Source organism: Nonomuraea guangzhouensis, assembly GCF_019396345.1.
Lineage (GTDB): Bacteria > Actinomycetota > Actinomycetes > Streptosporangiales > Streptosporangiaceae > Nonomuraea > Nonomuraea guangzhouensis.
Genome location: NZ_JAHKRM010000002.1, coordinates 230,687 through 455,597, shown reverse-complemented (window position 1 = coordinate 455,597; position 224,911 = coordinate 230,687). Strand labels below are relative to the sequence as shown.

The window sequence follows — 224,911 nt, the reverse complement described above, 5'->3', positions numbered from 1 at the left end:
CGGTGAGCGTCCGTTCGGTTTCTACGTGCACGTCCCGTTCTGCGTGACACGCTGCGGCTACTGCGACTTCAACACCTACACCGCCGCCGAGCTGGGCCCCGGCGCCTCGCATCGCGACTACGCCGACACGGCCATCGAGGAGGTACGCCTGGCGCGACGCGTCCTCGGTGACGTGGAGCTGCCGGTCGAGACGGTGTTCTTCGGCGGTGGCACACCCACCCTGCTGCCCGCGGAAGACCTGGGCCGGATCCTCGGCGCGATCGACGCGGAGTTCGGGCTCAAGGCGGGCGCCGAGGTGACCACGGAGGCCAACCCCGAGTCGGTCGACCCCGCCTACCTCGGCAGGCTGCTGGACGGCGGCTTCAACCGGGTCAGCTTCGGCATGCAGAGCGCCAGGGAGCACGTGCTCAAGGTGCTCGACCGGCAGCACACGCCGGGCCGGGCGGCGCAGGCCGTACAGGAAGCCAAAAAGGCGGGCTTCGAGCACGTCAACCTGGATCTGATCTACAGCACGCCCGGCGAGTCCGACGACGACTGGCGGGCGTCGCTGGAGGCGGCGATCGCCGCCGAGCCCGACCACGTCTCCGCCTACTCGCTGATCGTGGAGGACGGCACGCGGCTGGCCGCCAGGATCAGGCGCGGCGAGCTGCCGATGCCCGACGACGACGTGGCCGCCGACCGCTACCAGATCGCCGACACGCTGCTGGCGCAGGCCGGGTTCCGCTGGTACGAGGTGTCCAACTGGGCCACCGACGACGACGCCCGGTGCCGGCACAACCTGCTCTACTGGACCGGCGGCGACTGGTGGGCCGCCGGCCCCGGCGCGCACAGCCACGTGGGCGGCACCCGCTGGTGGAACGTCAAGCACCCGGCCGCCTACGCCCAGCGCCTGGCCGCGGGCACCTCGCCCGCGCACGCCCGCGAAGTGCTCGCCGATGACGACCGCGAAGCCGAGCGCCTCATGCTGGAGCTGCGGCTGTCGTCCGGCTATCCGGTCGCCGACGTCGCTCCGGGCGCGCGTACGGCCGTCGCGGCGGCGCTGGGCGGCGGGCTGCTGGAGCCGGAGCCGTTCAAGGCCGGCCGGCTGGTCCTCACCCTGCGGGGGCGGCTGCTGGCCGACGCTCTGGTACGCGACCTGCTGGTCAGCTGACCATGCGGATGGAGATCGGGTAGCGGTAGTTCTCGCCCTTGTTGGCGGCGAGGGCGGCCTGGATGTGGAAGATCAGCGACACGATCCAGATGATCGGGAACAGGACGAGCCCGATCAGGACGATGGTGAGCGCGCCCGCGATGATGTAGCCGATGAACATCGTGATCTGGAAGTTCAGCGCCTCGGCCGACTGGTCGCGGACATAGGGGGACTCGTCCCGCTTCATCAGGTAGATGATCAGCGGACCGATCCACGAGACGAGCAGGCCGAGCAGGTGGGCCAGCATGGCCATCGTGGTGTCGTCGCTGCCCGGACGCGGGCCGTAGACGCCGGGGACGTGTGGCGGACGCTGCTGCGGGCCCGCGTAGCCGTAACCGGGCTGCTGGTAGCCGGGCGGCGGCGTGGGCGGCTGCCCGTAGGCGTAACCACCCTGCGGACCGGAGCCATAACCGGGACCAGATCCAGGCCCTGGGCCGTAGCCGGGCTGAGCGCCATATCCGGGCTGGGCCCCATATCCAGGCTGGGAGCCGGGCTGGGAGCCGGGCTGGGCTCCGTACCCCGGCTGCGAGCCGGGCTGAGCGCCATACCCAGGTTGCGGGGGTTCGGGGTTGATGTCTGACTGTGAGATGCGCCGCGTGGCATCGTCGTCCGACGGTGGCTGCGGGGGATCCTGGCTCATGACGCCTCCGTAACGAAGTCGATCAGTTCCTCGACCCGGCCGAGCAGCTCGGGCTCCAAGTCTGTGTAAGCCGACACGGCGCCGAGGATCCGCCGCCACGCGTCGGCCGGCTCCACCCGCCAGCCCAGGGCGGCGATCACGCCTTCCTTCCACGGCACCCCGCGCGGTACGTCCGGCCAGGCCGGGATCCGCACCACGGAGGGCTTGACCGCCTGCCAGATGTCCACGTACGGATGCCCCACGACGAGCACGTGGGGCGAGGTCACCTGGGCGGCGATCCGGCTCTCCTTGGAACCCGGGACGAGATGGTCGACCAGCACACCCAGCCTACGTCCCGGCGAAGGGCCGAACTCGGCCACGATCGCGGGCAGGTCGTCGACGCCCTCCAGGTACTCGACCACGACGCCCTCCACCCGGAGGTCGTGGCCCCAGATCTTCTCCACGAGGGCGGCGTCGTGCACGCCTTCCACGTAGATGCGGCTCTCCTTGGCCACCCGGGCCCGCAGCCCCTCCACGGCTATCGAGCCGGACGCGGTACGTCTGGGCCCGGCGGCGGGCGTGGCGGCCGGCCGTACGAGCGTCACGACCTTGCCCTCCAGCAGGAACGCGGCCGGCGCCAGCGGGAACAGGCGGCGCTTGCCGAAGCGGTCCTCCAGCGTGACGGCCTCCTTGTCGCAGGCCACCACGGCGCCGCAGAAGCCGCTCTCGGCGTCCTCCACGACCAGATCGAGTTCGGCGGGCACCTGAGGGATCTTGCCCTTGCCCGGACGCCGCCAATTCCCCGCGAGAACATCACCCTCGTACACACGGGGACCGTAGCAAATCACCCGCCTGACGCAAGGCGCTTGCGGTGAGAGCTTCGGCGGGTCACGACCATGATCGTCGTGATGATGGCGGCCAGCACGCCCAGCCCCGGGATCACCACCAGCGCCGCCACGCCGCCCACCAGGCCGCCCGCGCTGGCCACGAGGTCGCGGCCGACGCCGAAGCGCGCGTTCGACGGCTCCTGGGTCGCGCAGGTGAGCTGGTAGTCGCCCTTGGCCGGCGCGTTGACCACGAGGATGAGCTGCCACTTGGTGGCGCCCTCGGAGACGGTCTCGGTGCCGGAGACCTTGGCCAGCTTGGCCTGGCCGGGGCCGCCGTCGATCCGGCACGTGTAATGGACCTGGCCCGTGCTGGACAGGTACACCGCCGGCTTGTCCGCCGGGTCCAGCGGCACGGTGACACTCTCGCCCGCCGCGAACGTCTTGGACGGAGCCGCCGCGGTCACCGTGTTGAACACGCCGCCCACGAACAATCCCACCCCGGCCAGCACACAGAGCAGGGCCAGCCCCCAGACGACCGCGATCCACCGCATCCGCGGCCTGATCAGCTTCGGGTCCACCTGCGGGCCGAATCGCTGCGGCTGCCCGAAAGGTCCCGGCTGGTACGGCTGACCATAGGGGCCGGTCTGGTAGGGCTGCTGGCCGTACTGGGGCTGGCCGTACTGAGGTTGACCGTATTGCGGCTGACCGTATGGGGGCGGGGGCGGAGGGCCGTATTGGGGAGGCTGACCCTGGTCGTACTGGGGAGGCTGACCCTGGTAGGGACCCTGGCCCGGCGGTGGACCGTAGGAAGGGGGCTGGGAATCGTCGGTCATATCGGCCAGTGTGAGCCCTATGGGCGGCCACTCGCTAGCACCGGCGTTATCGCACCTTGTGGGCGAGAGCCGTACACTTGGCACTCGGGAACACAGAGTGCTAGACCTGTCGTTTCTTGAAAGGCACAGGTAGGAGGTGAGCGCGTGCTCGACGATAGAAAGCTGGCGGTGCTCCGCGCCATTGTCGAAGACTACGTGTCCACCAACGAGCCGGTGGGCTCCAGAGCCCTCGCCGAACGCCACAACCTGAAGGTCTCCCCGGCGACGGTCAGGAACGACATGGCCGCGCTGGAGGAGGAGGGCTACATCACCCAGCCGCACACCAGCGCGGGCCGCGTGCCGACGGACAAGGGCTATCGCCTGTTCGTCGACCGGCTCTCGCAGGTCAAGCCGCTCTCCGGGGCGGAGCGCCGGGCGATCGAGACGTTCCTCGCGGGCGCGGTCGACCTCGACGACGTGGTCACCCGCACGGTGCGGCTGCTCGCGCAGCTCACCAGGCAGGTCGCGGTCGTGCAATACCCGACGCTGACCCGTTCGACGGTCCGGCACGTCGAGCTCGTGCCGCTGCACGACCGGCGGATCATGCTCGTGCTGATCACCAACACGGGCCGCGTCGAGCAGCGCGTGGTCGAGCTGCCCGAGGTGGTGGAGGACACCCGCATCGCGCACCTGCGTGCGGTGCTCAACGCCTGCCTCGACGGCTGCGGCCTGGTCAACGTGCCCGAGCTGGTCGCCGACCTGCCGGAGCGGCTGCCCGTCGAGGACCGCCCGGTGGTGGCCACGATCCTGTCGGTGCTGCTCGAGACGCTCGTCGAGCGCCACGACGAGAAGATCGTGTTCGCCGGTGCGGCCAACCTCGCCGGAGCCGACTTCTCGACCGGGCTGCGCGACGTGCTCGAAGCACTGGAAGAGCAGGTCGTGCTCATGCGGCTGCTCGGCGAGACTTCCACAGACACCCCGTCCACGCTCACCGTGCGCATCGGTTCCGAGAACCCGTTCCTCCGTGGCACGTCGATCGTCGCAACCGGATACGGTTCTGGTGACAACGAACTGGCCCGGCTCGGCGTGCTGGGTCCCACGAGGATGGACTACCCCGTGACGATGGGCGCCGTGCGCGCGGTGGCACGCTACGTCAGCCAGATCCTGGCTGCATCATAAGAGGTCGATAAGTGGCAAACAGCGACTACTACGCCACCCTCGGGGTGCGCCGTGACGCCAGTCCGGAAGAGATCAAGAAGGCCTACCGCAGGCTGGCCCGCGAACTCCACCCTGACGTCAATCCGGACCCCGCGACCCAGGAGCGGTTCAAGGAGATCACGCAGGCCTACGAGGTCCTGTCCGACGCCAACAAGCGTCAGATGTACGACCTGGGCGCCGACCCCTTCGGCGGCGCGGCCGCGGGTCAGGGCGCGGCCGGCTTCGGCGCGGGCTTCCCCTTCAGCGACATCATGGACGCCTTCTTCGGCACGGCCGGCGGCGCCCGAGGGCCCCGCTCGCGGGCCAGGAGAGGGCGCAACGCGACCATCCGCGTCGAGCTCGACCTGCGCGAGACCGCGTTCGGCACCACCCGCGAGCTGGTCGTCGACACGGCCGTGCTCTGCGAGGTCTGCCAGGGCGCGGGCGCCGCGTCGGGCACCCACCCCGACACCTGTGACATGTGCAACGGGCGTGGCGAGATCTCCCAGGTCACCCGGTCGTTCCTGGGCCAGGTCATGACCTCCAGGCCGTGCCCCCAGTGTGGCGGCTTCGGGACGATCATCCGGCACCCGTGCCAGGAGTGCTCGGGTGACGGCCGCGTGCGCACCCGCCGTACGATCAAGGTCCGCATCCCCGCGGGCGTCGAGGACGGCACGCACATCCAGCTCGCCGGCGAGGGCGAGGTCGGCCCCGGCGGCGGCCCGCCCGGAGACCTCTTCCTGGAGATCGTCGAGCGCCCGCACGAGATCTTCGAGCGGCGCGGCGACGACCTGCACTGCACGGTCCAGATCCCGATGACGGCCGCCGCACTCGGCACCAACCTCGCCGTGGAGACGCTCGACGGCTCCGAGGAGGTCGACGTGCGGCCGGGCACGCAGTCGGGCCAGGTCATCACGATGTACGGCCGGGGCGTGCAGCGGCTCAACGAGACGGGCCGCGGCGACCTGCTCATCCACGTCAACGTGGAGACCCCGCTGCGGCTCGACGAGACGCAGGAGGGGCTGCTGCGCGAGCTGGCCAAGCTGCGTGGCGAGGAGCGGCCGCCCGGTAAGTTCGCCCCCGGGCAGCAGGGGTTCTTCTCGCGGCTGAGAGACGCCTTCAACGGCCGCTGACCCGTCGTGGCACCAGTAGCTTGCGTGGGAGGGCCACCCGGGCGGTGATGCCGTGTGGCGGCGACGCGTCGAGCCACACCCGCGCGCCGAGCCGCTCGGCCAGCCTGCCGACCACGTAGTGGCCGAGGTAGCGGGTGGGAGCGGCGAAGAAGCGCCGCTCGCCGCGTAGCCGGGCGTTGGCGGCGGCGCGCTCGCCCTCGGTCATGCCCACGCCCTGGTCGACGATCGCGATGTGACACTCGCCCTCCCGGGTGCTGGCCCGGATCTCCACCTCGGTGTCGGGGGCCGAGCAGGTCAGCGCGTTGTCGACCAGTTCGGTCACCAGGTGCGCGATCTCGGCGACGACCGTACCCCTGACCAGGGCGTCGTCGACCTCGCCCAGCACCGCGCGGCCCGACCCGGCCGCGGTCAGCGCCGAGCGGAGCACATCGCGTACGGCGACGGGATCGCGCGAGCGGCGCTGACGGCCGGCGGCGGCGAGACGATGAGGCCCCTCCGATCCGGGATCCGCTGAGTCGGGGGCCTGGCCGGCGAGCCGGCGCGGCGCCGAGCGGGCGATCGTTGCAGGGACGGTGAGCAGGACGGTCAGCCGGGCCTTCAGCGCGCACGGCCAGTGCCGGGCGCGACGGGTGTCCCTGGACGGAACGGTCATCGCGCTGACCCCTCGTAGAGTGACGTCAGGAAGGTGCGATCTCGGCCAACCTTAATCGTTTCGTGATCGCTTGACTACCAGACGTGAAAAACTTTGGGGTGATCGCCGGTGACCGTGCCGGTTTTCCTGGCCGCCGGCCTCGCCGACCTCAGCGGGCCGGAGCTGGTCCTCGACGGCCCCGAAGGCCGTCACGCGGCCTCCGTCCGGCGCCTGCGCGCGGGCGAGCGGCTCGACCTGACGGACGGAGCCGGCACGGTCGCCGAGTGCGTGGTGCGTGAGGCGCTGAAGGACGCGCTCAGGCTGGACGTGCTCGGCCGTTACGAGGTGCCGCCGCCCGAGCCACGGCTGGTCGTCGTCCAGGGGCTGCCCAAGGGCGACAGGGGCGAGCTGGCCGTCGAGATGATGACCGAGGCGGGCGTCGACGTGATCGTGCCCTGGGCGGCGGCGCGCAGCGTCACCCAGTGGAAGGGCGACCGGGCGGCCAAGTCGTTGGCCAAGTGGCGTTCGACGGCCCGGGAGGCGGGCAAGCAGGCGCGCAGGTTCCACCTGCCGGAGGTGACCGAGCCGGTGTCCACGGCCGGGGTCGAGGCGCTGCTCGCCGGGGCGGCGCTCGGGCTGGTGCTGCACGAGGAGGCCGCCGAGCCGCTGTCGGGCGTGGCGCTGCCCGCCGGGGGCGACATCGTCGTCGTGGTGGGGCCCGAGGGGGGTGTCTCGGACGAGGAGCTGGCCGGGTTCAGGGCGGCGAAGGCGGTGCCGGTGCTGCTCGGCCCGACGGTGCTGCGTACCTCCACGGCGGGGGTCGCGGCGGCGGCCGTGCTCCTGGCCCGGACCGGTCGCTGGTAAGGCCGTCCTCAGCCCCTTACGGGGTGGAGATCACCGTGTCGCCGAGCGGGCTGGCGAAGGTGTTCGGCGTCGTGTCGACGTCGTCCGGTGGGCACTCCTCGGCCGGGCAGGTCGCGGCGGGCGTGCTCGTCTCCGGCGAGGACGGCGTGGGCGTCGGGGTCGATGTCGCCTCGTCCGTGGGGCAGTCCTCCGGTGGCTGCTCCTCGGCAGGGGTCGGGCACTTGGTCGGCGTCGGCGTCGGCGTCGGGGTCGACTTGGGCGTCGGCTTGCTGGTCGACTTGGCGGTCTCCGAGGCGGGCAAGGGCGCGGAGGTGATGGGGTCGGGCATCACGGCCGGGGGATCGTCCGGCGGCCGGGTCGGCTTGGGTGAGGCCGGTCGGCTGGTCGAGGAGTTGGCCGGCGGCTTGGACGTGAAGTCTTTCACCGGCTCGATGGTGTCCTGCTGCATGACCTTGTGCCGCAGGTCGGGGATGACCATCACGATCGTGCCCGCCACCAGCACCGCGCTGGCGGCGGCGGCGCCCGCTCGCCACCAGAACAGGTTGCGCACCCCGCGCCGCTCGATGCGGGCGCGGATGATCTCCAGTCCTTCCGGCGAGGGCACGACCGTGTCCGCCTCCGCGCGGAGCGCACGGCGCAGGACGTCGCCGTACTCGTCGGGGGACTGGGTCATGACATTTTCTCCAGGACGGATCGCAAGGCGGCCATGCCACGAGCTGTGTGGCTCTTGACCGCACCCTTGCTGATGCCCATGGCGTGGGCGATCTCAGCCTCGGACAGATCACCGTAGTAACGAAGGACGAGTGCCTCTCTCTGACGTGTTGGCAGGGACCTTAGCGCTTCGATGACGGCGGTGCGTTCGAGCTCGCCGATCGCGCCGTTCTCGGCGCTCGGAGCATCGGGCAGGCCCTTGGGCGCGTACTTCTCGACGACCGCGCGGTGACGCAGCACGGAACGGGACCGGTTGACGACGGATTGCCGCAGGTAGGCAAGTGCTTTGTCGGGATCGCGCAGTCTACGCCATGCGCCATGGATGGCGACGAACGTGTCCTGCACGACTTCTTCCGCGGTTGCCATGTCTCGCACCAGCAACACGGCGAGACGCACTAATGACCGAAAATGCGCGCTGTACAGCGCGGTCACGGCCATGTCGGCGTCCCACCCGACCGGCACCGCCCCCAGCGACCTGTCGGCCAAGAGGGTTTCGGTGGTCACATCATTGGGACGCGCGGCCTTCCCAGAGGGTTTACGCTCTTGCGGTTCCTTAGGGGGCATTACCCAGTCGTGTCCTCGCCAGGTGGCCTCGCCCGACCCTGAATCGTCTTATTTTTCGGCAGTCTTGCACACTAACCCTAACCGCGTGGATCTTCAGAAGCACGGCACGGCGGATTACCGATTCGCAACGGAGACAGGGGATTCAGTCCGATCTAGGATCGAGGCAGAATGCGGCGCCCCCAGTCACCCCGCAGAGCCGCCCCGGCCGCTCGGAGCGAGCGGTTGAAGGACGTGGCTGCCATCGTTACGCCGCTTTGGGCCTTTCTGGGGGCTGTGGCGGCGCCGCTGCTGGCGATCGGGCCTGGGGCCTTCATCGCGGCCGTCGTGGCGATCGTGATCCTGACCGTTCTCGTGGTGGTGGTCCTGCTCGGCGCCCGGCTCGGCCCCGTCGGGACGGCCGTCGCGTGGCTCGGCACCCTGCTGCGGGCGTTCTTCGGCGGGGTGTGGCGGCTGATCGTGTTCGCTGCCCTGCTGGTCAGGGCCGCCGTCGAGTGGGTGGGCCGGCGTACCGGGCCCCTGACGGCCGGGGCGCTCGGGTTCGTCGCCGGGGTGCTCGCGGTGGTGCTCGTCCTGCAGGGTGGGCCGCTCGTGCGGGTCGGACTGGGCTGGGCGCTCTCCAGCCCCTGTGACCAGCCGCTGGAGCTGCGGGTGCTCACCTCCGCCGAGAACGTGGCCGCCCTGCGCGCGGCCGGCCGCCGCTACGCCGACGAGAGCGCCGACCTGCGCGGCTGCCCGCGCGTGCGGTTCTCCGTGGCCCCCCAGCCGCCGCTCGCCACCATGTCCCAGGCCGCCAACAAGGAGTGGAACGACCCCGCCTCCTGGAACAGCAGCACCTACCGCGCGCTGATCGCGGTCCACCCCGACATCTGGATCCCCTCCAGCGCGGCCACCGAGGAATATCTCCGCCAGGCCTTCGCCAACCTGGGCCAGGTCACGTTCGACCGAATGGCCCCGGTGGCCACCTCCGCGCTGCTGGTCGCCTTCACGCCCGCGCTGGAGGCGCGGCTGGGCACGCGGTCCCCGCCCACGAACCTGTCCGGGATGCGGGACTGGCTGGAGAGCGTCGGGGCGCCCCTGGCCAGGCCGCGCGCCGACCTGTCGGAGATCGGGCTCATCGCCAGCGCCGGGCTCTACGGCGCCGACACCTCCAAGGACATCCCCGACGAGATGGCCTACACCCCGCCGAACCTCCCGCTGTCCGACGCCGCCAGCCTCCTCTGCCATGCCCGCGACCGCTTCGACACCGCCAGGGAACCGCTCGCCATGATCGTGCCGGAGCATCTCGTCTACGCGGTCAACAAGCACCAGGACCTGGGCGCGTGCGCTCCGGGGCGGCAGACGGCCGGCCTGTCCTGGCACCGGCTCGACGGACTGCCCACCCTCAGCTACCGCTACGTCCGGCTGAAGTGGGCCGATCAGTGGAACGACGCGCGCGAGCGGGCGGCGATCGACTTCCACGACTGGCTCGCCCAGGACAAGCTCGCCCCCTACGGCTACCGCGACTCGGCGGGTGTGTCCGACCGCAAGGAGCCCATGCCCCTCGGCAGGGAGCTCGACTCCGGGCAGGCCGACAGCGTCGAACCGGCCACCGTCGAACCGGCCCGGCTGATCGACCGCCTCGGCAAGGCGCATCCCGAGACGTCGTTCCTGCTGCTGGTCGACGCGTCGGGGTCGATGGGCAATCCGACCACGGGCGGCACGGCGCTGCAACGGGCCGGCTCAGGGGCCAGGACCCTGCTCAGGCGGCTGCGCGACGGCCGCGACACGGTCCGGCTGGCCACCTTCTCCGACTCCGGCGGGATCGGCGAGATCCTGGCGACGGGCACGGCTCAGGTGGCCGGCCGGCTGGAGGCGCTGGTCGTACACGGGCGCGACGCTCCGCTCGGGGACGTGCTGGCGCAGGCGGCCCCCCTGCTCGCGGACACCCCCAACCCGGTCGTGGTCATGCTGACCGACGGCGCTCACCAGGCGGGCGACCTCGATCGTACGGTGGCCGCCCTGCGGAAGGTGAAGGGGCTCAGGGTACGGCTGCTGCTCACCGGGGAGCAGCGGTGCGACGTGGACCACATCGACCGGTTGGTCAAGGCCGCCGGTGCGGCCGTCAAGTGCGCGCCCATCAGCCGGGCCGAGGCCACGACGCCGTACCAGGACCAGGTCGACGAGGTCGACAAGGAGCTGACGGAGCTGTGGCGGGAGCGCCCGTGACCGTGCGGCGATGGCGGGCCACGGCCGTGGGCGCGGCGGCGGGGGTGCTGCTCACGCTCGGTGTGGTCGGTGTCAAGGAGCGGCCGGCGCCCGCGGAGCAGTGCGTGGACGACGACGTGATCAGGGTCGCCACCGGCGATGACGTGAGCGTCGGCGGCGCGCGCAGGGAGCTGATCCGCCGCTGGAAGGGCCCGCTCGTCCAGATGATCGAGATCTCCCGGGTGGCCGACCTCAAGCGCGACGAGATGCTGGCCGCCGCCCAGGCCGACCCGTGCCAGGCCTATGACCTGCTGATCATCGACATGGCCTCGACGGCCGAGTTCGCCGCCGCCGGTCTGCTCAGCGAGATCCGGCCCGAGGATGTCCCCTCGGGCCTGGTGCCCCAGGCGCGCGAGAGCGGCCAGTGGGGCGGCAAGCAGTACGCGCTGCCGTTCGCGGTGGACGTGGGGCTGCTGTACCGCAGGGCCGACCTGCCGGAGCCGACGAGCTGGGACCAGCTCTGGCCGGCCGCCCGCCAGGCCGGGGCCGCCTACCGCCGCGGCGGGTACCTGGCGCAGCTCGCCGACTTCGAGGGCAGGACCGTGGGGCTGCTCGAACTGCTCCGCGCCTATGGCGCCACCGTGGTGGACGGCGACGGCGAGATCGTGCTCGACCAGGCCCCCAACGACCGGCAGGCGCTCGCCGCGCTGCGGTGGATGCGGCAGTGGCAGAGTGACCAGACGCTGGGGGACTCCTGGACGGACAAGGAGGCCGAAAGCCTGGCCGCCTTCGAGGGTGCCGGATATCTTCGGCACTGGCCGTACGCGGATCTGCAGCTGATCAACGACGGCAGGACGCCCTTCAAGCTGTCGAAGCTGCCCGGCCCCGCGACGCTCGGCGGCTCGAACCTCGCCATCACCGCCAGATCCACCAAGTACGACAGCGTCCTCAAGTTCGTGAAATATCTCCTCCGGCCGGACAACCAGCGGCAGCTGTTCGCCTGCGGTGGCTACGCCCCGGTCGTCGAGGCCGCCTACGAGGACGTGGACGTCTGCCCTGAAGCCGACGCGCGCGAGACGGGCACCCCGCCGACGCGTGACGACCTCCAGCGACTGGCCTCCGCGATCAAGGAGTCACTGCCGACGGCCACGCGGCCCAAACTGGAGCACTACACCCGGTTCAGCGAGGTGTTCCGGGCATGCGTGACGAAGTACGTCTTCGCCGCGGAGGAGCCGGCCCTTGGCGACATCGGGATCATCGCCGACGAACTGGAGGCGGCCAAGCTGGGCAGGACGGAGAAGAGCGAGCCGTGTGGGTAAGGTGCTGCCTGTGACCGACTGCCTCTTCTGCAAGATCGTGGCCAAGGAGATCCCGGCCGAGATCGTCCTTGAGAACGACCGGGCGCTGGCGTTCCGCGACATCAACCCGCAGGCTCCCACACACGTGCTGGTCATCCCGAAGGAGCATCACGCCGACGCGGCCGCCCTGGCCGCGGCGGACGACGGCCTGGCCGACGACGTGCTCAAGGCCGCGCACGCCGTGGCGGTGCAGGAGGGCGTGGCCGAGGGTGGCTACCGGGTGGTCTTCAACACCGGGCCGGGGGCCGGGCAGACGGTCTTCCACGTGCACGCCCACGTGCTCGGCGGGCGCGCTTTGACGTGGCCGCCGGGCTGATCCGCCCCGGTGATATTGACGCGAGCAATCGGCCTGGTCCCGGCTACGATGGGCGGAGAAGTACACCCGAACAGACCGGGAGGCATCAGGCCGCTGGCCTGCCCATGTCCGAACTACATGAATCCCGACGCACGGCACCTCCCTCGCGCACTCAAGCCAAGGTGCTGATACCGGACGAATACCCAATGGTCAGCCTCCTGGGCTCCCGCGATGAGCTGCTGCGCGTCATCGAGGGTGCGTTCAGGGCCGACATCCATGTGCGTGGCAACGAGATCACCGTCACCGGCAGCCCCGACGAGAGCGGCACCGTGGTGCGCCTCTTCGAGGAGCTGGTGGAGGTGCTGCGCAACGGCGGCGAGCTGACCCCCGACGCCGTCGAGCGGAGCATCGCCATGCTGCGCATGACGTCAGACCGCCCGGCCGAGGTGTTGTCGCTCGACATCCTGTCCTCACGTGGCCGGACGATCCGCCCCAAGACCGTCAACCAGAAGCGTTACGTCGACGCCATCGACCGGCACACGGTCGTGTTCGGCATCGGCCCCGCGGGCACCGGCAAGACCTACCTCGCGATGGCCAAGGCCGTGCGGGCGCTGCAGGAGAAGCGGGTCAACCGCATCATCCTGACGCGGCCCGCCGTCGAGGCGGGGGAGCGGCTCGGCTTCCTGCCGGGCACGCTCTACGAGAAGATCGACCCCTATCTGCGCCCCCTGTACGACGCGCTGCACGACATGGTCGACCCCGACTCGATCCCGAAGCTGATGGCGGCGGGCACGATCGAGGTGGCACCACTGGCGTACATGCGTGGTCGCACCCTCAACGACGCCTTCATCATCCTCGACGAGGCGCAGAACTCCTCGGCCGAGCAGATGAAGATGTTCCTGACCAGGCTCGGCTTCAATTCCAAGATCGTGGTGACCGGTGACGTCACGCAGGTCGACCTGCCCTCGGGCACGGTCAGCGGCCTGCGGGTGGTGCAGGAGATCCTCGACGGCATCAACGATATCCACTTCTCCCGGCTGACCAGCGCCGACGTGGTCCGCCACAAGCTGGTGAGCGAGATCGTCGACGCCTACGGCCGCTACGACGCGCTTCAGGAGCCGAACCAGATCCAGCACCGGGGGAAGCGACGTTGAGGAATCAGCGATGAGCATCGAGATCAATAACGAGTCGGGCGCGGAGGTCGGCGAGCAGAATCTCGTCGAGCTGGCCACCCACGTGCTCGGCGAGATGGGCATCAACCCGCTCGCCGAGCTGTCGATCGTGGTGGTGGACGAGCGCACCATGGCGGAGCTGCACGAGAAGTGGATGGGCGAGCCGGGCCCGACCGACGTGCTCGCCTTCCCCATGGACGAGCTGCGACCGGGTGGCGGGGCCCGCGGCGACGCCGACACCGCCACCGACCCGGCGCTGCTCGGCGACGTGGTGCTCTGCCCGCCGGTGGCCGCCCGGCAGGCGGAGGAGGCCGGTCACAGCGCTCAGGACGAGCTGGAGCTGCTGTGCACGCACGGCATCCTCCACCTGCTCGGCTACGACCATGCCGAGCCTGAGGAGCACAAGGAGATGTTCGGCCTGCAGGCCCGGCTCCTCGAGTCGTGGCGGGAGGTGCGCAGCCCGCGGTGAACGCCTGGTTGCCTCTGGCCATCGCCCTCGTGGTGATCGGTGGCCTGATCGCCAGTGCGGAAACGGCACTGACGCGCATCTCCAGGGTGCGCGCGGAGGAGTTCGTTCGCGAGGGGCGCCGCGGCGCCCTGCGGCTGCGGGCCATCGTCAACGACCCGCCGCGCTATCTCAACCTGCTGCTCCTGCTCCGGCTGAGCTGTGAGCTGATCGCCACGGTGATCGCGACGCTGCTGTTCATCGACCTCATGCACGACCAGGGCTGGGCGTACGTGTGCGCGGCCGCCGTCATGATCGTGGTCAGCTACGTGATCGTCGGCGTCTCGCCGCGCACCCTGGGCCGCCAGCACGCCGAGCCGATCGCGCTGGCCGGCGCTCCCATCGTCTATGGCCTGACCAGGATCTTCGGCCCGCTGCCCAAGCTGCTCATCCTGCTCGGCAACGCGCTGACCCCCGGCAAGGGGTTCCGCGACGGCCCGTTCACCTCCGAGGCGGAGCTGCGCGACCTGGTCGACCTGGCCGAGGAACGGCGGATGATCGAGCCCGACGAGCGCGAGATGATCCACTCGGTCTTCGAGCTGGGTGACACGCTCGTACGCGAGGTCATGGTGCCCCGCACCGACGTGGTCTTCATCGAGCGGGGCAAGACGCTCAGCCAGGCGCTGTCGCTGGCGCTGCGCAGCGGCTTCTCCCGCATCCCCGTCGTGGGCGAGAACGAGGACGACGTCATCGGCATCGCCTATCTCAAGGACATCACCCGCAGGGTGCACGAGTCGGGCGAGGACGTCGACGAGGAGAAGGTCGAGTCGATCATGCGCCAGGCCACCTACGTGCCCGAGAGCAAGCCGATCGACCAGCTCCTGCGCGAGATGCAGGCCAGGCAGAGCCACCTGGCCATCGTCATCGACGAATACGGCGGGACGGCCGGCCTGGTCACGATCGAGGACGTCCTCGAGGAGATCGTGGGCGAGATCGCCGACGAATACGACCGCGAGGCGCCCCGCGTCGAGGAGATGCCCGACGGCGGGGTCAGGGTCACGGCCCGGATGCCGGTCGACGAGCTCGCCGAGCTGTTCCACACCGAGATCGAGGTGGACGACGTCGAGACCGTCGGGGGCCTGCTCGCGCACGCGCTCGGGCGGGTGCCGATCGCCGGCTCCGAGGCGGAGGTGGCCGGGCTCCGGCTGACCGCCGAAACCCTTGCCGGGCGGCGCAACCGGATCAGCACCGTGGTCGTCCGCCGGGTCGTCCCGCAGGCGGGTGACGTGGTGTCCGCCGGTGCTGAGCAGGACTGACGGGCCGCTGACCGTTTTGAGAGAGATGTGGCAAGTGTTCTACAAGTCTGTTGCAAGCGGCCTGCGCCAGTCTTAATCCCGACACCCGGTGCGGTGGGTGTCACTGGGGAAGCATCCGCACGCCGGGTGGGGTTCGCGGCGTGAGGATGCCCCCTGGGGGGACGACAACGTCTCGGTCAGCTAGCCGATCGTGACGTTGCTCGGCGTAAAGGGAGTTCTCGTTCAGGCGAGGACTCCCTTTTGCGTTTGGGGCTTTGTTGATGACTCTGGTGGATTGCCGTATTCGTCGCCCGGGGACATCGCGGTCCAGGGGGAATCATGGAACGCGTGATCGTTGTCCTGGCCGTCGTGTGCGGGCTCCTTGCCGGATGCGGCGGACCGGTCGAGAGCCACATCGATGCCCAGGCGACGGCCCGGCTGCGTGAGGTGCTCAACAAGGACCCGCGGCTGCCCGACGGCTTCTCGGCCCGGTCGGAGGAGCCGTGGCGGGTGCCGTTCACACCGGCGGACCGCAACTGCCGGGCCGTCCTCGATCCGGCGGCGGGCCGGGCGCCCGCGCGGGCGCTGACGGCGCAGGCGGCGGCCAGCTTCGAGGGGGACGAACTGGGCGAGGTGGCCGGGGTGGGCCTGGCGCGCTACGCGGGCTCGGAGGCCGCGGGGCACATCGACGACCTGGCCGACGCGCTGGAGGCGTGCCGGTCCGTGCGGTCGGGCGGCGGCACCCGGCTGCGGCTGACGATTCTGCCGGTCGAGGACGTGGGTGACGAGGCCGTGGGCGCCGAGCTGCGCGGGCGGCTGGACGGCTATCCGTACGCGCTGGACGTGATGCTCGCCCGCTCGGGCGACACGCTGGTCTCCGTCGTGCACACGGGCATCGCCAAGGTGGACACGGAGCGTACGCGGCAGGTGCTCAGCGCCGTCGTCGGGATGGCCAGCGCCTAACCTAGAGCACGTGACTCTCGATCCAGAAGACAGCAAGATCATTACGCTCGCGCGGGCGGCCAGGGCGCGCAACGGCTCCGTGGAAGGCGCCGCCGTACGCGACGAGACCGGGCGCACCTACTCGGCCACGAACGTCGCGCTCTCCTCGCTCACCCTCTCCGCGGTGCAGGTGGCGGTCGCCACGGCCATCTCGAGCGGCGCGCAGTCGCTGGAGGCCGTCGCGCTGGTCACGGCGGGCGACGGGCCGAGCGCCGCGGACGAGGCGGCGGCCGCCGAGCTGGGCGTCAAGGCGCTGCTGGTGGCCGGGCCCGACGGCACGTTGCGGGGCTGACATGCCGATCTCGCCCCATCTGGCCGGGGTACGCGCGAAGGTCGGGTCCGACCTGCTGATGCTTCCGTCGGTCAGCGGCTTCGTGTTCGACTCCGCGGGCCGGGCGCTCATGGCGCGGCACGGCGACGTGGGCCTGTGGGCCTCGCCCGGCGGCGGCGTCGACCCCGACGAGCGCCCCGAGGAGGCCCTGGTCAGGGAGCTCCAGGAGGAGCTCACCATCGACGTCGCCGTACGTGGCCTGATCGGCGTGTACGGCGGGCCCGAGTTCCGCACCGTCTACCCCAACGGGCACCAGTGCGCCTACGTCATCGCCGTCTACGGCTGCGTGATCGAGTCGGGCACGCCCACCCCCGACGGCGACGAGATCAACGACGCCCGATGGGTGACCGAGCCGGAGATCGCCGACCTGACCACGACCGCCTGGATGCCGCTGGTGGTGCCCGAGGCGTTTGCCTGGTGGCGTCACCAGGGAGTTTGATAGGCCACAATGCACTATGTGACTTCGCCAGACAGCCATCGCGCCGGATTCGCCTGCTTCGTGGGGAGGCCGAACGTCGGCAAGTCCACGCTCATGAACGCCCTGGTCGGCACCAAAGTGGCGATCACCTCCTCCAAGCCGCAGACGACCCGGCGCGTCATCCGGGGCATCGTGCACCGTCCCGAGGCCCAGATCGTCATCGTCGACACGCCCGGTCTGCACCGCCCCCGCACGCTGCTCGGTGAGCGGCTCGACAGCCTCGTGCTGTCCACGCTGACCGAGGTCGACGTGATCGGCTTCTGCGTCCCCGCGAACGAGCCCATCGGCAAGGGCGACCGCTTCATCGCCGACAAGCTCGCGGCGGTGAAGAAGACGCCGGTCGTCGCCGTGGTCACCAAGTGCGACCTGGCCTCCAGGGAGCAGATCGCGCAGCAGCTCCTGGCGCTGTCGCAGGTGGCGGAGTTCGCGGCGATCGTCCCGGTGTCGGCGCAGTCGGGCGACCAGCTCGACGTGCTGGCCGAGGTGCTGATCGAACACCTGCCGGAGTCGCCGCCGCTGTACCCCGGCGGGCAGCTCACCGACGAACCCGAGCAGGTGCTGGTCGGGGAGCTGATCCGGGAGGCGGCGCTGGAGGGGGTACGCGACGAGCTGCCGCACTCGATCGCCGTGGTGGTCGACGAGATGATGCCGCGCGAAGGGCGGGACGATCTGCTCGACATCTACGCCCACATGTTCGTCGAACGGCCGTCGCAGAAGGCGATCGTGATCGGGCACAAGGGCGAACGGCTGCGGGACGTCGGGACGCGGGCGCGCAAGCAGATCGAGGCGCTGCTGGGGACTCGGGTCTATCTCGATCTGCGGATCAGCGTGGCCAAGGACTGGCAGCGCGACCCCAAGCAGCTGCGCCGCCTGGGCTTCTACGACTGAGTTCCTACGCTCGACGGCCGCGTACGAGTGACAGGACGGCGAGGGCGATCACGGCCAGCGCGCAGGCCAGGGCGGCGAACCAGCCGTAGCGGATCCCCGGCTCGATCGACAGGAACCCGAGATCGACGGAGACCCCGTTGCCGACCCCGGGCGGATCGACGACGAACATCAACAGCCAGACCGTCGCCAGCACCCCCGGAACGACGGCCAGCGCGGCCACCAGCGGCCGGGCGAACAGACCCGCGACCCCGAACACCAGCGTGACGAGCCCGGCGACGAGCGTGTAGACGCCGAGGCTGTCGTCGATGCCGCGCATGTCGTCGGACACGCCGCCGATGGCACCGATCCTGGCCTCGACCCCGGTCCACGGCAGGAACGCGCAGAACACCAGCAGCGCTCCGGCGACCGCGATGACGAACGCGTAGCCGCGCCGCGCCGTGGGCTTCGCGGGGCTCTGCGGGAGATGGTCGGCCACACGATCACCTTAGGACGGGCGCGCGGCTCCTGCCAGGTAACCGAAGGCCACACCCTCACCCCACTCCAGACGCCGCCGCAACTCGACGGCGTCGGCGCCCAGCGCGGACACCAGCACCCCGGGCCCGGCGAGTGGCAACACGGCGACGCCGTCCCCCGGCACCTCCTCCGCCACGTCCCCTGCCACGGCCTCTGGCGCGGATCCCGATACGGCGGCATCGCCTGCGACCACGGCCCCTGAGGCGGCCGGGCTCTGTGTGGCCGGTTCTGGTGGGGCGGGGGCGGGTTTCGGGGTGATGAGGGTGGTGCCGACGCAGCGGGCGTCGCCGTAGACGGCTGGGGAGGCGTCCAAGGCCGGGTCGCCGACCGTGTACTCCTGTCTGAGCAGGGGGCGGCCGTCGTACGTGGCGTCGAAGCGGGCGTGGCAGCGGCCCGGCGCCTCGCCGTACCGGCCGAAGACGATCTCCTCGCGCCAGAACACGTGCGCGCCCGCCGCCAGCGTCAGCCGTACCACCAGGCGGTGGAAGCACCCGGCGGCGAGCACCGTTGGCTGGGGCGCGAAGCGGAGTGCGGCCCCCGCGCCGACGCGTGCGGTGATCACCATGACGGACTCGCCGTCGCCGGGCAGCACCAGCGTGCTCGCCACCGAGCCGACCTCGAGGCTGGTGCCGGGGGCTATGTCGAGGTCGAGTTCGAGCCGGTCGCCGCCGAGCGGGCCGGCCGCCGTGGAGACCAGGTGCACGGCCTGCGGACCGGTCTGCCGGAACGTCAGGGGCGGCGCCGAGCTGAGACGGCTGACCACCGTCCGGCCCCCGGCCAGGCAGGTCCCGACAGCCGCCCGGGCCACCATCGCCCGCCGCCCGACAACGGCGCCGGCCGATGTGCCTGCGTGGGCGGCTGACGTGGTCTCTGCCGTGGTGTCAGGCAGGGGGGCGCTGCTGGTCATGGGGCGGGGTGGGTCATGCCGCTGGGACGGGCTCGTGGGGCCAGGAACGGGCCTGTTCCGAGACCCAGGCCGCTACGGCCGACGCCGAGGGGTCCTGCCTGATCGACGTGAACAGGACCGGCTTGTCGCCACGGACCGCCGCCGCGTCACGGGCCATCACGTTCAGGTCGGCGTCCACCAGCGGCGCCAGGTCCGTTTTGTTGATCACCAGCAGGTCGGCCGAGGTCACCCCCGGGCCGCCCTTGCGGGGCACCTTGTCGCCACCGGACACGTCGAGGACGAAGATCTGCCTGTCGGCCAGGCCGCGGCTGAACGTCGCCGTCAGGTTGTCCCCGCCACTCTCCACGATCACCAGGTCGAGCGGCCCGAACCTGTCCTCCAGGGTCTCCACGGCGTCGAGGTTCGCGGCGATGTCGTCGCGGATGGCGGTGTGGGGGCAGCAGCCGGTCTCGACGGCCAGGATGCGTTCCTGGTCGAGCACCCCGGCCCGGCGCAGGAAGTCGGCGTCCTCGGTGGTGTAGATGTCGTTGGTCACCACACCGAGCCGCAGGGAGCCGCCGAGTGTTCGGCACAGGGCGGCGACCAGGGCCGTCTTGCCGCTGCCCACCGGCCCGCCCACCCCGAGGCGGAGCGCTCTGCCGTGGTGGTCCGGGGCGTGGTGGTGATCGTCGTGATTGGCGCCCATGGCGGATCCTTCCTAGGAGACGAACAATCTGACCTTGGCGCCCGCATGCCGCTCGGCGAGCAGGTCCAGCGCGGGGGCGGACCTCGCGGGCAGCTCGGCCCATGGCAGGTCGGTGAGCCCAGGGGCAGTGGCCGTGGTGGCGAGGTCTGGGGCCAGGTCGGCCAGCAGGCCGTGTACCGCTACCGGGTCCAGGCCGAGCAGGCGGACCGCCGCCGTGGCCGGACCGGTGATCGCGTGGTAGGCCGCCGCCAGGGCGGCGTCCTCGGGCGACGCTCCCGCCGCATGTGCCGCCGCGCCGAGCGCGATGGGGTGATGGGGATTCGGTACGGCTCGCGCCAGCCCGTCGAGCACGACCGACGGCCACAGGCGACGAGCCACCCGCAGGAGCAGCCGACCCTGGGTCCTGGAGGCGTCGCGCTGGGCGGGGGAGGCGGTCCTGGCGTCGGCCTCCGCGTCCAGCAGGTCCCACGAGGCGGTCCTGGCGTCGGCCTCCGCGTCGGGGGAGCCGGTGGTGCTCAAGGCGCAGGCCGCGGCGGCGAGGGCGGCGGCGACGTGCCCGGACGTGTGCAGGCGGCCCCGCAGGAAGGCGGCGAGGGACGCCAGGTCGTGGACCGCCCCCGTGGCGATCGCCTGTTCGGTGCCGCCCGAGTGGGCGTGGCCGCCGGCCGGGAGACGGGAGTCGGTGAGGAGCAGGAGGGCGGGGTTCATCAGAAGAGGAAGTAGCGCTGGGTCATCGGGAGCGTCTCGACGGGTGCGGGCTCGATCAGGTCGCCGTCCACGCGGACCTCGAACGTGTCCGGGGCCACCTCGATCCGGGGGAGCGCGTCGTTGAGCGGCATCGTGTCCTTGCCGCGCCCCCGTACGTCCGCCACCGGGACGAGACGGCGGCGGACCGCGAGGCGGTCGGCGAGGCCGGCGTCGAGGGCGAGCGGAGAGACGAAGTGCAGCGAGGTGGCGGCCGCCGTGACGGGGGCGGCGCCGAACATCGGGCGCGGCAGCACCGGCTGCGGCGTGGGGATGGAGGCGTTCGCGTCGCCCATCTGGGCCCAGGCCACCACGCCGCCCTTGAGCACGAGGGTGGGCTTGACACCGAAGAACGCCGGGTCCCAGAGGACGAGGTCGGCGAGCTTGCCGCGTTCGACGGAGCCGAGTTCGGCGTCGAGGCCATGGGCGACAGCCGGGCAGATCGTATATTTCGCGACGTAGCGGCGGGCGCGGAGGTTGTCCGCAGGGCCGGTCAGGGCGCCGCGGCGGCGCTTCATGACGTGCGCCGTCTGCCAGGTGCGGATGATCGTCTCGCCGACCCGGCCCATCGCCTGCGAGTCCGAGCCGATCATCGAGATCGCCCCCAGGTCGTGCAGGACGTCTTCGGCCGCCATCGTGGCGGGCCTGATGCGGGACTCGGCGAAGGCCAGGTCCTCGGGGATCGACGGGTTCAGGTGGTGGCAGACCATCAGCATGTCGAGGTGCTCGTCGAGCGTGTTGACGGTGTGGGGCCTGGTGGGGTTCGTGGAGGAGGGCAGGACGTTGGCGAACGACGCCATCCTGATGATGTCCGGCGCGTGCCCGCCTCCCGCCCCTTCCGTGTGGTAGGCGTGGATCGTCCGATCGCCGATGGCGGCCAGCGTCGACTCCACGAACCCGGCCTCGTTGAGGGTGTCGGTGTGGATCGTCACCTGTACGCCGTTCGCGTCGGCCACGGTCAGGCAGGCGTCGATCGCCGACGGCGTGGTGCCCCAGTCCTCGTGCAGCTTGAACCCCGAGGCGCCCGCCTCGAGCTGTTCGAGCAGGCCCTCGGCGCTCACCGTGTTGCCCTTGCCGAGCAGGGCGAAGTTGAGCGGGTAGGAGTCGAGCGACTCGAGCATCCGGGACAGGTACCAGGCGCCGGTGACCGTGGTGGCCTTGGTGCCCTCGACCGGTCCGGTGCCGCCGCCGACGATCGTGGTGACGCCCGCGCCGATCGCCTCGTCGAGGATCTGCGGGCAGATGAGGTGGACGTGGGAGTCGACGGCGCCCGCGGTGAGGATCTTGCCGTTGCCGCTCAGGATCTCGGTGGACGGGCCGATGACGATGTCGACGCCGTCCATGGTGTCGGGGTTGCCGGCCTTGCCGATGGCGGAGATCCGGCCGCCGGTGACGCCGATGTCGGCCTTGACCACGCCCCAGTGGTCGAGGATCACCGCACCCGTGATGACCAGGTCCGGCGCGCCCTCGGCCCGGGTCGTCCTGGCCTGCCCCATCGACTCGCGGATCACCTTGCCGCCGCCGAACACCGCCTCGTCCCCGGCCCCCGCCGGGCCCACGGACAGGTCCTCAGTGACCTCGATGAACAGGTCGGTGTCGGCCAGCCTGATGCGGTCGCCCGTGGTGGGGCCGTACAGGGCGGCGTAGCGCGTACGGGAGATGTCAGCCATCGAGGGGGCCCGCCCATTCCGGTCGCAGGCCGGGCACCACGCGGCGCCCGGCGATCGGCACCAGGGTCACGTCGCGCTCGACCCCCGGCTCGAACCTGATCGCGGTGCCCGCGGGCACGTCGAGCCGCATCCCCCAGGCGGCGTCGCGGTCGAAGGCCAGCCCGGGGTTGGCGGCGGCGAAGTGGTAGTGCGATCCGACCTGTATCGGCCGGTCCGCGGTGTTGACCACCCGGACCGTCACCCGCGGCCGCCCCGGATTCAACGGGATGTCATCGGCGGGATGCAGATATTCGCCCGGAATCACGGGATCGGCCTGCGCGCGGCCATCGGCCGCGTCCGCGGTCACGGGATCGGCCTGTGTACGGTGACCAGCTTGGTGCCGTCGGGGAAGGTCGCCTCGATCTGTACGGAGTCGAGCATCTCGGGCACCCCCTCCATGACGTCGTCGCGGCCGAGCACCGAGCGTCCCGCCTCCATCAGATCGGCCACGGTCCGCCCGTCCCTGGCCCCCTCCATCAGGAACGACGCGATGATCGCGGTGGCCTCGGGGTGGTTGAGGCGCAGGCCTCTGGCCTGACGCTGCCGCGCCACCCCGGCGGCGACGTGGATGAGCAGGCGCTCCTGCTCGTGTGGGGTTAGCCGCATGGCCGGACCTTAGGAACCGGCCGTTTCCACGATGTTGCGGGAGAGTGTCGAATCGGTTTCTGGTGATACCTAAGGGCCGCGCTATCCCACCAGAGGAAGCGCCTGCGACCGGCCCTGATCGTCCCCCAGCGCCTCGAAGACCGTCAGCGCCGCCCCCGCCAGCTCTCCGGCCCGCTCCGCCGCGCCCTCCGCCTGGTTCACCCGGGCGAGGGCCAGCAGGGCGTACGCGTCGAGGAGCCGGTCGCCGAGCCGGATGGCGATGCCCCGGGCCGTCTCGGCGGCCGTCCTGGCGTCGGGGACCGCGCGCTGCGCCAGCCGTACCGAGGAGAGGTCCAGGAGCGTGTCGGCCTGCCGGTAGCGGTCGCCGAGCGCGGCGAGGTGGCCGGCGGCGGTCTGGAGGCGTTCTGCGGCCTCGTCGAGGCGGCCCGCGCGGTGCAGGACCGCGCCCAGCACGCGGAGCACGTCGGCGGCGTCGCGATCGTTCTCCGCCGCCTTGAGGCAGCTGAGCAGGGCGCGCTCGGCCTCGGGCAGGCGGCCGCGTTCGAGGTGGACGCGGCCGAGGCGCCGCCTGGTCTGGTTGACGTCGCGGGTGCGCCCGGCGCCCAGGAACATGCCGAGCGCCAGCCGGAGCCGGTCGTGCGCCAGGTCCCACTCCTGCTCGGCCAGGTGCAGGTCGCCCTGGTCGCGCAGGATCAGCGCCTCGCCCATCGCGTCGCCCGCGCGTCGCGCCGATGCCAGCGCCTCCTCGATGACGTGCCGCCAGTCGTCGAGGAAGCGGTGACGTTCGAGGTACGGCCCGAGCAGGTGGGCGAGCCGGCGACAGCCGTCGTCGAGCCCGGCCTGGCGCAGGTCGGAGACCAGGCTGACCAGGAAGGCTCGCTCGGCGGCGAGCCACTCGACCGACTCCCTGATGTCCCTGGTCGCCACGAACGTGCCCGGATCGCCGGAGACCAGCGAGAAGCGCGAGGACCGCACCCGGGCCAGGACCACGTCCAGCAGCCGTCCGAGCGCGCCGGGCGCGGGCTGCTCGCGGGCGAACAGCCGGGTCAGGTCGTGCAGCCGATAGCGCACCTGACCCGCCACGTCGACCACGTGCGTCTCCAGCAGCCCGGCGTCGACCAGCGCCTCGGCGTGCCCGCCGAACAGCTCGGCCACCCAGTCCGCGAAGTCGGGCGCCGACAGCGCGCCGAGCCCGCGCAGCGTGGCCTTGGCGGGTTCGGGCAGGCCGTCGTAGCCGATGGCGAGCACGCTGCGCACGGCCTGGTCGCCGGAGCGCAGCCCGTCGAGCCGCTCGTGCTCGTCTTCGAGCAGGCCGACCAGGTAGTCGACGGTCCAGCCCGGCCGGGCGGCCAGCCGGGACCCGGCGATGCGCAGCGCGATCGGCAGCCCGCCGCAGAACCTGGCCAGCCTGCGCAGCGCCTCGTCCGCCGCCCGGCCGGAGGTACGGACGAGCAGGTCGAGCGCGTCGTCCTCGCCGAGCACCCCCACGGACACGCGGGTCGCGTCGGGCAGCCCGCCGAGCGAGGAGCGGCTGGTGACGACCGTGGCGCAGGAGGTCAGCAGCGGCCGTACCTGGCTCTCGGACGACGCGTTGTCGAGCAGCACCAGGAGCCGGCGGTTGGCCGCGTACGTACGGAAGAGCCGCTCCCGCCCGTCGAGCGAGGCGGGGACGGCCTGGGCCGGGCAGCCCAGCCAGCGCAGGAAGTCCTCCAGCACCGCCGCGGGCGCCGTCGTCTCGCGCAGGTCGGCGTAGAGGATCCCGTCGGGGAAGCGCTCGCGCTCCCGCCAGGCGGCGTGCACGGCCAGCGCCGACTTGCCCGCACCCGCCTGCCCGTGCACCACGACCTGCCCGTCCACCACCAGGTCGAGCAGGTCGGCGCGGCCGGTGAAGCCGGCTATGTCGTGCGGCAGCAGCACCGGCGGCCCCGCCGAGACGTGCAGCGACACGTCGTCGTGCAGCAGGCGGTGATAGAGCAGCTGCAGATCGGAATCGGGCTCGATCGCGTGGCCGTCGTCGAGCGCCTCCCGTAACGCCGCGTACGCGTCGAGGGCCTCCACCCGCCGCCCGCTGCGGTAGAGCGCGAGCATGTACTGGCCCCGGAAGCGCTGCCAGAGCGGATACTGCCCGGCCAGCCTCCGCAATTCGGACAGCAGCTCCCGGTGGCGGCCGGCGTCGAGGTCGAGCTGCACCCTGCGCTCCAGGGCGAGCAGCCGCAGCTCCTCCAACTCCTCGCGCAGCCGCCGCGTCTCCACCCAGCGTTCGCCGTCGGGGTCGAGGTCTTCGAGCGCCGGGCCGCGCCACAGGGCCAGCGCCTCCTCGTACGAGCCCCGCTCCACCAGCGATCTGAAGCGGTCGACGTCGAGCTGCTCCTCGCCGATGGCCAGCGTGTACGTGCCGGACACCGTGGTGATCACATCCTTGCCGATGAGCTGGCGCAGCTGCCCGACGTACCCGCGGACCAGCGAGTCGGACCGGTCACCACCCTCACGCGGCCACAGCAGGTGGCGCAGCCGTCCGACGGTGAGCGGGCGACGCGCGTTGAGCACGAACATCGCCAGCAGGTCACGGTGCTTGGGCGCGCTCGGGGTGCGGTCGCCGTCGCCGTCACGCACCTCGAGCGGACCCATGATGCGAAATTCCACGCGGCCTTCCTCGACTCAGGCAATATCGATAAGAATTGCACACCTGATGACTTCGCTTACTTCCTCTGACCCGCACCGGTTGGGCCGTTACTGGCTCGCGGGGCGGCTGGGCGCCGGTGGCCAGGGCGTCGTCTACGAGGCGTACGGCGAGGCGGGGGAGCGGGTCGCCGTCAAGGTGCCCAGGGTCGACGATCCCGAGTCGCGGGCCAGGCTGGCCAAGGAGGCGGCGGCGACCCAGCGGGTGGCCTCGTTCTGCACGGCCAAGGTCATCGAGGTGGCCGAGCCGTACATCGTCAGTGAGTTCGTGCCCGGCCCCAACCTGCGGCAGGTGATCGCCGAGCACGGGCCCTACGAGGGTGACACGCTACGGCGCCTGGCGATCGGTGTGGCGACCGCGCTGACGGCCATCCACCAGGCCGGTGTCGTGCACCGCGACCTCAAGCCGGACAACATCATCCTCGGGCCCGACGGTCCCCGGGTGATCGACTTCGGCGTGGCGCGCGAGATCGGGCCGACGACCACCGGCCCGGTCATGGGCACGCCCAACTACATGGCACCGGAGGTCCTGGCCGGGCGGGGCGCGACGGCCGCGGCGGATCTGTGGGCGTGGGGGCTGGTGGTGCTGTTCGCCGCCCGGGGCGAGGACGCGATCGCGGTCCGCGACCCGGTCGCGGTGGTCGCCGACGTGATGGACTTCCGCCCCGCTCCCGGCGATCTCGCCGGCCTGGCCGACCCGCTCGGGCCGCTGGTGTCCGCCGTACTCGTGCGAGAGGCCACCGACCGCCCCTCGGCCCGCGACGTCCTCCTGAGCCTGCTGGGCGAGAGCGACAGCTTGCTGGGCGAGAGCGACGAAACCGGCGGCGACCCGCTGACCCGCGGCGGCTCACTGGCCAGCCCGCTCAGGAGCACGGCCGAGCCCGACCTGGGCGCCATCGCGGAGGAGCTGTACAGCGAGCTCTCCGAGGCCGAACAGGCGACCGCGCCCGAGGTCCTCCTGCGCATGCTCGACGGCGACGGCTCACTCCGGCCGGTCACCCGCGACGAACTCCCCGAGACCGAGGCCGTCGACGCGCTGCTCACCTTCTTCGGCGCGGCGGGCCTCGTGCGGCGGACCGGCGACACGTACGAGCTGGCCAAGCCCGCCCTGGTGCAGGCGTGGCCCAGGCTGCGGACCTGGGTGGCCGACAACCGCGACGGCCTGCCCGTACACCGGCGGCTGGTGGAGGCGGCCCGGCTCTGGGACGGCCACGGCCGGAAACCCGGCGACCTCCTGCACGGCTCCAGCCTCGACCGTACGCTCCACTGGGCGGCCACCGAGCGCAAGGACCTCACGCTGGCCAGGAAGGAACGCGAGTTCCTCGACGCCGCGACCCGGCAGTCCCGGCGGCAGTCCCGGCGGCGCGGCATGATCGCCGCCGCGCTCGCCGTGCTGCTGGCGACCACGCTGGGCGGGCTGGGCCTGGCCGAGTACCGGCGCGGGGTGAGCGAGCGGCAGCGCGATGACGCTCTCGCCAGATCGCTGGTGTTGCGCGCGGCCGACCTGCGCGACACCTCGCCGAGGGTGAGCATGATGATGAGCGCCACCGCCTGGCGGCTGGCCCCGCTGCCCGAGTCGAGAGGCGCGCTGTACGACTCGATGTCGCAGATCACGCTCGACTCCTTCACCGACCCTGCGGCGAGCGCGGACACCAGCTACGCCCTGAGCCCCGACGGCCGGACGTTCCTCGCCTCGGTGGGCGGTCAGGTGGTGTTCTGGGACGTTCCGCGGCATCGGCGGACGAGGGTGCTCTCAGGAGTCGGTCCGGTGTCGAAGCTCGCGCTCAGCTATGACGGCCGGACGCTGGCCATACAGGATGAGCGGCACGTACGCCTCTGGGACGTGTTCAGCGGAACTCCGAAGGGCGCACCTTTCGCGGCGGGCGTGCTGCCGACCCACGCCGACTCGCTGCGCTTCTCTCCGGACGGACGGCGCCTGTTCATCCTTCAAGGCATCGACAGAGGCCGCGATGGCGCCTGGTGGGACCTGGAGACCCGGAGATCGCTCGGAATGGACGCCGTGAGCCCGGACGGTGCCCTGGGCGTCCGCTACTCCACAGGCGGCGGCCGGGCCGAGCTCTGGGACCTACGCACGCGGCGACGGCTCCCCGCGTCATGGCTGCCGTTGAAGACGCAGATCCAGGGTGCCGAATTCGATCCCGACGGCCGGGAGCTCGCAGTCGCCGTCTTCCGTCCCGAGGCCGAGGACGGCGCGGGGACCAGCCTGCTGTTCAGGAGCGTGCCCTCGGGCAAGCCGCTGCCAGGTGACAATGCGGGGCCCATAGCGAGCGCCATCGCCTTCAACGACAGGTTCATTGCGACGTGGGCCGCCGCCAGGCTGGTCGTCCTGCGGCGCTCCGATGGGTGGGTGATGGCCGACCGGCACCTTCACGCGCCGATCAACGAGCTGCGGTTCAACGGCACTGCCCTGCGCATCCTGACGGACGCGGGCACCGTCTACACGGCCGACGTCTCCTGGCTGTCGGACAGCGCCCTGGTCCGGCGAACCCCCAGTGAATTCGCACGTCTGGCGCCGGGCGGCGGCGGGCTGGCCGTCTACTCCGCCGGCCAGGCCCGGCTCTGGGCGGGCGGCAAGGAGGTTGCCCGGCCCATCGATGTCGGCGGACAGACAGGCGACGGAGCAGTGCTCTCCTTCTCCTCCGACGGCTCCCTGCTGGCAGTGGGGGGAGCGGCCACGACGCGGGTCACCGTGCTCGATGCGCGCACAGGGGCCGTGCGTACGGCCTTCACCCTCGCTGACAAGGACGCGGGGGGAGTGGCGGGGATGGCGTTCAGCCCGGACGGCGGGACGCTGGCCGTGGCCCCCGCGCGCACAGAAGAGACGGCCCCGGTGGAGCTGTGGAACCTCCGCAACGGATCCATCACCCGGACCACAGCGCCGGGATCGGCCGGTATGGCCTTCAGACCCGACGGGAAGGCGCTGGTCACAGCGTCCGCTCCCTACCTCACGATCATCGATCCGGTCGGCGGCGCTCCCGTAGGGCCGGGCGGGGTGCCCGGCGGGACGACCGCCTTCAGCCCTGACGGCAGATATGCGGTCATCAGCGGGTCCGAGCGGATGACGCTGTGGGACTCCGCCTTCACCAGGGCCATCGCGTCTTTCCCCGCGGTCCAGGGCGGTGCGGGGATCCCCATCTGGTCGCCCGACGGGAACACGATCGCCACCTATGGCACCGACGAACGGATCCGGCTCTGGGACGTTGCCAGTCGCGGGTTCCTGGGAGTCGTGTACGACGGGCTGGACTGGCAGGGGGAATCGGCGAACGCGTCGATCGCCTTCAGCCGGGACGGGCGGACCCTCTACGCCGCCACCCCGGAAGGGGTGATCAAGCAGTTCGCGCTCGACGGCGACCGGGCGCTGACTGAGGTCTGCCGCAGGGCGGGCGGCACGCTGAGCGTGGCCGACTGGCGACGGTACCTGCCGGAGATCGAGCAGTTCGACCCCTGCGTCACCCCGTAACCACCTGATCAGTATCGGCCGGAGCTTTGGTAGTGGCTCCATGCGGCGCAGGGCGTGCTGTAGTGCTTCTTGATGTAGCCGAATCCCCATTTGATCTGGGTCCTGGCGTTGGTCTTCCAGTTTGGGCCGGCGGACGCCATGAGCTTCCCAGGATTCGCTCGAGGTATTCCGTATGGTCCTGACGGCGTTCCCGCTGTGGTGCTCCAGCGGCTGACGCGATTCCACAGTGAGACCAGACAGCCGAATTGCGATGAAGGGCTCCAGCCGTAGCTGGGCATCATGGCCTTTGCTATCCGCTGGCTCTCAGCGGCTGGTGTGGGAGAGGCCGCGTACGAAGGTGTGGATAAGAGCAGGGCGGTCAGCGCTGAGAGGGAAATTCCGATAGCCGTGAACCGCTTTCGCATCACTTTTGCCCTTCTGTAGGTAAGGGTTCGACCCCTGCGTCACGCCGTGGCCGCCCACTCCCGCGCCGACCGGACGATCTCCTCCAGGTGGCCGCTGTGGGCGCCGTGCCAGTAGACATGGCCGCAGTCCCCACACTGACCGTAGGCGTCATAGCCGTGCCGGGTGCCCGCCTCCAGCAGCGGCAACACCTCGCCCTTCGGCACCGGAGCCAGCTCGCCGTTGCAGGCCGTGCAACGGGTCCACGGGCGCAGCGGCGGGGTGAAGCGTTCGAGCAGGTCGCGTAGCTGGTCCTGAGGCCGGGAGCCGCGGACGTAGGCGCCCAGCCACAGCGCGCGGCGGCGCAGCAGGCCGCGGTCCTGGGTCAGCAGCACCCGGCGCTCCTCGTTCGCCTGCACCACCAGGGCCGGGTCGTCCATGTCGTTGTGGTAGGCCGCGTCGAGGCCGAGCAGTCGCAGCCGCCGCGACAGCGTGCCCAGGTGCACGTCCAGCAGGAAGCGGGGCTCGCGCGGCAGCGGCTGCGGCCTGGGCACCGGACGTACCTCGATGACGTCGCCCGCGGCGGGCTGGTAGGAGGGTCCGACTCCGCGCCCGGCGACGGTCATCGGCCCGACCTCGGTCAGCGGGATGCCGGCCGACTCCACGTGGTGTCCCAGAGTCGAGCTGCCGCCGATGGCGATCCGCTGGCGCTCGCGGCGCCGGCTCACGGGCAGGAACATCATCAGCTCTGCGGAGATTCGAAGGTGCGCGTCCCGTTCGGTCACATTGTCCATTCTGCTCGATTCGATAACGTGAACCTGTGCGTATGTCCCGCCGTGTCTTTCTCGCGCTCGTCGCGACGGCCGCTGCGGGCTGCTCGGACACCGCCTCGGGGCAGCCGTCGCTGCGGCTGGCGACCGGGCTGGCCGGCGGGCCGTACGGGGCGCTCGGCGACCGGCTCGCGGCCGAGCTGCGGCGCGACGGGTTCACCGTGGAGGTGCTCCAGACCGCGGCCAGCGTCCAGAACCTCACCATGCTCACCGACGGCCGGGCCGACCTCGGGTTCTCGCTCGCCGACAGCGCCGACGACGCCGTGAGCATGCGCCACCAGCCCGTCGCCGCGCTGGCCAGGATGTACATGAACTACGTGCACCTGGTCGTGCGCGCGGGTTCCGTCATCACGACGGCCAAAGACCTGGCCGGGCGGAAGGTGTCCATCGGAGCGGACGGGTCCGGCACGGCCGTGACCGCCGTACGGGTGCTCGAGGCCGCGGGCGTGCGTGGTCACACCGTCGTCAGGCTGGGCCTGGACATGTCGATCAAGGCGCTCGCGGACCGCGCGATCGACGCGTTCTTCTGGTCGGGCGGCGTGCCGACCCCGGCGCTCGCCTCGCTCGACGACATCAAACTGGTCCCGCTCGAACCGCTGGTGCCCGTGCTGCGCCGCGTCTATGGGCCGGTGTACGAGAACGCGGCCGTCCCCGCGGGCGCGTACGGCGGCCCGAAACCGATTCCCACCGTCGGCACGCCCAGCTACCTGGTCTGCCGCAGGACCCTGCCGGACGAGGTCGCCTTCGCGGTCACCGAGACGCTCTTCGACGCCCGCGACCGCCTCCAGGCCCCCTCCGCCCCCGGCGGCCGCCTCGACAAGCGCTACGCCATCGGCACCGGCGTCGTCCCCCTGCACCCCGGCGCCGCCCGCTACTACAGGTCCGTGTACGGCTGAGCCAGCCGCAACTCCACGACCAGCCCATGGGGTACGGCGGCCAGCAGGCTCAACGTGGCCCCGCACGACTTGGCCAGCTCCGTGGCGATGGCCAGGCCCAGCCCGCTGCCCGGCACGTTGGCGTGCGCGCCCGACCGCCAGAACCGGCCCAGCGCGTCGCCCCGCTCCTCCTCGCCCAGCCCCGGCCCGTCGTCGGCGACCCGCAGCACGCCGTCGGAGAGCGTGACCGTCACCGTGCCGCCCGCGGGCACGAACTTCTGCGCGTTGTCCAGCGCGATGTCCGCCACCCTGGCCGCCGCCTCCGGCACCAGCGACATCTCCGGCACCTCCACCCGCAGGGTGAGATCCTTGGCCGGATAGACCTCCCGCCACACCGCCAGCCGGGGCCGCAGCTCGATCTCCTTCGTCTCGCTGCCCACACCCGCCTCCACCCTGGCCAGCGCCAGCAGGTCCTCCACCAGCAGCGCCAGCCGGTCGAGCTCGGCCATGGCCTCCTCGAACTCGGTGGTGCCGTCCGCGCGCAGATGCGGCTCCAGGTTCTCCAGCCGCAGCCCGAGCACGGTCAGCGGGGTACGCAGCTCGTGCGAGGCGTCGGCCACGAACGCCCGCTGCCGCTCCATCGCGCCCGACACCGCGTCGGCCATCGCGTTGAACCGCTCCTCCAGCCGCTGCAGCTCCGAGGGCCCCGCGCCCGGATGGGCCCGCGCGTCGAGATGACCTTCCGCGATGGCACGGGTGGTGCGGTCGAGCTCGGTCACCGGGCGCAGGATCCAGCGGGCCAGCTGCCTGGCCGCCAGCACCGAGTAGCCCAGGGCGATCAGCGCGCCCAGCGCCAGCGCGCCCCAGACGAGCGAGACGTCCAGCCGCGACTGGTCGGTGCGGGCCTGGAGCAGCACCACGCCCGACAACTGCGCGTCCCTGCCCGCCGGCTCGGCCAGCAGCACCGTCGAGGGGCCGAACGGGCTGATCGTGGGCAGGTCCTCGGTCGTCCGGCCGCTCAGGGCCAGCCGGGTCGCCTCCTGGTCGTCGCCGTCGAAGTGACCGGCCGTGACCAGGATCGTGCCGTCCCTGTCGCGTACGCGGATGGCCGCGCCGTACAGGTCGGCGTAGCGGACGACCTCGGCCGTCAGCGCCGTACGGTCGCCGTCGCGCGCGGCCTGGTCGGCCAGTTCCGCGAAACGGGTGGCGTCGGCGCGGCGGTCGAGCAGCAGCCGGTTGGTGCGGTGCGAGGCGTAGGCGAAGCCGAGCGGCACCGCCAGCGCCGCGATGAGGAACACGATCAGCGTGGTGAACGTGACCACCAAGCGGGAGTTCACGCCGTGGAGCCCAGGCGGTAGCCGGTGCCGCGCAGCGTCTCGACCAGGTGCGGGCGGCCGGTCTTCGACCGCAGCCCGGCCACGTGCACGTCGAGGGAGCGGGAGGCCGACAGCAGCGGGTCGCCCCAGACCTCGTCCAGGATCTCCTCGCGGCTGCGCACCACGCCCGGCTCGCGGGCCAGCAGGGCGAGCACGTCGAACTCGCGCCTGGTCAGCGTCACGTGCTCACCCGACACGGTGACCTGCCTGGACTCCAGGTCGATGCGTACGTCGCCGACGCTCACCACGTGGTCGCGGGTCGGCATCGGCCGGGTGCCCCGGCGCATCACGGCCTCCATGCGCGCCATCAGCTCGACCGTGCGGAACGGCTTGACCAGGTAGTCGTCGGCCCCGGACCGCAGGCCGCGGAGCACCTCGCGCTCCTCCGTGCGGGCGGTCACCACGATGACCGGCACGGCCGACACCCGGCGCAGGCGGCGCAGCACCTCGAGCCCGTCCATGTCCGGCAGGCCCAGATCCAGCAGGACGAAGTCGACGCCCCCCGCCAGGCGGAGGGCGTCGACTGCCAGCCCCGCGCGCACGACCTGGTGGCCGTGGCGCGCGAGGGCCGTGGTGAGCGCGGAGGCGAGCCGATCGTCGTCTTCGACCAGAAGAACTCGCATCAGGCCAGATTAGGCCCGGACGGGGACCGACTCCGCCGCTCCCTCCCGCTCCGCGCGGGTGAGTGCCGCGTCGCGGGTCTCACGCATGGTCAGGTAGACCACGAGCGACACGGCCGCACAGGCCGAGACGTACCAGTAGAAGCCCGACTCGATGCCGGCCTGCTTGAACCACAGCGCGACGTACTCCGCCGTGCCGCCGAACAGGGCGTTCGCGATCGCGTACGGCAGCGCCACACCGAGCGCCCGGACGTGCGTCGGGAACAGCTCCGCCTTGACCACCGCGTTGATCGAGGTGTAGCCGGTGATGATGATCAGGCCGACGAGCGACAGGATGAACGCGCCGGTGAAGCCGGAGACGCTGGACAGCCCGGTCATGAGCGGCACGGTGCCGAGCATCGACCCGATGCCGAACGTGATCAGCAGCGGCCGGCGGCCGATCCGGTCGGAGAGCCCGCCGGCGAGCGGCTGGATGCACATGAAGATGAACAGCGCGGAGAAGCTGACCAGCGACGCGGTCTCCTTCGGCAGGTGCGCCGTGTTGACCAGGTACTTGGTGAGGTAGGTCGTGTAGGTGTAGTACGCGACCGTGCCGCCCATGGTCAGGGCGATGACCAGCATCGCTTCCTTCTTGTGCGCCAGCAGGGCCTTGATGGTGCCGCGCTCGCCCTTGCCGGCCTCCTTGTCCTGCTCCTCCTCGTCGTACGCCTCGGTCTCCAGGAGGTTGCGCCGCAGGTAGAACACGACCGCCGCGCCCAGGGCGCCGACGACGAACGGGATGCGCCAGCCGTAGGAGTTGAGCGCCTCCTTGGTCATCGTGTTCTGCAGGATGATCTGCAGGCCCAGGCCGACGAGCTGGCCCGCGGTCATCGAGACGTACTGGAAGCTGGAGGCGAAGCCGCGCTTGCCCGCCGGAGTGGCCTCCGTCAGGTACGTGGCGCTGGCCGCGTACTCACCACCCACGGAGATGCCCTGCAGGAGGCGGGCGATCAGCAGCACCACGGCGCCGAAGTAGCCGACCGACGCGTACGTCGGGGCGATGGCGATCAGCAGGGCGCTCAAGGACATCAGCGTGACCGTCATGGTCAGCGCGGCCTTGCGGCCCTTCGTGTCGGCGTACCTGCCGAGCAGCCACCCACCGATCGGGCGCATGAAGAAGCCCACGGCGAAGATGCCCGCGGTGTTGAGCAACTGGGCGGTGCTGTTGCCCTCAGGGAAGAACGAGGCAGCGAAGTAGACGGCGAAACTGCTGTAGACGAACCAGTCGTACCACTCGACCAGATTGCCGACAGAACCGCCGATCACTGCTTTCCACGGCACGCGGGGTTGGCTCACGGTTTACCTCCTGGGGGGAGTAGGTGCAGGCCAGAGCCTCTCCGCAGAAGGTTGTTCCGACAAGAGGAGACGGGCTAGATCTAACGTCCGCTTAACATCAGGGAAACTCGAGCGTGAGATCCGGCCCTTTTCCCGGTCACTGCCGGTAGTTCTCCACCTCGCCGGCCGGGCGGGCCTGGGCGCTGTCCGGGTTCTCGCCCGCGTCCCTCCTCGCCCTGCGCTGCCTGAGCAGGTCCCAGCATTGGTCGAGAGCCACCTCGAGCTCCCTGACCCGCGCGTGCTCCTCGTCCGAGCTGACCTCGCCCGCCGACAGCCTGCTCCGCAGCTCGTGCTCTTCGGTGACCAGATCGCTGATCCTGGTGAGAATCTCGTTATCCTGCATGTCCAAGACTTTAGTGACTACGTGATAGAACACGCCCTATGCCTGGTATCGCGCTGGTAAGAAAGCCCGGGCCCCGGATCTCCGAGGGCATCGTCACGCACCTGGAGCGCGAGCCGGTTGATCACCAACTGGCCCTGGAGCAGCACGAACGCTACGTCGCCGCGCTGGAGGAGGCCGGCTGGGAGGCGCGTCACGTGGAGCCGGCCGACGACCTGCCCGACGGGCCCTTCGTCGAGGACATGGTCGTGGTCTCCGACCGGCTGGCCGTACTGACCAGGCCAGGGGCCAAGGAGCGGCGGCCCGAGGTGGCCTCCGTGGCGGCCCTCGTACAGGAGCTCGGGATCAAGTCCGTCAGGATCGCGCGGCCCGGCACGCTCGACGGCGGCGACGTCCTGCAGGTCGGCAGGACCGTGTACGTCGGCAGGTCGGGCAGGACCAACGACGAGGGGATCACCCAGCTCAGCGCGTTGCTGCCGGAGCGGCAGGTGGTGCCCGTCGACCTGAACGGCGTGCTGCACCTGAAGTCAGCCGTCACGGCGCTGCCCGACGGCACGCTCATCGGCGACCCCGCCCGCGTGGACCTGCCGGGCCTGCTGGTGCCCGCAGAGGAGTCAGGGGCGCACGTGGTGCTGCTGGGCGGCGACCGCGTGCTGATGGCCGCCTCCGCGCCCCGAACCTGCGCGATGCTCCAGGAACGCGGGCTGAACGTGACGCTGGTGGACATCTCGGAATTCGAGAAGCTGGAGGGCTGCGTCACCTGCCTGTCGGTTCTCATCATCTGAGATCGGGGCCGGTTTACCGCGAGACCTCTGGTAACGTGCAAGACATGCTGCGTGGCCTCCTTCTTAGCTGCCGCGGCGGGGGCCACTAAGGCCGGCTCCCTCGCCGCGGAGCGAGCCATGCGCGTCGGCCGCTTTCTTTCGACCGACGAGGAGCTCCCGACATGACCGCTCAGCAGCCCAGCCCCATGCCTTTCCAGCGTTATCAGGCGTTCGAGCCGATCCGTTTGACCGATCGCACCTGGCCTGATCAGGTCATCACCGAAGCGCCGCGATGGTGCGCCGTGGACCTGCGCGACGGCAACCAGGCACTGATCGACCCGATGGACGCCCACCGCAAGCTGAAGATGTTCGAGCTGCTGGTGAAGATGGGCTACAAGGAGATCGAGGTAGGCTTCCCGGCCGCCAGCCAGACCGACTTCGACTTCATCCGGCAGATCATCGAAGAGGACCGCATCCCCGGCGACGTGGTGATCCAGGTCCTGACCCAGGCCAGGCCCGAGCTGATCGAGCGCACCTTCGAGTCGATCGAGGGCGCCAAGCAGGCCATCGTGCACCTGTACAACTCCACCTCCACGCTGCAGCGCCGGGTGGTGTTCGGGCAGGACCGCGAGGGCATCACCGCCATCGCCGTCGAGGGCGCCAAGCTGGTCAAGAAGCTCGCCGACGCGACCGACGTGGACGTACGTTTCCAGTACTCTCCCGAGTCCTTCACCGGCACCGAGCTCGACTACGCCGTCGAGGTCTGCGACGCGGTCAACGACGTGTGGCAGCCCACACCCGACCGCAAGGTCATCGTCAACCTGCCGGCCACGGTCGAGATGGCCACGCCCAACATCTACGCCGACCAGATCGAGTGGATGCACCGCCACCTGAAGTACCGCGACTCGATCGTCCTGTCGCTGCACCCGCACAACGACCGCGGCAGCGCCGTGGCCGCCGCCGAGCTGGGCTACATGGCCGGCGCCGACCGCATCGAGGGCTGCCTGTTCGGCAACGGGGAGCGCACCGGCAACGTCTGCCTGGTCACCCTGGGCATGAACCTGTTCTCCCAGGGCATCGACCCGCAGATCGACTTCGGCGACATCGACGAGGTCCGCCGCATCGTCGAATACTGCAACCAGCTGCCCGTCCACCCGCGCCACCCGTGGGGCGGCGAGCTGGTCTACACCGCCTTCTCCGGCTCCCACCAGGACGCCATCAAGAAGGGCTTCGACCACCTGGAGGCCGACGCCGCGGCGGCCGGCGTGCCGGTCGACTCGTTCACGTGGGCCGTCCCCTACCTGCCCATCGACCCCAAGGACATCGGCCGCAGCTACGAGGCCGTCATCCGGGTCAACAGCCAGTCGGGCAAGGGCGGCGTCGCCTACATCATGAAGGCCGACCACCAGCTCGAACTGCCGCGGCGGCTGCAGATCGAGTTCTCCAAGGTCGTCCAGGCGCGCACCGACGCCGAAGGCGGCGAGATCAGCCCGGCCGCGATGTACGCCATCTTCTCCGACGAATACCTGCCCAACCCGGGCAACCGCTGGGGCCGCCTCAGCCTCATGGCGCACCGCCACGAGTCGGGGGGCGACGACAAGGACCGCATCGGCGCCGACGTGCGGCTCGACGGCGAGATCCGGGAGATCGACGGCGTCGGAAACGGCCCGATCTCGGCCTTCATCGACGCGATCGCCAAGGTGGGCATCCGGGTGCGGGTGCTCGACTACGTGGAGCACGCGATGAGCGCGGGCTCCGACGCCAAGGCGGCTTCATACCTGGAGTGCGACGTTGACGGGCGGGTGCTGTGGGGGGTGGGCGTCGACGCCAACACCACGACGGCCTCGCTCAAGGCGATCATCTCGGCGGTCAACCGCGCGTCCCGCTGACCCGCTGTTCACGTGAGTCCCCGGTACAGATCGGGGACTCACGCCGTTCCTAGGCGCCGTTCTTCTCCAGCAGCCGATCGAGCCTGAGTCCGAGGTCGATCACTGAGCACTGCAGGGAGTCGAATCTGCGCACCATCAGGGACTGCGCGGACGTGAGGTGCTCGTCGGCGTGCCGGCGAAGACCTGCGACCTCGTCGCCGATGGCTGCGAGGTCCTGGGAGATGCCTGCCTGAATGCCGGCGATCTCGACTCTCACCTGGGCGACGGCGATCGCTGTGGAGAGGATGGCGGCGTGGAGGCCTTCCATGCATGAGCAGTTGCAGTGGCTGTTGTCTGCCGGGAGATTCTTCGCATGTCGGCGCCGGGCCCGGGGGGCGCTGGCGGGACGCGTTGTCGCCTTGGGGGCTTCTACGCGGAGGTTCAGGTCGCTCGTCTCCGCCTCTTCGTTCATGTACCCCGACCTTTGCTGTAGCTGGAAGGGATCTCGGCGCTGACGGCCGGTCCCACTTTGTGTGAGCACATGGTCGCAAGCGGTTGATGGTTGTGGTGGTTGGGGGATGGGGGGCGGGTGTGGTTTTGTTCGTCTCGGTGGGGGAAAGGTTGACCTGGGTTTGATGGTGGGTTCGGGTGAGTGTGTCTTGGGGGGACGTTCTGGACGTCTGGGTTAGGGCTGGGGGCCGGCTTGTTACTTGCCGGGAGTGCAGTTGTAGAGGTGGCCGTAGCGTTTTTGGGCGATGCGCATGAGCTCGGTCATGTCCTTGATCGCGTCCCTGCCTTTGGCGACCTTGGCTAGGAAGATGTCGATCATTCGCGCTTTGCCGCCGCAGAGGAACTTTGCGCTCACTCGGTACGGTTGGTCGGCGAATGGTGTGTTGGGCAGATACGCGGCCAAGCCGTCACCGAGATCGGTAGGAAGTGTGACTCCGCCGTGCTCGCTGTAGACTTGACGCCTGCCGTTCATAACAAAGTTCAAATGCTCCTGGTTCGTCCCATCGCTCACCTGCAGCCAGCCCACCTCAAGTGATCGAGGGGTCGTATCGGGGGCCCAGCATTCACCGCTGCTCTCGCTGCCATCCGTTTTCTCGACGAGCGACCCAGTTGCATCACTTACCAACCGAAACGCCTGCTCCGGGACAAGCCTGCAGATGTAAGGGGCGGAGTCCACGATGGGCTGGAGGACTGGGGCCGGCGTGGAGACGATGTCCTTCTCCGGGGTGCATGCTGCCAAGAGCATCCCGAGAGCACTCAGAGCGACAAGCAAACGAGAAGGCCTCATCCGCCACCTCCGGGGGAGGACGGGATCTGGAGGCCGAGGTAGTCGTCCACCTCGCTGGTCCGCCGGAAAGTGCCGTCGAAACGATCGAGTAGAGCATCGCTTCCCCCCTTGGTCCGAACCCATTCAAGGAACTGGCTGTATTCCTGTGGGCTCATCTCGGCGAAGGGCTTGATCGTCGGTGGGACTCCGGTCGCGAATATCCGATCCTTCATATCGAGCTTGTCAAGCAAACCCTTGTTCAGCATGGCTGTGGAGAGCATTTGCTCCGCCAGTCTCTCTATCGCCAGTCGATTATCCGCGAGCGTCTGGTGCGCCTCATCCAGGCCCCGCCCGTGTTCGGACATCTGCTGAGCGACCTGTTTGGCAATCTCGTCATACGCAGTTCCGGCGAGCTTGTCGTACTCCATGCTGACCAGCTTGCCGAAGGCTCCGGTGGCCAACTCGCCCATCTGTTTGGCTCCCGGCACCGGGAGCAGCCCTATCGCGTTATCCACCATGGTCTTCAGCGCTTCGTCCGCCTTCTTGTCATCCAACCCCTGGGCGATCAGCACTTGGCGGCGGATCTCCACGATGTGAGTAAAAGGACGTGCCTCCGCCACGGTCCGGTCCGTCAGGAACTGCAGGATGTCGGCCTTGTCGATTCGCCCATCCCCGTCGAAGTCGTACTTTTTGACGTCGGACTTCTTGAAACCGAGCCGCTCAGCGTTAGAGGCGTCGAGACCGACCGGAGGTATGGTCCCGAGCGCCGCTCGCATGTGTTCAGTCTGCGCTCTCACCAGTTCCTCGAATCCTGCGTCGTCGGCGGTGGCCAGCGCCAGCGCGTAGGACATGTCCTGGGGCGCGACCTTGCCGAAGGTCGCATGGTTCAGGAATAGCCGGGAGAGCTGGTCAATATTGGCGGCGATCGCGCGGCCCAGCGGGTAGCGCAGGGGTTCGAGACGATCGAATGTGTCTCTGTTCTTGATCTCCAGATTGCCGCTCTCGCCTTTGCCGAAGGCGCCGCGCACGTCATCGGCGACGACCTTGATCATCTCGGCGGCCAGCTTCCTGGAGGTCGCATCCTGGCCGGTCGTCGCGGTGACCAGCATGTCTCTGATCGGCTTGTAGTCGCCCAAATATCGGGCAGCGCCCCATCGAGTCGTCAGCAGATAGTCGAGCACAGACTGCTTCCACCCAGCCGGTGTGTAGTCCAGCAGCGCCTGGGACGCCTCTCGACTCGACTTAGCCGCGTGAAACAGATCGTCCACAACCGATGATTCGGCCCTCATACCTGGACTGCGCACATACGCTTCCGGCCTCAACAGGGTGCCAAGGCCAAACGAGCCGGCCAGGTCGAATATGGGGATCTGGCTTCCCGCGAAAGTGCGGCCCAGCAGGTCCTGGCTCGCCGCCCACTGGTCCTTGCGCTGCTCCTGCTCATAGACGATCACATCACGCCCAACGATCTCCATGAACTCCTTCGAGAACGGCGGCTTCCCGTCGTGAGCGCGCCAGATGAGCGCCTGAGCCTGGTATCCCAAGTACTTCGTGTCCCCGGCCTTATGCTCAGCCCGACCCTCCTTGGCCAGCTCCTTGGTGAAGCCGGCGCCCATGTACGCGGGATTCTTCGGATCAGTCGCCTTGGCCAGCGCGGCGCTCAGCATGCGCAGGGCTTTCCTGCCTTGGCCGGACAGCTGAGCCACGCGATCGGAGTCTTCGTGAGCCCTGGCATCGCGCAACTGCGCGGCGAGCGAGCCGGGCAGCTGCGTCATGCCTCTGGCACCCAACGTGCCCAGGAACGCCTTGACGAACTCCGCATCCCCAGCCCGCGACACGTATTTCTCCAGCTCGGCCAGCGCCCTGGTATCCCCGTCCCCAGCGTTCAGCGCAGCGCGACCCGCCAGCGTCCCGTCCAACAGCCCCTTGGCGGCCTCTAGCCCATCAGGCATCTCGAGGAAGCTCCCGGCAGGCGTACTCCTCCCGAAGGTGACCTTCTGCCGCTGCAGCTCATGGACCAGCTTCTGCCGCCGCCGCAGATCCTCGGCCTGCGTCGTCACCCGTCCGGCCAACTGCCGTAGCCGCGCCGCCGGAGACGGGTCCAACCCGGCGCTCTGCAGCTCACTGTGCAGAGCCTGCGCCAACTCCTCCAGCCGCCTGGCGGCCTCGGTGTGTTTGCTGGCCATCGTGTCGAAGTCGGGCTGCTTAACCCCAGTGAACTCCGTCATGGCTTGTCCTGAAACGAGGCCAGCTTCTGGTTTGCGCTGTGTACGGCCTCCGCGAGCATGTCCCGCAGTTCACGCTGGTCGGCGTGGACCTGGGCGTCGAACCGGGCACCCGTCGGACCCACCCACGCGTCGTTCTCCATCAGGCGACAGGAGGGATCGAGCGCCCACCAGTGCTCGTCCGAAAGCCGCTGAATCCGCTCCGCCACGGCCCGCACCGCCTCGCGATCGAGGTTGGCCAAGATGATCCCCTTGTACGGCTCGCTGCACCAGAACAGATCAGGAGGCGGCGTCCCTCACGTGGTCACACGGTAATCAACATCACATCAACAAACAAGCTTAAACGCGGTGAAAGGCATAGCGCGTTCGAGCTTTGTTCGAAAATGGGGTGTTTCGCCTGACTCGAGTACAGCGCTGGTTGGCTGCGGTCTATGGATCTCTTTCCTCGCGAGAATGAAACCCGGCGGCCGTTCGCTGAACATCAACTGAAATAGCTGAGGTCGGAACGGGGGCAGGGTCGGCGAGTACACCATCACGGATGGGGAGATCATGGTCGCCGGAGGCAGGCCGAAGCGGGGGCGAGGCTGTGCGCCCTACGAGCTCGAATACCGTCCGGGTCTGCCCATCGCAGTGGTGAAGGGCGGGCATCAATGCCGACGACGGCATCGGGCAGGCCGGCGGCTCGTGGTTGACAAAGCGGCAAGCCACGGGCCGAGGAGGGGATCGGATCCTGTCCGTCCTCGTCACTGATACTGGCAATGCCCTGGCGGCCTACCAGATTGTCGAGCGTGGTGGAACCTCGCGAGGGCCGCTGCTAAACGCTGCGTTCAGCGGAAGCGACAAATTTCTCGCGGCGAATTCCTGTCATTTTAGGAGTCAAGGGAAGACGCCCCTTATGAGCTGGGAGTCTTCTCTTCTTGGGAGCAGATTGATCAGTCGAACTCCCCGTCCTTCACGCCGCTGATGAAGGCGTCCCACTCGCCAGGGGTGAAGACCAGCGCTGGCCCGGCCGGATCCTTGCTGTCGCGGACGCCTCGGCGTTTTCCGGCGAGTTCGGCGACCTCAACGCAGTTGCCGCCATCGGGTCCTGATCGGGTGGACTTGCGCCATGTGGCTGTGTCCAGCTCTCGGGTCAGTTCGTCCATCCTGCATCGTCTCCTCGATCACATTCATGGATTCGCTCTGAGAGAGTGCTTCGCGAATCCCCTCATATCTGAATGCTAGAGTTCTGACGCTCTCTGTCCAGGGCGGGGGAGGTCAAGCGGATGCCCGTCAACGCCGACGACGACATCTAGCAGGCCGCACGTTGGATTCCGGTCAACTTATGGGTCAAGGGAAGACTCCCGTGATTCGGAAGCCTTCCCTTCCTGGGTGCTTATTGATTAGTCGAACTCGCCGTCCTTCGCGCCGTCGATGAAGGCGCTCCATTCGCTGGGGGTGAAGATGAGGGCTGGGCCGGTGGGGTTTTTGCTGTCACGGACGCCTCGACGTCCACCGGATAGTTCCGCAACCTCAACGCAGTTGCCCCCGTTGCTGCCCGAGTAGGATGACTTGATCCATGTGGCTGCCCGTAGATCCTGGGTCAGCTCGTCCATCGCTGCATCGCCTCCTTGATCAATTTTATGGATTCGCGCTGAGAGAGTGCTTCGGAACGAATCCCCTCATATCTGAATGCTAGGGTTCTTACGCTCTCTGTCCAGTCGGTTACTTGGGCATTTGACGCGCCTTCGATATATGCCGTGTCAGGGGTGCCATGTGCTTGAGTGATGGCGAAGCCGCCGAGAAGCCCGGTTGTGGAGTAGGCGCTGAGCGGGAGGATCTGGATGGTGATCCGGGGCGCCTGGCCGATTTCGAGAAGGTGCGCGAGCTGGGTGGCCATCACCGTGGGACTGCCGATCGGGCGGTGTAGGACTCCCTCGTCGAGGACTACCCAGAGCATGGGTGGCTTGGGTCGCCGGAGGATTGACTGGCGCTCCATGCGTGCAATCACATGGCTCTCGATCTCCTCCGATGTCGCACCAGGTTCTCCGCTTAGCATCGCCCGGGCGTAGTCCTCGGTCTGGAGCAGGCCGGGCACGGTCAGCGGCTCCCAGGTTCGGATGGACTCCGCCGTTGCCTCCACGTCGAGCCAGGGCCGGAACCACGGAGGAGCCGATGCGTGGCTGACCATCGGCCAAAGTCGCATCAGCGCCCCTTCCGCCTCAAGTGCCTCGTCGCAGTGGCGGGCGAACTCCTCCGTCGGCGACCGCCTGGCCGTCTCGATCATGCTGATTGTGCCGACGGAGTAGGACACCGCCTTCGACAGGCGGATCTGGGACCAGCCTCGGCCCTTGCGATGCCGCCGCAACTCGAAGCCGAAGAGTGCGGTTGGTGAGTCAGAGGGGCATAGCTCGCTTTCCTTCGGCACCTGACCTCCTGGGGGGATCGCCGCCGTTTCAACGAGGCTTTCATCGAAACGGTTGATGGCTTATCGAAGTCAACTGACTACTAACTGTAGTCAAGGCTTGGGATGGTTGGAAGGCCGATCCAGGCCGACTTCTTCAAGTGGGTGAAGCCATGAAAGCAGCGAGCGCGGAGCCGAAGGTCATCGGCTCGATCCATCTGGTAGGCATTCGCGAGTCCGTCTCGCACGCCCGCTCCGAAGTACGTAGATGGCTCGGAGACGATCACCCTTCTGTCGACGACGCCGTGCTGGCGGCCTCCGAGCTCGTGACCAACGCGCTCCGACACTCCGACGCCAGGCCGTACGACTTCATCAGCCTCACCGTCACAGCGACGGAGGAGACGGTCTATGTGGAGGTGCGTGACCCCGGTTCCGCCTTTTCCGGCCCTTGCATCCGGCAGGAGCCGGAGGCGGAGGACGGTCGTGGGCTGCTGATCGTCCGTGAGATCTCCCAGGACTGGGGGACCCGAGAGCACGGCCGTGGGCTTGGCCGTACCGTCTGGTCCGCCATCCGGGCCGTCCCATCTTGCCCTGACCTGGCCGCTCCCGAACCGGTCTCCGGAACGGCAGGCGGACGCGGCCCTGGCTGAACGCTCAATCAGTGAGGGCCAGGCGGCTCCGCCTTCTATCGGAAGGGGAGTGGTGGAGGCGCCGTCGAAACGTCCGGCAAGGATCTTCCCCCGTAGCTCCAAGCCGGACCTGGCCCCCGATGAGCGCGCTCATCGGGGGCCTTGTTCGGAATCTGGGAGACCAACCTCGTCGCCCACCGTCTGGGACACGTGCCTCTTGGTCGCCGGGCAGGTGTACACGCGGCGGTGGCTGCGGTTCACGGCCGAGATCGGACGCGTACCGAACACGATCACGATCACGACATGCGGTCGGTCGATCCCTTCGCCATCAGTCTCATCTCCCAAGTTTTTGACCATCCCGCTGGTTCTGTTGACTTTGTCGCAAGCTATGACGCAACATGTTGATACAAAGCTTGCGACAAAAGGAGAGGGTATGACGAACAGCTCCATGCAGCGGCCGGCGGACGTTCAGTCCGCGGGCTCCTGGCTGGCCCGACACGGTCTCGGTGACGGTCCACCGACGCCGTTACTGACCGCGCGACTGGCAGTGCGCCGGCGGGTGCGGCTCCTCGGCAGCGTCCTGTCGGCCGTGCTGATCATCGGTGCCGCGCTGGTGCAGGTCTCTGACCAGCTGGCCGCTTCCTCGTTCGGTGGGTTCGGGCCGTACGGGGGGATGAAGGTGCTGGTCCTGAGCGCGTTGATCGTCGGGCTGTTGCTGGTCCGGACGCTGCTCGACACCTGGGTACGGCGCGTCGACCGGCAGGCCGGGGCGGCGCTGGCGCGGCGGGCGGCCCATCCGCTGCAGCCCGGCTGGCGCGCTCTGCTCGGACGGCCGTACGCCGTCTTCGGGACCGTCACCTTCGCCGGTGCGTTCGCGTTGGGGGCGAGCGCGCTGGCCGTCGGCGAGGGGGCCGAGCGGCCCGCGGCCGCCGTGCTGCTGGTCGCCGTGGTAGGGGTCGGCGTCGGCGCGGTCCTGCAGGTGCGCGAGCTGCTGGCCCGGCCGGTCGTGGCCGAGGACGAGGTCTCCTTGACGGCCGACGTCATCATGCGCGTCGAGGACGCGCGCGCGAGCACCGAGCCGTCCGTGCTGTGGTCGCTGCCGATGGTGTTGGTGTTCGGGTCCGCGCCCGGCTGGTGGAACGCCGCCGCCCTCGGATTCGTGGTGCTGGGGCTGGTCGCCTACATCGCCGTCCAGACCAGGACGCCGGGTGCCGCGGCCATGGCGCGGCACGTGCTGGGCGTCCGATGATCGTCATCGACGCGGGCTCGCCGGTGCCGCCGTTCGAGCAGTTGCGGGCACAGCTCGCCCGGCAGATTCACGACCGTACGCTGGCGGTGGGCTCCAGGCTGCCGACCATCCGCCGGCTCGCGGCCGACCTCGGTCTGGCCATCAACACGGTCGGCCGGGCCTACCGGGAGCTCGAGGAGGCCGGGCTGATCGAGACGCGGGGGCGGGCGGGGTCGTTCGTGTCGGCGGCCGGGGAGCAGGCCCGCGAACGAGCCCGCCAGGCCGCCGCCGACTATGCGGCCGTCGTGGCGAGCGTCGGCATCGACGAGAGCGAGGCACTCACCATCGTCGAGGCGGCCTTGAGATCCGGCGACGCGGCGGCCCCCGCCTCACTCTGACTCGGCTGTATCCCAGTACCCCTCTAGGTGAGAAGCACCTGGTCGAGGACGTGCTCGCCGATGGCGGCCATGCTGGGGTTGTCGGCCGAGTGGGCGGCCAGGGCAGTGCCTATGGCGAGGGCCCAGCCCCTCGCCCGCTCCCAGGTCATCTCGTCGGCGTCCACGCGCGATCGGAAGACCTCCCGTGCGTTCTCGTCGAACACCAGCCACGCGGCGGCCAGGTCGGTGGCGGGATCACCACTGGTGAGGTCGCCGAAGTCCAGGACGGCGGCCAAGCCTTCCCCGTTGAGCAACAGGTTCGCCGGGTGCGGGTCGCCGTGGAGCCAGAGCGCGGGGCCGGGCCAGGGCGGGAGGGAAGCCAGTTTCTCCCAGAGGGGGAGGAGATCGGCTGATCGGGGGATGGAACGCAGGCGGTGCCGTACCGCTTCGTCGCGGGCGGCGAGCGGGACGCCGCGGACAGGGTTGCGCGGCGCGTCAGGCGGTGCGGGGCGGTGGAGGGCGGTCATGAAGTCGGCCAGTGGGACGGCGATGCCGGAGCGGTCGAATGGCGGTACGTCGGCGACCGTGCGGCCTTCGTACCAGGGTGCGATCGTCCATGGCCACGGGTAGCCCTCGCCAGGTACGCCGACCCTCACGGGTACGGGCAGCGCGACTTCCACGTGCTCGGCCAGGACCGGCAGCCAGCGTTGCTCGTTGACGATGAGGTCGACGGCGACCTGGCGGCGCGGCAGGCGTACGGACAGGTCCGTTCCGAGGCGGTAGATGACGTTGTCCCAGCCGTTGGCGACGAGGCTCAGCGGGCCCGCCAGATCCGGGTGCTGCGTGCGGATCAGGCGGTCGACGAGGTCGTCGTCGATGTCGGCTTCCGCCGCCGGGGTGGTCACTCCGCAACGATAGTGGGGGACGCCTCAAGGGAGGCCCCGGCCGCTCGGTTCTTGCGGATGTAGTACTCGCCGGCGAGTCGCAACCCGAGGTAGCCCACCGGCCAGGCGATCAGGGTCCATCGTCCGAAGACGAAGCCGGCCGGGACGGACAGCGCGAACATGATCGTCGTCATCGCGGACCATGCCCGGATCCCCATGATCACGCCAAGGGGGGCCGTGGGGTCCAAGAGGCCGGAGCGGACGACGTGGCGAAGGACGAGGAGCATGCTGCCGCCCACGTACGTCATGGCTGCCGCGTAGACGACCACTCCCGCGCCGTTCGGCACCTCGCCGAGGGTCTTGCTCGCCCAGGGGATCAGCACGTAGCCGAACAGGGCCAGCAGGTTCAGCGTGATGAGGGGCGGGTCGGTGCGGCTGACGTGCACGAAGAGCATGTGGTGCGCGGTCCACGTGGCGGCGATCACGAAGAACGAGATCAGGAACGCGATGTACTGCGAGCCGTGTGCCGCGAGCCCTTCCAGCAGGTCCATGGGGTCATGGACCTCCGGTACGGGCAACTCGACGGCCAGCAGCGTGAGCATGATCGCGATGACCGCGTCAGAGAAGAAGATCACGCGTTCCAGGCTGTGGGTCTTTCCGGTCAACTCAGTTCTCTCCGAGTGGCGTAATGGGGCTCATCCCTCCAGCCTCGGCCGTACTCGTTCCCCTGAACAATGACAATCTCGGCATCGCACCGTTCACCGATAGATTCACGATCCGGAGGGATGATGGAACTACGGGACATCGAGATCTTTTTGACCTTGGCCGAGCTGCTGCACTTCGGCCGGACCGCCGAGCGGCTCCGCATCACCCCTTCCCGGGTCAATCAGGCGATCAAGAAGCAGGAACGCCGCATCGGCGCGCCCCTGTTCGACCGCACCTCCAGGACGGTGCGGCTCACCCCGTTGGGGGAGCGGCTCCAGCGTGACCTCAGTGCCGGATACCGGCAGATCACCGCCGGGATCGAGGCCGCGGCCGAGACCGTCCACGGCCTGTCAGGGACGCTGACGCTGGGCACGATGGGCCCGCACACCCAGATCATCAGCGGTGCCCTCGACCTGTTCCAGACCCGCTATCCGGGCGCCCGCCTCCAGCATCGCGAGATCCAGCCGCCCGCTCCGCTGGACCTGCTGCGCTCAGCGGAGGTCGATGTGGCGGTGCTGTGGTTGCCGGTCCGCGAGCCTGACCTGGTCGTCGGCCCGGTGACGCATACCTCACCGGTGCTGCTGATGGTCGCCGCCACCCATCCGTACGCCAAGCGCGACTCGATCTGCCTGGAAGATCTCGGCGACCACTGCGCTCAGGTGTCGCCCCGGTCGATTCCCGCGTCCATGGAGGCGGCCATCGTCCCGCACCACACCCCGGCGGGCCGCCCCATCCCTCGTGGGGTCAAGGTCTCCACCTGGCAGGAGGTACTCAGCGCCGTGTCTTCCGGCCAAGCCGTCGCCGGGGTCGTCGCCGAGATGGCCCGCTTCTACCCCTGGCCCAGCCTGGCCTTCGTGCCCATCCGTGACGCCCCGCCCTCGGAGTGGATCCTCGCCTGGCGGGCCGCCGCGGAGACTCCGCTCATCCGCGCCTTCGCCCAGACCGTCGCAGATCACGGGCCGGTGGTGTTGACCGCGGGTACCTAGGAACAGACCGTGAAGGACACCCGTCTGGTGTCCTTCGAGGGTGTCAGCAGGTGGAAGACGATCGTGTGCCGGCCCGGGTCGAAGGCGCCGAAGGGGTTGCGCTGGTTCTTGGTCGTACCGGTCACCCAGTCCGTCTTCCATCCCTCGTCCTGGCCGTCCACGACCCAGCGGTAGCCGTACTCCACCTGCTTGCCCGACGGGCCCTTGAGCAGGGCGACGGGGAAGAGGCTGGGCGAATAGCAGTTGTTTCCGGCCTGCTGGCCGTCCAGGGTCAGCGATGCCAGGCGTACGGTCCCCGCAGCCGCGGCCGTGGTCCGGGCTTTTGACGGGGCGGTCGTGGGCGTGGACGTGGGCGTGGGCTGCCTGCGGGAGGCTGTGGGCTTCGAGCCGCTGGTCCTGGTGGCGCGGGTCTTCGTGGCCGGCGTGCTGGGCCTCTTGCCGGTGTCCTGCTTTTTGGCGGGTGTCCTGGTGGGGCCCTGTTCGGCGGCCGACGGGGTGGGCGCGGCCGTCGTCGCCGGGGTGGGTATCCAGATGATCGCCCCGGTCACCAGGGCAGCGGCCACCGCCAGCGCCCCGGCGCCCGCCAGTAAGCCCTTCCAGCGCGGGCGGCTCACGGCATGAGTCGCCGGACCGCCTCGGGGGCTCGTCAGGTCGCCTGGCATACCGGCGGGCGGGGCGCCGATGAGCCGGAGCAGGACGTCCTGCATGGCGGGCCGGGCGGCCGGGTCCTTGGCCAGGCAGGACAGCACGATCGGGTGCAGCGGGCCGGGCAGGTCGCCCAGGAACGGCTCATCGTGGAGGATGCGGCGGATCACCGCGGGCAGCGAGTCATGGCCGAACGGCGCACTTCCCGTCGCGGCGAACACGATCACCGACGCCCACGCGAAGACGTCCACCGCGGGTCCGAGCGGGGCGCCCGCGATCTGCTCGGGCGCCATGTAGGCAGGCGTGCCGACGATGCTGCTCGTCACTGTCAGCGAATGGCCGGCCGCGCGGGCGATGCCGAAGTCGATGACCCGCGGCCCATCCCTGCCCAGCAGCACGTTGGCGGGTTTGAAGTCGCGATGCACCACCCCGGCCCGGTGGATCGCCGCCAGCGCGGTCGCGGTCGCCACCGCGAGCCGCTGCAGGTCGGCGCCGAAGTGGCGGCCGGCCTGCTGGAGCGTGGGCCCCTCGACGTACTCGGTCACGATGTACGGCCGGCCGCCCAGCGAGGCGTCGAGCACCTGAGCGATGCAGAACGGCTCCACCCGCCGCGCCGCGTCGATCTCCTTGGCGAAGCGGTGATCAGCGGCCACGCCGTCCGCCAGCAGCTTGACCGCGACCGGCCTGCCGTCGGGCCCCTGACCCAGGTAGACCACCCCTTGGCCGCCCTCGCCCAAACGCCCGAGCAGCCGGTAATGGCCCACGGCCGGGGGATCTTCTGACAGGAGAGGGTTCATCACTCGCTCGGGCAGATCTTGAACGAGAGGGCCTTCGACACCGATTGGGGAGAGGTGAGGCGGAGGGTGACCCGGTGAGAGCCGGTCGACTGCACGAGCGGGCCGAAGACTGTCTGGGTGTGGCTTTCGGCGATGACGCTCTCAGAGCGCGTCACCACCTTCCCGTCCAGGATCCATTCGTAGCGGAAGTCGGTGGACAGCTTGGTCCCCTCGACCAGGCCGGAGATGTTGCCATGGTTGTACACGCAGTCCGGGTTGTCGGCGTGCATGGGACCGATGATGCGCACCCACACGATCCGGAAGGAACCGCTGCCCGATGAGGCTTTCGAGGGCGAGGTCGTGGGTTTGGCAGCTGTCCGCGTCGGTTTCACAGTCTGCGTCGGCTTCGCAGTCGGCTTCACGGTCGGTTTCACCGTTGGTTTCACGGTCGGCTTCTTCGTGGCCGCCGGCTTCTTGGTCTTCGGGCGCTGAGGCGTTTTCGTCTTCGTCGGGGTAGGCGTTCCGGTGGTGGTGATCGCCAGTGGCCGCGTACTCGCCTGCGGTCCCCAGACAGCCCAGGCGCTCGTGGCGCCCCAGGCGACGGCGCCCGCGACCGCCAGCGCCCCCACTCCGGAGACACTCGCGATGACCGCCGCCTTGTTCCCGCGCCGCCGTCCGGGAACCGTGGACGGAGCGTGGCCGACCACGGCATCCGGGGGCGTGGGCTGTCCGCCCAGGAGCTGCAGCAACACGTCCCGCATGGCGGGCCGGGCTGCCGGGTCCTTGGCCAGGCACCCCAGCACGATCGAGCGCAACGGTTGCGGCAGGTCGCCGAGCTGCGGCTCGTTGTGCAGGATCCGATTGATCACCGCGGGCAGTGAGTCCTCACCGAACGGCGGACTTCCCGTCGCGGCGAACACGATCACCGACGCCCACGCGAAGACGTCCACCGCGGGACCGAGCGAGGCGCCCGCGAGCTGCTCCGGCGCCATGTACGCGGGCGTCCCCACGATGCTGCTGGTAGCCGTCTGCCCCGATTCGACGGACCGGGCGATGCCGAAGTCGATCACCCGGGGTCCGCCCTGCCCGAGCAGCACGTTGGCGGGCTTGAAGTCGCGATGAACGATGCCCGCCTGATGGATGGCCGCCAGCGCGGTCGCGGTCGCCACCGCGAGCCGCTGCAGGTCAGCACCGACGTGCCGGCCCGCCTGCTGGAGCGAGGGCCCCTCGACGTACTCAGTCACGATGTACGGCCGGGCGCCCAGCGAGGCGTCGAGCACCTGGGCGATGCAGAACGGCTCCACCCGCCGCGCCGCGTCGATCTCCTTGGCCAAGCGCTCGTCGGCGAGTCCCTCGCGCAGCACTTTGACCGCGACCGGCCTGCCGTCGGGCCCCTGGCCCAGGTAGACCACCCCTTGACCGCCCGCGCCCAACCGCCCGAACAGCCGGTAGGGCCCCACGACAGTGGGGTCCCCTTCCCGGAGGGGTTCGACGTGCGACATGGGACTCCTGTGCCGAGACTAGGGGATCTTCGGCACCATAGCGGGAAATGTCAGATTTTGTGAGCCAGTCGGGTAAGTGTTACGCGGGGCGGAGGCCCAAGAGCGCGCCCAGGGTGCGCATCGACTGCTCGAAGCCGCCGCGTCTGTCCTCGATCGTGTTCTCGAACTGGCCGAACACCTCGAAGTTGACCCAGCCGTACAGGCCGGTCCACGCGGTGAGACCACGGAAGATCAGGTCATCGGGCACCCCGGGCATGATCTGGCGCAGGTTGTCGGCGTCCCCCGACAGCGCGGTGGGGGCGGGCGGGCCGAGGTCGGGCGGGGTCAGCGCGCCCGCCTCGTACGCCTGCGCGACGATCCGGCCGAACACCGACACGTCACGCAGCCGGGCCTCGATGGTCTCCTCCGGTGCCTGGTAGCCGGGCACCGGCGAGCCGTACAGCAGCGTGTACTCGTGCGGATGGGCCAGCGCCCAGTCGCGTACGGCATGGCAGACGGCCAGCCAGCGCCTCGCGAAGTCGCCGGGCGCGCCGGCCTCGTCGGCGTGCTCCACCGCCGCGCCGAGCGCGTTGTAGCCGTCGATGATCAGCGCGGTCAGCAGGTCATCGCGGCTGGGGAAATAGCGGTAGATGGCCGATGACACCATGCCCATCTCGCGGGCCACGGCGCGCAGGGAGAGACCGCCCGCGCCCTCGGTGGCCAGCTGACGGCGGGCGATGTCGGTGATCTCCTGGGTGAGCTCGGCCCTGACGCGTTCTCTCGCGGTACGGCTAGCTGTCATGTCACCGACCATATCAGAGCACTGCGAAGAAACGAGAGCACTGCTCTTGACGAATGCCGATTGTTTGAGAGAGCATTGCTCTTGTAAGAGAACGGCAGTCACACGGAGGTTCGACATGCTGGCCATCGCCAAAGGCGCCAACGCGGCCCTGATGTTCTTTCTGGAGCTCGGGGTCCTCGCCTCCGTAGGCTATTGGGGCTTCACGGTGAGCCCGAACTGGGGGATCAAGCTGCTCGCCGGGCTCGGCGGGCCCGCATTGTTCATCGCCGCATGGGCTCTGTTCGGTGCGGGTGGCGGCGCCAACGCCACCTTCCCGCTGACGGGCCTGGCCAGGGCCGCCCTGGAGATCCTCTGGTTCGGCGGCGGCGCCCTGGCGCTCTACGCCGCCGGCCTGGCCACCCCGGCCGCCGTCTTCGCAGCGGTCTTCGTCATCAACGCGGTTCTCCGCATCATCTGGAAGCAGGTCTGATCATGGGTAAGCACGTCGTCGTGGGTTCCGGTCAGGTTGGCGCGCATCTGGCCACCAAGCTGCTGGCGCAGGGGCACCAGGTCACCGTGGTGACCCGCTCGGGCAGCGGCCCCGCCGGGGCCGAGAAGGTGGCGGCCGACGTCAGCGACAAGGCGCGGCTGACCGAGGTCGCCAAGGGCGCCGACGCTCTCTACAACTGCGTCAACCCGAAGTATCACCGCTGGCTGACCGACTGGCCGCCGATGGCCGCGTCGTTCCTCGCCGCCGCCGAGGCCACGGGCGCGGCTCTGGTCATCCTGGGCAACCTCTACCCCTACGGCCCGGTCACGGGCCCGATGACCGAGGATCTGCCGCTCGCCTCGACCAATCCGAAGGCTCAGGTGCGGGCGAAGATCTGGAACGACGCGCTGGCCGCGCACAAGGCGGGCCGGATCAGGACGACCGAGGTGCGCGGCTCCGACTACTTCGGCCCCGGCGCCACCGACCAGTCCTACCTGGGTGAGCGGTTCCTGGTGCCGTTCCGGGCCGGCAAGACCATCCAGATCCCCTGGCCCGCCGACATTCCGCACAGCTGGACGTACCTGCCCGACGTGGCCGACGCGCTGATCGTCGCGGGCACCGACGAGCGGGCCTGGGGGCGGCCGTGGCACGTGCCCACCACCGACCCGCTGACCTTCCGCCAGATCGGCGAGCGGATGGCGGCCATCGAGGGGCGCCCGGCGCCCAAGCTGGCCACGCTGCCGTGGCCGGTGATCCAGGCGGCGGGCCTGTTCTCGCCGATGCTCAGGGAGCTGAAGCACATCCGCTACCAGTTCATCGCGCCGTACGAGATGGACTCGTCGGCCTTCCAGCGTACGTTCGGTGTCGCGCCGACCCCGATCGATGAAGCGCTCGCCGCTACGCTCGAGGCGTGAAGACAGCCATGATCGGCCTGGGCGACATCGCGGAGAAGGCCTACCTGCCCGTTCTCGCCGCCCAGCCGGGCCTCGACCTGCACCTCTGTACGCGCAACGGCAAGACCCTGGACCGGCTCGGCGACACCTACCGGATCGCCGAGCGGTCCACTTCGGTGGATGACGTGATCAAGAGCGGGGTCGAGGCCGCGTTCGTGCACGCCGCCACCGGGGCCCACCGCGAGATCGTCGAGCCGCTGCTCGACGCCGGGGTGCACGTCTACGTGGACAAGCCGATCGCCGACAACCTGGCCGACTGCGAGGCCCTCGTACGGCTGGCCAAGGCGAAGGGGCGGTCGCTGATGGTCGGCTTCAACCGCCGCTACGCCCCCGGATACGCCGGGCTGCTCGCCCTTCCCCGGCATCTCGTACTGATGGCCAAGAATCGCGAAAAACACCCCGATGTCCCGCGCCGGGCGATATTTGATGACTTCATTCATGTGGTCGACACGCTGCGGTTCCTCGCTCCCGGCGAGGTGACCGGGACCACGATCAGGACCCGCGTCCGGGATGGCCTGATCGAGCACATCGTGCTGGAGCTGTCCGGTGACGGCTTCACCGCCATCGGTCTCATGAACCGGGTCAGCGGCGCCACGGAGGAGACCTGCGAGGTCATGGGCGACGGCGTCAAGCGCCGGGTGGTCAACCTGGGCGACGTGGTCGACTACGTGGGCGGCGAGACGCTCACCCGGCGGCCCGACTGGGTGTCGGTTGGCCGGCAGCGGGGCATCGAGCGGATCTGCCTGGAGTTCCTCGCCGCGGTCCGCGAGGGCCGGACGATCAGCGCGGACGACGCCCTGATCACCCACGCCATCTGCGAGGACATCGTCGCGAACGCCTCCTGACGGGTCACGAGCGTTGCCGGCGGCGCATCCAGGAGTCGGCGGTGGTCAGCAGGCGGCTGAACCACCGCCCGCCGAGCCGGGCCAGCACCGTGAACCCGCCCGTGTCACTCATCGGGCTGGAGGACGACACCACGCCCGCCACCGCCTCCCCGTACACGGCCGGGCCGCCGCTGCCGCCGGCCGGAGCGTGGCAGTTGCGCGTCACCAGCACCCCCGGTCCCTGGGTGGTGGCCTCTTCGGCGTTCCCCACGCAGTGGTACATCCGGGTGCCGGGATAGCGCCGTCCAGCGGGGTAGCCGAGCAGGTCAAGCCCGCGCAGCGACGTACCCCTGCGGGTGGCCAGCGGGCGCAGCCCGCGCCCGGTCGTGGCCTCCAGCGTGGCCCCGCGCCGCCGCACCCCGACCAGCCCGACGTCGTACGGCAGCAACTCCGCCGAGTACGGCCGCCCCTGCCACTGATCGGGCACCCACGTCCGCCGGGCGGGCCAGACCCCGAGCGGCGGCCGGCCCTGGTCGAACCCCGGCAGGAAGGCCACCTGCCGCAGCGGCCGCCCGTCGTGGTAGAGGCAGTGCGCGGCGGTCAGCACCAGGCTGCGGCTGCGCGACCTGATCACCGCGCCCCCGCACACCACGGCCGTCCTGCTGACCGGATCACGTCCGAGCAGCACCCCGGTGAGCCGCCGCGCGCCGGTGTAGGGACGGGCGACCGGCGCGTACCCCAGGCGGTCGCCGTCCGGTGTCAGCACCCTGCGCGGGGGAATCGATCGCTGGGGGACCTCCGCGAGGCCGGTCGGGTCGAGCAGGGCCAACGACAGCACCATCCTGAGCACCCGTACACTCTAAGCCGCCGATGATCACTGCCCTGACCTGCGACATCAAGGTTTACCCAAGGCCGGGGCGACGATGAACCTGATCGTGGCCCACGCGACGTACAGCAGGGGTGAGCACAGCACCAGGACGCCGATCACCGGCTTGACCAGGATGACGGCCACGGCCAGGACGAGCACGGCGAGGCTGATGGCGGCCAGCCACCACCGCCGCGCCACCAGGTAGAGGCTGGGCCGCACGAGGTCCCGCAGCCGCGGGGGCTCGCGCCGCGGCTCGGCCAGCAGCACGAGCGAGGCCACGACCACGGCCACCACCAGCGCCGCCGCCGTGGCGAAGAACGGCACGAGCGCCGGCCCCCAGGCGGTGCGCGCGACCACGACGGCGTCCAGGGCCAGCACGCTCACGACCACGGCGCCGGCCGCCCACAGGGCGAGCGCGCGGGCGCCGCCGCGGCGGTAGCCGTCCCAGAACGTACGAAAGACGGCGGTCGAGCCGTCGCCCAGCGCGGCGAAGCAGCTGAACGCCCCGGCCAGCGCGGGCGCGCACAGCGCCGACAGCGCGACGAAGAACGGCCACGACGCCGCCGGGTCCCGGACGATCGCGAGCGCCGCCAGGAGCGGCGCGCAGGCGACGGCGAGCAGGACGTTCGTCATGAGGCCGACGTACACGGTGCCGAAGACCTTCTCGTAGGTCGCCTGCTCGGCCGGGCGGAACAGGCTCCGCAGCCCGCTCATCACTTCAGCCCGCTCGTCGCGATGCCGCGGATGAAGTAGCGCTGCCCCAGCAGGAAGATGACCAGGATCGGCAGCACCGACAGCACCGCGCCGGTCATCATCATCGCGTACTCGGCGTCGTACTGACCGACGAACGAGCGCAGGCCGAGCTGCACGGTCCACAGCTCGTTGCTCGTCAGGTAGATGAACGGCCCCATGTAGTCGTTCCAGGTGTTGACGAAGGTGAGCAGGGCCAGGCTGGCGAGCGCCGGTTTGGACAGTGGCAGGATGATCCGCCAGTAGATGCCGTACTCACTCAGCCCGTCGATCCGGGCCGCCTCGCACAGGTCGTCCGGGATGGACAGGTAGTACTGGCGCATGAGGAACACACCGAACGCGCCGAACGCCTGGAGCAGGATGATCGCCCAGTAGGTGTTCGTCAGGTCGGCTTTCTGCATCATGATGTACTGCGGCACCATGTACGCCTGCCAGGGCACGGCGATGGTGGCGATGTAGGCGAGGAACAACCCGTCCCGGCCAGGAAAGCGCACCTTGGCGAACCCGTAGGCCGCGAAGCTCCCGGTGAGCAGCTGCAGCAGCGTGATCGTCACGGACAGGAACGCCGAGTTGCCCAGGTAGGTGAGCAGCGGGATGCGTTCCCAGATCTCCACGAAGTTCGACCAGCGCAGTTCGCGGGGAATCCACTGGATGGGCACCGTGAAGACCTCGTTGTCGCGCTTGAGCGCGGACGACACCATCCAGGCGAACGGCACGAGCACCAGCACGGCGAGCACGGTGAGCGTGAGGTAGGCCAGCGCCCTGCGGAGCGGGCTCCCGCCGGAACGGTTCCCGTCCTCGGCCGCCGCCGGCGGGCGCTGCCGGGCGGCGGCCGGGGGAGCATCGTGCAGTGCGGTCATCGGGCGCTCCTCCGCTCGTTGATACGGAACTGGACGACGGTGACGGTCAGCACGATGACGAACAGCACCAGGGCGATCGCCGAGGAGTAGCCGAACTTGCCCTCGGTGATGCCTTCCCGGTAGATCAGCTGGCTCAGCACCAGCGTGCTGCGGCCGGGGCCGCCGTCGGTCATGACCACAATGAGGTCGAGGATCTTGAAGCTCTGGATCGTCAGCATGACGAGGACGAAGAACGTCGTGGGCCGCAGGCACGGCAGCGTGATGCCCCAGAACCGCTGCCAGGCGTTGGCGCCGTCCACCCGCGCGGCCTCGTAGTACTCCTTGGGGATCGTCTGCAGGCCGGCCAGGTAGAGCACCATGTAGTAGCCCATGTCCCGCCACACACTGGTGACGATCACGGCCGGCATCGCCCAGTCCGTGCTGGCCACCCACTTGGGCGGGTGCGCCACGCCGAGCGCTTCGAGGAACTGGTTGATCGGTCCCGCCGTCGGGTTGAAGAGCATGTTCCACACGATGGCCACGGCGACCAGCGAGGTGATGTACGGGAAGAACGCCGCGGTGCGGAAGAACGCCACCCCGCGCAGCTTCCGGTTGAGCGCGATGGCCAGGCCGAGCGCGGCGACCAGCGTCAGCGGGATGTGGCCGAGCGCGTAGTAGAGGGTGTTACGCAGGGCGACGTGGAAGTTCTCGTCGGAGAACAGCCGCTGGAAGTTCTTCAGCCCCACCCATTCCGGCGTGCTGTAGGAGTCCCAGTCCAGGAACGCCAGGGCGAACGCCGCGACCATCGGGATGAGGGTGAACAGGGCGAAGCCGACGAAGTTCGGGAGGATGAAGCTCCACCCGATGAGGATGTCGCGCCAGGCCCGTCGCCGGTGCGGCGGGGCGGTGGGCGCCGGTCGTGTTGCAACGTGAGCCATGGCCGTCCTTCGGATCCTGCACGGTAGCCCGTGGGCCCGGACGCGTCCGGGCCCACGGGCCGGTCCCTAGTTGAGCACTTCGCTCTTGACCCGCTCGTTCATCGAGCGGATGCCGTCGGCGGCCGACTTGTCGCCGACCATGATGAGCTCGTGCTCCTCCTTGAGGATCGTGTCGATGTCGGAGGAGTGCTCGCTGACCGGCATCTCCAGCACCACCTTGTCCGGCGAGAACGCCTTCTTGGACACCTCGTCGGTGGGCATGCCCTTGATCGAGAAGTAGGTGTCGGTGATCTCCGGGCTCTGCAGCGCCGGCACCACGCCCACCTTGGTGATGGCTTCGGCGCCCGCCTTGCCGGCGGCGAACTGCACGAACTTCTTGGCCGCTTCGGCGTGCTCGGCCTTCTTGTTGACGGCGAAGGCGGTCGGCGAGCCGAAGGTCGTCACGCCCGAGCCGCCCGGGCGCTGCGGCATCGGGGCCAGCGCCCAGTCGACATCGGTCTTGCCGTTGGCCTTGGCCTCCAGGATGCCGGAGATGTACCAGGTGCCCATGGGCAGCATGGCCGTCGCCCCGGTCTCGAACATCGTCCGGTAGTCCGACTTCTGCGAGGTCGCGGTGCCGAAGTCGAGGGCCGCGCCGGACTTCTGCAGCCCGAGCGCGATCGCGTACTGGTCGGCGAAGAAGGAGTAGTCGCCGCTGAGCTGGTCGCCACCCGTCTGGGCCGCCGAGATGGCCTGCACCACCGACCGCCAGGTGTGCTGGTAGGTGCCGTAGACCTTCTTGCCGCCCTCGTTCTTCGTGAGCTGCTGCGCGAGCTTGGCGTACTCGTCCCAGGTGAGGGCGGCCGGAGCCTTGACGCCTGCTTTGTCGAAGTACGTCTTGTTGTAGTAGAGCAGCCAGAAGTCCTGCCGGTACGGCAGCGCGAAGTACTTGTCGCTGACCTTGAAGGCGTCCAGGCCCGCCAGCTTCGCGGCATCCGGCGACTTGGCCAGGTCGGTGATCTCCAGGAGCTGCCCGCGGCTGGAGTAGCGCGAGTAGTCCGTGACGTTCTTCATCGTGATCACGTCGGTGTCGTCGCCACCGGCGAGCATCGTGGTGACCTTCTCGGCGTAGTCATCGGCGAGGATGTCCACCGGCTGGATCTTGATGGTGGGATTCGCCTGCTGGAAGGCGTCGAAGAGCGCCTTGAACTCGGGGGTCTTGGCGAGGTTCCAGACCGTGACGGTCAGCGTGATGTTCCCGCCGCCGCCGTCCGCCGACTTGGCGGAGCCGCCGCAGGCGGTCACGGCGAGGGAGAGCGCTGCCGCGACTCCCAGGGTCTTCATGAGGTGGCGTCGCACTCCGGCCCTTCCTGACATGTTCGAAGCGATCATTGATCCGGACTCCTTTCTTTCGAGCCGGTCTCAGGGCTCAGGCGCTCACCATGAACTCGTCGGCGGTCACGGCCGCGCGGGGCGGCTGACCGGACAGGTAGCGTTCGAGCTCGTCGAGCGCGCTCTCACTCATCCGCCGGGTCTCTGATCCCAGAGATCCTGCGACGTGGGGGGTGATCATGACGTTGGGCAGGTCGTACAGCGGTGACGTGCTCGGCAACGGCTCCGGGTCGGTGACGTCGAGGATCGCGTCGAGCCGGCCCTGGGCGCACTCCCGCTCCAGGGCGGCGGTGTCCAGGACGGAGCCGCGCGCGGTGTTGATGAGCGTCGTCCCGTCACGCAGGAGGGCCAGTTCGGCCGCTCCGATGAGGTGGTGGGTGGACGGCAGCTCCGGGACGTGCAGGGTGAGCACGTCACAGCGCGGCAGCAGTTCGGGCAGCGGGAGCAACTGGGCGCCCGCCGCGCTGACCTCGGCCGGGTCGGCATAGGGATCGGCGACGAGGACCTCCACCTCCAGGGCGCGGAGCCGTTCGACCACCCGGCGGCCCACGCGCGAGAAGCCGATCACGCCGATCGTGCGCCCGCGGTTGGTCAGCTCGCCGCGGCCGGCGGCGAAGGACCAGTCACCGCGGTTGCTGCGCGCGTCCTGGGCGAGGAACGGGGCCTTCTTCCCGGCGAAGATGACCGCGGCCAGGGTGAACTCGGCCACCGGGATCGCGTTCTCGTCGGCGGCGTTGGTGACGAGGATCCCGCGTCGCCAGACCTCGTCGGTGACGAACGTACGCACCGTCCCCGCGCAGTGGAAGATCGCCTTCAGCCGCGGCGCGTCGGCCAGCCGCTCGGTCGTCAGTGGCGGGCAGCCCCAGGAGGTCACCAGCACCTCGACGTCGCGCAGCCGGCGGCGTACGGAGGGCTGGTCGAGATCGGCGGTCACGAGCGGCTCTCCCAGCTCGACCAGCTCGTGCAACCGGCGAAGCTGCGCCTCCTGAAACTGCACGCCGAACTTCGCTGGGTCCATGACCAGCAGGGCAGGGGGTCTTCTCACCAGGCTCCTTTCGGCGGCAAGCGCTTACCAGTGCGCCGATCATGTCCGATCATTTCAATCACGTCAATGCCTTGTTAATCGGATCGATCACGTTATGTGATCGATATTGATCGTTATCGTATGAAAGCGAGTCGCTTGCCTTGACGCGGGAGGAAACCTTCGCGTTAACTCCGGGACACACTCACGCGATCACGACCAGGGGGAGCCATGCGCATGCTGCGGGAGTTCGACGACCTGCGGCTCTCGCCCCACACCGGATGGACCCGGAACCACTGGGCGGCACTCGCCGACCATCTCCTCCTGTCCGCCAGGCGGTACGCGTCGGCCTCGCACGCGCGTGTCTCCTTCCCGGGCCCGCCGGGCGGTTACGGGCCCGACGTGGACGCGCTGGAAGGGTTCGCGCGTACGTTCCTGGCCGCCGGATTCCGGGTGGCGGGGGAGGACGGGCGCGATCCGCTGGGCCTGATGGAGTGGTACGCGCAGGGCCTGGCCACGGGGACGGATCCCCGCTCGCCCGAGCGCTGGGTACGCCTCGACGAGCATGGACAGGCGAAGGTCGAGGCCGCGTCGATCGCGCTGGTGCTCCACCTGACGCGGCCGTGGCTGTGGGACCGGCTCGACCCGATCGTGCAGGAGCAGGTGGTCGACTACCTCGCGCCCGCGGTCGGCGCGGACTACCCGCCGATCAACTGGATCTGGTTCCAGATCGTGGTCGAACAGTTCCTCGCCTCCGTCGGCGGCCCGTTCGAGCGCAAGGACATCGAGGAAGGGCTCGCGTTCACCGACGGCTTCGCCAGGGAGAACGGCTGGTACGCCGACGGTGCCGAACGCGCCTACGACCACTACGCGGGCTGGGCGCTGCAGTTCTACCCGCTGATGTGGAGCGAGATGGCCGCCGGCGATCCGGCGGCGGACTCACGGCGACCGCTCTACCTGGAGCGGCTGGAACGCTACCTGGGCGACGCCGTCCACCTCGTCGGCGCCGACGGATCCCCGCTCGTCCAGGGGCGCAGCCTGATCTACCGGTTCGCCGCCGCCACCCAGTTCTGGACCGGCGCCCGCGCCGGGACGGCGACGCCCGCCCCGGGGCTGCTGCGCCGTGCCGCCTCGGGCATAGCCCGCCACTTCACCGAACGCGGAGCGCCGGACGAGGACGGAGTCCTGACTTCAGGCTGGCACGGAGCGTGGCCGCCGCTCGCCCAGTCCTACTCCGGGCCCGGCTCGCCGTACTGGGCGGCCAAGGGCTTCTTCGGCCTGTCCCTGCCCGCCGACCACCCGGTGTGGACGGCCGTCGAGGAGCCGCTGCCGGTCGAGTCCGGCGACTACCACCGCGTCGTCCGCGCGCCCGGGTGGCTGGTCAGCGGCACTCGTACCGACGGTGTCGTGCGGGTGATCAACCACGGCACCGACCACTCCCATCCCGGGACGCACCTGACCGACTCACCCCTGTACGCGCGTCTGGGCTACTCGACCGCCACCACACCCGTGCTCGCCGGCGCGCACGCCGCCAACCCCCTCGACCAGTCGGTCGTGCTCCTCGACGAGGGCGGGCGGCCCAGCCATCGCACGGGCTTCGAGACGCTCCTCCTCGATCGCCTCCCCTCCGGGACGGTGATCGGGGCCTCGCGCTGGCAGGCCCACTGGGTCACCGCTGAGAGCGGGCATCCGGACCACGGCTATGGGCGGGCCGGGACGGTACGCCTCGGGCCGTGGATCGACCTGATCTCCGCGGTGCGCGGCCCTTGGGAGGTGCGCCTGATCCGGCTGCCGGTTACGGGGGCGGAGCGTGGTCCCCTGTCGGCCAGGGCGGTGGAGCGTGGTCCGCTGCGGGTCGGCGGATGGCCGCTGCCGGCTCCCGAACCCGTCCAGACCGATACGGCCGCCGTGTCGAACGGCACCCTGCACTCCCGGGTCGTCGCGGGCCCGGGGCTGGACCTGTGCGGCGTGGTAGCCGCCGAGGACTCCTCGCCGCTCGCCCCCTGGACGCTCATCCCCTGGTGCGCCACCACCACGCCCGCGCTGCCGGACACGTGGTACGACGTGGCGGTGTTCCTCGGCGGGCAGGAGCCGGACCGGGCGCCGGTCCTGTCCTGGGACGGCCCGGCGCTCGCCCGCGTGGCCTGGCCGGACGGGACGGACGACCTCCTGGACACGGCCGCCGCTCTCAGCGGGCCGGGCACCCCGCCTCTATGACACCGAGGAGGAGCGCACGATCAGGGTGGGCTCGACGACGACGCGGTGGGTGGGCCGTTCCGGGTCCGGGTCGGCCAGTCGCGCCGCGAGCAGCCCGAACGCCGCCCGCCCGATCGCCATCTTGGGCGGCCGGACAGCGGTCAACGGCGGGTCGCACAGCTCGGCCACCTCGTCGTCGTAGGCCACGATGGCGAGATCATCGGGCACCCGGATGCCGCGCTCCTGACAGCGCTCGACCAGGTTGATCGCCTCCGGGTCGGAGTGGACCAGCAGCGCCGTCGTCTCGGAGGCGACGCACTGGTCGATCACGTTCTCGAGCGCCTTGGGCCACTCGGGGTCCAGCTGATCGACCGTGCTGACGTCCAGCATGTCCGCCAGCGGCAGTCCGAACTCCTCGCACGCCTGCCGCCAGCCCTGCCGCACGTGCGGGCCGGTCGGGCTCTGGATGGTGGTGATCAGCCCGATCCGCCGGTGACCGAGCTCGACCAGGTGCCGCACGGCCATGCCGGCCCCCAGCGCGTGATCGCTGACCACCGACTCCATCGCCTCGTGGTAGGGGCCGGAGGCGGCGGTGCGCTCGATGAGCACCATGGGCATGTCGGCCTCCTGCAGCCAGCGCACCAGCGCCTGCCCGTCCTCGCCGGTCGTGGTGGGCGCGACCAGGAGGCCGTCCATGCCCGCCGATTCGATCAGCCGGGAGAGGTGGTGGCGCTCGTCGGCGGCCCGATAGCTGGCGCCACGTAGAACGACGCGCGCGCCGGCCGCCGCGGCCGCCTCGCGGACGCCGCGGATCACGTCGGGCCAGTAATAGTTCAGCGACGGCACCACCATGCCGATCGTGACCTGTGGCCGCTCGGCGCCGGCCGCGACGGGTCCCGTCTGCGGGGCCGGCGCGTCCTCCGTTTCCCCGCCCGCGAGCGTGTCGGCCACCGGCCCGCCGCGGAGCACGGCGCCGCCGCGAACCCGGCGGATCAGCCCCTGGGACGACAGCAGCGCGATGTCGCGCCGGATGGTGATGACCGAGACGTCCAGCTCGGTCGCCAGATCGCCGACGCGCACGACGCCACGCCGGCGCAGCAGCTCCACCACCTGGGCGCGGCGCTCGTCCGGCAGCGGACCCGGCGATTCGGACATACTCACTCCCACACCCCAACACGAATCTCGAAAGCGCCCCGCGCCGTACCGGGCAGACGCAGCTCCAGCCTGGTCAGACGGTCGCCCCACACCTCGGAGAGCATGGGGTCCGCCAGCGTACGGACGGTGAACGCGGCCGTCGCGACCCCGGGGTCCCACGCCACGAGCACGGCCCGCCCGCCGCCCGGCGGCCGGATGACGGCCTGCCCGGCGGACGGCTGCTCCACCTGCCCGTACAGCAGGAAGTGCAGCACGCTCGGCTCGCCGTCGCCGGTGAAGCTCCAGGCATCCCCGATCGTCACGCGTGACTCGCGCCGGTCGAGCGCCGCCGTCCGCCACCACCGCTCCAGCTCGGGTACGGGATAGGCGGCGGCCAGGTCCAGCCGCGCCTCGAAGCGGCCGGGCTCGTCCACCACCTCGACGTCACGGGCTCGGAACCGGCGCCCCTGCCCCTGCGGTGCGCCCCGTACCTCGGGGACGTTGTGCCAGTCGCTCCGCATCGTCCAGATCGCGTAGCGGTCCGGCCCGAACGTCTGCGCCGTGTACGTCGGCCGCCCCGCGTCGACCAGCACCGGGACCCCGTCCACGGCGACGACGACGGACCCGACGTCATTGTGGTTGTGGTGCTCCCCGTTGTGCCCGCCCTTGATCGCGAGCGTGAGTCCGCGCGCCGTCCCGCCGGCCGTACGCGCGAGGCCGATCTGCGTCCCCGGCAACCAGACCCCGGCGACCAGAGGCGGCTCGCCAGGCGCGGCGCCCTGCCACTCCACGTCGACCAGTTCGCGGAGCGCCCGCCCGAGCTCGGCGTCGGCCGGGATCCCGGCCGCGCGCTGCGACTCCGCGTGCCGGCGGGCGTCGGGCACGCCGAGCCGGCGAGCCCAGCGGTGCGGCACCTGCCACGGCTGACCGGCCGGCGGCCGGGCCCGCGCGTCGGCGAGGTTGAGATACCACGGCCCGCCCAGATGCATGCGGTGCGGGAACCGGACCGTCTCCCGCACGACCGGGATCTCCGCCGCGTCGAGCCGCCCCGACGTGGCGTGCTCCAGGACGTCGAGCGCTTCGAGCGCGCGGCATGCCCCGTTCCACCAGTATTCGTAGCCTTCGTCGACGGAGCCGTCATCCGGCAGCGCCGCCAGGTAGTGATCGATGCCCGCCACGGCCAGGGCGACCTGGCGCGCCCGCTCCTGCCCCGGCTCGGCCAGGCGCAGCGCGGCGACGAGCACGTTGCCGCAGATCCACGGGCACCAGTTGCTCGGATCGCCGTCCAGCCCCAGCCAGTGCCAGTCGCGCCGCCGGACGAACGGGTCGAGCACCCGCGCCCGCACCTCCGCCCGCACGCGCTCCCGCAACCCCGGGAAGCGTTCGGCCAGCCGGTCCCCGAGCACCTGGTCGGCCCAGGCCAGCTGGGCGGCGACATCGGCGGCGCCGAGGTCGAGGCAGGGCGTGGCCACATCGGGCAGGACCGTCCCACGGGGCCGGCAGGTGTCCTCGTGCGCGGGCCAGCACCACGAGCTCTGCTCGCACAGCTGGACGATCCCGTCGGCGGCCTCGTCCAGCCACCCGTCCGCACCGCCGGCCAGTGCCATGAGCACCGCCCGGGTCAGCCGGTCCTGGCGCTCGAACACCTGGCTCTCGTAGCCGGTGCGGTTGCCGTCGCGGAAGTAACGCGCGTACTGCGAGGCCAGCGGCTGCGGCCAGGGCGTGCCCAGCTCCGACTCCGCCCGCTCACGGACGGCGAGCAGGACGCCGGACTCCGCGGCCCGATCCCAGACGGTGTCCCCGGCGGCCGGGACCGGCAGCGCGGCGCCGGGCGGCAGCAGGCCGCGGACCAGGGCCTCCGGCGACATCGCGGCCCCCCAGGCGGTGAGCAGGGGGCCGGTCGTCAAACTCCCCGGGGTGCTCTCCGCGGTTGCGGTGTTCGTCATGATCCTCCTCGCCGACACCCCCATAGTAGCGATCGAAAGTGATCGAAGTTGAATCAAATGGGCATTCGTCGAGGAAGCTGATCGAAACCCGCGTGACCAGCAGATCAACTAACCTTCGTACTGGGCTCCGAGAGCGCGCAGCCGCGAATGCGCGGACTCGTACGGGGCCGGGGTGCCGAGGTAGGACTTGGGGAGTTTGGCGACCATCGTGTAGTTGGTGTCGCACACGTTCCCCACCGGCGCCTGCCCGCCCTGACTGACCAGCTGGTAGGCGTCGAGCGTATCGAGCCCGGTCAGTGCCGACGTCCAGGTGACCAGGTCGTGCTGGCTGATGCGGTAGGCGTCCTCCAGCGGCCTGGCCGAACCGGTGGACATCAGGTGCAGGTCATCCTCCATCCGCGGCCAGGGCGTCGCCACGCCCTTGATCAGCTCGACCGCCACGACCGTGTTCATGGCGGCCTCGACCGCGGTGCCGCACACCTCGCCGTGGCCCTGCCGGCCGTGGCCGTCGCCGATGGAGAACAGCCCGCCCGCCACGTTGACGCCCAGGTAGACGGTGACGCCCGCGCGTAGTTCGGGAGTGTCCATGTTGCCGCCGTGCGCGTCGGGCGTGATCGTCATCCGGGCCTCGTTCGCGGCGGGTGCGACGCCGACCGTGCCGTGCATCGGGTCGAGCGGCAGTTCCACACTGTAGTCACTGTTGCGGGCGTGGTAGACGGCGACGCCTTTGGCGGTGTCGAGGTCGTAGCGCCAGACGCGTTCCTCCAGCGGTGGCTGCAGCATGGCGGTGGTGTGCGTGCCGGTCAGCGCCCCGAAGTGCGGGAACGTGGTGGAGACCGCCCAGTCCCTGGCCGGGGTGATCGAGATGAAGTGCAGCGCCAGCGTGTCGCCGGGCTCGGCCCCCATCACGTGGAACGGCCCGGTGACCGGGTTCAGATAGGGGAACTCGCACACCTGTGACGGCAGGTCGTCGACCGTACGGACCCGGCCGCCGAAGCAGTCCTCGGTGAACAGCTCGACGATCGTGCCCGGCCGTACCTTGGCGACCGGGGCGCGCCCGCCGAAGGTGTAGCCGAACTCCTCAGGCGAGGGACGATAGGACACGACGTTCACGAGACCTCCGAGGGCAGGGCGGGCCTGCGGCCCATGACATAGAGCACGACGACGGCGAGCAGCCCGAGGCCGAGCCAGATGAAGCCGAGCAACTGGGCCGCGAGGCTGGCGTTGATGACGACGAGCACCAGCACGGCGAATCCGATCACCGGCACGACCAGGTGCGCGAGCCAGTTACGGCTGCGCCGCCGCACCACGTAGTGCACGACGACGGCCACGTGCAGCAGCAGGAACGCGGTCATCGCGCCGAAGTTGACCAAGGAGCTGAGCAGGTCGATGCCCTTGTCGTAGAGGCTCATGCCGACACCGAGCAGCAGCGAGACGGCCGCGACGGCGATCGTGGCGTTCGCCGGCACCTTGTGCTTAGGGTCGACGCGGGCCAGGAACGACGGTAACTGCCGGTCACGCGCCATTGCAAACAGCAGCCGCGAGGTGGCCGCCTGCGCGACCAGCGAGTTGGCGAAGCCCCAGGCGATGGCCGTCGCCACCGCGCACAGCACGCCCAGCCAGGCGCCGCCGGCGTACGAGGCCATGTCGTAGAAGGCGTTGCCCAGTTGTGCCCCCGGCGCCAGCAGGGCGGCTCTGTCGGGCACCAGCAGCGCCGCGACCCAGGTCTGCACCACGAACAGCACGGCGGCCAGCGCCAGCGCGGCCACCATGGACCTGCCGAGGCGCCGCGCGTCCTCGCGGTTCTCCTCGGCCAGCGTCGAGATGCCGTCGAAGCCGAGGAACGACAGCACCGCCACCGAAGCCGCCCCGAACACCAGCGTCCAGGAGAAGGTGGCGGAGTCGTAGATCGGGGTCAGCGCGCCCGCTGTGCCCTTGCCCTGTGCCAGCGCGATCCCGGCGACGACCAGGAAGATCGCGAGCACGAGCAGCTCGGCCACCAGCATGATCCGGGTGATCCGGGCCGTCATCTGGATGCCGAGGTAGTTCACCACGGTGTTGAGCAGCACGAAGGCGACGAGCCACAGCCACACCGGCACCGCGGGCACGAAAGAGTTCATGGCCGTGCTCGCCACCAGGTAGAGCAGTGCCGGGACCAGCAGATAGTCGAGCAGGATCGCCCACCCGGCGATGAACCCGACCGGCGGTGCGATGCCCCGGCCCGCGTAGGTGTAGACCGATCCGGCCATCGGGAAGGCCCTGGCCATCTGCGCGTACGACAGCCCGCTGAACGCCATCGCGACCAGCCCGATCACGTAGGCGAGGGCCACCATCCCGCCGGAGAGCGCGAAGACGTTGCCGAAGATGCCGAACGGCGCGATCGGCACCATGAAGATCAAGCCGTAGATCATCAGGTCGGCGAAGCCGAGCGAACGCTGGAGCTCTTGACGGTAGCCGAACTGCTCGATGCTGCTCATGGACGGCTCCTCGCTGCAGGGGGCGGCGATTCGCACACTAGATTCAAAGCCCGCTACTGACCAGGCTTCGCCATGAGACCGCAGACGCTAGTTCTCCTTGTTCTGGCGGTCGTGGTCGCTCCAGATCAGCAGGGCGACCCCGGCCGCGGCGATCGCGAGGTAGGCGGGGGTCGGGATGTCGAACCACCTGCGTAACAGGCCGAACTCGGTGTCGAAGAAGACCCGCGCCACAAAGCCCCCCAAACCCTGGATGACCACGATCACGCCCAGAAAATTCCGCATGCCTCCACCGTGGCAAGCCGGTGGAGGCACGGGCATCGAACCTAGGGCGACGGCAGGGCCGACTAAAGTTCAGGCCGTCACGGGTAGAGGCCGCGCATCTGGTGGGCCTCCGCGACCCGGCCGACGCCGATGACGTGCGCCGCCTGCCGCAGCGTGAGGTCGCGGGCCGCGGCCAGCGACCGCACCTCGGCGTAGGCGCCCTCCATCAGGTCACGCAGCTTCAGCTCCACCTCGCCGCCGCTCCAGGAGTAGGCCTGCATGTTCTGCACCCACTCCAGGTACGACACGATCACCCCGCCGGCGTTGGCCAGGATGTCGGGCACCACGATCGTGCCGTTGGCGGCCAGGATCTCGTCCGCCTCCGGCGTGGTGGGCCCGTTGGCGCCCTCCACGATCAGGCGGGCGCGGATCCGCGGCGCGTTCTCGGCGGTGATCGCGCCCTCCAGGGCCGCGGGCACCAGCACGTCCACGTCCAGCTCGAACAGTTCGGCGTGGTCCAGCGCGTCGGCGTGGCGGTAGCCGGCCACACCGCCCGACTCGGCGGCCCAGGCACGCAGGTCGGCGATGTCGAGCCCGCCGGCCGAATACACCGCGCCCGTCGCGTCGGACACGGCGACCACCGTGCAGCCCGCGTCGGACAGGAACTGGGCGGCCGGGGCACCCACCTTGCCGAAGCCCTGCACGGCCGCCGTCACGCCTTCGGGCGAGCGGCCGAGCGCGCACATGGCGGCGATCTGGACGCCGCGCGAGGTCGCGTTTGACCGGCCGAGCGAGCCGCCCAGCATCAGCGGCTTGCCGGTGACCACCCCGGGCACCGCGTAGCCGGTGTTGACGCTGTAGGTGTCCATGATCCAGGCCATGGTCTGCTCGTCGGTGCCGACGTCGGGCGCCGGGATGTCCTTCTCCGGGCCGATCATCGGCAGGATCTCGTTGACGTAGCGCCGGGTCACCCGCTCCAGCTCACGCTGGGTGAGCATGCCCGGGTCCACGGCCACGCCGCCCTTGGCGCCGCCGTACGGGATGCCGACCAGCGCGCACTTCCACGTCATCCACATCGCGAGCGCGGTGACCTCGTGGATGTCGGTGCTGGGATGAAATCGGAGGCCGCCCTTGGCGGGGCCGCGTGAGACGTTGTGCTGGACCCGGAAGCCCTGCACGACGTCCATGCGGCCGTCCTCGCGGCGCACGGGGACCGAGACGGTCAGCGAGCGGCGCGGTGTGGCGAGCATCGTGCGGAGCCCGGCGTCGAGCCGGAGATGTTCGGCGGCCTGGTCCAGTTGGTGGAGGGCCGAATCGAGGGCCTGGCGGCCGGGTGTGATCAGGGCCGGCGTCCTTGACGGCACCATGACGGTCATGGAAGGGATTCCTCCTGTTGTGTACGCCCGGAACGTGGGGCGAGGCGCCATTGCCTGCCTTGTTTGGGCGTTCGTGTCGCGATCATCCTAGAGCGCGGCGTTTATTGCTGCCTAGGGTTTTCGGGTTTGCCGTATCCCAGGTGATCTGCTGTCATCAATTACATGCGTTGATCGTGGTGCTGCAAACGTGCCACTCTGGCAGGCTTGCCACTACATGTGTGCCGAACTGTCGAATTTGGGGGACTGATGCCCGCTCTGGTCGTCGGGCCCATGCTGCGTTACGTCGACTCCGCCAGCGCCTCGATCTGGGTGGAGACCGGCACGCCCGGCCTGGTGACCGTGGAGGCCGCGGGCCGGGTCTTCTCCTCGTCCACCTTCACCGTCCATGGGCACCACTACGCGATCGTCGATCTGCTCGAGCTGACGGAGAGCGTCGACTCGTACGTGGTCAAGATAGGGGACGAGCAGGTCTGGCCGCTCGAAGGTTGGCCGCCCAGCCGCATCAGACTGTTTCCGGCGGACGGGCCGAGCAGGCTGGCGTTCGGCTCCTGCCGCACCAGCGTGCCCCACGACGCCACGTACGTCCTGACACACGGCGAGGACGTGCTGCGCTCCTACGGCTCGCACCTCAAGGACGCGGACGCCGCGGAGTGGCCGGACCTGCTGCTGCTCCTCGGCGACCAGGTCTACGCCGACAGCCCGTCACCCGAGATGCTGGAGTTCATCCGCGCCCGCCGGAGCAGCGAGCCGCAGAAGGAGATCGCCGACTTCGAGGAGTACGCCGAGCTCTACCGCCAGGCGTGGACCGAACCGGAGATCCGGTGGGCGCTGTCCACCGTGCCCACCGCGATGATCTTCGATGACCACGACCTGCGCGACGACTGGAACACCTCCCAGACCTGGCGCGAGCAGATGGCCGCGACCCCCTGGTGGCAGCGCCGGGTGATCGCCGGGCTCGGCGCCTACTGGGTCTACCAGCACCTCGGCAACCTGTCGCCGGCCGAGCGGGCGGACGACGCGCTGCTGGCGACCCTGCTGAAGGGCGGGGACGGCGAGGCGCTCGACGCCTTCGCCGAACGGGCCGACGCCGAGCCCGGCAGCAACCGGTGGAGCTACTCCCGCGAGCTCGGCGGCACCCGCCTGATCATGATCGACACCCGGTGCGCCAGGCAGCTCACCCCGGCCGACCGGCGGATGCTCGACCCGGTCGAGTGGGCCTGGCTGGAGAAGGAGGTCGCCAAGCCCGCCGAGCGGCTGGTCATCGGCTCGTCGATCCCGTTCCTGCTGCCCGAGGGCGTCCACTTCGTCCAGAACTGGAACGAGGCGCTCTGCGCCGGCAAGTGGGGCAAGACCGCGGCGAGGCTCTCGGAGCGGTTCCGGCAGGCGATCGACCTCGAGCACTGGGCGGCCTTCCGCCGCTCGTTCGACGACCTGGCCCGGCTGCTGGTCCAGGTCGGCAAACCGGTGCTGATGCTCTCCGGCGACGTGCACTACTCCTACCTGGCCAAGGTCGACGGCCGGCCGATCTACCAGGTCGTCTGCTCGCCGATCCGCAACCCGCTCAGCCCGGTGCTGCGCTGGGCCAACGTGTTCAGCCAGTTCGGCCTGGCCACGCTGGTCGGCGGCCTGCTGGCGCGGCTGGCCCGCATCCCGCGCCCGCCGTTCCGCTGGGAGGTCATCGCCGGGCCGTGGTTCCAGAACGCCCTGGCCACGCTGACCCTGCCCGGCGAACTGGACTGGTACGAATCCTCCGGCAGCACCGTCAAGCGCATCGATTCTGTACGGCTTCCGTGAAAACGGTTATCGTTGGCTTTTGTGTACCATGACCACTACTCTGTTGCCGTCCCCTTCTATGACCTTTGGCACGAGGACGGGCATGTCCCGGAGATCCGCCGGCTCCTCCCGCCGCTGCTGAACGACGTCCGCCGGAGCGTCATGGAGATCGGCGCCGGCACCGGCCTGATCACCGAGCTGATCGCGTGGGAGACCCCGGCGGAGATCTACGCCGTCGAACCGTCGCTCGGCATGCGGTCGGTCCTGGTCTCCCGCCTGGCGGAGCGCGCCGATCTGCTGTCCCGGGTGACCGTCCTGCCGTGCGGCGCGCTCGACGTGGACGTGGACGAGCCGGTCGAGGCCGTCGTGATGATCTCTGTCCTGCACGCCTTCGACACGGCCGAGCGGGAGCGGCTGTGGGCGGTCCTGGCCAGGCAGCTCGAACCCGGCGGGCTGCTGGTGTTCAACCATCGCGAACCGCCTCCGCGCATTCCGGGTGAGCTTGAGCGGATGGGGTCGTACCAGGTCGGCAGGCACACGTACGAGATCTGGGGACAGGTGCTGGAGGCGGCCGGCGAGACCGTCAGGGGGCGCTTCCTCTACCAGATCAGGCAGCGTGGCGCGCTGATCAGTGAGGACGAGGTGGTGAGCGTCAGCCACCGGCCCGGCAGGGGGCGGCTCGATGCCGAGCTCGACGCGGCCGGCTTCACGCTCGACCGGGACGCGGACGGCCTCCTGGCGTGGCGGCTGGCGGGAAACAGCGTGAAACGGGAAACAGCGTGAAATAGGTGGAACCGGTGTCCCGCGTGCGGCCAACAACAGGGTGACCGCATGAGAGAGGACCGGCACGTGGTGGGTGTTCAGGAGTTACCTGAAACGCTGGACGACTCGGCGCTGATCGCGCAATCGATGAGTGATCCGGAACGTTTCGCGGCGCTGTTCGACCGGCACGCCGAAGAGATCCACCGGTACGCCGCCAGGCGCCTCGGCCCAGAGCCGGCCGAGGACGTGACAGGCGAGGTGTTCCTCGTCGCCTTCCGCGCCCGGGCGCGCTACGACCGCTCGTGGCCGGACGCCAGGCCCTGGCTGTACGGCATCGCCACCAAGGTCGTCGCCCAGCATCGCCGGGCGGAGCGACGGCGCATCCACGCGATGTCCAAGATGAGCGTGGAGCGGCCGGGCTCGTTCGACGACCGCAGCGCGGACCGGGTCACCGCCGAGCAGCTCCAGCCCAGGCTGGCGCGGGCGCTGACCCGGCTCAGCGCGGCGGAGCGAGACCTGCTGCTGCTGGTGGCGTGGGCGGACCTGACGTACGAGGACGCGGCGCTCGCGCTGGGCGTGCCGGTGGGCACGGTCCGGTCCAGGCTGCACCGGCTCCGCGTCAAGGTACGCCGGGCTCTTGGCGGCATCGATCCCTTCGCAGAGGAGCCCCAGGATGGATGACGAGATTCGGACGTTCGCGGACGGCCGGCCGGCCGCTCCGCCGTACCCGGAGGAAGCCCGCGCGAAGGCGCGCGAACGGTTGCTGCGCGAGGCCCGCGAGGGACGGGGCTTCCACTTTCCGAAACTGGGCTGGCAGGCCGTGGCCGCGTTCGGGGTGACGGTCGCTCTCGTCGGGGGCGTGGCCGTGGCCCTGTCGGCGCGGCAGCCGAAGCTGGGGGTGGCCACCTCGGCCACCCAGTCGGTGGCCGTGTCGGCGGATGAGCTGCGGCCCAGGCCCGGTCAGTTCATCCTGGTCGAGACCGAGGGCGTGATCAGCTCGACCTCGGCGGGCAGCGGTAGCGCGATCCGTTTCATGTCCCGGACGCACCGGAAGATCTGGCAGTCGGTCGACGCCAGTGCGGACGGCCTGCTGCTGATGGAAGGGCCGGAGCCGGCGCCACCCAAGGAGACGCCTGAGCGGACGCCCGCCAAGTGGGCACAGCTCCCCTCCTGCCCCGACCGGCTCGGGCGCTTCCGGGTCGACTACACCTACCTGAGCACGCTGCCCCCTGACCCGGCGATGATGCGGGACCTCCTCTACAAACGGGAGTCCGGTGGCAAGCGGGGCGCCGACGAGGTGGCGTTCACCGCGGTGGGTGACCTGCTCAGGGAGACGTACATGCCCAGGGCGCAGCGTGACGCGCTGTTCGAGGCCGCCAAGTCGATCCCGGGGGTACAGGTGGCCGAGGGGGTCAAGGACTTCGCCGGGCGCGAAGGAGTGGCGCTGGGCAGGGAGTCGGTGGGGACCCTGGAGCAGCTGATCTTCGATCGGGACACCCACGTGCTGCTTGGGGAACGGCGCACGGTCGTGGACGCCGAAGCCGCCGGCGCGCCGGCGGGCACCGAGCTCACCGCGACGGCTCAGCTGAAGGTGAGCGTCGTGGACCAGCTGCCGAAGCCGACGGGCACGGTGATCGAGTCCGCCGACTGCGCTCCGCAGCCCACCGCGACCCTCGAGCCCACCGATCAGCCGACCGACCAACCCACCGATCAGCCGACCGACCAACCCACCGATCGGCCGATCTACCAGCCGACCGATTCCGGCTCCACGGAGGATCCCACGGTCACTGACCCTCCGGCGTCGCCCAGCGACCTGCCGGAGGACCCGGCCGCGGGCCCCGCCGACGTCACCGCCACCGCGCAACCGGCGCCGATCAGCAGCGGCCCTGGATCCTAGGGCTTGGCGCTCTGGACGATCCGGGTGGCTTCGGCGCGTTCCTTGTCGAGTGTCTGGCGGACCTGGTCGAAATCGGCGGGGTGCTGTTTCAGGGCGGCGGTCTGGAGTTTCTCCTCCGCGCCGCGCCAGACCTCGACGAGGTCCGTCTCCTTCTTGCACGCGACGTCGGCGACCGCGGTGGCCGTTTCGGCTTTCGCCGAACCCGGGTCCTTCCACCGGTCGTCGGCGGCGGCGGCCAAGGGGTCGGCGTACTCTTTCTGGCCGCGGGTACGCATGCACGACCGCCACTTGTCGAAAGCTGCCCGGACATGGAGGTCCTTCGTCCGGGTCTGTTCGAAGATCTCCCGCTCCAGGCGCGTCAGCAGGGGCGACTCGGTGCCGTCGACGTAGACCCGGCGCATGCTGTCATCAAGGCAGTTGTTCGCCGCCGACCGTTCGGCCGCGTCGCGGTAGCCACCACGTGCCCGGTCCGCCCGGTCTCGTTCCTTCTCGACGGAGGTGAGCGGGGCGTGATAGCCCGTCCGCGTCGCGACCAAGGGCTCTATGACCCCGTAGCGGCGGCGGTTGGGTGCCTCGAGCACAGTGAACGCGGGCAGAGCCGGGCGGCTGTACCCCTTCTTCTGGAGGCACTGGGCGGCGAGAACCTCCGTTGCCCGCTCGACGAGTTCGATGTCCGTCTCGGTCCGCTTGTAGGCGTCGAACGGCAGGTGCAGCGCCTGCGCTTCGGCGGACGGGTCGATGACGGGCCGCTTGGTCGCTTCCGGGGCGGTCGAGGGGGCGGGAGCCGCGCACGCGGCGGTGGATACGAGCACCAGCGTCAGGCAGCCCCACGCCCACCGACCAGCCATCAGCCTACGTCGCAGGGGACTTTCCTGAACCAGACGGATTCGACGGTGTTGTCGAATCCGTTGTTGGTGAAGTCGCTGTCGTTGCTGCGCGGCTTCGCGTAGTACGTGACGCCGGTCCGGTTGTCACCGCTGTAGAGGTCGATACCGGAGTAGGACGCGTTCGCCATCGAGCTCGCCTGGTTCTCCAGAGCGCCCAGGTCGTCCCGTAGCTGGGTGGAACACGTGACGTCCTTACGCGCGCCCTGGTAGTCGTCGTGTTCCCAGAACGTGATGAGGTTTCTGCTGGCCATCGTCGCTTCGGCCGGGCTGACGGTGAGCACGGAGAACGACGTGACGAGCGCGATCCCTGCGGCCGCGAGTTTCTTCATCTGCCCTCTTCTATGGATAGGCGGAGCCGGCCCGCCAAGAGTCGCTGATCTTGGCAAGGGATCATACATATCCAGGACGAAGCGGACATGCCTTTCGGGCCGTACGGGAAGCGGCCGGTCGTACCGCGTCTCTAGCGGAACGAGGCGATCGTGTCGGCGAGCTGGTCGACCGCCCAGAGGAGATCCTCCTCGGAGATCACGATCGGCGGCGCCAGCCGGATCGTGGAGCCGTGGGTGTCCTTGGCCAGCACGCCGCGGGCCATCAGCTCCTTCGACACCTGGCGCCCGGTCGCCAGCGACGGGTCGATGTCGACGCCGGCCCACAGCCCGCGCCCGCGCACCGTGACCACGCCGTGGCCGATCAGCTCGCGCAGCCGCGCGTGCAGCACCTCGCCGAGCTCGGCGGCGCGGGACTGGTACTCGCCGGTGTTCAGGATCTCGATCACCGCGTTGCCGACCGCGCAGGCCAGCGGGTTGCCGCCGAACGTGGAGCCGTGCTGGCCCGGCTTGATCACGCCGAGCACGTCCTCGTTCGCGGCGATCGCCGAGACCGGTACGACGCCGCCGCCGAGGGCCTTGCCCAGGACGTACATGTCGGGCACGACGCCCTCGTGGTCGCAGGCGAACGTCTTGCCGGTGCGGCCGAGACCCGACTGGATCTCGTCGGCGATCATCAGGATCCCCTCGGCGGTGCACAGCTCCCGCACCTGCGTGAGGTAGCCGTCCGGCGGCACCAGCACCCCGGCCTCGCCCTGGATGGGCTCGAACAGCACCGCCACCGTGTTGGCGTCGACCGCCTCCCTGATCGCCTCGACCGTGCCGTACTTCACGATCCGGAAGCCCGGCGTGTAGGGGCCGAAATTGTCGCGGGCGTCGGGGTCGGTGGAGAAGCTGACGATCGTCGTCGTCCGGCCGTGGAAGTTGTCCTCCATCACGATGATGTTGGCCTGCTCCGGCTGGACGCCCTTGACCTCGTAGCCCCACTTGCGAGCCACCTTGATGGCGGTCTCGACGGCCTCGGCGCCGGTGTTCATCGGCAGGATCATGTCCTTGCCGGTGAGGTCGCCGAGCCCGGCGCAGAACGTGGCGAACTGGTCGTGGTAGAACGCACGGCTGGTCAGCGTCAGGTTCTTGAGCTGCTCCTGCGCTGCCTCGATGATCTTCGGGTTGCCGTGCCCGAAGTTGAGCGAGGAGTAGCCGGCCAGGCAGTCGAGGTATCGCTTGCCCTCGACGTCGGTCACCCAGGCGCCGTGGGCCTCGCGGATCACCACAGGCAGCGGGTGGTAGTTGTGCGCGCTGCGGCGCTCACTCACTTCGATCAGGTCCGTGGTGGTGCTCATCTCAGTTCTCCCCCCGGATTTCCAGTGTGCAGCACTTGGGGCCGCCGCCTGCTTTGCGCAGCTCCGACAGGTCGACGGGGATCGGCTCGTAGCCGCGCCGCTTGAGCTCCAGCTGGAGGTCGCCCGCCTCGGCGTTGATCACCACGTGGGTGCCGTCGCTGACCGCGTTCAGCCCGAGCACCTCGGCGTCGGCGTCGGTCGCCAGCACGGCGTCCGGGAACAGCCGGGCCAGCACCTCGCGGCTGCCCTCGGAGAAGGCGGCGGGGTAGTAGGCGACGTTGCGGCCGTCGATCGGGAACAGCGCCGTGTCGAGGTGGTAGAAACGCGGGTCCACCAGCGTCAGCGAGATCACCGGGCGGCCGGTGAACTCCTGCGCCTCCTGGTGCGCCGACAGGTTCGTACGGAAGCCGGTGCCGGCCAGGATGACGTCGTCGAGCGTGAGGAAGTCACCCTCGCCCTCGTTGACGTGGGCCGGCTCCTTGACCGGGAAACCGTTCTCGGTGAACCAGCGCAGGTAGGCCGGGCCCTCGGCGGAGCGCTGTGGGTAGGCGAACCTGGCGCCGTAGACGCGCCCGCCGACGACCAGGGCGCCGTTCGCGGCGAACACCATGTCGGGCAGCCCCTCGACGGGATCGATGAGGCTGACCTGGTGTCCGAGGCTCTGGTAAACCGATGTGAGGCCCTCCCACTGCCTGATCGCGAGATCGCGATCGGTGCTGGTCTCGGGATGCATCCACGGGTTGATCGCGTACTCGACCGTGAAGTATTCCGGGCGGCACATGAGGAAGTGTTTGGGCATGCAGGTCTCCGTCGGGGTCGTCGGGGAGTGTCCCCGAAGGGGACGAAGACAGCATAAGAATTTATGTTTGCGCAGGCCAAGGGGTTGACATTGCATGTACGCGCGGGTCTGTTGCGACTTTCAGCCGACGACCTGCGTTCTGTTGCGCTCATCCGGTACGGGACCCGCGAACGGGTCAGATCCGGCCTCGGCGCGGCCGGGGAGAGGGGCGTCGGGCACGGCTCCCGGCGGCAGGTCGACGAGCCGCGACAGCACGATCGAGCTCTTGGTCCGCACCACGAACGCCTCCGCGGCCAGCCGCTCGATCACCCGCTCGACGTGGCGCACATCGGTGGCCCGGATGTGCACCAGCGCGTCGGCCTCGCCGGTGATCGTGGCCGCCGCGACGACCTCCGGGCACTTGGCCACGGCCAGTGCGATGTCGGAGGGCTTGGTCTTGCCCTGGCAGAACAGCTCGACGTACGCCTCGGTGGTCCAGCCGAGCGCCTGCGGCGCCACCCGGGCGCTGAACCCGGTGATCGCCCCGGCCTCGCGCAGCCGGTCGACCCGGCGCTTCACGGCCGAAGCGCTCAGCCCGACCCGGTGCCCGATCTCCGCATAGGTCTGGCGGGCGTCGTCGACGAGCGCCGCGATGATGTCACGATCCAGCCGGTCCAGTTCCACGCGCTCTGTATACCGCCTGGCCAGGGTGGCGCGCGACGAGCGCGCAGGGGGAGACTGGGCGCTCGATCTTTGACCGGAGGATGCTGGACCCGTGAGCAGAGCAGCTTTTCCCGAGAATTTCGTCTGGGGAGTCTCGACGTCCGCCTACCAAATTGAGGGCGCCAACGTGGCCGACGGCCGCGGCCCGTCCATCTGGGACACCTTTTCGGATTCGCAGACCGCCTGCGATCATTACCATCGATATACCGAAGACGTCGGCCTGCTGAAAGACCTGGGCGTGACCGCCTACCGTTTCTCGGTCAGCTGGCCGCGGGTGGTTCCCGGCGGCTCGGGACGGGTCAACGCCGCCGGGCTCGATTTCTACGAGAAGCTGGTCGACGAGCTGCTCGGCGCGGGCATAACGCCTTACGCGACGCTTTACCACTGGGATCTGCCGCAGGCGCTGGAGGACGAGGGCGGCTGGGCCGTCCGCGACACGGCCCGTCATTTCGCCGATTACGCGCGGGTCGTGCACGACCGGCTGGGCGACCGCGTCGACACCTGGTTCACGCTCAACGAGCCGTGGGTGGCGGCCTTTCTCGGTTATGGCTCCGGCATTCACGCGCCGGGCCGCACCTCGCCGGCCGATGCCTTCAGAAGCGCGCACCACCTGCTGCTGGCCCACGGGCTGGCGACCGGCGCGCTGCGCGCCGCGGGCGCCTCGAAGGTGGGCCTGATACTCAACTTCGGGCCGGTCATGACGCCCGGCCAGGTCGGCGACCTGTCGATGGAGTTGGCCGAGGAGGACGCCGAGGCGGTGGCCAGGATCGACACCCTGATGCACCGGCAGTTCCTGGAGCCGGTGCTGCGTGGCGCGTACCCCGCCGACCTGCTCCCGCTCGTCGAGCGCACCGCGGGCCTCGACCACATCCACGAAGGCGACCTGGCCGACATCTCCCGGCCCATCGACCTGCTCGGCGTCAATTACTACGCGCCGACCGTGGTGCAGGCCCAGCCCAGCCAACCGGCCGATCCGGCATATCCGGGAAGCGCCGGAATTCTCTTCTGCACGGTGCCCACGGCGGTGACGGCCATGGGCTGGCCCATCGTCCCGAACGCCCTCCCGCTGCTTCTCCGCCGCCTTTCCCGCGAATATCCCGACACCCAGCTCATGATCACCGAGAATGGCGCCGACTTCGTGGACGTGATCACCGGGGACGGCATTCACGACGTCGACAGAATCAATTTCATCGAGGAACACCTGCGGGCCCTCCGGGTCTCCATCGAGGAGGGCGCACGGGTCGGCGGATATCTGCTCTGGTCGCTGCTCGACTGCCTGGAATGGGCCGACGGTTATCAGCGTAAATTCGGCGTCTATCACGTGGACTTCGCCACCCAGCGGCGGCGGCCGAAGGACAGCGCGTACTGGTTCCGCGACGTCATCAAGCGCAACGGCCTGGCCGAGAGCCGCCCGAAACGGCCCACGCTGGAGACCGTGGCCGCCCGCGCCGGGGTCTCCAGGGCTACGGTGTCCCGGGTGGTCAACGGAGAGGCCGCCGTCAGCTCGGATGTCCGCACGGCCGTGATGCAGGCCGTCCAGGAGTTGGGCTACGTTCCCAACGCGGCGGCCCGCAGCCTGGTCACCCGCCGTACGGACTCGATCGCGCTCGTCCTGTCCGTCCCCAGGCCGGGCGGCGAGGCCCTGACGGCGGCCGTCGTCCAGTACGTCACCAGCGTCCTGGAAGGGGCGGGCAAGCGGATCACGCTCATGGTCGCCGACACGGCGGAGAGCCATCGCCGCATCGTCCAGCACGCCGAGGCACGCCTGGTGGACGCAGTGATCCTCCTTCCGCCGTCCCCGGACAGGACGGACACGCTGACCGAACGGCTGATCCGCACCGGCCTGCCCACGGTCCTGCTGGGCAAGCCCTCCGTCGCCTCCCTCGTCCCCTACGTGGACGTCGACAATTCGGGCGGTGCGGCGGCGGTGACCGACCACCTCCTGTCCGCCGGCCGCCGCCACCTCGGCATCATCTGCGGCCCCCTGGACCTCGTCGCGATCCAGGACCGCCTGACCGGCCACCGGACCGCCCTCGAACGGGCCGGCCGCCACCCGTTGATCGCCACCGCCAACCTCACGACGCACTCGGGCGCGGCGGCGGCCCGGCAGCTCCTCGCGGACAACCCGCGCCTGGACGCGGTCTTCGCCACCACCGACCACCTGGCGATCGGCGCGCTGCGGGCGGCGCGTGAGGCGGGCCGCCGGGTTCCGGACGACCTGGCGATCGCCGGCTTCGACGACATAGAGGCCGCCTCCTGCACCACCCCGTCCCTCACCACGGTCCAGGCCCCGGTCGCCGACCAGGCCATGGCCCTGGCCAGGCTGCTCCTGTCGAGACTGGAAGGCAGGCACACCACCTCGGTCATCGTCCCGACCCGCCTCGTGGTGCGGGAATCCACGTAGCTCACCCTGCCCGGGCGGCGGACAAATGCGGCAAACGGCTTTCGGTAATCCCCAACGTTAGGTATTTCTCCCTATCGGCGGTTCTCCCATTCTGAAAAGGCAAGCGCGGCCCTCGCCAACGGGCGGGCCGGGAGATCCCATCGAGAAAAGGGAGTCCCACAGAAATGTCACAATTCACCACCGAAGAGCAGAATCAGCTGGCCGCCTTCCTCCATGACCTCGATGCCGCGCCGAACCTGCACGCGTCTGTCGGTGCCTCGCTGGAAATGCCGTCGTCGCCCGGTCCGGGCGGCCTCGGCCAGCGTGTCGCCAGTGCCGCGGGGATCGGGCTGCCGCCGCTGGCGGCCGATGGATCGATCATCGGTCCCTTTGACGCGCGGATCGGGTTCAGGGATGGGGTCGCCGTGGGCGGCTGGGCGAACCTGGCCCTGCACGACACCGGCTCGTACAACTTCAGCGGCCATTTCCATGTGTCCGGCGCGATCAGTTACGACACGTCGTTCATCTGGGCGGTCAGGGACTTTCTCGAGCCCAACCCCAACATTTACACCTTCGCGCACACCGGGCGGGTGCACGGCACCTTCGAGCCCGGTTCGCGGGACGACGACTGGGGCAAGTCCGAGATCCTGCCCGCTCTGCACGACGGCTGGGCCGACCTGAGCCGGCGTTGGGCCTGGCGCTGGGAGGCCAGGGTCAACGCCGATTTCGGGGTCTTCCTGGACGCCATCATCAAGGTGGTCGCCGCCGGCCAGGCGATCGGCAGGGTCATCTCGGTCGTGGCCTGACCTGAGTCCGCGAAAAACCAGAAAACCGGTCTGCTGTACCGGCGGGTGCACAACGGTGTGCGCCGGCAGTCGGGGGCCGGTACGGATACACGAGAACCCCGGCCACCGTGCCGGGGTTCTCGCGTATTACTTCTCCAGCGCCTCGGCGAGATGGGGAAAGACTTTGGACACCTTGGCGAGGAGATAGTCCCCATAGGTGCCGCTGAACGCCCGCAGGTCCTGCCCGTCCCAGCGCGCCCGCCCGCCAGGTGTGTACGGAAGCGGCGGCACCTCACAGTCCCACCCGGGATCGAAGAAGAACGGATAGCTGAGGCGCTCGTTCCCGCTCAGATTGCGCACCCGGTGCGGAGTGGATCGATAGAGGCCCCCGGTCAGCTTGTCCAGCATGTCGCCGATGTTGCACACGAACGTGCCAGGCAGCGGCGGCGCGTCGATCCAGCCGCGCGTCGTGTGGACCTGGAGGCCGCCGTTGCCGTCCTGGAGGAGGAGGGTGAGCAGGCCGTAGTCGGTGTGCTCCCCGACACCCCACGCGTCGGTCTCGTCCGGCGCCGCGGGCGGGTAGTGAAATATCCGGAAAAGAATGGTCGGATCGGCGGTATAGCCGGCGCGGAAATAGTCCTCGCGCAAATCCAGGCTGAGCGCGATCCCCGACATGACCGCCTGGGCGACGCCGGTCATCGTGCCGAGATAGTCCAGTACGGCCGCGCGCAGCTCCGGCATCTGCTCGGGGAACAGGTTGGGGCCGCGCAGCGGAAGGTCGCTCTTCGGTTCCTCGGCACCGAAGTAGACGCCTTCCTTCTGGTCCGGGCGGCCCGAGGTCAGCTCGCCGCCGACCGGGAAGAAGCCGCGCCAGGCCCGGCCGCCGCGCTCCATCGAGATCTCGTTCTTCACCTCGACCGGCAGCTCGAAGAACCTCCTGGCGGCCGCGTCGAGGCGGCCGACGAGCTCGGGCGTGACCCCGTGGCCCGAGACGTAGAAGAAGCCGCTGTCCCGGCAGGCGGCGCCGATCCGCTCCGCGACGGCATCCGTCTCCCGAGAGCCGGAGAGAAGCGGCGAGATGTCGATCACCGGCAATTCGCTCACCCCGCCATTGTTCCGCATATCCGGCGATTAGCATCGAAAGACAGGACCGCGTTGGAGGCTGTATGCGCTTCACTCGCCGGCACGAGCACAACCACGGGCATGAATCCGACGAGCCAGGACAAGTCACTCGTCTCGCCCCCGCCGTCGCCTATGACGGAGACCTCTACCACCTGCCCGACTGGGCGCAGCGCCGCCGCGAGGAACGCGAACTGGGCCGCGCCCACGCCACCGACGGCCAGATCGACACGCTCACCCTCGAAACCGGCAGCGTGCCACGCTTCCACGAGCTGGAGGACGAGCGCCTGGCCGAACTGGCCCAGATCGAGCACCTCACCGAGCGGGAGATCCAGCAGGCCCGCGCCGAGTTCGAGACGCAGAAGATCAAGCTGACCGAGTCGCAGCGCGCGTTCGGCGAGATCCGCCAGGCGCTCGACGACAGCCAGCGCCGGGTCCGGGAGCTGGAACAGCCGAGCAGGCGCCCCGGCGACGGCCGCCCGAGCTCCATCGCGCTGTCCGGCAGCCGCTGGCCCGTCGTCCGCCGCTGGCTGCCCGCCGCGCTGCTCCTGCTGCTTCTGCTGATCGTCGAGGTGCCCATCCTGTACCAGGTGATCCTGAACTGGGGCGACAGCGTGGCGATGACCGCCCTGCTCGCGGCGGGCGCCGCGTTGATCATGCTGGTCGCCCCGCACATGTACGGGAGGACGTTCCGGGCATGGCAGGAGAACGGCAGCCCCGCCAAGGGACGCTGGCTGCTGATCGCCGTCGCGCTCGTCTGGCTCGGCCTGATCGTCGCCGTGGCCGTGCTCCGCCGGGAGGCCCTGGTCAGGCCGCTGGTCGTCGACGGCCAGGAGATCGGCCCCACCTCCTCCGGCGTCGGCCTCCTGCCCACCATGATCCTGCTGCTCGCCCTGCTGGTCGCCACCGCGCTGATCGCCGCCGACCTGGGGCGCAGGATGCACAACCCCAACGACCGCCGGCTGCGCGAGCTCCGCGCCAAGCGTGACGCCGAGGCCCTGGCCTGCGCCGCCGCCCAGGCCGACTACCAGCGAGACGCCGGTTACGCCGAGAGCGTCGCCCAGTACCTGCAGGCGGTCGACCGGCGGCTGGCCAGTAGGACACGGCAGCTCGACAGCGGCTTCGACAGCCTCGGCAGCGCGTACCTGGGCGGCGTGGTCGAAGGGCTGCACGACCCGGAGGCGGCCAGCTGGGCCGAACGCATCGTGGCCAGGCGCCGCGCCGCAGACACCCGCGGCGCCTGACCGTGGTGGTCACGTCGTCGAGAAAGTGAACCAGTTGACGTTGACGAAGTCAGCCGGTTGGCCGCTGCTGAACGTCAGGTAGACCGTGTGCGTTCCGGTCACCCCGGAGATGTTCGCGGGAACCGTCCGCCAGCTCTGCCAGCCGCCCGTGTTGGCCAGCGCGAAGTCGCCGATCGGCGTCGCCGTGGGGCTGTCGAGCCGCACCTGGACCAGCCCGCTCACCCCGCCCGCCGCCCCCGACGCCACCCTGGCCTTGAACTGCCTGGCGGCCTCGGAGCCGAAGTTCACCCCGTCGAAGCGGAGCCAGTCGCCGTTGGCGATGGCGCCGACGTTCTGCCCGCCGCCCGTGTCCGTGGTGGTCTCGACGATGGTGCCCGACTGGGCCTGGTAGCTCTCGGCCTGGATGGTCGAGCGGGCGTCGACCCCGCCGGGCGGGGTGGGTGTGACGGTCGGCGTCGGTCCCGTGCTGCCGCTCTGCCATACCGCCACGTAGTCGACGACCATCGGCCGTCCCGGCACGGTGGCCGCGGTCGGCGTCGCGCTGCCGGCCAGCGCGTCCGGGAACGCCCCGCCCATGGCCACGTTGAGCAGCAGGAAGTAGCCGGCGTGCCCGGTCATGTTGGCCCAGGTCCCGGCGTCGAGCTGGCTCTGGCTCACGCTGTGGAACTGCTGGCCGTCCACGTACCAGCGCAACTGGTTGGGACTCACGCTGCGGTCCCATTCGAAGCGGTACGTGTGGAAGGCCTCCTGGCACGTCGAGCCGGGGCAGGCGCGGCTGGCGCCCAGGCCGGTGGTCTCGTTGCACGGGCCGCCGGGGTTCACGCCGCAGTGGAGCACGCCCCAGACAGAGTTGATGCCGTTGACGTTCTCCATGATGTCGAACTCGCCGATGCCCGGCCAGTTCCAGTAGTTGCCCCGGTACGGCTGGCCGAGCGCCCAGAACGCCGGCCAGTAGCCGAGGGCGGACTGACCCGTCACGTTCGGCATCTGGATGCGGCCCTCGATGCGCAGCACCCGCCCGTCGGCCGGCTTGAAGTCGGCCCGGGTGGTCTCGACGCGCGCCGACGTCCATTCGCCGGAGCTGCTGCGCTGGGGCGTGATCCGCAGGTTCCCGGAGCCGTCGAGGCCGAGGTTCGAGGAGGCGGCCGTGTAGTTCTGGATCTCACCGGTGCCCCAGTTGCCCGGTCCGCCCGGGTAGCCGTGTCCGGTGTCCACGATCCAGTTGGCCGATGAGGGCGGCGCGCCCGCGCTGCCGTTGAAGTCGTCCGACCAGACCAGGGACCAGCCGGAAGGTGTTGGGGGCACGGCCGCGGCAGCGCTCACGGCCACGTGCACGAGGAGGGCGGCGAGCACCGCCAGCGCCACGGCGACCGCCGCCAGGCGCCTGCGACTCGGGGTTTGTGTTGCCATTCCTTGCTCCTGGGGGATGCGGAGGCTGAGGAGGTTGTGAGAGAGCGCTCTCTCACGAGACGTAAACACAGGTGTAATGCCCTGTCAACGAACGGCACGACAGGCTTGACGGCTCGCTGAAAAGGCCCGTGTAGTGCGGGGCGGCGCGTTCGCGTCCTACAGCAGGTCGACCGGGCTCGCCCCCGCCGCCTCGAACGTCTCCTTCCAGAAGTCCTCCAGCAGCGGGAACCGGTCGGGGCTCGCCGTCTTCTCCCGCAGGAACCCGTGCACGACCACCCCGTAGCCGGCCAGGTCCGGCATCAGCTGCGAGGCCCGCAACTGCTTGGCCTTCTGCGCGCGGGCGGCCTCGCTCAGGTCCAGCTTGTTGATGTTCAGCTCGCCCCGGTTGTTGATGAGGTCGCTGAACACGATGATCTGATGTGCCTTGTCCGGCTGCCGCTGGGCGCTCATCTGCTTGACCAGGTACCGGAGCGCACCCAGCACGTCCGACCCCTCGCCCTCGGTCGGGCAGTCGAACAGCGCGACCGCCCGGGGGAGCACCTCGGTGATGCGATGGGTCCGGATGCGGTCTTCGACGACGGGGTTCGCGTTGGGGTTCTCGGCCTTGGTGGCCGCGATGGACACCGGGTCCTGGCGGCACGTACTGCTCTCGGAGCTCCCGGTCACGGCGGCGAACGCGATCCAGTCGCAGCCCTGGGCGAAGGCGGGCAGCTTGGAGGTGACGTCACTGCGGGAGGTCGCCGGGTCGGCATAGCTGGTGGAGTCGACGACCACCCCGCACACGGCCTTCGCCTCGGTCCCGCACCCGCTGACCCCCGCCCCTAACAGCACCACGACCCCTGCGGCAGCCACCCCGCGCCGCACCCTCCCCTTCCTCGCCCCGACGACCGGAGGCGCGGGCGCCCGCGTAAGAGACGCCCCCCGAGACCGGGCCTCGCCGCCACCTCCGTCCGTCATCGCCTTCCTCCAGCCCCCGTGTCGTCACGGTCGGGTCCGGCCGTCCGGTCGGGTCCAGCCCCATGGCCGGGTCCGAATACCCGGCCCGGTCCAGCCTCGCGATCACGGCCGGTCCCGCGATCACGGTCGTCGCCACCCAGGCCGGAGCCGACGTCTGGATCGAGGCCGGCATCCGATCCGAGGCCGGCATCCGAACCAAGGTCAGCGTCCGAACCAAGGCCGGCATCCGAACCAAGGTCAGCGTCCGAACCAAGGTCGGCATCGGGCTCTAAGTCGGCGTCGATAACGACGTCGGCGCCTGGGGCCGCGTCCCGGGGGAGTGCGCGTCGTGGCTCGCCTGGCAGTGCCCGAGGCGCGACCACCTCGGCATGCCACACCTCGATCCGCGCCTCGACCTCCTCCATGATCCGTCCGATCTCCTCCCGCCCGGAGACCGCGGCCGCACTGTCCCCCGAGGAGTCCATCGCGATGACCTCGCCCTTCCACAGCGCCGGGATCTCTTCCTTGCGCGGATGAGCCCGCATCACCCCACCCCGATAAGCGGCGATGAGCTGCTCGGCCCTGGCATGCACGGTCTCCACCGCATGGTTGCGTTCGATCAGCGCGCTCTCCCACTCCTGCGTGAGCCGCTCGATCTGCGCCCTGGCCCGATGAACCGTGTCACCGGCCTCCTGCACCACCGCCTTACGCCGCGCCTCGGCCCGCCGCCGCCGGGCCTCCGCGATGGAGATGAAGGCATCCTCATCGCCCGCCGAAGCGGCAGCGCCCGGATCACCCGCCGGCCCGGCACCCTTGGCGCCGTCCGCGTGATCGTCCGCGTGACCGTGCGCGTGGCCGTGCGCCTGGCCGGGCCCGTGGCCGTACGCCTGGCCGTTGGCGTGATCGGTGATCGGCCGCAGATCGGCCCGCCCCAGCTCGCGCAGGATCGTCTCCCGAGCCCCCACCGCCCGCTCAAGCAGCGCGGTCCTGGTGGCCGCCAGCCGCCGATCAACCTCGGTGACGCGCTCACGCGCCCGAGCCCGCACCTCGGTCACGTACGAAGGCTGGAACTCCGGATCCGTGAATTCCCCAAGCGGATGCTCCCGGGCATCCCGCATCCCCTGCCGACGCGCTTCCTCCCGCTCGGCCGGCGGATCGCCCGCCCCCCACTTGAACAGCCGCGACAAGAACGCCATCCGCGCCTCCCGGCACAGAACCGCTGCCGACTAGGGTGCCCTGGTTACCCACCATAATCGCTCGAATCTGAACTCGCCGGGCCCCGGCATTCCACGTCGTCAGGCCAGATCATGCAGCCCGGTGAGGAAGGAACTCGATGGTCAGGTCCGCGTCCAGCGCGGCGGCCAGCCGCCGCAGGGATGCCACGGTGATGTTGCCACCACCTGTCTCCAAACGGGACACCTGCGGCTGAGTCATCCCCGCACGCTCAGCCAGCTCCGTCTGCGACAAACCAAGAGCGACGCGCCGGTCGTAGACAAGCTGGCCAAGTCGCTGCTCAGCTTCTGCCTCTTCGTAAAACCTCGCGTACTCGGGGTCGTTCACCTCGCCGGCGAGGCGGCGATGCCGGGTCGTCTGCCACTTACTGTGCCCGCTCACAGATCCTCCTTGAACTCTCTGTGGTACGCCTGACGCGCCGGACCATGATCACTCTCGCAGGCGACCTGCGCCCGCTCCGCTCGGTCGATCTGCGTCGTCTCCTTGCGCCTGGTCTTGTAGAACGCCGTCAACAACACAACCCGGCAGCCAGGAGCCAGCCACTACGTGATGCGTGCCTCGCGGCGTGACAACGTCAACCGCCGCTCACGCACCTTGCCTCGCAGGTGTTTGGAGTAGGGTTCGTCCAGCGTGAGCGAGGTCTACTAACGTGCGCGGACACAAAACACCACCCCCGCATGACACACAGGGGTGGTGCAAGGGAGGACGAAAGTCAGCCCTTCTCGGCCTCGCCGGTGGCTTGTTCGAGGGCGTCCTCCGGGGAGGCCTCCAGGTCCTGTTCGGCGTCGGCGCCCGCCTGGGCGGAGGCCTTGTCGAGGCGGACCCAGCTGGTCACGCTCTCCACCGCGAACAGCACGAACAGGTACGCCGTCAGCACCGCCAGCACCGCTGGCAGCCAGCCCAGGGCCGCGCCCACGCCGATGATCAGCAGCCGCAGCTCCCAGCCGAGCCCCGCGTGGAAGACCCAGGCGGGCGGCCAGATGCTCTGCCGCGTCCGGTAGACGGTGTCGTACGTGTGATAACCCACCACGTACACGAGCACGAACAGCAGCCACTTCGGCACGTCGGCCGCCAGCCCCACGGCGATGATCGTGAGGAACTCGGCGCCGCGCAGCAGCGGCGGGGTGAGCCAGTCGAGACGGCCCAGGTGATCGCGGGGTGCGGTCGGCAGCACCAGCAGGAGCACGAGCAGCGGTGGCACGAGCAGGATCGGGCCACCGGATTTCAGCACCCCGGAGACCGTGATGGCCACGATCGCCAGCAGGGCGATGAGCGTGGCCGGCACCGGCGGGATGCCCTTGCCGATGCGGCCGGCCAGCGCGTGGACGAGGGGGCCGTCGTCGCGGTAGGCGAGGAGGCGGGCGGTCTGGATGCGGCGGCGTTCCTCGTCGGGATCCGGCGTGGGGGTGCCTGCGGCCAGTGGTGCGGTGATCATGCGAGCGACCTCATGAGGCGTCCGGTGAGGGTGTAGGCGGCGGCGACGGAGCCCCAGATCACCAGCGTGAGGAAGGTGATGCGGGCGTCGAAGAGGGCGGCGGTGATCGCGATGGCCGCGAACCGCTCGCCGATGGGGAAGACGATCATCTTACGCGCCCAGTGCACCGCTTTGAACCGCCCGGCGCGGCTCCACATCTTGAGTACGCCGCGAATGCCCTGGCTGCGCTCCACCTTACGACGCTCCAGCGCCTTGCGAAGAGCGCGGTCGTCGGGGGCGTCCAGGGGAAGCGTGGGCAGCTGGGCGGGCGGCTTGCGGCGGTTGGAGATGCCGAAGGAGAAGTCGAGCAGGTGGCGGGTGGACTGCAGGCCGAGCGCCGCCAGCGCGAGGATCCAGATGTCGTCGCTGTTGCCCGACACGACCCAGCCGACGGCGAGGCCGGCGAAGACGACGTACTCCTTGAACCGGTCGAAGGTGGCGTCAAGCCACGCGCCGAGCACACCGAACTTGCGGGCGTAGCGGGCGACCTGGCCGTCGACGCAGTCGAAGACGAAGGCGAAGTAGATCAGCACCCCACCCGCCACCATCCACGGCCGCTCGCCGGTGGCGAAGCAGGCCGCGGCCAGCACGCCGAGCGTGATCGAGATGAGCGTGACCTGGTTGGGCGTCAGGCCCCGCCGGGCGGCCCAGCGGGCGATGAAGCGGGAGTAGGTGGAGACGAAGTAGGTGGTGAAGAAACCGTCCGCGCCCTTGACCGCGTTGTCGAGCCTGGCCCGGTCCTCGTCGATGCCGGACATCTCGGTGGCGGCCTCGTTGACCTCCTCCTGGGTGGTGACCCGGCGGTAGAAGAGGTCGCGGCGGCCGCGGATGCCGACGGACACGCCGTTGCGGACCAGGCCGAAGACGACCAGCTGGATCAGGTCGTCGTCGGCGCCGAACGCGTCGGCCATGCCGGCGAGCTCGCGGCAGGTCTCGGCCAGCAGGGGAGCGTTCTTGGCGCTCACGTGCAGGGGGCCGAGCAGTGCCGTGTTGGGCCTGGTCACCGCGTGGTTGGCGGTGCCGACGGAGATGACGCGGGACTTCCCGGCGCGTGCGCGGACGGGCAGCCCTTCGAGGGTGTTGAGCCCGATCTCCGGCTCCGCCTCGTCGATCGGGACGATCTCCTCCTGCGCCTGATCGTCGGTCTCCGGACGCGGCTCCTTGGCGACGAGGGCCAGCGCACCGCGCTTGGCCTTGGTGATCTGGTAGATCAGCTCGTCGTGGATGATCGAGTTGTCCGGGATCAGGAACAGGTTCTCCGTCGCGGACTCGGCGACGTCGGCCAGCGCGCGCAGTGCGGTGGCCAGGTCGCCGGGCTCGATCGTGGCCGGCTGCGGATCCAGGGAGAGGATCTGGCTGCGCAGCCGTTCGGCCACGGTGGTATTGCCAGGCAGCGCGGCCAGCCTCAGGCCGGTCGGAGCGGTGTCAGGGCCGGGCGAAGAGCCCAGCAGGACCACGCGGGTCATGACTCCCTTTCGAGGCGGTTGCGGGGGGTTGAACAACGGGTAGAGCGGGGACGGACGTCAAAGTCTAGTGAGGGTTGCGCAAAGTCGCTCCATCCGAGGGTTCGCGAAGCCGCTTCACCCGAGCATGACCATGGCGCGCCATAGGATGAGGGAGTGAGTCTCTATCGTGACGAAGGCGTCGTTCTGCGTACGCAGAAGCTCGGCGAGGCCGACCGCATCGTCACCATCCTGGCCAAGCGCACCGGCAAGGTCCGGGCGGTCGCGAAGGGCGTGCGCCGCACCACTTCGCGCTTCGGGGCCAGGCTGGAGCCGTTCACCCACGTCGACCTGCAACTTCACACTGGCCGCACGCTCGACGTCGTCACGCAGGCGGAGACCATCAGACCCTACGGCGAGGCCCTGGCGATCGACTACCCCCGCTACACCGCGGGCACGGCGATGCTGGAGACCGCCGACCGGCTGACGCAGGGCGAGAAGGAGCCGGCGCTGCGGCAGTTCCTGCTGCTGGTGGGCGGGCTGCGCACGCTGGCCGACGGCGAGCACGAGGCCAGGCTGGTGCTCGACGCCTACTTCCTGCGCTCGCTGGCGGTCGCCGGCTACGCCCCGGCGCTGGACGCGTGCGCCAGGTGCCAGGCCCCGGCGATCAGGGCGTTCGCCATCGTGGCCGGTGGCGTGGTGTGCGGGGCGTGCAAGCCGTCCGGATCGGTGGTGCCCGCGGGGGAGACGATCGGGCTCATGACCGCGCTGCTGCGCGGCGACTGGGCCGCGGCCGACGCCTCGCAGGCGCGGCATCGCGGCGAGTGCAGCGGCCTGGTCGCCGCATATCTGCAATGGCACCTCGAACACGGAATACGCTCTCTCCGACACGTAGAGAGGGAGCCTGTGTGAACGTTCGACCGCCGACCCCGCATCCGTCCGGCGCGGTTCCGCCGCCGATCCCGCGTGACCTGGTGCCCAGGCACGTGGCCATCGTCATGGACGGCAACGGCCGCTGGGCCAAGTCGCGGGGGCTGCCTCGCACCGAGGGGCACAAGGCGGGCGAGGCGTCGTTGTTCGACGTCATCGAGGGCGCGCTGGAGCTGGGCGTTCCCTATCTGTCCGCGTACGCCTTCTCCACGGAGAACTGGAAGCGCTCGCCCGACGAGGTCCGCTTCCTCATGGGCTTCAACCGCGACGTCATCCGCCGCCGCCGCGACGAGTTGCATGCGATGGGCGTACGGGTGCGCTGGGCGGGCAAGCCGGGCCGGCTCTGGAAGAGCGTGATCTCCGAACTGCAGAGCGCCGAGGAGCTGACCGAGCGCAACCGCAAGCTGACGTTGCAGTTCTGTGTCAACTACGGCGGCCAGGCGGAGATCGTCGAGGCCGCGCTGCGGTTGGCGAACGACATCGCGGCGGGCCGGGTCAAGCCGTCGAAGGTCAACGAGAAGGTGTTCGCCCGCTATCTCGACGAGCCGGAGATCCCGGAGGTCGACCTGTTCCTGCGGTCGTCGGGGGAGCAGCGCTTCTCCAACTTCCTGCTGTGGCAGTCGGCGTACGCCGAGATGGTGTTCCTCGACCGGCTCTGGCCGGACTTCGACCGCCGCGATCTCTGGGAGGCGTGCGAGACCTACGCCAAGCGCGACCGGCGCTACGGCGGGGCGCTGCCGAACCAGGTCTGAAGCACCTCCGACTGTGAGTCGTCGAGATTACATTTCATGACATGTCATGTCTTGTTGCGGCCAGACCCTTGCAAAGCTGACTCGTTCTCTTCAGTCTTCTGCCCATAGGCGTAAAGATCAGCTCTACTCCCATGGCGTGAAGGAGAGCGTGTGCCGTCCACCCCCCATTGGCGTGCGATCTTGATCGCGGTCGCCGCCGCTGTCACCCTCATCCTCCCTCAGGGCGTGGCCCAAGCCGCGCCCGACCCGGGAAAGATCAACAAATCCGTCCAGGCCGACCTGGCCGCGGACGGAAAGGCCACCTTCTGGGTACGCATGAAGGGCGCCGCCGACCTCAGCGGCGCCCGCCGGGCCGCGACCAAGGACGACAAGGCCGAGCAGGTCTTCGAGGCCAAGACCGCCAAGGCCGACACTTCGCAGGCGGCCCTGCGTAAGCTCCTGGAGTCCCACCAGGCCGACTACACCCCGTACTGGATCGTCAACGCCGTCAGAGTGACCGCCGACGCCAAGCTGGCGGCCGAGATCGCCACCCTGGCGGACGTGGACCGCATCGACCCGGTACGTACCGTGTCGCTGCCGAAGCCGGCCCCCGGTAAGGCCGAGACGAAGGTCAACGCCGTCGAGTGGAACATCGACCGCATCAACGCCCCGCGCGTCTGGAACGAGTTATCCGACCGCGGCGAAGGCATCGTGGTCGGCACCATCGACAGCGGCGCCCAGTTCGACCACCCCGAGCTGGCCGCGGCCTACCGTGGCAGGAGCCCGGACGGCTCCCTCGACCACAACTACAACTGGTTCGACCCCGCGCACATCTGCCCGAGCGCGGCCCCCTGTGACAACCTCGGGCACGGCACGCACGTCATGGGCACCATGGTCGGCGCGAACGGCATCGGGGTCGCGCCGGGCGCCAAGTGGATCGCCGCCAAGGGCTGCGAGGTCAACACCTGCACCGACGCCTCGCTGCTCGCCGCCGGGCAGTGGATGCTCGCCCCGACCGACCTGAACGGCGCCAACCCGCGCCCCGACCTGGCTCCCGACATCGTCAACAACTCCTGGGGCGGCAACGGCTTCGACCCCTGGTACAAGGAGACCGTCGAGGCGTGGATCGCGGCCGGCATCTTCCCGGCCTTCGCCAACGGCAACGAGGGGCCCGCCTGCCGTACCAGCGGGTCGCCCGGACAGTACGCGATCAGCTACAGCGCGGGCGGCTTCGACATCAACAACGTCCTGTACGCCCGCTCCAGCAAGGGCGAGGGCGAGAACGGCGAGATCAAGCCGAACCTCGCCGCCCCCGGGGTGAACGTCCGCTCGTCGGTGCCCGGCAACGGCTACGACAGCTACACGGGCACGTCGATGGCCTCGCCGCACCTGGCGGCCACGGTGGCGCTGATCTGGTCGGCGGCGCCGGGGCTCCAGGGTGACGTGGCCGCGACCCGGCCGCTGCTCGACAGCACCGCGATCGACGTCGACGACACCAGTTGCGGCGGCACCGCCGCCGACAACAACGTCTGGGGCGAGGGCCGCCTGGACGCCTTCGCCGCGGTGCAGGCCGCGCCGCGCGGAGGTCTGGGCGAGCTCAAGGGTACGGTCACCGCCGGCGGCAGCCCGGTGGCCGGTGCCACGGTCAGCCTGTCCGGGCCGCTGAGCCGTACGGTGGTCACCGGGACGGACGGGACGTACGCCGTCCCGCGCCTGCTGCCGGGCGACTACCAGATCGGCGCGGAGAAGTTCGGCTACGACAAGGGCACCGCGACGGCGACGATCACGGCCGGCCAGAGCACCACGGCCGACGTGGCGATGACCCTGCGGGCCGCGGGCGTGGTGACCGGCACGGTCACCACGGCGGGCACGCCGGAGCCGGGCGCCAAGATCGAGGCGGTCGGCACGCCCATCAGCGCGGTCACCGACGCCGCGGGCCGCTACCGGCTGTCGCTGCCGAACGGCACCTACGATCTCAAGATCACTCCAGTCTCCCGCTGCTCCAGCGGCGCCACGGCGTCCGTCACGGTGGCCGGGGACGTGACCAAGGACATCGAGCTGCCGTTGCGTGGCGACGACTTCGGCTACACCTGCCGGAGCGCCGCCGAGCCGTACGTCGCGGGCACCGACAAGCTCGCGCTCACGGGTGACGACGAGGCGCAGCGGGTGACGCTGCCGTTCCCGGTCCCGTTCTACGGCGCGGGGCAGAGCAGCGCGTGGATCAGCACCAACGGGTTCGCCACCTTCGCCGCCGACAGGGTCGTCACCGGCAGCAACGGCCGGCTGCCCGCCGCGGGCACGCCCAACAACGCCGTCTACCCGTACTGGGACGACCTGGTGGTGGACGCCGACAGCGGTGTCTACACCGGCGTCACGGGTACGGCGCCGCACCGCCAGTTCGTGGTCGAGTGGCGCAACGTGAAGTTCTACTCGGCCACCGACCAGCGCGTCTCGTTCGCGGCCCTGCTGGGCGAGGACGGGACGATGAGCTACCGCTACAAGGACATCGAGAGCGAGCGCGACAAGGGCACCAGCGCGACGGTCGGGGTCGAGAACGCGGCGGGCACCGACGCGTTCCAGTACTCCTACGAGGAGGTCGCGCTGACCAACGGGCAGAGCCTGACGTTCGTCGCGAGCAGGCACGGCCTGGTGACGGGCACCGTCACCGACGCCAACGACGGCAAGCCGCTGGCGGGCGCGACGGTGAAGGTGGGCGACGTGGCCACCTACACCACCGGCGAGGACGGCACGTTCTACGGGCAGGTCCTGGCCGGCGACTACGAGGTGCAGGTGTCGAAGGAGCACTACGGCACGTTCACGAAGAGCGTGACGATCGCCCCGACGACGGTCACCAGGATCGACACCGCGTTGATCACCGGCCGGGTCAGCCCCTCGGTGAGCGAGCTGACCGTGGTGCTGCCCACGAACGCCACCAGAACCCGCACGATGCAGCTGACCAACCTCGGCTCACCCACGGCGTACACCGTCACCACCGATCCGGCGCAGGGCTGGATCGGCGTCACGCCGACGGCGGGCGACCTCGCCAAGGGGCAGGCGGTGACGCTGAAGGTCACCGTGTCCAGCGCCGGCGTCCAGCCGGGCGCGCTCCGCGCGGGCAAGCTGATCGTGAAGTCGGCCAGCGGACGGCAGCCGATCATCGAGATCGCGGTGACGGTGGTGGTGCCCAAGCTCCAGCTGGCCGTGGAGGCCGGCGGCACCAAGGCCGTGACCGACACGGCGGGTGACGCCTGGACGCCCGACAAGAAGTACACCGCGGGCGGCTACGGATACATCGCCACCTCGACCAGTACGAGCACCTCGTCCAAGACCATCAAGGGCACCGACGACCAGGCGCTGTTCAAGACGGCACGCGAAGGGATGCTGGAGTACCGCTTCGACAACGTGCCGGCTGGGACGTACACCGTCGAGCTGGACTTCGCCGACGTCAAGTCGACGCAGATCGGCAAGCGCGTCTTCGACGTGCTCGTCGAGGGGCAGCTCGCGATCCCGGCGCTCGACCTGGCGCTGGAGGCGGGCACGTACACGGCCGTCAGCAGGCAGTACACGGTGAAGGTCACCGACGGCCAGCTCAACGTCCGCTTCGCCACGCGGCAGGGCAAGACGATCGTCAACGCCATTCGCATCTCGGAGCGGCCCGACAAGACCTCGTGAAATGACCCGGGCCCGCCTCTAGGGCGGGCCCGGGAGCTCTTTTCTACCGCACGTGGCGTACGGTGCGGCGGAACGGCCCTGCGACGCGCTGAGTGGTGTACGTGGCGACGAGGCGGGGCGGCATGCCGCCGGCGGTCTCGGCGGAGTCGAAGACGGCCTGGGCGCCCGCCGTCGCCCTGATCCCGAACGAGTAGGTCCCGTTGCCGGCGAAGGCGCCGGAGACGTCGAGCTCGACGTCCCTCCCGTCGGTCAGCCCCTTGGCTGTGTCGAGCGCGGTGCCGGGCGATGGCCGGTTCTTCCAGGTGACGCCGTCCGCCCAGGCGGCTACGACCTTGCTCACGGAGATCGAGCTGTCCGTGGTCCGCGCGGCCCGCAGCCGCAGCGTCATGGTGACCCCGGTCGTGCCCTTGGGCACGCCCACCACCGTGAACCGCACCAGCGACTGCCGCTCCGACCCGGTCGTGCCGTCACACGTGCGCGGGCAGGCCGCCAGCCAGGTGTAGGCGGCGTGCGGCGTGTCCGGGTTGGCCTCGCTGAGGTAGGTGTCCTGGTCGACGGTCACCGAGACGCTCGCTGTCTCGGGGACAGTCGTGCGGGCAGCCGCCGGGGTGGCACCGGCCGCGGTTCCGGCAAGCATCACCATGCCTGCCAGTGACACTCGGCCGTTCATTGATCAAGAGTGACGCAAAACCCGGCCATCTGCCCGCATTTTCGACAAGTCACTCGTCATCGGATGATCGTGGTCCAGTCGCGGCGGTCCTCGGTCACCCCCGCGAGCTGCCGCTGGTACACGTCGGCCGTCTGCCCGTCGGAGAAGTGCAGATACGTGTGGAAGGTGAAGGCCCAGGAGTCATTGCCCTTCGGGTCGATCCGGACATTGATCGTCCCGCCCCACAGCCGCCCCAGGTCCCCGGGCGGGTTGGTGACGTTCAGCGGGATGTGGGCCGACCAGGCGTCCTCGGCCCATTGGCCGAGAACACCGGTCAGGAGGGCGATGGTCTGCCCCCTACGATCGCGGACGGTGACCGTGACGATGGTGTCGCCGTCCTTGGCCTCGTTGATGGTGTGGAAGCGGACCTCACCCGACTGGAGCAGCGCGGTGCCGGCGGGCGCGACGGGGACGGGGCTCGGACAGGCGAACATCAGAGCGGCCGCCAGCTTCATGATGGGGAACGCCACGGGGCCCTCCTCGTTCGTGCGTGCTGGCAGTAATTCTCCTGTCACGAACAGCGATCGTCTATAACCGAATGTGCCGGTAACCGTCGGTGGCCGTGATGAGCTCGTGCAGCGTGCCGGGCTCGGCGCCCGCGTGGCCGGCGTCCTCGACGATCCGCAGCTCCGCCTCCGGCCAGGCCGCATGTAGGTCCCATGCCGCGTCCGGCGGTGTCTTCATGTCGTAGCGGCCGTTCACGATCACGCACGGTATGTGCCGGATCGCGGCCACGTCGAGCAGCTCACCCTCCTTCAGGAAACAGCCCTGGCTGAAGTAGTGCGCCTCGATGCGCGAGAAGCTCACCAGCTCCCGGTCGTCGAGGGGCGGTGGGGCGGCGGGGAGCAGCGTGTTCGCCGACAGCTCCCAGGCCGCCCACGCCCGCGCGGCCGGGACGTGCACCTCCGGGTCCGGGTCGAACAACCGACGATGGTAGGCGGCGACCAGGTCGTCCCGCTCCGCCTCCGGGACGAAGCCGCGAAAGGCCGCCCACTCCCGCGGGAACAGCCGGGCCGCCCCGGTGCCGGTGAACGCCCACGCGTTGTCGGCCTCGGTCGCCAAGTAGACGCCGCGCAGCACCAGCTCGCTCACCCGCTCCGGGTGCCGCCGCGCGTAGGCCAGCGCCAGCGTCGACCCCCACGAGCCGCCGAACACCTGCCAGCGCTCGATGCCGAGCCGCTGCCTGAGCAGCTCGATGTCCGCCACGAGGTGCCAGGTCGTGTTGGCCTTCAGCGACACCCCGGGGTCGGCCGCGTACGGCCGGCTGCGCCCGCAGTTGCGCTGGTCGAACAGGACGATCTTGTACGCCTCGGGGTCGAAGAACCGCCGTTGCGCCGCCAGCACCCCGCCGCCGGGACCGCCGTGGAGAAAGACGACAGGTTTGCCGTCGGGGTTGCCGCTGACCTCCCAATAGATCTCGTTCCCGTCGCCCACGTCGAGCATTCCGGTCTCGTACGGCTCAATCGGCGGATAAAACGTCTTTTGTCCCATAGCTATCAGACATACTCGCCACCGCCGCCCGGCGTGCACTCTGCGGTGGCGGAGCCGGGCATAAGAAAACCCGGCCCACAAGGAGCCGGGTGGTATATGTCTTCAGACTAGCAGGCGAGCTACACAGATGCGGGACGATTGCCGTCACCAGCCCGGCGGCCAATGCCGTCCAACCCCATCTGCGGCCTGGCCGCGCAGCGCTCCCGCGAGGTAGTTGCCGCTGGGGTTGACCAGGCCAACAGGGACGTGCTGCCGAACCTGCTCGATGGGAAAGCGCAGGTCACTGTCGTTGGAGATGACGACAGTAGAGGTTGTAGCCATCCACGTAAATCCCGGCCCGCATGCGGGCGACCGTACCGGACTCGATCACGTTTCGTAGTTGATTCGCGACATCTGGCCATCCATGCTCAGCTGCCGCACCGATCCCGAGCAGCTACAGGCCGAGCCAGTGGAGACCAGGGATGACGGTAGATCTTCCACAGCACCCTCGCCCCGCTGGACGGCTTGGGCGCGGACCATCCGGGCGTACAGGCCGTGCCGGTTGCCCAGGAGTTCGGGATGGGCACCCGACTCGACGACGCGACCCCCGTCCAGGACGACGACCGTGTCGAACGTGTCCAGGCCGCCGAACCGGTGGGTGATCATCACCGTCGTCATCCCGCTGCGCCGCCGCAGCACCGCGTGGATGACCTCGCGTTCGGTCAGCGGGTCGAGGGCGCTGGTCGCCTCGTCCAGGACCAGGACGGGCGCGTCGCTGAGGAGCGCGCGGGCCAGGGCGATGCGCTGGCGTTCACCACCGGAGAACAGCGCCCCCCGCTCACCGACCACCGAGTCGTAGCCGTCGGGCAGAGCCATGATCCGGTCGTGCATCCTGGTCGTCGCGCAGGCCGCGACCAGGTCGTCCAGGCCGGCGTCGGGCGCGGCGTAGCGGAGGTTGTCGGCGATGGAGCCCTGGAAGAGCAGGGCCTCCTGCGGGGCCAGGCAGACGCGTCCGTCGATCCGTACCGTCCCCTCCGCCGGCTCGTACAGCCCGGCGAGCAGGTAGCCGAGAGTCGTCTTGCCCGATCCGTTCGGGCCGACGATCAGCGTCGTGGAGGCGGCGGGCAGGTCGAGGGTCACCTCGCGGAGCGCCCAGCGTGCCTCGTCCTCCGGGCCCGCGTAGGCGTAGGAGGCCCGCGCGACGCGCACCTCGCCCGCTCCTCCGCCGCGCACGGCGGGGGGCGGTCCCGGTGGCAGGTCCAGGTACTCGAAGACCCGCTCGAATGCCGCCTGGGCGGTACGGAACTCGGTGGAGATGTGCAGGATCTGCCAGAGCGGCTGGTAGAGCCTCGACTGCAGCACCACGAACGCGATGAGCGTGCCGGGCGTGATCCCGTCCATGAGCCCCGCCGCGACGAACACGATGTAGGGCGTCAGTACGAAGAAGATGTGCCCCGCGCTCAGCACCGACTGAGCGGCCAGGCCGGCGCGGACCCCCAGCCGGGCCAGCCGCTCGCTCTCCGCACCGAACACCGCGGCCTCGTGGCCGTCGCGTCCGTGCACCCGGGCGAGGGTGATGCCGCCCAGCGAGAGACGTTCGGCGGCGATGGAGGCGATCTCCGCGCGGGCGCGCTGGCCCGCGGCCGAGAGGATCTTGAGCGCGCGCCCTGAGCGGGCGGAGACCCACAGGATGGCCGGCGCCAGGCACAGGGTGACGCTCGCGAGCGGCCAGGACAGCGAGAACATCGCCCCCAGCGCGAACAGGAACGCGAGGAGACTGCCGAGCAGGCTGGGCAGCGTGTCCTTGATCGCGTCCTCGATCTGGTTGGTGTCGTTGGCCAGCCGCGACTGGATCTCGCCGCTCCTGGCGGCGGCGAAGAAGCCGAGCGGCATCCGCTGCAGGTGGCCGAACAGCCGCGTACGCAGCGAGTGGATGACCCGCTGGGCCATGCGGCCCGAGATCCACGCCTGGGCCAGATCGACGCCCGCCGCCCCGGCCGCCGTGACGGCCGCCAGTCCGGCGATCAGCGCCAGCAGGTCGGGCCGCGGGCCGTCCTTGCCGAACAGGGCGCGGTCGAAGACGACCTGGGTCAGCAGCGGGATGGCGGCGTTCAGCGCGGAGAAGATCGCGACCAGCAGCACGACGAGCAGGACGGCGCGACGATATGGCATGAACAGCCGGATGATCCTGCGGGTCGTCACGTCTGCCGCCCTTTCGGAGGCTCTCGGAGATCAGAAACGGCGTGCGGCGCATGCTTGCCGCACGCCGTTCCGTCATCAGTTGGTGTCGGTGCAACCCGGGTGCTTGAGGCAGTTGCTCAGCAGCGCCGACTCCGTGGTGCTCGGCTCACGCTCCTGCAGGTTCTGCAGGTCCTGAACGTCGAAAGACATTTTTCTCCCCCCTCTCCGATTTCCGTTCCTTCTCGCGTCGCCGTGCTCGGGGCACGGCGAGATCATGGGGAGCGCCCGATGACGTCGTCGAGCATCCACAGGCGCGGATGACCGTGACGCAGGCGCAGCAGGAAGGCGAGGACGCCCGCGGTCCCGCCGAGGTAGGTCGGCACGGTCCGGCCCAGCCGATCGGGTACGTGCAGCCGGCCCGCGTGCCTGACGGCCCGCGCGCACAGGCACCCGGCCAGGTCCTCCGCCCATCGGTGGTACCGCTCGTCGCCGGTGAAGCGGGCCATGTCGAGCAGGAAGTCGCCCTCGCCGGGCAGGCCGTGGCAGAGCACCGAGCCCGACTGCCACCGAGTCCGGTGTGCGGCGATCGCCGCCTTTTCGGCGAGTTCCAGGGCGGCCGGGTCGTTTGTCGCGTTCCAGTAGCGGATCAGGAAGGAGCCGACGCCCGACGAGCCGCTGCACCAGTGGGGACGGCGGGGCCGTACGGACTCGCGCTCATCGCGCCGGAACGGCCACCAGGCCGTGTCCCCTTCGACGTCGGCGTGCTCGTAGAAGGTGTGGGCCACCTCGCGTACGGTCTCCATCCAGTCCGCCCTGCCGAGGGCGACGCCTCCATAGAGCAGCGCGGTGCCGACTCCGGCCAGGCCGTGGGCGAAGCCGAAGTGGTTGGTGCCGGCGAGGCTGGAGTCGAAGGCCGCCCGTGTCTGCCATTGCGGGCGTCCCTCGTACGAGGATCGCGCGTCGTGCAGGTTCTGGAGTATCTCCGTGGCCCGCTCGCGCAGCGCGGGGTCGTCCGCGCGGATGGCCAGGCGCAGGGTGGCCATCGCGCATCCGGCCAGGCCGTGGGTGACGTCGGGGCTGGGGTGGTCGGTCGGCAGCCGGTACGCGGCCCGTACCGCGAAGTCCCTCGACTCCTCGTCCTCGGCCGCTTCGTACAACGCCCAGAGGGCGCCGGATCGACCGGCGTACAGGCCGGGAGGCCAGACGTCCTCCTCGGCGAGGCGCCGGCGGAGCCAGCGCGAGACCGCACCGGCCTGTTCGGGTGGCAGGACCATGAGCATGCCTGCCGCGCCGGCGCTCACCGAGCAGGGGTCGGCTTCGAGCCCATAGGTGATGTTGGGCCAGGGTGACGGGCAGTCGGGGCGGTCGTCCATGGTCTCGGCCAGCCAGGCGAGCCCGTCGGAGACAAGGTCGTTCGCGGTCACCCGAGGCTGCGGCGCTCGTGGTGCGCCAGGCTGTTCGAGCTCGAGTTGTGCGCGCTTGGTCTGTTCGAGCTCGGTCAGGAAGCGGGTGCACGCGTCTAGCGTCCAGCGGTTGTCCGGCTCGGCGAGCAGGCCCGCCACCATCGGCCGCAGTGCCGCCAGGGTGGGGTTGCTCTCGGCGACCCTGGCCAGGTGGTCGGCGGCGCGCGGGCCCCACGCCGGGCCCGCCACCTCGTCGTCCGCGAGGTCTTCGGCGAGGCCGAGGTCGGCGCCGACCGCGAGGAAGTACGCCAGCGCTCCGAGGCTGTAGAGATCCGCCGTCTCCGGGGGAGCCTGGCGGAAGGCGCCGGTGTGCGGGGCCAGCTCGGGCGCCAGATAGCCGGGGGTGCCGCCGACCATGACGGTGGTGCCCTGCTTGGCCGCGTACTCGAGGTCGACGAGCCGGACCTGGCCGTCGGGCAGGATCATGACGTTACCGGGCGACAGATCGCGGAAGACGTAGCCGTGGCGATGCACCTCCCGCAGCAGGGCGACCAGGCGCGAGACGACCGGTACGACCTTCTCGACCGCGCACCCGAAGCCGTCCGGGCCGAGAGGCGTCGCGTGCGCCTCCGACCAGCGATGCGCGGTGAGGCCCGGGACCAGCTCCTCCGCGAGGAACGCGTGGCCGCCCTGCTCGAAGTAGTCGACGACGGCGGGCACGCCGTCGGTGGCGGCGAGGTCGTCGAGAGCGGCGCGTTCCGCGGCCAGCCGGTCTCTGGCGTCCCGGCCGCCGAGGTCGGAGGAGGCGTGCGGGCGACCCTCCTTGACGATGACCTCGCGTCCGGTCTTCGTGTCTTCGGCGAGGTACACGCCGCCCCTGTTGGCGTGTCTGATCGCCTCCCGCACCACGAACCGGTCGTTGAGCATGACCACCGACGCCTTCGACGGGCGGGCGAGCGGCTGAAAGGGGGAGTCGGCGAAGCTCGGCGGGGTGAAGGCGGCCGTCCGCTGGTCACGGACCAGCTCTCCGCCCGGAGCGCGCAGCCGTACCTCGTAGAACCCGTCGTTGCCCAGAGTCCGGTGCCCGGAGAAGGCGCCGTAGCGGTAATGGACGATGCCGCCCGCGCGGTAGGGCCGGTCGGAGAGGATCACCGGCCCCGGCAGCCCTCTGGTCGCCTCGTCGAGGAGGGCCGCCAGCCGTACCGACTCGGCGTCGTCGGCCGGGTAGACGGTGACGAACTTGCCCGCCTGCGCCCGCGCGCAGTGCGGCGAGAGCAGTTCCCAGTAGTCGCCGAGTTCGGCGGGGAACTTGAACGCGCACCCGGCCTCGATGAGCACGCGGGCGACCTGGGCGAGTACGAAGGGAGCCGACAGCATCGTCGCGGAGACGTGCAGCTTCCATCCCTGCTCAGGCATCGGGTAGCCGTCGGGGGTGACCCGGCACCAGAAATCGGCCGCCTCGACCGACCAGCCCGCCTCGCCGGACCGCGCCAGCTCGGCGGTCACGAGGTCGCGCAGTATCGAGTCTGCCCCCACGGCATTTCCCCCCGATTTCCGCGCCGCCTGGTGGAGGCGCTCAATACGAAGGTCGCCGACGGGTCTTGCAATTCGCTGACAGTCGAATCAACGATTCTTGTCGCAGGACCGATGTGTTGAGATGTCACATCCCCCATATGCGGATACGTCGTAAAGGAATGTTCACCGCTTATACCGCTTATATCGTCGTGGCGGTCACGACCATTGTCCTCAACGCCGGTTTCGCCGTGGCCGACTTCGCACGGGCCAGGCCCGTCCTCGCGAACGCCGCCGAAGTGGGAGTCCCGTCATCCTGGCTGCCGCTGCTCGCCACGCTCAAGCTGGCCGGAGCGGCTGGGCTCCTGCTCGGCCTGGCAGGCGTCCCCTTCGTCGGGCTCGCCGCCGCGACCGGCCTCGTGCTGTTCTTCGCCGGTGCGGTCGCCGCCCACGTGCGGGCCCGCGTGCTCTACAACCTGGCCTTTCCCGGCGGCTTTCTGACGCTCGCCATCGCCTCGCTCGTGCTGGACATAGCGAGGTAGACGATCATCCGAGGAACGTGGCGGTCGTCGCCACGAACCGTTCGGCGTCGTCGGTCCAGGGGAAGTGGCCCGCAGCCGGCTGGACGACGAACTCGGCGTTCGGGAACAGCTCGGCGAATGCGGCCACGGCGCTCGGAATCGAGTTCAGGTCGACCTCTCCGGCGAGCAGCAGCACCGGCGCGCCGAACGCGGCGAGCGCCGCGCGGGTGGCATCCGGGTCGTACGCGCCCTCGGCGCCGAAAGCGGCCGCGGCTTCGTCGTTGCGATGGCCGGTCTGGGCGGCATGATGGGCCTGGGCCGCCGCGTCCCAGCGGCCGTAGAAGAAGGGGTCGATGGCCTGCCGGCTGTCGGCGGTGGCGTTGCCGGCCACGATGGCCTCGAGAGCCGCGAAGGCATCCGGGAACCAGGGCTCGTCCTTACGCAGCCGCGCGACCTCGAGCCGGGACTCGCCGGTGGGCGCGATGCCGACGGCGAAGGTGCTCGGCGTGATCAGGGCGAGCCTGCCGACGCGGTCCGGGTGCCGGGCCGCGTACAGCGCCGCGAGGTTCGCGCCGGCGCAGTGCGCGAGCAGGTCGAAGCGGTCAAGCCCGAGGTGCTCGCGCAGCGCCTCGACATCATCGACCAGCCGGTCGCAGCGGTAGGAGGCGGCGTCCGCCGGCGTCGCGGACCGGCCGGTGCCCCGGAGGTCCAGCATGATCAACTGCCGATGCGCCGACAGGCCGCCGAGTTCGCCGAGGTAGTCGGTGTCCTGCATCGGGCCGCCCGGCAGGCAGATCACCGGGACGCCTTCTCCGAACACGTGGTAGGCGAGGTCGGTCCCATCATGCGCGGAGAAGGTAGGCATGGCGGCGATCCTGTCAGCGGCGCCGCGACCAGGGCAACCGGATATCCCGCCGGTCAGCGTCCCGGGTCGAAGCGGCCGTCGATGACGGTCCAGCCCGCGTCGACGACGAGGTTGGTCCCGGTGATGTACGAGGCCGCGTCACTGGCCAGGAAGGCCACCGCGGAGGCGACCTCGTCGGCGCCTTCCGGGGGCGCTATACCGTAGGAACGCCAATAGGAAGATCGCACAAGAGAGCGCGGCTCCGATATCGGCCATCTCGACCGAGATGTAGTTGGAGAAGATCAACTACCGCCGGTTGAAGCTGGTGGTTTGCTCTCGCGGTCCCGTCTGGGTGAAGGGAGGCCGGTAGCGTGTGGCTGGTTGATGGCAGCCCAGCCCGCAATGCCGCGTGTGGCGATGTTGCGGGCCGCGATATGGTCGGCATGCCCAGCGAGGCCACACCCGGTGCAGACGAACCGGCCCCGCGCCGGCCGGTTCGCCCTGGACACACACCCGCACTCCGGACACGCCTGCGACGTATACGCGGGGTCGATTAGCACGAAGGCGACCCCGGCGCAGGCGGCTTTGTAGCGGGTGAAGGTGATCTGCTGGGCGAAGGCCCAGGTGTGCAGGGTGCGTCGCTGGAGCCGGTGAGCCCTTACCCGGCCGCGGATGCCCTGCAGATCCTCCAGGGCGATCCCGCGGCCGGTGCGTTCGGCTTCACGCACCACGAACTTCGAGATTTGGTGGTTGAGGTCGGTCATCATCCGGTGCTCACGCCCGGACAAGCGGCGCAGCACCCGCCGCGCCGCCGACGTGCCCTTCTTCTGCAGCCGTCGGCGTTGCCGGTGCCGCCGTTCGCGCAGGGTGCGGACGTGGCCGTTGCCGCCGATCGGGCCGGGCTAGGCGGGGCCGGGCAGCACCACCCGGTCGGAGGTGACCGCCAGATTCGCCACCCCTTGATCCATCCCGACGAAGCCGCCGACCGGCTCACGCACCACTGGCTTGGGCAGGGTGAGGCCGACCTGCAGCAGCCACACCCCGCGCCGGCAGACCAGGTCAGCCTCCCCCACAGGCAGTGTGTCGATGGCTTTGAGGTCGTCTGGCCGGCCGATGTAGGGGACAGTGACGCGGCCGGTGGGGGTCCACAGCGACACGGTGCGGGCGTCACGGTTGAAGCTCATCAGCCGGGCGTCGTAGGGGATGGCGCCGTGCGGGCGGAAGATGTGGGCGCGTTTCTTGGTGGCGCGCCGGTTGGCGTACGCGCCGGCGACCCGGGCGATCGCCCGCACCGCCGCTTGCGCGCCGAGCCCGGCTACCTGCGCCCGCACCTGGTAATAGGCCAGCCGGTGCAACTCCACTGCGGCGAAGGTGCGGTGCTGCCAGGCCAGGCGGGACACGACGGTGGCCGCTTGGTTGCACAGCAGCACCGCCGCAGCCAGTGCGTCGGCTTGGGCCGGTGTGGGCGTGAGCCGCAGTTGTACGACCGTGGGCAGGCCGTGCCGTTTGGTGGCGGAGCGGCGGATCGCCATCGCGCACCTCCTGTCACAGCTCCCTCACTCACCGCACACATTACCGAACGCGACCGAGGCTTTCCATACTGTTTTCGAAAGGGGAGTGGTGCTTCCTCCTGGCCCTGAACGACCAGGTTCTCCGCGCCAAATTCAGATGAACTGCCCGGCGCCGGAGGTCAGACCGCGCCGATCGCGGCGGGCTAGACGGCCTGGATGCCCCGGCGACCGTCCACTAGGTGCCGAAAGACGCCGAGCAGGACGAACAGGATGAGCAACGGGATCGCGACGAGGGAGGGCAGCCCGAGCTGCCCGAGGACAGGGCCGAAAATATGCTGGTGCATGGCACCCCTCGGCGGGATCAAGATGGCCTCTGAACATGAGGTCGCCGGGAATGAAGGGTGGAGCGGTGATCCCCCGATGTCGCAAGGAGGGCCTTGATCGTCAGGCGGTGACGACCGCCGCGTTCTCCCCTAGAAGCGCGAGAACGACCGCCGTGTCGAGCAGGAGCGATGGGATCAGCCGGAGCCGGAACAGCGCGAGGATGGCCGCCACGTCGTCCGCGTGCGTCGTGTCGATCACCGGTACGGGCAGGCGGGCGGCAGCGGCGTCGGCGGCGGACAGCACCTGTTCGCGCGCCGCGGCGTACTCCGCGCTGCGGGCGATGGGCTCCAGCCGCTTCCACACCTGTGGCATGAGGCCGGGCGTGCCGCCGATCGCGCGGTAGTAGCTCAGCACCCGGGGATGGTCGTGCACGGCGCGGATCTCCTCGTACACCCGCGCCAGTTCCTCGCCGGGCGGGGTCCCGTCCGGCACGATGTTGACCGCTTCCGGGGAGACGCCGCGCGGGCCGGGGCCGGTCGGCGGGAGAGTGTTCCCGTCGAGGGCGAGGCCCGGATCGGCGCCGACGGTGAGCCCTCGGTACCAGCACGAGGCCAGCAGGAGGATCTCGGGCAGCAGCCGGTGGAAGGTGATCGTGTAGCGCGCGATGTCGGTGTCGTCGGCCATCAGGGACTCCTCCGGCGCGGGCAGCAGCCCGGCCGGCACGCCCAGCCCGGCCGCGGCCTGCTGGAACTCCGGTGATCCGATGACGGGCTTGAACCGGTTCCAGGCCGGGACGAGGTAGCCGGGATAGTTGGCCAGCGCCTGGAAGATGGGGCTGACGAACGGTACGCCCAGGTAGCCCGGCACTTCCTTGATCACTTGGGCGGTCTCGGGCGTCAGCTCGGGTTTGCCGGGCAGCGACGGCAGCAGTACCGCGCCACGGGCGGCATCGCCGGGCCCCGTCGTGATGATCGCCTCGGCGGTCGTCTCGCCGGCCACCTTCCGGCCGATCCGCAGCGGGTTGGCGTCCCGCAGCGGGGCGGGGAGCTGGTCCTGCGAGCTGTTCTGATAGGCCACCGGGCGCAGGAACCGGAAGATCCCGTTCGTGCCGACCGAGGTGGCGGCGGCGTTCGTGGTCGCGGGGTACGGTCCGCCGTGGTGCATCGCGTCGGTGACGGCGACTCCGGTCGGCCAGCCGTTCCAGACGATGCGCCCGACCCGGGCGGCCAGCTCGCCGGCCAGGCGCCGCCCGTCGTCACTGTCCCCGGCGCCGAGCTGGATCGTCGCGGTGAGGTGCCCGTCGAAGGACCTCGCAGCGGCGATCAGCTCATCGGTCTCGCCGTACCGGACGATGACGCCGAACGGCCCGAACCGCTCCTCGCCGAGCGCCGGGTCCGCCAGGAACGTGGCCAGATCGGCCTCCACCAGGCTCGCGGGGAAGGAGAAACCGGCGTCGTCCGGCAGGACGCCTCCGGTGAGCACGCGGACCCCGGCCCGCGCCGCCACCTCGGCCGCCCCCGCCGCCAGGCGCTGCCGCATGGCGGCGTTGAGCATGACGCCGGGCGGCTGCTCCTGGAGACGGTGTACGGCTCGCGCCACGAAGCCGTCGCCGGCCTCGCCGCCCGGCACGAAGATCACGCCGGGCTTGGTGCAGAGTTGGCCGTTCGACGTGGTCAGTGAGCTCGCGAAGCCGTCCGCCAGGGATTGCGTGAGTGCTCCGGGCAGGATGAACACCGGGTTGAGGCTGCCCATCTCCGCGTACACGGGAATGGGGCGCGGGCGCGCGGCGGCCAGGTCGAAGATCGCTCGGCCGCCGGCGAGCGAGCCGGTGAAGGCGACGGCCGCGATCCCGGGCGCGGTGACCAGCCGCCGCGCGACCTCCAGCCCGCTCTCCTGGAGCAGCTGGAACACCCCGCTCGGCGCTCCGGTCGCGGCCACCGCCGCGTGCACCGCTCCGGCGACGAGCTCCGCGGTCTCGGGATGCGAGGGGTGTCCCTTCACGATCACCGGGCACCCGGCGGCCAGCGCCGCGGCGGTGTCGGTGCCCGCCACGCTGAACGCGAACGGGAAGTTGCCGGCCGCGAACACGGCGACCGGGCCGAGGGACACGTTGACGCGGCGGATGTCCGCGGCGGCGCCTGCCGCCGGGTCGATCACCGCGTCGAAGTGACCGCCCTTCTCGATCATCCGCGCGAACTGGCCGAGCTGGAGCACGGTCCGCTCCACCTCGCCGCCGAGCCGCTGCTCTGGCAGCCCGGTCTCCGCGCCGGCCACCGCGACGAGTTCGGCCCGGCGGGTCGTCAGCTCGTCGGCGATCCGCCGCAGCAGGGCGACCCGCGGCGCCGGGTCGAAGCCGCCCCAGACGGGGAACGCCTCGGCCGCGCCCGCGAGGGCCTTGTCGAGATCGGCGGGCGTCGCGTCGGCGAACCGGCGCCGCTCGGCTCCTGTCCGCGGGTCGATCGACGAGAAGCTCTTGGCAGATTGCATGCAACGTAGGGTACAAATTTGGATCCAATGTCTCAAGAGTCTGTTTCATCACCGTTTCGCATCTGTAGCCATGGTCGATCTGGCCTGTGAAGAGGCAGGCCAACGCCAGGTCGACGGGTGGTCGCGTCGGCCTGGTGGAAGTGTCAGTTCAGGACAGGTACAGCCCGACGGACGTCTGCAGGGCGTCGAGGCGACGGCTGGCCGCGGCCTGGACGTCCTCGACGTGGATCCTCGCCTGCCGCTCCGCGCCCTCACGGTCGCGGCGCATCAGCGCCTCGACGATGCGCTGATGGCCTTCCACGCAGGTGACGACCTCCTCCGAGGTGAAGAGGACGGCCATGTTGTACGTGATGCCGAAGTCGCGGTTGCGCAGCCATTCGTCCAGCAGGCGGCCGTTGCCCGAGGCTTGCACGATGGTGTGGTGGAAGTCGCGGTTCATCCGGCCGAGCTCGGCGCGTGGCCGCCGCACGTACTCCTCGATCGGCCCGTCGTAGAACGCGGCGATCGTGCCCAGTTGCTCCTCGGACGCGCGCACGGCGGCCAGCCCGGTGGCCATCGCCTCGAGGGCGCACCGCACCTCGTAGATCTCGCGGATCTCGTCCGGCGTGTGCTCACGCACGACCCAGCCCTGCCGCTCCCGGACGACCAGCCCCTGGTCGACCAGGCGCATCAGGGCGACGCGTACGGGAGTGCGGCTGCTGTTGAGCTGCGCCGCCACCTCGTCTTCCGGCAGTCGCTGGTTGGGGCGGTATCTGCCCTGGAGGATCGCGGCCCGGATGTACTCATACGCCTGGTCGCCGAGCGACTGCCCGCTACCCGCACGAGGCCTCCTGCGCTTGGCCGCAGGCTCCTCCGTATGTGCGCTGCCGGGTCGTTCGGCCATCAGTCCTCCGGGTCCGTCGCTCATGGAGATTCTTCCAGTATGCGGTGAGATCTTGGAATCGCAGGCCATCCCAAAGTGCCTCGTACCGGAGAAGTATCCTGCAATTACCGTCGCAACCGTGGAGCCGGCAGCCGGGGAGACGGCGGTCGGGGCTCGGTCGCGCTGCGGTTCGGAACTGTGACGACTGAGGAGAAGAAATGACGACACGACCCCCTTTGCCGCCGTTCACCCGGGAAACCGCCATAGAGAAGGTCCGGCTGGCGGAAGACGGCTGGAACACCAGGGACCCCGAGAAGGTGGTGCTGGCCTACACCAAGGATTCACGCTGGCGGAACCGGGCGGAGTTCGCGACGGGACACGATGAGATCGTGGCGTTCCTCCGGCGGAAGTGGGCCAGGGAGCTCGACTACCGGCTGATCAAGGAGCTGTGGGCCTTCACCGGGGACCGGATCGCGGTCCGGTTCGCGTATGAGTGGCATGACGACGCGGGCAACTGGTTCCGCTCGTACGGGAACGAGAACTGGGAGTTCGACGAGCAGGGCCTGATGCGGGTAAGGCATGCGAGCATCAACGACCTGCCGATCCAGGAGTCGGACCGGAAGTACCACTGGCCCCTGGGGCGCCGCCCGGACGACCACCCGGGCCTGAGCGATCTCGGTTTCTGACCTCCGCGGCTCGCCCGCACTCTCGTTACACACGCGGAGCGGTCTGTCCCGCCCCGGGACCGGCCGTTCCGCGTCTTGAGCATCAGCGCGGGAACAGCTGTCTTCTCAGCAGTTCGGCGCGGACGATGGTGTCGTCGACCCAGAATGTCGTGGTGCTGGAATTGTTGGTCGCCTGCACCTGGATCTTCTTGTTGCAGTACATCCTGGAGTTGTTCGCGGGACACGTCACATACCCGGCGGCCATCATCGAACCGTCGCGCCAGCGCCGGTCCTCGGGGCTGGCGGTGTCCCAGTCGAAGCGGTCATTGTCGGCATTGTTGCTCGGCGGCAGTGCCACCCCGTCGACGATGATGCGGCCCCCGCACCAGTTGCCGATCACGCTCGACCCCTTGCATCGGATCTCGGCGTTCACCCAGACGGTGAGATGTCCATGGGTCCCTCTGGGCACCTGCACGTACAGCGAGCCGCAGGTCAGGTCGGTCCACCCCCTGCCGGTGATCGTCTGCGTCTGATGGCCGCTGATGACCTCGATCTGGTCGGTCGAGCGTTTGAACCCGGACGTGACGCAGTCCCCGGAGCCCTTGCCGTGTCCAGCGAAGGCCGCCGTCCCGGGCACGATGGCCAACGGTATGGCCGCTGCGGCGGCGAACAGAGCGGCTTTCGTCGTCCCGGTCCTCATAGGCGTTCCTTCTCGTTGGGGAGTCCGATCGGTCACGCCCCTGTTTTTAGTGCGTACGTGATCTCATGAAGAACGACACGCGTCAGCCCCCTGCGGCCGAGCCGATAACTTTCCCCGTCCATGGGCCGTTCGAGATCGAGACGGAACGTGGCTAGTGCCCGATGATCCGGTGGGGCAGGTAGGGAGCCTCCAGGCGGGCCGCCTCCTCGCCGCTCAGGGACACATCCACCGCCGCGATCGCGTCATCCAGATGACGCACCTTGCTCGCCCCGACGATCGGCGCGGCCACTCCGGACCTCCCGAGCAGCCAGGCGAGCGCGAGCTGCGCCGGAGGCAGGCCTCGTTCGTCGGCGAGCGCACGTACGACGTCGACGACATCGAAGTCCGCGTCCTCGTACATGCTGTCGGCCAGCAGGTCGCTGCCGGATCGGACCGTACGCCGCCGGCCGTCGCGCCAGCGGCTGCCCGTGAGCAGTCCGCGCGCCAATGGGCTCCACGGGATGACGCCCACTCCCTGATCCAGGCAGAGCGGGATCATCTCTCGCTCCTCCTCCCGGTACACCAGGTTGTAGTGGTTCTGCATCGACACGAACCGGGTCCAGCCGGCCGTCTGAGCAGTGTGCTGCGCTTTGGCGAACTGCCAGGCGTACATGCTGGAGGCCCCGATGTACCGCGCCTTGCCGGCCCGCACCACGTCGTGCAGAGCCTCCATGGTCTCCTCGATCGGGGTCTCGTGGTCCCAGCGGTGGATCTGGTACAGATCGACATAGTCGGTTCCAAGCCTGGTCAGCGAGGCGTCGATGGCGGCCAGTACGTGCTTGCGGGACAGCCCTCGGTCGTTCGGGCCCCGTCCCGTCGGGAAGTAGACCTTCGTGGCGAGAACGTAGTCGTCGCGGCGGGCGAAGAGCTTGGCGAGCAGCCGCCCGGTGATCTCCTCGCTCACGCCGTCCGAGTACATGTCGGCGGTGTCGAAGAACGTCACACCCGCCTCGACCGCGCGCCGCACGATCGGCTCGGCCGCGTCCTCGCGCAGGATCCACTCCCAGGAACGGGGATCGCCATAGCTCATCATGCCCAGGCAGATCCGGGACACCCGCAGCCCCGACGAGCCCAGCTTCACGTAGCGCATGTCGTCTTACCTTCCTGAAGGATCTCCTTGGCAGGCGGAGTCCGGAGCTCGCGGTGCAGGGCGACCGAGAACACCACGAGGGCGACTCCGGCGAGCTCGGCGAGCGAGGGAAGCTGCCGGAGCACCACGACGCCGATCACCGTCGCCGTGGCCGGAAGCAGCGCCACCAGCAGCGCGTACGTGGAGCGGGCGATGCGTGCCATGGCGAGCTGGTCGCACACGTACGGGATCACCGACGAACAGATCCCCACCCCGATCCCGGCGGCGAGCGTGACCGGGTCGAGCAGCGCGGGAGCGGCCTGCCAGAGGCCCACCGGCGCGACGAACACGCAGGCGACGAGCATGGCGGCGGCCAGCCCGTCGATGCCGCTGACGTCGCTCGGCCGCCGGGCCGTACGGTGGGCCAGCACGATGTAGGCGGCGAACAGCGCCGCGTTGGCGAAGGCGAACACCAGCCCCAGCGGGTCCCCGGCCAGCCGGATGCCGGTCAGCACGTAGACACCGCCGACGGCCGCCACGAGTGCCACGAGGTTGCGGACGGTACGGGCACCGAGCGCGGCCAGCACGATGACCGGCAGGAACTCGATCGCGGCGACGGTTCCCAGAGGCACGCGGGCGATCGCCAGGTAGAAACAGACGTTCATGGCCGCGAGCACCGCGGCCCAGGCGATGATCAACCGACGCCCCTCGGCGTCGAGCCGGGCGAGGGTCCGCCAGGGGCAGCGCCAGAGCGCGAAAACGAGCGCGGCGCTCCAGATCCTCAGCCCCGCGACCCCGAGCGGGGCGAGCCTGCTGAACAGGAGCACGGCGAAAGCCGGGCCGAGGTAGTGGAAGACGGCGCTCCCCAGGAAATAGGTCCATGGAGGTGCCGCGGAGAGGACAGCACGAGGGCCGGTATGCGACATGCCCCCATCGTTGGCCAGCCCGTAATTTAGGAGAATGGCGAATCGAAGGATCAGACCCGAGCGGGCATACGAACCCAAGGGAATGGACGCCCTCGACCTTCGTATTCTCGCCGAGCTGCAGGTCGACGCCAGATTGAGCTTCGCCGAGCTGGGCCGGCGGGTCGCCCTGTCGGCCCCCGCGGTGGCCGAGAGGGTGCAGCGGCTGGAGGAGACGGGAGTGATCACCGGCTATCACGCCGAGGTCGACCCGCGGGCGCTGGGTTTCCCGGTCACGGTGATGGTCCGGATCCGTCCGGCGATCCGGGAACTGCGCCGCATCTCCAAGATCGCCCAGGAAGTTCCGCAGATCGTCGAGTGCTACAGGATGACCGGCGACGACTGCTTCTACTTCACGATGCACCTGCGGTCGGTCGACGAGCTCGAACCGATCCTCGACCTGTTCACTCCGTACGGTCAGACGACCACGTCTCTCATTCACACCGCTCCGGTGCCGCGCCGCCCCCTGCCCCTGGAGTGAGACCGTGGTGCGCGATCAACGGCAGGACGATGTGGTCGACGATCTCGGCGAGCGCGTCTTCGGGCAGCGGGCGGTGGTTGAGCAGCGTCTCGACGGCGACGAGCGTGAAGGGTGCCACGGCGGCTCTGGCCGGAATCCGGACCTGGTCGATCTCACCGCGCAGCGCGGCACGTTCAAGCACGACGTCCATCTCCCGACGGCCGGCCTGGCCGACGCGCTCGTGCAGGTAATCGGTGAGATCGCTGCCGTCTGCCCGGCCGTCGCCGATCGCCTGGAGGATCGGGGAAAGTTCGATCATGCGGGTGCTGACCATGCGGAACAGGGTCAGCAGGTCCGTACGCAAAGAGCCGGTGTCGGGAATGGGCGGCGGAATCGGCGGCGCCTGGTGGCGTAGGGCGGCCAGGACCAGGTCACGCCGGTGCGGCCAGCGGCGATAGAGCACCGTCCTGCTGGTCCGAGCGCGCGCGGCCACGGCGTCGTAGGTGAGCTCGTGGTAGCCGACGGCGCGCAGTTCCTCCCAGGCCGCCTCCAGCAGAGCCGCCTCGAGCTCCGCGCCCCGCCGACGCCTTGCGTTTTCGTTAGGCACAGCATGTATCTTATCCTCAAACTTAAGATACAAAGCGAACCTTATGGAGCAGTCATGCGCAGCAAGGGCGTGCAGTACGACACCGGCACCTTCCCCAACGGCGACACCACCCGCAGCGTCTTCGACCCCGAGACGGTGGCGCGGGAGATGCGGATCATCGCCGACGACCTGCACTGCGACGCCGTCCGTATCACCGGAGGCGACCCCGAACGGCTCACCGTCGCGGCCCGGGCCGCCGCCGACGCCGGGCTGGCGGTGTGGTTCTCACCGTTCCCGTGCGAGCTGACCGAGCAGGAGATGCTGCCCTACTTCGACGACTGCGCCGACCGCGCCGAGGCGCTCCGTCGTCAGGGGGCCGACGTCGTGTTCGTGACCGGGTGCGAGCTGAGTCTGTTCGCCCGTGGCTACCTGCCCGGCGACACCTTCACCGAGCGCATGCAGGTCCTGCGCGCCACGCCCGAGGAGCGCGCCGCGGCGCTGGCCTCGCTACCCGATCCCGTCAACGCCTTCCTCGCCCGCGTCGCCGCCTCCGTACGCCCCCGCTTCGGCGGCCCGATCAGCTACGCGTCCATCCCCATCGAGTACGTCGACTGGACGCCCTTCGACATCGTCGGCGTGGACGCCTACCGCAACCAGCACAACGCCGCCACCTTCCGCGCGGACCTGCGGGAGCACTTCACCCACGGCAAGCCCGTCGCCGTCACCGAAGCCGGCTGCTGCACCTTCCAGGGCGCGGGCGACTGGGGCGCCGGCGGGTGGACCGTCGTCGAGGACGGCCACGTCAAGCCCGGCACCGTACGCGACGAGGGCGAGCAGGTCCGCTACATGGACGAGTTGCTGACCGTCTTCGACGAGGTGGGCATGGACACCGTCTTCTGGTTCAGCTTCGCCGGGTTCGAACTCCCGCACCGCGCCAACCCCCGCGACGACCTCGACCTCGGCTCGTACGGCATCGTCAAGATGCTCGACGGCACCCAGAGCGAGACCTATCCCGGCATGCCTTGGGAGCCGAAAGAGGCGTTCCATGCCCTCGCCCGCCACTATGGTCCGGCTCAGTAGGGTGTGCCGGTGGGAGACATCTACGAACTCGCGCTGACGGTGGATATTCGCGCTGACATCACCGACGACGAGCTTGCCGAGCTGCGGTGGCATGTGGGGCAGGGGCCACGACCCGAGCGACTGCCGATCGGCACGGACAACTATCTGGAGGCCTATCCGCTCGGTGACCCCGACGACCCCGGTTGCGAGTGGGAGACGGCGGAAGCAGAGCCCGCGTTCACGCGGCGCGGCGCCGCGCATTGGGTGGGCGGCGCACTCGTCGCCGAGCTGGCCGAGCGGGAGCGAGCTGACGGCTGGGCGCTGACGGTACGCCAAGAAGTGCATCCCGACGAGTTCTACCTGCTCCGGACGCTGCTGGATTGGCTCGGCCGGTGCTCGGTCAACGCACGGGCCGGCGGTGCCGAGTTCTTCGTGGGTTACCTGCGCTTCTGCGAGAGCGTGGAGATCGAACCGCTCGTTCTCTCGAACGGGCGGATCCGCCTGCCGGAGCCGATCGAATCGCATACCCCGCACTGGGAGGCCGAGGTTTGATGATCGTCTAGAGGCCGCGAAGCGTGCGATCTCGATCCCCGGTTGCGGGTCGAGCTGAGCATGAGGCAAGGACTGTCGGTGGCGATCCCCGCGCTGCGGCGGCAGGAGATCGATGTGGCGTTCGGCCGCGTACACGACCTGCGCCGGATCCCGAGCGTCGATCCGACGCCGCTGCATCCCTGGTCCGTCGTGTGGCATCGCCAGAACGCGCGGCCGACGCTCCAGACGCTGATCCGCCACCTGCCCGCCGCCGTCCTGCCGCCGCCGTCCGACCGGAGGTACTGGGTGCCGGACGTCGATTCCGGCCCGTGTAGTCCTGACGCCTGGCCGTTTATTCGATGGAGGCGCTTTCCTGCCGCTTGTACAGTGACTCCAGTTTCAAGGGGCGGCAGGGGAGAGATCATGCGCGTGCACTATCCGCGTACCCCTCACCTGCCCTGGTCGCCCGGCGTGACGCCGGACGATGTTCGCGCGGGAGATCTGTCCGGGCTGCGCGGGCGCGAGGTCGTGGTCACGGAGAAGCTCGACGGAGAGAACACCACCCTGTACGCGGACGGGATGCACGCCCGATCGCTGGACTCGGCGCACCATCCCTCCCGGGCATGGGTCAAGGGCCTGCAAGGACGGATCGGTGAACGGATCCCGGCGGGGTGGCGGGTGTGCGGGGAGAACATGTACGCCCGGCACTCCATCGCGTACCAGGGGCTGGAGAGCTGGTTCTACGGCTTCTCGGTCTGGGACGGCGATCGATGCCTGGACTGGGACCACACGGTCACCTTCCTGCGTGAGCTGGGGATTCCCGTCCCGCCGGTGCTGTGGCGCGGCGTCTTCGACGAGCGGGCGCTGCGCGGACTGCGGCTGAACGCCGAGCGGCAAGAGGGCTACGTCGTGCGGGCCGTCGAGGGGTTCGAGCGGGGCGAGTTCGCGGGGCGGGTGGCCAAGTGGGTGCGTCGCGAGCACGTACGGACCGGCACGCACTGGATGCACGCGAGCGTCGTGCCGAACGCGCTCGGCCCCAGGTCGGCGCTGTGGTCGGTGCGCTCGGGCGCGGACTGCGAGGTGAACGCCCTGCTGGCCGCGGTGGACCTCACCCAGGCCGAAGCGAAGGACATCGCCCGAGCCGAAGCGGTGGACCTCACCCAAGCAGAAGCGAAGGACGTCGTCCCGGAGGCGGTGGCCGAGGTGTCGGCTCGGCTGAACGTACTCGGCCGGTGTGGGGATGCCCGGCTGGCGGGTGTGCTGGCCGTGGCGCTGCGGTCCATGCCGCGGGCCCGGTTGGCGGCCGGGCTGGCGGGGCCGCTGGGCATGCGGCTGGCGCGGCGGGTCGCGGACCTGGCCGGGCTGCACGGCGCGCTGCGCCGGCCGTACCCGGACGAGGAGCGGCGTGCCGGGCTGGGGCGCATGGCGTTGGCCGCTGACCTGGGCGTGCTGCACGCCGTGGCGGCGGCCGTGCTGGCGGGGCGCGTGGACGATGAGGCCGGCCAGGAGCGTGAGCAGGTCGAATGGTCGGCCCTGCACGCCGAGGAGGCCGGGCTGCTCGGCCCGGGACCGCTGGAGCCGTTGCGGGCCGGTCTGCGCGAGGCACTGGCCGGCGTCGGTGAGGAGGCGGCCGAGCGGTGCTGGGCGGAGGCGCGTGACGCCTGGGCCAGTGGAAGGATCACCACGGTCGAGGAGGCCGTGGCGGCGACCTGGCGGTGGCGGTCGAGGCGGTTCCCCCGGCTGGTGCACCTGGTCGGACCGTCGGGCAGTGGGAAGAGCACGTTCGCGGCCGGCCTGCCGGGGATCGACGCGTACCTGTCACTGGACGATCTGCGCGATGCCAGAGGTTCGCGGGCGGACCAGCGGGCCAACCGGGACGTGCTCGGCGAGGGGCTGGCCCGGCTCGACGCCGCCCTGGCGGCCGGCGGCACCGTGGTCTGGGACGCCACCTCGCTCAACCAGCCCCAGCGTTCCCTGGTCCATGCCGTCGCGCGCCGCCGCGACGCGCTGACGACGCACGCCGTCGCGCTGGTGGAGGAGGACGAACTGCACCGGCGCAACGCCCGTCGGGCCCATCCGGTGCCGCCGCACGTGCTGGCCAATCAGGTGCGGAGGTTCGTCCCGCCTTATCCCGGTCAGGCCCATCGCACCTGGTACGTCGGCGCGTCCGGGACCGTCGAAGACCGGGACGGGGGTGAGGCTTGATGCGTACCAGCGAGGAGATCTACCACCGGGTCCGCTGGGATCCGCGCTTCGACCCGTCGCGTTTCGTGCTCGGCGTCGGCCAGTGGGGCGCCGACCCCAAGCGCATCCCGCTGCCCACCTTCGTGCCCGGCGGCGACGTCCCGTGGCACCGGGTGCTGTTCGTCGAGGCGGACGGCGAGCTGGTATGGGACCGCGCCACCGGACTGGACCGGATCGACACCTGCGACGCCGGCCGGGTACGCGCCCCGCGCCGCCTGCGCGCGCCCTTCTTCAGCGCCAGAACCCCGCACACCTGGGACCCGGCCGCCGGCTGGCAGGGAGCGGCCACGGCGAAGTCGTCCACCGTAGGGGCCGTCCGCCTCCTGACCTGGAACACACTGTGGGACCGCTACGACAGCGACCGTATCGACACCGCGCGGCGCCGTCCCCTGCTGCTGGCGGCCCTGGAAGCGGCCGACGCCGACGTCATCGCGCTGCAGGAGGTCGAGCCAGCGCTGCTGTCGCTCCTGCTGGCCGCCCCGTGGGTGCGGGCCCGCTACACAGTCGGCACCGACCCGGGAGGCGAGGACGTCGCCGACAGCGGGTTGCTGCTGCTCAGCCGGCTGCCTGTCCGGGAGGCGGCCTGGCACCGGCTCGGCCCGTACAAGGCGGTCGCCGCCCTCGCCACCGAGACCGCCGCCGGCCCGCTCGTCGTCGCCACCACCCACCTGACCAGCGACCACACCGCCGACGGCGCGGCGCGGCGGCGATCCGAGCTCGCCCGGATCGCCGAAGGGCTGGCCGGTGTCGAGGGCGACCTGGTCCTGATGGGCGACTTCAACGACGGCACCGACGTCCCCGCGTCGGCCCTCGGGCTCCGCGACGCCTGGACGGAGGCGTACGGGGCCGGCGATCACACGCCCACGTTCGACCCGCGCGCCAACCCGCTGGCGGCGCTGTCCTCGCTGTCCGGGCGGGCCTCCCGGCTGGACCGCGTGCTGGTGCGCGGCCGTCCCCGGACCGTCGCGGCCGCCCTGCGCGGCGACACACCCGATCCCGGCGGGCTGTACGTTTCCGACCACTACGGGGTGGAAGCCGTCCTCGACGTCACGGACAGCGTCCTCGATGTTACGGACAGCGGGCCCGCCGGGGTGCTGGACGTGCCGCCGACCGCGCGTACGGCGGTGGCGTGGATTCCGCCGGAGGAGCTGTGGCCACCCATCCAGGAGCTCCGCCGGGCACATGATCCGCAGGTTGACCGCTGGCCGCCGCACGTCAACCTGCTCTTCGGGTTCGTGCCGGAGTCGGCGTTCGAGGCGGCGGCGCCGTTGCTGGCCGCGGCGGTCGCCGAAGTGCAGCCGTTCGCCGTACGACTGGAGGGCATCCGCTCCTTCCAGCACCGCCAGGACACGACCATCTGGCTCGACCCGGCCGCCGCCGACCCCGCCCCATGGGCCCGCCTGCGTCACGTCCTCCACCAGCGCTTCCCCCGCTGCGCGGGCCGCCCGGACGGCTTCATCCCGCACCTGACCCTGGGCCGCGTGGCCGCCCCGCACCATGCGGGCATCCGGCTCGACGCGATGATCGCCCACGTCGGGGCGATCGTGCTGCTGTCGCGGCGAGCGGACGAACCCATGCGCCCGCGCGCGGTGATCACCCTGGGCACAGGCGAACTCCGATGGCTTCCTGAGCCCGCCACGCCCGAGCCCACCGCCGCTCCGCCCGCGCTCGCGCCCGCGCCGGTTCCGGACCTGAACGACCTGGCCGATCGTGTCACTCGCCGCCTGTCGGAGGCGCTGAGTCCCGGAATCGTGCACGTCGCAGGCTCCCGGCGGATGGGTTGCGCACTCCCCGCAGCCGACCTGGACCTGGTGGCGGCCCTCCCGGACACCGGTACGGACGACGTGGCGGCGCGGGTACGGGTGGCGCTGCCCGAGGCCGTCCGGCTGCGGCAGGTGATCGGCGCCCGGGTGCCAGGCCTGCGAATGCGCGTGTCCGACCTGGACGTCGACCTGACCGTGGTACCAACCGACCAGATCCCCCCGGCGCAGCTCGTGCCCCGCCGCGCCGAACTGGGCGAGGCGGCGGCCATCGCCCTGAGCGCGGTCAGTGACGCGGACGCGATCCGCGCCGCGGTGGGTCCCGCACACCAGCGTTTCGCCCGCCTCGCCCGCGAGGTGAAGGCGTGGGCCCGGGCGAAGGGCCTGGACGCGGCCCCGTTCGGCGGCCTGCCCGGTCTGGCGTGGGCGGTGCTGGCCGCACGCACCGTCCTCGACGCCGCCGGCGAAGATCTCCTCCACCACTTCTTCAGCACATGGGCAGCCTGGGACTGGCACGAGCCGGTCGCCCTCACCCCCGACTCCACCCCGGCCGCCCCGGCTGCGATGACCGTGATGACGCCCAGCGCCCCCGTACGCAACTGCGCTCGCCAAGTCACCCCGGGCGGTCTGGACCGGCTCACCCAGGAGCTCTATCAGGCATGGGAGCTCACGGAGAACGGCAGGTCCGCGGAGCTGCTCTCCCCGCCGCCCCTCCACCGCCGTCACGCGGCCTGGGCGGTGCTGACCGTACGCTCCGACCGCCCTGAGGAGCTCGACGCGGTGCTGGGGCGCGTCAGAGGACGCATGCTGGAGCTGCTCACCGCCCTGGAAGAGGCCGGGACGCCGGACGTCCACGCGTGGCCACACCCGTTCGAGAGCGGCCCGCGGCAGGCCCGCTACGCGATCGGCCTGGGCCGCACGCCTCCGCGGGCCGAACAGCTCAGCGAGATCACCGGCAGATGGGCCAGGCACATGTCCGGCGTCACGGTCGAATGGGTTGAGCGCGGCGTCGTACCGACCCTGAGCGGTCACTGACCACCATCACGACGAGACCTCATCAGCGCTGCGCGGCTCCCTGCGCTCCTGCTGGTTGAGCCGGTGACGCTGGAGGGAGGAACGGCGATAGACCTCCTCGCGGGCCCGCATGATCTCGCCGAGCGGCGCGTGTTCGGCCGTCACCCGCCACGGGGTGAAGGAGAGCGCATCCATCTTCTTGAGGGTCTCCTCGTCCGAGATGTCCTGCTGTGGCAGGCGCAACCTGGCGACCGTGACGAACGGGGACAGCCGCTCGGGCCACTCGACGGTGAGGTCCTCGACCGGCATGCGGTTCAGGTCGGCGCAGAGCTGGACCTGGATGTCGAACGCGTAGGGCCGGTCCCTCATCTCGGCCACCAAGGCCGGCCGGAAGACCTCGTCCGCGGCTGCCAGGTCGATGGCGCGATGGACGATCGCGGCAGCCGAGGCGGGGTCGGGGGCGAGGCGCACCTTGGCGATGTAGTCGCCGTGCCGTACCGCGCCCATCGTGAAGTAGGTCGACAGCAACACGTTCACCAAGGGCCGCTGTGACACCGCGAGGAAGGCCAGGAACTCGTCCCATGCCCACTCGTCCTCGGCCAGGCTTCCCTTGCCGGTCACGAACTCCCGGTAGAAGCGATGCCGGCCGGGCGCGCCCTGGGCGAAGTACTTCGGCGCGTCGAGGAACAGTTCCTGGATGAACAGGTAGTGCTTCACGGTGTTGCAGAAGAAGACCGGCGCGTTGATGAGGGTGTAGTCGAAGGTGCCGGTGTCGGGCTCGTCCTCCAGCAGGGTCGGACCCTGGATGCCGAACATCTTCAGCGCCAGCCCGGTCGCGCGGCCGAGGCGCGCGTCGGCGCCCGCGTGAGGTGAGCCGTTGGAGAAGCGGACGAGCGCGTCGTGCCGTCCCGGTGTGGCGTAGATGCCTTGCGCGTACTCGGCGGGTAGCTGGTCGAGGATCTCGACTTCTCCTCTGACGAGCCCGTATCCCTTGGCGTGCGCGTCACGGACGGCCTGGCCGCTGCCTTCGGCGGTCACCGATTCGGCGATGTACCGCTCGGTCTTGGCGATCACCGTCCGCAGCAGCTCGTCGAAATCGGGGACGGCGGCTTCGACGTCTGGTGTGTAAGGGATGAACCGCGATGGCTTGTGCCCGCCCATCTCTCCTCCCTCAGTCTTCCAGTCCGGCCAGCCAGCGCAGGGCGCGCAGGCCCGGCAGGAAGCAGTACTCGCCGCCTCGGGTGACCACGAAGCTGGGCAGGTTCCGCAGGCGGCGCCGGATCGGTTTCTCCGGGATGGTGGCGCTGCCGGTTCCGCCGTGATGCCCGGCTACCGGGTCCTTCTCACCGGGGAAGCCGATGAAGTTGCCGTCGTTGACCCACTCGGCTTTGATGAATTCAAACTGTCGTTCGATATGGGCTCCGATGAAGACTCCGACCAGGCCCCGGTCGACGCCGTCGTCTTCCAGCACGCCCTCCGGCAGCGGCGGGCCGTAGCTGGTGCCGCGGCGGATGAGGCGGTGCATCCGTGCGTCGCCGATGATGGTGGCATCGCGGGGATTGGTACGCCGGATGTGCGCACCGGCGGGGCACCGGAAGCCGCGATCGTCGTTCTCCCGGTACATGAAGGCGTTGTTGCGGTGCGGGTCGGCGCCCAGCGCCGGGTCGTCGTGCTCGGGGGTCAGCGCCAACGGTGCCCCGCTGGGCCAGCGCCCGACCATCTTCGCCGCCAGGAGCGCCTCTTCCTGGGCGCTGGAGGTGTTCGCGCGCAAGTACCGGCGCCAGGCCGCCACCTTGGTGTGAATCTTGCGTACGGCGACGTAGGTCCCGTTGCGCCCCAGCGCATCGGGGCTGGGCATGGGCGGCAGATTGCCGGTTTCGTCGGGGTAGCCGAGGATGAACTCGCCGGCTTTGATGGGGGCTTCCTGGGGGTTGGAGCCGGGCAGCCCGAGGCCCTCGATGTTCGGATGGCTGATGCCGTCGCGGAAGCCGAAGGTGGTACGCCCGGTCGGGAGCTGGCGGACCTCCTGCTGCCAGATCACCTGGACACCCGGCGTGTCCTGGTAGGCGATGCGGGCTCGCTCCAGAGCCTTGTCCAGCCGCGCCGCATCGGGGGAGAGGGCACTCAACGCGATATGCACATCACCTGTTCCGAACGGCGGCTCCCAGTGGGCCGGGGCATTCTCGCCCACGTCACCGATCACATCCGCACGCGCGGCCATGCCCTGGCGAAACGCCCGCGGAAAGCTGTCCAGCGACTCCTGCGGCACCCCCAGGGCCCGCAGTCCCTGGTAGGTGAACGCCACCGCCACCCAGGCATCCTGACTCGGGTCCACGCTGGGGAAGCCACCCTCGATCGCCGGGAGCAGCCTTCGCAGCAGCGAACGCCCGGCGTGGCGGTCATCGACACGTAGGAAGACGAACCTTCCCACGTACGGTGCGGGCCGTGGATGCAGTGCCCCGCTCTGGACGTCGTCGATCTCGATGCGCACGCTGGCGCCGCTCGTGCTTGCCGCCGCGTTCATGATCGCTTGTGCCTCCCTAGGGGTTGGTTGTCCTACGGGTTCTAGCCTGCGGCTTCCTCCATCAGCCTCTGGAAGGCCGGCGTGGCCAGCAACTCGGCGTTCGCCGGGTTGTCCAGCGCCGCCCGGAACTCGGGGGTGTCCAGCACCGCCTGGAACGCCTCGTTCACGCGTTGGTCCTTCCAGATCTGCTGAACGGTCAGATCCGGATAAGAGCTGACGAAGACCCCCGCGGGCGCCTGCTGGGCGAGGAACCAGTCCTTCACCTTCGGGTCGGTGATGCCGGGGAACCCTTCGGCATGCGAGAAGACCTTGTCGAAGCGGCCCCCGATCGCCGTCTTGCCGAAGTCGTCGATGTAGGTGTCCCAGGAGCCGTCGAAGACGCTGGCGAACATGTGCCGGGTGTCGTTGTCGAAAATCACGTGGCGCGCGTCGTGCAGGGTACCGATCTGGCGCAGCGCCGCACGGGCATCCGTGTCAGATGATCCGCTGGCGAGCGTGGCGAGATCCTCACGCAGCGCGTCCGCATGGCCCGGCTTGATCTTGGTAAAGACGGTGAACTCGCTGCACACCCCATCCTTCATGCCCGGGCGCTCGGGCTGAGCCGATGAGGTTGCGTCTGGTGCCGCAGTCATGGCGAACCTCTCCTGCTGCGGATCCGTCCGAGGGGAGCCAGGCACTCCAGGACGAGGCGCCATCGCCCTCATTTCCCAGTGTGGTCGGGATTTGGTCCGCCGAAAACAAAGGGGCTGTCTATAAACAGTCGGTCCTGGAGCGGCACCGGGTCGTGCGTGGGACACGACGGGCGGCCGACCCCGACCCCGAGATCCCCTTGTCAGCCTCGTATGCGCCCACGCCGTAGGCTGATCCAGTCCGCAGAAAGGCGTCAGTCGTGTTGCTCACCCAGCTAGCCGCCCGCCGGCTTCCTTCAGGTTGGCCGGCCGCCCTGCCGCCCATTCGGCACCTGGCTGAGCGAGGTCTCACATTCACCGCCCCCGTTGCCTTCCTCGTCGGAGAGAACGGCTCCGGAAAGTCCACCATCATGGAAGCGATCGCCGATGTGTGCGGCATCAACTCCGAAGGTGGCAAGGCCGGTACCAAGTACGCCAGCACCGGACCCGCCACCCCGCTGGGGGAGGTCCTTGACGCCGACCTCACGGCAGCCGGGCTGCGACTCCTTCACGGGCCACGCCTCAAGCGGCGAGCGTTCTTCTTCCGCGCGGAAACACTCTTCAACCTCGGACAGAACGTGTCCGGCCAGTATGGATTCTGGGAAGACGACCTGACGGAGCAATCCCACGGTGAAGGGTTCTTCACTGTTCTTGAGCGCATGGTGTCCGGGCCGGGCCTCTATCTGATGGACGAACCCGAAGCCGCCCTGTCGTTCCAGTCATGCGTTCGCTTGGTCGCCCTCATGAACCGCGTCGCCGGCGAGGGTGGGCAGATCATCTGCTCCACCCACTCACCGATCCTCGCCAGCCTCCCAGACGCGCAGATCATCGAACTCGGCGACGACGGCATCCGCACCACCGAATGGGAAGAGCTGCAGTTGGTTGACCACTGGCGACGCTTCCTCGCCAAACCGGACTTCTACCTGCGGTACGCCCTGGATATGGACTAGGCCAAGAGGGGCCGGCCTTGTTGTTCGCGGTGCCGGTTACGAGCTGTCGTCGGCGTGGTGCGATGTCCCGGAGTGGGCCACGGTCAGCTCACACCGGCCATCTACGCAGGAGCGCCGTACCCGGCCCATCGACATGGTCTGGATCAACCCGATGGCCCAGCAGGTCGGACACCCCCGCAGGGCGAGCAGACCAGCCGGTACGAGCAGCAAACTGCCCAGCCCGACCACCGGAATCAGGGCGACCGAACCGACCAGCGCGCCGAACCCCACCACGCCGCGCACCAGGTGCCGGGGCAGCGAGGCGCTGGCAAAGCCGCGATCGTCAGTCATCGTCGTCTCCCATGGCTGTGCCGGGTGCGCCCTGCAGCGTACGGTGCACTGTGGTGCGGGCGCGATGCAGCCGCGACTTCATCGCGGCGACACTGAGACCGAGCGCGTCGGCGACCGCCCGTCCGTGATAGCCCAGAACATCGCGCATGATCAGAACGCGTCGCTGATCAGCGGGCAGAGAAGCGATCGCCGCCGCCACCCGGCCGGCCTCCCAGCGCTGCAAGACCTCCTCCTCGGCCGACCACACGGTGGCGTCCACGACCGGCTCGTGGTGGTGCGCCAGTTGCCGCGCCCGCCGCAGGCACTCGTTGCGGACGATGCGGAACATCCACGACGCCAGCGCACCGGACGCCCGCAAGGTGCCGATCTTGCGGAACAGAATGATCAACGCCTCCTGTGCGGCGTCCTCCGCGTCTTCTGGCGAGGCACACATCGAGTGGGCGAATCGCCGCACATGCGGGTGCGCGCCGGACACCAACGCGGCGATCGACTCGACGTCGCCCTCCCGCGCGGCGACGACCAACTGCTCAACCGGCCAACTCACCTCAGCCACGCGAACGACCCCGCCGACGCAGCACCACGACCGTGCACGCGCACACGAGCACAGCCGCCACGACGATTCCAACGAGCATGTCAACCTCCTGAACCTGCCCCGACGCTGTTGTCGGTACAGGTATAAGAGGTGCGCACCCCACCAAAGGATTCTCGCGCTCCTTACCAGGTGACCGGAAGTTCGTAGGCGCCATAGATGCCGGCGTCGGTCTTGAACGGCAGGTCATCGACCGGCGCGGCGAGCCGCAGGGTGGGAATACGGCGGAACAGCGTGTCGAAGACGATCTGCAGCTCCATCCGGGCCAGGTTCTGGCCGAGGCACTGGTGCGGGCCGAACCCGAAGGCGAGGTGATGGCGGGCCTCGCGCTCGACGTTCAGGGTGGCCGGGTCCTTGAACACCGCCGGATCCCAGTTGGCCGACAGACCAGAGACGACGACGCCCTCGCCGGCCTTGATGTTCACCCCACCGATCCGCACGTCCTCGGTGGCCACCCGCGAGGTGACCAGGTCGGCGATGGCGAAGTAACGCAGGAGCTCCTCCACGGCCATCGGCGTCCTGCTGGGGTCGGCCTGGATCAGGGCGAGCTGCCGCGGATGGCTGAGCAGGGCGATCACGCCGAGCGAGATCATGTTCGCCGTGGTTTCGTGACCGGCCACCAGCAGGAGCATCGCCATGCTCACCAGGCTCTTGTGGTCGAGGGCGCCCTCCGCGCGCTGGCGGGCGATCTGGCGGCTGAACAGGTCGTCGCCGGGTCCGGACTCCTTGCGGGTGATCAGGTTGTCGATGTAGGCGTGCAGTTCGGCGAAGGCTCGCTGACGCTCCTCCGACGGCGAGGCCCGGCGGATCGCCGCGGTGGTCCGGCTCTGGAAGTAGTCGTGGTCCTCGTAGGGTGCGCCGAGCAGTTCGCAGATCACCAGGGAGGGCACCGGAAGGGACAGAGCCTGCACGAGGTCCACCGGGCGCTCGCCGGTGGCGAGCATGTCGTCGATGAACCGGTCGACGATCTCCTGGATCCGCGGTCGCATCGCGGCCAGCCGCTTGACGGTGAAGTCGCCGATCACCGGACGACGCGCGGCGGAGTGTTCCGCGCCGTCCATCCCTATCATCGCGGGCGGCTGGCGGCGGAGCCACTCCCGGGTCGCCGGGTCGCGATCGAGAATCGGGAAGCCGTCCTTGCGCCGGTCGGAGGAGAAGCGAGAGTCGGCCAGGATGGCCCGGCCTTCCTCGTGCCCGGACACCCACCATGCCTCGGCGCCGCTGACCAGGCGGACCTTGCTGATCGGTGCCTGCTCGCGCAGTCGCTCGTACTCGGCGGGCGGGGCGAACGGGCAGCCACGCCGCACCGGCAACTCCAGGCCGGCGAGTTCGCCGGTGACGCTGTTCGTCATGAATGACCTCCTGGCAGTAGATCTGTCTGAGACAGCCGGCACCAGATAACTACCTAGCCGACCGGCTAGGTATCGACCATAGAATTTGACTAACCGGCCGTCAAGCCATGTACTGGCGCCGGAGGTAGCGGTCATGACGCAACGTAACAACGGTATTGACAACAGGCGCACCGACACCCGCGACCGAATCCTGGCCGTGGCCATGCGCCTGTTCGCCGATCGCGGCTACACCAACACCTCGCTCCGCGAGATCGCCGAAGAACTCGACGTGACCAAAGCCGCGCTCTACTTCCACTACAAGACCAAGGAAGACATCGTCACCGCCATCATGCGCGGCTACCTCGACGGCATCACCACACTGATCGACAACGCCAACGCCACCGCACCGCCCGCCACTCTCTCCACCAGGGAAACCCTCGTGCGGAGCGTCGCCGAACACCAGGCACACTGGAGCCCCAGCCTGGTCCGGTTGATCCGCGAGAACTACAGCGAGATCAGTCACCTGCCTATCGGCGTGGAGCTGCGGGCGACCGTGAATCGTCTCATCAACGCGCTGTGTCCTCCCGACCCTGACGTGCTCGACCGGACGCGGGCTCGCGCCGTCCTCGCCTGCCTGCAGGCCGGCACCCTGGCGGCGGCCGAGGAGTCCGGGGACGGACAGGTGATACGGCAAGCCACGTTGGACATCGCCCTCGAAGTACTGCGTGGCGGCAGCCCCTCGACACCGGTCGAGCATGCTGACGATGCACGAGCCCGGCCGGGCGCCGCCGTCCCGCTCACCCCGCAAGTCTGAGTACCAGCACCCGGCCGCTCTATTGCGCCTGCCCGGCCTGATGGCCGGAGAGAAGGTTGTCGCGTTCGACGTCGCCCTGGCCGGACCGGGACCGGAAGCTCGCGCTGCGTCACCGGTGCGGAGTCTGCCACCGGGTGTCGAGCCGGCCGTGCCGCATTCGGCCTACCAAGCGGACGTGCAGCGTCTCCGGTGTGTTGTCGCCCGCGTCCCTGCTGATCGCCACCGTGCTGTGCCGTACCGACAGCTCGTTGGCGTTCACCACTATGCCCGGCGCGAGGACCAACTCCACGTTGCCGCCGCTCACCCGCAGCTCGATGACCAGCTCGGGGGCGCTGCGCACCGCGCTGGTCAGGTCCAGCGTCACGTCGCACCAGGCGGTACGCAGCGCGAGCCGGTGCGGCAGCGTCCACCGGCCGTCACGGCGCACCGAGCCGTGCCGCTCCTTGATGGTGAGCAGTTCGGCGGCCGGCTCGGCCGGCGTCCCGGCGAGCGGCAGCGCGAGTGCGCCGCCGCTGCCTGGCGCCGCGATCAGGTCGCTGATGAGCGGGGTCAGCGCGTCGATGGTGCGGGCGGCCAGCGCCCCGTCCAGCCGCTCGTCGAACTCGACCGGGTCGAGCCGGCCGTCGGCGACAGCGGCGTGCAGCAGTTCGATGATCCGGTCGCGTTCCGCGTCGGACGCGCGCAGCGCGGGTGATCTGGGCGGATCTGCCGACATCCGGCCTCCTCGGTGTGAGGTGGTGGCACCGTGCCACCGAACTTGCTGACTGGTTCTAGGGCCTGGCCCGTCACCGGCTGACGGTCACGCGTCCCAGGTGACCGGGAGGCTCTTGGCCCCGTAGATGTCGGCGGTCTCGGGGCGCAGGGCGACCTCTTCAGCCGGTACGGCCAAGCGCAGCGTGGGGAAGCGGTTGACCAGCGCGGTGAACGCGACCCGCATCTCGACGCGGGCCAGCTGCTGACCCAGGCACTGGTGGATGCCGTGGCCGAAGCCCAGGTGCCCGCCGTCCTGCCTGCGCAGGTCGAGCACGTGGGGCTCGGTGAATCGCTCGGGGTCGCGGTTGGCGGTGGCGTAGGACAGGATGACCGTCGTACCGGCTTTGATGGTCTGGCCGCCCAGCTCGACGCCCACCAGCGGCTTGCGGTAGCGGCTGTGCTGCGGATCGTCCATGAACAGGAACTCACCGGGCGGCGCCGGCGGGACCTCGAAGCCGCCGTAGTCGATGGTCGGGTGATGGCCCATGAGCTCCTTGCGCGAGCTGAACCGCGAGTCGGCCAGGACCGACCGCACCAGGTCGAAGCCGGTGATCAGCCAGCCCTGATGTCCGTCGGCGAAGGGGAGACGGCTGATCGGGCTCTGCTCGCGTGCGTCGATCAGCTCTGCCGGCGGGTCGAAGGGACAGCCGGGCTGACGCGCGGTCGGCATCGTCGTGACAGCGTGTTCCATGGTCATTCCCCTAGGAGATCTTGTGGCGGTAGGTGTTCATGGCGAAGGCGTAGGTGACGATGAGGATGCCGACGCACCAGGCCAGGGCGATCCAGATGTCGGTGCCGACCGGCTGCTGGGTGAACAGGTCGCGGATGGCGTTGACGATGGAGGTCACCGGCTGGTGTTCGGCGAAGGCGCGTACCGGGCCGGGCATGGTGGCGGTGGGGACGAAGGCCGAGCTGAGGAAGGGCAGGAAGATGAGCGGGTAGGAGAAGGCGCTGGCGCCTTCCACGGATTTCGCCGACAGGCCGGGGATGACGGCGAGCCAGGTCAAGGCCAGGGTGAACAGGATCAGGATGCCGGCGACGGCGAGCCAGGCCGGTAGTCCGGCTGTGGTGCGGAAGCCCATGAGCAGGGCGACGAGGACGACGACGACGAGGGAGATCAGGTTGGCGATCACGGAGGTCAGTACGTGTGCCCACAGGACGGACGAGCGGGCGATGGGCATGGATTGGAAGCGTTCGAAGATGCCGCTCTTCATGTCCATGAACAGGCGGAAGGCGGTGTAGGCGATGCCTGAGGCGACGGTGATGAGCAGGATGCCGGGCAGCAGGTAGGTGACGTAGGACTTGGATCCGGTGTTGATGGCGCCGCCGAAGACGTAGACGAACATCAGCATCATGGCGATCGGCATGATCGTGGTGGTGATGATGGTGTCGGCGCTGCGGGTGATGTGGCGCAGGGATCGTCCCAGCAGGGTGGCGGTGTCGCCGAGGAAGTGCTTGGTCATCGGGGTTCCCCTGACGCGTTGGTGCTGTCGGTGCCGACGAGGGTGAGGAAGACGTCTTCGAGGGTCGGCTGCTTTTCGACGTATTCGACCTGGGCGGGTGGCAGGAGTTGCTTGAGTTCGTCCAGGGTGCCGTTGACGATGATCCGGCCCTGGTGCAGGATCGCGATCCGGTCGGCGAGTTGTTCGGCCTCGTCCAGGTATTGGGTGGTGAGCAGGACGGTGGTGCCTTGGCGGGCGAGTTCTTTGACGGCTTGCCAGACCTCGATGCGGGCTTGGGGGTCGAGGCCGGTGGTGGGTTCGTCGAGGAAGATGATCGGTGGGTCGCCGATGAGGCTCATCGCGATGTCGAGGCGGCGGCGCATGCCGCCCGAGTACGTGGCGGCCTTGCGTGCGCCCGCGTCGGTGAGGGAGAACCGTTCGAGCAGGTCATCGGCGATCGTGCCGGGGTTGTTGAGGTGTCGTAGCCGGGCGACGAGCATGAGGTTCTCCCGTCCGCTGAGGATCTCGTCGACGGCGGCGAACTGCCCGGTCAGGCTGATGGACTCCCGTACGTTCGCCGGTCGCGTGGCGACGTCGAAGCCGTGCACGCTGGCCGTGCCGGCGTCGGCCTTGAGCAGCGTGGACAGGATCTTCACCACTGTGGTCTTGCCCGCCCCGTTCGAGCCGAGCAGGGCGAAGATGCTGCCCCGTGCCACGTCGAAGTCCACCCCACGCAGCACCTGCAACTCTTTGTACGATTTCTCCAGACCCTGCACATGGATCGCAGGCACCTGGCGCTGATGGGTTGTCATCTGGATATCCGTTCTCTGATTCGTCACGGCTTGTCGCCTGTGAGGCGATTGATGGCGTTGATCAGCGCTCGATCGGCCCTGTGGCCCTGATCCCGTAGCCACGTCGTGACCTCGTAGCCATACGCGGGCCGGCCGCCACGGGTCGGCGTGAGCGTGGGTGAAAGTCGCCTCGGGGCAGCTCTGTGACCACCCCGTAGGCCAACAAGACAGTCGGCGCAGGGCGATCTCGAAGAGGCCCCGGCGGGCCGACCCGGCGTATCCAGCCGGTCGGCACGATCGAGAGCAGCCAGACCCCACGCCGATGGCGTGTGTGGTGGCGGCGGCGCGCCAATGCGCGGCTAGAGTTCGGTTCGGTAGTTCAACCGTGTTCTGCTGTAGCGGGCGCGGCCTCGGGGGGGTGTTCCAGCACCCTCCCGGGGGCCCGTCCTATCGGACGGCGCCTACTCGCAGAAGACGCGCAAGTAGCCGTCGGTCATCTCGAGCTCCACGATCGTCTCGTCGAGGTGATCCACGAGTGCCTCAAGCTGTTCGGGCTTGAGCTGCGTCAGGTCGAACGGCACGCCCGACTTGCTCAGCTCGGCGTTGGCCCGATCCAGTGCCTGTGGCGGGATCAGGGCCGCCAGCTGTACGCCGGCCCGCAGCAGTTGGAGCGGTGCCCGTATGTTGAGCCGCCCCGACTCGCCGTCACCCTCGTCGAACTCCATCATCACCCGCAGGTACTTCGCCTTGCCTTTCGGCCGGGCGGTGGGACTGGCCGCCGCCGGCGGCTCGGCTCGTTCGAGTGCGGCGATGAGCCGCTCCGCCTCCTCTACGGTGATCTTGCCCCCGGCCAGCAGGTCGAGGACGTCCTTACGTTGTTCGCTCATCGAAACCTCTCCTATCGGATGGCTACGAGCACAGCCGTACGGCTGAACTCCGCGTCGAATCGGGTGCCGGGCAAGGCGCAGACGACGCGCCAGCCGATGCCGAGTGCCCGCACCAGATCGATGCGGTAGATGTGGCAGGCCACGGCGGCCCCTATGACGGCCAGGAGCACAACCGGTGAAAGCACGAGCACGACCGGGAGCACGGGCACCCAGATCCGGATGCGACGACGGTCCGGGCGTTTGACCCCTACGGTCACCAGCTGCGGCATCATGTGCGCCCCTCCAACTCGGACAATGCCTGCTCCGCGGTGATCTCGCCGCGGCGCAGCCGATCGATGACGTCGGCCCGCGACGGCGCCGGATCGGTCTCGACGAAGTCGAGCATCGGCGCGATCCGGTTGAGTCGTGCTTTGATCGTCGGGTAGCTCACCCCGAAGATCCGTTCCATCTGCTTGATGGAACCGTGGCACCGCACGAACGCCGTGACGAAGACCTGGTCCTCGACGTTGAGCTGAGCCAGTTGCGGCAGCTCGAACTCGCCCTCGATCGCGACGCCGCTGCCCGCCAGGCGCACCCGCTCGACGACGAACGGCTGGCCCCGGGTCAGGTTCGTGAGCTCCTGCCAGTCCATCGCCTGATCTTTCATATCTAAAGTTATACCGACCATGACTTCAACTTTCAAGAAGTTGATCTTAATTTTCTTAATATCTCCCTTCTGTCGGGCTCCTTGGCTGGTCCGCCGCGTCGCCGCTGCCGGCCCGAGCGCATACCTGGTACAGGCCCTGGAGGAGCCGACCGCCCTCGGCGTCGCCACCGCGATCCTGGCCGGCACCGTTCGAACCACTACCCGCCCGGCCCAACCCCACGGGTGCCTGGGCGTCCAGGGCGCACTGGCCGCCAGCGACTCCGGGCGTGAAGTCCGCGACCTTCTCGTCGCCTGGCGCAACGATTCCTACTCCTGCGTCCGAGAGCGGTTCCAGCGAGCCGTCGACGACGGCGACCTTCCGCCGGAAACCGATCCGGGGCTCCTGGCCCGCTACGTCACCACTCTGGCGTTCGGTATCGCCGTGCAAGCCGCGAGCGGGGTCGGCCGCGACGAACTCCAGGAGATGGCCGACGCCGCCCTCCGCAACTGGCCGATCTCCTGAGAACCGCCTGTGAGGTCCCGCGTCGCCTGGTGGTCATATCCCGCCGGGGCCGGGGTGGGCGGCCTCCTCCGCTCCGCGGTCGACACCGACGGCCCGAACTCCTGATCCGGCGACGAGGGCGTCGCCGAGTTCCGAGCGTAGATAGAGGACCGAGCGGCCGTGGCGGGCGCTGGCGAGGAGGCCGGCGGCGCGGAGGGTGCGGAGGTGCTGGTTGACGGCCGAGGGGGTGACGCCCAGGCGGCCGGAGAGTTCGGTCGATGAGGCGGGGGTCTCGAGCATGGTGAGCAGCCCTGCCCGGGTGGCGCCCAGAAGGTCGGTGAGCACCCCTGGGGAATGAAGGGGCTCCTGTTGCCAGAGCGTGCCGACGCCGCGAGTGCCGTACATGATCAAAGGAGGCTCGGACGGGGAGATGGGGACGGTGACGGCCCGGGTGAAGAGGGTCGGGACCAGGGTGATGCCCTCGCCGCTGGTGGAGCGCCGGTAGCGGGTGTCGCTGATCAGCCGCATCCGTACGACGCCGTCCTTCAGCTGAACGCGCTCGCTGAGGTCGGCGAACATCGCGGCCAGGCCGTAGGCCGAGATGACCTGGCCGCGGTGGACCACGTCGGCCTGCAGGACCGCGCGCATCCTGGGCCACCAGGGCGCGAAGCAGGTGCGCCAGTAGTCCCGCAGCGCGTCCAGGATGCGGGCCGACGGGTCGCCGCGCAGCGGCTCGGGGAGACGGGGGTGGATGGTGCGCAGGTCGTCGAGCACCCGGTCCACGGGCACACGGGCGACCGTGACGAGTTCGTCGTCGATGCGGGTAAGCGGGGCGTGGGGGCGGGGTGTCAGGTAGTCCGGTGTCCACAAGTCGTCGTTGGTGAGCGCTTGCAGCAGGGGCACGTCCAGCGTGGATCGGGCCTGCTCCGTGCGGCGCAGCCAGGGCAGGTGCACGGGATAGCGCCCAGGGTCGCGGAACGTACGCAACGACAACGTGAGCTCGTTGAGCGGCGAGATGGCGAAGCGGACGTCGGCCACGTCCATCCCCGCGAGCTCGTACTCGATCAGCCCGACCATGAAGCCATACGCTACATCAATTGGCGACAAAGGCCCTATTACGGGATAAAGACCCCCGTGATCCAGACCTTCTTCCCTCAGGACCGCGTCGCGCGCTCACTGACCGTCAGCACGATGGCGTTCGCGCTCTCCAGCGGCGTCTTCTACACCGTCAGCACGCTGTACTTCACGCTCGTCATCGGGCTCAGCGCGACGACGGTGGGTCTCGGGCTGGGCATCGCGGGCGGCACCGGGGTGCTGGCCTCGTACGCGGGAGGGTGGCTGGCTGACCGGGTCGGCGCGCACCATGTTCAGACGGTGGTGACAGGGCTCAACGGGGTCGCGCTGCTCGCCTACACGTTCGTCTCCGACGCCGTCGCGTTCACCCTGATCGCCTGCCTGGCCGTGATCACGCGTTCGGTGGGCTCCTCGGCGAAGCAGGCGATGCTGGCACGGTGGTACACCGGTCCGGAGCGGGTCGAGGTCCGGGCCCGGATGCGCGTGGTCACGAACGTCTTCATCGGCCTGGGTACGGTGGCCGCCGCGGCGGCGCTCCTGATCGGCACCGCGTCGGCGTACCGGGTGGCGATGGTCGTCGCCGGCGTCCTGCTGCTGGCGGCCACCGTGCCGCTGGCCGGGCTCGGGCGTCAGGTGCCGGAGTTGGCCGCCAGGATGACCGCCGTCAGGGAGCGCACCGCGTCCACCGGGCCTTCGCCACTCAGGGACCGTACGTACATCGCGAGCGTGGCGTGCAACACCGTGGTGGCCACGCAGTTCGGCCTGCTGACCGTCGGCATGCCGCTCTGGGTGGCCACCACCGACGCGCCCACCGCCATCGTCTCCGTGCTACTCGTCCTCAACACCGTGGTCGTGGCCACACTCCAGGTGCGCGCCTCGCGCGGCACCGACGACGTGCGCAAGGCCGGGAGCACGGTCAGGCGCGCGTCGTGGCTGCTCGCGATGGCATGCTGTCTGTACGCCCTGGCCGGCTACGGAAACATGATCGTCGCCTGCGTCCTGTTCGCCCTGGCCGCGTTCGCCCACACCATGGGTGAGATCCTGGGCGAGGCGGGTGGCTGGGGCATGGCCTTCGAACTGGCCGACCAGCGCAGCGCCGGCGCCTACCAGGGCCTCAGCCAGACCGGCTACGCGATCGCCGCCATGCTCTCCCCGATCCTCGCCACCACCGCCCTCGAACACGGCACCGCGGGCTGGGCCGGCCTGGCCGCCCTCTTCGTCCTGGCCGGCACGGGCGCCGCCGCGGTGGCCCGGCGCGCAGCTGTGATGATCCCCGCCGACAGTGCTTTCGTCGGCGATTGCCGGATCTCCAGCCGTACCTGCCAGGAGGCGTCAGGTACAGCTGGCAGCGTGGGCCGCCCACCGCACAAAAAGGAGTTGGCTGGATGAGCGGCATCGAAAAGACCCTGGAAGAGCTCGAGCAGCGGATGCTGGACGCTGACGCTGCCTATGACGAGAGGTTTTTCGAGGAGCACTGCGCCGACGACTTCGTACCCATGGGACATTACGGAATCGTGTCCAGGCAGCAGGTCCTCGACATGTACGTCAAGGGAAGCGGGAACCCGGACCGGCGCAACCGAGCACACGATGTCGTGGTCAAGCCGCTCGGGGACGCAGGAGCCGTCGTCACCTACAAACTGACCAGCACGATCGGCGATGAGACGTCCTCATGGCTTGCGTCGACGGTCTACCGCCGGACCTCCGAGGGCTGGCGCGTCGTCCTCCTCCACCAGACACCCATGTAGGGTGCGGCGTGCCGTGATGACGTGCGGGGCGCGCCTGGATGGCCCCCCTGCGCTCCGTGGCCTGCCTGCACCGCTGCGAACGCGGCCGGTACCTCCTGGCGTCGCCCCACCATCGACCCCTGAGCAGTATCAGTAATGCGCAGGGCGGCAAATGATGTTTTCACTACGATGTCCCGATGCCCTCTGCTCCCCTCACTGCCGTCGACTTGGCTCCGCCGCATACCCGCCGTCTGGCCTGGTTGGACGCGCTGCGCGGACTGGCCTCGATGGTGGTGGTCTTCGAGCATGCGCTCAAGCCGCTGTGGCCGGAGGCGCGGCTGCCGATCAAGGCGGTCTTCGATCCCGGCTGGTACGGCGTATTGGTGTTCTTCCTGGTCAGTGGCTACATCGTGCCGGCGTCGCTGGAGCGCCGGGGCAGCGTGCGGGCCTTTTGGATCTCGCGGTTCTTTCGACTGTGGCCGCTGTTCACCGTGTGCGTGGCCGGCATGCTGCTGCTGGCGGCGGTCGGCTGGGACAGCTTGCACACCTGGTGGGGCAGCCGGACGGTGGCACTGGCCCTGGCGCACGCCAGCATGCTGCAGAACCTGATGTACGTGCCGAACGTGGCTAATGTGCTGTGGACACTGTCCTACGAGATGGCCTTCTACCTGCTGCTGACGGCGATGTTCACTCTAGGTGTGCACCGGCGCAGTACCGCGGCCGCGCTCGCGTTCGCGGCGGCCGCAGTGCTGGGCGCCGGGTTGCTGCCGGTGACGCTTCTGTCAGCCGGCGGGGCGGGCCGCATGCTCACGGTCGTGGTCGTCGTGACCGTCGTGCTGGCTGCCGGACTGGCCGCGGTGCTGCGCGGCGGCAGGCGGGTACAGCAGGTGGGCGCCGTGGCCATCGCGGGCACGATCCTCCTGCTGCTGGCGGTCAACCAGAGCTACCCCGGACCGTGGCAGGGGCTGTTCATCTTGGCGACCATGTTCGCCGGCACCGCGCTGTATCGAGTCGAGACAGGCCAGTTCGGTCACCGGCACATCGCCTGGGTGGCGCTGGTACCGCTGGCGGGATTGTGGCTCGCTCGCGCCGAGTTGGGAGTGCAACTGGCGATCGCAGCGGCCTGGCTGACATTCGCCGCCGGGATGGCGCTGCGCCACCGCACGATGCCGTCGTGGCTGATGTGGCTGGGCCTGGTGTCCTACTCGATCTACCTGTTGCACCCGCTGCTGCTGGAGAGCGTGGAATTCTTCCTGCCGGACTCGCTGGCCGTACCGGTGGCAGTGCGCCTGACGCTGCTGGTGGCGGTGTACGCGGTGCTGCTTGGGCTGTGTGCGCTGACCTGGCGATGGGTGGAGATGCCGGCGCAGCGGCTGGGCAGGCGCCTGATCAGCCAGGCCGAATCCCGGGCGGAGTCCAGCCTGGAGAGGGCAGCCGGCGGATGAAGTCCGCTGTGCCGCCGGGCGGCGAAGCGCCGCTTGCCGGCCACTGATTTCCGAGGTCAGGGCATGTTCGGCGGCTCATCGCACGGTTCTTGACGGCACCCTCCCACTCGGCCGCCTCGGCGAGCCGTCGACCTCGACGTGATCCGCGCGTGGTGGTCGCTGCGAAGCCTGCTGGCGGTCCGCCGGCGCCAGATCTCTTCAGGAGACAGCCGCGCTGGCGCACTCAGGCCGCGATCACCGACGTTGCCCACCAGCTCGGCAGAACATCGTTCGGTCTGACAGTCGTTTTAACCCTTTGAATACCGGTATTGACCTTATTGATCTATTCGCTTCGGCGATTGATCATCGAGAGCAGTAGCGCTCCTCGCCCCGGGAAGGATCTTCATGATTCGCCGCGCATCGCTGGCCGTCCTGCTCGCTCTCGGCACCCTCACTGTTATCAGCTCGCCCGCGCACGCCCGCGCCTGCCAGATCGACTACCACTGCGAAACGTATTACTACACCGACTCGAGCCGCACCACGTTAACGGGGATCAAGTACGAGAACTGCGTCGGGGATGAGACGTGGGTGGGTAGGCGGGGTTCCTACCCGGAGTTCCACGAGACCCCCTGCTGAGCGTCCGCTCACCAGCGCGACGATAGTGGTCCCATGATCACGGATGTGATCATGGGGCCACTGCTTTGATCTCCTTCACCGAAGCGATCAACGGCCGCCTGGAACATCTACGCGGCTCCGCGCTGGGCTTCTGTAACCTCGCCGACTACATCGCAGGATCACTGCGAGAGGCTGGCGGGTTCAGACCACAACTACACACTCAGATCGGCTGAGCCCGGAAAGTTTTGAAAGAAATCTGGGAGGTGTGTCGGATCGGGGCGGTGGTGTTCGTAGCAGGGGTGAGGCCGCCGCAAGGCGCGCGGCCAACTTCCCGCAAGGAGACACCATGGCTGCCACGTACACCTTCGACATCTTCTCCACGCTTGACGGCTTCGCCAACCACGATGGCGACTGGGGCGGCTACTGGGGCAAGCAGGGCCCCGAATTCCTCGCCTATCGCGCCGCTGCCTACCGCGATCCGCTGCGCATGGTGCTCGGGGCCAAGACCTACTCGTCGAACGCGCCGTTCCTTGACGCGGGCTTCGACCGCAGCCTGTTCGACGGGTGGATCACGCGCATGTTCGACTCCCCAGTCACGGTGCTCTCCAGCCGGCTGACCGAGCCGATCGAGTGGCCGGACACGACCATCGAGTCCGGCGATCCTGTCGAGGTGGTCACGCGCCTCAAGGCCGAATCCGATGTGCCGCTGCGCTCCCACGGCAGCCTGACGCTCAACCGGGCGCTGCTGAACGCCGGCCTGGTCGACACGATCGAGGTGACGGTCTTCCCGGTGATCTCCGGCAAGACCGGCGTGGACCGGATCTTCGACGGTGCGGCCGACTTCGACCTTGAGCTGCTCGAGGCCCGGATCTTTGACGTCCACACGCAGGTGCTGACCTATCGGCCGACCCGGCACAGTTGATCGGCATTGAGCATCCCGGGATCGCCATCCCTCGGACTCACCTGCAAGGTGGCATCGTCTCAACCCTGGTCAGCAGGCAGGTCCATCAAATGGCTCAGGCCCCCGCCCGGGGTTCGGGGCGAGAGCCCCGATAAGCACAGCCCGAGCGTCAGCGAGGACCGCGCTTTGGGGGGTCGAAGGGGCGGAGCCCCTGGGAAGCACGGCTGAGCGCCATTCGCGCGTAGCGCGCCAAACGGCGATGACCGAGCTTGTCAGGCCCGCCGCCGAGCCCGATAAGCAGCCACATGCATGCGATTCCCACAAGTACGGCTGTCGCAGTAAACCCGCGACCGATTGCGCGACTCGTCCACGAACACCCGATCGCAGTCAGGCGCCGAGCAGGTCCGTAGTCGCTCCCACTCCCCATCCACCACCAGATGCGCCAGCGCCACCCCGCAGTCCGCCGCCAGATGCTCGGAAAGGGTCGCGTCCGGTGCGAAGTAGTGCATGTGCAGCGGATGCCCATCGTGCTCCGTCAACCGGGGCGTGATGCGCGTCTTCGACAGGAGCCCGTTGAGGAGGCGCACGGCTGTCGGCTGGTCTGGAGCGGTGAAGACGCGGTGGAAGGCCTCCCGCAAGAGCCGCACCTGTCCGAGGTCGCGGGCCGAGAGGGCGCCGATGCCGCTGACCTGGTGCGACTCGACGAACTCGTGCAGGTCGGCCAGCTCGGCCAGGCCATCGGTGTCGCCGCCGGTCGACGGGGAGGTGTTGACCAGCTCTACGACCGTGGCCAGCGAATACACCATGTCATGGCCAAACGGCATGTTGACTCCTGTCGAGTACCGGTTCTAGCGTGGTCGCAGCGTATCTCTCTCCAAGGGTGTCGGGGGTTTCTGTGGGTGCACATCGCCGTATCGTGCTGATCGCGATAGCGGGTGCGCTGATCATCTCCACCTCCGCGCCCCTGGTGCGGCTGTCGGGGGTCTCGCCGGCCACCTCGGCGTTCTTCCGATGCGCGTACGCGCTGCCACCCATGCTGGTGCTGGCCTGGTTCGAACGGCGGAAGCTGGGCCCCCTGCCTGCCCGGAGCCGCAACCTGGCGTGGCTGGCGGGCGTGCTGTTCGCGTTCGACCTGCTGTTCTGGCACCAAGCTATCAAGTACGTGGGCGCGGGACTGGCGACCGTGCTGGGGAATCTGCAGGTCTTCATCGTGGCCTTCGCGGCGTGGGCGCTCTTCCGCGAGCGGCCGTCGAACCGGCTGATGCGGGCCACCCCGGTGGTGTTCGCCGGAGTGGTGCTGATCTCGGGGGTCTTCGACAGCGCCGCATATGGGGCGAATCCGGTGCTCGGGGTGGTGACGGGCGTGGCCACCTCCATCTCGTACGCGGCGTTCCTGCTGGTGCTGAAGGGCGGCTCGGGGCGTACGGTCGGGCCGTTGGCGCACGCCACCGTCGTGGCCACGCTCGCGATGGCCGCGCTGAGCCCGGTGTTCGGGGGCGCGGACTTCGTGCCGAGCTGGCCGGCGCACGGCTGGCTGCTGCTGCTCGCGCTCGGGCCGCAGGTGATCGGCTGGACGCTGATCTCGTTCTCGCTGCCCAGGCAGCCCGCCGCGCTCACCGCGCTGCTCCTGCTCATCCAGCCCATGACGACGGTCGCGCTGTCGGCCGTGCTGCTCGGCGAGCACCCGTCGCCGCTGCAGCTCGCCGGGTGCGCGGTGATCGTGCTGGGCGTGCTGTACGGCTCGCGTCGCGCTCAGCCCGCCCGTACCGAGGCCGAACAGACCGAGCAGGTGCCGAACACCTCGACCGTGTGAGTGATCTCGGTGAAGCCGTGCTCGGAGCCGACCGTCTCCGCCCAGCGTTCGACGGCGGGACCGGCCACCTCGACCGTCCGGCCACAGCGGCGGCACACCAGGTGGTGATGGTGGTCGCCGCTGGCGCACGCGCGGTAGACGGACTCGCCGTCGTCGGTGCGCAGCACGTCGACGAGGCCGCCGTCGGCCAGCGCCTGGAGCGCCCGGTAGACCGTGGTCAGGCCGATCTTGGCGCCGTGGCCGCGCATCTCGGCATAGACGTCCTGCGCGCTGCGGAAACCATCACTCTGGCGGAGAGTGTCGTGCACGGCGTCACGTCTGGTGGACATCAGCGTGTGACCTCCTCGACGCGCATGGTGGATCGCTCGCTCACTGTGGACTCCCGGGGTCTGCCTCGCCGTACGAACTTACCGACACCGAGCGCCAGGACGAAGCCGCTGAGGGCAAGAAGAACGATCGCGGCGCCCGGCGGCACCCTGGCGGACAGCGTCGAGCCGAGCAGCCCGCCCACCGCCGCGACGACGCCGAACAGCATGGCCAGCCCCATCGTCGAGCGGAACCCCCTGGTGAGCTGCTGACTGGTCGCCACCGGGATCACCATCAGCGCGCTGACCAGCAGCAACCCGACCACACGCATGGCGATGACCACGGTCAGCGCGGCCGTGACGGCGATCAGCAGGCTGAGGAAGCGCACCGGCAGGCCACTGGCCCGGGCCATCTCCTCGTCCTGGCAGAGCACGAACAGCTCCCTGCCGAAGATCACGACCACCGCGATCACCGCGACGGCCAGCGCGCCGATGATCCAGATGTCCTGGGTGGTGACGCTGGCGATGGCGCCGAACAGGTACGAGTTCAGCTTGGCGTTGCTGCCGCCCGGCGCGATGCCCATGAGCATGACGCCGCCCGCGATGCCGCCGTAGAACAGCAGCGCCAGAGCCACGTCGCCGCTGGTACGCCCGCGCGCCCGGACGAGCTCGATGGCCACGGCGCCGATGACCGACACGGCCACGGCCGTGAGCACGGGCGCGGTGCCGGTCAGGAAGCCCAGCGCGACGCCGGTCAGTGCCACATGCCCGATGCCGTCGCCGAGCAGGGCGAGCTTGCGCTGCACGATGAACGTGCCGACAGCGGGTGCGCAGAGCCCCACCAGCAGGGCCGCGATCAGCGCGAGCTGGAAGAACTGCTTGTCCAACAGCTCGATCATGACTCTCCCCATCCGGTAAGGGGTCCCGCGGCCGCCTCGGCGGCGTGCGGGTGTACGTGTTCGTGTCCCGGCCGCGCGCACTCGCCCTCGGGCCGCGGCGGCCTTCCGTCGTGCGCGATGCGGCCCTCGCGGACCACCACGCCGCGGGTGATGAGCGGCTCGAGCGGGCCGAGCTCGTGGGCGACGAGCACGATGGTCTTGCCGTTCAGCACCAGCGTGGCCAGCGTGTCGGCGAGCAGTTGCTGGGTGTCGGCGTCGACGCCGGCGGTGGGTTCGTCCATCACGTACGTGTCGGGCTCGCCCGCCAGCGCCCGGGCGATCAGCACCCGCTGCTGCTGGCCGCCGGACAGCGACTGCACCGGATCGCCCGCCCGATCGGACAGCCCGACGGCCTCCAGCGCGCTCGCCGCCGCCGCCTTGTCCTCGGGGCTGGTACGGCGCAACCGGCTCTGCCTGGCGATGCGGCCGGAGGTCACGACCTCGCGGACCGTGGCGGGCACCCCGCCGCCGACGGCCAGGCGCTGCGGCACGTAGCCGATGCGCCACCACTCGCGGAACTTCGCCGGCGGCGTGCCGTACACCAGGGTCTGGCCGCCCGAGAGCGGGGTGAGGCCCAGCAGGGTGCGGACCAGCGTGGACTTGCCGGAGCCGTTGGCACCCATGACGGCGACGACCTCGCCGGGGCAGACCGTGAGGTCGATGCCGCGCAGGATGTCCCGCCGGTCCAGGCTCACCCGGCCGCCGGTCATGGAGAAGGCGCTGTCGCTCATGCCGTGCACCCCAATGCGCTCTGCAGGGTCTTCAGGTTGGCGCGCATGGCCGACAGGTAGTCGCCAGGCGGCTTGCTCTCCAGTGGGTCGAGCACCGCCGTCTTCGCGCCGATCTCCTTGGCGAGCACCTCGGCGACCTTGGGGCTGACCAGGGATTCGGTGAAGATCGTGGTCGCCTTCTCGTCCTTGGCCAGCTTGGCGACCTCGGCGATGCGGGCGGGGGAGGGCTCGGCCTCCGGATCGAGTGTGATGCCGATCTGCTTGAGGTGATAGCGGTCGGCCAGGTAGCCGAACGCCTGGTGGCTGGTGACCAGCGTCTTGGTCGCGCAGGTGGTCAGGCCCTTGGCGTACTCCTGGTCGAGTGTCCCCAGCGCGCCCGCCGTCCTGACCGCGCGGTCCCGGTAGCCCTGGGCGTGCGCGGGGTCGGTGGCGGCCAGCCGCTCGCCGAGCTTGGTGGCGACGGTGGCCAGGCGGGAGGGGTCCAGCCAGAGGTGCGGGTCGTACCCGATGTCGTGGCCTTCCTCGTGCTCGCTCGCGGGGAGGGTCTTGACGGCGGTGGCGGCGTCGAAGCTGGTGTCCTGGGCGACCGCGTCGTCCACGGCGGGCTGGACGCCCTTGATGTAGACGGTCAGCGCCGCGTCCTCCAGCTGGGCCACCTGGTGCGCGCCGAGCTCCAGGTCGTGCGGTTCGACACCGGGGGCGGTCAGCACCGACACGTTCACGTCGGAGCCGCCGACCTGCTCGGTGAGCCACTGGAGCGGGTAGAAGGCGGCGATCACGGCGGGTTTGCCGTCCTTGGCCGTGTCCGCGGCGCCGGAGCCCGAGCAGGCGGCGGTCAGCAGGGTGGTCGCGAGGATTGCAGCACTGATTCGGGGCGTTCGGGACATCACGCCACCGATTATGGGGAAAATGAAAATGATTGTCAAAATCTGTGGCTAAAACACTCCGAACCGGTCGGCCGCAAGGACCAGCAGGAAGGCGAGCATCACGACGCGCAGCAGCCGCCCGCCGACGCTCAGCGACGGCCAGGACAGGTACGCCAGCCAGCCCACGAACGCCAGCACCGGCAGCACCGCCACGCCGCCCAGCCAGTTGTCCACGGCGAACCCGGTCAGCAGGAGCACCACCAGCACCGCGGGCGCCGCCCACTTGGGCACCTGCGTGTACAGGAACGCCATCGGGGTCGCGCTGCGCTCCTCGACGGACTTGCGCAGGCCGGTCGCGCCGGGCGTGAAGAACTGCTCGCCGGCGGGGAGCGGTCGGCGCGGATTCTTGCGGCGGTTGTCTTTGGAGGCCACGCGCCGAGCCTAGCGCCGGTGGGGGCGAGCAGGTCAGGGGCTGGAATCGCCCAGCAGTGTGTAATCGTCTGACATCCTGGTGTGCGTGCTCGCCGTAATCCGTTACACCGTCCCAGAGTCCCAGTCCCAAGACTTCGTCAAGCAAGGCCATGTCATCCTCCAGACACTGGCCGACCAGCCCGGATTCCTGCGCGGCCGGTTGGCCCGCTCGGTCGACGAGCCCAATCTGTGGGCGCTGGTCAGTGAGTGGGAGGGCGCCGGTTTCTACCGGAGAGCCCTATCCGCGGCGCGGATGGCGATGTATCCCCTGATGATCCTCATGGTCAACGAACCGAGTGCGTTCGAGGACGTTTACCTACAAGACGGCGAGTAGAAATACTCGCGCGCGAGGGCTCCCGGGCGTCCCCTAAGCTGGGAGCTCATCCAATTTTCCTCGCCGACCTCCAGCCGGAAAGAGACGCAACCAAAATGGCACGACGCACAGACGTCATGGACACGATCGTCAGCCTCGCCAAACGCCGCGGGCTCGTTTACCCGTCGAGCGAGATCTACGGCGGACTGCGCGCGTCGTGGGACTACGGTCCCCTGGGCGTCGAGCTGAAGAACAACGTCAAGCGGCAGTGGTGGCTGTCCATGGTCCAGTCGCGCGACGACGTGGTGGGCCTCGACTCCTGCGTCATCCTGGCCCGCGAGGTCTGGCAGGCCAGCGGCCACGTGGAGACCTTCACCGACCCGCTGACCGAGTGCCAGTCGTGCCACAAGCGCTACCGCGCCGACCACCTCCTTGAGGCGTACGAGGAGAAGAACGGCAAGGCGCCCGAGAACGGCCTGGCCGACATCACCTGCCCCAACTGCGGCAACAAGGGCGCCTTCACCGACCCGAAGCAGTTCAGCGGCCTGCTCAAGACCTACCTCGGCCCGGTCGAGGACGAGTCCGGCCTGGCCTACCTGCGCCCGGAGACCGCGCAGGGCATCTTCATCAACTACCTCAACGTGCAGCAGTCGGCGCGCAAGAAGATCCCGTTCGGCATCGGCCAGGTCGGCAAGTCGTTCCGCAACGAGATCACGCCGGGCAACTTCATCTTCCGCACCCGCGAGTTCGAGCAGATGGAGATGGAGTTCTTCGTCAAGCCGGGCAGCGACGAGGAGTGGCACCAATACTGGATCGACGAGCGCTTCCGCTGGTACTCCGATCTGGGCATCAACAAGGACAACCTCCGGCTCTACGAGCACCCCAAGGAGAAGCTGTCCCACTACTCCAAGCGCACGGTCGACGTCGAATACCGCTTCAACTTCGCGGGCGGCGAGTGGGGTGAGCTCGAAGGCATCGCCAACCGCACCGACTTCGACCTGACCGCCCACTCCAAGGCGTCGGGCGTCGACCTGAGCTTCTTCGAGCAGGACACGGGCGAGCGTTACGTGCCCTACGTCATCGAGCCGGCGGCGGGTGTCGACCGGGCCACGCTGACGTTCCTGCTCGACGCCTACACCGAGGACGAGGCGCCCAACGCCAAGGGCGTCATGGAGAAGCGCACGGTCATGCGGCTCGACCACCGGCTCGCCCCGGTCAAGGCCGCGGTGCTGCCGCTGTCCCGCAACGCCGACCTGTCGCCGAAGGCCCGCGACCTGGCCGCGCAGCTGCGCCGGCGGTGGAACGTCGAGTTCGACGACGCGGGCGCGATCGGCCGCCGCTACCGGCGCCAGGACGAGATCGGCACGCCGTTCTGCATCACGGTCGACTTCGACACGCTTGAGGACCAGGCGGTCACGATCCGCGAGCGCGACTCGATGGCCCAGGAGCGCATCTCGCTCGACGCGGTTGACTCTTACCTCCGCCAGCACCTGAACGACTAATTATTTTTTACGGCCAGCATGGGCCAGCCCCACCCTCTGTGCGGGGCTGGCCTCTGTCCAGGGGCACGCTCCTGAGGTTTACGGGGCTGGGCGCCGTGACGTGCGCATTCTTGACCCCGTTCGCGGTCTTTCGAGACCGTGGGCGGGGTCGACGTCGTTGTGCCGGAGACCGCCTAGATGTCGTCATGCCTGAGGCATCGCGGGGCTGTTCACCAGAGTCAGGACAGGTGTTCCCCGAACCAGTCCAGGACCCGTTGGTACGCCTGGGCGGCGGCCTGGGCGTTGTAGCGCGGGCCCGTGTCGTTGAAGAAGGCGTGGTTCACGCCCGGGAAGGTCACGATCTCGTGGGGGAGGCCGGCCTTTTCCAGTGCGGCCTTGGCGGCGTCCCTGCTGGCGTTGACGCGGGCGTCCTGCTCCGCGTAGATGGCCAGGACGGCGGCCTTGGTGCCCGTGAAGTCGGCGTGGTCGGGCAGGGGGCCGTAGAAGGGTGCGGCGGCGGACAGGCGTGGTTCGGACGATGACAGCAGGAGCCATGTCATGCCGCCGCCGAAGCAGAAGCCGATCGCGCCAAGTTTTGCCCCGTTCGCGCGCTTGGTCAGCTCGCCCAGTCCCGCCTTCATGTCGGCGACGAAGCGCTCGGGCGGGATCTCGGCCAGCTTGGCGGTGGCCTGCGCGGTGTCGGCGAACGCGGCGGTGCCGCCCTCTCGGGACAGCAGGTCGATCGCCAGGGCCGAGTAGCCGCTGGCGGCGAGTCGGCCGGCCACGGAGCGGATGTGGTCGGTGAGGCCGCGGTTCTCGTGGATCACCAGGACGGCGCCCTTGGGGTTCGCGGCGGCGGCCCAGGCGCCCTGCAGCGTCGTCCCCTCGGGGCCGGGAAAGGTGATGGGCCGCGTGGGCAGGGGCGACGGGCCGGCCGGGGAGGCGGATTCGGCGGGGCCGGACGATGCCGCCGGGGCGCCGGACGATGCCGCTGGGGCGGCGGCGCCGGATGAGGTCGCCGGTGTGCCGCGAGTCGGCTCCGGTGGCGAGCCGCAGGCGGTGAGCAGGGCGCTGGCGGCGGGCAGGGCGATGCCGAGGAGGCCAAGCCGGCGCAGCGCTTCGCGACGTGGGATGAGGCCGTCCGCGTGGTCGATGGCCACCTCTTCGGCGAGGTAGCGCTGGATAGGCGTCATGCCGGGAGATGTACCCCTCCCCAGCGAAAGGCCGGGCAAAAGATTCAGCGGCGGGTGCACACGGCCAGGTGATGGCGCGTCCGAAAGGCCGGGCAAGGGATCAGCGGCGGGCGCGGCTCCTGCACACTGCCAGGGTGATGGCGTACACGATCGGCGGCAGGACGAAGATCGCGATGCGCAGGCCGTACACGATCCAGACGTAGGTCTCGTGTGGTGCGGTGAGGAGTGGCACCGGGGCGTTCGGGTCCGGTGGGGTCTCTGAGACCCACGTCCCGGCCCACAGCACCGTGAAGAAGGTGATCACCGCCGCACCCAGCGCGGTGCGGACGGGGGCGTGTGAGGGACGGTCCAGCAGGTTGTGGACGCGGCGGTCCTTGGTGAAGCGGCGTTCCAGGAACGGGTAGAGGAACAGGATCGTGAAGAAGGCCGTCAGGACCAGCATCGGGATCCAGAGGCCGACCTGCAGGGGGACACCGCCGACGGTGATCACCCACGGCGGCGTCAGGCGTAGCGCGCCTTCCAGGACGCCGTAATACCAGAACGGCTGGGCCGACGGTGGCCAGTTGCCGGGCTGGTACGGCCCGTGCTCCCACACCGGGTTGACCCGGACGAAGGTGGCCAGCACTGCCACCACGGCCATCGTGAACATGGTGGTGGCGCCGTTCTTGACGATGAAGTACGGGAAGAACGGGCCGCCCGTGACCCGCGACTCGTCCGACGTCGGGGTGCGGTGATCGGTGTGCTTCTGCCGCCAGGTCAGGACGATCCCGTGCAGCGGTATGAGCGCCAGCAGGATGCCCGGCACCAGCAGGACGTGCGTCACGAAGATGCGCGGGATGACCTGGCCGGGGAAGTCGCCGTTGAAGACGAGCGCCGACAGGTAGCCGCCGATGAGCGGGGTCGACAGCAGCAGGCCCTGCGCCTCCCGCAGACCGGTCATGGCGAGCTGGTCGGCGGGCAGCGAGACGCCCAGGAACGACTCGAACAGCGCCAGCCCGAACAGCACCACCCCGGTCATCCAGCTCAGCTCGCGCGGCTTGCGGAAGGCGGCGGTGAAGAAGACGCGGAACAGGTGGGCCACGATCGACAGCACGAAGATCGTCGCCGCCCAGTGGTGCATCTGGCGGATCAGCAGGCCGCCCCTGACGTCCAGGCTGATCTCGCGCACCGAGGTGAAGGCCACGTCGGGGTTGGGCTTGTAGAAGAGGGTCAGGAAGGTGCCCGTCAGCACGAGCACGACGAACGAGTAGAGGGCGAACTCGCCGAGCAGGAACGACCAGTGGCTCGGGAAGAGCTTGCGGAGATTCGGGCGGAGCCAGCGGGCCAGGCCGAGGCGCTCGTCCAGGAAGCTCGCGGAGCCCTGCGCGGCCTTGGCCGATCCGGTGACCACACGGGCGCGACGCTGTGGCTTGGTAGGAGTGGCCATCGGGCGCCTCCTGCTAGACGGTGATCCGATTCTATCATCCAGATCTTTCCCAGAAATTGGTTTATACCAATTGGTATAAACCAATTTCTGGCTAAACAGAATATTAATTGGATTAGACCGGTTATGTGCCCTTCACCAGGTGAAACGTTGACTTAACGGGTGAGTGCAGTTTCATCATGATTATCGCCGGTAGAGTCCGGGGCAGAGGCGTTGATTGGAGCTGTGGTGGCCAAGTACGTTTACGACTTCACCGAGGGCAACAAGGATCTCAAGGATCTTCTCGGAGGCAAGGGAGCAAACCTTGCCGAAATGACCAATCTCGGACTGCCCGTTCCTCCCGGGTTCACGATCACCTCCGAGGCGTGCCGCCACTACCTGGCCGAGGGCGCGGTCCCCGACGGCCTGGAGCGGGAGGTGTCCGAGCACCTGGGCGCGATGGAGAAGCGGATGGGCAAGGCGCTCGGCCAGGCCGACGACCCGCTGCTCGTCAGTGTCCGCTCCGGCGCCAAGTTCTCGATGCCCGGGATGATGGAGACCGTCCTCAACATCGGGCTGAACGACGAGTCCGTCCACGGCCTGGCCAAGCAGGCCGGCGGCAACGACCGCTTCGCCTGGGACTCCTACCGCAGGCTCATCCAGATGTTCGGCAAGACCGTGCTCGGCATCGACGGCGAGCTGTTCGAGCACGCGCTCGAATCGCTGAAGGGCGACCGGCAGGACACCGACCTCGACGCGGGCGAGCTGCAGGGCCTGGTCGAGACGTTCAAGGGCATCGTGCGCGAGCAGACCGGCAAGGACTTCCCCGCCGATCCGCGCGAGCAGATGCGGCTGGCCGTCATGGCCGTCTTCGACTCGTGGAACGCTCCGCGCGCCATCCTCTACCGCCGCCAGGAACGCATCCCCGCCGACCTCGGCACCGCGGTCAACATCGTGGCCATGGTCTTCGGCAACGTCGGCAACGACTCGGGCACCGGCGTCGCCTTCACCCGCGACCCCGGCTCCGGCCAGCAGGGCATCTACGGCGACTACCTGCAGAACGCCCAGGGCGAGGACGTCGTCGCCGGCATCCGCAACACGATCCCGCTCCAGGAGCTGGAACGCCTCGACAAGAGCTCGTACGACGAGCTCCTGCGGATCATGGAGACGCTGGAGAACCACTACCGCGACCTGTGCGACATCGAGTTCACGATCGAGCGCGGCAAGCTCTGGATGCTGCAGACCAGAGTCGGCAAGCGCACCGCGGCCGCCGCGTTCTGCATCGCGACCCAGCTCGTCGACCAGGGCCTCATCACGCTCGACGAGGCCGTCACGCGGGTGACGGGCGACCAGCTGGTGCAGCTGATGTTCCCGCGCTTCGACTCGGGCACCGAGAAGAAGAAGATCGCCAAGGGCATGAACGCCTCGCCGGGGGCCGCCGTCGGCAAGGTCGTGTTCTCCTCCGCGCGCGCCGTCGAGCTGGCCGACCAGGGTGAGGACGTCATCCTGGTACGCCGTGAGACCAACCCGGACGACCTGTCCGGGATGATCGCCGCGCGCGGCATCCTGACCAGCCGCGGCGGCAAGACCTCGCACGCCGCCGTGGTCGCCCGCGGCATGGGCAAGACCTGCGTCTGCGGCGCCGAGGAGCTGGAGGTGTCGATCGCCGAGCGCAGGTTCACCGCGCCGGGCGACGTCGTGGTGAACGAGGGCGACGTCATCTCCATCGACGGCACCACCGGCGAGGTCTTCCTCGGCGAGGTGCCCGTGGTGGACTCGGCCGTGGTCGAGTACTTCGAGGGCCGCGAGCCCGACGACGACCTGGTCCGGGCCGTGGACCGGATCATGCGCCGGGCCGACGAGGTGCGCCGGCTGGGCGTGCGGGCCAACGCCGACACCGCCGCCGACGCGGCCAGGGCGCGCCGCTTCGGCGGCGAGGGGATCGGGCTGTGCCGCACCGAGCACATGTTCCTGGGCGAGCGCCGGCAGCTCGTCGAGGATCTGGTGCTGGCTTCCGGCGACGAGGAGCGCCAGGCGGCGCTGGACGCGCTGGAGCCGCTCCAGAAGGCAGACTTCGTCGAGATATTTCGGGCTATGGACGGTCAGCCGGTGACCGTGCGGCTCATCGACCCGCCGCTGCACGAGTTCCTGCCCGACATCGTGGACCTGTCGGTCAAGGCGGCGACCGGCGAGACCTCGGACAAGCAGCGCGACCTGCTGGCCGCCGTCAAGCGGCTGCACGAGGAGAATCCCATGCTCGGCCTGCGCGGCGTACGGCTCGGGCTGGTCATTCCCGGCCTGTTCGCCATGCAGGTACGCGCCATCGCCCAGGCGGCCAAGGACGTGCCGGGAGCCAAGCCGGAGATCATGATCCCGCTCGTCGCCGCCGTACAGGAGCTGGAGGCCGTCCGTGAGGAGGCCGCCGGGATTCTCGCGGACCTCGGCGTCGACGCCCTGGTCGGCACCATGATCGAGACGCCCAGGGCGGCGCTCACCGCGGGGCAGGTCGCCGAGGCGGCCCAGTTCTTCTCCTTCGGCACCAACGACCTGACCCAGATGACCTGGGGCTTCTCCCGCGACGACGTCGAGGCGGCGTTCTTCTCGCGCTACCTGGAGCTGGGCATCTTCGGTGTCTCCCCGTTCGAGACCCTCGACCGTGACGGCGTCGGCCGGCTGGTCAGGATCGCGGTCGAGGAGGGCCGCAAGGCGCGTCCGGACCTCAAGCTCGGCATCTGCGGCGAGCACGGGGGCGATCCCGACTCGGTGCACTTCTGCCACGAGGCCGGGCTCGACTACGTCTCCTGCTCGCCGTTCCGCATCCCGGTCGCCCGCCTGGAGGCCGGCCGCGCGGCCATGGCGGAGTGCGACTCGGACAGCCGCTGAGGAACGGTCGCTGAGGGACAGCCGCCGAGGAACGGCCGCTAGACGGCCGCCTCGGCCTGTTCCAGCGTGGCAGGCACGTAGTCGTGACGCATGCCCAGGTCGCCCAGCCACTTCCGGAGTCCGGGAACGGCGGACGGATCGCCCGCGACCTGGGCCGCGTACTCCGACAGCGCCACCTCCTCGCCGTCGTCGAACAGCAGCCGCGCCGGGCCCGCCCACGACAGCGTCCACCGGGCCTGGCCGTGCTGGATCAGCACGGCCTCCAGCGCCTGGCCGAGCACCCCGGCCAGCAGCGTCTCGGACGGTTTCCAGCCCAGCTCGAGCAGCTTCTCCTCCAGCTCGGGCCGCCGGTCCCTGGCGATCACCTCGAAGGCCGCGTCGAGGTAGGGCCGGGTGGCGCCCAGCACCCGCTGCCCGGCCAGCGCCAGGTCGTTCAGGGCCTCGGCGTTGCGGGCGGCGTACATGCCCTGGGAGATCAGCTCCTCCCACGTCACCGGCCGCAGCCCCGTGAGCGCCTCCGGTGTCCACATCGACTCCTCGACCGCCTGCACCGCCACGTTCGCGTCACGCAGCATGGTGAGGGCCGAGCGGGGGTCGGGCACGTGCTCCGGCTCCGGCAGCAGCTCGATGGCGGCCAGCCGCTCGCTCAGGCTCGGGTGCGAGTCGTAGAGGGAGGTCTCCTCCGGCTGCTCGCCGAGCTTGGCCACCTCGGCCTGCCTGGCAGGGTCGCTCATCAGCGCGTGGAACCCGCCGAACACGGCCGCGGGCCGGTTGCCGCCCACGCCGGTCATCGACAGGTAGCCGGCGGCGTAGATGTCCCAGGCGGCCGCCGTGCCGTGGATCTTGCGCAGCGCCTCCGACATCGCCTGGCGACCGCCGATGCCCACGGCGAACCGGTCGGCCTCCAGCTCCTGCCTGCGCGACACGCCCTGGGAGACGAGCAGGTAGAGCTTGGCGTAGTAGGCGAACAGGCGCTGGATGAACGGATGGTTGCCGAGCCCCTGAACGGTCGCGATCAGCGACACCCGGCCCCGGTAGACCGGCGCGCCCAGGCGGGTGTGGGCGCCGCTGTAGTGGCCCAGCTCGTGGCCGAGCACCGCGCGCATCTCGTCGACCGTGAGGGTCTGCAGCAGCGGCAGCCCGATGTACATGCGCCGCCTGGTGGCCTTCATGCCGAGGAAGCGGGTGTCCTCCGACACGGCCGCGTTGACCTCGGGCACCAGGCGGATCTCGTCGGGCGGCGCCGTACGGACGCGCTGGGACAGGTCTTCGACCACCTGCCAGAGGGCGGGCTCGTGCTCGCGGGTGACCAGTACGCCCGGCTGCTCGCCGTCCTTGCGGCGGCTGACCATGATCAGGGCGCGGACGAGCGCGCCCGCCGCCAGGGTCAGCGGGACCGCGAGCTTGAGCGCGTTGACATGGAAGTCCACCAGCAGCAGCACGTCGAAGAAGACGGCCGCCGCCAGGATGAGGCCGACGAGCAGGTAAAAACCGGCGAGCAGGCCGAAGGCCAGCACCGCCCGGAACGCAGTGGTCATGGAGGAGGGCTCCCGGGGAAGGGGGTTCTCGCGAGGGTTGACACTAGCGGAGACCGGAAACTGGATAAAATCACAGCTCTTATGGCCCGCTACGACGAGCACGACCAGGCACGGTGGGTGCCGGAACCTCCCGGCAACCCGGAGCGGAGCGCGTTCGAACGCGACCGCGCCCGGGTCCTGCACAGCTCCGCGCTCCGCAGACTGGCCGCCAAGACGCAGGTGGTGGGGCCCGGCGAGACCCTCGGCGGCGGCCAGCACATCCCACGCACCCGGCTCACCCACTCGCTCGAATGCGCCCAGGTCGGCAGGGAGATGGGCGCGACGCTCGGCGTCGACCCCGACCTGGTCGAGACGGCCTGCCTGGCGCACGACCTGGGCCATCCGCCGTTCGGCCACAACGGCGAGGTGGCGCTCAACAAGCTGTCCACGTCGTGCGGCGGCTTCGAGGGCAACGCGCAGAGCCTGCGCCTGCTCACCCGGCTGGAGGCCAAGGTCCTCACCGAGGACGGCGGCAGCGCCGGGCTCAACCTCACCAGGGCCGCGCTCGACGCCTCCATCAAATACCCGTGGACCTGCGACAGGTCACCGAAGTTCGGGGTCTACGACGACGACCTGCCGGTCTTCGAGTGGATCAGGGACGGCGCGCCCGAAGGCCGGGTCAGCTTCGAGGCGCAGATCATGGACTGGGCCGACGACGTCGCCTACTCCGTCCACGACCTGGAGGACGCGCTGCACTCCGGCCACGTCACGCCCGAGGCGCTGCTGTCGGCCGGCGAGCGCCGCCAGGTCTGCGAGACCGCCCGCACCTGGTACGCGCCGGGCGCCGACCTGGCCGAGCTCGAAGCCGTCTTCGCCGGGCTGCTCGCCACCCCGCTCTGGCCGCGACGCTTCGAGGCCACCTTCGCCGACCTGGCCGGGCTCAAGGCGCTGACGAGCGGCCTCATCGGCCGCTTCTGCCGCTCCGCCGAGACCGCCACCAAGGACGCGTACGCCTCGCGGCACCGCGCGGAGCTCGTCGTGCCGCCGGCCACGCGGCTGGAGTGCGCGCTGCTCAAGGGCATCACCGCCCATTACGTGATGACCACCGAGGACCACCACGCCAACCAGGTCCGGCAGCGCGACCTCATCTCCGAGCTGGCCTCCCTGATCACGCTCGGCGCGCCCGCCACCCTGGAGCCCGCCTTCCGGCCCTCCTATCTCGGCGCGCCCAACGACGCCGCTCGCGTCCGGGTGGTCATCGACCAGATCGCCTCCCTCACCGACACGTCGGCCGTCGCCTGGCACAAGCGTCTTTCCCGATGACCCCCGGCGGGCGGATACTGCGCCCATGGCTACATATGTGATCGTCGGCGCGGGTCTGGCGGGGGCCAAGGCGGCGCAGACGTTGCGCGAAGAAGGCTCAGGCGACCAGATCGTCCTGATCGGCGCGGAGTCCGAACGCCCTTACGAACGACCGCCCCTGTCGAAGGAATACCTGCTGGGCAAGAGCGAGCGGGAGAAGATCTTCGTCCACGGCGCCGGCTGGTACGCCGACAACGACGTGGATCTCCGGACCGGCCTGCGGGTCACGCGGGTCGAGCTCGACGAGCACGTGGTCAGGTTCGCTGACGGCTCGCGCCAGTCGTACGACAAGCTGCTGATCGCCACGGGGGCGACGCCGAGGCGGCTGCCTGGCCCCGCCCTCTACCTGCGCACGGTCGGGGACAGCGAGGCGCTCAAGGCCCGCTTCGCCGACGCCGGGCGGGTGACCGTCGTCGGCGCGGGCTGGATCGGCCTGGAGACCGCCGCGGCCGCCCGCAAGGCCGGATGCGAGGTCACGATCGTCGAACCCGACCCCACGCCGCTGTACCGGCCGCTCGGGCCCGAACTCGGCGAGGTCTTCGCCCGGCTGCACCGGCGCAACGGCGTCGACCTGCGCACCGGTACCGGCGCCGCGGAGATCACCGAGACCGGCGTGCGGCTCAGCTCCGGCGAGCGCCTGACCGCCGACCTGGTGGTCGTCGGCATCGGCGCGGCACCCGAGGTCGGCCTGGCCCGCGACGCCGGACTGGACGTCGGCAGCGGCATCCTGACGGACGCCGCCCTGCGCACCTCGCATCCCGACGTGTTCGCCGCGGGCGACGTCGCCGAGGCCTTCCACCCGCTGTACGGCCGGCGCATCCGGGTCGAACACTGGGCCAACGCGCTCAACGGCGGCCCCGTGGCGGCCCGGTCCATGCTGGGCCAGGACGTCACCTACGACCGCCTGCCGTACTTCTACACCGACCAGTACGACCTGGGCATGGAGTTCAACGGCGACATCCAGGGCTACGACGACGTCGTCTACCGGGGCTCGGTCCCCGACCAGGAGTTCGTCGCCTACTGGCTGCGCGAGGGCAAGGTCGTCGCCGGCATGAACGTCAACATCTGGGACGTCGCCGGCGAGATCAAGGAACTCATCCGCTCCGGAGCGACCGTGGACCCGAAGGAGCTCACGTCGGATCGGTAATGATGATCGGGGTCTGAGACGGCTTGGCGCCGGTCCTCTTCTTCTTTTTCTTCTTGGTGGTGGGGGTGGGTTCCGGCGCCTGCTTCGACGCGCACTGAACCGAGCAGGGCGGCGTCTCGCCCACCTTGCCGCGCAACTTCAGCGTCTCCTCCTTCGGCGACAGCGTCTTGTTGCCGGACTGCCAGGCGTCGAGGTAGCTCCAGGGGTTCACCATGCCCCGGCGCACCCACCAGTAGGCGGGACCGGTCTTCCAGGAGATCGCGAAGTACAGGTTCGGGGCGGTGGCGCCGGCGTTGCCGGAGTTGCCGACCTGGCCGAGCTTCTGCCCGACCTTCACCCGCGCGCCCGGCTTGAGGCCGTCGGCCACGGTGTCGAGATGGCCGCCGAGGTAGCGGACGCCGTCGTCGCCGATGATCGTGACGTAGCGGCCCTCACGGGTGGCGCCCGCGTCGGTGGCGAACGCCCACCTGTTCACGGTGTTGACCTCGTCGACCACGCCGTCGACCGGCGAGACGAAGGCGCATCCCTTGGCCGCCCAGATCGTCGTCTTCGGGAGGACGAGGAGCTTGCGCTGGTAGGTCGTCTTGCAGCCCTGGACGGGGAAGGAGTAGGTGTACTTCGACACCTTCGGCGGTGGGATCTTGGTCGGATCCTCGCCCTTGGGCGGCGTCTCGGCCGACTGAGCGTCGCCCGACGGGATGGTGGCGGTGACCGACGGGCTGGCGCTCGCCGTGGTCGCGGCCGTTGACTGCGCGCTGACGCCCGCCACTCCGGTGGCCGGCGAGCACGCGCTCGCCAGAAGCGCTGCGCCCGTTAAGGCCGCCCATCGTCCGAGATGCCCCGCTCGCATGATCTCCACCCGTGTCGATGTTCCACCGCAAACATTTACCTTTGTAGCCGACCGGGGACGTGCTACCGACATATTTCCCCCATTCGCGACTCGACGGTGACATCCCCTTACCAGCAGGTCACCGTCACCTCACGGAGGGCAGTCATGAGCCCGGGTGGGGCCGGTTGTCGTAGCGCGGGAATAGACTCACCGGCGTGGCTGGCCGGATCCGTGACGTCGACATCGCGCTCGTTCGTGAGCGATCACCCATCGCCGATGTGATCGGCGAGCACATCCAGTTGCGCAACGCGGGGGGCGGCAACCTCAAGGGGTTGTGCCCGTTCCACGATGAGAAGAGCCCGTCCTTCAACGTGACGCCCGAGCGCGGCATGTACTTCTGCTTCGGCTGCAGTGAGGGCGGCGACGTCATCACGTTCGTCGAGAAGATCGAGCACCTGACGTTCGGCGAGGCGGTCGAGCGGCTGGCGCAGCGGGCCGGCATCCAGTTGCAGTACGAGCAGGGCGGCTACATGCCGCGGCGCGACCACGGTGAGCGGGCCCGGCTGATCGAGGCGCACAAGGCCGCCGCCGAGTTCTACGCCGACAAGCTGCTCGGCCCGGACGCCGCGCCCGGGCGGCGGTTCCTGTCGGAGCGGGGGTTCGAGCGGGCCGACGCCGAGTTGTTCGGCGTGGGCTACGCGCCCAACGAGTGGGAGGCGCTGGCCCGGCATCTCATGGGGCGCGGCTTCACCGCCGAGGAGATCGTCAAGGGCGGGCTGGCCAAGGAGGGGCGCCGCGGGCCGATGGACCGGTTCCGCGGGCGGCTGATCTGGCCGATCCGTGATGCGACGGGCGACGTGATCGGGTTCGGGGCGCGCAAGCTGCTCGACTCCGACGACGGGCCGAAATATCTCAACACCCCTGATTCCCCGCTCTACAAGAAGAGCCAGGTGCTCTACGGCATCGACCTGGCCAAGCGGGAGATCTCCAAGCGGTCCCAGGCGGTGATCGTCGAGGGCTACACCGACGTCATGGCCTGCCACCTGGCGGGGGTGCCGACGGCGGTCGCCACCTGCGGCACGTCGTTCGGCGAGGAGCACATCAAGATCCTGCGGCGCTTCCTGCTCGACCAGGCGGAGTTCCGCGGCGAGGTGATCTTCACCTTCGACGGCGACGCGGCCGGGCAGAAGGCGGCGCTGCGGGCGTTCGCCGACGAGCAGAAGTTCGTCACCCAGACCTACGTGGCCGTGCAGCCCGACGGGCTCGACCCGTGCGACCTGCGCGTCAAGCAGGGCGACGCGGCCGTGCGCGACCTGATCGCCAGCCGCGAGCCGCTGTTCCAGTTCGCCATCCGCAGCACGATCAGCCGCTACGACCTGCGCAGCAACGAGGGCAAGATCGCCGCGCTCGACGCGGCGGCGCCGATCGTGGCCGGGATCAAGGACGTCGGCCTGCGCAAGCGCTACGCGATCGACCTCGACCGGTGGCTCGGCTTCATGGACGAGCGGTTCGTCATGCAGCGCATCGCCGAGGTCGGCGGGGCCCAGCAGGGCCGCCCGCAGCGGGCGCCGAAGGCCGCGCCCGTCGATCCCAACGTGCGGGTCGAGGGCGAGCTGCTCAAACTGGCCATCCAGCGGCCCGCGCTGCTCGGCCCCCGCTTCGACGCGCTCGACCCGCGGGCGTTCACCGCGCCCGACCATGTCCTCGTGCACCAGGTGATCACCGCGGCGGGGGGCGCCGCGTCGGCCGGCCACGGCGGCCGGGAGTGGGTCGACCGGCTCCTGGAGCAGTGTCACGACGAGGTGACGCGGGCGCTGGTGACCCGGTTCGCGGTCGAGGCGATCCGGGCCGACTCGCACACCGAGGAGCGCTACGGGGCGGCCATGCTGGCGGCGATCGAGGCCATCGCGGTCGACCGGGCGATCGCTCAGGTCAAGTCGCGCATCCAGCGGCTCAACCCGGTGGACGAGCAGCAGGACTACAACCGGCTGTTCGGCGAATTGGTGGCGCTGGAGCAGCAGCGCAGGGTCCTCCGGGACCGGGCCGCGGGCAGCTGAGGGTTTTCGGCGGGGATGTGAGCACCCGCTTTGCCCACGCCGTCGGCCGCGAATGGGGCCCCGTAACGGCTTGTTCAAGAGCTGGTGACCAGAAGATGTCGGGAACTTGTTGAATCCAGATGACGGTGGCGGAATCCTTCACGCGCCCCGCCGGACCTCGGAGTCAATCCGTATCCGGGCAGGCTGCGCCATGCGACCGGCGACAACCCCGGGCCGGACGCGCCTTACTCGACCGCGTAATGGACTTTACTTTCCTGATCAAAGTCCCGCCAAACCTTAAAGCGATCTCGTTTTGGTAAGGGTCACGGCCTTACCTTCGGTTACAAAAATGGGTCTGCCATTTTACGGAACCAATACTGCAGACTGTGTCCCGTGGGTGCATCGGTACTGCCAAGTGGACCGCCATCCGTAGATCAAGTGGCGGACCTCGTCGCTAAGGGAAGGGAGCGCGGAAGCGTAACCGTCGATGACGTCGCAGCCGCGCTTGACCGCTCAGAGCTCCCGTCCGACGCGTTGGAACGCGTCGTGCGGATGCTCGCGGAGAACGGCGTGGAGGTTCTCGAACCCCAGGGAGAGGAAGAGACCACCCGCGCCGACGAGGAAGACGTAGGCAAGCGGGCCCCGACCAGCGATCTTGTCCGTATCTACCTGCGGGAGATCGGCCGGGTGCCGCTGCTCACAGCCGAAGAGGAGGTGGAGCTCGCCAAGTCGATCGAAGCGGGTCTGTTCGCCGAGGACAAGCTGGCCAGTGGGGTCTCGCGGTTGGCCTTCCCTGAGTTCAGGGAGCTCGTCTGGCAGGGAACCCGGGCGAAACAGCGCCTCATCGAGGCCAATCTCAGGCTCGTCGTCTCGATCGCCAAGCGTTATGTGGGTCGTGGAATGCTCTTCCTGGACCTCATCCAGGAAGGCAACCTCGGGCTCATCCGCGCGGTCGAGAAGTTCGACTACACCAAGGGATACAAGTTCTCCACTTATGCCACGTGGTGGATCCGGCAGGCGATCACGCGGGCGATAGCCGACCAGGCGCGCACCATTCGCATTCCGGTGCACATGGTGGAGACGATCAACAAGCTCGTCAGAGTGCAGCGACAGCTCCACCAGGACCTGGGGCGCGAACCCGCGCCCGAGGAGATCGCCAAGGAGATGGATCTCCCGGTCGATCGCGTGGTGGAGATCCAGCGCATCGCCCAGGAGCCGGTGTCACTGCAGTCGCCGATCGGTGAGGAAGACTCCGACCTCGGCGATTTCATCGAGGACGCCGACGCGGTCGTGCCCATGGAGGCGGCGGCCTTCATCATGCTGCAGGACCAGCTCGACGACATCCTGGCGACGCTGTCGGACCGCGAGCAGCGCATCATCCAGCTCCGCTTCGGCCTGGCCGACGGGCATCCGCGCACACTGGAGGAGGTGGGCAGGGAGTTCGGCGTCACCAGGGAGCGCATCCGGCAGATCGAGTCGAAGACGCTGGCCAAGCTCCGCCACCCGACCAGGGCGCAGATGCTCCGCGACTATCTGGATTGACTCTTGCGGCGAAGAACGGCGGGCCCGGGGAGTTCCCCGGGCCCGCCGTTCTTACGAACAGCCCTCGAACTGGGGGACCGCGATGGTGCTGAGGTTCAGGCCGGCCTTGCCGAACCACTTGTGCAGCAGCTTCGAGGCCGTCCCGTCCTGGTACATGGTGGTGATCGCCCGGTTGACCGCCTCGCAGCCCGCGACGTCGCCCTTGTGCATGCCGACCCCGGTCCGCTGCTCGTTGAACTGGGCGTTGACCAGGCGCAGCCCGCTGCCGTCCTTGATGGCCAGCCCGGCCAGGATGACGTCGTTGGTGGTGATCGCGTCCACCCGGTGGTCCTTGAGCGCCGCCATACAGGCCGCGTAGTCGCTTACCGGCACCACCTGCGCGGCCACCTTGCGCTCCTCCACGACCCGCTGCGCCGCGTTCGAGCCCTGCACCTGGCAGATCTTGCGGCCCTTGAGGTCGCGGACGTTTCCGATCGACGGCTCGTCCGGGCGTACCAGGATGTCCTGGTAGGAGATGTGGTACGGCCCGGCGAACAGGACCTTCGACTTGCGGTCCTGGCTGATCGTGTACGTGGCCAGCACCAGGTCGGCCTTGCCGTCGACCAGGACCTTCTCCCGGTCGGCCGCCAGCACCGGGATGAACTCGAAGTCCTTGCCGAGCTTCTGGGCGATGTAGCGGGCCACGTCCACGTCGAAGCCCTCGAAGGTGCCGTCGGCCTTGCGCGCGCCGACCGACGGCAGGTCGGTGCGGACCCCGATGACGATCTTGTCCTTGGACTCGATCGACTCCTGGCCGCCCATGCCGCACCCCCCGGCGAGCAGTGCCGTCAGGGCCAGCACCGCGGGTAGCAGCCGCTTCATCGATACTCCTTCAGCCGTGGCCACACCCCGGCGATGACCAGCAGGCCGAGGCCGCCGATCGCGAACGGGAGCAGCCGCCACAGGTTGTCGAGCGCGCTCTCGCCGGCGTCCGTGGCCCGCTTGAACACGGCCTCATGCTGCTCGGCGAGTTTCAGCAGCGCCTTGTCGTAGGCGTCGAAGGACTCGCGGACCGTCCCCAGCCGGGCCGACACGGCCTCACTGGCCTGACCACTGGCGGCCAGGGCGCGGAACTTGGCGTCGGCGTCCTGGAAGCGGGTGTACGCGTCGAGCGCCCGCTCGCCGTCGCTGCCGCCGAGCTCGGTGCCCAGCAGGCCGAGGAAGTGCTTGGCGCCCTGCGCCACCTTGGCCTGGTAGCCGTCGAGGTTGCCCGCCTCCAGGTAGATCACCGACTGCGACTTGTCGAGGAAGGTGTGCTCGTAGGTGTCGGCCCGGCCCTTGTCGAGCAGGAACCGGCTCTGGTCGCCGTGCAGGCTGTTACTGATCGCGCGGGCCCTGGCCAGCGTGAGCACCGAGTCGAAGCCGTCGGCCTTGGCGGTGCGCAGCTCCTGCAGATCCCGGCCGAGCACGTTCACCCCGGCGACCAGCGCGACGATGGTCACGACGGTCGCGGCCAGCAGCGCCGGCCCGAACACCCGGCGGAAGCGCCGCGCCAGGAAGACCTGCAGCCAGATCAGGCAGCTCAGCGCCAGCAGCCCGGCCACGATCACCGCGAACCGTACGGTCGGCACCATGACGCTCTTCTCGTCATAGGTGCGCCGCACGATCGTGCCGCTCTCCAGCGTCAGGTTGTAGGCCTGGGGGAGCAGGACCAGCCGCATCAGGTCGGTGGCCTGCCGGTACACCTCGACCACCTTCTGCGGCGGCGGGCCGGCCGGGTGATCGGCCTGGGTGTCGAGCAGCAGCGCCTGCCCGGCCAGCCGCTCGTAGCGGCCGAGGCCGTCGAGCACGGACTGGACGGTCTGCCGCTCGGCCGGGTTGTCGCCGGACAGCTCGAACGCCTTCAGCAGCGCCTGGTTGGCCTCGGAGCGCCGGCGTTCGTACTGGGCGATGGCGGCCTGGCGCTGGGGGCCGTACTCCTTGCCCATCAGCAGGGCGTCGGCGACCTGCGCGTCCATGTCGCTCAGCCCGAGATACAGGCCGGCGGTGGCGACGACCTGCGGGCCCGCGTCGCGGCCGATCACCGTCAGCCCGTCGCGCGCGCTCGTGCTCCCGGCCGCCAGCGCGGCGAAGAGCAGCGCCAGGGAGGCCACGGTGATGCCGGAGATGACGCGGATCCGGCCAGGCACGCTCCGGCGCGCCGGAGCCGGGGTCCCCGGCGGGGCCGGCACGGCCTGACCGGGCCGGCCGGCCTGGACGATGGTCATGGCGCCCCCTCATGGCTGGTGACGACGGCGGTCCTTGTGACGGCGGTGACGGCGGCGGTCCTTGTGACCGCGGTCATGGTGTGCCCTCGCGGATCGTGATCACGGTCCACGCGCCGAGGTGGATGCGGTCGCCCGCGCCCACCCGGACCGGCACGTTGACCATGACCGGCTTGCCGTTCACCTGGGTGCCGTTGGCGGAGCCCGGGTCGACGAGCGTCCATGAGCCGTCGTGCTGGGCCAGCAGCACGGCGTGCAGGTGGGACACGCCCGGGTCCTCCGGCGGGCCGGTCAGGTCGATCTCCGGCCGCAGGTCGCGGCCCCGGCTGCGGCGGCCGATGCGTACCTGCTCGCCCGACAGCGCGAAGGACCGCTCGGGACAGTACGGCGGGAAGGCGACGACGTGCGCGTCGGGACCGCCCTCGGCGATCACCTGGTCGTAGTAGGCGCGATCGGCGGCGCTGACCGCCTCCCAGCGGGCTCCGGACACCGGCGCCAGCGACGGCGCGGTGCCGGAGTAGTCATGGCCGCACACCTCGCAGAACTGCCCGGCACGTGGCGTCTGGCAGACGGGACAGTCCTCCACCACGGCCCCGGCCCCGGCGCCGGTGGGGGCGGCGGAGCCGGCCGGGCTGGTGGCCGCGGCCGGTGCCGGGGAGCCGGCCATCTGGAGGCCGCAGACGTCGCAGTATTCGTCGTCACCCGACGCGTGGCCCTGTGGGCAGGTCGCCATCAGCTGCCCTCCCCGTCCTTGCGCAGCCTGCTGGTACGTACCGAGCCCGTGTCGAGCTCGATGGCGTCGGCCTTGTCGACGTTCTTGCGCAGCCGGGCCGTGCCGGAGGCCGGATCCACCTCGACGACCTTGTCGAGCAGCCTGGCCGTGTCCTCGCGGCCCGAATCGACGGCGATCTGTTTGGCCTTGGCCAGCTGGGCCGTCGCCTGGTCGACGTTGCCGGCCGCGCGGGCGCTCAGTCCGTCCTGGATCAGCTCGTGCAGCTCGGCCTGGCCGGTGTAGTGGGCGACCTTGCCGTTGATCCGGGTGGACTGGGCGAGGTCGTCGGTCCACTGGGCGAGCACGTTGCCGCTGGCGAAGACCTCCTGGGTGTCGGGGCGGAGCAGCTTCACCCAGCCCGCGCGGATCTCGCTGCCGATCTGGCCGGGCGGCACCTCGACGCACAGGTGGTACTCGCGGTCCTCGGTGCCCCACGAGCCGGTCGGGTAGTCGCCGGTCAGCGGGTTCACGTCGGTGCGCTTGCCGGTCAGGTCGAGCAGCGTGGGCGAGACCTGCTTGACCCACTTGAGCGTCGCCGTCTGCGGCACCCACACCCGCATCACCAGCTCGGCCACGGTCTTGCTCATCGAGGTCTGGGTGAGCTTGCGGAAGAAGTCGGCCAGGTCGCCCTGGTTCCTGACGAAGTCGAACGTACCCAGCAGCGCCTCGGCGACCTTGCGCAGCTCGGCGGGCACCCAGTCGTCGCCGACGCCGAGGCTGTCGCAGACGAACGCGCCCTCGCAGCGGGCCAGCGCGGCGGCGAACACGTCGGCGCGCTCGTTGTTCTGGCCGTCGGTCATCAGGATGGCGTGCCTGATCGCGTTCGGATGGGCCGACAGCATCTGGGCGGCCAGGTGCAGCCACTGGCCGATCGAGGTGCCGCCGCCGGCGGACAGCTGACCGATGGCCCGCTGCGCCTCGGCCCGGGTGGCCGCGTTGGCCCTGACCAGCTGGGGGTTGCGCGGGTAGACGACCCTGGCGCGGTCGGTTCCGGCGATCACCGCGAAGTTGACGCCGTCGCGCAGCGTCTGCACGGCCGTCGCGGCCGCCTGCCTGGCCTCGCGGATCTTGCCGCCGCTCATCGACCCGGACGTGTCGATGATGATCACTTCCGCGGCCTCGGCCGGGGTGGCGGCCGTGGTGGTCACCGAGCCGGTGGAGTTGATCGTGAGGATGGCGTGCACCTCGCGCCCGTCGATCGGGAGGTACTTGTTCTGGTCGATGTGGAGGGTGAAGGTGGGCTGGTCACCCATGTGCGTCTCCTAGAGGGATCAGGACGATGGTCACGTTGTCTTGCCCGCCGGAGTCGAGCGCGTGCCGCAGCATCACGCGGGCCATGTCCAGGGGGCTGCCGGTGGAAGGGAAGGTGTAGCCGTCGAGATAGCGCCACAGGCCGTCGCTGCACACGAGCAGCAGGCCCGGGTGCTCCGGCTCCAGCACGCGGACGTGCGGGCGGACGTCGCCGTAGTCGGCGCCGAGCCAGGCGGTGATCTCGCCCGTGGGCGCGGCGTCGTCCTCGGTCAACTGGATGCCGGTCAGCCGGACGCCTGGCGGCGGACCGGGCTCGGCGGGTCGGGTCCCGGCGGGCGGATGTGCCCCGACCGGACGGGTGGTGGCGGTCGCATCGGCGTCGACCGGATCGGCGTCGGTCAGGCCCGCGTTGACCGGTCGGATGCCGGCGGTCGGGTCGGCGTCGATCGGTTGGGTGCCGACGGACGGATCGTTCGCGGCCGGTCGGGTGCCGGGGGACAGCCAGTACGCGCGGGAGTCGCCCGCCCAGCCGAGCGTGATCCGGCCGCCTTCGACGACCGCCGAGACGTAGGTGCAGGCAGGGGCGTCGTCCACCGAGGTGGCCAGCTTGCCCACGGCCCGCCCGGCCAGGTCGAACGCCTCCTCGGCGGACACACCCCTGGCCAGGGCGGCGGACGCCGCCTCCACGGCGGCCGCCGACGCCTCGTCCGCGCGGGGCGAGCTGCCCACGCCGTCGCAGACCACGACGACGGTCCGCGTGTCCGTGGACAGCAGCGCCATCGCGTCCTCGTTTCGGCTGCGTCGCAGGCCCTTGTCGGTCACGCCCGCCGTACCGTTGTCGAGCGTGAGCTCGGTGTGGTCCCGGCCGGTGGGCTGGCGCAGGCCGCACCGCTCGCAGTAGCCGTCCGCGTCCACGGCCGGCGCGCCGCAGGAGCTGCAGGAAGGCGCGCCGAGCGGATGGCCGCACGCCTCGCAGAAGGCGTCGCCGGTGACCACGGGAGCCTCGCAGACCGGGCACCGCACGTCCGCCCGCGGGGCGGCGGTGTGGTCCATCACACCCACGTCCGGGGCCGCACGGCGTTGGCCTGGTCGACGAGGGTCTGGCGCTCCTGGCGGGAGCTCGCGGCCACGGCCAGGCGGCGGAAGATGCCTTCCAGCCGTTTGCGTACACCGGGTTCGGTGAACTCGGCGCCCGCCAGTTTCAGCCCGGCGGGCGGCTTACCGCTGTCGAGCCAGGACAGAGCGCTCTCCAGCAGCTCGGCGATGAGCAGCTCGCGGCGGCGCGGGTCGAGGTGGGTGAGGTCGTCGAGGCGGTCGGCCGCGGCCGACAGCTCGTTCGGCTTGCCCGGGTCGGCGCCGGGCGCTCTGGCCACCGAGGCCACGACCGCGAGCTGCGCGGCCACCCGGTGGCTGGAGGTGACGGGCACCTCGTCGAGCACCCCGATCCGGCCCGCCCTGGCCAGCCCGAACGCGGCGCTCACATAGGAGTGGTCGGTACGCCACACGCTCTCGTACCAGCGGACCGGGTCGTCGCCCATGCACTCCAGCGCGAACGCCAGCCCCAGCTTGGGCGCGCACTCGCCGGGCAGCAGCGAGAAGCACTCGTCGAAGATCTGCGCCGCCCGGCCGGCCTGCCGCGCGGCCAGCAGGTGAACGGCCCGGTACCAGGTCACCCGCCAGTCGCCGGGCCGTGCCCGCTCGGCCTCGTCCAGCGCCTGGAGCGCCTGGTCCGAGCCCTGTTCGGCGAGGAGCCGGGCCTTGGTCAGCAGCGTCTCGGGCGTCCGAGCCATCCCCTCGACCTGGCTGACCAGGACGTCGGGATCGCGGCCGACCAGGCCGGCCAGCGCGCCCGCCGCCGGGTCGGCGGGGTCGGCCAGCGGCACCGGCAGCGCGGCCGCCGCCTCCAGCGGGTCGAGCCCGTCGAACACCCGCCCGCGGTCGGCGGCCAGCGCCGCCCCCGCCGCGAGCCGCTCGGGCCCGAACATCGACGACTGCGCGGGGTACGGCACGCCCTCCGTCACCGCGCTGACCTCGCGCAGCACGCCGACGAGCTGTTCCTCCATCTCCTCCGCGCTCTGGAACCTGGCGGCGGGATCCGGCGCGGTCGCCCGCCGCAGCAGCCGGGCGAACGACTCGTTGCCGCAGTCCGCCGGCAGCGGGTTCTCCGCGCCGCCCTTGGCCGGGCTGAACGACGGGATGGTCAGCACCGCCAGCGTCCTGGCCACCGTGTACAGGTCGGAGGCGACGGACGAGGGCCGGGTGTCGAGCTCGGGCGCGTGGTAGCCGACCGTGGCCCAGGACGTGCCCGGCGGCGAGCCGACGCGCTGGACCGCGCCCAGGTCGATGAGCTTGAGCCGCTTGCCGACCCTGATCACGTTGGCCGGTTTGAGGTCGCAGTAGACCAGGCCCTGCTCGTGCAGGTAGCCGAACGCGCGCAGGATCTCCCGCCCGTACATCAGCGTCTCGCGCAGCGGCAACGGGCCCTGGCGGCGCAGCTCGTGCAGCGACTGGCCGCCGACGTACTCCATGACGATGTAGCCGAGGCCGGCGGAGCGCTGGAAGTTGATGATCTTGACGATGTTCGGGTGGTCGACGGTGGTGAGGAACTTCCGCTCGGCCTCCGCCGCCGCCAGCGCCTCGGCGTCGGCGGTGTTCAGCAGGCCCTTGAGCACCACCCAGCGGCCGTCGAGGTTCTCGTCGGCGGCCAGGTAGATCCAGCCGAGGCCGCCGTGCGCCAGGCAGCCCAGCACCCGGTACTGGCCCGCCACCAGGTCGTCCTGGCCCAGCTTGGGGGTGAAGGAGAACTGGGTACGGCAGTGCGGGCAGAACCCGTCGGGCAGCCCGGCGCGTCCCTGCCTGGAGCGGCCGACCGGCTCGCCGCACGCCGGGTTGGCGCAGAACCGCTTCTCCTCCGGCACCTCGGGATTGGCCATGATCGCGCTGGCCGGGTCCCGGTAGGGCACCGACGGCAGGTCGGCGAGGTCGCCCAGCACGCCGGCCCGCGACCGGCCACTGCTCAGCGGGCCGGTCATCGGCCGGCTCACCGGCCGGGTGTCCGGGGACGGCGAGGAGGCCGACGATGAGGGGGTGGACACGGACGTGGCGGCCGCCGCCGCGTGCCCGCACAGGTCGCAGTAGCCGTCTTCGATCGTGCCCGTACAGCCTGGCTGAGCGCATCCGGTCATCGGCCACCTCCGTGGATCGCACGCTGGTACAGGTCGACGGCTTGTGCCGCCTTCGTCAGATCACAGGGAGCGCTCCACAGCAGCAGCCGCGCCCGCTCGTACAGCCCGGTGGCGTCCGGGTCCTCCGCCAGGCCCTTGCGGACCGCCATCGCCTGGCACGCGCCGAGCAGTCCGCGCAGTTCGTTCCGCCGGCCGATCAGCCCCAACAGCGCCTTCGCCGTGGCCCCCGCCTGCTGGGCGGCCTGCTCGACGCCCTGCTCCAGCGCCGTCAGCCGGCCGGACCTGTCGAGCCAGGTGCCGGTCGAGGCGTCGAGCGCGTCGAGTTCGCCGGCCAGCGCGTCCACCTTGCTCCGCGGCTGTGCCTGCGGCGGCAGGGCGATCTTGGCGACGACCGTGCCGTGGGCCACCCTGGCGTCGCTCTCGGCCGCCCGTACCCGGTCCAGCGCGGCCGCCAGCTCCTCGCGCCGCCTGCCGTACTCCTGGCTGACCCGCAACGCCTGCTCCAGGTCCGCGCGGGTGCTCGCCAGGGCGCCGGTGACGCGGGCCAGCTCGTGGTCGGGTGGGGCCGAGCCGAGGGGATCTTCCAGTACGGCGGCGCGCATCCGCTTCAGCTCGGCCTCCGCCTGGGTCAGATCGAGGGTCTCGCCGAGCTGCCGCTGCAGGTCGCTCACCACGCGCAGCTCGGCGTCGGCGGCGTCGAGGCGGGGCAGCGCCGCGGACCAGACCGTGTCGATCTCGGTCAGCACGTCCGTGGCCAGCTGGAAGGCGGCGTCCATCCGGGTGACGGTCTCGTCCAGGGTGAGCCGCTCGTCCGCCTGGGGCAGCAGGGAGCGTTCCTCGACCGGCTTGGCGGCGGCCTTCAGGACCACCGAGCGGCCGGACAGCAGCTCGGTCAAGGTGGCGAGCTGCTCCGCGCCGAGGCGGCCGCGGGGGCCCTTGACCTGCTCGGCCGTACGTAATACGCCCCGGTAGGTGTCGTAAAGCGCCCACAACGTGGCGAGCGCGCCCTGCGCGGCGGCCCAGCGGGTCTGGGTCGGGCCGCGTAAGGAGGCGCCCTTGAGTAATTGATAGGTGGTGTGCGCTTCAAGATCGAGCAGGTCGCCGGAGATGCGGTCGCGCTCGTCGGAACGAGCGCGCAGCGCGTACTCCGCGCCCTCCCTGCTCATGGGTGGTCCGAGACTCATCACGCTCCCCGTGATACGGGCCCCCGCGCCCCGTTGTCTACCGGCTAAACGGTGAAACCGACCGGTTGGTTCCGAAGGTAGGGAGGACCCTGACTTGTCCCTGATTCAACCCTGTCTCACCTGCAATTCGCTTAAAGGATCTCGTAGCGTCTTGGGCATGGGACGCATACTTCTCGCAATCCTGGCGATCATCGCCGTGTTCATCCTCATCGGCCCCCTTGTGGGCTTCGCCTTCACGCTGCTCAAGTGGGGCCTCATCATCGGTGCCGTGGCCTTCGGGATCATGCTCGTGTCCAAGTGGGTCCGTACGTAGCGACCTGGCTTCCTGCGGCTCGGCGGCGCATAGTGGGTTGATGGAGGCGCGGCCGGCGGTTGACGACGCCGCGCTCGGGCGCGAGGCGATGTCCGTGCTCGAGGCGAACTGGACGGGAACCTCCACCGTGCCCGCACCAGGTCTCTACCCGCACCAGTGGAGCTGGGACTCGGCGTTCGTGGTGATCGGTCTGGCCAGGTACCGGCCGGACCGGGCCAGAGCCGAGCTGCTCAGCCTGCTGGCCGGGCAGTGGGCGACCGGCATGGTGCCGCACATCGTCTTCCACACTCCCGAGGCGTACTTCCCGGGCCCTTCGGTCTGGCGCTCGCAGGACCACGACGCCGCGCCGCGCGTGCTCACCTCGGGTCTCACCTCGCCACCGCTGCAGGCGCTGGCCCTGTGGTGGCTCTACCGGCACACCGGGGACGCCGACTTCGTCAGGCGAGCGTTTCCGGCGCTGGCCGCCCAGCACGCCTACCTGGCCGCCGCGCGCGACCTCGGCGGCTCGGGGCTGGCCGCGATCGTGCACCCCTGGGAGTCGGGCATGGACGACAGCCCGGCCTGGGACCAGGCGCTGGCCGCGCTGCCCGAGATCAGGTACGGCTACCGCAACGTCGAACTCGACGAGCGCCACCCCGACAGCGACCACGACCGCTACGTCTGGCTGGCCCTGCGATACCGCAACGCCGGCTACCGGTCCGAATACCTGCGCGACGAGCACCCGTTCGCCATCGAGGACCCGATGTTCAACGGGATCTGGCTCGCCTCCTGCCTGGCCCTGGCCGACCTGGCGCCGCTGGCCCGCGCCGACCCGGTGCCCCACACCGAGCAGGCCGAACGCATCAGGCAGGCACTCCTCGACCGCCTCTGGGACGGCTGCTTCTACGCCCGCGACCTGCGGGCCGACCGGCTCATCCGCGTCTGTACGGTCGGCGGCTTCGGCCCCCTGCTCGACCCCGGCCTGCCGAGCGACCGCGTCCAGGCGGCCATCGACGTGCTCGAATCGGCCAGGTTCATGGGCGCCACCGGCTACCCGGTGCCCAGCTGCGAGATCCGCGCGACCCAGTTCGACCGCACCCGCTACTGGCGCGGCCCGTCCTGGGTGAACACCAACTGGCTGCTGCGCCGGGCCGCCGGCGTGCACGCGCTCGACTCGCTCAGCCAGCAGCTCACCAACGGCACGCTCCGCCTGGTCAGGCAGGCCGGGTTCCGCGAGTGCTTCGACCCGTTCGACGGCAGCGGGCGGGGGTGCCGGGACTTCTCCTGGAGTGCGGCGCTGACCCTGGACCTGCTCGCCGATAGCGTGAAGGAATGAGCATCCTTCGCCGCCTGCCCGCCGACGCCCGCAAGGCCCTGGTCACCGAGCCGGGGGAGCGGGTGCTGACCTTCGCCGCCACCGGCGACGGGCACGTGGTGGCCACGAACCTGGCGCTGCACCTGCCCGGCGGGGTCCGCGTGCCGTACGAGACGATCGACCGGGCCTCCTGGGACGAGGAGGGGCTGAACGTCCTGACCATGTCCGGCGAGAGGCACCGCGTGCTGCTGCCGGAGCCGCGCCTGCTGCCCGAGACGGTGCGGGAGCGGGTCAACGCCACCATCGTGGTGAACAAGCACGTGGACCTGCCCGGGCGTGGCGGGGTGCGCCTGGTGGCCAGGCGGCGGCCCGGCGGCGAGATGCTGGGCTGGACCCTCGTCTTCGACGAAGGTCTCGACCCGGACGACCCGGGCGTGCGGGCACAGGCCGAACAGGCCCTTGAGGGCGTACGGCGCAGCATGGGCGTGTGAGTGCTGTTCCCTGTTCCCCGTTCCCCGTTCCCCGGGCATGGGTGCCATGCCCGGGGTTGACCGGCTCAGTAGGGGATGCCGGTTTCGTTGGCCTTCTTCTCGTTGACCTGTTCGCCGGGCCAGCCGGTGCCGGTGTCGGCGTGGTCGTGCTTGTTGAGGAACGGGATCCGATGCTGGAGCGTGTCACCCACCTTCGACCTGGCCACTCCGGCCGCCTTGGACACCTGCGCGCCGACCACCCCCGCGGTCTCCTGGAACCTGGGACTGTCGGCAACACGCTGGGCCGCCCGCTTGATCTGCTCATAGCGTTCGCGACCAGCCCGGCTGCCCAGGACGTAGCCGACAGCGAGCCCAATGGCGAACGTCATTCGATAACGCATATTGCACCTCCGCTGTCTCCGGACTACCCCGATGACGATGCGACACGCACTCCTGGAGTGCGCTAATCTATTCCTGCGCGCAGGGGAAGCGGACCGCAAGGCCCGCCGACCGGCGCGAAACGTTCGATCCCGCGTAGCTCAACGGCAGAGCAGCCGGCTGTTAACCGGCAGGTTATAGGTTCGAGTCCTATCGCGGGAGCAACATCAGGCCCTCTTCCTGGATCAAGGAAGGGGGCCTGAGTCGTTCCGGAAACCAGGCACCAACCTCTCCCAAGTTCCGTTGTTCTGGGCGGGGGAGGAACCATGATCCTAGACAGGCGTCCCGCGCTTGCCCTGGCCGCAGGCGGCTTGATGCTCGCCGGTGTGGCAGTTGCTCTCATCGCACGCCCCTTCTGGCACCCGATGCTCACGCCTCATGTACTCGGAGGCGCCATCATCGGAGTAGACGTCGTTGTCATCCCCGCCGTCCTCGGGCGCATCTCACGGGCCCTCCGCATGACGTGGGGCCTGGCGGCCGTGGGCGGCGGTGGCGCGCTTGCTCTTGTCGTGCTCCTCGCGCATCTGTCCCGTTCGGGTGCATATCTGATTGAGGAGGCCTCGGACGCTGGTTTCCTCGGGATGCTCGGCGGGTTCGTGGCAGGTGGAGGGATGGTGCTGGTGGGGACGGCTGTTCTCCTCCTGCGCGAGACAGACGTGAAGCACATCGGATGGGCGGAGGAACGGGCCGGAGGCGGTGAAGGTTACGTGGCCGTATGTGCTTGCGGCTGGCGGGGAAGCGCACGTCAGGACGCATCACAGGCGCTCACCGAAGCAGGAGATCATGCCGGCACGGTGCGCCCCATGGTCCGACGAACCTGAACACGCCGTCATTCACGCTTTGTAGTCATAAGATCACTGGATTTTTGATTTGCCGGGACAAACGGCTGTCGGACGGTGAAGGATGGCAGGAGCTGCGGTCCCGTTGTGAAGGCGGTGTGGAGAGGGCGCCGCCTGCAAGGAGGTGCCGCCGACCCGGAATCGGCGGGGCGCTCCGTTGATGGAAAAGTGCTGGTTACTGCGTTGCGTACCTGGATCAGGTCCCTGCGTCCCTTCGATGCCATCGCCGTACAGACCTTCATCGAGCACACGATCGACATCCGCGAGGCGGAGCGCTTCATCAGGCTCTTCCACGCCGAGAACCCCAGCGCCGGCGACGTGCACGCGCGGCTGCGTGAGGTCGCCAGGGACGTGGCCCGTCATGGGACCTACGTCCATACGTTCGAGGAGCTTCAGTTCGGGGCCAGGGTGGCCTGGCGTAACAGCAGCCGCTGCATCGGGCGGCTCTACTGGCGGTCGTTGAGAGTGCGCGACCGCAGGCAGGTGCACAGCGCCGAGGGCGTGGCCATCGAGTGTGTGGCCCATCTGCGCGCCGCGACCGGTGATGGGCGGATTCGGCCGACGGTCACCGTGTTCCCGCCGGACACGCCGGCCAGGCGCGGGCCCCGGGTGCTGAACGAGCAGCTCATCCGGTACGCCGGTCATCGCCTGCGGGACGGCTCGATCGTCGGGGATCCCCGCCACGCCGACTTCACCACGATGGTCAGGGGGCTCGGCTGGCGTGGCGGGGAGGGGAGGTTCGACGTGCTGCCACTGGTCATCCAGCCGGCGGCAGGGCGGCCGCTGCTGTGTAATCTGCCGGGCGACGCGGTTCTGGAGGTGCCCCTCACGCATCCGGAATATCCGTGGTTCGCCGAGCTGGGGCTACGCTGGCATGCCGTGCCGGCCATTTCCGGCATGTGCCTGGAGATCGGCGGGTTGTGCTATCCGTGCGCGCCCTTCAACGGCTGGTACATGGGGGCGGAGATCGGCGCCCGCAACCTCGCCGACGTCGACCGCTACGACCAGCTGCCCGTGGTCGCCGAGCGTCTCAGGCTGAACACCGCCACCGACCGGTCCCTGTGGCGGGACCACGCGCTGGTCGAGCTGAACGTGGCCGTGTTGCACTCGTTCGAGCAGGCGGGGGTCACGATGACCGACCACCATACGGAGTCGAACCGGTTCCTCACGCACCTGGAGCGGGAGGAGAAGGCGGGGCGCGTCTGCCCGGCGGACTGGTCGTGGATCGTGCCGCCGATCTCCGGCGGCGCCACACGCGTTTTCCACCGCTACTACGACAATCCCACGCTGACTCCGGCGTTCGTCCACCACAGCGGTTGATCGCGCGGCCTGCCATCTCCGCCTTTCTTGCGTTCCGCCACTAGAATATGATTCGGTTGCCCCATGGCGGAACTCGTTCTCACCTCGGCCGACCAAGGCGTGCTCACACTGACCTTCAACCGGCCCGACAGGCTCAACGCCTGGACGGACGCGATGGGCCGGCGCTACTTCGACCTCCTCCAGGAGGCCGAGGAAGATTCGAACGTGCGGGCCATCGTGGTGACCGGCGCGGGTAAGGGCTTCTGTTCGGGCGCCGACTTCCAGACGCTCAGCGCCCTCCAGACCGGCTCCTACGACGAGACCCCGGATCCGCGCCCCAACACCTTCCCCACGACCATCGCCAAGCCGATCATCGCCGCCGTCAACGGCGCCTGCGCCGGTCTGGGCATGGTCCACGCGCTGGCCTGCGACCTGATCTTCACTGCTGAGGACGCCAAATGGACCACGGCCTTCCCCCGCCGCGGCCTGGTCGCGGAGTACGGCCTGTCCTGGATCCTCCCCCGCCTCATGGGCCAGCAGCGAGCCATGGACATCCTCCTGTCGGGGAGGGTCTTCACCGGCGCGGAAGCCTACGAACTCGGCCTGGCGAACCGCTCGGTCCCAGGCGACTCACTGCTCGCCACGGCCCAGGAGTACGCCAGGGAGCTCGCGATCCACAGCTCCCCGGCCTCCATGGCCATCATCAAGCGCCAGATCTGGAACGACTGGAACGTCACCCTCGAAGAATCGGCCAAGACGGCGACCCAGGAGATGCTCGCCTCCTTTACCCGCCCGGACTTCGCCGAGGGCGTCGCCAGCTTCCTGGAACGCCGCCCGCCGAACTTCCCGCCCCTCTACTAGCCAGCCCGAAGGGACCACCCAGACGGTGCCGGTGCGCACGTAACGGCGGTAAGCCGGTGAACCGGAGGAGCGTTCCCCTGGACAGACGCCGGCCCCGTGCGGAGGGTGGGGCCCACCGGGCCGGCCGTAACAGAGAATGCCGCCCGTAACAGAGGTCACGAAATGCGGCGAGCACCCGCGGAGGGGGTGGCGGGGAGGAAGCGGGGGGCCTGCCAGCCGCGTTCCGCGTAGGCGCTGCTCACCGACTCCTTCACCGACTCCAGGCGGTCGTCGGCCACCAGCGCGATCGCCGAGCCGCCGAAGCCGCCCCCCGTCATGCGGGCGCCCCGGGCGCCGCCGCGCAGGGACGCCTCCACGGCCAGGTCCAGCTCCGGCGACGACACCTCGTACTGGTCGCGCAGCGACAGGTGGGACGCGTTCAGCAGCGCCCCGATCTCCGTGATCGCCCCCGCCCGCAGCAGGCCGACGAGCGCCTCGACGCGGTGGTTCTCCGTGACGATGTGCATCGTGCGCTTGCGCTCGTCGCCCTGCAGCAGGTCGAGGGCCCCGGCCAGGTCCGTGACGTCGCGCAGGGCCGCGACGCCCAGCTTGCGGGCCGCCGACTCGCACTCCGCGCGGCGCTTGGCGTACTCGCCGCCCGCGTGCTCGTGGTGCGCCCGCGTGTCGATGATGAGGATGGTCATCCCGTGCGCGGCCAGGTCGAGCGGGATGTTGCGGGAGCCGAGCGAGCGGCAGTCGAGGAACAGCGCGTGCCCCTCGGCGCTCAGCGCGGACGCGGCCTGGTCCATGATGCCGCACGGCATGCCGACGAAGTCGTTCTCCGCCCGCTGGCTGAGCAGGGCGCGCTCCATGGGCGTCATGCCCAGGTCGTACAGGTCGTCGAGGGCCGAGGCGACGGCCACCTCCAGGGCGGCGCTCGAACTGAGCCCGGCGCCCGGCGGGATGTCGCCGTCGATGGCGATGTCGGCGCCGCGTACCCGGTCGCCCAGCATGGCCAGGACGCCGACCACGTAGCGGGTCCAGCCGCGCGACTCCTCGTGGTTGGAGATGACCACCGGGTCGCCGGGCGACTGCAGGGAGAGCAGCCGGATCGTGCTGTCGTCGCGCGGGCTGACCGCCGCCGTGACGCCCCACGGCACCGCGAAGGGCAGGACGAAGCCGTCGTTGTAGTCGGTGTGCTCGCCGATCAGGTTGACCCGGCCGGGCGCGTGCCAGACGGTACGCGGGTCGGCGCCGAAGGCGGCACGGAAAGCATCAGTAGCGCGCATAATCCAACACTCCTCAACAAAGCTCCGACCGTAGACTAGCGCTATGGAGGAGCTGGTGGATCCGGCGCTCGCCTCTGTCCGGGTCTTCCTCGTCCGCGACGACAACAAGGCGCGCAAACTCAAGTACAACCTGGGCCATCCACGGGTGCTCACGTTCGGCGGCGCCTACTCCGGCCACATCAGGGCTGTGGCGGCGGCCGGGCGGCGGGATGGGTTCGAGACGATCGGGGTGATCCGCGGCGAGGAGCGGTTGCCGCTCAATTCGTCGCTGGCGTACGCGGCGTCCTGCGGCATGCGGCTGACGTACCTCGACCGGGGGACGTACCGGCTCAAGCACACCCCAGAGGTGCAGGCCGCGCTGCGCGAGCAGTGGGGCGACGTGGCGATCCTGCCCGAGGGTGGCAGCAACGCGGCGGCCGTGCGCGGATGCGCCGAGCTGCCCGATGAGATCGCGGGGCTGTCCGGTGAGATCGGTGGCGACTACGACGTGATCTGCTGCGCGGTCGGCACGGGCGGCACCCTGGCCGGGATCGCGGCCGGGTTGCCGGAGGGGCGGCGGGCGATCGGGTTCGCGGTGCTGAAGGGGGCCGGGTTCCTCGAGGGTGAGGTCGCGCGCCTGCAGCGCGAGGCTTACGGGCGCGTGTGGTCCAACTGGTCGGTCAACCTGGACTACCACTTCGGGGGCTACGCCCGCTCGACTCCGGTTCTCGACGACTTCATCGCGAAATATGGGGTCGAGGGGGTGTACGTCGGGAAGATGCTGTACGGCGTCTTCGACCTCGTACGGCAAGGCGCCTTCCAGCCGGGCACCCGCATCGTCGCCGTCGTCACCGGCGAGCCCTGGAACCCGGCGACCGATCAGCTCTCGACCCCGGTCACGGAGTGCGGCGTGCCCACCGGCCTCGACTCCGGCGACCCGCGCTGCCGCAGGTAGATCGAGAGCATCGACAGGACGGCGCCCAGCTTCAGGTCCCGCAGCGCCTCGGCGCAGGTCTGGCCGGGGTCGGGCAGCTTCTTCGCGGGTCGAGCAGGCTCTTAACCGAGCTGGTCGAGGATGGGGGCGACTAGTTGGTTCAGCTCGCGTACCAGCACGACCAGGGCCCGTTCCGCGCTCTGTTCGACCTGGTCATGCGGGCCCTCGGGCTCCGGCGGCAGGTCGTCGAGCGGCACCGGCACCTCGACCAGCAGCGTCGCCCGCAGGAACGGGATCCTGGCCAGGTCCTGCTGCGTCGGCTCGACGTACTGGCCGAACGTCTCCTGCCAGCCCAGCCAGCCGCGGTCGCGCCACCAGGCCCGCGAGCGGGTGAGCTCCTCGGGCAGCGGTGAGACCAGCCGGATCCGCGCGTTGAGCGTGCCGTCCCACGTGTTGCGGTCGCACGTCGCCTCCAGGATGCGGCGGTCCCAGCGCACGTAGCCCGGGTTCAGCGACGGCGGCGTGGCCAGCCGCCAGGCCGCGCAGGCGAACCTGACCGGCGCGATGTCGCCCCACTCGAACTCTTCGAGGTTCTTGCGCACGTGTACGGCGTAGCGCCCGTCACGATCCCTGTCGAACTCCTGGTCGATCCAGAACGCTCTAGCCATGGGGTCTACGCTACGGCGCTCCGAGCGGTGATGGCCCCAGGTCCGGAGATCCGAAGAATGGGCGGTAACCAGGCGACTACACATGTAGCTTTTTCACAGTATTGGATGACTGGGGAGTGCAGCATGGAGTCAGAACAGCTCGCCGCCGCGATGAGGTACTGGGAAGCGGGAGACCTCGGTGCGGCGGCGGTGCTGTTCAGGGAGAACGCGGCCACCAGCGATCCCGAGGCGTCGCATCTGCTGGCTTGCCTGCTGGAGGAGCAGGGCGACCTCGACGGTGCGGAGGCCGCGCACCGGTCGGTGATCCAGTCGGGCGACCCGGTCTTCGGGCAGCGGTCGGCCATCGCCATGAGCATGATGCTGATCGCCGCGCGGGAATGGCCCGCCGCCTACCGGGTGCTGATGATCGCCTCCGACGGCGCCGACTTCGAGGTGGCCGCGCTCGCCGAGACGGCGCTGGTCCTCGTACTGACCGAGATGGGCGACGCCCAGGGCGCGGCGGAGGCGCTGGAGCGGGCGCGCCGGTGTGACAGTCCCGCCGTGGCCGAGCTGGCCGCCCAGCTGGAGCTGCCCGACTTCGTCCCCCACGATCCCGGTACGGCCCGCGACCTGTACGAGCTGGCGGAGGACGAGGACGACTACCAGCAGTTGCTGACCTGCGGCGATCCCGAGGTGGTGTCGTTGTCGGCGTTCCGGCTCTTCCAGATGTACGCCGACGAGGAGGACTTCGCGGCCGCCCGCGAGGTGTGCGAGTACGCGATCGCCGTGGGGCACCCCGACCACCTGGCCACGGCCCACCGGTTGCGCGGCGCGGTCCTCGTCGACCTCGGCGAGTACGCCGAAGCGGCCGCCTCCTACGCCACGGCCGCCGAGGACCCCAGGCCCGAGGAGCGGCTGCCCGCGCTCATCGAGCAGGCCAAGGTGACCGCGCAGCTCGGCGACGTGGTGGCGACGAAGGCGATCTTCCACCGGGTGATCGCCAGCGGCCAGCGCGAGTACGCCGTCGAGGCCCAGGCCTGCCTGGCGCAGATGCACACCGAGGCCGGGGAGGTGGCCGCGGCGCTCGCGGCGTTGCGGGCCGTACTGGAGGCAGGGGAGTCGGAGTGGTCGTCGATCTGCGTCACACTGCTCGGCCTGCTGCTCGACCGGCACCCGGACGAGCGGGAGAGCCTCATGGCGCTCGTACTCGACGCGGCCGAGCACGACGATCCCGACACGGCGTTCAAGGCCGCGCTGCTGATCGACCATGCGGCGCGGCAGCAGCCGCTCGCCGACCCGGTGGAGGAGCAGGCGCTCCTGGACGTCGACGAGGCCCTGCGCCACCTGCAGGCGGGTGACCTGGCCGTTGCGCGGCGGCTGCTGCGCAGGGCCATCGACTCCGGCGCGGCCACCCAGTCGGTCCGGGCCATGATGACGCTGGCCGAGCTGGAACTGGGCGAGGGTGATCGAGAGCAGGCCGACGAGCTTCTGTCGTACGTCGCCGAGGGCGACGATCTGCTGCAGGGCTTCAGCGCCGAGTTCTTCCTGCACCTGCTCCGCGAATCGGGCGGCGAACCGCATCCCGTGCTGCGGGCGGTCATCGACCACCAGCGCCTGGGCAGGGAGGAGGGGCTGGTCCGCTACCGCCAGGCCATGGAGCACCCGAACCCGGCGACGGCCGCGATCGGCACCGCGGTGTTCGCGCAGGTGCTGGCCTCCATCGGGTACGACCTGTCGGACGCGGCCCAGCTGTTCCGCGCGGCGGCCGAATCCGGTGACCCGCTCGCGCTCTCGTACACGGCCACCATCTTCAAGGACGTCCTGGTGAACCAGGACCAGACCGAGGAGGCGGTCACGCTGCTGCGCCGGGCTCGTGCCGATGGGCATCCTGGGTTGGCGCCTTGGGTGGCGTACGGGCTGGGTGAGCTGCTCAGCGAGCGTGCCGGTGACGACCTGGGCTTCGGCGCGGGTGAGGGTGCGGGCGCTCTTGGGGGTGCTGGCGTTCGGGGGGCGGGGGCGCGTGATCTGGTGGAGGCGCGGGCCGCGTTCGCCGCCGCGATGGAGACCGGCCATCGCGGGCTGCGGGTCGAGGCGATGGGCGCGCTGCTCGGGCTGTTCGAGCGCCAGGGCGATCTGCTGGCCGCGTGCCGCCTGCACGAGCGGTTCGTCGCCGAGGGTGACCCGGTCCAGGCGCCGCGCAACGCGTGGCTGCTCGGACTCACCCGGGTACGGATCGACGACCTCGACGGCGCTCGCGCCGCGTTCGCCCATATCCCGGAGACTCACCCGGAAGAGGGGGACACCGGGCGCTACGCCCGGTTCCTGCTCGACCGCGACTTCGGTGCGGCGGCTGCGGCCTTCCAGGAGATAGCCGACGACGGCCGAACCTGGATGGCGGCCATGCTGGCGATGCAGAGCTCGCACGCCTGGCACCGGCAGGGCGAGACGGCCGCCGCGGACGGGGCGCTGTCCCTGGTGCTCGACGTCGGTGACCCGGACTTCCGGCAGGAGGCGGCCTGCTACCTCGGCGCCCTGCGCCACGACGCCGGCGACCCGCACGGCGCGATCGCCGCCTGGCGACAGGCCACGACCGGCCCCGACGAACGCCTCACCACCATCGCACACCGCGACCTCGCCCGGACCTGGCACACCCTCGGCGACCTCGACGCGGCGGCACAGGCGTACCGGAAGGTATTGGCGGGGTGCGGCGGGGTGGCGAAAGCCCACCAAGGGGCGGTGGTTGCCGGGCGCGTGGCGGAGGACCAGGGGGCAGCCCCGGGAGCTGAAACGGCGTACGACGGGGTGGCGGTCGCCGAAGCGGCGTTCGTGGCGGAGGCGTGCCAGGGGATGGCCGGCCTCGACGAGGGGCGCACGTATCAGGGGATGGTGACTGGCGTCAACGAGGCGCCCGCCTACCAGGGGATGGTGGCCGCCGCTGGCGAGGCGCCTGTGTACCGGGGGTCGGTGGCCGGCGTCGATAAGGCGTACGAGGCGGAGATGTACCAAGGGATGGTGGCCGCCGCTGGCGAGGCGCCCGTGTACCAGGGGTCGGTGACGGGCGTCGATAAGGCGTACGTGGCGGAGGCGTATCAGGGGATGGTGGGCGGGGCTGGAGAAGCGGACGCGGGGGAGGCGTACCGAGAGGCGGTGGTCGAGGCGCATGTGGCCGAGGCCGCGTTGCGGCTCGGGGAGATTCTGATCGCGACCGGGTCGACCGACGAGGCTCGCGAAGTGCTGCGGGTGGTGTTCGGGGATGCGGCGGTCCCGCAGCTGGCCCGGCTTCTGCGGGATGCCGGTGATCTGGAGGGCGCGCTGGCGGCTGCGGAGATCGCGGTGGGGATCGCGCCGGGCGCGGAGGTGGTCTGCCTGCTGGGTGGTCTGCTCGCGCGGACCGGTGATATGGAGGGGGCGCTGGCGGCGTTCGAGCGGGCCGTGGCGGCTGATCCGGCGTCGGCGGGTGCCACGCTGGTGGAGGCGGGCCGGCGTCTGGAGGAGGCGGGTGACCAGGATGGCGCCCGTTCGGCCTACCAGCGTGCGGCGGCCCAGGACCTGGACCGGCAGGCCGCGGCCACGGCCCGGGTCCGGCTCGGCACGGCGTCGCCGAAGGAGCGGCCATGGGTGCTGGCCGCCGAAGGCGACCGGCAGGGCGCGCTGGCGGCTCTGACCGAGCTGACCGGTTCGGCGTTGATGGCGCGGCTGCTGCTCGCGCTGGACGCGGGCGAGCCGACCGAGGTATGTCGCCTGCTGACCGCATCTCCTACGGCCGGAAAGCCCAACTCCTCGCCCGCCGAGAGGTCCGGCTTCTCCGTGGTCGGGCAGTTCGCCCCCTCCACGGCTGACACGCTCGCCGAGGTGTCTGAAGCCTCTGTGGCTGAGGCGTGCGGATTTCCCGTCGACGAGGCGTTTGCCGAGACGTTGGAGATGGCCAGGACGACCCGGGACGATGCCTTCGCCAGGGCGCTCTACCTGCTGGTCATCGAGCTGGGCGGGCCGAGATGGGCCGCGATGGCAAGGCTGGGGCTTGGTGCGGAGCTGGCCCGTGACGGTCAGTACAGCCAGGCCGAGCTGTGCCTTCTGCCCGCGACGGAGAGCGACGATGCCGACATCAGCCTCATGGCGTGGCGCGACGTCTCCGCCGTCCGGCGTCGGTGCGGTGACCTGGACGGGGCCGTCGAGGCGCTGCGGGCCGCGATGCCGTCGACCGCCGTCGAACTGGCCGGGTTGCTGGAGGAGGGCGGCGATCTGGCGGGGGCCGGTGACGTGCTCGATCGTGGCGCCGCGGCCGGGGACCTCGCGAGTCTGCGTCATCTGCTCGTCAACCTGTTCCAGCGGCGGGAGTACGCGGCCGTCGCCGCCGAGGCCGAGTTGGCGGTCGGTACCGGCGATCCCGAGACGGTGGCCATGGGCTACTGGGTGTGGGGTGACGCGTGCAAGGCGACGGATGATCTGGCGGGCGCGGTTGCCATGTACCGCAAGGGGATCGACACCGGTCACCCGAGCGCGGGGATGCGGGTCGATCTCGCGGACGCTCTGCACTCGCTGGGTGACACGGCCGCCGCAGCAGGGGAGGCGCGGCTGGCCATCGAGTCGGGCGAGGCCGACGCCGTGGCCAGGGGCGGCCTTCAGCTCGGCTGCTGGCTGCACGAGGACGGCGACCCGCTCGGGGCCGCGGAGGCGTTCGCCGCCGCTGCGGGAACGAGCGCTGCGGGAACAGCCGCCCAGCTGACCCACGAAACGGCCCACGAGCTGGCCCAGATCGCCCTGAACAACCTGAGCACCCTGGCCTACCAGGCATACGAGCAGGGCGAACACGCGCTGGCCGTACAGGTGCTGTCGCATCTGGGGCCGCACGCCGGAACCAAGGCCAGGGAGCTCGCGGAGCTCTGCGACGACCCCGACGCCGTCCACCTCTACTACGAGCTGGTCGGCTCCGACGCCTTCACCGAGCTGGGGGTCGCCGAGCGGCTCGCCGAGCTCGGCGAGACGGCGCGGGCGCGGGCGATCTACGAGCGGCTGAACGAGCACGAGGACCCGGACGTGCGGTTCGTCGCGGGCGGCAGGCTGCTGGCGCTCCTCGACGTCGAGAACGACGTCGCCGCCTTCTACAACCTGGCCGAACGGCAGGCGGGTGACGCCGACAGTCCGGTGCGGTCGGTGTTCGGCAGCTTGCTCGGCATGCTCCAGGGCCGCCAGGGCGACACTGAGGCGTCGCTGCGCACGCTGCGGGAGGCGGCCGAGAGCGGTGAGCCCACCGCGTTGAGCGTGCTCGCCCAGGCCCTGGTCGGGACCGGTGAGGTGGCCGAGGGCAGGGAGGTCTACCGGCGCGTGCTGAGCGCGGGCGACGATGAGCTGGCGGCCAGGGCGATGGTCGCGCTCGGCCACAGCTACCACGACGAGGACGAGGACGAGGCCCGCCGCTGGTACGTCCGGGCGGTCGAGTTCGGAACCGGGCACGTCACCGCGCTCGGGGCGATGTACCTCGGGGCGCTGGCCAAGCGGGAGCGGGACTTCCCCGAGGCGCTCGGCTGGTACCAGCGGGTCATCGACTCGGGCGACACGGAGTCGGGCATGGCGGCCGCGCATCTGGGGGAGCTCTGCTACTGGCTGAACGACCGCGACGGCGCCGTGCGCTACTACGAGCTCACGCTGGGGCTGACCGAGCAGCCCGACCTGGTCGCCGAGGCCGCCTTCCGCCTGGGGGAGATCCGGTACGCCCACGGCGACCTCACGGTGGCCAGGCGGATGCTCCGGCTCGCGGCCGGCACCGACGACTCGACCTTCGCGGCCGACGCCGAGCAACTCCTGGCGAAGCTGGGATGAACTTGCCATTAATTAAATGACCACATAGTCTCATCTAGTCAAACATTTGAGGTGAGACGTGATGGCAAGGGTGGGACGGCCTCCGCAGGATCCCGCGCGTCAGCTGGAGCGGGCGCACCGGATTCTGGACGCCGCCGCCGAGCTGTGCCTGCGCTGGGGCTACGACAAGACGACCATCGACGACGTGGCCAGGCAGGCCGACGTCGCCAAGGGCACGATCTACCTGCACTGGAAGACCCGCGAGCTGCTCTTCGCGGCGCTGATCCGCCGTGAGCGGGTCCTTCTGATGCGTGAGGTCCGCGAGAGCGCGCCCGCGGACCTGCGCGAGCTGCTCCGGGAGCTGGTCGGGGGGCTCTTGCGCCGACCGCTGATGAGGGCGCTGATCCTGGACGACTCGGAGGTGTTCGGCAAGCTCAGCAGGCAGAAGAAGAGCAGCCAGACCACGCTCGATCTGGGCGCCGCGTTCGGGACGTACCTCGGTGAGCTGGCCGGGCGGGGTGTGCTCCGCTCGGACCTGACGCCCGCCGAGCACCTGGCGACCCTCGCCTCGGTCATCTACGGGTTCCTGTTCACGCAGAAAATGATGCCCGAGCAGATACGGACGCCGGAGGACCGGCTCGTCGAGCTGGTCGCCGACACCGGCGTCCGCGCGATGGGCACGGGTGCCACGTTGTCGGACGACGACGCCCGGGCCGTCAGGCTGGCCACCCTCGGCTATCTCGACACCATGGAGGAGATCGCGCAGCGGAAACTCGCGGTCTCCCTAGGCGCTAAGGAGCGTGTCACGTGAGGGCCGTACTCCCTCTCGACGATGCCGCCGCCGACCTCGCGACAGCGGGTGGAAAGGGCGCTTCCCTGGCCAGGCTGACCAGGGCGGGACTGCCCGTTCCCCATGGATTCCACGTCACCACCGAGGCCTACCGCGCGTTCGTCGCGGACTTCCACGACCAGATCCTCGACGCGGCCGCCTCCGGTGACGCCGCCGCGATCGCCGCCCTGTTCGCCGGGCACGACATGCCCGCCGCGCTCGCCGCCGAGATCCGCGAGGCGTATGACGCGCTGGGCCACGACGTGCCCGTGGCCGTCCGCTCGTCCGCCACGGCCGAGGACCTGCCCGACATGTCGTTCGCCGGACAGCAGGACACCTACCTCAACATCAGGGGCGAGGCGCTGCTCGACGCCGTCAAGCGCTGCTGGGCCTCGCTCTGGAACGCCCGCGCCATCGCCTACCGCGAGCAGAACGGCGTGCCCCAGGACGACGTGGCGCTGGCCGTCGTCGTGCAGGAGCTCGTGGACGCCGACGCGGCCGGCGTCCTGTTCACCGCGAACCCGGTCAACGGCGCCCGCGACGAGATCGTCATCAACGCCTCCTGGGGCCTCGGCGAGGCGGTCGTCGGCGGCCAGGTCACCCCCGACACCGTCGTGCTCCGCGACGGCGCCGTCGCGGAGTCGCGGATCGGCGACAAGACGGTCATGACCGTGCGTACGCCGTCCGGCACGCGGGAGGAGCCCGTCCCCGACGACCTGCGGCACCGGGCCGTCCTCGGCTCGTCGCAGGCCGTCGAGCTGGCCGCGATCGGAGCGCGCATCGAGGAGCTGTACGGCACGCCGATGGACGTCGAATGGGCCAGGCGCGACGGCTCGTTCTTCATCGTCCAGGCCCGCCCGATCACCGGCCTCAAGCAGCGGGTCGAGGAGTGGAACGACAGCCTCAAGGGCGACTACCTGTGGACCGGCGGCAACCTCGGTGAGGCCATTCCCGACGTGATGACCCCCGCGACCTGGTCGTTCGTCCGCCTGTTCATCCATGAGGCGATGGCCGCCTCGGCGCTGCCCGGGTTCGACCTGGTCGGCAACATCGGCGGCCGGTTCTACATGAACCTGAGTGTCCTGTACTCGCTGGCCAGATCGCTCGGCATGAACAAGCGGCTGGCCGCCGTCGAGCAGGTCTTCGGCAAGATGCCACCCGGCCTCGACGTGCCGCTGCTGAAGGTCTCCCGCTGGGAGATCGTCAAGAAGATCGTGCCGATGTTCATCAACATCCAGAAGCGCGTCCGTACGAACCTCAAGGGCCTGCGCCCCTTCCTCGCCACCGCCCAGCGCCGCTCGGAGGAGCTGCGGGCCCGGATCGCCACCACGGAGACCGGCCCCGACCTGGCCGCCCTGTGGGAGCGCGAGATCGAGCCGTACGTCGTCACCAGTTGCCGCATGCTGGAGGCCGCCGGCCGGCAGGGCGGGGCCACGCTCGTGTACACCCGCGACAAGCTGCGCAAAATGATGGGCGACGTCGACGCCGAAGCCATGCTCACCGGCGCCAACGCCGACGGCGAACTGGCCAGTCTCGGCCCGGTCATCGGGCTGGGCAAACTGGCCAGGGGCGAGATCGACCGTGACACGTTCGCCCGCTTGTACGGGCATCGCGGCCCCCACGAGTTCGAGGTCTCCCTACCGCGCCCCGGCGAGGACCCGGCCTGGATCGACGCCCAGCTCGCCGGGCTCCGCGACATGAGCGCCGACACCGAGGCCCTCCTCGCCCGCCAGAAGAAGGCGCGCGAGGAGGCGTGGGCGCGGTTCGCCCAGCGGTACCCCCGCCAGGAAGCCAAGATGCGGGACCGGGTCACCCGGTGGAACCAGGTCGTCCGCGACCGCGAGACCGCCAGGTCGGAGAACATGCGGGCGTTCTGGGTGCTGCGCGCCTTCATGCTGCGGGCCGGGCAGCTCACGGGGCACGGCGACGACCTGTTCTTCCTCTACCTGGAGGAGATCCTCGACCTCCTGCGGGGCGACGCGTCCTCGCTGGACCAGGTCCCGGTACGGCGGTCGACCTACGAACGCTACGCCGCGCTGCCGCCGTACCCGACGCTGATCGTCGGCCACTTCGACCCGGTGCGCTGGGCCGCCGACCCCGGCAGGCGGAGCGACATCTACGACGCGCGCGGCGGGAGCGCGCCGGTCAGTGACACGGTGACCGGTTTCCCCGGCGCGCCGGGCATCGTCGAGGGCGTCGCCCGGGTGATCGCCTCGCCCGAGGACGGCGAGCGGCTCAAGCCCGGCGAGATCCTCGTGACGACGCTGACCAACATCGGCTGGACACCGATGTTCCCGCGCGCCGCCGCCGTCGTGACGGACATGGGGGCGCCGCTGTCGCACGCCTCGATCGTGGCCCGCGAGCTGGGCATCCCGGCGGTGGTCGGTACGGGCAACGCGACGATGCGGCTGCACGACGGCGACCGCGTCCGGGTGGACGGCGAGCGGGGCACGGTCGAATTGCTGGGCTGAGGGTGCTTTGAGCCTTGATCGGGTAGGCCGGAGTCGTGCGCGAATCCGGCCGCCGCGCCTGGCACGAGCTGCCCGGCCCTCTGGTGGAAGAGGTGGAACACCGCCTCGGCTCGGCCGTGCGGCGTTTCGAGGAGCGTCGGGGCGGGTTCTCGTACGGTGTGCTGGGGGTGGCCACGCTGGACGGTGGCGAGCGGGTGTTCGTCAAGGCCGTCCCCGAGGACTCCGGCCACGTGGCCGACTACCGCCTGGAGGCGATCGTCGCGGCGGCGCTGCCCTCGGGGGTTCCGGCGCCGCGCTTCCGGTTCTCGTGCGAGGCGGCCGGGTGGGTGCTGCTCTGCTCCGACGTCGCGCCCGGCGGGCTTCCGCACGAGCCTTGGCGGCCGGAGGAGCTGGCCGCCGCCCTCCACCTGGTGACCGTCTGCGCCCGCGAGCTCACGCCGTCGCCGATCGGCGGCCTGCCGACGGTGGCCGACCGCATGGCGGGCCGCTGCGAGACCTGGCAGGCCAGGGAACGCGACGGCGCCACCGACGGTCTCGGCGCCTGGGAGCGGGCGCGGCTGGGGCGGCTGGCCGAGGTCGAACGGGACTGGGCGTCGCTGGTCGTCGGCGACTCGCTGCTGCACTTCGATCCGCGTTTCGACAACCTGCTCATCACCCCGCACGGCCGGGCCAGTCTGGTCGACTGGGGCCGCGCGTGCACCGGCCCCGCGTGGGCCGACCTGGTCTGCCTGCTGCTGGAGTCGGATCTGGGTGACGCCGACCCCGAGGAGCTGTTCGCCGCGCATCCGCTGGGCCGGGCGGCGGAGCCGGAGCGGGTGGACGCGCTGCTGGTGGCGTTCGCCGGCTACTGGACCCGCACCGCGGGCGAGCCGGGCCCGCCGCACGCCCCGCACCTGCGGGTGCGGCGCGAGCGCTCGCGTCAGGCCACGATCGGCTGGCTGCGCCGCCGCTGGGGGTGAGGCCCCAAGCCCTTTTAGGCGTCGGACTTGCCGAGGAAGCCCGAGGTGCGGAGCCAGTCGGCGGAGACCTTGCTCGGCTCCTCGCCGTCGACGTCCACCTGGGCGTTGAGCTTCCGCATGGTCGTGTCGTCCAGCTTGGCGATCACCGGCTTGAGCACCTTCTCCAGGGCCGGGTACTTCTGGTACGTCTCGTCCCGTACGGTGACGGCGGCGTTGTAGATCGGGAAGAAGTGCTTGTCGTCCTGCAGCACGGTCAGGCCGAGCGCGGAGATGCGGCCGTCGGTGGTGTACACCTCGCCGAAGTTGCAGGTCTGGCCCTTGTCGGTCTCCGTGTAGACGACGCCGGTGTCGAGCTGGCTGATCTTGTCCTTCGGGAGGTTCAGTCCATACGCCTTGGACAGCCCCGGCAGCCCGTCGTCACGGGTCGAGAACTCCGACTCGACGCACAACGACGCCTGGTCCGGGTTGGTCTTGGCCAGTTTCACCACGTCGGAGATCGTCTTGACGCCGAGTTCCTTGGCCTTCTCCGAGCGGATCGCCAGGGCGTAGGTGTTGTTCAGCGGCGTCGGCCCGACCCAGCGGATCTTGTTCTTCGCGAGGTCCTCGTCCGCGGTGGCCTTGAACTGCTTGGCCGCGTCCGGGATGGGGGTGGCGTTCTTCAGGTGCTCGATCCAGCCGGTGCCCGAGTAGTCCCAGTACATGTCGATCGACTTGGACTCCAGGGCCTTGCGGTTGGGCACCGTACCGCCGAGGTTGGTCTTGTCCTCGACCTCGGCCCCGTGCGCCTTGAGCAGCTGCACGGCGATCTGCCCGAGCATGATGTTCTCGGTGAAGTCCTTGGAGCCGATGACGAACTTGGCGCCGGACAACTCGTTGCCCGCACTGGCGGCCTCGACGGAGTCGCTCGAACCACACGCGCTCGTGGCGGTCAGGGTCAGGGCGGCGGCGGCGAGCAGGGTGAACGTCTTGCGGACATGCATGAAAAAAACACCTCTTGAAGCTGGACTTGCGTGGGGGTCGGTTGCCGCGGGGCTGTGGGGTCAGATGCCGCGGGGCTTGAGCAGGTCTTCGGCGAGCCCGCTCAGCCAGTCGATGAAGAAGGCGATGCACGCGGTCAGCACGGCGCCCACGATGGTCACGGGCATGCGGTTCAGCTTGAGCCCGTTGATGATCAGCTCGCCGAAGCCGCCCGCGGCGACGAACGCGCCGAGCGTGGCGACGCCGACGGTCAGGACGAGCGCGGTCCGCAGGCCGGCGAGGATCGCCGGCACGGCCAGCTTGAGCTCGACCCGGCGCAGCACCTGCCCCTTGGTCATCCCCATGCCGCGCGCGGCCTCGATGAGCGCCGGATCGACCTGCTGCACGCCGACCATCGTGTTGCGCAGCACGGGCAGCACCGCGTAGGCGACCAGGCCGACCAGGGCGGTCTGGAAGCCCACCCCGAACATGAACGTGCAGAGCACGAGCAGTCCGATGGCCGGGATCGCCTGGCCGAGGTTGGCCATGGTGAGGATGACGGGGGCGATCAGCCGGTTGCGGGCCCGGGAGGCGACGACGCCCAGGGGGATCGCGACGACCACCACGAGCGCGGTGGCCAGGAGCGTCATCTGGATGTGCTCCACGGCCTTGGTCAGGAGGAACTCCCGGGTGAGGCTGCGGCTCTCGATCGAGTCCAGGCTCTGCGCGCCGACCCATACGTATAGGCCGATCAGTACGCCGCACAGGACGACCGGGGTGATGACGTGCCGCAGACCTGACAGGCGCCAGGTCGGGCGGGTCCGGCCGGCACGGAGTGTCGCGGTGGTCACCGGCGGACCGCCTCCTTCAGGGCGGCGGCCGGCCCGGCTCCCACCGGCTCCTTCCGCGCGGGGGCGGTCCCCGATGCCGGTTCGGTTCCTACCGCCTCGCACAGCGCGTCGTAGGTGAGCACGCCGGACGGTGAGCCGCAGCGGTCGGTGCCGTGGGCGAGCATGACGTCCAGGGCCTCGCGCAGGCTGGCGTCCGCGGTGATCCGCGGCATGTCCGCGCTCATCGGCTGCCGCTCACACTGGACGTCCGCCACGCGTAGCAGTGCGAGCCGCTTGAGCGTGGCGTCCTGCCCGATGAAGCCGGCGACGTAGTCGTCGGCGGGGTTGGCCAGGATGTTCGCGGGCGTGTCGTACTGCGCGATGTGCGATCGCTCCCGGAGTACGGCGATGCGGTCGCCGAGCTTGATGGCCTCCTCGAAGTCGTGCGTGACGAAGATGATCGTCTTGCGCAGCTGCTTCTGGAGCTTGACGAACTCGTTCTGCAGGTGTTCACGGGTGATGGGGTCGGTGGCGCCGAAGGGCTCGTCCATCAGCATCACGGGCGGGTCGGCCGCCAGCGCCCTGGCCACGCCCACCCGCTGCTGCTGCCCGCCGGAGAGCTGGCTGGGGTAGCGGTCGTGGAAGGCCGACGGCTCCAGGTTCACCAGGGTCAGCAGTTCCTCGACCCGGTCGGCCGTACGGGCGGCGGACCAGCCCAGCAGCTTCGGCACCAGGCCGATGTTCTGGCCGATGGTCAGATGCGGGAACAGCCCCACCTGCTGGATGGCATAGCCGATGTGCCTGCGCAGCTCGTCGGGATGCAGGCTCAGCACGTCCTGGCCGCCGATGCGGATCTCGCCCGACGTGGGCTCGACCAGGCGGTTGATCATCTTCATCGTGGTCGTCTTGCCGCAGCCCGACGGGCCGACGAAGACCACGAGTTCACCGGCGGGGATGTCGAGATCGACGTTGTCCACCGCGGGCGCGGGCTGCCCTGGGTAGTGCTTGGTCAGTGCCCGCAGCTCAATACGCGCGCCTCCGGTGTCACGGTCGAACACGAAGCCCCCTTGGGATGGTCAGTTGACGTACGGCGAAAAAGAACAGGTCGAACAGCACCGCGATGACCACGATGCCGAGCGTGCCGGCGAGCGTCGCGTTGAGCGCGTTCACCGAGCCCAGCCGGGACAGCCCTTCGAAGATCTGCGTGCCGAGGCCGGGCCCGTCGACGTAGGCGGCGATGGCCGCGATGCCGATGAGCATCTGCGTGGCGACGCGCACTCCGGTGAGGATCAGCGGCCAGGCCAGCGGCAGTCGCACCTTCAGCAGGACGCGGAGGCGGCTCATGCCCATCCCGCGCCCCGCCTCCACCATGGCGGCGTCGACGCCGCGCAGCCCCGCGACCGTGTTCCTGATGATCGGCAGGAAGGCGTACGCGGTCAGCGCGACCAGCGTGGACCCCCATCCCAGCCCGGTGACTGGGATGAGCAGGGTGAGCAGTGCCAGGGAGGGAACCGTCAGGATCGCGGCGGAGATGCCCAGCGAGGCACCCCGGGTCTTGGGAAGGTCGTGGGTGAGGAGTCCGATGCCGACGCCGACGGCGGTGGAGATGCCGATGGCGACGCCTACGACCAGGGCGTGTTCGGCGGCAGCCAGCGAGAGGGTGTCCCAGCGCGAGACCACGTACTCGCTGAAGTTCATAGAGTGTCCGCCTTTACTTACGCTTGTAGGAATGTGTAAACGTATGTGACCAATTGCAGTCATCGCAAAACGGGTTGCGGTCAGCGCAACTGAGCGAGGGTGGGAATGAGCGAGAAGTCGCCGCTGTCGTCGGCCGGACTCCGGCGGGACATGGACATCCTGGAAGTGCTGGCGGGCAATGGGGACGATCGCGACGTGGACGGGTTCGGCGTCAACTGGATCGCGCAGCGGCTGGGCCGGGAGAAGAGCCAGGTGTCGAGGGCGCTGCGCGGTCTGGAGGCCGAGGGCATGGTCGAGCGCGACCCGCTGACCAAGCGCTATCGCCTGGGCTGGCGGCTGTTCGCGCTCGCGGCGCGTACGCAGCAGTCGAGGCTGGTCCAGCTGGCCGTGCCCTTCCTGCGGCGGCTGGCCACGGTCTGCGACGAGGACACGCACCTGTGCGTGCAGCGCGGCGACATGGCGCTCACGCTGATGACGCTGCCCTCCTCGCGGGCCTTCCACCGGATCTGGGAGGGCATCTCGATCCCGGTGATCATGGCGGCGGCCGGGCGGTCGCTGCTGGCGGACTGGGACGACGCGCAGATCCGCGAAAGCCTGCGGGCTGCCCTGCCCGCCGGCCTGGGCTCCGCGGTCGACGACGAGAAGCAGTGGCTGGCCGACGTCGCCCACGTACGCTCCTTCGGCTACGCGGTGACGGCGTTCGAGCTGGACGACGGTGTGTTCGGGGTGTCGGCGCCGGTACGCGACCACCGAGGGGTGATCGCGGCCGCCGTCTCCGTGTCGGTCACTCGCGCGCCGAACGAGGCCCGCCTGCACGAGGTCGGTGGCATCGCCGCGGAGACGGCGCGCCAGCTCTCGGTCGCCTTGGGGCTGCCACCGGGCGGCCGAGGCGTTCTGTCGGCCATGCCGCTGCGGGTGCGGTGAACCGGACGCGTTGCGGAAACGCGTCCCGCATGTCAAGTCTGTGACGCCTCACAAACCCGGGCCGTACGCTCGCCCCCGCCCTTGTGCAGCCGCGCGATGGGCAGCAGCATCGCGGCGGTCAGGCCGCTCAGCAGGCCGAAGGCCAGGTGGAAGTCTCCTGTCGCGTCGCGTAGCGCTCCCACCAGCAGCGGCGCCAGGGCGGCGCAGGCGTAGCCGACGAAGAACGCCATCGCGCTGATCCGTCCGGCCTCGGCGGCGTCGCGGCTGACCACCACGGGAAGCGTGAGCACGAGCGTGAACAGCCCCCCGTGACCGACGCCCAGAGCGGCGATCCACAACCAGGTGACCGTCGCCGGCGCCGCCGCCAGCCCCGCGAACCCGATCGCCGTCAACACCGTCGTCAGGGCCAGCCCGGTGCGCCTGTCCCGCCCCTCACCCAGCAGCGCCGGTACGGCCAGCATGGCGACGACCTGGATGGAGATCATCACGGTCAGCAGCACGCCCGCGCCGGTGGCGCCATGCTGCCCGTCCTCGTGCAGCAGGGGGACGACCCAGGCCAGTTCGCAGTAGTACAGCGCGGAGTTGGCGGCGGACAGCGCGGTGATGCGCCACGCCACACCGCTCCGCCAGGGCAGCCCCTTGGTGACGGGGCCCGCTTGGACCGCCCCGGTTCGGTCCGTTCCCGCAGTGCTGTCGAGGCCCAGGGAGGTGGCGGAGGCCGACCACGTCGCCATGCCCGCCACCGCGAGCACCGACCAGCAGGCCAGCGCGCCCGGCCAGGAGTCGATGGCGTCGGCGAGCGGGGCGGTCACCCCGGCCGCGACCGCCCCGCCCAGGCCGAGGCCGGCCGTGTAGATGCCGGTCACCAGGCCGGCGCGGTCGGCGAAGCGGGTCTTGACCACGGCGGGCAGCAGCGTCTGCGCGATCGCGATCCCGGCCCCGACGGCCGCCGCGCAGATCAGCTGCAGCCAGGCGGAGCCGCCGAGGACGCGGGCCGCCGTCGCCACGGCGATGACGGCGAGCCCGAACAGCACCCCGCGCCGCAGCCCGAACCTGCGGCCGACCACGGCGGCCAGAGGCGCGCAGACCCCCATCGCCAGCGTCGGGATGGTCGTCAGCAGCGCCACTCCCGTGGCGGACAGGTCGAGGTCGGTTCGGATGCGGTCCACCAGAGGGGACACGGCGGCGATCGCCGGCCGCAGGTTCGCCGCGGCGACGAACAGCGCGACGGCGGCCGCGCCCAGGGCGGTACGCGTCATGGAGACTCCTAGTTGATCTCGGATATTTTCCATCCGAGTTCTATCACGGACATTTCTTATCCGGAATGGGTAGGGTGCTCGCATGAAGATGTCCAACGGAGTGGAGTGGGCGCTGCACGGCTGCGTCACGCTCAGCCAGAGCCGGGACCCGGTGCCGGCGGCGCGGCTCGCGGAGCTGCACGGCACCCCTCCGGCGTACCTGGCCAAGCACCTCCAGGCGCTCTCCAGGGCGGGCATCGTACGGTCGACGGCCGGCCAGGTCGGCGGCTATCTCCTCACCAGGCCCGCCGCGGCGATCACCGTGCTGGAGGTGGTCCAGGCCATCGACGGCACCGAGCCCGCCTACCGGTGCACGGAGATCCGGCAGCAGGGGCCGCTGGCCGTACCGGCCGAACGGTGTGACCGGCCGTGCGCGATCGCCCGCGCGATGGCCTCGGCGCAGGAGGCCTGGTCCGGTGCGCTGGCGGGCATCACGATCGCGGACCTGGCGGCGGGCATCGATGCCGACAGCGAGGGCACGGCGATGGCCGATGTCCGCCGCTGGCTGACCGCTACGGCGTGACGTTCTCCATGAAAGCGACGGTCACCTCCAGCCCGCCGCCAGGCAGGGCGCGGGCCTCCAGCGTGCCGTGGTGGGCCTGGACGATGGCGGCGACGATCGACAGGCCCAGCCCCAGGCCGTCGCCGGTGGCTCTCCTGCCGGTCTCCAGCCGCTGGAAGGGCTGCAGGAGCGTGGGGACCCGTTCGGGCGGGATCACCGGGCCGCTGTTGGCGACCCTGAGAGTAGGCCGCCCGGACTCCACGGCTGTCGTCACCTTGATCCAGCCGTCGGGCACGTTGTGCCGTGCGGCGTTGTCCAGCAGGTTCGCGACCAGGCGTTCGAGCAGGGCACGGTCGCCGGACGCGGGTGCCGGGCGCAGCGCGGACTCGACGCGGACGCCCTGGTCGCCCCGCTGGTCGAGGGCCTGCCTGGCGATCGCGGCCAGGTCGAGGGGTTGCCGGTTGCTCAGGCCCTGCTGGCTGCGGGCCAGGGTGAGGAGGGCCTCGATGAGCCGTTCCTGGTGCTTTCCGTTGGCGAGCAGCCGTTCCAGTACGGCCCGCAACGACCCGGCGTCGGTCGTGGAGTCGGCGAGCGCGACCTCGACCATGGCCTGCTGCAGCGTCAGCGGGGTGCGCAGCTCGTGGGAGGCGTTGGCGACGAACCGCCGCTGCGCGGTGAACGCGGCCTCCAGCCGATCCAGGAGCTCGTCGAAGGTGTCGGCCAGCTCCTTGAGCTCGTCGTCCGGCCCGGACGCGGCCAGCCGCCGGTCGAGCCGGTCGGCCGTGATGCGCCGGACGGTGGCCGTCATGTCGCCCAGCGGCCGTAGGACGCGCCCGGCCATGAGCTGCCCCAGCAGTACCGACGCGAACGCCATGACCGCCAGCGCGACCAGGGAGTTGACCAGCAGCCGGCGCAGGCTCTCGGCCTGCTGCGCCTTCACCTGGGGCTCAGGTACGGGCAGGTCGAGCCCCCCGGGTGCCGTGGGAGCGGTCGGCGGCCCTGGGAAGGGCGAGTACACCACCAGGAGGTAGATGAGGGTGACCAGCACCACCGCGGCCAGCAGGAACAGCCCGCTGTACAGGAGCGTCAGGCGCAGCCGGGCCGTCCGCCTCATATCCGGTATCCGGCCTGCGGAACCGTCTCGATCAGCGGTGGGTCGCCCAGTTTGCGGCGCAACCGGCTGATCGTCACCTTCACTGTCTGCGTGAACGGGTCGGCGAACTCGTCCCAGCCCTGCTCCAGGAGCTGTTCGGCGGAGACCACGGCACCCTGGGCGGCCAGCAGCAGCTCCAGCACCGCGAACTCCTTGGGGCTCAGCGACAGCCGCCGCCCGTCGCGGGTGGCGATCCGCGTGGTCGAGTCGAGGCGCAGGTCGCCGTGGACGAGCACCGGCGGCAGCGCTGGCCGCGACCGTCTGGCCAGCGCCCGGAGCCGGGCGACCAGCTCGGCGAAGGCGAACGGCTTGGGCAGGTAGTCGTCGGCGCCGACCCCCAGCCCGGTCACTTTGTCATCGATCGTCCCGGCGGCGGTGAGCATCAGCACCCGCGCCGGGTAGCCCGCGCCCACGAGCGACCTGCAGACGTCGTCGCCGTGCAGGCCAGGCAGGTCGCGGTCGAGGATGACCACGTCGTAGTGGTTGGTGGAGGTACGGTCCAGCGCGGCGTCGCCGTCCAGCACCACATCGACGGCCATGCCCTCACGGCGCAGCCCCGCGGCCACGGTGTGGGCCAGTTCCTCGTGGTCTTCGACCATCAGCACCCTCATGATCTCCCCAGGATGCCCAGCCGCCGGTTACAGCGGGGTAACCGCCGCCGTTCCCGTCCCGTAACCGGTCCTCGGCTTTGCTTGCCTTACCGAACAAACGCGACAGAAACGGAGGAGCCATCATGCTCGGCTCAACGATCAGGAACGTGGTCCTCGCCGCAGCGGTCGTCGCCGCGGGAGTGGGTGGGGGCGCGAGTATGCTGTCCGCCCCGGACGGCCCCCGCGGGGACGCCAAGGCGTTCACCGACTGCATGCGTTCGAAGGGGCTGCCCGACTTTCCCGAGGTGGCGGTCTCCTCGGACGGGCTGGTCAACCTCGAGATCAAGGGTGAACGCGTCGACGCCCTCTCCGCCAAGTACGGGGCGGCGGTGAAGGCGTGCGAGTCGCTGCTGCCCACCGGCACCCAGTTGCCGGGCGCCCCCGGCGCGCCCGGAGCGCCTGTGGCGCCGGTGATCCGCGTGGCGTCCTGAGCGCTGGCGGCGCCGGCGATCCGCGAGGCCCCTGTGGCGCCGGTGAGCCCTGCCCGCTGAGTGGTCAGGGGAGGTTCGGGCGGACCGAGTCGCGGACGACGATGTGCGTGCCCAGCAGGACGTGCTCAGCGGCGCCCGTCCTGCCGCGCTCGCGTTCGAGCGCCAGCCGTACGGCGGTGCGCCCCAGTTCCTCGTGCGGTACGTGCACGGTGGTCAGGTCGATGTCGGCGGCGGGCGGCAGGTCGTCGAAGCCGACCATGGACACGTCGTCCGGAATGCGCAGGCCCCGCTCCCTGAGCGCCTGGCGGGCACCCGCGGCGATCAGGTCGTTGCCGGCGAAGATGGCGGTGAAGTCGCGCGGTCCCGCGTCGAGCCGTTCGCGCACCATGCGGTAGCCCTCGTGGCGCTCCATCGTGCCCGCCACCTCCAGCGCCGGATCGCCGGGCACGTGGTAGGCGGCCAGCGCCGCCCGGTAGCCGGCGATGCGGCTCTTCGGAGTGCTGTAGCCGTCCCGTCGCCCGAGGAACAGGATGCGCTGGTGGCCCGCCGAGAGCAGGTGGCTGGTGATGGCGTACGCGCCGCCGGTGTTGTCGTATTCGACCACGATGGCCGGTACGTCGGCGCCCAGCGGGGGGCGCCCGCACAGCACGAGCTGCGAGCCCGCGAGGGCCAGGGCACGGGCGTACTCGCCCATCCGCTCGCGGTAGGCGTCGTCGGCCACCACGTTGCCGACCAGGATGACCGCGTCGGCGTGCTCCTCGCGCATGAGCTGGATCGTCGCCAGCTCCCGTTCCGGATCGCCTCCGGTGGTGCCGACGATGCACAACCGGCCTTCGAGGGCGGCCTGGGTCTGCACACCCTGGGCGACGGCGGCGTAGTGGGGGGAGATGACCGAGTTGACGATGATGGCGACGCTGCTGCTGCTCGCCCCGGCCAGCCCCCGGGCGTGGGCGTTGGCCACGTAGTCGAGCTCGCGGACCGCCCGCATGACCTTGCCGCGCGTGGCGGGCGCGCTGGGATAGGTGCCGGACAGGATCCTGGACACCGTGGCGACGGATACGCCGGCGTGTTTCGCCACGTCACGGATCGTCGACGGTCGCGGCCCGCCGTCATCGGACGCCGTCCGCCGGGCCATGCCGCCTCCCAAAGTTAAAACGGTTACTATCGCGACGCCATTTTAGCCAGAAAAGCCCTGCTCAAATGGCGTAGTATCCGCTTTATGCGCCTCCCATCCGCCAATGCCGAGCTGTCCGCCTACACCGGCTGGACCCGGGCGCACTGGGAGGCCGTGGCGGATCACCTGCTGGCGTCCGTGGTGCCGTACGCCACCGACGACTTCGCCCAATACCGCCTGCCGGGCAGGCAGAGCATCTCGGGGCCGGTGAGCGATGGGCTGGAGGGGTACGCCCGCACGTTCATGCTGGCCGCGTTCCGGATCGCCGGGGCGGCTGGTCAGGTGCCGCCCGCCCTGCTGGAGCGGTACGCCCAGGGGCTGGTGGCGGGCACCGACCCGGCGCACCCGTACGCCTGGCCGCCCCTGACCGACATGTCCCAGCCGCTGGTGGAGGCGGCCTCGATCGCGCTGGCCCTGCACGAGACCCGGCCCTGGCTGTACGACCGGCTGTCCCCGGCCGAGCAGGAGCGGGTGGTGGCGTGGCTGGCGGGTTTCATCGGCAAGCGGACCCCGGACAACAACTGGGTGCTGTTCCGGGTGGTCGTCGAGCAGTTCCTGGCCGAGGTGGGCGGGCCGTACGAGGCCGCCGAGATCACCGGCGGGCTGGAGCGCATCGAGGAGTGGTACGTCGGAGACGGCTGGTACTCCGACGGCGCGGGCAAGAACTTCGACTACTACGCGGGCTGGGCCATGCACCTCTACCCGGTGCTGTGGGCCAGGATGGCCGGGGACACCGCCCGCCTGGCGCGTTACGGTGAGCGGCTGCGGCTCTTCCTCGGCCAGTACCAGCACCTGTTCGCCGCCGACGGCGGGCCCGTGCACCAGGGGCGCTCGCTGACCTACCGGTTCGCCACGGCCGCGCCGCTCTGGCTGGGCGCGCTGACCGGCTCCTCGCCGCTGCCGCCCGGCCGGACCCGGCGGATCGCCAGCGGCGTGCTGCGTCACTTCGCCGAGCGCGGCGTGCCGGACGAGCGCGGGCTGCTGACGCTCGGCTGGTACGACACGTTCCTGCCGGTCACGCAGAGCTACTCCGGGCCGGGCTCGCCCTACTGGGCCAGCAAGGCGTTCCTCGGGCTGCTGCTGCCGCCCGAGCATCCGGTCTGGACGGACGCCGAGGTCCCGGCGCCGATCGACCTCGCGGACCAGGCGGTGGCGCTGCGCCCGCCGGGGTGGCTGCTGCACGCCACCCGCGAGGACGGCGTGGTCCGGCTGGTCAACCACGGCAGCGACCGGGACCGGATCCAGGACCCGTCGGGGCTGCCGGATCCGCACTACCTCAAACTCGCCTACACCAGCCACACCGGGCCGGACCTGGGCGAGGCACCCGGTTTCGACGGGGAGATCGTCGTCGTCGCGCCGGATGGGGCCGTCTCCCGCCGGCGGCGTATCGAGCCCCTCACGACGCAGGACCGGTTCGCCGCCTCCGCCTACCGCGACGACCTGCCGGCCGGGCCGGTCTGCGTGGTGACGGCCTCGGTGGTGGACGGGCCGGCCGAGGTACGGATCCACCAGGTCACCGCGCCCGCCGGACACCGGATCAGGGACGGCGGCCACGCCCTCGCGAGCGAGGCGCCGCTCATGTGGCAGCGCGGCGACGTGAGCGCCGGCGGGAGCGGCGATGCGAGCGGCGGCCGCGGGAGCGGCGAGAGCGGCGTCTGGGCGGCGGCGCGGCGGGCGGACGGGCTGGTCAGCGTGGTGCGCGGGCTGCACGGTTACACGGGCGCGGGGGTGGCGACGGCGGAGGGCGCCAACGCCTTCGGGCGGCACTCGGCCACCCCGTACGTGATCGCCGACGCCCACCCGGGCGGGACCGCCGTGTATGTCAGCCTCGTCCTGCTCACCGGCGCGGACGAGGAGCTCCGGCCGCCCGTGGCGCGGGTCGAGGGCGACCAGGTCACCCTGGAACTGCCGGGCGGCGACTCGGCGACGATCCACCTCACCGGCACTCCCACCTGCGCGCGGGTCGTCAATGGCGGCGACCTTCCCTGACGTGGGGATCGTCGCCGGTGGCGGGCGGCCTTCGCTGAGGTCGGGGGCCGCCGCGGAACCGTTCACCTACCCGAGGAGCCTTCTATGGCACGGCGACCCGTAGCGGTCTTCGCGATCGCGCCCTGGGCCTTCCACGACGTCTTCCCCGCCGACCTCATCACCCGGTTGCGGCAGTCGGTGGACGTCGACCCGGCGGTGACCTTCACCTCGTTCGACGGCGCGGAGGCGGCCCGCGCGCTGGCCACGGCGGAGATCCTGCTGACCGGCTGGGACTGCCCGCGGATCGACGCCGAGGTGCTGAAGGCGGCGCCGGGGCTGCGGGCCCTCGTGCACGCCGCCGGCACCGTCAAGGCCATCGTCGATCCCGTCGTATTCGAGCGCGGGGTCGTCGTGTCGTCCGCGGCGGAGGCGAACGCCGTGCCCGTCGCCGAGTACACCATCGCCATGCTCGTCCTCGGCGCGAAACGGGTCTTCGGGCGGGCCGGCCACTACGCGGCCGGCGCCGACCGGTCCGCCTGGCAGCCGGGCGCGGGCACCGGGCTGCACCACTGCACCGTCGGCGTGATCGGCGCCTCCCGGGTCGGCCGTCATGTGCTGCGGCGGCTGCGCGACTTCGAGGTGGACATCCTGCTGTCCGACCCCCACGTCTCCCCGGAGGAGGCGTCCCGGCTGGAGGTCGAGCTGGTGGACGTGGACGAACTGTGCCGGCGCAGCGACCTGGTCACCGTGCACGCCCCGGCCCTCGCCGAGACCCACCACCTGCTGGACGAACGGCGCCTCGCCCTCCTGCCCGACCAGGCGGTCGTGATCAATACCGCCCGCGGCTCGCTGATCGACACCGAGGCGCTCACCCGGGTGTGCGCGACCGGTCGCGTCTCGGCCGTGCTCGACGTGACCGACCCCGAGCCATTGCCGCTGGAGCATCCGCTCTTCCGGATGCCCAACGTGTTCGTCACCCCGCACCTGGCGGGCGCGCAGGGGCGTGAGTTGCGGCGGCTCGGTGAGTTCGCGGTCGGCGAGCTTGAACGTTTCTTGGGCGGGCGCCCGCTGCGCGGCCGGGTGGAAGCCGCGCAGCTCGACTACCTCGCCTGACGGCTCACCGAAACCCTTTTCGCCCGGCAGCACGCGGAAGTGGCCTGCGATAGGCCGCCGTACTGATTGACAGGTCCGGAAGATCGGTCTACGTTTCCGAAAACCTTTTATTCAGGTGATTCGGCAGAAAGGATTGTTAGCGCTACCACAATCAAGCGCTAGGTTCGATCATTCCCCCCACGCGCTCGATCGGATCGGATCAATCAGGCATGAGAAGAATCATCACGGCCCTGCTGCTCATCGCCGGGTCACTCGCCTTAGGCGCTCCCGCGCAGGCCGCCCAGACCATCGGCTACCCCACCTTCGCCGGCCCGTCGATCCCGGCGGCGCCCGGTACGTACACGACCGGCAACATGATGCAGGCCATCTACGACGCGGAGAGCTCGGGCACGGACTTCTGGATGGACCGGCTGCTCGCCCGCCCCGGCAACGACCCGGCCGGGACCTGGCTCATGTCACGCGGCCGCGCCCTGTTCATGAAGACCCACACACCGGGCACGCTCGGTTTCGCCGGCCAGGTGGCGTACTGGGAGAGCATCAGCAACAACAACGCCTACACCGTGGCCATTACGCCGGGCACCTTCACCGAGCAGGTGAACTCCCGCTGGCAGGCGCCCAGCTACTGGAAGAGCGTGCACACCAGCGGCTCCATCACGGTGAACCAGACGAAGTTCATCACGAACAACAACGTCGCCGTGACGAACCTGTCGATCACCAACGGCGGCTCCAGCTCGACCACGCTGCAGCTGCGGGCGACCTCGCCGTACGCCACCTCCGGGTCGGGCAGTGAGCTGACCGGGCAGGTCAACGCCTACAACAACCTCACCACGATCTACCCCCGGCTGACCGGTGACGGATTCACCGTCTCCAGCGGCGGCCTGAACAGGTCCGTGACGATCGCGGCGGGCGCGACCGTGACCGCCAAGGTGGTCATGGGCTTCGTCACCAACGAGATCCCCGAGTCGCGGACCGAGTATGACGCGTACGCGGGCTACACCAACGCCACCGCCTTCGCCACCCACGTACGGGCCTACAACCTGTGGTGGGCGCAGAACGTGCCCTACATCGACGTGCCCGAGCCGGCCATCAAGAAGAACATCTACTACCGCTGGTGGCTGATGCGCTTCAACAACCTCGACGCCGACATCCCGGGGCAGACGTTCCAGTTCCCCACCTCGACCGAGGGCGTGCTGGGCTACAACAACGCCATCGTGCTCACGCAGCCCATGCACATCGACGACCTGAAATACCTGCGCAACCCGATCTACTCCTACGGCGACTGGCTGAGCGTCGGTCAGGTCTCGAAGAACGGCCGCTTCCTCGACAACCCGGGCGATCCCGAGAACTGGTCCAACAGCTACACCCAGTACATCGGCGAGGCGGCGTGGAAGAGCTACCAGATCCACGGCGGCCAGCCGGCGATCGCCGCCAACCTGGCGCGCTACGCCGAGGGGGACGTCAAGGGCCAGCTCTCCTACTACGACCACGACAACAACAAGCTCATCGAGTACGACTGGGGCGCCCTGACCGGCAACGACGCCGACGCCGTCTCCTTCCACTGGAAGGCCGGCAACATGGACCGCGCCGAGTCTGCCTACCAGTACAGCGGCGCGCTGGCCGCGGCGCAGGCGTACGAGGCGGTCGGCAACACCGCCAAGGCCACCGAGATGCGCACGCTGGCGACGCAGATCCAGAACGCCATCGTCAACGTGCTGTGGAACCCCAACCGGCAGCTGTTCGAGCACCGGCTGAAGTCCACCAACGAGTGGGTGCCGTGGAAGGAGATCAACAACTACTACCCGTTCGCCGTCGGCGCCATCCCCAACACCGCGACCTACAAGCAGGCCCTGCGCCTGTTCGACGATCCGGCGCAGTATCCGATCTTCCCCTTCTACACCGCCAACCAGGCCGACAAGGCGGCCTCGGGCACAGGTAGCAACAACTTCTCCACGATCAACTCCACCGTGCAGTTCCGCCTGCTCTCCTCGGTGCTGCGGAACTACTCCAACTCGTGGATCGACGCGACCTGGTACAAGAAGCTCCTGTACTGGAACGCCTGGGCCCAGTACATCAACGGCAACACCCAGTACCCCGACGCCAACGAGTTCTGGGCCGACTGGAACGGCTCCTCGATCACCTACCGTTCCTGGATCCACCACAACATCCTGGGCAGCAGCAACTGGACCGTGATCGAGGACGTGGCGGGGCTGCGCCCGCGTAACGACGCGAAGGTGGAGCTCTCACCGATCAACATCGGCTGGACCCACTTCACCGTCAACAACCTGCGCTACCGCAACGCCGACCTGACCATCGTCTGGGACGACCCGGCGGACGGCGTGGTCCGCTACCCGGGCGTGCCCGAGGGCTACTCCATCTTCATCAACGGCAGCAGGGTCGCCACGGTCGGCTCGCTGGTGCCGTTCACCTGGGACCCGGCCACCGGCAATGTCACCACGAGCGGCACGGTCACCTACCACGTGGCCTCGCCGGGGCTGCAGGCGCCCGCGCAGGTGACGCAGTCCAGCGCCCGGATGGTGGACCTGCTGGCCAAGGCCGGGGTCGACCTGACCGCCGACCTGACCAACCTGGCTCAGGGGTCGAGCGTCTCGACCTCCTCCACCGCCTCGGGCAGCACGGCCGCGGGCGCGGTCGACGGCTTCCCGATCAACGAGCCGTTCTGGGGCGGCACCGGCGCCTCCCAGGACTGGTACGAGGTGAACTTCGGGGCCGCCCGCACGCTCAACGAGGTACGGCTCTACTTCAAGGACAGCCGCCCGGCCAGCGCCACCTACCGGGCTCCCGCCTCCTACGACATCCAGTACTACAACGGCAGCGCCTGGGTCAGCGTGCCGAGCCAGGCCAAGAGCCCGTCGGCGCCACGGGCCAACTACAACGTGGTGCAGTTCCCGGCGATCAGCGCCCAGCGGGTACGGGTGCTGGCCACCAACGCCTCGGGGGCCAAGACCGGGCTCACCGAGATCAAGATCTTCAACCGCGGTGGCACCCAGCAGCCGCCGAGCGGCAACCTGGCCGCCTCGGCGACCCCGTCGGCGTCGAACACCTCCTCCTGGGAGAGCGTCGCCGCCATCAACGACGGCATCGACCCGCCCTCGTCCAACGACACCGTGAACCCGCGCTGGGGCTGCTGGCCGGAGACCGGGCAGCAGTGGGTGGACCTGACCTGGTCCTCGGCCCAGACCCTGAACAAGGCCGAGGTGTACTTCTTCGACGACGACGAGGGCATCGACATGCCGGCATCGTGGAAGCTCCAGTACTGGAACGGCACCGCCTACGTCGACATGCCCGGCGCCAGTGCGTACGGGCTGGCGAAGAACCAGTACAACACCGTCAACTTCACGGCGACGAGCACCACCCGTCTGCGGGTGCTGCTGACCGGTAACGGCACCAACTCCGTCGGCCTCCTGGAGGTCAAGGCGTACGGGCCGTGACAGCCGGGGGCGTGCCTTCCGGGGCACGCCCCTTCACGGCCGTTTCTTACAAGACCGCAGCTCGGCGGCAGGGTCATCATGAAGACATGAACGTTGATCTTTCCGCTGCCACGGCCTTCCTGGCCACGCACGCACGGGTCCTGGACCGCCGCCGCTTCGAGGTCCTCATGGGCCAGGGCGATCCGGCCGGTGCGCTGGCCGCGCTGGACGGCTACCGCAACCCCGACGGCGGCTACGGCTGGGGTCTGGAGCCCGACCTGCGCTCGCCCGAGAGCCAGCCCGGTGCCGCGCTGCACGCCTTCGAGGTGTTCGAGGACACCGCCCCGGCCGCCACCACGCGGGCGGCCGAGCTGTGCGACTGGCTGGCGTCGGCCTCGCTGCCCGACGGCGGCCTGCCGTTCGCGCTGCCCCGCGCCTCCGACGCCGGCAACGCGCCCTGGTGGGCCGGCGCCGACAGCACGGTGTCCTCGTTGCAGATCACCTCCGTCACCGTGGCCACCGCGCACCGGGTCGCCGCCCACCTGCCCGGCGTGGCCGCGCACCCCTGGCTGGACCGGGCCACCCGTTACTGCCTGGACACGATCGCCGCCCTCGACCAGCGGCCGCACGCGTACGTGCTGGCCTTCGCGCTGCGGTTCCTGGACGCCGTGCACGACACCCACCCGGAGGCCGCCGGGCTCCTCGACCGGCTGGGCGCGTACGTCCCGGCCACCGGCCAGGTGCACGTCGAAGGCGGCACCGAGCACGAGATGCTCCGCCCGCTGGACTTCGCGCCGGTCCCGGACCGCCCGGTGCGGTCCCTGTTCGCCCCGGAGCTGATAGAAGCCGACCTCGACCGCCTGGCCGGGGCGCAGCAGGACGACGGCGGATGGACCGTCGACTACGCCCAGATCTCACCCGCGGGCGTCCTGGACTGGCGCGGCTACACGACCGTGGCCGCTCTCGGCGTCCTGCGGCGCAACGCGCGGATCTGACGCCGTCAGGCGGATGATCCCCGGGACGGGGAAGAGCATGAGGTAGAGGTTCGGTATCCACCAGAGGGGTGAGAAGTCCCCGCGCAGGGTCCAGAACGCGATCGCCATCAGCCCGGACGCCATCGTCAGCACCAGCGAGACCAGCATCAGCGGCGAGCCGCTGGGCGAGCCCCGGCGCAGGAGCAACAGGCTGGTCAGGCCGGTCGCGCTGGCCAGGAGATCGATCCAGAGGAACGACCAGTTCCAGTCGGCCATCAAGGGATTGGCGTAGTCGGCGAACGCCCACTCCGGCGGGATCAGGCCAAGGCCGGTCACGGTGAAGTAGACGACGAAGCCCACGTCCGTGACCAGCATCAACGCCTTAGTGGTGCGCGGCACGATCGATCGCCTCCATGAGATAGTCGCGGGTCCGCTCGTGCAGCCCCGGCCCCGGTTCGCTCAGCCCGAGCAGCCTCACCGCCCACCATCCGTCGACCGCGAGCCGTATCGCCGTCGCCGCGGCCGGGTCGATGCCGTCGTCGGCGAGCCGTGCCTGCCAGGCGGCGAACCGCTCACGCAGCGGCGCCAGCCCGGCCGGATCGACCAGGACCCCGGCCAGCAGCGCGACGGTCACCCGGTCGGCCGGGGCGGCAGTGGTGTGCCGTTCGGGAAGCGTCGCCCGCACGTAGGCGCGCAGGAAGTCGCCCGGTCTGTCGCCCGCTTGGTCGAGCGCGTCGTCGAAGGCCTTCGTCAAGCGCTCGATCATGGCGGCGGTCAGCGCTTGCTTGGTGGGGAAGTGATAGAAGAGGCCGCCTTTGGAGACGCCTGCCCGCTTGGCGACGGCTTCCAGCGTGAGCGACTCCGCACCGTCGGACAGCAGCACGTCGGCGGCGGCGTCCAGCAGCCGGTCTTTCGAGCTTGGTCTGGGCATATTCGTATGTATACCGGCCAGCCGGTATATTTTCAACGTACGTGATCGCCGATAGGCTGACCGCACCGATGGCGAGGCCCATATTGTGCAATCTTGCGCTTAAATCCCGTCATTCGAGCAGGTCCGAGCTCTTGACAGAAGCGTTCGTGCTCGATTTACTCCGATGAACGCCGGTATCTAGCATCCGGCGCCAGAGGTACGCCTAGCCGGTAGATGGTCACCACCATGAGCCCGGACTAAGTCGCCAGGATCGCTGTCAGCGTCCGAGGCGGGGACGTACCCCCTATCGTCTGGAGTCCGACGATGAGCCCCACCCGTAGATGTTTGAGTGCTGCGGCGGCATTGACGGCCGCCGTGGCCGCGCTTGCCGCCACGCCGTCGACCGCCTCGGCGGCCGCGTTCACCCCGCCTCCGACCCATGCCGGGTTCGACTACCAGATCGGCGGCGCCTACACGCCCCCGTCAGGGGTCACCGTGGTCAGCAGGGACAGGTCCGCGGCTCCCGCGGCGGGGCTGTACAACATCTGCTACGTCAACGCCTTCCAGGTCCAGCCCGGCGAGGAGAAGGACTGGGACTCCGACCTGCTGCTGCGTGACGCCAACGGCAAGGTCGTCATCGACGAGGACTGGGGCGAGGCGCTGCTGGACCTGCGTACGGACGCCAAGCGCCAGCGGGTCGCCGCGAAGGTCAACTCCTGGATCACCGGCTGCAAGACCAAGGGCTACCAGGCCATCGAGCCCGACAACTACGACAGCTACACCCGTTCGAAGAGCCTGCTGACGGCCTCGAACGCCCAGGCGTACATCCGGCTGCTCAGCAGCCACGCCCACAGCCAGGGCCTGGCCATCGCGCAGAAGAACACCTCGGAGCTGGCCGGCTCGCGCACGGCGAACGGGCTCGACTTCGCGGTCGCGGAGGAGTGCGGCCAGTACAAGGAGTGCGGCGACTACACCGCGGCGTTCGGCAACAACGTGATCGTCATCGAGTACACCGCCACCGGTCTGTCGAGGGCGTGCTCCGGCTGGGGTACCAAGCTGAGCATCGTCCGGCGCGACGTTGACGTCTCACCCAAGGGCAGCAGCGGATATGTCCGCAAGACCTGCTGACCGGTCTTCTGACCACGGTTTCTGGAGGTAAAGATGGAGCGCGTTGCCCCACTGCCCTCCCGCCGAGACGTCCTGCGCGGCGGGTACGCCCTGGCGCTCACGGCGGTGGCGGGAACGTCGCTGGCCGGGTGCGCGAAAGGCGCCGGCGATGGCGTCGGCGCCGACGGGCGGGTCACGATCGAGCTCTGGCACGGTCAGACCGACACCGCCAAAGACGCCCTGGCGCGGCTGGTGGCCGACTTCGAGCGGGCGCATCCCGGCATCCGGGTGGACATGGGCGGGGGAGTGCTGGCCGACGCGATGCTGCAGAAGATCACCGCGTCGCTCGCGTCCGGCTCCTACCCCGACATCGCCTACATCTTCGGATCGGACCTGGCCAACGTCGCGCGCAGCCCGCAGGTGGTGGATCTGACCAGCATGGTCGAGTCCGGTCCCACGCCGTGGAACGACTTCTGGGCGCCGGCGCGGGCCGCCGTCACGATCAACGGCCAGGTCCGCGCGGCTCCGGCGGTGCTCGACTCGCTCGCCGTGGTCTGCAACAAGAAGGTGTTCCGCGACGCGGGGGTGCCTCTGCCCCAGGCGGGCTGGAAGTGGCCGGAGTTCATCGAGACGGCCAAGAAGCTGACCGACGCCGGCAGCGGCCGGTTCGGCACCGGCTGGCCGGGCGCGGCGGACGAGGACACGGTCTGGCGGATGTGGCCGCTGATCTGGGACCTGGGCGGCGACGTGGTCGCCAAGGACGGGCGCGGCATCGGGTTCGCCGACACTGGCGCGCAGGCGTTGCAGGTGGTGGAGGCGCTCGCGAAGGACGCGAGCGTCTACATCGACCCCAAGCCCGGCAGCGAGCAGATGTACCAGGTGTTCCTGGGCGGCCGGATGGGGATGGTCGTCACGGGCCCGTGGCAGCTGCCCGACATCGTGGATGCCAAGATCGACTATGAGGTCGTGCCGCTGCCCAGCTTCAGCGGGCGGCCGATGACGATCTCGGGTCCCGACACCTGGACCATGTTCGACAACGGCGAGACGCGCGTGCGGGCCGCCCGCACCTTCCTGACCTGGCTCATGCAGCCCGCCCAGGACGTGCGCTGGGACGTGGAGGCGGGCAGCATGCCGCTGAGCCGTCCCACCCAGCAACTGCCCGCCTGGAAGAAGCAGGAGGCGGACGCTCCGGGCCTGCCGGTGTTCGTCAAGTCGCTGGAGACGGCCCGGGTCCGCCCCACGCACCCCGCCTATCCGCAGATATCCCAGGCGCTCGGGCAGGCCGTCGTCGCCGTCCTGCTCGGCAAGAGCACCCCCGCCGAAGCGCTGCGCGAGTGTGCCGACGCGGCCAACGCCGCCCTGCTCATACCGCGCTGAGGAGCGTCGCATGTCTCCTGTGCCCACACCCATCACCATCTCCGGCCACGACCTGCGGCAACGGGCCCGGCGCCAGGCCCGGCGCCGGGAGTCCGCGACCGCCTGGTCGTTCATCTCCCCGGCCGTCCTGATCATCCTCGGGCTCAGCATCGTGCCCACGGTCTGGTCGTTCCTGCTGTCCTTCCAGGCCGACGACCTGGTCACGCCCAGCCGCTGGGTGGGACTGGACAACTACTACGCGCTGACCAAGGACCCGCACTTCAGTGAGGCCGTCCGCAACACGCTGGTCTACACGGCGCTGTACGTCCCGCTCAGCATCGTGCTGGGACTGGGGCTCGCGCTGGTGCTGAACCGGCGGATCAGGCTGGTCGGCCTGTACCGCACGCTGTTCGTCGTGCCGTTCGTCATCTCGGCCACCGCCCAGGGGACGCTGTTCTCCTTCATCCTCGACCCGCAGTTCGGGGCGGCGAACGCGGTGCTGCACTGGTTCGGCGTCTCGCCCCAGAAGTTCTTCACCGACCCGGCCCAGGCCCTGCTCGTGCTGGTCGCGATCAGCCTGTGGAGCGGACTCGGGTTCTGCGTGGTGGTGTATCTCGCGGCCCTCCAGGACGTACCGCAGCCGCTGATCGAGGCGGCGCGGCTGGACGGCGCCGGGCGATGGCACCTGCTGCGCCACGTCACCCTGCCCACGCTCACGCCGGTCAGCGTGTTCCTGGTGCTGTGGCAGACCATCAACGCCCTGCAGGTCTTCGACCTGGTGTACGTGACCACCAAGGGCGGCCCGCTCGGCGCCACCACGGTGATCGTCTACTTCATCTGGGAGCAGGCGTTCAAGAACTTCACGGCCGGTTATGGAGCCGCCGCCGCTTATGTCCTGGCCGTGGCCCTGTTCGTGATCGCCGCCGGGTTGCGCGTGGTCCGGGGCCGTGAGCGCAATCGCCTCGAAGGAGCCACCCGATGACGGCGACCGCCACCACCCAGCGTCGGGCCGCGCACGCGGGCGTGAACCGGAAGAGCCGCGCGCGGCTGCCGTTCAGCGCCTGGCACCTGCTCCTGGCACCGCTCGCGCTGATCTTCGCGATCCCGCTGATCTGGCTGGTGCTCAGCTCCGTGATGAGCAACGCGGAGATCAACCGGTTCCCGCCCGCGCTGTGGCCCTCGGGGATCAACCTGGGCGGTTTCCGGTACGTGCTCAACAACGCCCTGTTCCCGCGCTGGTTCCTCAACTCGCTGATCGTCTCCGGTGTCGCGGTCGTGTCCAACCTGGTGTTCGGCTCGCTCGGCGGCTACGCGTTCGCCCGCATGCGGTTCTTCGGCTCCCGCACCCTTCTGGTGCTGATGCTGGCCACGATGGCGATCCCGTTCCAGCTGACGATGATCCCGACGTTCCTGGTCATGAAGAGCCTCGGGCTCATCGACTCGCTGGGCGCGTTGATCGTGCCGTCGCTGGTCACGCCGTTCGCCGTGTTCCTGCTGCGGCAGTTCTTCCTCTCGCTGCCCAGGGAACTGGAGGAGGCCGCCTGGATGGACGGGTGCACGAGGCTGCGGGTGCTGTTCCGCATCGTGCTGCCGCTGTCGCGGCCCGCGCTGAGCACCGTGGCGATCCTGACGTTCCTCACCACCTGGAACGATCTGACCTGGCCGCTGATCGCCATCAGCCACGACACCCAGTACACCCTGCAACTGGGGCTGGCCAACTTCCAGGGCCGGCACCACACCCAGTGGGCGGCGGTCATGGCCGGGAACCTCATCACGGTGCTGCCGGTGCTGCTCGCCTTCATCGGCGCGCAGAAGTCGTTCATCCGGTCCATCACCTCCAGCGGCCTCAAGGGCTGAAACCCCTCGATCTACAGGAAACCGATGTTCGACCTGCTCGTTGCCGGGGACGCCAACCCCGATGTCATCCTCGGCCCACTGGACGCTCCGCTCGCCTTCGAGCAGCGCGAACAGCTCGTCGGCGGCGGTGCGCTCACCCTCGGCGGCTCCGCGGCGATCATGGCCTGCGGAGCCGCGCGTCTGGGATTGCGCGTCGCGTTCGCCGGGCGCGTCGGCGACGACGACGCCGGCCGCTACGTCCGCGCCGCCCTGAACGCCCGCGGGGTCGACACCGCGGCGCTGCGGGTGGACCCGGAGCTGTCCACCCCGCTCACCGTCGTGCTGACCCGCGACGGCGATCGCGCGATCCTGACCGCTCCCGGCACCCTCGCCGCCACCGGTGGCGACGACGTCCCCGAGTCACTGCTCGCCGCCACCAGGCACGTGCACTTCGCCTCCTACTTCCTGATGCCGGGACTCGCCAAGGCGCTGCCCGGCCTGCTGCGCACGGCTCGGGCCCACGGCGCCACCACCTCGCTCGACACCAACGACGACCCCGCCGGACTGTGGGATCCGGACGGGCTGTCGGCCGTACTCGCGGAGCTCGACATCCTGTTGCCCAACGCCCACGAGGCGCGCCACCTCGCGGGTGACGCCGGGGGCTCCCTGGAAGCGGTCGCCGCCGCGCTCGCCGCGCGCGGCCCGCTGGTGGCCGTCAAGAACGGCGCGGACGGCGCCCTCTGCCACGACGGGGACAGGCTCGTCACCACCGGCGGCATCACCGTGACGCCGGTGGACGCCGTGGGCGCGGGCGACAGCTTCGACGCCGGCTTCATCGCCGCGACCCTGAACGGCCTGCTCCCCGACCGCGCCCTGGAGTTCGCCGCCGTCTGCGGCGCCCTGTCCACCCGCGCCCCCGGCGGCACCACGGCCCAGCCCACCTGGGATGAGGCCGTCGCACACGTCACCACCAAGGAAAACACGCCTACATGAGCACTCCGAAGATCGCATTCATCGGCGCGGGAAGCGTCGTCTTCACCCAGGGCCTCCTCGCGGACCTCTTCGCGTTCGCCGAGCTGAAGGACGCGCGCATCGCGCTGCACGACATCGACGCCGAGCGCCTGAGCACCGCGGAGGCCGCCGCCCGGCACATCGCCGCCGAACGCGGCGCCCGCCCGCGGATCACCGCGCACGCCGACCGGCGGGAGGCCCTCACCGGCGCGGACTTCGTCATCAACATCGTCCAGATCGGCATGGGCGAGGCGACCCGCACCGACTTCGAGATCCCCGCCCGGTACGGCCTGCGCCAGACCATCGGCGACACCCTCGGCGTCGGCGGCATCTTCCGCGCCCTGCGCACGTTCCCGCTGCTGAAGGCCCTGGGCGAGGACATCGCCGCGGTCTGCCCCGACGCGTGGCTGCTCAACTACACCAACCCGATGGCGATGAACGTCCAGTACCTCGCCGAGGCCACCGGGCTGACCCGCGTGGTGGGGCTGTGCCACTCGGTCTACTGGACGATGCGCGACCTGTCCGACCTGGTGCGCGTGCCGTTCGAGGAGGTGACCTACCGGGCCGCGGGCGTCAACCACCAGGCGTGGGTGCTCCGGTTCGAGCACGACGGCGACGACCTGTACCCCCGCCTCGACGCGCTGATCGCCGCCGACGAGCAGCTGCGCCGCCGCGTCCGCGTCGACATGTACCGGCGGCTGGGCTACTACCCGACCGAGACCAGCGAGCACTCCTCCGAGTACGTGCCCTGGTACCTGGGCCACGACAGCGAGATCGAGCGGCTGCGCCTGCCCATCGGCGCCTACCTGGACATCGTCGACGAGAACGTGGCCAGCTACGAGAAGACCCGCGACGCCCTGGCCACCGGCGCCCCGCTGCCGGTCGAGGGGACCATGGAGTACGCCCCGCAGATCATCCACAGCATCACCACGGGCACGCCCCGCACCATCTACGGGAACGTGCCCAACCACGGCCTGATCCAGAACCTCCCCGCTCGCGGCGTGGTCGAGGTGCCCTGCCTGGTCGACGCGATGGGCGTGCAGCCCACCCGTGTCGGCGAGCTGCCCCCGCAGCTGGCCGCGCTCAACCGCGCCTACCTCAGCATGAACGACCTGGTCGTCCGGGCCGCGCTGGAGGACGACCCACGCCACATCCGGCACGCCGCCATGATGGACCCGGCGACCGCCGGGGCCCTGCCCGTCGAGCGGATCTGGCAGCTGTGCGACGACATGGTCACGGCCCACGCCGACCGCCTGCAGCCCGCCCTCCGCGCCCTCCTCGGATAGGGCCTGCGACCCTGGGGTAAAGGCGCCGGGAAGGGTGGGCCGCATGGCTAAGAAGCTGAGCCGCAAGGTGTACGAGAAGGAGCTCTTCCGCCTGCAGGGAGAGCTGGTGAAGCTGCAGGAGTGGGTGCGGACCGAGGGCCGGCGGGTGGTGGTGATCTTCGAGGGCCGCGACGCCGCCGGGAAGGGCAGCACGATCAAGCGGGTGTCGGAATATCTCAACCCGCGCGTGGCCAGGATCGCCGCGCTGCCGGCGCCCACCGAGCGGGAACGCAGCCAGTGGTACTTCCAGCGCTACATCCAGCACCTGCCCGCCGCCGGACAGATCGTGCTCTTCGATCGGAGCTGGTACAACCGGGCCGGGGTCGAGCGGGTGATGGGCTTCTGCACGCAGGAGGAGTACACCCGGTTCCTCCACCAGTGCCCGATCTTCGAGCGGCTGCTGGTGGAGGACGGGATCCTGTTGCGCAAATACTGGTTCTCGGTGAGCGACGACGAGCAGGAGCGGCGCTTCCACGCCCGGCTCGATGATCCGATGCGGCAGTGGAAGCTGTCGGAGATGGACCTGGAGTCGATCACGCGGTGGGAGGAGTACTCCCGGGCCAAGGACGAGATGCTCATCCACACCCACATCCCCGAGGCGCCCTGGTATGACGTGGAGAGCGAGGACAAGCGGCGGGCCAGGATCAACATGATCTCCCACCTGCTGTCGAGCATCCCCTACCAGGAGGTCCACCGGACTCGGCTGAAGGTCCCGACCCGGCCTCCCGGGACCGGATACCGCAGGCCGCCCAGGTTGGAGACGCACGTGCCCGACGCGGCGGCGGAGCTCGCCGGGCAGTGATCCGGCAGCCGGGACGACCGCCTCTAAGCAGGGGGGACCTTAGGCCCTGACCGCCGCCTCCGGCCGGTGATGAGCTGGTCTCTGGAGGTGGAGTCATGAGCACTCGTACGGAAACGCGGGAGCAGGCCGTCAAGTCGGCCCTGGAGGCCGCCCGCTGGGCACCGTCCGTGCACAACACCCAGCCCTGGTCCTTCGCCGTCTCCGGCGAGGAGATCAGCCTGCGGGCCGACGTCGACAGGAAGCTGCGCGTCAGCGACACGGCGGGCCGGCAGCTGCTGATCAGCTGTGGCGCGGCGCTGTTCACCATGCGTACGGCGCTGGCCTGCGAGGGGTACCAGCCCGTGGTCCGGGTCCTGCCCGATCCCGACCGCCCGTCGCTGCTGGCCACGGTGCGGCTCGGCGCCACGATCGAGGCCGACGAGCACACCCGGCTGCTCAGGGGCGAGATCGAGCGCCGCCGTACGCACCGCGCGGGCTTCACCAACCTGCCCGTTCCCGAGCAGTTGGTCGAGCAACTGGTCAGAGAGGCGTCGATGGAGCAGGCCAGGCTCACGCCGGTCAGGTCCCCGGACGCCGTGCGGGTCGTCGCCGCGCTCACCCAGGCGGCACAGGGCGTACAGGCCCAGGACCGGCTGTTCAGCCTGGAGGTGATCCGCTGGGCCCGCCCGCCGGGCAGCAGGCGCACCGACGGCGTGCCCGCCGAGGGCTACCCGCGCGAGGCGGTACGGACCGACCCGGACTTCCCGCAGCGCGACTACGCCTGGCGGCACGACTGGGGCACCGAGGGCGACCAGGGCGCGTCGAGCACGACCGGCGTCGTCGCCCTGCTCACCACGCCCGGTGACACCCGGGAGGAGTGGCTCGTCACCGGCCAGGCGCTGCAGCGCGTCCTGCTGCACGCCGCCGCCCACGGCGTCAGCGCAGCCTTCCACACCCAGGCGCTGGAGATGCCGCACCTGCGGGAGTTCCTGCGCGAGTCGCTCTGCTCCGGCGAACAGCCTCAGATGATCATGCGGCTCGGCATCACCTTCGACGGGACCGCCGCGATCCGCCGGCCCCTGTACGAAGTGGCCGACTGATCGATCGGGGGATGTGTGCTCCGCTGCTGGGGTGGGAAACTGCCCTTATGACGGACATAGGGTCGCACCCGCTGATGCCGGGTATGCGACTGGACGAACTGCTGGCAGAGTTGCAGGTCCGGCTGAACGCCGTGCTGTCCACCCGCGACCGGGTGCACGCGTTGCTGGAGGCCGTCGTGTCCGTCGGCAGCGACCTGGACCTGGAGACGGTGCTGCGCCGGATCGTGGAGACCGCCACCAATCTGGTGGACGCGAGCTACGGGGCGCTGGGCGTGGTCGGGGAGGAGAGCACGCTCGTCCAGTTCATCCCGGTCGGGCTGACCGAGGAGGAGATCGCCCGCATCGAGCACTGGCCGCACGGGCTGGGCCTGCTCGGGCTGCTGATCAAGGACGCCCGGCCGCTGCGGCTGGTGCGGATCTCCGATCATCCCGAGTCCTACGGGTTCCCGCCGGGTCATCCGCCGATGGGGAGTTTCCTGGGTGTCCCGATCCGGGTGCGTGACGCGGTCTTCGGCAACCTCTACCTGACCGAGAAGCGCGGCGGGGCGGAGTTCGACGAGGAGGACGAGGCCATCGTCATCGCGCTGGCCGCCGCCGCCGGCGTCGCCGTGGAGAACGCCCGCCTGTACGAGGAGACCCGGCGGCGCGAGACCTGGCTCCAGGCCTCCTCGGAGGTCACCACCAGCCTGCTGTCCGGCGCGGACCCGGGTGAGGTGCTCACCATGATGGCCCAGCGGGCCAGGGCGATGACCGGAGCCGACCTGGTCAAGGTGCTGCTGCCGCTCAACGGCGTCCTGACGGCGGAGATCGTGGACGGCGAGCTGGCCGACGAGGTCACCGGCATCACCTTCGACCTCGGCACCAGCGCGGCCGGCGAGGTGTTCACCCATGGCGAGCCGCTCAGCCAGGACGACCTGCTGGACGCCGATTCGCCGCTGCGCCCCCTCGGGTTCGGTCCCGAGCTGCTGCTGCCGCTGGGCGCGGGCCAGGCCATACGCGGCGTGCTGGCCCTGGCCAAGCGCTCAGGGCGGCTGCCGTTCACCGCGGCCGACCTGCGGATGCTGGAGTCGTTCGCCGGCCAGGCCGCGATCGCGCTGGAACTGGCCGAGGCCCGTAAGGACGCCGAACGCCTCAACCTGCTGGAAGACCGCGACCGGATCGCCAAGGACCTGCACGACGTGGTCATCCAGCGGTTGTTCGCCACCGCGATGACGCTGATGAGCACGGTCAAGCTGGTGGACCGCCCGGAGGCGGCCGGCCGCGTCCAGCACGCCATCGACGAGCTCGACGAGACCATCCGCCAGATCCGCTCGACCATCTTCGCGCTGCAGAGCCCGCGCGAGAACACCGAGCCGAGCCTGCGCGCGCAGATCGTCGGCCTGGTCGAAGCCGCCCGCGGTCATCTGGGGTTCATGCCGGGGCTGCGGATGGAGGGCCCGCTCGACAACCAGGTGCCGGACGCGGTGGCCGAGCACCTGCTCGCCGTGCTGCGCGAAGCGCTGTCCAACGTGGTACGTCACGCCAAGGCGTCCAAGGCCGACGTGGCGGTGGAGGTCGCGGACGGCCACCTCAGGCTCATCGTTCAGGACAACGGCATCGGCCTGCCCGCCGACGGCCGGCGCAGCGGGCTGCGCAATCTCGAAGACCGCGCCACCTGTCTGGGCGGGACCCTGGAGATCACCTCTGCGGAGCCCAGCGGGGCCCGGCTGTGCTGGCGGGTCCCTCTGTGATCCGGCGACCCGAGATCCGCTCCGCGCCCACCACGATGTAGTGGTCCCTGCTCCCCGGCGCCCAGGCCAGGAGCGGCAGCGCGGCCAGCCGGGCCAGCTCGGCGGGTTCACGGACGGCCCGCGCGTGTCCCACGGTCGTCACCGACCACCCCGTGCGCGACTCCGGATCGAACTCGTCGGCCTCGAACGCCACCACGGCCTGCCGGGTGGCGGCGGCCAGCTTCGACCCGATCGCGGTACGGATGACGATGCTCTCGCCGTCGAGGCAGAAGTTGACCGGCTGCACGGCGGGCAGCGCGCGGTCGGTGAAGACGATCCGCCCGATCACGGCCGACGCCAGCAGGTGGAAGCACTCCTCACGGGAGAGCACCACCAGACCGGACGAGTCCAATTGCATGCTGTTTAGGGTCTCTTACCGGATCTGCTCATATTAGGGGCGAAAGTCCCATCATTGGCGGTGAGCGGCCGGATGTGGCCAAGATCCGAAAGCGTCTTGAAGCTGCGGATCCCGGTGATCGATCATCGGGAGCAGTATCGCTCCCTCGATCGGGAAGGGTCTTCATGATTCGCCGCGCACTGCTGGCCGTACTCCTCGCCCTCGGCTCCTTCGCCACCATCACGACCGTCACAAGTGCTCCCGCTTTCGCCCGGGCCTGCGCGCTCGGATACACCTGCGTCACCACGTACTACACCGACGAGACCCGCACCACGGTGGCGGGAGTCAGGCGCGTGGGCTGTGAAGGGGAGACCCTTCCCGGCTGGGGCGTCAAAACCATCTTCTACGACTTCCTGGAGACCCCCTGCTGATCGAGGCACCGCGGCGGGGCGGCTTCAGAAGGTGAAGCCGCCCGGCCGTCCGTTGCGGTCGGCCAGCAGGCCGGCCAGGGTGGCGATGGCGATCTCCGGTGGCGTGCGCGAGCCGATGTTGAGCCCGATCGGCCGGTGCACCCGGGCGATGTCCTCCGCCCGCGCGCCGAGTTCGGCCAGCGCCTGGAGATACGGCGCCGGATGGCGCGGGCTGCCCATCACCCCTATCCACCGGCACTTGTACCCGAGCAGCTCGTGCAGCACGGCGGCGAGCTCCGGGCGGTGGTGGTCGGTGAGCACGATGTCGGCGGTGCCGTCCAGGTCCGCCGGGGGCGCGGTGACGACCTCGAACCCCGCCGGGGCCGTGCTCCGACGCGGGTCTGGCTCGAAGAGGATCCCGCGGAATCCCAGGTCGGCGCCGTAGCGCAGCAGGTAGTCGGCGACAGGCGAGGCGAACACGGCGACGAGCGTGCGATCACCGTCTCCGGTCGCCGCCTCGCCATGGGCGACGTCACAGAGCGCGTCCGCGTCATGCGAATGGGCGTCATGCGTATGGGCCATACCGCCAGTCTTACCCGCGATCGGGCCTCAGGTGACGGGGACGATCTCCGACGACACCAGCCGGCCCTCCTCGATCACCAGCAGCCCGATCGTTCCGTGCGGTTGGCGGCGGCGGTCGGTGGGGGAGCCCGGGTTGAAGATCCGCAGCCCGTCCTCGTGATGGTCGAGCGGGATGTGCGAGTGGCCGAACACCACGAGGTCGGCGTCCGGGAAGAGCCGCCGCAGCCGGTCCCAGCGCCCCTTGGCCGGCCCGCTGTCATGGATCATCGCCACCCGGAGCCCCGCGAGCTCCAGCTCCAGCGTCTCGGGCGCGTCCACGTCCGGCCCGTCGTTGTTCCCCTTGACCGCGTGAACCGGTGCGTACGCCGCCAGCTCGGCGAGCACCGCACCGACGCAGACATCGCCCGCGTGCAGGATGACGTCGGCTCCCCGCAGGTGGGCGGCCACCCGGTCCGGGCACGACTTCCAGTGCCGCGGGGCATGGGTGTCGGACAGCACCGCCGCTCTCACACCCGTGCCTCCCACCGCACCTCGCCGGACTGCCACTGGTCGGTGGGGTGCAGCCCGGCGGAGGCCGCGACGGCGGCCGAGGCGGTGTGATCGGGGTGGATGTGCGCGACGATCGTGTCGATCTCCTGGTCCGCGATCCAGCCGACCAGCGCCTTGGCTGCCTCGCCGGCCAGGCCGCGGCCCTGCCAGGGAGTGCCGACCACCCAGGCGACCTCGGCGCTGCGCTCGTCGATCGTGGCCTGTACGTACCCCACCAGACTGTCGTCCTCGCGCAGCCGGATCACCCAGTTGCGCCAGCCGGGCGGACCGGCGACCAGGCGCTCGTAGCGGGCGCGCAGCTCGTACGCGGTCATGGGGGTGCCGCCGATGAAGGTGTGCAGGGCGGGATCGGAGAGTGCGACGGCCATCTCGTCCGCGTGCTCGACCCGCAGGGGGAGCAGGACGAGCCGAGGGGCCTCGATGATGTCCACGTGGCCCACGATATCGAGGTCGCCGGCCGGGCCTACCTGGCGGCTCGCTGGGGGAGCAGCGCCTCGGCCAGCTCCCGCCATCGCGGCATGGCCGATCGGCCCGGCTCGATGCCGAGCACCTGGATGCCGACGTGGTCGGCGCCGGCCTCGAGGTGGTCGTGCAGCTTGCCGACGATCGTGTCGAGGTCGCCCCAGAACACCAGGTCGTCGACGAGCCGGTCGCTGCCCCGCCCGCCGTCGATGTCGGCTTCGGTGTAGCCCAGGCGGAGGAACTTGGCGATGTTGTACTTCGTCGTGAGGTACACGTGCAGATGCTCGCGGGCGATCTCACGCGCCTTGCCCGGGTCGGTCTCGAAGAGCACCGCGTGCTCGACGCCGAGGAACGGGCCGGCGCCCAGCACCTCCCGCGCCTGCGCCGTGTGCTCCACCGTCACGTGGTAGGTATGAGCGCCTTCGGACCGGTCGCGGGCCAGCTCGAGCATCTTCGGTCCGTACGCGGCCAGCAGGCGTCTCATCGGTGCCCGCGGCGGGGGGTTGGCGCTCGTCGCCGCGTCCATCTCGTCCAGGTAGTCGTTCATCGCCTGAAGCGGCTTGGCCCCGGGGCGCCCGCCCCCGAAGCCGAGACCGAGCAGGTGGCGATCGGGGTAGGCGTCGGCCAGCAGCAGCGCCGCGCCCTGGGTCCACCGTGGCTCGCGGGACCAGATCCGCGCGATGCCGTTGATGACGGTGATGCGCTCGGTGCTGGACAGCAGGAACCCGGCGTGCGTCATCGCCTCGCGTCCGTCCCGCTCCGGGATCCAGAACGCCGGCCAGCCGAGCTCTTCGAGCTCCTGGATGGACTCTCGCATCATGCTCGCCGGCTGGTCCTCGAAGTCGAACGTCCAGACCCCGAACCGCCCCACATCCATGCCGTCGATCGTGCCCATGGCTCCTCCTCGCCGAATCGGTCGGATCGTCGAATCGAAGTATCGCAGAAAGTCGATATGACAACAAATGTGGGGTTCGCACGGAGTCTCGGGTAACGAGCGTTAAAGCGAGCGGCCGAGCGCGTCGACGAGCTGGGCGATGCGTTCCTCGTCGCGCCGGTAGTGCGTCCACTTGCCCACGCGAGTGGCGCGGACCAGCCCGGCACGCTGCAGCGAGGCCATGTAGGCGGAGACGGTCGACTGCGCGAGCCCGGTCTTGGCCTGAATGTGGCTCACGCACACACCGACCTCATGTTGGTCCGCGATCGCCTGGTCCGGCGGGAAGTGGAGGTCGGGATCGCGCAGCCACTGGAGCACCTGGAGGCGCACGGGATTGGCGAGCGCCTTGAACACGTCAAGCAGCTGCGCGGAGGCGTCCAGTGAGGATGTGGTGTGTGTAGTCATGGGTCGTCCAGATGAGTATAGGTTCATCCCGGCGGCCGCCAGGGCTGGGGCGGATGAAAGGATCGGAGCCTTGACGCCGGATGCCGCCGACGGCCCGGCGCGGAGAGGTACGTGAGATGGCTCCGAGGATCGCGACCGCCAGCCGTGTCGAACTGCCCGAACTGTTGGACTTCCTCCGTCCCAGGCATCACGGCCTGCTGTCGACCACTCGCGCCGACGGGCGGCCCCAGCTCTCGCCGGTCTCCTGCGGGGTCGACGAGGGCGGCCGGATCGTGGTGTCCACCTATCCCGACCGGGCCAAGACGCGCAACGCCCGCCGCGACGAGCGGGCGTCGATCTGCGTGCTCTCCGACGACTGGGACGGCCCGTACGTCCAGGTCGACGGCCGTGCCGAGGTGCTGGACATGCCCGAGGCGCTCGACGCACTCGTGGAGTACTACCGGTGCATCTCGGGCGAGCATCCCGATTGGGATGAGTATCGCGAGGCCATGCGGCGGCAGGGGAAGTCCCTCATCCGCCTGCACATCGACCGCTGGAGCCCGATCGCGACCGGCGGATTCCCCGCCCGGCTGGCGCAGTAGCGGCGCGCCCGATTCGCGGGTGATTCGCGGCTGAATGGCGTAAAACCCGCCTGACCTGGGGCTTGTTCTTCGCGACGCTTGATGGCATTCTGGCCCGACTGAAGGTGACACGTGTAGACCTCAGTGAGAAGGAGCTAGGCGATGAAGTTCTACAGGGTGATCGTCGCGGCAACCCTGGCCGGTGCCCTGGCCGCCTGCGGGTCAGGCGGGTCGGGTGGGTCAGGTGGGTCAGGTGGTGCGACCCAGGCCGCCGACGCGGCGGGCCCGATCCAGTTCGTCGGCCCCGAGGATCCCAAGACCTTCGCCCCGGTCATCGCCGGATTCGAGGCCAAGAACCCGGGACTCAAGGTGACCTACACCCAGGTCCCCTTCGACCAGCTCAACAGCGTGCTCCAGCAGCGTCTCGCGGCCAAGGACGACTCGATCGACGTCTACACGGTCGACCAGCCGCGCGTCGCCGCGCTGGCCACCCGCGGCTTCCTCACCGACCTGACCGACCTGACGGACAAGGTGAAGAGCGCCGCGCTCCCCGGCCAGTACGAGGTCAACGTCTTCAGGGACAAGCTGTGGGCGCTGCCCATCTGGACCTCCGACCAGTTCCTCTTCTACAACACCGAGCTGCTGGAGAAGGCGGGCGTCCAGCCGCCGTCGAGCGACCCGGCCAAGCGGTGGACGTGGGAGCAGACGGTCGAGGCCGGCAAGAAGGCGCAGGAGAAGGCCGGCGCCCAGTGGGCGGTCATCCCCGAGCAGATCGAGCAGTTCTACCAGCTGCAGAGCCTCGCCGAGTCGCTCGGCGGCGGATCCGGGATCACCGGCCCCGAGATGCTGACGCCCGCCATCACGACCGACGGCTGGGTCAAGGCGATGACCTGGTACCACGGCCTGTTCGCGAACAAGCTGGCCCCGCGTGGCGTCGGCTCCTTCCAGACCTCGCCGCTGTTCAGCGAGGGCAAGGTGGCCTTCTTCGCCGGCGGCCCGTGGGACGTGGGCGCGTTCGCCGCGGCCAAGGGTCTGAAGTGGGGCGTCGCGCCGTACCCGTACTTCCAGGGCGGCAAGCCGGTGACCCCGACCGGTTCGTGGTCGTGGGGCGTCAACCCGGCCTCCAAGAAGCAGACGGCGGCGCGGAAGTTCATCGAGTACGCGGCGCTCGACCCGGAAGGCAACCTGCAGACCACGCAGAACACCACGATCATCCCGTCGAGCAAGGCGGCGTTCGACAAGTACGTGCCGCTGCTCGACGCGAAGGCGAAGGGCGTCGGCGAGATCATGAAATATGACGCCCAGAACACGGCGGTGGCGCGGCCCAGGTCGGTCGGCTACATCCAGTTCGAGGACATCATGACCAAGGCGTTCGCCGACATCCGCAACGGCGCCGACCCCAAGGCCCGGCTCGACCAGGCGACCCAGGAGATCACCACCGCCTGGAAGCAGCTTCGATGAAGGTCGCGCTGGCCTTCCTGGCGCCCGCGCTGGTGGCCCTGCTGGCGCTCCGGCTGATCCCGGCGGCCATCGCCGTCGGCAGCAGCCTGCGGCACACCAGCCTGGTCACCGGCGAGACGTCCTTCGTCGGGCTCGGCAATTACGCGACGCTGTTCGAGGACCCGACGTTCCTGCAGAGCGTCAAGGTCACGCTGGTGTTCAGCCTGATCGTGAACCCGCTGCAGATCGCGGTGGCGCTGGCGCTGGCGGTGCTGTACACGCGGAAGCTCGCCGGGGTGCGCTTCCTGCGCTCCCTGGTGATCCTGCCGATCGCGGTGCCGCCCGCGGTGTCGGCGGCCATCTGGAGCGTGGCCTACCGGCCCGACGGGATGCTCAACGCCGTGCTGCACGTGCTCGGCATCCCGCAGCAGCCGTTCCTGACCTCGCCGCAGCAGGCGCTGTGGTGCCTGATCGTGCTGCTGTCGTGGATCGGGGTCGGCTACTGGATGATGTTCCTGATCGCCGGCATGCAGGACATCCCGCGCGAGCTCTATGAGGCGGCGGGCATCGACGGCGCCTCCTCCTGGGCCAGGTTCTGGCACGTGACGCTGCCGCTGCTGCGCAGGCCGCTGGCGTTCGTGCTGGTGGCCGACACGGTGTCCAACTTCCTGGTCTTCGCCCCCGTCCAGATGCTGACCAACGGCGGCCCACAGGGGTCCACGAACGTCACCATGTTCGACATCTTCACCCGCGCCTACAGCGTCGGCGACCTCAACCTGGCCCAGGCCGAGGTCATGCTGCTGGTGCTGGTCGTGCTCGCGGTGGTCATCGTCCAGTTCCGCCTGCTGCGCGCCAAGGACTGAGCATGCTCAGAAGGACACTCGCCGCACTCGTCGGCCTCGCTTTCGCGCTGCCCCTGCTGTGGGCGCTCAGCAGCTCGCTGCGTGGCACGGGCAACCTCGGCAACTCGCTGATCCCTGCCGACCCGACGCTCGCCAACTACCTGGCGCTGCTCACCGGCGGCTTCGGCCGGGCCATCGCCAACTCGCTGCTCGTCGCGCTGGCCACGGTCCTGATCGGCCTGGCCATCTCCGCGGCGGCGGCGTTCGGCCTGTCGGCCCTCAGCTTCAAGGGCCAGGGCGTGCTCTTCGGCGTGGTCGTGCTGAGCTTCCTCATCCCGTTCGACGCGATCGCGATCCCGCTGGCCACGCTGTTCCGCGACTGGAACCTGCAGAACACCTACGCCGGACTCATCCTGCCCGGTCTCGGCCACGGCCTGGCCATCTTCCTGCTGCGCCAGTTCTTCCTGGCCATCCCGGCCGAGCTGGTGGAGGCGGCGCGGATCGACGGGCTGGGCTGGTTCGGGGTGTTCGCCCGGCTCTACCTGCCGCTGTCGCGTCCCGCCCTCGTCAGCGCGGGCCTGACGCTGTTCATCTTCCAGTGGCAGGCCTACGTCTGGCCGCTGCTCATCGGCACCGACACGGCCCATCAACTCGGGCCGATCGCCTTGGCCAACATGCGCGGGCAGTTCACCATCGACTACGGGCAGCTGTTCGCCGGCTCGGTCGTGCTGACGGTGATCCCGCTGGCCATCATCCTGCGCTTCCAGCGCCAGTTCACCCAGTCCATCGCGACGACCGGGCTCAAATAGCTCTTCTGGAGAAAGGCCACCATGGCTGACCGTCAGATCATTCTCGACACCGACCTCGGCTCCGACGTGGACGACGCGCTCGCGCTGGCCGTCCTGCTCGGGTCGCCGGAGGTGGACCTGCTGGGCTGCGTCACCGTCTACGGTGACACGGCGCTGCGGGCGCGACTGGCCCAGCGGCTGGTACGGCTCGCGGGCCGTACCGTGACCGTGGTGCCCGGCGCGGAGAAGACGCTCACCGACCGTGAGATCTGGTGGGCGGGCCACGAAGGCAAGCTCTTCACCGACCTCGACACCGAGCAGATCTCCCACGAGCCGGACGCCACCACCTACCTCACCGAGCAGGTGCGCCGCGCGCCGGGCGGGATCGACGTCGTCGCGATCGGCCCGCTGACCAACATCGCGAACGCCATCCAGGCCGACCCGTCGTTCGCGGCGAACGTCCGGCACCTGTGGATCATGGGCGGCCGCTTCGACTCCCTGGAGCCCGAGCACAACTTCAAGTGCGACCCCGAGGCCGCGAAGATCGTGTTCGACTCCGGCGCCCCGATCACCGTGACCGGACTGGAGGTCACCACGACCGTGCGGCTGGAGGCCGGCGACGTGGCCAGGATCGCCGAGGCGGGTGAGTTCGGGGAGGCGCTGAAGGCGGAGATCGAGCAGTGGTGGCGGTTCTGGAACGAGGAGTGGAACAGCCCGCACGACCCGATCACGGTGCTGACGCTGCTGGCGCCCGATCTGTTTGGATTCACGGCGGAAGGTCATGTGGCGATCGACGCCATGGGCGGCAGCGTGTTCACCGAGGGCGGGGGTCGTACCAGGATCACGGTGGCGGCCCGTGCGGACGAGGTGGCCGCGCAGATCGTCGCCAGGACCGTCGCGGCGCCCCGCTAGGGAGTGCGCGGGTCCTGGCAGCCGCATGAGCCGCGGCGGACGAGCTCGGCGGGGAAGATCCGGGTGACCGGCTCGGTCTCGCCCTGCTCGATGGCGGCGATCAGCGTCTCGGCGGCGAAGCGGGCCATCTCGTCGATCGGCTGCCTGATCGTCGTCAGGCCCGGCACCGTGAACGCGGACTCGCGTGCCCCGTCGAACCCGACGATCGCCAGGTCGGCGGGCACTCGCAGGCCCAGGTCGGCGGCGGCGCGCATGGCGCCGATCGCCTGGTGGTCGGTGGTGGCGAACAGCGCCGTCGGGCGCTCGGCCAGCAGCTCGGCGGCGGCCGAGTAGCCGCCCTCCAGGCTGATCTCGGCATGCGCGACCAGCGAGCTGTCGAGCCCCGCCTCGGCCAGCCCTTTGCGCCAGCCCGCCAGCCGCAGCTCGACCGCCATGATGTCCAGCGGCCCGCCGACGAACGCGAGCCGGGTGTGCCCGTGCCCGGCCAGGTGCTTGGCGGCGAGATAGCCGCCTTCCTCGTCGTCGACGGCCAGCCTGGAGAAGAACGGTGGCGCCTCGTGGTCGATCGTCACGACCGGGACGCGCCCCTCCAGCTCCTTGACCTGCTGGGCCGACGGGCGTACGCGCATCAGCACCAGCCCGTCGACCTGCCGCTCCAGGAACGACCGCACGTAGCCCTCGGCGCGTACGGGCTGCTCGGCAGAGTTGCCGAGCAGGACGGAGTAGCCGCGCTCCCAGGCCACGTCCTCGCACGACCGGGTGAACTCGCCGAAGAACGGGCTCTTGCCGCCCGCGCTGTCGGAGGCGATGACGCCGATCGTCCACGTCCGCCGGGCACGCAACGACCTGGCCACGGCGTTGGGACGGTAGCCCAGCTCCTCCACGGCGGCCAGCACCCGGCTCTTGGTCGCCGCGGACACCGGCTTGGGACCGTTGTTCATCACATAACTGACCACGGCGGGCGAGGTCCCAGCCAGCCGGGCCACGTCATTACGGGTTACCACGATCACACCACTTTACCGGCGAACCAGCGGGGTCGGACGGGGCGCGCCCCCAGGGGAGGGGGTGCCGCCGGCGACGATCACGTCGCGGCGGCCGGGGGCACGTCTGTCAGGCACGGTTCTGTCAGGCGCGGTCGGCGGCGATGAGGAGGTACTGGAAGCTGCCGTTCTTGTAGGCGTCGAGGAAGGGTTGCTCGATGCCGGTGGCGAGGCTGCTCTTGGCGCGCAGCTCCCAGTAGGGGATCGTCGCGGGCGTGAGGTCCACGACGCTGATGGGGACCAGGCGGTTGGCCGCCATTTCCTTGAAGTACGTGCTGCGCGGGTGGATGTCGCAGATGTAGTGCGCGTTGATCTGGCTGATGGCCCGGGACGGCAGGCCGTACGCGTCGTTGTAACAGCCGGTGATGCAGACGTATCGGCCACCGCGGTTCAGCAGCCGGGCGTGCTCGGCGAACAGCAGCGAGAGCTCGACGTACATCGTGCTCTCGTTGTTCCAGATCGCCTGGAACGTTCCAGATTCGAAGCGGGTGTCGAGCATGTTGCGGAAGTGGAAGCGGACCTTGTCCGCCACGCCGCGCTGTCTGGCCTGTTCGTTGGCGAAGGCGACCTGGGACTCGGAAATGGACACGCCGTCCACGTGACAGCCGAACCGCAGGTTGGCGACGATGCTGGAGCCGCCTCTGCCCGAGCCCGCGTCCATGACCCGGTGGTGGGGTTCGAGCGGGCCGAGCCAGCTCATGAGGAGGTCGGCCTGCGCCGATTCGAGCCGGTGGAGCTCCCTGATCACGCGTTCGTCCCGGGTCTCCGCCGATCCGTCCAGCACGGTCCAGTCGACGTCGCCGACGCCGTAGTGATGGTGGTAGATGCCGTCCACCTCGCCCAGACGGAGGTTGACCGGGTTCTTCTCGGTGTTCCAGTAGTCGGCGACGGATCGCTGGTAGAGGCTGTTGAGGACGGTGGGATCCTGCGTAGCGGTCACCTGGGGGATTTCCCTTCTTCGCGAAACGGCGGGGAACGGTGTCAAGACTGGTAGCGGCTGGTGGCGCCGTGCCATTCGAGGCAGCCGGCCATCCACCCCTGCGCTCCGCGCAGGAACCGGTGGAGTTCGGCCGACGGGACGGCGGTGAGCTCGCGGCGGCTGGCTTCGAAGCCTCTGACGAGATCGTTGTGCAGGGCGACCGCGCGTTCGGTCGCCTCGCGGGTCGAACACTGCTCCTCGGCCGCGATGAGCAGGATCACGTTGGAGTCCGGGAGCTCGTCG

Annotated in this window: 217 protein-coding genes, 1 tRNA gene and 2 pseudogenes (2 of these 220 cut by a window edge); 93 read left to right on the top strand and 127 right to left on the bottom strand. The window is 70.0% G+C overall.

Going from position 1 to position 224,911, the window contains the following annotated elements; translation table 11 throughout:
* On the top strand, window positions 1–1,150 hold the 3' portion of the coding sequence (gene hemW / locus KME78_RS05090) for a radical SAM family heme chaperone HemW (RefSeq protein ID WP_219527562.1). Its footprint begins 74 nt before the window's first position; the window shows 1,150 of its 1,224 coding nt (coding positions 75–1,224); the start codon falls outside the window, past its left edge; the stop codon is at window positions 1,148–1,150.
* On the opposite strand, the gene KME78_RS05085 is transcribed toward hemW, so the two are convergent.
* From KME78_RS05085 to KME78_RS05075, 3 genes are read right to left on the bottom strand one after another with little or no spacing between them, the layout of a single operon-like run.
* Window positions 1,143–1,829, bottom strand: coding sequence for a DUF4870 domain-containing protein (locus KME78_RS05085; protein ID WP_219527561.1), 687 nt, complete (start codon window positions 1,827–1,829; stop codon window positions 1,143–1,145). The genes hemW and KME78_RS05085 overlap by 8 nt on opposite strands.
* A complete protein-coding gene (locus KME78_RS05080) occupies window positions 1,826–2,635 on the bottom strand; it encodes a DUF3097 domain-containing protein (protein WP_219527560.1) in 810 nt (269 codons plus the stop codon). The genes KME78_RS05085 and KME78_RS05080 overlap by 4 nt, the downstream gene beginning before the upstream one ends.
* Window positions 2,636–2,652: 17 nt before the next feature.
* The gene (locus KME78_RS05075) at window positions 2,653–3,468 is read right to left on the bottom strand and encodes a hypothetical protein (RefSeq protein ID WP_246650395.1); all 816 of its coding nucleotides are present in this window, start codon (window positions 3,466–3,468) and stop codon (window positions 2,653–2,655) included.
* Window positions 3,469–3,612: 144 nt separating this feature from the next.
* On the opposite strand from KME78_RS05075, the gene hrcA reads away from it, so the two are divergent.
* Window positions 3,613–4,626, top strand: coding sequence for a heat-inducible transcriptional repressor HrcA (gene hrcA, locus KME78_RS05070; RefSeq protein ID WP_214638424.1), 1,014 nt, complete (start codon window positions 3,613–3,615; stop codon window positions 4,624–4,626).
* 11 nt (window positions 4,627–4,637) lie between these two features.
* Window positions 4,638–5,777 carry a molecular chaperone DnaJ gene (gene dnaJ / locus KME78_RS05065; protein WP_219527559.1) on the top strand — a complete coding sequence of 380 codons (1,140 nt, stop codon included), beginning with the start codon at window positions 4,638–4,640 and terminating at the stop codon, window positions 5,775–5,777.
* On the opposite strand, the gene KME78_RS05060 is transcribed toward dnaJ, so the two are convergent.
* The gene (locus tag KME78_RS05060) at window positions 5,764–6,429 is read right to left on the bottom strand and encodes a sensor histidine kinase (RefSeq protein ID WP_219527558.1); all 666 of its coding nucleotides are present in this window, start codon (window positions 6,427–6,429) and stop codon (window positions 5,764–5,766) included. The genes dnaJ and KME78_RS05060 overlap by 14 nt on opposite strands.
* A gap of 108 nt (window positions 6,430–6,537) precedes the next feature.
* Here KME78_RS05060 and KME78_RS05055 point away from each other — a divergent pair, with 108 nt between their 5' ends.
* Window positions 6,538–7,272 carry a 16S rRNA (uracil(1498)-N(3))-methyltransferase gene (locus tag KME78_RS05055; protein WP_219527557.1) on the top strand — a complete coding sequence of 245 codons (735 nt, stop codon included), beginning with the start codon at window positions 6,538–6,540 and terminating at the stop codon, window positions 7,270–7,272.
* 16 nt (window positions 7,273–7,288) lie between these two features.
* Here KME78_RS05055 and KME78_RS05050 read toward each other — a convergent pair whose 3' ends face one another.
* Window positions 7,289–7,945, bottom strand: a complete 657-nt coding sequence (locus KME78_RS05050; protein ID WP_219527556.1) for a hypothetical protein — start codon at window positions 7,943–7,945, stop codon at window positions 7,289–7,291.
* Window positions 7,942–8,421 (bottom strand): SigE family RNA polymerase sigma factor, encoded by a 480-nt coding sequence (locus tag KME78_RS05045; protein ID WP_214638568.1) that lies wholly within the window; start codon window positions 8,419–8,421, stop codon window positions 7,942–7,944. The genes KME78_RS05050 and KME78_RS05045 overlap by 4 nt, the downstream gene beginning before the upstream one ends.
* Before the next feature lie 357 nt (window positions 8,422–8,778).
* Here KME78_RS05045 and KME78_RS67015 point away from each other — a divergent pair, with 357 nt between their 5' ends.
* From KME78_RS67015 to era, 10 genes are all read left to right on the top strand, one after another.
* Window positions 8,779–10,752 (top strand): vWA domain-containing protein, encoded by a 1,974-nt coding sequence (locus tag KME78_RS67015; protein WP_219527555.1) that lies wholly within the window; start codon window positions 8,779–8,781, stop codon window positions 10,750–10,752.
* Entirely contained in the window at window positions 10,749–12,050 is a 1,302-nt protein-coding gene (locus tag KME78_RS05035; protein ID WP_219527554.1) for an extracellular solute-binding protein, read from the top strand. The genes KME78_RS67015 and KME78_RS05035 overlap by 4 nt, the downstream gene beginning before the upstream one ends.
* A 4-nt stretch (window positions 12,051–12,054) precedes the next feature.
* Window positions 12,055–12,405, top strand: coding sequence for a histidine triad nucleotide-binding protein (locus KME78_RS05030; RefSeq protein ID WP_219527718.1), 351 nt, complete (start codon window positions 12,055–12,057; stop codon window positions 12,403–12,405).
* Window positions 12,406–12,509: 104 nt separating this feature from the next.
* On the top strand, window positions 12,510–13,538 hold the full coding sequence (locus KME78_RS05025) for a PhoH family protein (protein WP_219527553.1): 1,029 nt from the start codon (window positions 12,510–12,512) through the stop codon (window positions 13,536–13,538).
* A 10-nt stretch (window positions 13,539–13,548) separates the two neighbouring features.
* Window positions 13,549–14,025, top strand: coding sequence for an rRNA maturation RNase YbeY (gene ybeY, locus KME78_RS05020; protein WP_219527552.1), 477 nt, complete (start codon window positions 13,549–13,551; stop codon window positions 14,023–14,025).
* The gene (locus KME78_RS05015) at window positions 14,022–15,317 is read left to right on the top strand and encodes a hemolysin family protein (RefSeq protein ID WP_219527551.1); all 1,296 of its coding nucleotides are present in this window, start codon (window positions 14,022–14,024) and stop codon (window positions 15,315–15,317) included. The genes ybeY and KME78_RS05015 overlap by 4 nt, the downstream gene beginning before the upstream one ends.
* A 327-nt stretch (window positions 15,318–15,644) precedes the next feature.
* Window positions 15,645–16,259: a hypothetical protein gene (locus tag KME78_RS05010; RefSeq protein ID WP_219527550.1), complete on the top strand. Its 615-nt coding sequence runs from the start codon at window positions 15,645–15,647 to the stop codon at window positions 16,257–16,259.
* 10 nt (window positions 16,260–16,269) lie between these two features.
* Entirely contained in the window at window positions 16,270–16,590 is a 321-nt protein-coding gene (locus KME78_RS05005; protein WP_219527549.1) for a cytidine deaminase-like protein, read from the top strand.
* 1 nt (window position 16,591) lies between these two features.
* Window positions 16,592–17,068 (top strand): NUDIX domain-containing protein, encoded by a 477-nt coding sequence (locus tag KME78_RS05000; RefSeq protein ID WP_281428601.1) that lies wholly within the window; start codon window positions 16,592–16,594, stop codon window positions 17,066–17,068.
* A gap of 18 nt (window positions 17,069–17,086) precedes the next feature.
* Window positions 17,087–17,995, top strand: coding sequence for a GTPase Era (era, locus tag KME78_RS04995; RefSeq protein ID WP_308126810.1), 909 nt, complete (start codon window positions 17,087–17,089; stop codon window positions 17,993–17,995).
* A gap of 4 nt (window positions 17,996–17,999) precedes the next feature.
* Here the strand turns inward: era and KME78_RS04990 are convergent, their stop codons facing one another.
* From KME78_RS04990 to KME78_RS04955, 8 genes are all read right to left on the bottom strand, one after another.
* Entirely contained in the window at window positions 18,000–18,470 is a 471-nt protein-coding gene (locus KME78_RS04990) for a hypothetical protein (RefSeq protein ID WP_219527547.1), read from the bottom strand.
* Between the two features lie 9 nt (window positions 18,471–18,479).
* Window positions 18,480–19,415, bottom strand: coding sequence for an urease accessory protein UreD (locus tag KME78_RS04985; protein WP_246650394.1), 936 nt, complete (start codon window positions 19,413–19,415; stop codon window positions 18,480–18,482).
* 13 nt (window positions 19,416–19,428) lie between these two features.
* Entirely contained in the window at window positions 19,429–20,100 is a 672-nt protein-coding gene (gene ureG / locus KME78_RS04980) for an urease accessory protein UreG (RefSeq protein ID WP_219527546.1), read from the bottom strand.
* 12 nt (window positions 20,101–20,112) lie between these two features.
* Window positions 20,113–20,808: an urease accessory protein UreF gene (locus KME78_RS04975; protein WP_219527545.1), complete on the bottom strand. Its 696-nt coding sequence runs from the start codon at window positions 20,806–20,808 to the stop codon at window positions 20,113–20,115.
* Entirely contained in the window at window positions 20,808–22,514 is a 1,707-nt protein-coding gene (locus KME78_RS04970; RefSeq protein ID WP_219527544.1) for an urease subunit alpha, read from the bottom strand. The genes KME78_RS04975 and KME78_RS04970 overlap by 1 nt, the downstream gene beginning before the upstream one ends.
* Window positions 22,507–22,860: an urease subunit beta gene (locus KME78_RS04965; RefSeq protein ID WP_308126809.1), complete on the bottom strand. Its 354-nt coding sequence runs from the start codon at window positions 22,858–22,860 to the stop codon at window positions 22,507–22,509. Before KME78_RS04965 ends, KME78_RS04970 begins: the two co-directional genes overlap by 8 nt.
* A complete protein-coding gene (locus KME78_RS04960) occupies window positions 22,857–23,159 on the bottom strand; it encodes an urease subunit gamma (protein ID WP_219527543.1) in 303 nt (100 codons plus the stop codon). Before KME78_RS04960 ends, KME78_RS04965 begins: the two co-directional genes overlap by 4 nt.
* Before the next feature lie 81 nt (window positions 23,160–23,240).
* Window positions 23,241–25,802, bottom strand: coding sequence for an AfsR/SARP family transcriptional regulator (locus KME78_RS04955; protein WP_219527542.1), 2,562 nt, complete (start codon window positions 25,800–25,802; stop codon window positions 23,241–23,243).
* A 46-nt stretch (window positions 25,803–25,848) separates the two neighbouring features.
* Here KME78_RS04955 and KME78_RS04950 point away from each other — a divergent pair, with 46 nt between their 5' ends.
* Entirely contained in the window at window positions 25,849–29,319 is a 3,471-nt protein-coding gene (locus KME78_RS04950) for a WD40 repeat domain-containing serine/threonine-protein kinase (protein WP_219527541.1), read from the top strand.
* A gap of 8 nt (window positions 29,320–29,327) precedes the next feature.
* Here KME78_RS04950 and KME78_RS68510 read toward each other — a convergent pair whose 3' ends face one another.
* Entirely contained in the window at window positions 29,328–29,597 is a 270-nt protein-coding gene (locus tag KME78_RS68510; RefSeq protein ID WP_504740159.1) for an aggregation-promoting factor C-terminal-like domain-containing protein, read from the bottom strand.
* 165 nt (window positions 29,598–29,762) lie between these two features.
* Window positions 29,763–30,494, bottom strand: a complete 732-nt coding sequence (locus tag KME78_RS04945; protein ID WP_219527540.1) for a Mut7-C RNAse domain-containing protein — start codon at window positions 30,492–30,494, stop codon at window positions 29,763–29,765.
* Between the two features lie 32 nt (window positions 30,495–30,526).
* Between KME78_RS04945 and KME78_RS04940 the strand changes: the two genes are divergently transcribed.
* A complete protein-coding gene (locus tag KME78_RS04940) occupies window positions 30,527–31,426 on the top strand; it encodes a TAXI family TRAP transporter solute-binding subunit (RefSeq protein ID WP_219527539.1) in 900 nt (299 codons plus the stop codon).
* On the opposite strand, the gene KME78_RS04935 is transcribed toward KME78_RS04940, so the two are convergent.
* The 4 genes from KME78_RS04935 to KME78_RS04920 form a co-directional block, all read right to left on the bottom strand.
* Complete coding sequence (locus KME78_RS04935; RefSeq protein ID WP_219527538.1) at window positions 31,405–32,742, bottom strand: sensor histidine kinase; 1,338 nt, start codon at window positions 32,740–32,742, stop codon at window positions 31,405–31,407. The two genes, KME78_RS04940 and KME78_RS04935, sit on opposite strands and share 22 nt — an antisense overlap.
* Window positions 32,739–33,404: a response regulator transcription factor gene (locus KME78_RS04930; RefSeq protein ID WP_219527537.1), complete on the bottom strand. Its 666-nt coding sequence runs from the start codon at window positions 33,402–33,404 to the stop codon at window positions 32,739–32,741. The genes KME78_RS04935 and KME78_RS04930 overlap by 4 nt, the downstream gene beginning before the upstream one ends.
* A 9-nt stretch (window positions 33,405–33,413) precedes the next feature.
* A complete protein-coding gene (locus KME78_RS04925; protein ID WP_219527536.1) occupies window positions 33,414–34,736 on the bottom strand; it encodes an MFS transporter in 1,323 nt (440 codons plus the stop codon).
* Between the two features lie 136 nt (window positions 34,737–34,872).
* The gene (locus KME78_RS04920; RefSeq protein WP_219527535.1) at window positions 34,873–35,118 is read right to left on the bottom strand and encodes a DUF2630 family protein; all 246 of its coding nucleotides are present in this window, start codon (window positions 35,116–35,118) and stop codon (window positions 34,873–34,875) included.
* 38 nt (window positions 35,119–35,156) lie between these two features.
* On the opposite strand from KME78_RS04920, the gene ddaH (KME78_RS04915) reads away from it, so the two are divergent.
* Together ddaH (KME78_RS04915) and leuA are read left to right on the top strand one after the other, a co-directional pair.
* Window positions 35,157–35,900, top strand: a complete 744-nt coding sequence (gene ddaH / locus KME78_RS04915) for a dimethylargininase (RefSeq protein WP_219527534.1) — start codon at window positions 35,157–35,159, stop codon at window positions 35,898–35,900.
* A gap of 161 nt (window positions 35,901–36,061) precedes the next feature.
* A complete protein-coding gene (gene leuA / locus KME78_RS04910; protein WP_219527533.1) occupies window positions 36,062–37,768 on the top strand; it encodes a 2-isopropylmalate synthase in 1,707 nt (568 codons plus the stop codon).
* Between the two features lie 49 nt (window positions 37,769–37,817).
* Here leuA and KME78_RS04905 read toward each other — a convergent pair whose 3' ends face one another.
* The 7 genes from KME78_RS04905 to KME78_RS04875 all read right to left on the bottom strand — a co-directional run bounded on the left by KME78_RS04905 (window position 37,818) and on the right by KME78_RS04875 (window position 43,652).
* Window positions 37,818–38,219 (bottom strand): hypothetical protein, encoded by a 402-nt coding sequence (locus KME78_RS04905; RefSeq protein ID WP_219527532.1) that lies wholly within the window; start codon window positions 38,217–38,219, stop codon window positions 37,818–37,820.
* A gap of 234 nt (window positions 38,220–38,453) precedes the next feature.
* Complete coding sequence (locus KME78_RS04900) at window positions 38,454–39,002, bottom strand: hypothetical protein (RefSeq protein ID WP_219527531.1); 549 nt, start codon at window positions 39,000–39,002, stop codon at window positions 38,454–38,456.
* A gap of 38 nt (window positions 39,003–39,040) precedes the next feature.
* The gene (locus tag KME78_RS04895; RefSeq protein ID WP_219527530.1) at window positions 39,041–41,248 is read right to left on the bottom strand and encodes a hypothetical protein; all 2,208 of its coding nucleotides are present in this window, start codon (window positions 41,246–41,248) and stop codon (window positions 39,041–39,043) included.
* The gene (locus KME78_RS04890) at window positions 41,245–41,487 is read right to left on the bottom strand and encodes a hypothetical protein (RefSeq protein WP_219527529.1); all 243 of its coding nucleotides are present in this window, start codon (window positions 41,485–41,487) and stop codon (window positions 41,245–41,247) included. The genes KME78_RS04895 and KME78_RS04890 overlap by 4 nt, the downstream gene beginning before the upstream one ends.
* A gap of 690 nt (window positions 41,488–42,177) precedes the next feature.
* A complete protein-coding gene (locus KME78_RS04885) occupies window positions 42,178–42,390 on the bottom strand; it encodes a DUF397 domain-containing protein (protein ID WP_219527528.1) in 213 nt (70 codons plus the stop codon).
* A 237-nt stretch (window positions 42,391–42,627) separates the two neighbouring features.
* Window positions 42,628–42,840, bottom strand: coding sequence for a DUF397 domain-containing protein (locus tag KME78_RS04880; RefSeq protein WP_219527527.1), 213 nt, complete (start codon window positions 42,838–42,840; stop codon window positions 42,628–42,630).
* Window positions 42,828–43,652: a helix-turn-helix domain-containing protein gene (locus KME78_RS04875; protein WP_219527526.1), complete on the bottom strand. Its 825-nt coding sequence runs from the start codon at window positions 43,650–43,652 to the stop codon at window positions 42,828–42,830. The genes KME78_RS04880 and KME78_RS04875 overlap by 13 nt, the downstream gene beginning before the upstream one ends.
* Before the next feature lie 149 nt (window positions 43,653–43,801).
* Between KME78_RS04875 and KME78_RS04870 the strand changes: the two genes are divergently transcribed.
* The 3 genes from KME78_RS04870 to KME78_RS04860 all read left to right on the top strand — a co-directional run bounded on the left by KME78_RS04870 (window position 43,802) and on the right by KME78_RS04860 (window position 45,883).
* Window positions 43,802–44,278 (top strand): ATP-binding protein, encoded by a 477-nt coding sequence (locus tag KME78_RS04870; RefSeq protein WP_219527525.1) that lies wholly within the window; start codon window positions 43,802–43,804, stop codon window positions 44,276–44,278.
* Between the two features lie 412 nt (window positions 44,279–44,690).
* A complete protein-coding gene (locus KME78_RS04865; protein WP_219527524.1) occupies window positions 44,691–45,506 on the top strand; it encodes a hypothetical protein in 816 nt (271 codons plus the stop codon).
* The gene (locus KME78_RS04860) at window positions 45,503–45,883 is read left to right on the top strand and encodes a GntR family transcriptional regulator (RefSeq protein ID WP_219527523.1); all 381 of its coding nucleotides are present in this window, start codon (window positions 45,503–45,505) and stop codon (window positions 45,881–45,883) included. Before KME78_RS04865 ends, KME78_RS04860 begins: the two co-directional genes overlap by 4 nt.
* 23 nt (window positions 45,884–45,906) lie before the next feature.
* Here the strand turns inward: KME78_RS04860 and KME78_RS04855 are convergent, their stop codons facing one another.
* Both KME78_RS04855 and KME78_RS04850 read right to left on the bottom strand, forming a co-directional pair.
* A complete protein-coding gene (locus tag KME78_RS04855) occupies window positions 45,907–46,767 on the bottom strand; it encodes an aminoglycoside phosphotransferase family protein (protein WP_219527522.1) in 861 nt (286 codons plus the stop codon).
* Complete coding sequence (locus tag KME78_RS04850; protein WP_219527521.1) at window positions 46,764–47,381, bottom strand: TMEM175 family protein; 618 nt, start codon at window positions 47,379–47,381, stop codon at window positions 46,764–46,766. Before KME78_RS04850 ends, KME78_RS04855 begins: the two co-directional genes overlap by 4 nt.
* A 150-nt stretch (window positions 47,382–47,531) precedes the next feature.
* On the opposite strand from KME78_RS04850, the gene KME78_RS04845 reads away from it, so the two are divergent.
* Window positions 47,532–48,437: a LysR family transcriptional regulator gene (locus tag KME78_RS04845; protein ID WP_246650393.1), complete on the top strand. Its 906-nt coding sequence runs from the start codon at window positions 47,532–47,534 to the stop codon at window positions 48,435–48,437.
* Here KME78_RS04845 and KME78_RS04840 read toward each other — a convergent pair.
* From KME78_RS04840 to KME78_RS04830, 3 genes are all read right to left on the bottom strand, one after another.
* Window positions 48,434–49,879, bottom strand: coding sequence for a serine/threonine-protein kinase (locus KME78_RS04840; protein WP_219527520.1), 1,446 nt, complete (start codon window positions 49,877–49,879; stop codon window positions 48,434–48,436). The two genes, KME78_RS04845 and KME78_RS04840, sit on opposite strands and share 4 nt — an antisense overlap.
* Window positions 49,879–51,360: a serine/threonine-protein kinase gene (locus KME78_RS04835; RefSeq protein WP_219527519.1), complete on the bottom strand. Its 1,482-nt coding sequence runs from the start codon at window positions 51,358–51,360 to the stop codon at window positions 49,879–49,881. Before KME78_RS04835 ends, KME78_RS04840 begins: the two co-directional genes overlap by 1 nt.
* 79 nt (window positions 51,361–51,439) lie before the next feature.
* Window positions 51,440–52,141, bottom strand: a complete 702-nt coding sequence (locus tag KME78_RS04830) for a TetR/AcrR family transcriptional regulator (RefSeq protein WP_219527518.1) — start codon at window positions 52,139–52,141, stop codon at window positions 51,440–51,442.
* Window positions 52,142–52,256: 115 nt separating this feature from the next.
* Here KME78_RS04830 and KME78_RS04825 point away from each other — a divergent pair, with 115 nt between their 5' ends.
* The 3 genes from KME78_RS04825 to KME78_RS04815 are packed head-to-tail and all read left to right on the top strand — an operon-like array spanning window position 52,257 to window position 54,408.
* Window positions 52,257–52,610, top strand: coding sequence for a YrdB family protein (locus KME78_RS04825; RefSeq protein ID WP_219527517.1), 354 nt, complete (start codon window positions 52,257–52,259; stop codon window positions 52,608–52,610).
* Between the two features lie 2 nt (window positions 52,611–52,612).
* Entirely contained in the window at window positions 52,613–53,524 is a 912-nt protein-coding gene (locus KME78_RS04820) for an NAD-dependent epimerase/dehydratase family protein (RefSeq protein WP_219527516.1), read from the top strand.
* The gene (locus KME78_RS04815) at window positions 53,521–54,408 is read left to right on the top strand and encodes a Gfo/Idh/MocA family protein (RefSeq protein WP_219527515.1); all 888 of its coding nucleotides are present in this window, start codon (window positions 53,521–53,523) and stop codon (window positions 54,406–54,408) included. The genes KME78_RS04820 and KME78_RS04815 overlap by 4 nt, the downstream gene beginning before the upstream one ends.
* A 4-nt stretch (window positions 54,409–54,412) precedes the next feature.
* On the opposite strand, the gene KME78_RS04810 is transcribed toward KME78_RS04815, so the two are convergent.
* The 6 genes from KME78_RS04810 to KME78_RS04785 all read right to left on the bottom strand — a co-directional run bounded on the left by KME78_RS04810 (window position 54,413) and on the right by KME78_RS04785 (window position 60,198).
* Window positions 54,413–55,228: a trypsin-like serine peptidase gene (locus KME78_RS04810; RefSeq protein ID WP_246650473.1), complete on the bottom strand. Its 816-nt coding sequence runs from the start codon at window positions 55,226–55,228 to the stop codon at window positions 54,413–54,415.
* Window positions 55,229–55,282: 54 nt separating this feature from the next.
* On the bottom strand, window positions 55,283–55,969 hold the full coding sequence (locus tag KME78_RS04805; RefSeq protein ID WP_219527513.1) for a hypothetical protein: 687 nt from the start codon (window positions 55,967–55,969) through the stop codon (window positions 55,283–55,285).
* Window positions 55,969–56,865 (bottom strand): carbohydrate ABC transporter permease, encoded by an 897-nt coding sequence (locus KME78_RS04800; protein ID WP_219527512.1) that lies wholly within the window; start codon window positions 56,863–56,865, stop codon window positions 55,969–55,971. The genes KME78_RS04805 and KME78_RS04800 overlap by 1 nt, the downstream gene beginning before the upstream one ends.
* Window positions 56,862–57,782 carry a carbohydrate ABC transporter permease gene (locus tag KME78_RS04795; RefSeq protein WP_219527511.1) on the bottom strand — a complete coding sequence of 307 codons (921 nt, stop codon included), beginning with the start codon at window positions 57,780–57,782 and terminating at the stop codon, window positions 56,862–56,864. The genes KME78_RS04800 and KME78_RS04795 overlap by 4 nt, the downstream gene beginning before the upstream one ends.
* 66 nt (window positions 57,783–57,848) lie before the next feature.
* Window positions 57,849–59,153 carry an ABC transporter substrate-binding protein gene (locus KME78_RS04790; RefSeq protein ID WP_219527510.1) on the bottom strand — a complete coding sequence of 435 codons (1,305 nt, stop codon included), beginning with the start codon at window positions 59,151–59,153 and terminating at the stop codon, window positions 57,849–57,851.
* A 37-nt stretch (window positions 59,154–59,190) separates the two neighbouring features.
* Window positions 59,191–60,198 carry a hydroxyacid dehydrogenase gene (locus tag KME78_RS04785; RefSeq protein WP_308126808.1) on the bottom strand — a complete coding sequence of 336 codons (1,008 nt, stop codon included), beginning with the start codon at window positions 60,196–60,198 and terminating at the stop codon, window positions 59,191–59,193.
* Window positions 60,199–60,405: 207 nt separating this feature from the next.
* Here KME78_RS04785 and KME78_RS04780 point away from each other — a divergent pair, with 207 nt between their 5' ends.
* Window positions 60,406–62,391 (top strand): DUF2264 domain-containing protein, encoded by a 1,986-nt coding sequence (locus KME78_RS04780; RefSeq protein WP_219527509.1) that lies wholly within the window; start codon window positions 60,406–60,408, stop codon window positions 62,389–62,391.
* Here KME78_RS04780 and KME78_RS04775 read toward each other — a convergent pair.
* From KME78_RS04775 to KME78_RS04750, 6 genes are all read right to left on the bottom strand, one after another.
* The gene (locus KME78_RS04775; protein WP_219527508.1) at window positions 62,386–63,525 is read right to left on the bottom strand and encodes a substrate-binding domain-containing protein; all 1,140 of its coding nucleotides are present in this window, start codon (window positions 63,523–63,525) and stop codon (window positions 62,386–62,388) included. The two genes, KME78_RS04780 and KME78_RS04775, sit on opposite strands and share 6 nt — an antisense overlap.
* Window positions 63,526–63,527: 2 nt before the next feature.
* Window positions 63,528–65,450 carry a heparinase II/III domain-containing protein gene (locus tag KME78_RS04770; protein ID WP_219527507.1) on the bottom strand — a complete coding sequence of 641 codons (1,923 nt, stop codon included), beginning with the start codon at window positions 65,448–65,450 and terminating at the stop codon, window positions 63,528–63,530.
* A 108-nt stretch (window positions 65,451–65,558) separates the two neighbouring features.
* Window positions 65,559–66,554: an acetamidase/formamidase family protein gene (locus KME78_RS04765; RefSeq protein ID WP_308126807.1), complete on the bottom strand. Its 996-nt coding sequence runs from the start codon at window positions 66,552–66,554 to the stop codon at window positions 65,559–65,561.
* Window positions 66,555–66,559: 5 nt separating this feature from the next.
* Window positions 66,560–67,927, bottom strand: coding sequence for an APC family permease (locus KME78_RS04760; RefSeq protein ID WP_219527505.1), 1,368 nt, complete (start codon window positions 67,925–67,927; stop codon window positions 66,560–66,562).
* 87 nt (window positions 67,928–68,014) lie between these two features.
* On the bottom strand, window positions 68,015–68,209 hold the full coding sequence (locus KME78_RS04755) for a hypothetical protein (protein WP_219527504.1): 195 nt from the start codon (window positions 68,207–68,209) through the stop codon (window positions 68,015–68,017).
* Between the two features lie 77 nt (window positions 68,210–68,286).
* Window positions 68,287–69,564 (bottom strand): Glu/Leu/Phe/Val family dehydrogenase, encoded by a 1,278-nt coding sequence (locus tag KME78_RS04750; protein ID WP_219527503.1) that lies wholly within the window; start codon window positions 69,562–69,564, stop codon window positions 68,287–68,289.
* 246 nt (window positions 69,565–69,810) lie between these two features.
* Between KME78_RS04750 and KME78_RS04745 the strand changes: the two genes are divergently transcribed.
* The 4 genes from KME78_RS04745 to KME78_RS63940 are packed head-to-tail and all read left to right on the top strand — an operon-like array spanning window position 69,811 to window position 73,996.
* Window positions 69,811–71,358 (top strand): alkaline phosphatase D family protein, encoded by a 1,548-nt coding sequence (locus tag KME78_RS04745; protein ID WP_219527502.1) that lies wholly within the window; start codon window positions 69,811–69,813, stop codon window positions 71,356–71,358.
* A gap of 21 nt (window positions 71,359–71,379) precedes the next feature.
* Window positions 71,380–72,120 (top strand): class I SAM-dependent methyltransferase, encoded by a 741-nt coding sequence (locus tag KME78_RS04740; RefSeq protein WP_219527501.1) that lies wholly within the window; start codon window positions 71,380–71,382, stop codon window positions 72,118–72,120.
* Between the two features lie 48 nt (window positions 72,121–72,168).
* A complete protein-coding gene (locus KME78_RS04735) occupies window positions 72,169–72,780 on the top strand; it encodes an RNA polymerase sigma factor (protein WP_219527500.1) in 612 nt (203 codons plus the stop codon).
* Complete coding sequence (locus KME78_RS63940) at window positions 72,773–73,996, top strand: CU044_5270 family protein (protein WP_246650392.1); 1,224 nt, start codon at window positions 72,773–72,775, stop codon at window positions 73,994–73,996. Before KME78_RS04735 ends, KME78_RS63940 begins: the two co-directional genes overlap by 8 nt.
* On the opposite strand, the gene KME78_RS04725 is transcribed toward KME78_RS63940, so the two are convergent.
* The 5 genes from KME78_RS04725 to KME78_RS04705 form a co-directional block, all read right to left on the bottom strand.
* Window positions 73,993–74,844, bottom strand: coding sequence for a hypothetical protein (locus KME78_RS04725; RefSeq protein WP_219527499.1), 852 nt, complete (start codon window positions 74,842–74,844; stop codon window positions 73,993–73,995). The two genes, KME78_RS63940 and KME78_RS04725, sit on opposite strands and share 4 nt — an antisense overlap.
* Window positions 74,844–75,212 (bottom strand): hypothetical protein, encoded by a 369-nt coding sequence (locus KME78_RS04720; protein ID WP_219527498.1) that lies wholly within the window; start codon window positions 75,210–75,212, stop codon window positions 74,844–74,846. Before KME78_RS04720 ends, KME78_RS04725 begins: the two co-directional genes overlap by 1 nt.
* Window positions 75,213–75,343: 131 nt before the next feature.
* On the bottom strand, window positions 75,344–76,552 hold the full coding sequence (gene rocD / locus KME78_RS04715) for an ornithine--oxo-acid transaminase (RefSeq protein WP_219527497.1): 1,209 nt from the start codon (window positions 76,550–76,552) through the stop codon (window positions 75,344–75,346).
* A gap of 1 nt (window position 76,553) precedes the next feature.
* Window positions 76,554–77,351, bottom strand: coding sequence for a dimethylargininase (gene ddaH, locus KME78_RS04710; protein ID WP_219527496.1), 798 nt, complete (start codon window positions 77,349–77,351; stop codon window positions 76,554–76,556).
* Window positions 77,352–77,471: 120 nt separating this feature from the next.
* On the bottom strand, window positions 77,472–78,014 hold the full coding sequence (locus tag KME78_RS04705; protein WP_372454870.1) for an Lrp/AsnC family transcriptional regulator: 543 nt from the start codon (window positions 78,012–78,014) through the stop codon (window positions 77,472–77,474).
* Window positions 78,015–78,105: 91 nt separating this feature from the next.
* Here KME78_RS04705 and KME78_RS67010 point away from each other — a divergent pair, with 91 nt between their 5' ends.
* Window positions 78,106–80,457, top strand: a complete 2,352-nt coding sequence (locus KME78_RS67010; protein ID WP_219527495.1) for a GH1 family beta-glucosidase — start codon at window positions 78,106–78,108, stop codon at window positions 80,455–80,457.
* 164 nt (window positions 80,458–80,621) lie between these two features.
* The gene (locus tag KME78_RS04695; RefSeq protein ID WP_219527494.1) at window positions 80,622–81,242 is read left to right on the top strand and encodes a hypothetical protein; all 621 of its coding nucleotides are present in this window, start codon (window positions 80,622–80,624) and stop codon (window positions 81,240–81,242) included.
* Window positions 81,243–81,368: 126 nt separating this feature from the next.
* Here the strand turns inward: KME78_RS04695 and KME78_RS04690 are convergent, their stop codons facing one another.
* A complete protein-coding gene (locus KME78_RS04690; RefSeq protein WP_219527493.1) occupies window positions 81,369–82,325 on the bottom strand; it encodes an isopenicillin N synthase family dioxygenase in 957 nt (318 codons plus the stop codon).
* A gap of 62 nt (window positions 82,326–82,387) precedes the next feature.
* Here KME78_RS04690 and KME78_RS04685 point away from each other — a divergent pair, with 62 nt between their 5' ends.
* Window positions 82,388–83,584: a hypothetical protein gene (locus tag KME78_RS04685; RefSeq protein WP_219527492.1), complete on the top strand. Its 1,197-nt coding sequence runs from the start codon at window positions 82,388–82,390 to the stop codon at window positions 83,582–83,584.
* Between the two features lie 9 nt (window positions 83,585–83,593).
* On the opposite strand, the gene KME78_RS04680 is transcribed toward KME78_RS04685, so the two are convergent.
* The 6 genes from KME78_RS04680 to KME78_RS65930 all read right to left on the bottom strand — a co-directional run bounded on the left by KME78_RS04680 (window position 83,594) and on the right by KME78_RS65930 (window position 90,103).
* Window positions 83,594–84,994 carry a glycoside hydrolase family 16 protein gene (locus KME78_RS04680; RefSeq protein WP_219527491.1) on the bottom strand — a complete coding sequence of 467 codons (1,401 nt, stop codon included), beginning with the start codon at window positions 84,992–84,994 and terminating at the stop codon, window positions 83,594–83,596.
* Window positions 84,995–85,150: 156 nt separating this feature from the next.
* Window positions 85,151–85,846, bottom strand: coding sequence for a hypothetical protein (locus KME78_RS04675; RefSeq protein WP_219527490.1), 696 nt, complete (start codon window positions 85,844–85,846; stop codon window positions 85,151–85,153).
* Window positions 85,847–85,947: 101 nt separating this feature from the next.
* Entirely contained in the window at window positions 85,948–87,126 is a 1,179-nt protein-coding gene (locus KME78_RS04670; RefSeq protein ID WP_219527489.1) for a hypothetical protein, read from the bottom strand.
* Window positions 87,127–87,235: 109 nt separating this feature from the next.
* Window positions 87,236–87,544, bottom strand: coding sequence for a helix-turn-helix domain-containing protein (locus tag KME78_RS63925; protein WP_308126806.1), 309 nt, complete (start codon window positions 87,542–87,544; stop codon window positions 87,236–87,238).
* 331 nt (window positions 87,545–87,875) lie between these two features.
* The gene (locus tag KME78_RS65935) at window positions 87,876–88,598 is read right to left on the bottom strand and encodes a DUF5941 domain-containing protein (RefSeq protein ID WP_219527488.1); all 723 of its coding nucleotides are present in this window, start codon (window positions 88,596–88,598) and stop codon (window positions 87,876–87,878) included.
* Window positions 88,595–90,103 (bottom strand): CDP-alcohol phosphatidyltransferase family protein, encoded by a 1,509-nt coding sequence (locus KME78_RS65930; protein ID WP_219527487.1) that lies wholly within the window; start codon window positions 90,101–90,103, stop codon window positions 88,595–88,597. Before KME78_RS65930 ends, KME78_RS65935 begins: the two co-directional genes overlap by 4 nt.
* A 153-nt stretch (window positions 90,104–90,256) precedes the next feature.
* Here KME78_RS65930 and recO point away from each other — a divergent pair, with 153 nt between their 5' ends.
* The 3 genes from recO to KME78_RS04640 all read left to right on the top strand — a co-directional run bounded on the left by recO (window position 90,257) and on the right by KME78_RS04640 (window position 95,412).
* The gene (recO, locus tag KME78_RS04650) at window positions 90,257–90,991 is read left to right on the top strand and encodes a DNA repair protein RecO (RefSeq protein WP_219527486.1); all 735 of its coding nucleotides are present in this window, start codon (window positions 90,257–90,259) and stop codon (window positions 90,989–90,991) included.
* Window positions 90,988–91,761 carry an isoprenyl transferase gene (locus KME78_RS04645; RefSeq protein ID WP_219527485.1) on the top strand — a complete coding sequence of 258 codons (774 nt, stop codon included), beginning with the start codon at window positions 90,988–90,990 and terminating at the stop codon, window positions 91,759–91,761. Before recO ends, KME78_RS04645 begins: the two co-directional genes overlap by 4 nt.
* Window positions 91,762–91,911: 150 nt before the next feature.
* A complete protein-coding gene (locus KME78_RS04640; RefSeq protein ID WP_219527484.1) occupies window positions 91,912–95,412 on the top strand; it encodes a S8 family serine peptidase in 3,501 nt (1,166 codons plus the stop codon).
* 43 nt (window positions 95,413–95,455) lie between these two features.
* On the opposite strand, the gene KME78_RS04635 is transcribed toward KME78_RS04640, so the two are convergent.
* The 6 genes from KME78_RS04635 to lanL all read right to left on the bottom strand — a co-directional run bounded on the left by KME78_RS04635 (window position 95,456) and on the right by lanL (window position 102,711).
* Complete coding sequence (locus KME78_RS04635) at window positions 95,456–96,082, bottom strand: CBM96 family carbohydrate-binding protein (RefSeq protein ID WP_219527483.1); 627 nt, start codon at window positions 96,080–96,082, stop codon at window positions 95,456–95,458.
* Window positions 96,083–96,138: 56 nt separating this feature from the next.
* Window positions 96,139–96,591: a hypothetical protein gene (locus KME78_RS04630; protein ID WP_219527482.1), complete on the bottom strand. Its 453-nt coding sequence runs from the start codon at window positions 96,589–96,591 to the stop codon at window positions 96,139–96,141.
* Between the two features lie 58 nt (window positions 96,592–96,649).
* Complete coding sequence (gene pip, locus KME78_RS04625) at window positions 96,650–97,612, bottom strand: prolyl aminopeptidase (protein ID WP_219527481.1); 963 nt, start codon at window positions 97,610–97,612, stop codon at window positions 96,650–96,652.
* A gap of 144 nt (window positions 97,613–97,756) precedes the next feature.
* The gene (locus KME78_RS04620) at window positions 97,757–97,933 is read right to left on the bottom strand and encodes a hypothetical protein (protein WP_219527480.1); all 177 of its coding nucleotides are present in this window, start codon (window positions 97,931–97,933) and stop codon (window positions 97,757–97,759) included.
* Window positions 97,934–97,978: 45 nt separating this feature from the next.
* Complete coding sequence (locus tag KME78_RS04615) at window positions 97,979–99,793, bottom strand: ABC transporter ATP-binding protein (protein WP_219527479.1); 1,815 nt, start codon at window positions 99,791–99,793, stop codon at window positions 97,979–97,981.
* A 251-nt stretch (window positions 99,794–100,044) separates the two neighbouring features.
* Window positions 100,045–102,711: a class IV lanthionine synthetase LanL gene (lanL, locus tag KME78_RS04610; protein WP_219527478.1), complete on the bottom strand. Its 2,667-nt coding sequence runs from the start codon at window positions 102,709–102,711 to the stop codon at window positions 100,045–100,047.
* Between the two features lie 158 nt (window positions 102,712–102,869).
* Here lanL and KME78_RS04605 point away from each other — a divergent pair, with 158 nt between their 5' ends.
* On the top strand, window positions 102,870–103,229 hold the full coding sequence (locus KME78_RS04605; RefSeq protein ID WP_219527477.1) for a DoxX family protein: 360 nt from the start codon (window positions 102,870–102,872) through the stop codon (window positions 103,227–103,229).
* A 4-nt stretch (window positions 103,230–103,233) separates the two neighbouring features.
* Here the strand turns inward: KME78_RS04605 and KME78_RS04600 are convergent, their stop codons facing one another.
* The 7 genes and pseudogenes from KME78_RS04600 to KME78_RS04570 all read right to left on the bottom strand — a co-directional run bounded on the left by KME78_RS04600 (window position 103,234) and on the right by KME78_RS04570 (window position 109,281).
* A complete protein-coding gene (locus tag KME78_RS04600) occupies window positions 103,234–104,073 on the bottom strand; it encodes an alpha/beta fold hydrolase (protein WP_219527476.1) in 840 nt (279 codons plus the stop codon).
* A gap of 53 nt (window positions 104,074–104,126) precedes the next feature.
* Window positions 104,127–104,249 (bottom strand): annotated as a pseudogene (locus KME78_RS63915) (SDR family oxidoreductase); the annotation flags it as partial.
* Window positions 104,250–104,354: 105 nt separating this feature from the next.
* Window positions 104,355–104,918 carry an RNA-guided endonuclease InsQ/TnpB family protein gene (locus tag KME78_RS04590; protein ID WP_281428619.1) on the bottom strand — a complete coding sequence of 188 codons (564 nt, stop codon included), beginning with the start codon at window positions 104,916–104,918 and terminating at the stop codon, window positions 104,355–104,357.
* 36 nt (window positions 104,919–104,954) lie between these two features.
* Entirely contained in the window at window positions 104,955–105,584 is a 630-nt protein-coding gene (locus tag KME78_RS04585) for a hypothetical protein (protein WP_219527474.1), read from the bottom strand.
* Window positions 105,585–105,766: 182 nt separating this feature from the next.
* Window positions 105,767–105,907, bottom strand: a complete 141-nt coding sequence (locus KME78_RS04580; RefSeq protein ID WP_219527473.1) for a hypothetical protein — start codon at window positions 105,905–105,907, stop codon at window positions 105,767–105,769.
* Window positions 105,908–106,007: 100 nt separating this feature from the next.
* Window positions 106,008–108,374 (bottom strand): aldehyde dehydrogenase family protein, encoded by a 2,367-nt coding sequence (locus KME78_RS04575; RefSeq protein WP_219527472.1) that lies wholly within the window; start codon window positions 108,372–108,374, stop codon window positions 106,008–106,010.
* 148 nt (window positions 108,375–108,522) lie between these two features.
* Entirely contained in the window at window positions 108,523–109,281 is a 759-nt protein-coding gene (locus KME78_RS04570; protein WP_219527471.1) for a GntR family transcriptional regulator, read from the bottom strand.
* A gap of 173 nt (window positions 109,282–109,454) precedes the next feature.
* Here KME78_RS04570 and KME78_RS04565 point away from each other — a divergent pair, with 173 nt between their 5' ends.
* Window positions 109,455–109,922 carry a nuclear transport factor 2 family protein gene (locus KME78_RS04565; RefSeq protein WP_219527470.1) on the top strand — a complete coding sequence of 156 codons (468 nt, stop codon included), beginning with the start codon at window positions 109,455–109,457 and terminating at the stop codon, window positions 109,920–109,922.
* A gap of 82 nt (window positions 109,923–110,004) precedes the next feature.
* On the opposite strand, the gene KME78_RS04560 is transcribed toward KME78_RS04565, so the two are convergent.
* The 3 genes from KME78_RS04560 to KME78_RS04550 all read right to left on the bottom strand — a co-directional run bounded on the left by KME78_RS04560 (window position 110,005) and on the right by KME78_RS04550 (window position 112,635).
* Entirely contained in the window at window positions 110,005–110,601 is a 597-nt protein-coding gene (locus tag KME78_RS04560) for a hypothetical protein (RefSeq protein ID WP_219527469.1), read from the bottom strand.
* Between the two features lie 151 nt (window positions 110,602–110,752).
* Window positions 110,753–111,730: an aldo/keto reductase gene (locus KME78_RS04555; protein ID WP_219527468.1), complete on the bottom strand. Its 978-nt coding sequence runs from the start codon at window positions 111,728–111,730 to the stop codon at window positions 110,753–110,755.
* Window positions 111,718–112,635, bottom strand: a complete 918-nt coding sequence (locus tag KME78_RS04550) for an EamA family transporter (RefSeq protein ID WP_219527467.1) — start codon at window positions 112,633–112,635, stop codon at window positions 111,718–111,720. The genes KME78_RS04555 and KME78_RS04550 overlap by 13 nt, the downstream gene beginning before the upstream one ends.
* Window positions 112,636–112,669: 34 nt before the next feature.
* Here KME78_RS04550 and KME78_RS04545 point away from each other — a divergent pair, with 34 nt between their 5' ends.
* Complete coding sequence (locus tag KME78_RS04545) at window positions 112,670–113,152, top strand: Lrp/AsnC family transcriptional regulator (RefSeq protein WP_246650390.1); 483 nt, start codon at window positions 112,670–112,672, stop codon at window positions 113,150–113,152.
* On the opposite strand, the gene KME78_RS04540 is transcribed toward KME78_RS04545, so the two are convergent.
* A complete protein-coding gene (locus KME78_RS04540; protein ID WP_219527466.1) occupies window positions 113,106–113,738 on the bottom strand; it encodes a TetR/AcrR family transcriptional regulator in 633 nt (210 codons plus the stop codon). The two genes, KME78_RS04545 and KME78_RS04540, sit on opposite strands and share 47 nt — an antisense overlap.
* A 54-nt stretch (window positions 113,739–113,792) precedes the next feature.
* Here KME78_RS04540 and KME78_RS04535 point away from each other — a divergent pair, with 54 nt between their 5' ends.
* The 4 genes from KME78_RS04535 to KME78_RS04520 are packed head-to-tail and all read left to right on the top strand — an operon-like array spanning window position 113,793 to window position 120,346.
* Window positions 113,793–114,797, top strand: coding sequence for a glycoside hydrolase family 113 protein (locus tag KME78_RS04535; RefSeq protein WP_246650388.1), 1,005 nt, complete (start codon window positions 113,793–113,795; stop codon window positions 114,795–114,797).
* Window positions 114,798–114,806: 9 nt separating this feature from the next.
* Window positions 114,807–115,328: a hypothetical protein gene (locus KME78_RS04530; RefSeq protein WP_219527465.1), complete on the top strand. Its 522-nt coding sequence runs from the start codon at window positions 114,807–114,809 to the stop codon at window positions 115,326–115,328.
* Window positions 115,329–115,388: 60 nt separating this feature from the next.
* Window positions 115,389–117,512: an RNA ligase family protein gene (locus tag KME78_RS04525; RefSeq protein WP_219527464.1), complete on the top strand. Its 2,124-nt coding sequence runs from the start codon at window positions 115,389–115,391 to the stop codon at window positions 117,510–117,512.
* Entirely contained in the window at window positions 117,512–120,346 is a 2,835-nt protein-coding gene (locus KME78_RS04520; RefSeq protein WP_219527463.1) for a poly(A) polymerase, read from the top strand. The genes KME78_RS04525 and KME78_RS04520 overlap by 1 nt, the downstream gene beginning before the upstream one ends.
* A 6-nt stretch (window positions 120,347–120,352) precedes the next feature.
* Here the strand turns inward: KME78_RS04520 and KME78_RS04515 are convergent, their stop codons facing one another.
* Genes KME78_RS04515 through KME78_RS04505 form a run of 3 tightly spaced genes read right to left on the bottom strand, consistent with a single transcriptional unit; the run spans window position 120,353 to window position 123,430 of the window.
* A complete protein-coding gene (locus KME78_RS04515; RefSeq protein ID WP_219527462.1) occupies window positions 120,353–121,486 on the bottom strand; it encodes a catalase family protein in 1,134 nt (377 codons plus the stop codon).
* Window positions 121,487–121,496: 10 nt separating this feature from the next.
* The gene (locus tag KME78_RS04510; protein WP_219527461.1) at window positions 121,497–122,849 is read right to left on the bottom strand and encodes a Dyp-type peroxidase; all 1,353 of its coding nucleotides are present in this window, start codon (window positions 122,847–122,849) and stop codon (window positions 121,497–121,499) included.
* 41 nt (window positions 122,850–122,890) lie between these two features.
* Window positions 122,891–123,430 (bottom strand): hypothetical protein, encoded by a 540-nt coding sequence (locus KME78_RS04505; protein WP_246650387.1) that lies wholly within the window; start codon window positions 123,428–123,430, stop codon window positions 122,891–122,893.
* A 308-nt stretch (window positions 123,431–123,738) separates the two neighbouring features.
* Here KME78_RS04505 and KME78_RS04500 point away from each other — a divergent pair, with 308 nt between their 5' ends.
* Window positions 123,739–124,467 carry an AAA family ATPase gene (locus KME78_RS04500; protein ID WP_219527460.1) on the top strand — a complete coding sequence of 243 codons (729 nt, stop codon included), beginning with the start codon at window positions 123,739–123,741 and terminating at the stop codon, window positions 124,465–124,467.
* 36 nt (window positions 124,468–124,503) lie between these two features.
* Here KME78_RS04500 and KME78_RS04495 read toward each other — a convergent pair whose 3' ends face one another.
* From KME78_RS04495 to KME78_RS04485, 3 genes are all read right to left on the bottom strand, one after another.
* Window positions 124,504–124,797, bottom strand: coding sequence for a hypothetical protein (locus KME78_RS04495; protein WP_219527459.1), 294 nt, complete (start codon window positions 124,795–124,797; stop codon window positions 124,504–124,506).
* On the bottom strand, window positions 124,790–125,350 hold the full coding sequence (locus tag KME78_RS04490; RefSeq protein ID WP_219527458.1) for an RNA polymerase sigma factor: 561 nt from the start codon (window positions 125,348–125,350) through the stop codon (window positions 124,790–124,792). The genes KME78_RS04495 and KME78_RS04490 overlap by 8 nt, the downstream gene beginning before the upstream one ends.
* 161 nt (window positions 125,351–125,511) lie before the next feature.
* The gene (locus KME78_RS04485) at window positions 125,512–126,738 is read right to left on the bottom strand and encodes a cytochrome P450 (protein WP_219527457.1); all 1,227 of its coding nucleotides are present in this window, start codon (window positions 126,736–126,738) and stop codon (window positions 125,512–125,514) included.
* 133 nt (window positions 126,739–126,871) lie between these two features.
* Here KME78_RS04485 and KME78_RS04480 point away from each other — a divergent pair, with 133 nt between their 5' ends.
* Window positions 126,872–127,531 carry a TetR/AcrR family transcriptional regulator gene (locus tag KME78_RS04480; protein ID WP_219527456.1) on the top strand — a complete coding sequence of 220 codons (660 nt, stop codon included), beginning with the start codon at window positions 126,872–126,874 and terminating at the stop codon, window positions 127,529–127,531.
* A 109-nt stretch (window positions 127,532–127,640) separates the two neighbouring features.
* Here KME78_RS04480 and KME78_RS04475 read toward each other — a convergent pair whose 3' ends face one another.
* The 7 genes from KME78_RS04475 to KME78_RS04445 form a co-directional block, all read right to left on the bottom strand.
* Entirely contained in the window at window positions 127,641–128,246 is a 606-nt protein-coding gene (locus KME78_RS04475) for a DUF1707 SHOCT-like domain-containing protein (RefSeq protein ID WP_219527455.1), read from the bottom strand.
* A gap of 84 nt (window positions 128,247–128,330) precedes the next feature.
* A complete protein-coding gene (locus tag KME78_RS04470) occupies window positions 128,331–128,981 on the bottom strand; it encodes a cytochrome P450 (protein WP_308126805.1) in 651 nt (216 codons plus the stop codon).
* 4 nt (window positions 128,982–128,985) lie between these two features.
* Complete coding sequence (locus KME78_RS04465) at window positions 128,986–129,747, bottom strand: ABC transporter permease (protein ID WP_219527453.1); 762 nt, start codon at window positions 129,745–129,747, stop codon at window positions 128,986–128,988.
* A complete protein-coding gene (locus tag KME78_RS04460; protein ID WP_219527452.1) occupies window positions 129,744–130,538 on the bottom strand; it encodes an ABC transporter ATP-binding protein in 795 nt (264 codons plus the stop codon). The genes KME78_RS04465 and KME78_RS04460 overlap by 4 nt, the downstream gene beginning before the upstream one ends.
* Before the next feature lie 440 nt (window positions 130,539–130,978).
* Window positions 130,979–131,404 carry an SHOCT-like domain-containing protein gene (locus KME78_RS04455; RefSeq protein ID WP_219527451.1) on the bottom strand — a complete coding sequence of 142 codons (426 nt, stop codon included), beginning with the start codon at window positions 131,402–131,404 and terminating at the stop codon, window positions 130,979–130,981.
* Between the two features lie 11 nt (window positions 131,405–131,415).
* Window positions 131,416–131,676, bottom strand: coding sequence for a hypothetical protein (locus KME78_RS04450; RefSeq protein ID WP_219527450.1), 261 nt, complete (start codon window positions 131,674–131,676; stop codon window positions 131,416–131,418).
* Window positions 131,673–132,050: a DUF2089 domain-containing protein gene (locus KME78_RS04445; protein ID WP_219527449.1), complete on the bottom strand. Its 378-nt coding sequence runs from the start codon at window positions 132,048–132,050 to the stop codon at window positions 131,673–131,675. Before KME78_RS04445 ends, KME78_RS04450 begins: the two co-directional genes overlap by 4 nt.
* Window positions 132,051–132,090: 40 nt before the next feature.
* Between KME78_RS04445 and KME78_RS04440 the strand changes: the two genes are divergently transcribed.
* A complete protein-coding gene (locus KME78_RS04440) occupies window positions 132,091–132,552 on the top strand; it encodes a TetR family transcriptional regulator C-terminal domain-containing protein (protein ID WP_246650386.1) in 462 nt (153 codons plus the stop codon).
* 33 nt (window positions 132,553–132,585) lie between these two features.
* Here the strand turns inward: KME78_RS04440 and KME78_RS04435 are convergent, their stop codons facing one another.
* A complete protein-coding gene (locus tag KME78_RS04435) occupies window positions 132,586–133,608 on the bottom strand; it encodes an ArsR/SmtB family transcription factor (RefSeq protein WP_219527448.1) in 1,023 nt (340 codons plus the stop codon).
* Between the two features lie 57 nt (window positions 133,609–133,665).
* On the opposite strand from KME78_RS04435, the gene KME78_RS04430 reads away from it, so the two are divergent.
* The 5 genes from KME78_RS04430 to KME78_RS04410 all read left to right on the top strand — a co-directional run bounded on the left by KME78_RS04430 (window position 133,666) and on the right by KME78_RS04410 (window position 138,290).
* Window positions 133,666–134,994, top strand: coding sequence for an MFS transporter (locus tag KME78_RS04430; RefSeq protein ID WP_219527447.1), 1,329 nt, complete (start codon window positions 133,666–133,668; stop codon window positions 134,992–134,994).
* Window positions 134,991–135,350 (top strand): nuclear transport factor 2 family protein, encoded by a 360-nt coding sequence (locus KME78_RS04425; RefSeq protein ID WP_219527446.1) that lies wholly within the window; start codon window positions 134,991–134,993, stop codon window positions 135,348–135,350. The genes KME78_RS04430 and KME78_RS04425 overlap by 4 nt, the downstream gene beginning before the upstream one ends.
* A gap of 176 nt (window positions 135,351–135,526) precedes the next feature.
* Window positions 135,527–136,774: an acyltransferase family protein gene (locus tag KME78_RS04420; RefSeq protein WP_219527445.1), complete on the top strand. Its 1,248-nt coding sequence runs from the start codon at window positions 135,527–135,529 to the stop codon at window positions 136,772–136,774.
* A 384-nt stretch (window positions 136,775–137,158) separates the two neighbouring features.
* Window positions 137,159–137,389: a DUF6289 family protein gene (locus tag KME78_RS04415; protein WP_219527444.1), complete on the top strand. Its 231-nt coding sequence runs from the start codon at window positions 137,159–137,161 to the stop codon at window positions 137,387–137,389.
* Window positions 137,390–137,714: 325 nt separating this feature from the next.
* Window positions 137,715–138,290 (top strand): dihydrofolate reductase family protein, encoded by a 576-nt coding sequence (locus tag KME78_RS04410; protein WP_219527443.1) that lies wholly within the window; start codon window positions 137,715–137,717, stop codon window positions 138,288–138,290.
* A 251-nt stretch (window positions 138,291–138,541) separates the two neighbouring features.
* Here KME78_RS04410 and KME78_RS04405 read toward each other — a convergent pair whose 3' ends face one another.
* The gene (locus KME78_RS04405) at window positions 138,542–139,093 is read right to left on the bottom strand and encodes a CGNR zinc finger domain-containing protein (protein ID WP_219527442.1); all 552 of its coding nucleotides are present in this window, start codon (window positions 139,091–139,093) and stop codon (window positions 138,542–138,544) included.
* Window positions 139,094–139,185: 92 nt separating this feature from the next.
* Here KME78_RS04405 and KME78_RS04400 point away from each other — a divergent pair, with 92 nt between their 5' ends.
* The gene (locus KME78_RS04400; RefSeq protein WP_308126804.1) at window positions 139,186–140,082 is read left to right on the top strand and encodes a DMT family transporter; all 897 of its coding nucleotides are present in this window, start codon (window positions 139,186–139,188) and stop codon (window positions 140,080–140,082) included.
* Here the strand turns inward: KME78_RS04400 and KME78_RS04395 are convergent.
* From KME78_RS04395 to KME78_RS04375, 5 genes are read right to left on the bottom strand one after another with little or no spacing between them, the layout of a single operon-like run.
* A complete protein-coding gene (locus KME78_RS04395; RefSeq protein ID WP_214638292.1) occupies window positions 140,022–140,411 on the bottom strand; it encodes a Fur family transcriptional regulator in 390 nt (129 codons plus the stop codon). The two genes, KME78_RS04400 and KME78_RS04395, sit on opposite strands and share 61 nt — an antisense overlap.
* Window positions 140,411–141,286, bottom strand: coding sequence for a metal ABC transporter permease (locus tag KME78_RS04390; RefSeq protein WP_219527440.1), 876 nt, complete (start codon window positions 141,284–141,286; stop codon window positions 140,411–140,413). The genes KME78_RS04395 and KME78_RS04390 overlap by 1 nt, the downstream gene beginning before the upstream one ends.
* The gene (locus tag KME78_RS04385; protein WP_219527439.1) at window positions 141,283–142,056 is read right to left on the bottom strand and encodes a metal ABC transporter ATP-binding protein; all 774 of its coding nucleotides are present in this window, start codon (window positions 142,054–142,056) and stop codon (window positions 141,283–141,285) included. The genes KME78_RS04390 and KME78_RS04385 overlap by 4 nt, the downstream gene beginning before the upstream one ends.
* Window positions 142,053–142,943, bottom strand: coding sequence for a metal ABC transporter substrate-binding protein (locus tag KME78_RS04380; protein ID WP_219527706.1), 891 nt, complete (start codon window positions 142,941–142,943; stop codon window positions 142,053–142,055). Before KME78_RS04380 ends, KME78_RS04385 begins: the two co-directional genes overlap by 4 nt.
* Before the next feature lie 48 nt (window positions 142,944–142,991).
* A complete protein-coding gene (locus KME78_RS04375; protein ID WP_219527438.1) occupies window positions 142,992–143,354 on the bottom strand; it encodes a DUF6703 family protein in 363 nt (120 codons plus the stop codon).
* Window positions 143,355–143,439: 85 nt separating this feature from the next.
* On the opposite strand from KME78_RS04375, the gene KME78_RS04370 reads away from it, so the two are divergent.
* Window positions 143,440–143,727, top strand: a complete 288-nt coding sequence (locus KME78_RS04370) for an antibiotic biosynthesis monooxygenase family protein (RefSeq protein ID WP_214638288.1) — start codon at window positions 143,440–143,442, stop codon at window positions 143,725–143,727.
* 95 nt (window positions 143,728–143,822) lie between these two features.
* Window positions 143,823–145,208 carry a glycine--tRNA ligase gene (locus KME78_RS04365; protein ID WP_219527437.1) on the top strand — a complete coding sequence of 462 codons (1,386 nt, stop codon included), beginning with the start codon at window positions 143,823–143,825 and terminating at the stop codon, window positions 145,206–145,208.
* A gap of 218 nt (window positions 145,209–145,426) precedes the next feature.
* On the opposite strand, the gene KME78_RS04360 is transcribed toward KME78_RS04365, so the two are convergent.
* Together KME78_RS04360 and KME78_RS04355 are read right to left on the bottom strand one after the other, a co-directional pair.
* Window positions 145,427–146,380, bottom strand: coding sequence for a dienelactone hydrolase family protein (locus tag KME78_RS04360; RefSeq protein WP_219527436.1), 954 nt, complete (start codon window positions 146,378–146,380; stop codon window positions 145,427–145,429).
* Window positions 146,381–146,480: 100 nt separating this feature from the next.
* Entirely contained in the window at window positions 146,481–147,806 is a 1,326-nt protein-coding gene (locus KME78_RS04355) for a cytochrome b (RefSeq protein ID WP_219527435.1), read from the bottom strand.
* A gap of 225 nt (window positions 147,807–148,031) precedes the next feature.
* On the opposite strand from KME78_RS04355, the gene ppdK reads away from it, so the two are divergent.
* On the top strand, window positions 148,032–150,665 hold the full coding sequence (gene ppdK, locus KME78_RS04350) for a pyruvate, phosphate dikinase (RefSeq protein ID WP_219527434.1): 2,634 nt from the start codon (window positions 148,032–148,034) through the stop codon (window positions 150,663–150,665).
* Window positions 150,666–150,703: 38 nt separating this feature from the next.
* On the opposite strand, the gene KME78_RS04345 is transcribed toward ppdK, so the two are convergent.
* A complete protein-coding gene (locus KME78_RS04345; RefSeq protein WP_219527433.1) occupies window positions 150,704–152,203 on the bottom strand; it encodes a M48 family metallopeptidase in 1,500 nt (499 codons plus the stop codon).
* A gap of 81 nt (window positions 152,204–152,284) precedes the next feature.
* On the opposite strand from KME78_RS04345, the gene KME78_RS04340 reads away from it, so the two are divergent.
* Complete coding sequence (locus KME78_RS04340) at window positions 152,285–153,505, top strand: deoxyguanosinetriphosphate triphosphohydrolase (RefSeq protein WP_219527432.1); 1,221 nt, start codon at window positions 152,285–152,287, stop codon at window positions 153,503–153,505.
* A 25-nt stretch (window positions 153,506–153,530) separates the two neighbouring features.
* Window positions 153,531–154,691 (top strand): NAD(P)/FAD-dependent oxidoreductase, encoded by a 1,161-nt coding sequence (locus KME78_RS04335; protein WP_246650384.1) that lies wholly within the window; start codon window positions 153,531–153,533, stop codon window positions 154,689–154,691.
* Here KME78_RS04335 and KME78_RS04330 read toward each other — a convergent pair.
* Window positions 154,675–155,541, bottom strand: a complete 867-nt coding sequence (locus KME78_RS04330) for a M23 family metallopeptidase (protein ID WP_219527431.1) — start codon at window positions 155,539–155,541, stop codon at window positions 154,675–154,677. The genes KME78_RS04335 and KME78_RS04330 overlap by 17 nt on opposite strands.
* A gap of 194 nt (window positions 155,542–155,735) precedes the next feature.
* Between KME78_RS04330 and dnaG the strand changes: the two genes are divergently transcribed.
* Both dnaG and rpoD read left to right on the top strand, forming a co-directional pair.
* Complete coding sequence (gene dnaG, locus KME78_RS04325; protein ID WP_219527430.1) at window positions 155,736–157,577, top strand: DNA primase; 1,842 nt, start codon at window positions 155,736–155,738, stop codon at window positions 157,575–157,577.
* A gap of 417 nt (window positions 157,578–157,994) precedes the next feature.
* On the top strand, window positions 157,995–159,098 hold the full coding sequence (rpoD, locus tag KME78_RS04320; RefSeq protein WP_214638280.1) for an RNA polymerase sigma factor RpoD: 1,104 nt from the start codon (window positions 157,995–157,997) through the stop codon (window positions 159,096–159,098).
* Window positions 159,099–159,149: 51 nt separating this feature from the next.
* Here rpoD and KME78_RS04315 read toward each other — a convergent pair whose 3' ends face one another.
* From KME78_RS04315 to KME78_RS04285, 7 genes are all read right to left on the bottom strand, one after another.
* Window positions 159,150–159,959 carry a glutamate ABC transporter substrate-binding protein gene (locus KME78_RS04315; RefSeq protein WP_219527429.1) on the bottom strand — a complete coding sequence of 270 codons (810 nt, stop codon included), beginning with the start codon at window positions 159,957–159,959 and terminating at the stop codon, window positions 159,150–159,152.
* Window positions 159,956–161,344: a GlnX family signal transduction membrane protein gene (locus KME78_RS04310; protein WP_219527428.1), complete on the bottom strand. Its 1,389-nt coding sequence runs from the start codon at window positions 161,342–161,344 to the stop codon at window positions 159,956–159,958. Before KME78_RS04310 ends, KME78_RS04315 begins: the two co-directional genes overlap by 4 nt.
* Before the next feature lie 73 nt (window positions 161,345–161,417).
* Window positions 161,418–162,074: an FHA domain-containing protein gene (locus KME78_RS04305; protein ID WP_219527427.1), complete on the bottom strand. Its 657-nt coding sequence runs from the start codon at window positions 162,072–162,074 to the stop codon at window positions 161,418–161,420.
* On the bottom strand, window positions 162,074–163,366 hold the full coding sequence (locus KME78_RS04300; RefSeq protein ID WP_219527426.1) for a vWA domain-containing protein: 1,293 nt from the start codon (window positions 163,364–163,366) through the stop codon (window positions 162,074–162,076). The genes KME78_RS04305 and KME78_RS04300 overlap by 1 nt, the downstream gene beginning before the upstream one ends.
* The gene (locus tag KME78_RS04295; protein ID WP_219527425.1) at window positions 163,359–164,417 is read right to left on the bottom strand and encodes a PP2C family protein-serine/threonine phosphatase; all 1,059 of its coding nucleotides are present in this window, start codon (window positions 164,415–164,417) and stop codon (window positions 163,359–163,361) included. Before KME78_RS04295 ends, KME78_RS04300 begins: the two co-directional genes overlap by 8 nt.
* The gene (locus KME78_RS04290; protein ID WP_219527424.1) at window positions 164,417–166,549 is read right to left on the bottom strand and encodes a serine/threonine-protein kinase; all 2,133 of its coding nucleotides are present in this window, start codon (window positions 166,547–166,549) and stop codon (window positions 164,417–164,419) included. The genes KME78_RS04295 and KME78_RS04290 overlap by 1 nt, the downstream gene beginning before the upstream one ends.
* Window positions 166,546–167,733 (bottom strand): hypothetical protein, encoded by a 1,188-nt coding sequence (locus tag KME78_RS04285; protein ID WP_219527423.1) that lies wholly within the window; start codon window positions 167,731–167,733, stop codon window positions 166,546–166,548. The genes KME78_RS04290 and KME78_RS04285 overlap by 4 nt, the downstream gene beginning before the upstream one ends.
* A gap of 157 nt (window positions 167,734–167,890) precedes the next feature.
* Here KME78_RS04285 and KME78_RS04280 point away from each other — a divergent pair, with 157 nt between their 5' ends.
* The 3 genes from KME78_RS04280 to KME78_RS04270 are packed head-to-tail and all read left to right on the top strand — an operon-like array spanning window position 167,891 to window position 169,831.
* Entirely contained in the window at window positions 167,891–168,046 is a 156-nt protein-coding gene (locus tag KME78_RS04280) for a hypothetical protein (protein WP_219527422.1), read from the top strand.
* Window positions 168,047–168,086: 40 nt separating this feature from the next.
* Window positions 168,087–169,361, top strand: a complete 1,275-nt coding sequence (locus KME78_RS04275) for an amylo-alpha-1,6-glucosidase (protein WP_219527421.1) — start codon at window positions 168,087–168,089, stop codon at window positions 169,359–169,361.
* Entirely contained in the window at window positions 169,358–169,831 is a 474-nt protein-coding gene (locus KME78_RS04270) for a hypothetical protein (RefSeq protein ID WP_219527420.1), read from the top strand. The genes KME78_RS04275 and KME78_RS04270 overlap by 4 nt, the downstream gene beginning before the upstream one ends.
* A gap of 65 nt (window positions 169,832–169,896) precedes the next feature.
* On the opposite strand, the gene KME78_RS04265 is transcribed toward KME78_RS04270, so the two are convergent.
* On the bottom strand, window positions 169,897–170,211 hold the full coding sequence (locus tag KME78_RS04265; RefSeq protein ID WP_219527419.1) for a YtxH domain-containing protein: 315 nt from the start codon (window positions 170,209–170,211) through the stop codon (window positions 169,897–169,899).
* A gap of 127 nt (window positions 170,212–170,338) precedes the next feature.
* Between KME78_RS04265 and KME78_RS04260 the strand changes: the two genes are divergently transcribed.
* The 4 genes from KME78_RS04260 to KME78_RS04245 all read left to right on the top strand — a co-directional run bounded on the left by KME78_RS04260 (window position 170,339) and on the right by KME78_RS04245 (window position 173,247).
* Window positions 170,339–170,410, top strand: a tRNA-Asn gene (locus KME78_RS04260).
* Between the two features lie 104 nt (window positions 170,411–170,514).
* Window positions 170,515–171,069, top strand: coding sequence for a hypothetical protein (locus KME78_RS04255; RefSeq protein WP_219527418.1), 555 nt, complete (start codon window positions 170,515–170,517; stop codon window positions 171,067–171,069).
* A 186-nt stretch (window positions 171,070–171,255) separates the two neighbouring features.
* Window positions 171,256–172,407, top strand: a complete 1,152-nt coding sequence (locus KME78_RS04250; RefSeq protein ID WP_308126803.1) for a nitric oxide synthase oxygenase — start codon at window positions 171,256–171,258, stop codon at window positions 172,405–172,407.
* 63 nt (window positions 172,408–172,470) lie between these two features.
* Window positions 172,471–173,247 (top strand): enoyl-CoA hydratase-related protein, encoded by a 777-nt coding sequence (locus KME78_RS04245; RefSeq protein WP_219527417.1) that lies wholly within the window; start codon window positions 172,471–172,473, stop codon window positions 173,245–173,247.
* 155 nt (window positions 173,248–173,402) lie between these two features.
* On the opposite strand, the gene galK is transcribed toward KME78_RS04245, so the two are convergent.
* Complete coding sequence (gene galK / locus KME78_RS04240) at window positions 173,403–174,515, bottom strand: galactokinase (RefSeq protein WP_219527416.1); 1,113 nt, start codon at window positions 174,513–174,515, stop codon at window positions 173,403–173,405.
* Window positions 174,516–174,558: 43 nt separating this feature from the next.
* Between galK and KME78_RS67005 the strand changes: the two are divergent.
* Window positions 174,559–175,068, top strand: a pseudogene (locus KME78_RS67005) (1-aminocyclopropane-1-carboxylate deaminase/D-cysteine desulfhydrase); the annotation flags it as partial.
* A 305-nt stretch (window positions 175,069–175,373) separates the two neighbouring features.
* Here the strand turns inward: KME78_RS67005 and KME78_RS67000 are convergent.
* Window positions 175,374–175,460: a DUF6766 family protein gene (locus KME78_RS67000; RefSeq protein WP_308126819.1), complete on the bottom strand. Its 87-nt coding sequence runs from the start codon at window positions 175,458–175,460 to the stop codon at window positions 175,374–175,376.
* Window positions 175,461–175,550: 90 nt separating this feature from the next.
* The gene (locus KME78_RS04230) at window positions 175,551–176,096 is read right to left on the bottom strand and encodes a hypothetical protein (protein WP_219527414.1); all 546 of its coding nucleotides are present in this window, start codon (window positions 176,094–176,096) and stop codon (window positions 175,551–175,553) included.
* Window positions 176,097–176,219: 123 nt separating this feature from the next.
* Between KME78_RS04230 and KME78_RS65925 the strand changes: the two genes are divergently transcribed.
* The 4 genes from KME78_RS65925 to KME78_RS04210 all read left to right on the top strand — a co-directional run bounded on the left by KME78_RS65925 (window position 176,220) and on the right by KME78_RS04210 (window position 186,133).
* On the top strand, window positions 176,220–181,895 hold the full coding sequence (locus tag KME78_RS65925; protein ID WP_219527413.1) for a tetratricopeptide repeat protein: 5,676 nt from the start codon (window positions 176,220–176,222) through the stop codon (window positions 181,893–181,895).
* Between the two features lie 61 nt (window positions 181,896–181,956).
* Window positions 181,957–182,685, top strand: coding sequence for a TetR/AcrR family transcriptional regulator (locus tag KME78_RS04220; protein WP_219527412.1), 729 nt, complete (start codon window positions 181,957–181,959; stop codon window positions 182,683–182,685).
* A complete protein-coding gene (locus KME78_RS66995; RefSeq protein ID WP_219527411.1) occupies window positions 182,682–185,174 on the top strand; it encodes a PEP/pyruvate-binding domain-containing protein in 2,493 nt (830 codons plus the stop codon). The genes KME78_RS04220 and KME78_RS66995 overlap by 4 nt, the downstream gene beginning before the upstream one ends.
* A 35-nt stretch (window positions 185,175–185,209) precedes the next feature.
* On the top strand, window positions 185,210–186,133 hold the full coding sequence (locus KME78_RS04210; RefSeq protein WP_219527410.1) for a phosphotransferase: 924 nt from the start codon (window positions 185,210–185,212) through the stop codon (window positions 186,131–186,133).
* Window positions 186,134–186,147: 14 nt separating this feature from the next.
* On the opposite strand, the gene KME78_RS04205 is transcribed toward KME78_RS04210, so the two are convergent.
* The 4 genes from KME78_RS04205 to KME78_RS04190 are packed head-to-tail and all read right to left on the bottom strand — an operon-like array spanning window position 186,148 to window position 189,618.
* Window positions 186,148–187,113, bottom strand: coding sequence for a glycine betaine ABC transporter substrate-binding protein (locus KME78_RS04205; RefSeq protein WP_219527409.1), 966 nt, complete (start codon window positions 187,111–187,113; stop codon window positions 186,148–186,150).
* A 60-nt stretch (window positions 187,114–187,173) separates the two neighbouring features.
* On the bottom strand, window positions 187,174–187,941 hold the full coding sequence (locus KME78_RS04200) for an ABC transporter permease (protein WP_219527408.1): 768 nt from the start codon (window positions 187,939–187,941) through the stop codon (window positions 187,174–187,176).
* Entirely contained in the window at window positions 187,938–188,978 is a 1,041-nt protein-coding gene (locus tag KME78_RS04195) for an ABC transporter ATP-binding protein (RefSeq protein WP_219527407.1), read from the bottom strand. Before KME78_RS04195 ends, KME78_RS04200 begins: the two co-directional genes overlap by 4 nt.
* The gene (locus tag KME78_RS04190) at window positions 188,965–189,618 is read right to left on the bottom strand and encodes an ABC transporter permease (protein ID WP_219527406.1); all 654 of its coding nucleotides are present in this window, start codon (window positions 189,616–189,618) and stop codon (window positions 188,965–188,967) included. Before KME78_RS04190 ends, KME78_RS04195 begins: the two co-directional genes overlap by 14 nt.
* A 105-nt stretch (window positions 189,619–189,723) precedes the next feature.
* On the opposite strand from KME78_RS04190, the gene KME78_RS04185 reads away from it, so the two are divergent.
* Window positions 189,724–190,542 (top strand): IclR family transcriptional regulator, encoded by an 819-nt coding sequence (locus KME78_RS04185; protein ID WP_219527405.1) that lies wholly within the window; start codon window positions 189,724–189,726, stop codon window positions 190,540–190,542.
* A gap of 32 nt (window positions 190,543–190,574) precedes the next feature.
* On the opposite strand, the gene KME78_RS04180 is transcribed toward KME78_RS04185, so the two are convergent.
* Window positions 190,575–191,801: an MFS transporter gene (locus KME78_RS04180; protein ID WP_219527404.1), complete on the bottom strand. Its 1,227-nt coding sequence runs from the start codon at window positions 191,799–191,801 to the stop codon at window positions 190,575–190,577.
* 82 nt (window positions 191,802–191,883) lie between these two features.
* Here KME78_RS04180 and KME78_RS04175 point away from each other — a divergent pair, with 82 nt between their 5' ends.
* On the top strand, window positions 191,884–192,363 hold the full coding sequence (locus KME78_RS04175; RefSeq protein ID WP_246650383.1) for an RrF2 family transcriptional regulator: 480 nt from the start codon (window positions 191,884–191,886) through the stop codon (window positions 192,361–192,363).
* Here KME78_RS04175 and KME78_RS04170 read toward each other — a convergent pair.
* Complete coding sequence (locus KME78_RS04170; protein ID WP_219527403.1) at window positions 192,353–193,456, bottom strand: sensor histidine kinase; 1,104 nt, start codon at window positions 193,454–193,456, stop codon at window positions 192,353–192,355. The genes KME78_RS04175 and KME78_RS04170 overlap by 11 nt on opposite strands.
* Entirely contained in the window at window positions 193,453–194,106 is a 654-nt protein-coding gene (locus KME78_RS04165) for a response regulator transcription factor (protein ID WP_219527402.1), read from the bottom strand. Before KME78_RS04165 ends, KME78_RS04170 begins: the two co-directional genes overlap by 4 nt.
* A gap of 122 nt (window positions 194,107–194,228) precedes the next feature.
* Between KME78_RS04165 and KME78_RS04160 the strand changes: the two genes are divergently transcribed.
* Entirely contained in the window at window positions 194,229–194,576 is a 348-nt protein-coding gene (locus KME78_RS04160; RefSeq protein ID WP_219527401.1) for a hypothetical protein, read from the top strand.
* A gap of 64 nt (window positions 194,577–194,640) precedes the next feature.
* Here KME78_RS04160 and KME78_RS04155 read toward each other — a convergent pair whose 3' ends face one another.
* Complete coding sequence (locus KME78_RS04155; protein ID WP_219527400.1) at window positions 194,641–195,711, bottom strand: LacI family DNA-binding transcriptional regulator; 1,071 nt, start codon at window positions 195,709–195,711, stop codon at window positions 194,641–194,643.
* An 84-nt stretch (window positions 195,712–195,795) separates the two neighbouring features.
* On the opposite strand from KME78_RS04155, the gene KME78_RS04150 reads away from it, so the two are divergent.
* The 4 genes from KME78_RS04150 to KME78_RS04135 all read left to right on the top strand — a co-directional run bounded on the left by KME78_RS04150 (window position 195,796) and on the right by KME78_RS04135 (window position 203,254).
* Window positions 195,796–197,739, top strand: a complete 1,944-nt coding sequence (locus KME78_RS04150) for a DUF2264 domain-containing protein (RefSeq protein ID WP_219527399.1) — start codon at window positions 195,796–195,798, stop codon at window positions 197,737–197,739.
* Between the two features lie 84 nt (window positions 197,740–197,823).
* Window positions 197,824–198,831, top strand: coding sequence for a hydroxyacid dehydrogenase (locus tag KME78_RS04145; protein WP_219527398.1), 1,008 nt, complete (start codon window positions 197,824–197,826; stop codon window positions 198,829–198,831).
* Between the two features lie 209 nt (window positions 198,832–199,040).
* Window positions 199,041–202,280 (top strand): MGH1-like glycoside hydrolase domain-containing protein, encoded by a 3,240-nt coding sequence (locus KME78_RS04140; protein ID WP_219527397.1) that lies wholly within the window; start codon window positions 199,041–199,043, stop codon window positions 202,278–202,280.
* A gap of 86 nt (window positions 202,281–202,366) precedes the next feature.
* Entirely contained in the window at window positions 202,367–203,254 is an 888-nt protein-coding gene (locus KME78_RS04135; RefSeq protein ID WP_219527396.1) for a hypothetical protein, read from the top strand.
* On the opposite strand, the gene KME78_RS04130 is transcribed toward KME78_RS04135, so the two are convergent.
* Both KME78_RS04130 and KME78_RS04125 read right to left on the bottom strand, forming a co-directional pair.
* Entirely contained in the window at window positions 203,174–203,632 is a 459-nt protein-coding gene (locus tag KME78_RS04130) for a DUF5360 family protein (RefSeq protein WP_219527395.1), read from the bottom strand. The two genes, KME78_RS04135 and KME78_RS04130, sit on opposite strands and share 81 nt — an antisense overlap.
* Window positions 203,616–204,164, bottom strand: a complete 549-nt coding sequence (locus tag KME78_RS04125; RefSeq protein ID WP_219527394.1) for a TetR/AcrR family transcriptional regulator — start codon at window positions 204,162–204,164, stop codon at window positions 203,616–203,618. The genes KME78_RS04130 and KME78_RS04125 overlap by 17 nt, the downstream gene beginning before the upstream one ends.
* Before the next feature lie 303 nt (window positions 204,165–204,467).
* On the opposite strand from KME78_RS04125, the gene KME78_RS04120 reads away from it, so the two are divergent.
* The 9 genes from KME78_RS04120 to KME78_RS04080 all read left to right on the top strand — a co-directional run bounded on the left by KME78_RS04120 (window position 204,468) and on the right by KME78_RS04080 (window position 214,389).
* The gene (locus tag KME78_RS04120) at window positions 204,468–205,271 is read left to right on the top strand and encodes an endo alpha-1,4 polygalactosaminidase (protein WP_219527393.1); all 804 of its coding nucleotides are present in this window, start codon (window positions 204,468–204,470) and stop codon (window positions 205,269–205,271) included.
* 33 nt (window positions 205,272–205,304) lie between these two features.
* Window positions 205,305–206,627, top strand: coding sequence for an ABC transporter substrate-binding protein (locus KME78_RS04115; protein WP_219527392.1), 1,323 nt, complete (start codon window positions 205,305–205,307; stop codon window positions 206,625–206,627).
* 10 nt (window positions 206,628–206,637) lie between these two features.
* Window positions 206,638–207,588: a carbohydrate ABC transporter permease gene (locus KME78_RS04110; RefSeq protein ID WP_219527391.1), complete on the top strand. Its 951-nt coding sequence runs from the start codon at window positions 206,638–206,640 to the stop codon at window positions 207,586–207,588.
* Window positions 207,585–208,463 carry a carbohydrate ABC transporter permease gene (locus tag KME78_RS04105; RefSeq protein ID WP_219527390.1) on the top strand — a complete coding sequence of 293 codons (879 nt, stop codon included), beginning with the start codon at window positions 207,585–207,587 and terminating at the stop codon, window positions 208,461–208,463. Before KME78_RS04110 ends, KME78_RS04105 begins: the two co-directional genes overlap by 4 nt.
* A gap of 24 nt (window positions 208,464–208,487) precedes the next feature.
* Window positions 208,488–209,435: a carbohydrate kinase family protein gene (locus tag KME78_RS04100; protein ID WP_219527389.1), complete on the top strand. Its 948-nt coding sequence runs from the start codon at window positions 208,488–208,490 to the stop codon at window positions 209,433–209,435.
* Window positions 209,432–210,739 (top strand): alpha-glucosidase/alpha-galactosidase, encoded by a 1,308-nt coding sequence (locus KME78_RS04095; protein ID WP_219527388.1) that lies wholly within the window; start codon window positions 209,432–209,434, stop codon window positions 210,737–210,739. The genes KME78_RS04100 and KME78_RS04095 overlap by 4 nt, the downstream gene beginning before the upstream one ends.
* 43 nt (window positions 210,740–210,782) lie before the next feature.
* Window positions 210,783–211,580 (top strand): polyphosphate kinase 2, encoded by a 798-nt coding sequence (gene ppk2, locus KME78_RS04090; protein WP_219527387.1) that lies wholly within the window; start codon window positions 210,783–210,785, stop codon window positions 211,578–211,580.
* Between the two features lie 95 nt (window positions 211,581–211,675).
* Complete coding sequence (locus KME78_RS04085) at window positions 211,676–212,659, top strand: Acg family FMN-binding oxidoreductase (RefSeq protein WP_219527386.1); 984 nt, start codon at window positions 211,676–211,678, stop codon at window positions 212,657–212,659.
* 47 nt (window positions 212,660–212,706) lie between these two features.
* Complete coding sequence (locus KME78_RS04080; protein WP_219527385.1) at window positions 212,707–214,389, top strand: sensor histidine kinase; 1,683 nt, start codon at window positions 212,707–212,709, stop codon at window positions 214,387–214,389.
* Here the strand turns inward: KME78_RS04080 and KME78_RS04075 are convergent.
* Entirely contained in the window at window positions 214,337–214,786 is a 450-nt protein-coding gene (locus KME78_RS04075; RefSeq protein ID WP_219527384.1) for a pyridoxamine 5'-phosphate oxidase family protein, read from the bottom strand. The genes KME78_RS04080 and KME78_RS04075 overlap by 53 nt on opposite strands.
* Window positions 214,787–214,950: 164 nt before the next feature.
* Here KME78_RS04075 and KME78_RS04070 point away from each other — a divergent pair, with 164 nt between their 5' ends.
* Window positions 214,951–215,196: a DUF6289 family protein gene (locus KME78_RS04070; protein WP_219527383.1), complete on the top strand. Its 246-nt coding sequence runs from the start codon at window positions 214,951–214,953 to the stop codon at window positions 215,194–215,196.
* 24 nt (window positions 215,197–215,220) lie between these two features.
* Here the strand turns inward: KME78_RS04070 and KME78_RS04065 are convergent, their stop codons facing one another.
* The 5 genes from KME78_RS04065 to KME78_RS04045 form a co-directional block, all read right to left on the bottom strand.
* Entirely contained in the window at window positions 215,221–215,757 is a 537-nt protein-coding gene (locus KME78_RS04065) for an XdhC family protein (protein ID WP_219527382.1), read from the bottom strand.
* Between the two features lie 27 nt (window positions 215,758–215,784).
* Complete coding sequence (locus KME78_RS04060) at window positions 215,785–216,267, bottom strand: metallophosphoesterase family protein (RefSeq protein WP_219527381.1); 483 nt, start codon at window positions 216,265–216,267, stop codon at window positions 215,785–215,787.
* Window positions 216,264–216,737, bottom strand: coding sequence for a GNAT family N-acetyltransferase (locus KME78_RS04055; protein WP_308126802.1), 474 nt, complete (start codon window positions 216,735–216,737; stop codon window positions 216,264–216,266). The genes KME78_RS04060 and KME78_RS04055 overlap by 4 nt, the downstream gene beginning before the upstream one ends.
* A gap of 32 nt (window positions 216,738–216,769) precedes the next feature.
* The gene (locus KME78_RS04050; protein ID WP_219527379.1) at window positions 216,770–217,663 is read right to left on the bottom strand and encodes a TIGR03620 family F420-dependent LLM class oxidoreductase; all 894 of its coding nucleotides are present in this window, start codon (window positions 217,661–217,663) and stop codon (window positions 216,770–216,772) included.
* Between the two features lie 102 nt (window positions 217,664–217,765).
* Window positions 217,766–218,107, bottom strand: a complete 342-nt coding sequence (locus KME78_RS04045; protein ID WP_219527378.1) for an ArsR/SmtB family transcription factor — start codon at window positions 218,105–218,107, stop codon at window positions 217,766–217,768.
* Window positions 218,108–218,223: 116 nt separating this feature from the next.
* Between KME78_RS04045 and KME78_RS04040 the strand changes: the two genes are divergently transcribed.
* From KME78_RS04040 to KME78_RS04020, 5 genes are all read left to right on the top strand, one after another.
* Window positions 218,224–218,688, top strand: coding sequence for a PPOX class F420-dependent oxidoreductase (locus KME78_RS04040; RefSeq protein WP_219527377.1), 465 nt, complete (start codon window positions 218,224–218,226; stop codon window positions 218,686–218,688).
* Between the two features lie 141 nt (window positions 218,689–218,829).
* A complete protein-coding gene (locus tag KME78_RS04035) occupies window positions 218,830–220,128 on the top strand; it encodes an ABC transporter substrate-binding protein (protein ID WP_219527376.1) in 1,299 nt (432 codons plus the stop codon).
* The gene (locus KME78_RS04030; RefSeq protein WP_219527375.1) at window positions 220,125–220,970 is read left to right on the top strand and encodes a carbohydrate ABC transporter permease; all 846 of its coding nucleotides are present in this window, start codon (window positions 220,125–220,127) and stop codon (window positions 220,968–220,970) included. Before KME78_RS04035 ends, KME78_RS04030 begins: the two co-directional genes overlap by 4 nt.
* Before the next feature lie 2 nt (window positions 220,971–220,972).
* The gene (locus KME78_RS04025) at window positions 220,973–221,758 is read left to right on the top strand and encodes a carbohydrate ABC transporter permease (protein WP_219527374.1); all 786 of its coding nucleotides are present in this window, start codon (window positions 220,973–220,975) and stop codon (window positions 221,756–221,758) included.
* Window positions 221,759–221,779: 21 nt separating this feature from the next.
* On the top strand, window positions 221,780–222,649 hold the full coding sequence (locus KME78_RS04020; RefSeq protein WP_219527373.1) for a nucleoside hydrolase: 870 nt from the start codon (window positions 221,780–221,782) through the stop codon (window positions 222,647–222,649).
* Here KME78_RS04020 and KME78_RS04015 read toward each other — a convergent pair.
* From KME78_RS04015 to KME78_RS04005, 3 genes are all read right to left on the bottom strand, one after another.
* Window positions 222,646–223,653, bottom strand: coding sequence for a LacI family DNA-binding transcriptional regulator (locus KME78_RS04015; protein ID WP_219527372.1), 1,008 nt, complete (start codon window positions 223,651–223,653; stop codon window positions 222,646–222,648). The two genes, KME78_RS04020 and KME78_RS04015, sit on opposite strands and share 4 nt — an antisense overlap.
* Window positions 223,654–223,774: 121 nt before the next feature.
* Window positions 223,775–224,629, bottom strand: a complete 855-nt coding sequence (locus KME78_RS04010) for a geranyl diphosphate 2-C-methyltransferase (protein ID WP_308126801.1) — start codon at window positions 224,627–224,629, stop codon at window positions 223,775–223,777.
* 41 nt (window positions 224,630–224,670) lie between these two features.
* Window positions 224,671–224,911 carry the 3' end of a family 2 encapsulin nanocompartment cargo protein terpene cyclase gene (locus KME78_RS04005; protein WP_219527370.1) on the bottom strand. Its footprint extends 941 nt past the window's final position, so only the last 241 of its 1,182 coding nucleotides appear in the window; the start codon falls outside the window, past its right edge; it ends in the stop codon at window positions 224,671–224,673.

Excerpts from the sequence above, each read along its gene's own strand:
- KME78_RS05085 (WP_219527561.1), bottom strand. The coding sequence starts at position 1,829 with ATGAGCCAGGATCCCCCGCAGCCACCGTCGGACGACGATGCCACGCGG.
- KME78_RS05075 (WP_246650395.1), bottom strand. The coding sequence starts at position 3,468 with ATGACCGACGATTCCCAGCCCCCTTCCTACGGTCCACCGCCGGGCCAG.
- KME78_RS05060 (WP_219527558.1), bottom strand. The coding sequence starts at position 6,429 with ATGACCGTTCCGTCCAGGGACACCCGTCGCGCCCGGCACTGGCCGTGC.
- KME78_RS05050 (WP_219527556.1), bottom strand. The coding sequence starts at position 7,945 with ATGACCCAGTCCCCCGACGAGTACGGCGACGTCCTGCGCCGTGCGCTC.
- KME78_RS05045 (WP_214638568.1), bottom strand. The coding sequence starts at position 8,421 with ATGGCCGTGACCGCGCTGTACAGCGCGCATTTTCGGTCATTAGTGCGT.
- KME78_RS05025 (WP_219527553.1), top strand. The coding sequence starts at position 12,510 with ATGTCCGAACTACATGAATCCCGACGCACGGCACCTCCCTCGCGCACT.
- ybeY (WP_219527552.1), top strand. The coding sequence starts at position 13,549 with ATGAGCATCGAGATCAATAACGAGTCGGGCGCGGAGGTCGGCGAGCAG.
- KME78_RS05000 (WP_281428601.1), top strand. The coding sequence starts at position 16,592 with ATGCCGATCTCGCCCCATCTGGCCGGGGTACGCGCGAAGGTCGGGTCC.
- KME78_RS04985 (WP_246650394.1), bottom strand. The coding sequence starts at position 19,415 with ATGACCAGCAGCGCCCCCCTGCCTGACACCACGGCAGAGACCACGTCA.
- ureG (WP_219527546.1), bottom strand. The coding sequence starts at position 20,100 with ATGGGCGCCAATCACGACGATCACCACCACGCCCCGGACCACCACGGC.
- KME78_RS04975 (WP_219527545.1), bottom strand. The coding sequence starts at position 20,808 with ATGAACCCCGCCCTCCTGCTCCTCACCGACTCCCGTCTCCCGGCCGGC.
- KME78_RS04970 (WP_219527544.1), bottom strand. The coding sequence starts at position 22,514 with ATGGCTGACATCTCCCGTACGCGCTACGCCGCCCTGTACGGCCCCACC.
- KME78_RS04960 (WP_219527543.1), bottom strand. The coding sequence starts at position 23,159 with ATGCGGCTAACCCCACACGAGCAGGAGCGCCTGCTCATCCACGTCGCC.
- KME78_RS04950 (WP_219527541.1), top strand. The coding sequence starts at position 25,849 with ATGACTTCGCTTACTTCCTCTGACCCGCACCGGTTGGGCCGTTACTGG.
- KME78_RS68510 (WP_504740159.1), bottom strand. The coding sequence starts at position 29,597 with ATGCCCAGCTACGGCTGGAGCCCTTCATCGCAATTCGGCTGTCTGGTC.
- KME78_RS04945 (WP_219527540.1), bottom strand. The coding sequence starts at position 30,494 with ATGGACAATGTGACCGAACGGGACGCGCACCTTCGAATCTCCGCAGAG.
- KME78_RS04940 (WP_219527539.1), top strand. The coding sequence starts at position 30,527 with ATGTCCCGCCGTGTCTTTCTCGCGCTCGTCGCGACGGCCGCTGCGGGC.
- KME78_RS04930 (WP_219527537.1), bottom strand. The coding sequence starts at position 33,404 with ATGCGAGTTCTTCTGGTCGAAGACGACGATCGGCTCGCCTCCGCGCTC.
- KME78_RS04920 (WP_219527535.1), bottom strand. The coding sequence starts at position 35,118 with ATGCAGGATAACGAGATTCTCACCAGGATCAGCGATCTGGTCACCGAA.
- ddaH (WP_219527534.1), top strand. The coding sequence starts at position 35,157 with ATGCCTGGTATCGCGCTGGTAAGAAAGCCCGGGCCCCGGATCTCCGAG.
- leuA (WP_219527533.1), top strand. The coding sequence starts at position 36,062 with ATGACCGCTCAGCAGCCCAGCCCCATGCCTTTCCAGCGTTATCAGGCG.
- KME78_RS04905 (WP_219527532.1), bottom strand. The coding sequence starts at position 38,219 with ATGAACGAAGAGGCGGAGACGAGCGACCTGAACCTCCGCGTAGAAGCC.
- KME78_RS04900 (WP_219527531.1), bottom strand. The coding sequence starts at position 39,002 with ATGCTCTTGGCAGCATGCACCCCGGAGAAGGACATCGTCTCCACGCCG.
- KME78_RS04895 (WP_219527530.1), bottom strand. The coding sequence starts at position 41,248 with ATGACGGAGTTCACTGGGGTTAAGCAGCCCGACTTCGACACGATGGCC.
- KME78_RS04885 (WP_219527528.1), bottom strand. The coding sequence starts at position 42,390 with ATGGACGAACTGACCCGAGAGCTGGACACAGCCACATGGCGCAAGTCC.
- KME78_RS04880 (WP_219527527.1), bottom strand. The coding sequence starts at position 42,840 with ATGGACGAGCTGACCCAGGATCTACGGGCAGCCACATGGATCAAGTCA.
- KME78_RS04870 (WP_219527525.1), top strand. The coding sequence starts at position 43,802 with ATGAAAGCAGCGAGCGCGGAGCCGAAGGTCATCGGCTCGATCCATCTG.
- KME78_RS04865 (WP_219527524.1), top strand. The coding sequence starts at position 44,691 with ATGACGAACAGCTCCATGCAGCGGCCGGCGGACGTTCAGTCCGCGGGC.
- KME78_RS04860 (WP_219527523.1), top strand. The coding sequence starts at position 45,503 with ATGATCGTCATCGACGCGGGCTCGCCGGTGCCGCCGTTCGAGCAGTTG.
- KME78_RS04845 (WP_246650393.1), top strand. The coding sequence starts at position 47,532 with ATGATGGAACTACGGGACATCGAGATCTTTTTGACCTTGGCCGAGCTG.
- KME78_RS04840 (WP_219527520.1), bottom strand. The coding sequence starts at position 49,879 with ATGAACCCTCTCCTGTCAGAAGATCCCCCGGCCGTGGGCCATTACCGG.
- KME78_RS04835 (WP_219527519.1), bottom strand. The coding sequence starts at position 51,360 with ATGTCGCACGTCGAACCCCTCCGGGAAGGGGACCCCACTGTCGTGGGG.
- KME78_RS04830 (WP_219527518.1), bottom strand. The coding sequence starts at position 52,141 with ATGACAGCTAGCCGTACCGCGAGAGAACGCGTCAGGGCCGAGCTCACC.
- KME78_RS04825 (WP_219527517.1), top strand. The coding sequence starts at position 52,257 with ATGCTGGCCATCGCCAAAGGCGCCAACGCGGCCCTGATGTTCTTTCTG.
- KME78_RS04820 (WP_219527516.1), top strand. The coding sequence starts at position 52,613 with ATGGGTAAGCACGTCGTCGTGGGTTCCGGTCAGGTTGGCGCGCATCTG.
- KME78_RS04810 (WP_246650473.1), bottom strand. The coding sequence starts at position 55,228 with ATGGTGCTGTCGTTGGCCCTGCTCGACCCGACCGGCCTCGCGGAGGTC.
- KME78_RS04805 (WP_219527513.1), bottom strand. The coding sequence starts at position 55,969 with ATGAGCGGGCTGCGGAGCCTGTTCCGCCCGGCCGAGCAGGCGACCTAC.
- KME78_RS04800 (WP_219527512.1), bottom strand. The coding sequence starts at position 56,865 with ATGACCGCACTGCACGATGCTCCCCCGGCCGCCGCCCGGCAGCGCCCG.
- KME78_RS04795 (WP_219527511.1), bottom strand. The coding sequence starts at position 57,782 with ATGGCTCACGTTGCAACACGACCGGCGCCCACCGCCCCGCCGCACCGG.
- KME78_RS04790 (WP_219527510.1), bottom strand. The coding sequence starts at position 59,153 with ATGATCGCTTCGAACATGTCAGGAAGGGCCGGAGTGCGACGCCACCTC.
- KME78_RS04780 (WP_219527509.1), top strand. The coding sequence starts at position 60,406 with ATGCGCATGCTGCGGGAGTTCGACGACCTGCGGCTCTCGCCCCACACC.
- KME78_RS04775 (WP_219527508.1), bottom strand. The coding sequence starts at position 63,525 with ATGTCCGAATCGCCGGGTCCGCTGCCGGACGAGCGCCGCGCCCAGGTG.
- KME78_RS04770 (WP_219527507.1), bottom strand. The coding sequence starts at position 65,450 with ATGACGAACACCGCAACCGCGGAGAGCACCCCGGGGAGTTTGACGACC.
- KME78_RS04760 (WP_219527505.1), bottom strand. The coding sequence starts at position 67,927 with ATGAGCAGCATCGAGCAGTTCGGCTACCGTCAAGAGCTCCAGCGTTCG.
- KME78_RS04755 (WP_219527504.1), bottom strand. The coding sequence starts at position 68,209 with ATGCGGAATTTTCTGGGCGTGATCGTGGTCATCCAGGGTTTGGGGGGC.
- KME78_RS04750 (WP_219527503.1), bottom strand. The coding sequence starts at position 69,564 with ATGACCGTCATGGTGCCGTCAAGGACGCCGGCCCTGATCACACCCGGC.
- KME78_RS04745 (WP_219527502.1), top strand. The coding sequence starts at position 69,811 with ATGCCCGCTCTGGTCGTCGGGCCCATGCTGCGTTACGTCGACTCCGCC.
- KME78_RS04735 (WP_219527500.1), top strand. The coding sequence starts at position 72,169 with ATGAGAGAGGACCGGCACGTGGTGGGTGTTCAGGAGTTACCTGAAACG.
- KME78_RS63940 (WP_246650392.1), top strand. The coding sequence starts at position 72,773 with ATGGATGACGAGATTCGGACGTTCGCGGACGGCCGGCCGGCCGCTCCG.
- KME78_RS04725 (WP_219527499.1), bottom strand. The coding sequence starts at position 74,844 with ATGGCTGGTCGGTGGGCGTGGGGCTGCCTGACGCTGGTGCTCGTATCC.
- KME78_RS04720 (WP_219527498.1), bottom strand. The coding sequence starts at position 75,212 with ATGAAGAAACTCGCGGCCGCAGGGATCGCGCTCGTCACGTCGTTCTCC.
- rocD (WP_219527497.1), bottom strand. The coding sequence starts at position 76,552 with ATGAGCACCACCACGGACCTGATCGAAGTGAGTGAGCGCCGCAGCGCG.
- ddaH (WP_219527496.1), bottom strand. The coding sequence starts at position 77,351 with ATGCCCAAACACTTCCTCATGTGCCGCCCGGAATACTTCACGGTCGAG.
- KME78_RS04695 (WP_219527494.1), top strand. The coding sequence starts at position 80,622 with ATGTCACAATTCACCACCGAAGAGCAGAATCAGCTGGCCGCCTTCCTC.
- KME78_RS04685 (WP_219527492.1), top strand. The coding sequence starts at position 82,388 with ATGCGCTTCACTCGCCGGCACGAGCACAACCACGGGCATGAATCCGAC.
- KME78_RS04680 (WP_219527491.1), bottom strand. The coding sequence starts at position 84,994 with ATGGCAACACAAACCCCGAGTCGCAGGCGCCTGGCGGCGGTCGCCGTG.
- KME78_RS04670 (WP_219527489.1), bottom strand. The coding sequence starts at position 87,126 with ATGGCGTTCTTGTCGCGGCTGTTCAAGTGGGGGGCGGGCGATCCGCCG.
- KME78_RS65935 (WP_219527488.1), bottom strand. The coding sequence starts at position 88,598 with ATGATCACCGCACCACTGGCCGCAGGCACCCCCACGCCGGATCCCGAC.
- KME78_RS65930 (WP_219527487.1), bottom strand. The coding sequence starts at position 90,103 with ATGACCCGCGTGGTCCTGCTGGGCTCTTCGCCCGGCCCTGACACCGCT.
- KME78_RS04635 (WP_219527483.1), bottom strand. The coding sequence starts at position 96,082 with ATGAACGGCCGAGTGTCACTGGCAGGCATGGTGATGCTTGCCGGAACC.
- pip (WP_219527481.1), bottom strand. The coding sequence starts at position 97,612 with ATGGGACAAAAGACGTTTTATCCGCCGATTGAGCCGTACGAGACCGGA.
- KME78_RS04620 (WP_219527480.1), bottom strand. The coding sequence starts at position 97,933 with ATGGCTACAACCTCTACTGTCGTCATCTCCAACGACAGTGACCTGCGC.
- KME78_RS04605 (WP_219527477.1), top strand. The coding sequence starts at position 102,870 with ATGTTCACCGCTTATACCGCTTATATCGTCGTGGCGGTCACGACCATT.
- KME78_RS04600 (WP_219527476.1), bottom strand. The coding sequence starts at position 104,073 with ATGCCTACCTTCTCCGCGCATGATGGGACCGACCTCGCCTACCACGTG.
- KME78_RS04585 (WP_219527474.1), bottom strand. The coding sequence starts at position 105,584 with ATGGCGATCCGCCGCTCCGCCACCAAACGGCACGGCCTGCCCACGGTC.
- KME78_RS04580 (WP_219527473.1), bottom strand. The coding sequence starts at position 105,907 with ATGCACCAGCATATTTTCGGCCCTGTCCTCGGGCAGCTCGGGCTGCCC.
- KME78_RS04575 (WP_219527472.1), bottom strand. The coding sequence starts at position 108,374 with ATGCAATCTGCCAAGAGCTTCTCGTCGATCGACCCGCGGACAGGAGCC.
- KME78_RS04570 (WP_219527471.1), bottom strand. The coding sequence starts at position 109,281 with ATGAGCGACGGACCCGGAGGACTGATGGCCGAACGACCCGGCAGCGCA.
- KME78_RS04565 (WP_219527470.1), top strand. The coding sequence starts at position 109,455 with ATGACGACACGACCCCCTTTGCCGCCGTTCACCCGGGAAACCGCCATA.
- KME78_RS04560 (WP_219527469.1), bottom strand. The coding sequence starts at position 110,601 with ATGAGGACCGGGACGACGAAAGCCGCTCTGTTCGCCGCCGCAGCGGCC.
- KME78_RS04555 (WP_219527468.1), bottom strand. The coding sequence starts at position 111,730 with ATGCGCTACGTGAAGCTGGGCTCGTCGGGGCTGCGGGTGTCCCGGATC.
- KME78_RS04550 (WP_219527467.1), bottom strand. The coding sequence starts at position 112,635 with ATGTCGCATACCGGCCCTCGTGCTGTCCTCTCCGCGGCACCTCCATGG.
- KME78_RS04545 (WP_246650390.1), top strand. The coding sequence starts at position 112,670 with ATGGCGAATCGAAGGATCAGACCCGAGCGGGCATACGAACCCAAGGGA.
- KME78_RS04535 (WP_246650388.1), top strand. The coding sequence starts at position 113,793 with ATGCGCAGCAAGGGCGTGCAGTACGACACCGGCACCTTCCCCAACGGC.
- KME78_RS04525 (WP_219527464.1), top strand. The coding sequence starts at position 115,389 with ATGAGGCAAGGACTGTCGGTGGCGATCCCCGCGCTGCGGCGGCAGGAG.
- KME78_RS04520 (WP_219527463.1), top strand. The coding sequence starts at position 117,512 with ATGCGTACCAGCGAGGAGATCTACCACCGGGTCCGCTGGGATCCGCGC.
- KME78_RS04515 (WP_219527462.1), bottom strand. The coding sequence starts at position 121,486 with ATGGGCGGGCACAAGCCATCGCGGTTCATCCCTTACACACCAGACGTC.
- KME78_RS04510 (WP_219527461.1), bottom strand. The coding sequence starts at position 122,849 with ATGAACGCGGCGGCAAGCACGAGCGGCGCCAGCGTGCGCATCGAGATC.
- KME78_RS04505 (WP_246650387.1), bottom strand. The coding sequence starts at position 123,430 with ATGAAGGATGGGGTGTGCAGCGAGTTCACCGTCTTTACCAAGATCAAG.
- KME78_RS04495 (WP_219527459.1), bottom strand. The coding sequence starts at position 124,797 with ATGACTGACGATCGCGGCTTTGCCAGCGCCTCGCTGCCCCGGCACCTG.
- KME78_RS04485 (WP_219527457.1), bottom strand. The coding sequence starts at position 126,738 with ATGACGAACAGCGTCACCGGCGAACTCGCCGGCCTGGAGTTGCCGGTG.
- KME78_RS04480 (WP_219527456.1), top strand. The coding sequence starts at position 126,872 with ATGACGCAACGTAACAACGGTATTGACAACAGGCGCACCGACACCCGC.
- KME78_RS04475 (WP_219527455.1), bottom strand. The coding sequence starts at position 128,246 with ATGTCGGCAGATCCGCCCAGATCACCCGCGCTGCGCGCGTCCGACGCG.
- KME78_RS04470 (WP_308126805.1), bottom strand. The coding sequence starts at position 128,981 with ATGACCATGGAACACGCTGTCACGACGATGCCGACCGCGCGTCAGCCC.
- KME78_RS04465 (WP_219527453.1), bottom strand. The coding sequence starts at position 129,747 with ATGACCAAGCACTTCCTCGGCGACACCGCCACCCTGCTGGGACGATCC.
- KME78_RS04460 (WP_219527452.1), bottom strand. The coding sequence starts at position 130,538 with ATGACAACCCATCAGCGCCAGGTGCCTGCGATCCATGTGCAGGGTCTG.
- KME78_RS04455 (WP_219527451.1), bottom strand. The coding sequence starts at position 131,404 with ATGAGCGAACAACGTAAGGACGTCCTCGACCTGCTGGCCGGGGGCAAG.
- KME78_RS04450 (WP_219527450.1), bottom strand. The coding sequence starts at position 131,676 with ATGATGCCGCAGCTGGTGACCGTAGGGGTCAAACGCCCGGACCGTCGT.
- KME78_RS04445 (WP_219527449.1), bottom strand. The coding sequence starts at position 132,050 with ATGAAAGATCAGGCGATGGACTGGCAGGAGCTCACGAACCTGACCCGG.
- KME78_RS04435 (WP_219527448.1), bottom strand. The coding sequence starts at position 133,608 with ATGGTCGGGCTGATCGAGTACGAGCTCGCGGGGATGGACGTGGCCGAC.
- KME78_RS04425 (WP_219527446.1), top strand. The coding sequence starts at position 134,991 with ATGAGCGGCATCGAAAAGACCCTGGAAGAGCTCGAGCAGCGGATGCTG.
- KME78_RS04420 (WP_219527445.1), top strand. The coding sequence starts at position 135,527 with ATGCCCTCTGCTCCCCTCACTGCCGTCGACTTGGCTCCGCCGCATACC.
- KME78_RS04415 (WP_219527444.1), top strand. The coding sequence starts at position 137,159 with ATGATTCGCCGCGCATCGCTGGCCGTCCTGCTCGCTCTCGGCACCCTC.
- KME78_RS04410 (WP_219527443.1), top strand. The coding sequence starts at position 137,715 with ATGGCTGCCACGTACACCTTCGACATCTTCTCCACGCTTGACGGCTTC.
- KME78_RS04405 (WP_219527442.1), bottom strand. The coding sequence starts at position 139,093 with ATGCCGTTTGGCCATGACATGGTGTATTCGCTGGCCACGGTCGTAGAG.
- KME78_RS04395 (WP_214638292.1), bottom strand. The coding sequence starts at position 140,411 with ATGTCCACCAGACGTGACGCCGTGCACGACACTCTCCGCCAGAGTGAT.
- KME78_RS04390 (WP_219527440.1), bottom strand. The coding sequence starts at position 141,286 with ATGATCGAGCTGTTGGACAAGCAGTTCTTCCAGCTCGCGCTGATCGCG.
- KME78_RS04385 (WP_219527439.1), bottom strand. The coding sequence starts at position 142,056 with ATGAGCGACAGCGCCTTCTCCATGACCGGCGGCCGGGTGAGCCTGGAC.
- KME78_RS04380 (WP_219527706.1), bottom strand. The coding sequence starts at position 142,943 with ATGTCCCGAACGCCCCGAATCAGTGCTGCAATCCTCGCGACCACCCTG.
- KME78_RS04365 (WP_219527437.1), top strand. The coding sequence starts at position 143,823 with ATGGCACGACGCACAGACGTCATGGACACGATCGTCAGCCTCGCCAAA.
- KME78_RS04360 (WP_219527436.1), bottom strand. The coding sequence starts at position 146,380 with ATGACGCCTATCCAGCGCTACCTCGCCGAAGAGGTGGCCATCGACCAC.
- KME78_RS04355 (WP_219527435.1), bottom strand. The coding sequence starts at position 147,806 with ATGGCCACTCCTACCAAGCCACAGCGTCGCGCCCGTGTGGTCACCGGA.
- KME78_RS04345 (WP_219527433.1), bottom strand. The coding sequence starts at position 152,203 with ATGACCACTGCGTTCCGGGCGGTGCTGGCCTTCGGCCTGCTCGCCGGT.
- KME78_RS04340 (WP_219527432.1), top strand. The coding sequence starts at position 152,285 with ATGGCCCGCTACGACGAGCACGACCAGGCACGGTGGGTGCCGGAACCT.
- KME78_RS04335 (WP_246650384.1), top strand. The coding sequence starts at position 153,531 with ATGGCTACATATGTGATCGTCGGCGCGGGTCTGGCGGGGGCCAAGGCG.
- KME78_RS04330 (WP_219527431.1), bottom strand. The coding sequence starts at position 155,541 with ATGCGAGCGGGGCATCTCGGACGATGGGCGGCCTTAACGGGCGCAGCG.
- KME78_RS04315 (WP_219527429.1), bottom strand. The coding sequence starts at position 159,959 with ATGAAGCGGCTGCTACCCGCGGTGCTGGCCCTGACGGCACTGCTCGCC.
- KME78_RS04310 (WP_219527428.1), bottom strand. The coding sequence starts at position 161,344 with ATGACCATCGTCCAGGCCGGCCGGCCCGGTCAGGCCGTGCCGGCCCCG.
- KME78_RS04305 (WP_219527427.1), bottom strand. The coding sequence starts at position 162,074 with ATGGCGACCTGCCCACAGGGCCACGCGTCGGGTGACGACGAATACTGC.
- KME78_RS04300 (WP_219527426.1), bottom strand. The coding sequence starts at position 163,366 with ATGGGTGACCAGCCCACCTTCACCCTCCACATCGACCAGAACAAGTAC.
- KME78_RS04295 (WP_219527425.1), bottom strand. The coding sequence starts at position 164,417 with ATGGACCACACCGCCGCCCCGCGGGCGGACGTGCGGTGCCCGGTCTGC.
- KME78_RS04290 (WP_219527424.1), bottom strand. The coding sequence starts at position 166,549 with ATGACCGGATGCGCTCAGCCAGGCTGTACGGGCACGATCGAAGACGGC.
- KME78_RS04285 (WP_219527423.1), bottom strand. The coding sequence starts at position 167,733 with ATGAGTCTCGGACCACCCATGAGCAGGGAGGGCGCGGAGTACGCGCTG.
- KME78_RS04280 (WP_219527422.1), top strand. The coding sequence starts at position 167,891 with ATGGGACGCATACTTCTCGCAATCCTGGCGATCATCGCCGTGTTCATC.
- KME78_RS04275 (WP_219527421.1), top strand. The coding sequence starts at position 168,087 with ATGGAGGCGCGGCCGGCGGTTGACGACGCCGCGCTCGGGCGCGAGGCG.
- KME78_RS04270 (WP_219527420.1), top strand. The coding sequence starts at position 169,358 with ATGAGCATCCTTCGCCGCCTGCCCGCCGACGCCCGCAAGGCCCTGGTC.
- KME78_RS04265 (WP_219527419.1), bottom strand. The coding sequence starts at position 170,211 with ATGCGTTATCGAATGACGTTCGCCATTGGGCTCGCTGTCGGCTACGTC.
- KME78_RS04255 (WP_219527418.1), top strand. The coding sequence starts at position 170,515 with ATGATCCTAGACAGGCGTCCCGCGCTTGCCCTGGCCGCAGGCGGCTTG.
- KME78_RS04245 (WP_219527417.1), top strand. The coding sequence starts at position 172,471 with ATGGCGGAACTCGTTCTCACCTCGGCCGACCAAGGCGTGCTCACACTG.
- galK (WP_219527416.1), bottom strand. The coding sequence starts at position 174,515 with ATGCGCGCTACTGATGCTTTCCGTGCCGCCTTCGGCGCCGACCCGCGT.
- KME78_RS67000 (WP_308126819.1), bottom strand. The coding sequence starts at position 175,460 with ATGCTCTCGATCTACCTGCGGCAGCGCGGGTCGCCGGAGTCGAGGCCG.
- KME78_RS04230 (WP_219527414.1), bottom strand. The coding sequence starts at position 176,096 with ATGGCTAGAGCGTTCTGGATCGACCAGGAGTTCGACAGGGATCGTGAC.
- KME78_RS65925 (WP_219527413.1), top strand. The coding sequence starts at position 176,220 with ATGGAGTCAGAACAGCTCGCCGCCGCGATGAGGTACTGGGAAGCGGGA.
- KME78_RS04220 (WP_219527412.1), top strand. The coding sequence starts at position 181,957 with ATGGCAAGGGTGGGACGGCCTCCGCAGGATCCCGCGCGTCAGCTGGAG.
- KME78_RS04205 (WP_219527409.1), bottom strand. The coding sequence starts at position 187,113 with ATGCATGTCCGCAAGACGTTCACCCTGCTCGCCGCCGCCGCCCTGACC.
- KME78_RS04190 (WP_219527406.1), bottom strand. The coding sequence starts at position 189,618 with ATGAACTTCAGCGAGTACGTGGTCTCGCGCTGGGACACCCTCTCGCTG.
- KME78_RS04185 (WP_219527405.1), top strand. The coding sequence starts at position 189,724 with ATGAGCGAGAAGTCGCCGCTGTCGTCGGCCGGACTCCGGCGGGACATG.
- KME78_RS04180 (WP_219527404.1), bottom strand. The coding sequence starts at position 191,801 with ATGACGCGTACCGCCCTGGGCGCGGCCGCCGTCGCGCTGTTCGTCGCC.
- KME78_RS04175 (WP_246650383.1), top strand. The coding sequence starts at position 191,884 with ATGAAGATGTCCAACGGAGTGGAGTGGGCGCTGCACGGCTGCGTCACG.
- KME78_RS04170 (WP_219527403.1), bottom strand. The coding sequence starts at position 193,456 with ATGAGGCGGACGGCCCGGCTGCGCCTGACGCTCCTGTACAGCGGGCTG.
- KME78_RS04165 (WP_219527402.1), bottom strand. The coding sequence starts at position 194,106 with ATGAGGGTGCTGATGGTCGAAGACCACGAGGAACTGGCCCACACCGTG.
- KME78_RS04160 (WP_219527401.1), top strand. The coding sequence starts at position 194,229 with ATGCTCGGCTCAACGATCAGGAACGTGGTCCTCGCCGCAGCGGTCGTC.
- KME78_RS04155 (WP_219527400.1), bottom strand. The coding sequence starts at position 195,711 with ATGGCCCGGCGGACGGCGTCCGATGACGGCGGGCCGCGACCGTCGACG.
- KME78_RS04150 (WP_219527399.1), top strand. The coding sequence starts at position 195,796 with ATGCGCCTCCCATCCGCCAATGCCGAGCTGTCCGCCTACACCGGCTGG.
- KME78_RS04145 (WP_219527398.1), top strand. The coding sequence starts at position 197,824 with ATGGCACGGCGACCCGTAGCGGTCTTCGCGATCGCGCCCTGGGCCTTC.
- KME78_RS04140 (WP_219527397.1), top strand. The coding sequence starts at position 199,041 with ATGAGAAGAATCATCACGGCCCTGCTGCTCATCGCCGGGTCACTCGCC.
- KME78_RS04135 (WP_219527396.1), top strand. The coding sequence starts at position 202,367 with ATGAACGTTGATCTTTCCGCTGCCACGGCCTTCCTGGCCACGCACGCA.
- KME78_RS04125 (WP_219527394.1), bottom strand. The coding sequence starts at position 204,164 with ATGCCCAGACCAAGCTCGAAAGACCGGCTGCTGGACGCCGCCGCCGAC.
- KME78_RS04120 (WP_219527393.1), top strand. The coding sequence starts at position 204,468 with ATGAGCCCCACCCGTAGATGTTTGAGTGCTGCGGCGGCATTGACGGCC.
- KME78_RS04115 (WP_219527392.1), top strand. The coding sequence starts at position 205,305 with ATGGAGCGCGTTGCCCCACTGCCCTCCCGCCGAGACGTCCTGCGCGGC.
- KME78_RS04110 (WP_219527391.1), top strand. The coding sequence starts at position 206,638 with ATGTCTCCTGTGCCCACACCCATCACCATCTCCGGCCACGACCTGCGG.
- KME78_RS04105 (WP_219527390.1), top strand. The coding sequence starts at position 207,585 with ATGACGGCGACCGCCACCACCCAGCGTCGGGCCGCGCACGCGGGCGTG.
- KME78_RS04100 (WP_219527389.1), top strand. The coding sequence starts at position 208,488 with ATGTTCGACCTGCTCGTTGCCGGGGACGCCAACCCCGATGTCATCCTC.
- KME78_RS04095 (WP_219527388.1), top strand. The coding sequence starts at position 209,432 with ATGAGCACTCCGAAGATCGCATTCATCGGCGCGGGAAGCGTCGTCTTC.
- ppk2 (WP_219527387.1), top strand. The coding sequence starts at position 210,783 with ATGGCTAAGAAGCTGAGCCGCAAGGTGTACGAGAAGGAGCTCTTCCGC.
- KME78_RS04085 (WP_219527386.1), top strand. The coding sequence starts at position 211,676 with ATGAGCACTCGTACGGAAACGCGGGAGCAGGCCGTCAAGTCGGCCCTG.
- KME78_RS04080 (WP_219527385.1), top strand. The coding sequence starts at position 212,707 with ATGACGGACATAGGGTCGCACCCGCTGATGCCGGGTATGCGACTGGAC.
- KME78_RS04075 (WP_219527384.1), bottom strand. The coding sequence starts at position 214,786 with ATGCAATTGGACTCGTCCGGTCTGGTGGTGCTCTCCCGTGAGGAGTGC.
- KME78_RS04070 (WP_219527383.1), top strand. The coding sequence starts at position 214,951 with ATGATTCGCCGCGCACTGCTGGCCGTACTCCTCGCCCTCGGCTCCTTC.
- KME78_RS04065 (WP_219527382.1), bottom strand. The coding sequence starts at position 215,757 with ATGGCCCATACGCATGACGCCCATTCGCATGACGCGGACGCGCTCTGT.
- KME78_RS04050 (WP_219527379.1), bottom strand. The coding sequence starts at position 217,663 with ATGGGCACGATCGACGGCATGGATGTGGGGCGGTTCGGGGTCTGGACG.
- KME78_RS04045 (WP_219527378.1), bottom strand. The coding sequence starts at position 218,107 with ATGACTACACACACCACATCCTCACTGGACGCCTCCGCGCAGCTGCTT.
- KME78_RS04040 (WP_219527377.1), top strand. The coding sequence starts at position 218,224 with ATGGCTCCGAGGATCGCGACCGCCAGCCGTGTCGAACTGCCCGAACTG.
- KME78_RS04035 (WP_219527376.1), top strand. The coding sequence starts at position 218,830 with ATGAAGTTCTACAGGGTGATCGTCGCGGCAACCCTGGCCGGTGCCCTG.
- KME78_RS04030 (WP_219527375.1), top strand. The coding sequence starts at position 220,125 with ATGAAGGTCGCGCTGGCCTTCCTGGCGCCCGCGCTGGTGGCCCTGCTG.
- KME78_RS04025 (WP_219527374.1), top strand. The coding sequence starts at position 220,973 with ATGCTCAGAAGGACACTCGCCGCACTCGTCGGCCTCGCTTTCGCGCTG.
- KME78_RS04020 (WP_219527373.1), top strand. The coding sequence starts at position 221,780 with ATGGCTGACCGTCAGATCATTCTCGACACCGACCTCGGCTCCGACGTG.